Source organism: Sphingomonas sp. GW821-FHT10F09, from assembly GCF_058809195.1.
Genome location: NZ_JBXASI010000006.1, coordinates 1 through 196,897, shown reverse-complemented (window position 1 = coordinate 196,897; position 196,897 = coordinate 1). Strand labels below are relative to the sequence as shown.

The 196,897-nt window shown below is 67.4% G+C and carries 169 protein-coding genes, 2 tRNA genes, 1 other RNA gene and 3 pseudogenes; 82 read left to right on the top strand and 93 right to left on the bottom strand.

The features are described from left to right. A pseudogene (locus AC1RTO_RS17320) lies at positions 1 to 500 on the bottom strand (methyl-accepting chemotaxis protein); the annotation flags it as partial. 333 nt (positions 501 to 833) lie between these two features. Here AC1RTO_RS17320 and AC1RTO_RS17315 point away from each other — a divergent pair. The 3 genes from AC1RTO_RS17315 to AC1RTO_RS17305 all read left to right on the top strand — a co-directional run bounded on the left by AC1RTO_RS17315 (position 834) and on the right by AC1RTO_RS17305 (position 2,433). Next, positions 834 to 1,550 (top strand): IS6 family transposase, encoded by a 717-nt coding sequence (locus AC1RTO_RS17315; protein WP_493162043.1) that lies wholly within the window; start codon positions 834 to 836, stop codon positions 1,548 to 1,550. A 96-nt stretch (positions 1,551 to 1,646) separates the two neighbouring features. After that, positions 1,647 to 1,844 carry a hypothetical protein gene (locus AC1RTO_RS17310; protein WP_493162042.1) on the top strand — a complete coding sequence of 66 codons (198 nt, stop codon included), beginning with the start codon at positions 1,647 to 1,649 and terminating at the stop codon, positions 1,842 to 1,844. Between the two features lie 10 nt (positions 1,845 to 1,854). Continuing rightward, positions 1,855 to 2,433, top strand: coding sequence for a hypothetical protein (locus AC1RTO_RS17305; protein ID WP_493162040.1), 579 nt, complete (start codon positions 1,855 to 1,857; stop codon positions 2,431 to 2,433). A gap of 221 nt (positions 2,434 to 2,654) precedes the next feature. Here the strand turns inward: AC1RTO_RS17305 and AC1RTO_RS17300 are convergent, their stop codons facing one another. Continuing rightward, positions 2,655 to 6,236, bottom strand: coding sequence for an ABC transporter permease/M1 family aminopeptidase (locus tag AC1RTO_RS17300; RefSeq protein ID WP_493162038.1), 3,582 nt, complete (start codon positions 6,234 to 6,236; stop codon positions 2,655 to 2,657). Between the two features lie 6 nt (positions 6,237 to 6,242). After that, positions 6,243 to 7,133, bottom strand: coding sequence for an ABC transporter ATP-binding protein (locus AC1RTO_RS17295; protein ID WP_493162036.1), 891 nt, complete (start codon positions 7,131 to 7,133; stop codon positions 6,243 to 6,245). A gap of 270 nt (positions 7,134 to 7,403) precedes the next feature. On the opposite strand from AC1RTO_RS17295, the gene AC1RTO_RS17290 reads away from it, so the two are divergent. Together AC1RTO_RS17290 and AC1RTO_RS17285 are read left to right on the top strand one after the other, a co-directional pair. Next, positions 7,404 to 9,110: an FAD-dependent oxidoreductase gene (locus tag AC1RTO_RS17290; protein WP_493162034.1), complete on the top strand. Its 1,707-nt coding sequence runs from the start codon at positions 7,404 to 7,406 to the stop codon at positions 9,108 to 9,110. Next, positions 9,103 to 9,405 (top strand): UBP-type zinc finger domain-containing protein, encoded by a 303-nt coding sequence (locus tag AC1RTO_RS17285; protein ID WP_493162033.1) that lies wholly within the window; start codon positions 9,103 to 9,105, stop codon positions 9,403 to 9,405. Before AC1RTO_RS17290 ends, AC1RTO_RS17285 begins: the two co-directional genes overlap by 8 nt. 226 nt (positions 9,406 to 9,631) lie before the next feature. Here the strand turns inward: AC1RTO_RS17285 and AC1RTO_RS17280 are convergent, their stop codons facing one another. From AC1RTO_RS17280 to AC1RTO_RS17250, 7 genes are all read right to left on the bottom strand, one after another. Next, entirely contained in the window at positions 9,632 to 10,507 is an 876-nt protein-coding gene (locus tag AC1RTO_RS17280; RefSeq protein WP_493162032.1) for an NAD(P)H-hydrate dehydratase, read from the bottom strand. Beyond that, entirely contained in the window at positions 10,504 to 11,259 is a 756-nt protein-coding gene (locus tag AC1RTO_RS17275; RefSeq protein WP_493162030.1) for a histidine phosphatase family protein, read from the bottom strand. Before AC1RTO_RS17275 ends, AC1RTO_RS17280 begins: the two co-directional genes overlap by 4 nt. Positions 11,260 to 11,654: 395 nt before the next feature. Continuing rightward, a complete protein-coding gene (locus tag AC1RTO_RS17270; RefSeq protein ID WP_493162028.1) occupies positions 11,655 to 12,197 on the bottom strand; it encodes a DUF4142 domain-containing protein in 543 nt (180 codons plus the stop codon). 118 nt (positions 12,198 to 12,315) lie between these two features. Next, positions 12,316 to 12,597 (bottom strand): HAD hydrolase-like protein, encoded by a 282-nt coding sequence (locus tag AC1RTO_RS17265; protein WP_493162026.1) that lies wholly within the window; start codon positions 12,595 to 12,597, stop codon positions 12,316 to 12,318. A gap of 18 nt (positions 12,598 to 12,615) precedes the next feature. Next, complete coding sequence (locus AC1RTO_RS17260) at positions 12,616 to 12,807, bottom strand: hypothetical protein (protein WP_493162024.1); 192 nt, start codon at positions 12,805 to 12,807, stop codon at positions 12,616 to 12,618. A gap of 5 nt (positions 12,808 to 12,812) precedes the next feature. Next, complete coding sequence (locus AC1RTO_RS17255; protein WP_493162022.1) at positions 12,813 to 13,094, bottom strand: hypothetical protein; 282 nt, start codon at positions 13,092 to 13,094, stop codon at positions 12,813 to 12,815. Between the two features lie 346 nt (positions 13,095 to 13,440). Further along, positions 13,441 to 14,124: a PAS domain-containing protein gene (locus tag AC1RTO_RS17250; RefSeq protein WP_493162020.1), complete on the bottom strand. Its 684-nt coding sequence runs from the start codon at positions 14,122 to 14,124 to the stop codon at positions 13,441 to 13,443. A 763-nt stretch (positions 14,125 to 14,887) separates the two neighbouring features. Here AC1RTO_RS17250 and AC1RTO_RS17245 point away from each other — a divergent pair. The 10 genes and pseudogenes from AC1RTO_RS17245 to AC1RTO_RS17200 all read left to right on the top strand — a co-directional run bounded on the left by AC1RTO_RS17245 (position 14,888) and on the right by AC1RTO_RS17200 (position 21,171). Next, the gene (locus AC1RTO_RS17245; protein ID WP_493162018.1) at positions 14,888 to 15,124 is read left to right on the top strand and encodes a DDE-type integrase/transposase/recombinase; all 237 of its coding nucleotides are present in this window, start codon (positions 14,888 to 14,890) and stop codon (positions 15,122 to 15,124) included. Positions 15,125 to 15,170: 46 nt separating this feature from the next. After that, on the top strand, positions 15,171 to 15,329 hold the full coding sequence (locus AC1RTO_RS17240; RefSeq protein WP_493162016.1) for a hypothetical protein: 159 nt from the start codon (positions 15,171 to 15,173) through the stop codon (positions 15,327 to 15,329). Positions 15,330 to 15,671: 342 nt separating this feature from the next. Beyond that, positions 15,672 to 17,114: a methyl-accepting chemotaxis protein gene (locus tag AC1RTO_RS17235; protein WP_493162015.1), complete on the top strand. Its 1,443-nt coding sequence runs from the start codon at positions 15,672 to 15,674 to the stop codon at positions 17,112 to 17,114. Between the two features lie 32 nt (positions 17,115 to 17,146). Beyond that, on the top strand, positions 17,147 to 17,434 hold the full coding sequence (locus tag AC1RTO_RS17230) for an STAS domain-containing protein (RefSeq protein WP_493162014.1): 288 nt from the start codon (positions 17,147 to 17,149) through the stop codon (positions 17,432 to 17,434). Positions 17,435 to 17,437: 3 nt separating this feature from the next. Further along, positions 17,438 to 19,618: a chemotaxis protein CheA gene (locus AC1RTO_RS17225; protein WP_493162013.1), complete on the top strand. Its 2,181-nt coding sequence runs from the start codon at positions 17,438 to 17,440 to the stop codon at positions 19,616 to 19,618. Further along, the gene (locus tag AC1RTO_RS17220) at positions 19,615 to 19,995 is read left to right on the top strand and encodes a protein-glutamate O-methyltransferase CheR (protein WP_493162012.1); all 381 of its coding nucleotides are present in this window, start codon (positions 19,615 to 19,617) and stop codon (positions 19,993 to 19,995) included. The genes AC1RTO_RS17225 and AC1RTO_RS17220 overlap by 4 nt, the downstream gene beginning before the upstream one ends. Further along, positions 19,992 to 20,168, top strand: a pseudogene (locus tag AC1RTO_RS17215) (response regulator); the annotation flags it as partial. The gene AC1RTO_RS17220 and the pseudogene AC1RTO_RS17215, both read left to right, overlap by 4 nt. A 23-nt stretch (positions 20,169 to 20,191) precedes the next feature. Further along, positions 20,192 to 20,635: a chemotaxis protein CheW gene (locus tag AC1RTO_RS17210; RefSeq protein WP_493162011.1), complete on the top strand. Its 444-nt coding sequence runs from the start codon at positions 20,192 to 20,194 to the stop codon at positions 20,633 to 20,635. 35 nt (positions 20,636 to 20,670) lie between these two features. Beyond that, entirely contained in the window at positions 20,671 to 20,883 is a 213-nt protein-coding gene (locus AC1RTO_RS17205) for a hypothetical protein (protein ID WP_493162049.1), read from the top strand. A 39-nt stretch (positions 20,884 to 20,922) separates the two neighbouring features. Beyond that, a complete protein-coding gene (locus AC1RTO_RS17200) occupies positions 20,923 to 21,171 on the top strand; it encodes an EAL domain-containing protein (protein ID WP_493162010.1) in 249 nt (82 codons plus the stop codon). A gap of 155 nt (positions 21,172 to 21,326) precedes the next feature. On the opposite strand, the gene AC1RTO_RS17195 is transcribed toward AC1RTO_RS17200, so the two are convergent. Both AC1RTO_RS17195 and AC1RTO_RS17190 read right to left on the bottom strand, forming a co-directional pair. Further along, positions 21,327 to 21,800 (bottom strand): DUF421 domain-containing protein, encoded by a 474-nt coding sequence (locus AC1RTO_RS17195; protein WP_493162009.1) that lies wholly within the window; start codon positions 21,798 to 21,800, stop codon positions 21,327 to 21,329. A gap of 117 nt (positions 21,801 to 21,917) precedes the next feature. After that, the gene (locus AC1RTO_RS17190; protein WP_493162008.1) at positions 21,918 to 22,247 is read right to left on the bottom strand and encodes a hypothetical protein; all 330 of its coding nucleotides are present in this window, start codon (positions 22,245 to 22,247) and stop codon (positions 21,918 to 21,920) included. Between the two features lie 249 nt (positions 22,248 to 22,496). Between AC1RTO_RS17190 and AC1RTO_RS17185 the strand changes: the two genes are divergently transcribed. Beyond that, entirely contained in the window at positions 22,497 to 22,715 is a 219-nt protein-coding gene (locus tag AC1RTO_RS17185; RefSeq protein ID WP_493162007.1) for a hypothetical protein, read from the top strand. Between the two features lie 70 nt (positions 22,716 to 22,785). Further along, a pseudogene (locus AC1RTO_RS17180) lies at positions 22,786 to 23,549 on the top strand (IS6 family transposase). A 429-nt stretch (positions 23,550 to 23,978) separates the two neighbouring features. Here the strand turns inward: AC1RTO_RS17180 and AC1RTO_RS17175 are convergent. Both AC1RTO_RS17175 and AC1RTO_RS17170 read right to left on the bottom strand, forming a co-directional pair. Further along, entirely contained in the window at positions 23,979 to 25,118 is a 1,140-nt protein-coding gene (locus tag AC1RTO_RS17175) for an epoxide hydrolase family protein (RefSeq protein WP_493162006.1), read from the bottom strand. 204 nt (positions 25,119 to 25,322) lie between these two features. Beyond that, positions 25,323 to 26,243 (bottom strand): EthD domain-containing protein, encoded by a 921-nt coding sequence (locus tag AC1RTO_RS17170; protein ID WP_493162005.1) that lies wholly within the window; start codon positions 26,241 to 26,243, stop codon positions 25,323 to 25,325. Positions 26,244 to 26,443: 200 nt separating this feature from the next. Between AC1RTO_RS17170 and AC1RTO_RS17165 the strand changes: the two genes are divergently transcribed. Both AC1RTO_RS17165 and AC1RTO_RS17160 read left to right on the top strand, forming a co-directional pair. Then, positions 26,444 to 27,337, top strand: a complete 894-nt coding sequence (locus AC1RTO_RS17165) for a LysR family transcriptional regulator (protein ID WP_493162004.1) — start codon at positions 26,444 to 26,446, stop codon at positions 27,335 to 27,337. A gap of 145 nt (positions 27,338 to 27,482) precedes the next feature. Beyond that, positions 27,483 to 28,607 carry an NADH-dependent flavin oxidoreductase gene (locus AC1RTO_RS17160; RefSeq protein WP_493162003.1) on the top strand — a complete coding sequence of 375 codons (1,125 nt, stop codon included), beginning with the start codon at positions 27,483 to 27,485 and terminating at the stop codon, positions 28,605 to 28,607. A gap of 450 nt (positions 28,608 to 29,057) precedes the next feature. On the opposite strand, the gene AC1RTO_RS17155 is transcribed toward AC1RTO_RS17160, so the two are convergent. Genes AC1RTO_RS17155 through AC1RTO_RS17145 form a run of 3 tightly spaced genes read right to left on the bottom strand, consistent with a single transcriptional unit; the run spans position 29,058 to position 34,799 of the window. Further along, positions 29,058 to 32,330, bottom strand: a complete 3,273-nt coding sequence (locus tag AC1RTO_RS17155; RefSeq protein ID WP_493162002.1) for an error-prone DNA polymerase — start codon at positions 32,328 to 32,330, stop codon at positions 29,058 to 29,060. Beyond that, positions 32,330 to 34,120, bottom strand: a complete 1,791-nt coding sequence (locus AC1RTO_RS17150) for a Y-family DNA polymerase (protein ID WP_493162001.1) — start codon at positions 34,118 to 34,120, stop codon at positions 32,330 to 32,332. Before AC1RTO_RS17150 ends, AC1RTO_RS17155 begins: the two co-directional genes overlap by 1 nt. After that, positions 34,038 to 34,799: an ImuA family protein gene (locus AC1RTO_RS17145; protein WP_493162000.1), complete on the bottom strand. Its 762-nt coding sequence runs from the start codon at positions 34,797 to 34,799 to the stop codon at positions 34,038 to 34,040. Before AC1RTO_RS17145 ends, AC1RTO_RS17150 begins: the two co-directional genes overlap by 83 nt. A gap of 466 nt (positions 34,800 to 35,265) precedes the next feature. Here AC1RTO_RS17145 and AC1RTO_RS17140 point away from each other — a divergent pair, with 466 nt between their 5' ends. Both AC1RTO_RS17140 and AC1RTO_RS17135 read left to right on the top strand, forming a co-directional pair. Next, positions 35,266 to 35,892, top strand: coding sequence for an SOS response-associated peptidase family protein (locus tag AC1RTO_RS17140; RefSeq protein WP_493161999.1), 627 nt, complete (start codon positions 35,266 to 35,268; stop codon positions 35,890 to 35,892). Positions 35,893 to 35,894: 2 nt separating this feature from the next. After that, complete coding sequence (locus tag AC1RTO_RS17135; RefSeq protein WP_493161998.1) at positions 35,895 to 36,875, top strand: MBL fold metallo-hydrolase; 981 nt, start codon at positions 35,895 to 35,897, stop codon at positions 36,873 to 36,875. Here AC1RTO_RS17135 and AC1RTO_RS17130 read toward each other — a convergent pair. Further along, positions 36,872 to 37,702 carry an aldo/keto reductase gene (locus tag AC1RTO_RS17130; protein WP_493161997.1) on the bottom strand — a complete coding sequence of 277 codons (831 nt, stop codon included), beginning with the start codon at positions 37,700 to 37,702 and terminating at the stop codon, positions 36,872 to 36,874. The genes AC1RTO_RS17135 and AC1RTO_RS17130 overlap by 4 nt on opposite strands. Before the next feature lie 90 nt (positions 37,703 to 37,792). Here AC1RTO_RS17130 and AC1RTO_RS17125 point away from each other — a divergent pair, with 90 nt between their 5' ends. Then, positions 37,793 to 38,446, top strand: a complete 654-nt coding sequence (locus AC1RTO_RS17125) for a sulfite oxidase-like oxidoreductase (RefSeq protein WP_493161996.1) — start codon at positions 37,793 to 37,795, stop codon at positions 38,444 to 38,446. Positions 38,447 to 38,507: 61 nt separating this feature from the next. Here the strand turns inward: AC1RTO_RS17125 and AC1RTO_RS17120 are convergent, their stop codons facing one another. The 4 genes from AC1RTO_RS17120 to AC1RTO_RS17105 all read right to left on the bottom strand — a co-directional run bounded on the left by AC1RTO_RS17120 (position 38,508) and on the right by AC1RTO_RS17105 (position 44,672). After that, positions 38,508 to 39,092: an alpha-ketoglutarate-dependent dioxygenase AlkB gene (locus AC1RTO_RS17120; RefSeq protein WP_493161995.1), complete on the bottom strand. Its 585-nt coding sequence runs from the start codon at positions 39,090 to 39,092 to the stop codon at positions 38,508 to 38,510. 186 nt (positions 39,093 to 39,278) lie between these two features. Then, complete coding sequence (locus AC1RTO_RS17115) at positions 39,279 to 40,565, bottom strand: glycoside hydrolase family 130 protein (RefSeq protein WP_493161994.1); 1,287 nt, start codon at positions 40,563 to 40,565, stop codon at positions 39,279 to 39,281. Then, positions 40,562 to 41,389: an exodeoxyribonuclease III gene (xth, locus tag AC1RTO_RS17110; protein WP_493161993.1), complete on the bottom strand. Its 828-nt coding sequence runs from the start codon at positions 41,387 to 41,389 to the stop codon at positions 40,562 to 40,564. Before xth ends, AC1RTO_RS17115 begins: the two co-directional genes overlap by 4 nt. Positions 41,390 to 41,588: 199 nt before the next feature. Beyond that, on the bottom strand, positions 41,589 to 44,672 hold the full coding sequence (locus tag AC1RTO_RS17105) for a TonB-dependent receptor (protein ID WP_493162048.1): 3,084 nt from the start codon (positions 44,670 to 44,672) through the stop codon (positions 41,589 to 41,591). A gap of 157 nt (positions 44,673 to 44,829) precedes the next feature. Here AC1RTO_RS17105 and AC1RTO_RS17100 point away from each other — a divergent pair, with 157 nt between their 5' ends. The 9 genes from AC1RTO_RS17100 to AC1RTO_RS17060 all read left to right on the top strand — a co-directional run bounded on the left by AC1RTO_RS17100 (position 44,830) and on the right by AC1RTO_RS17060 (position 58,032). Then, positions 44,830 to 47,085, top strand: a complete 2,256-nt coding sequence (locus tag AC1RTO_RS17100) for a polysaccharide lyase 6 family protein (RefSeq protein WP_493161992.1) — start codon at positions 44,830 to 44,832, stop codon at positions 47,083 to 47,085. Further along, positions 47,085 to 49,292, top strand: a complete 2,208-nt coding sequence (locus tag AC1RTO_RS17095; RefSeq protein ID WP_493161991.1) for an alginate lyase family protein — start codon at positions 47,085 to 47,087, stop codon at positions 49,290 to 49,292. The genes AC1RTO_RS17100 and AC1RTO_RS17095 overlap by 1 nt, the downstream gene beginning before the upstream one ends. Next, positions 49,292 to 50,599, top strand: coding sequence for an MFS transporter (locus AC1RTO_RS17090; RefSeq protein ID WP_493161990.1), 1,308 nt, complete (start codon positions 49,292 to 49,294; stop codon positions 50,597 to 50,599). The genes AC1RTO_RS17095 and AC1RTO_RS17090 overlap by 1 nt, the downstream gene beginning before the upstream one ends. Before the next feature lies 1 nt (position 50,600). After that, positions 50,601 to 51,353, top strand: a complete 753-nt coding sequence (locus AC1RTO_RS17085; RefSeq protein WP_493161989.1) for an SDR family NAD(P)-dependent oxidoreductase — start codon at positions 50,601 to 50,603, stop codon at positions 51,351 to 51,353. Positions 51,354 to 51,365: 12 nt separating this feature from the next. Next, positions 51,366 to 52,244 (top strand): rhamnogalacturonan acetylesterase, encoded by an 879-nt coding sequence (locus tag AC1RTO_RS17080; protein WP_493161988.1) that lies wholly within the window; start codon positions 51,366 to 51,368, stop codon positions 52,242 to 52,244. 97 nt (positions 52,245 to 52,341) lie between these two features. Further along, the gene (locus AC1RTO_RS17075; RefSeq protein ID WP_493161987.1) at positions 52,342 to 55,344 is read left to right on the top strand and encodes a TonB-dependent receptor; all 3,003 of its coding nucleotides are present in this window, start codon (positions 52,342 to 52,344) and stop codon (positions 55,342 to 55,344) included. Between the two features lie 85 nt (positions 55,345 to 55,429). Beyond that, positions 55,430 to 56,179: a FadR/GntR family transcriptional regulator gene (locus AC1RTO_RS17070; RefSeq protein WP_493161986.1), complete on the top strand. Its 750-nt coding sequence runs from the start codon at positions 55,430 to 55,432 to the stop codon at positions 56,177 to 56,179. Between the two features lie 53 nt (positions 56,180 to 56,232). Continuing rightward, entirely contained in the window at positions 56,233 to 57,240 is a 1,008-nt protein-coding gene (locus AC1RTO_RS17065; RefSeq protein ID WP_493161985.1) for a sugar kinase, read from the top strand. Between the two features lie 75 nt (positions 57,241 to 57,315). Continuing rightward, positions 57,316 to 58,032, top strand: coding sequence for an IS6 family transposase (locus AC1RTO_RS17060; protein WP_493161984.1), 717 nt, complete (start codon positions 57,316 to 57,318; stop codon positions 58,030 to 58,032). 163 nt (positions 58,033 to 58,195) lie between these two features. On the opposite strand, the gene AC1RTO_RS17055 is transcribed toward AC1RTO_RS17060, so the two are convergent. Then, a complete protein-coding gene (locus AC1RTO_RS17055) occupies positions 58,196 to 58,336 on the bottom strand; it encodes a hypothetical protein (RefSeq protein WP_493161983.1) in 141 nt (46 codons plus the stop codon). Here AC1RTO_RS17055 and AC1RTO_RS17050 point away from each other — a divergent pair. From AC1RTO_RS17050 to AC1RTO_RS17040, 3 genes are all read left to right on the top strand, one after another. Continuing rightward, entirely contained in the window at positions 58,326 to 58,553 is a 228-nt protein-coding gene (locus tag AC1RTO_RS17050; RefSeq protein WP_493161982.1) for a carboxymuconolactone decarboxylase family protein, read from the top strand. The genes AC1RTO_RS17055 and AC1RTO_RS17050 overlap by 11 nt on opposite strands. Before the next feature lie 21 nt (positions 58,554 to 58,574). Further along, positions 58,575 to 58,778: a hypothetical protein gene (locus tag AC1RTO_RS17045; RefSeq protein WP_493161981.1), complete on the top strand. Its 204-nt coding sequence runs from the start codon at positions 58,575 to 58,577 to the stop codon at positions 58,776 to 58,778. 73 nt (positions 58,779 to 58,851) lie between these two features. Next, entirely contained in the window at positions 58,852 to 59,487 is a 636-nt protein-coding gene (locus tag AC1RTO_RS17040; RefSeq protein ID WP_493161980.1) for a glutathione S-transferase family protein, read from the top strand. Positions 59,488 to 59,539: 52 nt separating this feature from the next. Here AC1RTO_RS17040 and AC1RTO_RS17035 read toward each other — a convergent pair whose 3' ends face one another. From AC1RTO_RS17035 to AC1RTO_RS17015, 5 genes are all read right to left on the bottom strand, one after another. Beyond that, positions 59,540 to 61,945, bottom strand: coding sequence for a hypothetical protein (locus AC1RTO_RS17035; protein WP_493161979.1), 2,406 nt, complete (start codon positions 61,943 to 61,945; stop codon positions 59,540 to 59,542). 163 nt (positions 61,946 to 62,108) lie between these two features. Then, positions 62,109 to 63,269 (bottom strand): acyl-CoA dehydrogenase family protein, encoded by a 1,161-nt coding sequence (locus AC1RTO_RS17030; RefSeq protein ID WP_493161978.1) that lies wholly within the window; start codon positions 63,267 to 63,269, stop codon positions 62,109 to 62,111. 16 nt (positions 63,270 to 63,285) lie between these two features. Next, a complete protein-coding gene (locus AC1RTO_RS17025; RefSeq protein ID WP_493161977.1) occupies positions 63,286 to 64,071 on the bottom strand; it encodes an SDR family NAD(P)-dependent oxidoreductase in 786 nt (261 codons plus the stop codon). Positions 64,072 to 64,101: 30 nt separating this feature from the next. Further along, complete coding sequence (locus AC1RTO_RS17020) at positions 64,102 to 65,277, bottom strand: acetyl-CoA C-acetyltransferase (RefSeq protein WP_493161976.1); 1,176 nt, start codon at positions 65,275 to 65,277, stop codon at positions 64,102 to 64,104. Next, positions 65,270 to 67,378 (bottom strand): 3-hydroxyacyl-CoA dehydrogenase NAD-binding domain-containing protein, encoded by a 2,109-nt coding sequence (locus AC1RTO_RS17015; RefSeq protein WP_493161975.1) that lies wholly within the window; start codon positions 67,376 to 67,378, stop codon positions 65,270 to 65,272. Before AC1RTO_RS17015 ends, AC1RTO_RS17020 begins: the two co-directional genes overlap by 8 nt. 217 nt (positions 67,379 to 67,595) lie before the next feature. On the opposite strand from AC1RTO_RS17015, the gene AC1RTO_RS17010 reads away from it, so the two are divergent. The 5 genes from AC1RTO_RS17010 to AC1RTO_RS16990 are packed head-to-tail and all read left to right on the top strand — an operon-like array spanning position 67,596 to position 72,867. Beyond that, positions 67,596 to 68,381 carry an enoyl-CoA hydratase-related protein gene (locus AC1RTO_RS17010; RefSeq protein WP_493161974.1) on the top strand — a complete coding sequence of 262 codons (786 nt, stop codon included), beginning with the start codon at positions 67,596 to 67,598 and terminating at the stop codon, positions 68,379 to 68,381. A 10-nt stretch (positions 68,382 to 68,391) separates the two neighbouring features. Further along, the gene (locus AC1RTO_RS17005) at positions 68,392 to 70,002 is read left to right on the top strand and encodes a long-chain-fatty-acid--CoA ligase (protein ID WP_493161973.1); all 1,611 of its coding nucleotides are present in this window, start codon (positions 68,392 to 68,394) and stop codon (positions 70,000 to 70,002) included. Positions 70,003 to 70,036: 34 nt separating this feature from the next. Continuing rightward, entirely contained in the window at positions 70,037 to 71,575 is a 1,539-nt protein-coding gene (locus tag AC1RTO_RS17000; RefSeq protein WP_493161972.1) for an acyl-CoA synthetase, read from the top strand. After that, positions 71,572 to 72,546: an alpha/beta hydrolase fold domain-containing protein gene (locus AC1RTO_RS16995; RefSeq protein WP_493161971.1), complete on the top strand. Its 975-nt coding sequence runs from the start codon at positions 71,572 to 71,574 to the stop codon at positions 72,544 to 72,546. Before AC1RTO_RS17000 ends, AC1RTO_RS16995 begins: the two co-directional genes overlap by 4 nt. A 3-nt stretch (positions 72,547 to 72,549) precedes the next feature. Next, positions 72,550 to 72,867, top strand: a complete 318-nt coding sequence (locus tag AC1RTO_RS16990; RefSeq protein ID WP_493161970.1) for a 2Fe-2S iron-sulfur cluster-binding protein — start codon at positions 72,550 to 72,552, stop codon at positions 72,865 to 72,867. Between the two features lie 3 nt (positions 72,868 to 72,870). Here the strand turns inward: AC1RTO_RS16990 and AC1RTO_RS16985 are convergent, their stop codons facing one another. The 5 genes from AC1RTO_RS16985 to AC1RTO_RS16965 form a co-directional block, all read right to left on the bottom strand. Continuing rightward, entirely contained in the window at positions 72,871 to 74,517 is a 1,647-nt protein-coding gene (locus AC1RTO_RS16985) for a type II secretion system protein GspD (protein WP_493161969.1), read from the bottom strand. 91 nt (positions 74,518 to 74,608) lie between these two features. Beyond that, the gene (locus AC1RTO_RS16980; protein WP_493161968.1) at positions 74,609 to 75,709 is read right to left on the bottom strand and encodes a lipocalin-like domain-containing protein; all 1,101 of its coding nucleotides are present in this window, start codon (positions 75,707 to 75,709) and stop codon (positions 74,609 to 74,611) included. Between the two features lie 44 nt (positions 75,710 to 75,753). Further along, positions 75,754 to 76,842 carry a lipocalin-like domain-containing protein gene (locus AC1RTO_RS16975; RefSeq protein WP_493161967.1) on the bottom strand — a complete coding sequence of 363 codons (1,089 nt, stop codon included), beginning with the start codon at positions 76,840 to 76,842 and terminating at the stop codon, positions 75,754 to 75,756. A gap of 174 nt (positions 76,843 to 77,016) precedes the next feature. Continuing rightward, on the bottom strand, positions 77,017 to 79,350 hold the full coding sequence (locus AC1RTO_RS16970; protein WP_493161966.1) for a TonB-dependent receptor: 2,334 nt from the start codon (positions 79,348 to 79,350) through the stop codon (positions 77,017 to 77,019). Positions 79,351 to 79,431: 81 nt separating this feature from the next. Further along, the gene (locus AC1RTO_RS16965) at positions 79,432 to 81,837 is read right to left on the bottom strand and encodes a TonB-dependent receptor (protein ID WP_493161965.1); all 2,406 of its coding nucleotides are present in this window, start codon (positions 81,835 to 81,837) and stop codon (positions 79,432 to 79,434) included. 267 nt (positions 81,838 to 82,104) lie between these two features. On the opposite strand from AC1RTO_RS16965, the gene AC1RTO_RS16960 reads away from it, so the two are divergent. The 7 genes from AC1RTO_RS16960 (at position 82,105) to AC1RTO_RS16930 (ending at position 89,972) form a co-directional block, all read left to right on the top strand. After that, the gene (locus AC1RTO_RS16960; protein WP_493161964.1) at positions 82,105 to 83,091 is read left to right on the top strand and encodes a phosphotransferase family protein; all 987 of its coding nucleotides are present in this window, start codon (positions 82,105 to 82,107) and stop codon (positions 83,089 to 83,091) included. 29 nt (positions 83,092 to 83,120) lie between these two features. Further along, positions 83,121 to 84,383 carry an acyl-CoA dehydrogenase family protein gene (locus tag AC1RTO_RS16955; RefSeq protein WP_493161963.1) on the top strand — a complete coding sequence of 421 codons (1,263 nt, stop codon included), beginning with the start codon at positions 83,121 to 83,123 and terminating at the stop codon, positions 84,381 to 84,383. Positions 84,384 to 84,442: 59 nt separating this feature from the next. After that, positions 84,443 to 85,345, top strand: a complete 903-nt coding sequence (locus tag AC1RTO_RS16950; RefSeq protein WP_493161962.1) for an SDR family NAD(P)-dependent oxidoreductase — start codon at positions 84,443 to 84,445, stop codon at positions 85,343 to 85,345. A 20-nt stretch (positions 85,346 to 85,365) separates the two neighbouring features. Continuing rightward, on the top strand, positions 85,366 to 86,595 hold the full coding sequence (locus AC1RTO_RS16945) for a cytochrome P450 (RefSeq protein ID WP_493161961.1): 1,230 nt from the start codon (positions 85,366 to 85,368) through the stop codon (positions 86,593 to 86,595). Positions 86,596 to 86,657: 62 nt separating this feature from the next. Beyond that, entirely contained in the window at positions 86,658 to 88,460 is a 1,803-nt protein-coding gene (locus tag AC1RTO_RS16940) for a flavin-containing monooxygenase (RefSeq protein WP_493161960.1), read from the top strand. Positions 88,461 to 88,602: 142 nt separating this feature from the next. Continuing rightward, positions 88,603 to 89,250 (top strand): TetR/AcrR family transcriptional regulator, encoded by a 648-nt coding sequence (locus AC1RTO_RS16935; protein ID WP_493161959.1) that lies wholly within the window; start codon positions 88,603 to 88,605, stop codon positions 89,248 to 89,250. A gap of 77 nt (positions 89,251 to 89,327) precedes the next feature. Further along, positions 89,328 to 89,972, top strand: coding sequence for a TetR-type transcription factor C-terminal domain-containing protein (locus tag AC1RTO_RS16930; protein ID WP_493161958.1), 645 nt, complete (start codon positions 89,328 to 89,330; stop codon positions 89,970 to 89,972). A 50-nt stretch (positions 89,973 to 90,022) separates the two neighbouring features. Here AC1RTO_RS16930 and AC1RTO_RS16925 read toward each other — a convergent pair whose 3' ends face one another. The 11 genes from AC1RTO_RS16925 to AC1RTO_RS16875 form a co-directional block, all read right to left on the bottom strand. Then, on the bottom strand, positions 90,023 to 91,276 hold the full coding sequence (locus AC1RTO_RS16925; protein WP_493161957.1) for an acetyl-CoA C-acetyltransferase: 1,254 nt from the start codon (positions 91,274 to 91,276) through the stop codon (positions 90,023 to 90,025). Positions 91,277 to 91,331: 55 nt separating this feature from the next. Next, on the bottom strand, positions 91,332 to 92,432 hold the full coding sequence (locus tag AC1RTO_RS16920) for a CaiB/BaiF CoA transferase family protein (protein ID WP_493161956.1): 1,101 nt from the start codon (positions 92,430 to 92,432) through the stop codon (positions 91,332 to 91,334). 4 nt (positions 92,433 to 92,436) lie between these two features. Beyond that, entirely contained in the window at positions 92,437 to 92,760 is a 324-nt protein-coding gene (locus AC1RTO_RS16915) for an EthD family reductase (protein WP_493161955.1), read from the bottom strand. Positions 92,761 to 93,032: 272 nt separating this feature from the next. Beyond that, a complete protein-coding gene (gene atzF / locus AC1RTO_RS16910) occupies positions 93,033 to 94,784 on the bottom strand; it encodes an allophanate hydrolase (protein WP_493161954.1) in 1,752 nt (583 codons plus the stop codon). Further along, the gene (gene uca, locus AC1RTO_RS16905) at positions 94,781 to 98,380 is read right to left on the bottom strand and encodes an urea carboxylase (protein WP_493161953.1); all 3,600 of its coding nucleotides are present in this window, start codon (positions 98,378 to 98,380) and stop codon (positions 94,781 to 94,783) included. Before uca ends, atzF begins: the two co-directional genes overlap by 4 nt. Further along, positions 98,377 to 99,003, bottom strand: coding sequence for an urea amidolyase associated protein UAAP2 (locus tag AC1RTO_RS16900; protein ID WP_493161952.1), 627 nt, complete (start codon positions 99,001 to 99,003; stop codon positions 98,377 to 98,379). The genes uca and AC1RTO_RS16900 overlap by 4 nt, the downstream gene beginning before the upstream one ends. A 10-nt stretch (positions 99,004 to 99,013) precedes the next feature. Beyond that, on the bottom strand, positions 99,014 to 99,832 hold the full coding sequence (locus AC1RTO_RS16895) for an urea amidolyase associated protein UAAP1 (RefSeq protein ID WP_493161951.1): 819 nt from the start codon (positions 99,830 to 99,832) through the stop codon (positions 99,014 to 99,016). Next, entirely contained in the window at positions 99,829 to 100,272 is a 444-nt protein-coding gene (locus AC1RTO_RS16890) for a CopG family ribbon-helix-helix protein (RefSeq protein WP_293876374.1), read from the bottom strand. Before AC1RTO_RS16890 ends, AC1RTO_RS16895 begins: the two co-directional genes overlap by 4 nt. A gap of 35 nt (positions 100,273 to 100,307) precedes the next feature. Continuing rightward, complete coding sequence (locus AC1RTO_RS16885; RefSeq protein WP_493161950.1) at positions 100,308 to 101,114, bottom strand: ATP-binding cassette domain-containing protein; 807 nt, start codon at positions 101,112 to 101,114, stop codon at positions 100,308 to 100,310. Further along, entirely contained in the window at positions 101,111 to 101,926 is an 816-nt protein-coding gene (locus tag AC1RTO_RS16880; RefSeq protein ID WP_493161949.1) for an ABC transporter permease, read from the bottom strand. The genes AC1RTO_RS16885 and AC1RTO_RS16880 overlap by 4 nt, the downstream gene beginning before the upstream one ends. Positions 101,927 to 101,936: 10 nt before the next feature. Further along, a complete protein-coding gene (locus AC1RTO_RS16875; RefSeq protein ID WP_493162047.1) occupies positions 101,937 to 103,019 on the bottom strand; it encodes a putative urea ABC transporter substrate-binding protein in 1,083 nt (360 codons plus the stop codon). Positions 103,020 to 103,263: 244 nt separating this feature from the next. Here AC1RTO_RS16875 and AC1RTO_RS16870 point away from each other — a divergent pair, with 244 nt between their 5' ends. The 9 genes from AC1RTO_RS16870 (at position 103,264) to AC1RTO_RS16830 (ending at position 113,424) form a co-directional block, all read left to right on the top strand. Next, positions 103,264 to 104,811, top strand: coding sequence for an ATP-binding response regulator (locus AC1RTO_RS16870; protein WP_493161948.1), 1,548 nt, complete (start codon positions 103,264 to 103,266; stop codon positions 104,809 to 104,811). Further along, positions 104,801 to 105,718, top strand: coding sequence for a response regulator transcription factor (locus AC1RTO_RS16865; RefSeq protein ID WP_293876092.1), 918 nt, complete (start codon positions 104,801 to 104,803; stop codon positions 105,716 to 105,718). Before AC1RTO_RS16870 ends, AC1RTO_RS16865 begins: the two co-directional genes overlap by 11 nt. Further along, positions 105,715 to 107,295, top strand: a complete 1,581-nt coding sequence (locus AC1RTO_RS16860) for a sulfotransferase family protein (protein ID WP_493161947.1) — start codon at positions 105,715 to 105,717, stop codon at positions 107,293 to 107,295. The genes AC1RTO_RS16865 and AC1RTO_RS16860 overlap by 4 nt, the downstream gene beginning before the upstream one ends. A gap of 74 nt (positions 107,296 to 107,369) precedes the next feature. Then, positions 107,370 to 107,750, top strand: a complete 381-nt coding sequence (locus tag AC1RTO_RS16855) for a hypothetical protein (RefSeq protein WP_493161946.1) — start codon at positions 107,370 to 107,372, stop codon at positions 107,748 to 107,750. A 219-nt stretch (positions 107,751 to 107,969) separates the two neighbouring features. Further along, a complete protein-coding gene (locus tag AC1RTO_RS16850; protein WP_493161945.1) occupies positions 107,970 to 108,311 on the top strand; it encodes a UrcA family protein in 342 nt (113 codons plus the stop codon). Between the two features lie 174 nt (positions 108,312 to 108,485). Further along, positions 108,486 to 109,379, top strand: coding sequence for a sterol desaturase family protein (locus tag AC1RTO_RS16845; protein WP_493161944.1), 894 nt, complete (start codon positions 108,486 to 108,488; stop codon positions 109,377 to 109,379). After that, the gene (locus tag AC1RTO_RS16840; protein ID WP_493161943.1) at positions 109,379 to 110,338 is read left to right on the top strand and encodes a Vgb family protein; all 960 of its coding nucleotides are present in this window, start codon (positions 109,379 to 109,381) and stop codon (positions 110,336 to 110,338) included. The genes AC1RTO_RS16845 and AC1RTO_RS16840 overlap by 1 nt, the downstream gene beginning before the upstream one ends. A gap of 234 nt (positions 110,339 to 110,572) precedes the next feature. After that, positions 110,573 to 112,996 carry a TonB-dependent receptor gene (locus tag AC1RTO_RS16835; protein ID WP_493161942.1) on the top strand — a complete coding sequence of 808 codons (2,424 nt, stop codon included), beginning with the start codon at positions 110,573 to 110,575 and terminating at the stop codon, positions 112,994 to 112,996. Positions 112,997 to 113,106: 110 nt separating this feature from the next. Continuing rightward, entirely contained in the window at positions 113,107 to 113,424 is a 318-nt protein-coding gene (locus AC1RTO_RS16830; RefSeq protein ID WP_493161941.1) for a 2Fe-2S iron-sulfur cluster-binding protein, read from the top strand. A gap of 20 nt (positions 113,425 to 113,444) precedes the next feature. Here AC1RTO_RS16830 and AC1RTO_RS16825 read toward each other — a convergent pair whose 3' ends face one another. The 5 genes from AC1RTO_RS16825 to AC1RTO_RS16805 all read right to left on the bottom strand — a co-directional run bounded on the left by AC1RTO_RS16825 (position 113,445) and on the right by AC1RTO_RS16805 (position 119,048). Further along, positions 113,445 to 114,311 carry an MBL fold metallo-hydrolase gene (locus AC1RTO_RS16825; RefSeq protein WP_493161940.1) on the bottom strand — a complete coding sequence of 289 codons (867 nt, stop codon included), beginning with the start codon at positions 114,309 to 114,311 and terminating at the stop codon, positions 113,445 to 113,447. Between the two features lie 40 nt (positions 114,312 to 114,351). Then, on the bottom strand, positions 114,352 to 114,966 hold the full coding sequence (locus tag AC1RTO_RS16820; RefSeq protein WP_493161939.1) for a hypothetical protein: 615 nt from the start codon (positions 114,964 to 114,966) through the stop codon (positions 114,352 to 114,354). A gap of 54 nt (positions 114,967 to 115,020) precedes the next feature. Then, positions 115,021 to 116,016: a sterol desaturase family protein gene (locus AC1RTO_RS16815; protein ID WP_493161938.1), complete on the bottom strand. Its 996-nt coding sequence runs from the start codon at positions 116,014 to 116,016 to the stop codon at positions 115,021 to 115,023. A gap of 115 nt (positions 116,017 to 116,131) precedes the next feature. Beyond that, complete coding sequence (locus tag AC1RTO_RS16810) at positions 116,132 to 117,574, bottom strand: Gfo/Idh/MocA family protein (protein ID WP_493161937.1); 1,443 nt, start codon at positions 117,572 to 117,574, stop codon at positions 116,132 to 116,134. 82 nt (positions 117,575 to 117,656) lie between these two features. Continuing rightward, complete coding sequence (locus tag AC1RTO_RS16805) at positions 117,657 to 119,048, bottom strand: glycoside hydrolase family 28 protein (RefSeq protein WP_493161936.1); 1,392 nt, start codon at positions 119,046 to 119,048, stop codon at positions 117,657 to 117,659. Between the two features lie 120 nt (positions 119,049 to 119,168). Between AC1RTO_RS16805 and AC1RTO_RS16800 the strand changes: the two genes are divergently transcribed. The 3 genes from AC1RTO_RS16800 to AC1RTO_RS16790 all read left to right on the top strand — a co-directional run bounded on the left by AC1RTO_RS16800 (position 119,169) and on the right by AC1RTO_RS16790 (position 124,600). Further along, the gene (locus tag AC1RTO_RS16800) at positions 119,169 to 120,545 is read left to right on the top strand and encodes a glycoside hydrolase family 88/105 protein (protein ID WP_493161935.1); all 1,377 of its coding nucleotides are present in this window, start codon (positions 119,169 to 119,171) and stop codon (positions 120,543 to 120,545) included. Between the two features lie 40 nt (positions 120,546 to 120,585). Beyond that, positions 120,586 to 121,425, top strand: coding sequence for a 5-dehydro-4-deoxy-D-glucuronate isomerase (gene kduI, locus AC1RTO_RS16795; protein WP_493161934.1), 840 nt, complete (start codon positions 120,586 to 120,588; stop codon positions 121,423 to 121,425). Positions 121,426 to 121,576: 151 nt separating this feature from the next. Beyond that, positions 121,577 to 124,600, top strand: a complete 3,024-nt coding sequence (locus AC1RTO_RS16790) for a TonB-dependent receptor (protein WP_493161933.1) — start codon at positions 121,577 to 121,579, stop codon at positions 124,598 to 124,600. 66 nt (positions 124,601 to 124,666) lie between these two features. Here the strand turns inward: AC1RTO_RS16790 and AC1RTO_RS16785 are convergent, their stop codons facing one another. Next, positions 124,667 to 126,904 (bottom strand): glycoside hydrolase family 88 protein, encoded by a 2,238-nt coding sequence (locus AC1RTO_RS16785; RefSeq protein ID WP_493161932.1) that lies wholly within the window; start codon positions 126,902 to 126,904, stop codon positions 124,667 to 124,669. Between the two features lie 147 nt (positions 126,905 to 127,051). Between AC1RTO_RS16785 and AC1RTO_RS16780 the strand changes: the two genes are divergently transcribed. Then, entirely contained in the window at positions 127,052 to 127,846 is a 795-nt protein-coding gene (locus AC1RTO_RS16780) for a FadR/GntR family transcriptional regulator (protein WP_493161931.1), read from the top strand. A 24-nt stretch (positions 127,847 to 127,870) separates the two neighbouring features. On the opposite strand, the gene AC1RTO_RS16775 is transcribed toward AC1RTO_RS16780, so the two are convergent. From AC1RTO_RS16775 to AC1RTO_RS16765, 3 genes are read right to left on the bottom strand one after another with little or no spacing between them, the layout of a single operon-like run. Then, positions 127,871 to 129,676: a methyl-accepting chemotaxis protein gene (locus tag AC1RTO_RS16775; RefSeq protein WP_493161930.1), complete on the bottom strand. Its 1,806-nt coding sequence runs from the start codon at positions 129,674 to 129,676 to the stop codon at positions 127,871 to 127,873. After that, positions 129,676 to 131,736 carry a TonB-dependent receptor plug domain-containing protein gene (locus AC1RTO_RS16770; protein WP_493161929.1) on the bottom strand — a complete coding sequence of 687 codons (2,061 nt, stop codon included), beginning with the start codon at positions 131,734 to 131,736 and terminating at the stop codon, positions 129,676 to 129,678. Before AC1RTO_RS16770 ends, AC1RTO_RS16775 begins: the two co-directional genes overlap by 1 nt. After that, complete coding sequence (locus tag AC1RTO_RS16765; protein ID WP_493161928.1) at positions 131,733 to 132,251, bottom strand: hypothetical protein; 519 nt, start codon at positions 132,249 to 132,251, stop codon at positions 131,733 to 131,735. Before AC1RTO_RS16765 ends, AC1RTO_RS16770 begins: the two co-directional genes overlap by 4 nt. 291 nt (positions 132,252 to 132,542) lie before the next feature. Here AC1RTO_RS16765 and AC1RTO_RS16760 point away from each other — a divergent pair, with 291 nt between their 5' ends. From AC1RTO_RS16760 to AC1RTO_RS16735, 6 genes are all read left to right on the top strand, one after another. Beyond that, positions 132,543 to 132,740 carry a hypothetical protein gene (locus AC1RTO_RS16760; protein ID WP_493161927.1) on the top strand — a complete coding sequence of 66 codons (198 nt, stop codon included), beginning with the start codon at positions 132,543 to 132,545 and terminating at the stop codon, positions 132,738 to 132,740. A gap of 56 nt (positions 132,741 to 132,796) precedes the next feature. After that, the gene (locus AC1RTO_RS16755; RefSeq protein ID WP_493161926.1) at positions 132,797 to 133,276 is read left to right on the top strand and encodes a helix-turn-helix domain-containing protein; all 480 of its coding nucleotides are present in this window, start codon (positions 132,797 to 132,799) and stop codon (positions 133,274 to 133,276) included. A 110-nt stretch (positions 133,277 to 133,386) separates the two neighbouring features. Continuing rightward, entirely contained in the window at positions 133,387 to 133,851 is a 465-nt protein-coding gene (locus AC1RTO_RS16750) for a hypothetical protein (protein WP_493161925.1), read from the top strand. A gap of 35 nt (positions 133,852 to 133,886) precedes the next feature. Continuing rightward, positions 133,887 to 134,591 carry an acyloxyacyl hydrolase gene (locus tag AC1RTO_RS16745; RefSeq protein ID WP_493161924.1) on the top strand — a complete coding sequence of 235 codons (705 nt, stop codon included), beginning with the start codon at positions 133,887 to 133,889 and terminating at the stop codon, positions 134,589 to 134,591. A 62-nt stretch (positions 134,592 to 134,653) separates the two neighbouring features. Next, positions 134,654 to 137,104, top strand: a complete 2,451-nt coding sequence (hrpB, locus tag AC1RTO_RS16740; RefSeq protein ID WP_493161923.1) for an ATP-dependent helicase HrpB — start codon at positions 134,654 to 134,656, stop codon at positions 137,102 to 137,104. Between the two features lie 11 nt (positions 137,105 to 137,115). After that, on the top strand, positions 137,116 to 137,397 hold the full coding sequence (locus AC1RTO_RS16735) for an ETC complex I subunit (protein ID WP_493161922.1): 282 nt from the start codon (positions 137,116 to 137,118) through the stop codon (positions 137,395 to 137,397). 150 nt (positions 137,398 to 137,547) lie between these two features. On the opposite strand, the gene AC1RTO_RS16730 is transcribed toward AC1RTO_RS16735, so the two are convergent. The 4 genes from AC1RTO_RS16730 to AC1RTO_RS16715 are packed head-to-tail and all read right to left on the bottom strand — an operon-like array spanning position 137,548 to position 140,243. After that, positions 137,548 to 138,075, bottom strand: a complete 528-nt coding sequence (locus AC1RTO_RS16730; RefSeq protein WP_493161921.1) for an NUDIX hydrolase — start codon at positions 138,073 to 138,075, stop codon at positions 137,548 to 137,550. Beyond that, complete coding sequence (locus tag AC1RTO_RS16725; protein ID WP_493161920.1) at positions 138,072 to 138,743, bottom strand: TPM domain-containing protein; 672 nt, start codon at positions 138,741 to 138,743, stop codon at positions 138,072 to 138,074. The genes AC1RTO_RS16730 and AC1RTO_RS16725 overlap by 4 nt, the downstream gene beginning before the upstream one ends. Position 138,744: 1 nt before the next feature. Beyond that, complete coding sequence (locus tag AC1RTO_RS16720) at positions 138,745 to 139,638, bottom strand: TPM domain-containing protein (RefSeq protein ID WP_493161919.1); 894 nt, start codon at positions 139,636 to 139,638, stop codon at positions 138,745 to 138,747. 5 nt (positions 139,639 to 139,643) lie between these two features. Beyond that, positions 139,644 to 140,243, bottom strand: a complete 600-nt coding sequence (locus tag AC1RTO_RS16715) for a LemA family protein (RefSeq protein WP_293876066.1) — start codon at positions 140,241 to 140,243, stop codon at positions 139,644 to 139,646. Between the two features lie 115 nt (positions 140,244 to 140,358). Here AC1RTO_RS16715 and mscL point away from each other — a divergent pair, with 115 nt between their 5' ends. After that, positions 140,359 to 140,802: a large conductance mechanosensitive channel protein MscL gene (gene mscL / locus AC1RTO_RS16710; RefSeq protein WP_493161918.1), complete on the top strand. Its 444-nt coding sequence runs from the start codon at positions 140,359 to 140,361 to the stop codon at positions 140,800 to 140,802. A 38-nt stretch (positions 140,803 to 140,840) separates the two neighbouring features. Here mscL and AC1RTO_RS16705 read toward each other — a convergent pair whose 3' ends face one another. Further along, positions 140,841 to 141,272, bottom strand: coding sequence for an RrF2 family transcriptional regulator (locus AC1RTO_RS16705; protein ID WP_493161917.1), 432 nt, complete (start codon positions 141,270 to 141,272; stop codon positions 140,841 to 140,843). A gap of 42 nt (positions 141,273 to 141,314) precedes the next feature. Between AC1RTO_RS16705 and ssrA the strand changes: the two genes are divergently transcribed. Continuing rightward, positions 141,315 to 141,656, top strand: a transfer-messenger RNA (tmRNA) gene (gene ssrA / locus AC1RTO_RS16700). 205 nt (positions 141,657 to 141,861) lie between these two features. On the opposite strand, the gene AC1RTO_RS16695 is transcribed toward ssrA, so the two are convergent. The 8 genes from AC1RTO_RS16695 to AC1RTO_RS16660 form a co-directional block, all read right to left on the bottom strand. Beyond that, positions 141,862 to 143,403, bottom strand: coding sequence for an MFS transporter (locus AC1RTO_RS16695; protein ID WP_493161916.1), 1,542 nt, complete (start codon positions 143,401 to 143,403; stop codon positions 141,862 to 141,864). A 124-nt stretch (positions 143,404 to 143,527) separates the two neighbouring features. Beyond that, positions 143,528 to 144,643, bottom strand: a complete 1,116-nt coding sequence (gene bglB, locus AC1RTO_RS16690) for a beta-galactosidase BglB (RefSeq protein WP_493161915.1) — start codon at positions 144,641 to 144,643, stop codon at positions 143,528 to 143,530. A gap of 1 nt (position 144,644) precedes the next feature. Next, the gene (locus AC1RTO_RS16685; RefSeq protein WP_493162046.1) at positions 144,645 to 147,653 is read right to left on the bottom strand and encodes a glycoside hydrolase family 35 protein; all 3,009 of its coding nucleotides are present in this window, start codon (positions 147,651 to 147,653) and stop codon (positions 144,645 to 144,647) included. 19 nt (positions 147,654 to 147,672) lie between these two features. Next, positions 147,673 to 147,987, bottom strand: a complete 315-nt coding sequence (locus AC1RTO_RS16680) for an L-rhamnose mutarotase (RefSeq protein WP_293876060.1) — start codon at positions 147,985 to 147,987, stop codon at positions 147,673 to 147,675. A 73-nt stretch (positions 147,988 to 148,060) separates the two neighbouring features. Next, positions 148,061 to 149,572, bottom strand: coding sequence for a rhamnogalacturonidase (locus tag AC1RTO_RS16675; protein ID WP_493161914.1), 1,512 nt, complete (start codon positions 149,570 to 149,572; stop codon positions 148,061 to 148,063). Between the two features lie 137 nt (positions 149,573 to 149,709). After that, positions 149,710 to 150,471 carry an L-rhamnose 1-dehydrogenase Lra1 gene (gene lra1, locus AC1RTO_RS16670; RefSeq protein WP_493161913.1) on the bottom strand — a complete coding sequence of 254 codons (762 nt, stop codon included), beginning with the start codon at positions 150,469 to 150,471 and terminating at the stop codon, positions 149,710 to 149,712. Between the two features lie 17 nt (positions 150,472 to 150,488). Continuing rightward, positions 150,489 to 151,295 (bottom strand): IclR family transcriptional regulator, encoded by an 807-nt coding sequence (locus tag AC1RTO_RS16665; RefSeq protein WP_493161912.1) that lies wholly within the window; start codon positions 151,293 to 151,295, stop codon positions 150,489 to 150,491. Between the two features lie 90 nt (positions 151,296 to 151,385). After that, a complete protein-coding gene (locus AC1RTO_RS16660) occupies positions 151,386 to 154,607 on the bottom strand; it encodes a TonB-dependent receptor (protein ID WP_493161911.1) in 3,222 nt (1,073 codons plus the stop codon). A gap of 400 nt (positions 154,608 to 155,007) precedes the next feature. On the opposite strand from AC1RTO_RS16660, the gene AC1RTO_RS16655 reads away from it, so the two are divergent. After that, positions 155,008 to 156,903 carry a rhamnogalacturonan lyase gene (locus AC1RTO_RS16655; RefSeq protein ID WP_493161910.1) on the top strand — a complete coding sequence of 632 codons (1,896 nt, stop codon included), beginning with the start codon at positions 155,008 to 155,010 and terminating at the stop codon, positions 156,901 to 156,903. A 9-nt stretch (positions 156,904 to 156,912) separates the two neighbouring features. On the opposite strand, the gene AC1RTO_RS16650 is transcribed toward AC1RTO_RS16655, so the two are convergent. Then, positions 156,913 to 158,262 (bottom strand): DUF418 domain-containing protein, encoded by a 1,350-nt coding sequence (locus tag AC1RTO_RS16650; protein WP_493161909.1) that lies wholly within the window; start codon positions 158,260 to 158,262, stop codon positions 156,913 to 156,915. Between the two features lie 208 nt (positions 158,263 to 158,470). Here AC1RTO_RS16650 and AC1RTO_RS16645 point away from each other — a divergent pair, with 208 nt between their 5' ends. Next, positions 158,471 to 160,309, top strand: coding sequence for a YhjD/YihY/BrkB family envelope integrity protein (locus AC1RTO_RS16645; protein ID WP_493161908.1), 1,839 nt, complete (start codon positions 158,471 to 158,473; stop codon positions 160,307 to 160,309). Positions 160,310 to 160,337: 28 nt separating this feature from the next. Here the strand turns inward: AC1RTO_RS16645 and AC1RTO_RS16640 are convergent, their stop codons facing one another. From AC1RTO_RS16640 to nusB, 9 genes are all read right to left on the bottom strand, one after another. After that, positions 160,338 to 161,594, bottom strand: coding sequence for an NAD(P)/FAD-dependent oxidoreductase (locus AC1RTO_RS16640; protein WP_493161907.1), 1,257 nt, complete (start codon positions 161,592 to 161,594; stop codon positions 160,338 to 160,340). A 106-nt stretch (positions 161,595 to 161,700) separates the two neighbouring features. Continuing rightward, positions 161,701 to 161,776, bottom strand: a tRNA-Phe gene (locus AC1RTO_RS16635). 41 nt (positions 161,777 to 161,817) lie between these two features. Then, positions 161,818 to 161,991, bottom strand: coding sequence for a DNA gyrase inhibitor YacG (locus tag AC1RTO_RS16630; protein WP_493161906.1), 174 nt, complete (start codon positions 161,989 to 161,991; stop codon positions 161,818 to 161,820). Then, the gene (locus tag AC1RTO_RS16625; RefSeq protein WP_493161905.1) at positions 161,988 to 162,929 is read right to left on the bottom strand and encodes a ribonuclease; all 942 of its coding nucleotides are present in this window, start codon (positions 162,927 to 162,929) and stop codon (positions 161,988 to 161,990) included. The genes AC1RTO_RS16630 and AC1RTO_RS16625 overlap by 4 nt, the downstream gene beginning before the upstream one ends. Next, on the bottom strand, positions 162,922 to 163,491 hold the full coding sequence (locus tag AC1RTO_RS16620) for a Maf family protein (protein WP_493162045.1): 570 nt from the start codon (positions 163,489 to 163,491) through the stop codon (positions 162,922 to 162,924). Before AC1RTO_RS16620 ends, AC1RTO_RS16625 begins: the two co-directional genes overlap by 8 nt. A gap of 32 nt (positions 163,492 to 163,523) precedes the next feature. Continuing rightward, positions 163,524 to 163,769: a translation initiation factor IF-1 gene (infA, locus tag AC1RTO_RS16615; RefSeq protein WP_017977808.1), complete on the bottom strand. Its 246-nt coding sequence runs from the start codon at positions 163,767 to 163,769 to the stop codon at positions 163,524 to 163,526. Positions 163,770 to 164,166: 397 nt separating this feature from the next. Then, the gene (locus tag AC1RTO_RS16610; protein WP_493161904.1) at positions 164,167 to 166,338 is read right to left on the bottom strand and encodes a sodium-translocating pyrophosphatase; all 2,172 of its coding nucleotides are present in this window, start codon (positions 166,336 to 166,338) and stop codon (positions 164,167 to 164,169) included. Between the two features lie 326 nt (positions 166,339 to 166,664). Next, a complete protein-coding gene (thiL, locus tag AC1RTO_RS16605) occupies positions 166,665 to 167,564 on the bottom strand; it encodes a thiamine-phosphate kinase (protein ID WP_493161903.1) in 900 nt (299 codons plus the stop codon). A gap of 99 nt (positions 167,565 to 167,663) precedes the next feature. Beyond that, on the bottom strand, positions 167,664 to 168,116 hold the full coding sequence (gene nusB / locus AC1RTO_RS16600; protein WP_493161902.1) for a transcription antitermination factor NusB: 453 nt from the start codon (positions 168,114 to 168,116) through the stop codon (positions 167,664 to 167,666). A 120-nt stretch (positions 168,117 to 168,236) separates the two neighbouring features. Here nusB and AC1RTO_RS16595 point away from each other — a divergent pair, with 120 nt between their 5' ends. After that, positions 168,237 to 168,455 carry a hypothetical protein gene (locus AC1RTO_RS16595; RefSeq protein ID WP_493161901.1) on the top strand — a complete coding sequence of 73 codons (219 nt, stop codon included), beginning with the start codon at positions 168,237 to 168,239 and terminating at the stop codon, positions 168,453 to 168,455. A 39-nt stretch (positions 168,456 to 168,494) separates the two neighbouring features. Here the strand turns inward: AC1RTO_RS16595 and AC1RTO_RS16590 are convergent, their stop codons facing one another. The 3 genes from AC1RTO_RS16590 to hisG all read right to left on the bottom strand — a co-directional run bounded on the left by AC1RTO_RS16590 (position 168,495) and on the right by hisG (position 171,117). Then, positions 168,495 to 169,049 (bottom strand): fasciclin domain-containing protein, encoded by a 555-nt coding sequence (locus AC1RTO_RS16590; RefSeq protein ID WP_493161900.1) that lies wholly within the window; start codon positions 169,047 to 169,049, stop codon positions 168,495 to 168,497. A gap of 116 nt (positions 169,050 to 169,165) precedes the next feature. Then, complete coding sequence (gene hisD, locus AC1RTO_RS16585; RefSeq protein WP_493161899.1) at positions 169,166 to 170,461, bottom strand: histidinol dehydrogenase; 1,296 nt, start codon at positions 170,459 to 170,461, stop codon at positions 169,166 to 169,168. After that, positions 170,458 to 171,117, bottom strand: a complete 660-nt coding sequence (gene hisG, locus AC1RTO_RS16580) for an ATP phosphoribosyltransferase (protein ID WP_493161898.1) — start codon at positions 171,115 to 171,117, stop codon at positions 170,458 to 170,460. Before hisG ends, hisD begins: the two co-directional genes overlap by 4 nt. A gap of 58 nt (positions 171,118 to 171,175) precedes the next feature. Here hisG and AC1RTO_RS16575 point away from each other — a divergent pair, with 58 nt between their 5' ends. Then, a complete protein-coding gene (locus AC1RTO_RS16575; protein ID WP_493161897.1) occupies positions 171,176 to 172,267 on the top strand; it encodes a DUF2332 domain-containing protein in 1,092 nt (363 codons plus the stop codon). Between the two features lie 39 nt (positions 172,268 to 172,306). Here the strand turns inward: AC1RTO_RS16575 and AC1RTO_RS16570 are convergent, their stop codons facing one another. From AC1RTO_RS16570 to AC1RTO_RS16545, 6 genes are all read right to left on the bottom strand, one after another. Then, positions 172,307 to 172,789, bottom strand: coding sequence for an RcnB family protein (locus tag AC1RTO_RS16570; protein WP_493161896.1), 483 nt, complete (start codon positions 172,787 to 172,789; stop codon positions 172,307 to 172,309). A 157-nt stretch (positions 172,790 to 172,946) separates the two neighbouring features. Next, positions 172,947 to 173,831 carry an alpha/beta fold hydrolase gene (locus tag AC1RTO_RS16565; protein ID WP_493161895.1) on the bottom strand — a complete coding sequence of 295 codons (885 nt, stop codon included), beginning with the start codon at positions 173,829 to 173,831 and terminating at the stop codon, positions 172,947 to 172,949. A gap of 47 nt (positions 173,832 to 173,878) precedes the next feature. Beyond that, a complete protein-coding gene (locus AC1RTO_RS16560) occupies positions 173,879 to 174,778 on the bottom strand; it encodes a pirin family protein (RefSeq protein WP_493161894.1) in 900 nt (299 codons plus the stop codon). After that, complete coding sequence (locus AC1RTO_RS16555) at positions 174,771 to 175,217, bottom strand: NUDIX hydrolase (protein ID WP_493161893.1); 447 nt, start codon at positions 175,215 to 175,217, stop codon at positions 174,771 to 174,773. The genes AC1RTO_RS16560 and AC1RTO_RS16555 overlap by 8 nt, the downstream gene beginning before the upstream one ends. Positions 175,218 to 175,298: 81 nt before the next feature. After that, on the bottom strand, positions 175,299 to 176,012 hold the full coding sequence (locus tag AC1RTO_RS16550) for a glutathione S-transferase (RefSeq protein ID WP_493161892.1): 714 nt from the start codon (positions 176,010 to 176,012) through the stop codon (positions 175,299 to 175,301). Between the two features lie 3 nt (positions 176,013 to 176,015). Then, positions 176,016 to 176,300 carry a BolA family protein gene (locus tag AC1RTO_RS16545; protein WP_293873483.1) on the bottom strand — a complete coding sequence of 95 codons (285 nt, stop codon included), beginning with the start codon at positions 176,298 to 176,300 and terminating at the stop codon, positions 176,016 to 176,018. 95 nt (positions 176,301 to 176,395) lie between these two features. Between AC1RTO_RS16545 and AC1RTO_RS16540 the strand changes: the two genes are divergently transcribed. Beyond that, positions 176,396 to 176,950: a J domain-containing protein gene (locus tag AC1RTO_RS16540; protein WP_493162044.1), complete on the top strand. Its 555-nt coding sequence runs from the start codon at positions 176,396 to 176,398 to the stop codon at positions 176,948 to 176,950. A gap of 22 nt (positions 176,951 to 176,972) precedes the next feature. Here the strand turns inward: AC1RTO_RS16540 and AC1RTO_RS16535 are convergent, their stop codons facing one another. The 5 genes from AC1RTO_RS16535 to AC1RTO_RS16515 are packed head-to-tail and all read right to left on the bottom strand — an operon-like array spanning position 176,973 to position 179,875. Beyond that, positions 176,973 to 177,443: an SRPBCC family protein gene (locus AC1RTO_RS16535; protein ID WP_493161891.1), complete on the bottom strand. Its 471-nt coding sequence runs from the start codon at positions 177,441 to 177,443 to the stop codon at positions 176,973 to 176,975. Then, complete coding sequence (locus tag AC1RTO_RS16530) at positions 177,440 to 177,928, bottom strand: VOC family protein (RefSeq protein ID WP_493161890.1); 489 nt, start codon at positions 177,926 to 177,928, stop codon at positions 177,440 to 177,442. Before AC1RTO_RS16530 ends, AC1RTO_RS16535 begins: the two co-directional genes overlap by 4 nt. Beyond that, positions 177,925 to 178,713 carry a VOC family protein gene (locus AC1RTO_RS16525; protein WP_493161889.1) on the bottom strand — a complete coding sequence of 263 codons (789 nt, stop codon included), beginning with the start codon at positions 178,711 to 178,713 and terminating at the stop codon, positions 177,925 to 177,927. The genes AC1RTO_RS16530 and AC1RTO_RS16525 overlap by 4 nt, the downstream gene beginning before the upstream one ends. Before the next feature lie 14 nt (positions 178,714 to 178,727). Continuing rightward, positions 178,728 to 179,444, bottom strand: coding sequence for a DUF1428 domain-containing protein (locus AC1RTO_RS16520; protein ID WP_493161888.1), 717 nt, complete (start codon positions 179,442 to 179,444; stop codon positions 178,728 to 178,730). Next, complete coding sequence (locus AC1RTO_RS16515) at positions 179,441 to 179,875, bottom strand: VOC family protein (RefSeq protein WP_493161887.1); 435 nt, start codon at positions 179,873 to 179,875, stop codon at positions 179,441 to 179,443. The genes AC1RTO_RS16520 and AC1RTO_RS16515 overlap by 4 nt, the downstream gene beginning before the upstream one ends. A gap of 65 nt (positions 179,876 to 179,940) precedes the next feature. On the opposite strand from AC1RTO_RS16515, the gene AC1RTO_RS16510 reads away from it, so the two are divergent. The 5 genes from AC1RTO_RS16510 (at position 179,941) to cobT (ending at position 184,233) form a co-directional block, all read left to right on the top strand. Then, positions 179,941 to 180,633, top strand: coding sequence for a winged helix-turn-helix transcriptional regulator (locus tag AC1RTO_RS16510; protein WP_493161886.1), 693 nt, complete (start codon positions 179,941 to 179,943; stop codon positions 180,631 to 180,633). A 123-nt stretch (positions 180,634 to 180,756) separates the two neighbouring features. Beyond that, positions 180,757 to 181,761, top strand: a complete 1,005-nt coding sequence (gene cobS / locus AC1RTO_RS16505; protein ID WP_293873470.1) for a cobaltochelatase subunit CobS — start codon at positions 180,757 to 180,759, stop codon at positions 181,759 to 181,761. A gap of 9 nt (positions 181,762 to 181,770) precedes the next feature. Next, a complete protein-coding gene (locus AC1RTO_RS16500) occupies positions 181,771 to 182,076 on the top strand; it encodes a nucleotidyltransferase family protein (protein ID WP_493161885.1) in 306 nt (101 codons plus the stop codon). Beyond that, on the top strand, positions 182,066 to 182,407 hold the full coding sequence (locus tag AC1RTO_RS16495; RefSeq protein ID WP_493161884.1) for a HepT-like ribonuclease domain-containing protein: 342 nt from the start codon (positions 182,066 to 182,068) through the stop codon (positions 182,405 to 182,407). Before AC1RTO_RS16500 ends, AC1RTO_RS16495 begins: the two co-directional genes overlap by 11 nt. After that, positions 182,407 to 184,233 carry a cobaltochelatase subunit CobT gene (gene cobT, locus AC1RTO_RS16490; protein WP_493161883.1) on the top strand — a complete coding sequence of 609 codons (1,827 nt, stop codon included), beginning with the start codon at positions 182,407 to 182,409 and terminating at the stop codon, positions 184,231 to 184,233. The genes AC1RTO_RS16495 and cobT overlap by 1 nt, the downstream gene beginning before the upstream one ends. Before the next feature lie 20 nt (positions 184,234 to 184,253). On the opposite strand, the gene AC1RTO_RS16485 is transcribed toward cobT, so the two are convergent. After that, positions 184,254 to 185,129, bottom strand: a complete 876-nt coding sequence (locus tag AC1RTO_RS16485) for a phosphatase PAP2 family protein (protein ID WP_493161882.1) — start codon at positions 185,127 to 185,129, stop codon at positions 184,254 to 184,256. 241 nt (positions 185,130 to 185,370) lie between these two features. Here AC1RTO_RS16485 and AC1RTO_RS16480 point away from each other — a divergent pair, with 241 nt between their 5' ends. The 4 genes from AC1RTO_RS16480 to AC1RTO_RS16465 are packed head-to-tail and all read left to right on the top strand — an operon-like array spanning position 185,371 to position 189,925. Then, positions 185,371 to 187,815: a TonB-dependent receptor gene (locus tag AC1RTO_RS16480; protein WP_493161881.1), complete on the top strand. Its 2,445-nt coding sequence runs from the start codon at positions 185,371 to 185,373 to the stop codon at positions 187,813 to 187,815. A gap of 55 nt (positions 187,816 to 187,870) precedes the next feature. Then, positions 187,871 to 188,554: a Fe2+-dependent dioxygenase gene (locus AC1RTO_RS16475; protein ID WP_493161880.1), complete on the top strand. Its 684-nt coding sequence runs from the start codon at positions 187,871 to 187,873 to the stop codon at positions 188,552 to 188,554. After that, complete coding sequence (locus AC1RTO_RS16470) at positions 188,547 to 188,846, top strand: ribbon-helix-helix domain-containing protein (RefSeq protein WP_493161879.1); 300 nt, start codon at positions 188,547 to 188,549, stop codon at positions 188,844 to 188,846. Before AC1RTO_RS16475 ends, AC1RTO_RS16470 begins: the two co-directional genes overlap by 8 nt. Next, entirely contained in the window at positions 188,843 to 189,925 is a 1,083-nt protein-coding gene (locus AC1RTO_RS16465; RefSeq protein WP_493161878.1) for a PepSY-associated TM helix domain-containing protein, read from the top strand. The genes AC1RTO_RS16470 and AC1RTO_RS16465 overlap by 4 nt, the downstream gene beginning before the upstream one ends. A gap of 127 nt (positions 189,926 to 190,052) precedes the next feature. Here the strand turns inward: AC1RTO_RS16465 and AC1RTO_RS16460 are convergent, their stop codons facing one another. Then, a complete protein-coding gene (locus AC1RTO_RS16460; protein ID WP_493161877.1) occupies positions 190,053 to 194,657 on the bottom strand; it encodes an NAD-glutamate dehydrogenase in 4,605 nt (1,534 codons plus the stop codon). 110 nt (positions 194,658 to 194,767) lie between these two features. Next, entirely contained in the window at positions 194,768 to 196,045 is a 1,278-nt protein-coding gene (locus AC1RTO_RS16455; RefSeq protein WP_493161876.1) for a PAS domain-containing protein, read from the bottom strand. Positions 196,046 to 196,210: 165 nt separating this feature from the next. On the opposite strand from AC1RTO_RS16455, the gene AC1RTO_RS16450 reads away from it, so the two are divergent. Continuing rightward, positions 196,211 to 196,286: transfer RNA gene (locus AC1RTO_RS16450), tRNA-Thr, on the top strand. Positions 196,287 to 196,897: the final 611 nt, after the last annotated feature.

The following is a 196,897-nucleotide window of genomic DNA, read 5'->3' as shown; positions in this document are numbered from 1 at the left end:
ATCGCGCGGTTATAATCGGTGCGCAGCCGCTCGTAGTCGGCCGGGAACGTCTGGTCGATGCGATAGCTGAGGTCGCTAGAGGCCAGCCGCGTCATCCCTTCGCCCAGCGCACCAACAACCACCTGCTGTGCGGTTGCCACAGCCTGCACTTCTTCGGCATTCTGCTTAAACACCCGCATTGCGCGAGTCATTCTGCCAACGCAGTCTCGATGATCTGCATAGGCTATGGCCGTAACGAGGTCGCCTGCGGCGAGACCCTCCATGCGAACGACGGTATTAACATAGGGGGTGCAGATAAGTTTGCTACTTACGATTACGGTAGCGATGGTCAGCACTAAAAGGGCGGCTGCCGCACCGACGTAACTCAGCGCCTCCGTCGGAGGCGCCTGTACGGCAAAATAGGTAGTGGCGACGCCGGCCGCCGCGACGGCGCTGTGAACCGCGAGGAGAACTTTGAACTTTGTACGGATCGGTGCCGTTTTTTCAAACCAGGAGAACATTCGTTTGACCCTTCGCCAACCTTGCGTGGACCGTCCCACCGGTCAGGGATCACGAATGAAGCCCCGCGAATGCCAATTGGACCGAAACGGATAAGGCATAGTAAAATTATGCCCGAAAAGAGACTAAGCCAATCCGGTAAAAAGCTCGATTCGGTACTAATTCGTCGGGCGTGAAGCGCGTCGCCCATTGGTGCGCTTAACGCCTGCAACCGCCATTGACCGCGCAATTGCGCCGGCTAGTAATCAGGGCAGGGTAGGGCTGCGACATGCCCCGACCGGGCATTGTCAGCGCAAATGCACGGGCTGGTAATCATGGCCGTGTAGGGCTGTGACATGCCCCGACCGCACAAGCCAGCCACGCCATTCCGCTATTTCAACTCATCGCCCGAGGTGATCCGGCTGGTGGTGCTGATGTACGTCCGTTTTCCGTTATCGCTGCGGAACGTGGAGGACCTGCTGTTCGAGCGCGGCATCGACGTTTGCCACGAGACGGTGCGGATGTGGTGGAACAGGTTTGGTCCAATGTTCGCCGGCGAGGTGCGGCGCAAGCGGGTCAGCCACATGCGTGGCTTTCGCCATTGGCGTTGGCATCTGGACGAAATGTACGTGAAGCTGAACGGGGAGATGGTCTACCTTTGGCGAGCAGTAGACCACGAGGGCGAGGTACTGGAAAGCTACGTCACCAGGAGCCGTGACAAGGCGGCAGCTCTCGCGTTCATGAAAAAGGCGCTGAAGCGACACGGGTCGCCGAATGCGATTACCACCGATGGCTTACGCAGTTACGGTGCGGCAATGGACGAACTGGGCTGCCGTGAACGGCAGGAGGTGGCTCGGTGGGCCAACAACCGGGTCGAAAACAGTCACCTGCCATTCCGAAGGCGAGAGCGCGCGATGCTCCGGTTCAGGCAGATGAAGACGCTGCAAAAGTTCGCCTCCGTCCACGCCAACATCCACAATCACTTCAATCTGGAACGCCACCTCATTGACCGGGAGACCTACCGAACACGACGCTCCGCCGCGCTGGCGGAGTGGCAGATGCTTGCGACCTAGGTCATGCCCTCAAAGGCCGACCTGCGACAACCCGAGACGCGTCCGCTTTAAACTGACAGCTCCCTGCCGGCCTATGCGGCCGGCCTACGCGACGGCATGACAATCCTCACGCGCACCGAGGGCGAACCCGACAACGCGCTCTTGCCCTATGCGCTGCTGGTGGACGATGGCGGCAAGCAGCGCACCATTCGCTATCTTCCACAGGGCCATGACCGGGTGATGGTCCAGCAGTTGCGATTGATTGATACTCGTAGTCCGTCCTGTGCCACCACGCTTGGTGGTTTGACCCGATGAGAGACGGCCGATGATCTCTGCAATATTTACTCTGGCACTGCTGACCGCCTCTGCCGAAATGACCTCGTGTCGTCATGACCGACAATCCTTGCTGGCTCTCGACCTTCAGGCATTCGATCAGGATATCAACGGCGGTTGGCGGACGCTGGAGGCCCAGGGTTGCGCCGTTGAAGCCGCCGATCTCATCCGGGACTGGCGAAAGGCGCATGGAGGCATGGGTGATGCCGATGCCCTCCTGTCATGGCATGAAGGCCAGCTACGAGCCGACGCGGGCCAATATGCTAATGCCGTCAAGCTCTTTGATGCCGGGAGGCATCCTGCCGCCGAAGACGCCAAATGGGGTTGGAACCTTTACGTGGATGGCAGCGTGGCCTTTCTTCGCGGTGATCTGGCTGCGTTGGAGGCGGCGCGTGCAAAGCTGGCGATCCTACCTCGCCCGGCTGAGCTAGAAGACGCTATTGGTGTCGACGGCAGGCCGCGGAAGGTTCGCTGGCCAATGAACATAGGTGTTCTCGATGGTTTTATCCGCTGTTGGGGCCAAAGCTACAAGGCTGCCTATCGCTGTCCGGCGTTACCCACAAAAGGTTGAATGCACTGGCTGCCGCTCGGCGATCCTCGACTCAGCTTCAACGCGGGTTGGCGAGCGCCGTCACCTCATTTTGTGCGATCGGACGCGACCCGAAACGGCGGCTTTCCCTATTCCACTTGTAAATCGACGCAACGCACACTCTCGATGACCTCTAATCGAGAAGATGAACAGATGTCCGTTGTCGGGCAGCGAGACGGGTAGGCCTAGAATCCGTAGCTGGGTCAGGAAGGTGCCACTAAATTGTCGTCGCTGTTTCGATCGATATACTTGTTGTACGGATCGACCCCGACGAACGCCGGCCGCGCCGCGGTGACGATCCGCACCTGCTGCCCGCCGCTGCGGAGCGGGCGGCGCTCCATCGCCAGCACGTCCGCCCTTGAGAAGGCGGCGAGCCCCGGCCGCGACGCGAACGCGCCGACGTCGATCGTGTCGGCGAAGGGAACGGGCGTCTCGACCCCCTGGCCGTTGGCGGTGAACTTGGCGGCGTTCACAGTCAGCAGCGTTTCCCACCTTCCGTCGGGCAGGCGGCGGGTGGTCGCGTCCTTCGCCTCGAAGTCCCACAGCACAATCCGCTCGCACAGGTCGGCGACCAGCTGCCTTTCCTGCCCGTCGCGCGCCAGCGACGCGAAGCCGGCGACGAGGTCGGTCGAGCGCGCATAAGGCCGCCCCTTGAACCGGTAGCGGTCGAGCAGCCCGCGCAGCATCGCGTTGACCCGTGCCTCGCCCAGCCGGTCCTGGAGCAGGTACAGCGCCACCGATCCCTTGTTGTAGTGGATGTAGGGCTGGTTCTCGACGCGGGCGAGCGGCAGCTCCTCCACCGCCTCGCCGCGGCGGCCGCGCAGGTAGTCGTCCAGCTCGTACTTCAGGAACCGCCTGATCTTGTCGGGGCCGTAGAGCCGCTTCATCACCATGAGCGCCGAATATTGCGCCATGGTCTCCACCCACACGGTGCCGCCCTGCATGTCGGCGCTGATCACCTGGTGCGCCCAGTATTGATGCCCCAGCTCGTGCGCGGTGATGTAGGTGACGTAGTCGATCCGGTCGGCCGAGCGCGCGTCGGCGATGAAGCCGATCCGCTCGGAATAGGGCACCGTCCCCGCGAACGCCTGCGCGAAGCTGGCATAGCCGGGGAACTCGACGATCCGGGCATAGGGGAACTGATAAGGCCCGAAGTTTTCCCGGTAATAGCCGAGCGCGGCCTGCATCGCCGCCAGCATCCGGTCGACGTTGTAGGCATGGGCGGGGTGGTAGAGGACCGACAGGCGGACCCCGTCGGCGACCCGCGCCTTTTCGGCATAACGCGCCGACTGGATCGAGAAGAAGGACAGGATTGGCGCGCCCGACACAAAGCGCGCGGTGCGGCGGCCGTTGGCGACCGCGTCCGTTACCTTGCGACCCGGCGCAATCGGCACCTGGTCGGCATCGGTCGACAAGGTGACATCCGACCGCACCCAGTCGGTGTGGACGTAGTTGCTCCACTGGGCGGAAATATTCTCCAGCTTGGCTGGGCGCAGTTCCGCCGGGAGGCCGTACTTGCGGCGCTTGGTCCGGTCCTGGAGCAGCCCGCTGCGGTCCATGCCGAGGGTCGGCGCGAACTCGCGGTTGTTGAGGAAGGTGCCATTGGCGACCAGGCGCGTGTCGTCGTCGTTGGCCGCGAAGCCGCGGTCGACCCGCTCGGTACGGAAGCCGAGCGTGCCGGTCGCCCCCGGTGCGACCGGCCGCTCGAAGCGGTAGATACGGTACTGGTTGTCGTCGTCGTCGCTGACCAGCCGCGCGCCGGGGATCGTCACCGCGACCAGCCGGGTGCGGTCGTCCTGCAGGCGGACGTGCAGGTCGCGGAGGGGCGCGCCGGTGTCGTTGACCCAGGCGTAGCTGCCCTCCGCTTCCATCCGCCGCGCGGCGGGGTGGAGCGCGATGGTCAGCCGGATGTCGGTCAGCGTCGGCTGGCGCAGCCCCGCATAGCGGAGATACTTCTTCTCATAGGCCGCGGCCCGCGCGTCCTGATCGGGGGCGCTGCGATATATGTTAAGGACGTCCATCTGCCGCCAGGCATAAGCCCCGCTCGCCGCGACGGTGACCAGCGCGACCGCCAGCACCACCCCCGGCGTCCCCCGCAGCCGCCGCGGCGCGAGGCGGAGCCGGTGGCCGAGTTTCACGTCGGTCCCGCGCCGCCAGAGGAGGTGCGCCGCCACCGCCAGCGCCAGCGCCCACCCGCCCCAGTAGAGCCGCAGCCACCATGCGCGTGCCGCGCCGATCTGGTCGCCGTTCATGTCCGACAGCCGCAGCGTCCCGGTCGAGCCGTAGAGGTAGAGCGGGTGGTCCCAGCCGATCGTCGTGAACACGCTGGTCGCGGCGAGGTAGACCACCATCAGCGCCCAGCCGACGTACTTGTTTGGGCTGAGCGCCTGGATGAACACCGCGAGCACGGCGAGGATCACGAAGTCCGCCGCGAACGGCAGAACGTACCAGGCGAGATACTTGCCGAGCGCCGGCGTCACCGGGCCGCGGAAAAGCTGCACGACGATCCCCGCGACGACCGAGGCGAGCAGGGTCGTGACCAGCACGCCGGCCACCGCCAGCACCTTGGGGACGAGGTACGCCCAGTTCGGCAGCGCGGTGGCGTCGACGATCTCGTGCATGCCGCGTTCGCGGTCGCGCCACACCAGCTCGCCGGCGTAGTAGATCGCGAAGATCAAGGGCATGATCGTAAACGCGCCCTGGAGGGTGCCGATCACGGTGAAGGTCATCGGGTAGAGCGGGGTGCCGTAGCGCTCGCCCGCTACCAATAGCGAGGCGACCGTGTTGGCGAGGCCGACCGCCAGCATGATGACGAAACCGGGGCTCCTGAAGATCAGCGCCATCTCGAACCGGACGCGGGCGAAGAGCTGGGTGGGGCCCGCATGCGCGGGGTCGGTCGCGGGCAGCGCGGCGGCGACGCGCGGCGGGGTGGCGGCGAGCTTCGCCACGCGGCGCTGCTCGCGACGCAGGCGGCGCTTCGACGCGCCGCGCTCGGTGAAGGAGAAGCGCCACCACGCGACCGCCAGCGCCAGACCCCCCAGCATGACGGCGATGACCCGGTTGGCGGCGAGCACGCCCGCGAAGGCGGGCATGGCCGCGTTCGCCTCGGCCGGGGTCCAGTAGCGGGTCAGCCAGCCAAACGCCCCGATCCCGAACGGTTCGAGATAGGCGATCGTCTCCCGCCATTCCGGCTTTTCCGCGGTGATGCCGATCAGGGTCAGGTAAACCACCAGGAAGGCGATGACCGCGAGGTAGCTGTAGGTCATCGACCGGGTCATGGTCGCGACCGCGAAGAAGATGCCCGCGGTCAGGAACAGGTTGGGCAGGCCGAGGAGGAAATAGGCGTAGAGATAGTCGCCGGCCCGGTTCGGCCCCAGCGTCTCGGGATCGACCCACGGCATCAGCGTGCCGAGCCACATCGCCAGCGGCACCACGACGAAGGCGATTGCCGCCGCCCCGTAGGCGCCGAGGAAGCGGGCGAGGAGATAGGCCGCCTTGGTGACCCGGGTCGTCCGGACCATCTGCCCGAAGCCGCTCTCGTCGTCGCGAACCACCACGTTCGCCACGAAGGCGGTGGTCACGAACATGAAGAACAGCGACATGATGAAGTGGGTCCGCGCGATCGCGGTGGCGGCGTTCTTGTGGACGTTGCCGCCGCTGCCGAGCGAGATCCGCTCCACCGTCACCGACCCGAAGGTCAGGAGGAAGAACAGGATCGCGACCGTCCAGAAGACGGGGTTGCGGAGCTGGTAGCGCAGCTCGAAGCGGGCGATGGCGCCGAACATCGCGGGTCAGGCCGCGACGGGGGCGGCGCGGCGCGAGCGGGCGAGGGTGGAGAAGTACACGTCCTCCAGGCCCCCCGCCGCAGGGGCGAAGCCGTCGCCGGGATCGTGGTCGGCGAGGACGTGGACCACCGTGCGCCCCGCGAACAGCCGAGTGGAGATGACCTCGTGCGCCTCCCGCACCGCGTCCAGCGCGCCCGGCGCGACCGTCTTCGCCCAAACTTGCCCGCGGGTCCGCTCGATCAGGTCGAGCGGCGCGCCCTCCAGCTGGATGCGCCCCGCCGCCAGCACCGCCATGCGCGGGCACAGGTCCGCCACGTCCTCGACGATGTGGGTCGACAGGATCACGACGACGTTCTCGCCGATCTCGGCCAGGAGGTTGAGGAAGCGGTTTCGTTCCTCCGGGTCGAGGCCGGCGGTGGGCTCGTCGACGATGATCAGGCGCGGGTTGCCGATCAGCGCCTGCGCGATCCCGAACCGCTGGCGCATGCCGCCGGAAAAGCCGGCGATCGCCTTCTTCTGATGCGTCCACAGGTTGGTCTGGGCGAGCAGCGTCTCGACGGTGACGCGCCGGTCAGCGGCCGAGTGCACCCCTTTCAGCACCGCCATGTGGTCGAGCATGTCGTAGGCGGAGACGCGCGGGTAGACGCCGAAATCCTGGGGCAGGTAGCCGAGCGTCGCACGCAGGTCCTCAGGGCTGGCCACCACGTCGATGTCGCCGAAGCGGATAGTGCCCGCAGTCGGCGTCTGGAGCGTCGCTACCGTCCGCATCAGCGTCGACTTGCCGGCGCCGTTGGGTCCGAGCAGTCCGAACATACCTGCCGGGATCGACAGGCTGACGTCGTCGAGCGCGCGAGTGCCATTGGCGTAGACGTGGGTGACCCCTGTCAGTTCGAGCATGTGTTTCGACTCCCCCCTCTAACAAGCTTAGCAAGGTGTACCAGGGAAGCAATACAGCGGTCTAACGATAGCCGGCATGATCCCCTCCCGGCCAACCCAATCCCGAGCGAAGCACGGCTCGTGAACAAGCGGCCGCTTTTGGGAGCGCCCGAGTAGCGCTGGATGTCCGCTTCTGGGTCATTAGCGATCGGTTTGAGGCGCTCGTCTGAAAGACGGGCAAGAAGTTACGGCCGTCTCGCGTCCGGCGCGAGCCTGTGTCAGACTGCGGCGATGTCATCAACTGTTGCCGATCCGGCCGCCGACCGCTCGGCGCAGGCCTTCCCGACTCTGACGGCGCCACAGGTCGAGACGGCGCGGCGCTTCGCCAGCAGCACACCGCGGCGGTTCAGAGCTGGCGAGACGATCTACGGGATCGGGGATCGCGACGCGCCCGCGTGGCTGGTGCTGGAGGGGACCATCGACATCACGCGCCGCGATGGGCCCGAGCACGAGGTCGACCTCACGACCCACGGTCCCCGGCAGTTCAGCGGCGAGATCAGCCAGCTTTCGGGCGCGCCTTCGCTCGCTGCCGGCCATGCGGGCGAGCACGGCGCGCTGGCGGTGGCCTTCGACGCCGCGCATCTGCGCGCGCTGATGGTCGGATCGGCCGACGTAGGCGAAGTGGTCATGCGTGCGCTGATCTTGCGTCGGGTCGGCCTCATCGCCGCTGCCGGGTCGGGCTCGGTGCTGGTCGGCGATCCCGGCAACGCGGCGCTGCGACGGATCGAGCAGTTCCTGACCCGCAGCGGCTATCCGGTTCAGGTGCTCGACGCCGCGGGCGAAGGCGAGGGGCACGCACTAGTCGAACGGCTCGGGGTGCTGCCCACGGAACTGCCGCTGATGCTCTGCCCCAACGGCACCGTGCTGAAGGACCCGACCGAGGTTGAGGTCGCTGCCTGCCTCGGAATCACGCCTGAGATCGATCCGAATCGGCTCTACGATGCCGCGGTCATTGGAGCCGGGCCAGCGGGACTGGCGGCGGCGGTCTATGCGGCGTCTGAGGGCCTGTCGGTAATCGTGCTGGACGGCCAGTCGATGGGTGGGCAGGCGGGCGCGTCCAGTCGTATCGAGAATTATCTCGGCTTCCCGACCGGCATCTCGGGCGGGGCGCTGACTGGTCGCGCCTTTACCCAGGCGCTCAAGTTCGGGGCCGAGATCGCCATTCCGGTCAAGGTCGAGCGGCTGGACCGCGACGGCGATGTGCCGGGCGCGCCGTCGACCCTGCACCTTGCGGGCGATCGCCGCGTCCGTGCCCGCACCATCGTGATCGCGTCGGGCGCGCGCTATCGCCGGCCGCTGATCCACAACCTCGCCGAGTTCGAGGGTGCCGGCGTGTCCTACTGGGCATCGCCGATAGAAGCGAAGCTGTGCGCAGGCGAGGAGGTCGCGCTGGTCGGCGGCGGCAATTCAGCTGGACAGGCGGTCGCGTTCCTCGCACCACAGGTGGCGAAGTTGCACCTGATCGTCCGCCGGCCGCTGGAGGAGACGATGTCGCGTTATCTGGTTGAACGGATCGCGGCACTGCCCAATGTCGTGCTGCACGTCGGCAAGGAGATCGTGGCGCTGGAAGGCGACGACCAGGGTCTCGCCGCAGCAGTCTTTCGTGATCGCATAACCGGCGAGGACCATCGCTGCGCGATGCGGCATCTGTTCCTGTTCATCGGTGCCGAACCCAACGCTGAGTGGGCGCGAGGCTGTCTGGACATGGACGACAAGGGGTTCGTCACGACAGGAGCTGACTTTGCGGGCGACGCGGTCGCCTGCGGAAGGACCGCGCTGCCACTGGAGACGAGCCGCCCGTCGGTGTTCGCGATCGGCGACGTGCGATCGGGATCGACGAAGCGGGTCGCCGCTGCCGTGGGTGAAGGGGCGGCCGCGGTCGCGCAAATCCATCTGGCGCTCGCGCACCATCAGGCAGACGGAGGCGCGCATGGCTGAATGCACCCACATTGACGCAATCGCAGCGGTAACGCCCAGCGCGCGGGGCTGCGAAGAATGCCTTCGGATCGGCAGTTCATGGGTGCACCTGCGGCTTTGCCGGACATGCGGACACGTCGGCTGCTGCGACGACAGCCCACACCGGCACGCTACCGCGCACTTCCAGGCGACGCGCCATCCGATCATTGAGGGCTACGATCCACCCGAGGGCTGGGGCTGGTGTTACGTCGACGAGGTCGTAGTTGTTCTGCCGGACCAGACCGACCAGCTCGGCCCGATACCGCGCTACGTCTGACCGTCTGGGCCGGATTGTACTCCAGCGAAAGCACTGGCAGCGCGGAGGTGGCGGCTGCGCACATTCTATACCAACCGGACGCGTACCACGGGTCGATCACCCGGACCTGCGAAGCCATCGTCGACCCCGCGTGATCCGCGTTCGGTCGGGCCGCCGCGCCAACTCGCGGATGAACCAACGTCCGAAGCTGGACGTCGAAGGCGAATTGAACGTCTGCAAATGGGTCTTATTGGGGCAACAAGCGCGGGAATTCCGGCGGCAGTTCTCGCGCGAGAAAGCCGATCGGTCCGGACGTTGTGGCGACCCGGCGACCGGCCTGACCGTGCAACCAGACGCCCCAGCCCGCTGCAATCAACGGCGCGGCACCGCGCGAGAGCAGCCCGCCGATCGCCCCGGCGAGCACGTCGCCGGATCCTGCCGTTGCAAGGCCCGTCCCGCCCCCGCCATAGTGAAGCAGTGTGCCGTCCGGGGCGGCGACGACCGTATCGCTGCCCTTCAGCACGACGACTGCTCCGTACTCTTCAGCGGCATTGCAAGCGACGGCGGCGGGGGCGTCGGCGATCTTCCGTTCGTCCAGGCCAGTGAGCATCGCCATCTCGCCGTGGTGCGGCGTGAGCACGGCGCGGCCGGCGAAGCTACGAAGCGACCTCTTGAGGTCGGCCAGACAACCGATGGCGAGCGCATCGACGACCAGCGTTGCGTCGGCACCGGCCTGGTCGAGTACCGCGCGCAACACGATAGCCGCCGCCTCCGTCGTGCCGATCCCAGGGCCGGCTACGACGGTCTCGCACGCTTGCAACGCCTTCGCCAAGGCGTCGCAGGACGCATCGCCGATCTCGCCATCCTCTTCCGCCAGCGCCATCACGCCGGCTTCCGGCACTAGTAATCCCAGACCAAGCGCCGCAGAGGCGATCGTCGCGATTTGCAGCTTGCCCGCGCCGGTACGCAATGCCGCCTCGCCGGTCAGGCGCAAGGCACCGGGCACGATGCGCGATCCCCCGATCGCCAGCACACGACCGCGGCTGTTCTTGGTCGTTCCCGACGCGTGAACCGGCACCGGATTGGCCGCAATCCAGGCGCTGTCGATCGGCGTGGTAGTCATCCTCGAACCCCTGCGGTGCGCTCTGGCTCTGCGGTGACAGCGGGGGCACTTTGCTGCGTCAGATGCGCGACGTCGTTGTAACGCGTCAGCGTCATGACATCGTCTGCGCTCCGGCGGTATTCGGTGATCGAACAGTTCGCGACGTCGCCCTCTGCGTCGATTCCCAAGATCTGCTGCTCGGTCATGTTCTCGATCACGTAGCGCAGACACAGCACGACGACCTGATGCGCGACGATCATTACGCGGCGCCCGGCGTAATGCAGCGCAATCGTGTCCATCAGCGAGCGCAACCGGAACACCACGTCGCACCAGCTCTCGCCGCCCGGCGGGCGATGATAGAATTTACCTAGCACGCGACGGAACTCGGCCTGATCGGGATGAAGCGCGGCGACCCCGGCGGTGGTCAGTCCGTCGAGGATGCCGAACTCCTTCTCACGCAACCGCTCGTCGAGCGAGATCGCAATGTCGCTGTCGACGCCGCCGGCTTGCTGATACAGCCGTGCAGTCTGCTGCGCGCGGACATAAGGCGAGGCGAGCAGCGCGTCGGGGCGATCATCCGTGTCGAGCCCCGCAAACCAGGCGCCGAGCGTGCGTGCCTGGTCCTCGCCGCGCGCCGACAACGGAATGTCAACGTCACGCGTGTCGAGCGCGATCCGGTCCGAACCGGCGGCATGCGCCGCGTCACGCGCCACATTGCCCGCGCTTTCGCCATGGCGGATGATCCACAGGGCGCTCGGCCACCGATTGTTCATGCTATCGCCTCACTGAAGTGTCGTCAGGTAACCGCTGTCTAGACCTGCCGTTCCACGTGGTAGTGCCGCTGTGGATCATGGTGCTGGGTACCACCGTCTCGCCGGCCAGCGCCTTCCGGCAGTCGCTAGCGCGCACATTGCGCAGAAGCGACAGGCCGCCAACGAGGCCTAGCAACACCGCCTTGTTGGCAAGGCCCGGCTTGTCGTGCCGCTAGGCCGCGCGCGCCCGACCCGGTGGGGATGTCGAAGGCGTGGCCCGTGCCAAAATTCCCGGTGACTTCCTCGACGCCGTTGATCCGGTTTGCGCCCGCCAGCAGTAGCGAGTGCCACCAGCCGGATCCGCCGTGCCGGAACGAAGAGCGGCGGATCGCGCCGCTCCTCGGCCGGTCGGTCGGTCACATGCCGCGGTGATCGGCCATCGCGCCGTTCTGCATCTTCTCGGCAGCGGCGAGGTGCTGCTTGACGATCGGCACCGCCTTCTTGGCCGAGGTGCGCAGCGCCGCCTGATCGCCGCCCATGCCGTAGCTCTGATGCAAATCGAGCGCCGCCTGATGCGCCGGCACCTGCTGCGCGAGATAAGTGCGGTCGAAATCGGCCGGTGCGACGGACTGCAGTTCGTTTACCGAGGTCATCGCTGCGGGTTCGAGCATCGGCGCCGGTACGCTTACGCCAGCCTTCTTTGCCGCAGCCATGGTAGCGGCGGTGGTCTTCTGATGATGCTTGATCAGCATGCCGGCGAAGCGACGGATTGCGGGGCTTTTGGAACGTTCGAGTGCAACTTGGCTTGAATTGATTTCGTACAGGTCGCTCTGTCCGGCGGCCATCACGTAGGGCATCGCGGCGGTCTTAGCTTCGGCCGGCGGCGGCGGCGGCGGGGTCTGAGCGATCGCGGGTGCGGCGATGACGAGGGCGAGCGTGAACAGCGAACGCTTGATCATGGGAAGGTCCTTGAAGGCAGGTCGCAGCCGGTCGGCGACGACATCACGGTGCACATGGTGGAGACGGAACGCACCAGTCTCGCGAACGGCCGGGCGAAATCGCACTGAGGCGGATCAGCTACTCAGCGGTGACCCCTCGAAATCCGCCAGAAGCGCGGCAACTTCGTCGTACAGGAGGTCGCACCAGCCTCCCGCAAGGCGGCATCGCTGAAGCCACCGAGCGCGCCGCTACCGTGGCCATCCCGCATTTGGCCGCCGCGGCGATGTCGTAGGGCGTGTCGCCGACCACCAGTACCTTGTCCGGCGTGAGGATGCCACGGATTGCAGCGCCGCCGCGAAGATGTCGGGAGCGGGCTTGGTGTTCTCGACATCGTCGGCGCTGGTCGATGCGACGACGCAATAATCTAGTCGATGTCGATCAGCGTGGAGGACGGTTTCGCGCTGCGGCGCCGACCAGCACGGCGACCGACAGCAGGATCGCCGCGACCATGCCGCCGATCGCCAGCAGCCCGGCATTGCTAACGTCGACGCGCAGATTGGCCTCGACGCGGTCGCCGACGCGGAGCGCCAGATCGGCGTGCTGTCGCGACGCCTTTGTCCGGTCAGCCATTACCGTCAGTCCTCCTTTTCCGGTGCGGCGCCGCCCGGCGTGCCGATGTCGTAATCCTCGCCGGGATCGCCGCCGCCCGCCCCTGCGCCGCTGCCTTTGACCGCGCCGTCCGCGGGCAGGCCGCGCTGCTTCTGCCGCGCGCGCCACTCGGCCTGACCCTCGCTGTCATATTCCTGGCCGGAATAACCCGATCCGGCGCCGACCTTGCCCAAGCCCTCGTCGATCGGCCTGGCGAAGGGCGCGCGCTCGCCGTTGTCGGGGCCGATATCTTTCGGGGTATCGCTCATGCTCGTTCTCCAGTCAGAGAAGGGAACGGGTCGGCGCGCGCTTCCGCCCCGTCCGCGACGAAGAAAATCGCGATTTTCCCCCATGATTGGCTTTCCCCGCTAGCCAAGGAGCCATATTGCCCCAATCCTTCATACCCGAGATCTAGACCCGGCTGAGCGCGCTGAACGGGGCGTACGGGCAGGGAAAGCCTGGGATGACAGCGCGACCGCGAATCCTGAATGAACGTCTGTTTCTGGGAAGCGAAGAGAGAGTGTTGAATGACCACAAGTGAATCTTTGACGTCAAGTGTTGAATGACCACGAGTGAATCTTTGACGTCGCAAGTATGATTTGCTCGATAAAAGCATCAGCTCTGTATCGGTGAGGCCTTCCCGGAAGCAAGCGCAACCGGCTGAAGCGTTGCGGAAAAGAGCCGCTCGAGCTTCAGTGCGCCATCATGGGTAAGTTGGATGAACTCAGCAGCCTCATCCAGTACATTGATAAGACCGCGCTGCCCAAGCAGCCTGATCCATCGGGCTGCAATATCACGAGACAGGTTGATGCCGTTTGCGATGTCGGAGACGCTTGCTATGCGGCCCTCAGCCTCCGCCAGATAGGCGTGAACAAGAATTAGCCCCACGTGATCGTTGAATAGGTCGCGCCCCAGTTCCTCGACCCGAAGATCGTAAAGGTGTTTGACCTGGAGAGCGGCCTTCCACAGCCGTGACGGGGAAGCTGCTCGGTGCTTGCGTTCCGTCCAAGACAGGGTCGAGATTAAACGACCTTCATTATTGAACTTTGAAACCAGTAGATCTGCCTCGACCATGCCACCATCGGGGCGCACGTAGCGCTTGCGGAGGTGAGTTGGTGCTGCCTTGTCCACGAGCCGCTGCAGCATCTCGCTGCTCTTTTGCAGGTCTCCAACCGCCGTAATCTCTTTGTATGACAGGCCAATCAGCTCATCACGCTTCCGCTGAACAAGCTCGCAAAACGCTTCGTCTAAGTCCAAAATTATGCCGATTGTACTGGAGACACAATGCGCGACGGGCATTCGTAAGTCTTTCTGAGATTGCGTTGGCCAGACCCGCTTATAGCAGATTTTCAACGTATTCCGGCAAGTCTGTTCAGGGGCGTCGCGCGGTTTGTCCTGCAAGCGTCTGCGTATTAACACCTCGACGTCAGGATGATCAGGCAGAGAGAGAGCATAACGCCGACGATGATCGAGGTAGCCGGCTTCGTGGCAGCTAGCCAGCGAAACCACGCTTTCCTAAAGCTAGGATGGGGCATCGGTGTCGCCACGCCGATCAGTGCTCAAAACGCCAACCCAGACAGCCCGGTTGCCTCCATTTATTTGACGAGTGAGCCCTGCCAACGACAAAAGCGAGATAGCGAGCAACCTATACTCCTTGGCTCGGACTAAACTGTGTCACCTCCAGCGTCAGGTCCTGCGGTGCCAGCTCACGGATAAACCGGAAGCATCCGAGAGAACTCTGTCAAACCAACGTGGCAGGCTGGGCAGGGGGCTGATATGGATCGCGGGTGAGCCGAAAATCGAGGACGCTGCCGCGAGCCGGTTTTGTTGTTTCAATTCGTCGCCAAGGTGATCCGGCTGGTGGTGCTAACGTACGTACGTTTTCCACTGTCGTTGCGGAACGTCGTAGATCTGCTGTTCGAGCGCGGGTTCAACATTTGCCATTAAACAGTACGGCTGTAGTGAAACCGTTTCGGCCCACTGTTGCCGATGATATCCGTCGCCGCGGGTAAACCGTATGCGAAACTTTCGCCACTAGCGCTGGCACCTCGACAAGATAGACGTGAAGCTGGATAGTAAGATGGTCTACCTTTGGCGGGCGGTGGATCACGAGGGTGACGTGCTGGAAAGCTACGTTACAACGAACCGGGATAAGGCGGCGGGGCTTGCCTTCATGAAGAAGGCGCTTAAGCGGCACGGCGTACCTGAGGCCATCACTTTAACGGCCTTCGCTCCTACGGTGCGGCAAGGAACGAGCTGGGCAACCGAAGAAGCACGAGGTCGGCCGCTGGGCTATTAACCGGGTGGAGAATGGTCACCTGCCGTTTCGACGAAAGGAGCGAGCTATGCTGCGGTTCCGGCAGATGAAGACGATGCAGAAGTTCGCCTTCGTCCACGCCAACATCCACAACCACTTAACCTTCGAACGCCACCTGATTGATCGACAAACCTACCAGGAACGACACTCCGCCGCGCTGGCGCAGTGGCAAATCCTTGGCTGCTAGGCTCCCGCCTTCAAAGACCGAGGTGCGCCGTGTAGAGAGCGGTTCGAGTTAGGCTGACAGCGCCGATAGAAGACATCAAATCACTTCGTCTCGAAGTTGGTATATGGTTCCAATATATCCGGAATGATGATTTATATCTTTTTGACCTGATCGTCTGTCAGATCCGTCTCGAAAGATCGCTCAACCTAGATCCTACTGCGTCGCTTACATCTGGACCCAAACTGTGGGAATCGCGCAGGTTACACTCGAAATGGTTGCTCAACGGCCCGTTAAGCGACTCGCGCGATCTTCGTGCATCAAGCACCGCGCGGCCATTTCCGCCGGCTGACGGAGACATTGCCGATGTTAAAATGGTTTGAACGGCGCGCGCCGATCCGCGTCAAATTTCGTGTGCTCGCTTTAGTCCAATGCATTCTGGGGGCAGCGGCGGTGGCAATCTCTGCCGCCATCGCCTTCGGCGCGATTCATGCCGTTCCTGCGGTCGAGATCGCAGTATCGGCGCTGACTGTCGTTACGATTGTCGCGATCACGCTGCTCGGCGGACGATTTATATGCAAGCCTTACGTCCACACCGTAATACGCATGGAGGCATTGGCCGCTGGCGATCTCCATAGCCCGATCGCCTATACAGACAATCGCGACTGTGTGGGACGAATGACGACGGCGATGGCAGTTTTCCGCCGCAACATCGAAGAAGCGAACGCTGCCGAAGCCCAGCGTCAGATGGCATCGGCGCTTGCCGAGGGGCTCGGTGAACTATCGCAAGGCAATCTGACTTTCCGAATCATGGCGGCACTTCCAGCCGATTTCGAGCCGCTGCGCATCGACTTCAATCGCGCGATGGACGAGATGATGGCGGCCGTCGCTGCAGTCAACCATGCCGCGGGTAGCATCAAGACCGGCTCACGCGACATCTTGCAAGCGTCCGACGACCTTTCGCAACGCACCGAACAGCAGGCCGCGAGTCTTGAAGAGACGGCTGCGGCGATGGACGAGATAACCTCAACCGTTCGACAGACGGCGGCGCGCGCCGATAGCGCCAGCGGCGTTGTCGCGGCCGCGCGAGCCGAGGCCGAAGAGTCCGGTGACGTCGTCGCTCGAGCCGTGGAGGCGATGAGCGGCATTGAGCGTTCGTCTAACGAAATCTCCGAGATCATCTCGGTCATCGACGGGATCGCGTTCCAGACCAACCTGCTCGCGCTCAACGCGGGCGTCGAGGCGGCCCGGGCGGGCGAGGCCGGCCGCGGCTTCGCGGTCGTCGCGTCGGAAGTGCGCGCGCTGGCGCAGCGGTCGGCGGATGCCGCCAAAGACGTTAAGAAACGTATCACTGTTTCATCCGAGCAGGTTGACGTCGGTGTCGGACTGGTTTCCGAGACCGGCAAGGCGCTTCGGCGTATCATTGCCCGTTTTGGAGAGATAAGCGCTTTGGTCGCGCAGATCGCCATCGCCGCCGAGCAGCAGTCGACAGGACTGCAACAGGTCAACATTGCAGTCGGGGAAATGGATGGCGTAACTCAGCAGAATGCCGCGATGGTCGAGGAATCGACCGCCGCCGCACGCAGCCTCGCCGCCGAGGCGGACGAGCTCGCCCGTCACGTGTCGCGCTTCAAGATCGACGCGAACTCCGGCCAGGGTGCGGCCATCGCCGCGCTGCCGTCGGGTCGCCCGGTCGTGCACCAGCTGCAACAGCGTGCCGCCGACGCCGGTCGCCGGATCGCGAGCCAGTCGCGCCGCAACGGGTCCGCTGCCGTCGCCGTCGCGACGGACGACTGGTCGGAATTCTGATCCAGCCAGCCGTCATTCGCGAAGGACGAACCATGCCTGCCCATCCGCTGCCGACCACCCTCGATACCGACGCCGCCGGCCCGCTGCGTCAGGCCCTTCTCGCCTGCATCCAGCGGGGTGAGGACATCCACTGCGACGGGGTCGAGGTGTCGCGGATCGGGCAGGCCTGCCTGCAGATCCTGGCGAGCGCGCGGGCGACCGCGCTCGCCCGCGGCCTCGGTTTCCGCATCGACAATCCCAGCGATGCGATGAACCGCATGATCGCGGTCGCGGCGCTGTCGGATGCGCTGGCCCCCGTTACCGCCGCCGGAAAGGCCTGAGCCATGAACCTCGACGAGATCCAGCAGATCTTCTTCCAGGAATGCGACGAGGGGCTCGCGACGATGGAGGCGAGCTTCGCCACCATCCGCCAGGGCGCCGACGATCCCGAGACGATCAACACGATCTTCCGCTCGGTGCATTCGATCAAGGGCGGCGCCGGTGCGTTCGGCCACGAACGGCTGCAGGCGTTCACCCACGAATATGAGACGTTGCTGGACCTCGTCCGCAACGGCACGCTGACGCTGTCGTCGGACCTGCTCGGCACCATCGTCGGCGCGTTCGACATGCTGACCGACCATGTCGCCGCCGCCCGCGACGGCGGCGATGCGCCCGCCGATGGGGCGATGCTCGCCCGGCTGGTCGCCGCATCGAAGCCCGAGGCGCAGCCGCAGCCGGCCGCCCAGCCCGCCGCCGCCGCGCCGGCCCCGGTCGAGGCGCCCGCCGCCGCCGCACCGGGCGACGATTTCGACGACCTGTTCGCCATGTGCGAACCGGCCGCCGCCGCGACACCCGACGAGAGCGCCGACTGGCTGGTGACCTTTTGCCCCGGCGAATCCGCGCTGGAGAATGGCGGCGACCCGCTGCTGCTGCTGCGCGAACTGACGATGCTGGACGGCGAGGTGATCGCGGTCGACACGTCGCGCCTGCCGCTGCTCGACGAGCTGCACCCCGAACGCTCCTATCTCGGCTGGACGGTCACCGTCCCCGCCGCGGCGGCCGAGGACGACATCCGCTCGATCTTCGAATTCATGGGCCCGTGCGACCTCGAGCTGGTTCGTCCCGGCGCGGCTGATGCCGATGCCGGGGACATGTCGGGCGACCTGCTGGTCGACCTGCTCGACGAACCCGCGCCGGTCGCCGCAACGCCGGTGGCGATCGCCCCGGTCGCCCCGGTCACTGCGGTCGCTGCGGTCGCTCCGTCGCCGGAACCGGTCGTCAGTCCGCCCGCCGCGACGGTCGAGCCCGCCGGCCCCCGCTCCGCGGTGGCGCCGCCCGCGCAGACGATCCGCGTCGACCTCGACAAGCTCGACCGGCTGGTCAACCTCGTCGGCGAACTGGTCATCACCCAAGCGATGCTGGCGCAGCGCCTGTCCGAACACGGCATGGCCGGGATCAGCGAGCTGACCGACCTCGACCACCTGACGCGCGAGCTGCAGGAATCGACGATGGCGATCCGCGCGCAGCCGATGAAGACCGTCTTCAGCCGCGTGCCGCGCATCATCCGCGAACTGGAGGTCGAGACCGGCAAGCGCGTCCGCCTCGATATCGTCGGCGAGATGACCGAGGTCGACAAGACCGTGGTCGAGCGCATCGGCGAACCGCTCACCCACCTGATCCGCAACGCGGTCGACCACGGGCTGGAGACGCCCGCCGACCGCCTCGCCGCGGGCAAGTCCGAGGAAGGCGTCGTCACGCTGTCGGCGGCGCATCATTCCGGCCGCATCGTCATCACCGTCGCCGACGACGGCCGCGGCATCGATCGCAAGCGCGTCCGCGCAAAGGCGGTCGAGCGCGGCATCATCGCGGCGGATGCGATCCTGACCGACGAAGAGGTCGACAACCTGATCTTCGCGCCTGGTTTCTCGACCGCGGCGACGGTGTCCAACATCTCGGGCCGCGGCGTCGGCATGGATGTGGTGCGCAAGAACGTCCAGGCGCTGGGCGGGCGGATCGGCATCAATTCCAATCTCGGCTCGGGCAGCAGCTTCGCGCTGTCGCTGCCGCTGACGCTCGCGGTGCTCGACGGCATGATCGTCACCGTCGGCGACCAGACCTTCGTCATCCCGCTCGGCCATATCGTCGAAAGCCTGCGTCCGAACGACGAGGGCGTGAAGGTGCTCGGCCCGACCGCCTCGCTGCTCGACGTACGCGGCTCGTACGTGCCGGTGCATCGCGTCGCCGAACAGCTCGGCATCCACGGTGCGCAGCGCGATCCGACCCAGGCGGTGCTGATCGTGGTCGAATCCGACACCGGCCAGGCGGTGCTGATGGTCGATTCGATCCAGGACCAGCGGCAGGTGGTGGTGAAGAGCCTCGAGGCCAATTACGAGGCGATCCCCGGTCTTGCCGGCGCGACCATTCTCGGCGACGGCCGCGTCGCGCTGATCCTCGACGTCGATGCGCTGATCTCGCGCTGGCGCCGCGATCCGCGTCTCGCCGCGCCGATGGACCTCGCCGCATGACCGCGGTGACGATGACGGCGAGCCGCCAGACCGAATTCCGCTTCGATCCCGCCGACCACGCCACGATCAGCGCCTTCGTCTACGACGAGGCGGGCATCCTGATGCCGCCGGGCAAGATGCAGCTCGTCTATGGCCGGCTGGCGCCGCGGGTGCGCGCCAGCGGCCTGACGACCTTCGCCGACTACATCGCCCTGATCGACGAGGACGCCGAGGAGCGCACCCGCGCGATCGACGCGCTGACCACCAACCACACCAGCTTCTTTCGCGAATCGCATCATTTCGACCATTTCCTCGAACATGCCTGGCCCGCGCTCGATCAGCGGCTGGCGGCGCGCGGCAAGGTGTTGGAACCCGACTTGCTCATCACCGACATCTGATCGAGAAGGTGCGCGAACAGGACCGGCACCGCAATCTGCCGATCCTGGTGTTGACCACCGAGAGCTCTGACGAGAAGAAGCAGCGCGCGCGCTCGGCGGGCGCAACCGGCTGGATCGTCAAGCCCTTCCACCCCGACAAGCTGGCCGCGGCGATCCGCCGCGTCCTGCACTGATCGTCCTTTCAGGAGCCCAACCCATGTCCCGTCAGCTCATCACCTTCCAGATCGGCGAACAGGTCCTCGGCGTCGATATCATGGCGATCCGCGAGATCCGCGCCTGGTCGCCGGCCACCCCGCTGCCCAACGTGCCGCCGCACGTCCGCGGCGTCGTCAACCTGCGCGGCGTCGTGCTGCCGGTACTCGACCTCAGCCACCGGCTCGGCTGGGGGATGACCGATCCCTCGTCGCGCCACGTCATCATCGTCGTGCGGATCGGCGACCAGCTGCAGGGCCTGATCGTCGATGCGGTCAACGACATCGTCACCATCCCGACGGACGGCATGCAGCCGCTGCCCGATATCGGCGAAACCCCGGCGGCGCATTTCCTCGAAGGACTCGCCACGATCGACGAGCGGCTGATCGTGGTCCTCGCGCTGGACCGCCTCGCCGACACCTCGATCACCCTCGCGGATGCCGCCTGAGCCTCCCCGTCATCATTCCAAGGAAAGTTTAGGTCATGGCTGCCCCGGTCAAGGTTCTCGTCGTCGATGATTCGCTCACCATGCGCGCGTTGCTGTCGGGTGCGCTCGAAAGCCGATATCGCCGCCTTCATCGCTGCGCACAACGAAAACCCAAAGCCCTACAAATGGGTCAAATCCGCCGACAATATCCTCGCCTCGGTCAGATGATTCTGCCAGAAAACAATGAGCCGAACTTCGGATTCAGGTGACTAGGTTTGCTGGCAAAATTCTAGACCGACTATATCAAGTTGGACATGGACGTTATTCGGGGCGTCGAAGCCAGTCTGCCTCGGCGCATGATTGTCGAAGGCGTGATACGCATAGCTGCCGCCTTAAACATTACCGTGATTGCTCAAGGCATTGAGACCCCTGGCGAATACGACGTTCTCCACGCGATGGGGGTGCGTTACATTCAAGGGTATTTATTAGCGCGCCCGGGGTTCCGGTCGCTTCCTGCGGTAACGCTGCCTGGCAGCTCCATAACGGTCGCTGCATAGCGTTCACCACCGAAGCGATACGACAGAGCGATGTGACGTAAGGGTGTTTAGGTGCGTGGCGGCTGATCGAACGCCCGACGGTGGAGACCGAAATGCGAACCGTCGTCGCAGCGGATTGAAAGCTAATGGCGGTATCGCAATCCGAAAGTGAAGTGCTATTTCGCATCTTCCTTCTTGATCACGCTAATCTCGCCGTCCCCCTCCATGATGGCGTGATGAACTAGGTCGAGATCCTCGACACCCTCCTCCCTCAGCTGCTGCATGAGTTCCTCTCGGCTCATCAATGCCTTGCGCATGTTGGCCCGGTTGAGCTTTCCATCTTCGACCAAGATCATCGGTGGCGCGGCTGTGAGAAATGCGAGAGGCTTGAATTGGAAGCTTGCCCAATTGAGGACCCAACTCCAGAAGAGGATCGTCAGCACGAAAATGGCGCTTTCCGTAATAGACTGTGCGTCGCCGCTGAACGCGGGCTGCGCTCCATCTACCACGGCAACGACGACCAGGATGTCTGCAATATTAACCTGACCGCCCTCGCGTTTAAGCAGGAAGCGCATCACGAGGAACAGGAAGAGGTACATGATTGTCCCGCGCGCGATCACCTCCCATAGTGAAAGCTCGGGTTTGAACATCGACGACCAATCGGGCATATACACCTCTCGATCAGCTGAACGCTCGGATCGAAAGCTCGCCGCTATTTCATAATGTTGCTAGCGAACGGCCCCATATCAACGGCATCTTGGCTTCGTTCACGTAACCGCTTTAAGGGCTTCCTCGTGATAGTAGTTCATACGCTGTAGAGCAGTGGCGGTCAAAGCCACGATCTCGCCCTCCACTTCGATCATGCCTTCCCCGATCAAATGTTTGATCCAACGATCGCCGATGACCTTGTTCTTGGAAGTGAGATTGACCGCATTGTCGACGTACATCGGCTGCTGCCGCAGAGCCGCGATGTACATATGGAGCATCATGTCCCATGCGTATTCATCGAATATGTCAGCTGGGAAATGACCATAGCGTAGCGCACGCAGGGCCACTTGGGTCTTGGCAAGGTCCAGACAGCTTACGAAAGACGCCATGATGCGCTCCAGGTCGATACGATTGTGGATAGGAGCCAGGTGGCGGGGCGTATACAGCCCCCTGTCACGGCATCAGGGTTAATGCCATATGGAGATGCGGATGACGAGCCAATTGGATGTAGGGCCACTGCTCGCATCGCTCGACGCAGCCCTCATCGAAGCTGATCGGCTGGGTCATACACTGGCGGCTGCGATGATTACCGATTGCATTGTTGCCATCCATCAAACGCGGTTACCGGAGTCCGCACGGTGACCGAAGGCTCCGAGATCAGCACGATTGAGCGTGCCTTCCAGCTCGCTCGTGTCGGCACGTGCAATTCCGTAAACGACATCCGCGAGCAACTGTTGCGCGAGGGGTATCCGAGCGTCTTGAGTCACGTCTCGGGACTGAGCATCAGGAAGCAGCTCAGCGCGATACTGGCCGCCCGCGGTGCAAACCAAAGCTCCGCCAACGATGATCAAGAATGATCTGCGAAGATCAGCCTGCATTGTCAGCGCAAATGCACCGGTGGCAATCGGGGCAGGGTAGAGCTGCGACATGCCCAGGCCGCGCAAGCCAGCTACGCCGTTCCGCTACTTCAACACATTGTCTGAGGTGATCCGGCTGGTAGTGCTGATGTACGTCCGTTTCCCGTTATCGCTGCGGCACGTAGAGGACCTTCCGTTCGAGCGCGGGATCGGCATTTGCCACGAGACAGTGCGGATGTGGTGCAACAGGGTTTGGTCCGATGTTCGCCGCCGAGATGCGTCGCAAGCGGGTGAGCGACATGCAGGGCTTTCCCCGTTGGCGTTGGCATCTGGACGAAATGTACGTGAGGCTGAGCGGCGAGATGGTCTACCTTGAACGAGCAGTAGACACGAGGGCGAGGTCTTGGAAAGCCTACGTCACCAGGAGCCGTGACAAGGCGGCAGCTCTCGCGTTCATGAAAAGGCGCTGAACCGGCACGGGTCGCCGAATGCGATCACCACCGATGGCTCACGCAGTTAGGGTGCAATGGACGAGCTACGTTGCCATGAACGGCAGGAGGTAGCTTGGTCGGCCAGCAACCGGGTCGAAAACAGTCACCTGCCACTCCGAAGGCGGGAGTGCGCGATGCTCCGGTTCAGGCAGATGAAACGCTACGAAATTTCGTCTCCCTCCACGCCAACATCCACAATCACTTTAATCTGGAACGCCACCTCATTGACCGGGAGACCTACCGAACACGACACTCCGCCGCGCTGGCGAAGTGGCAGATGCTTGCGACCTGGGTCCCGCCCTCGAATACCGACCTGCAGCGACCCGAGTCGCGTCCGCCTTAAGCTGACAGCTTCCTTGACACCATTCGCTGTACTGGCGCAGCAAGGCACCGGTATGGCAAGTGTGGGCGCGGGCGCGCTGACCGCGGTGTTCACCGTCATCAAAGTGGTGCTGCTCGGTCGCAATCTTCCGAGCCAGCCTGCTGGTCAGCGGCCAGAAGACGGGCTTCAAACAGCTTCTCCTTTTGGCTCGTCGCAACGCCGATAAGCCGGACGACAGTGGTCACGGTTTCCAGGCAATTGTCTCGCAAGGGTTCTCCATCGGGAAAGCCCTCGCATTGGTATCTCAGTATTGTGGTTTGACCATGTAGCTCAAAACAGGAGGGTGGCGGTGAGAGCTGCCCGCGCTGATGCGGTCGTGACGACGCAGGGCATTGAAGCCCTGCTCCGCCATCGCCACGCACCACGCTTCGGAGAGGGAGATTTCCAACTTCAGGAGCGCGCCCTCGACACAGTCGCGATAAAGGCGCGTAGGTCGGCCAGCATCAGTTCCGGCTCTTCCAGTGCGGCGAAATGCCCGCCCCGCGGCATGTCGGTCCAATGCACAATGTTAAAGGTCTTCTCCGCGAACGAGCGCGGTGGCGGGAGGAACACCGGGTCGGGAAAGGCCGCAAAGCCGGTGGGCACCTGTATGCGGGTGCCGGCCGGGAGCATTCGCGACTGCTCAAGCCGGCTACCGTAGTAAATCCACGTTGCCGTCACGAACGATGTCGGCGCGATATAGAGCATGATGTTGGTGAGGAGTTCCTCCTCGGAGAACTTGCTCCAGATGTCGGGGTCGCCGTCGGCGGTTGTCGGAAGATCGGCCCATTTGCCGAACTTCTCAAGTATCCAGCCCGCCGCGCCGACCGGGCTGTCGGCCATCGCGACGCCGAGCGTCTGCGGCCGGGTTGCCTGCTCGTGAAAGTAGGCGCTCTCCTGCTCGGCAATCGCGGCCCGCTTGGCGGCGAGAAACTTTTCCTCGTCGGTCGTCGGATTGGCGTCTTCCGCGCGTATGGTCATCATGTTGATATGGATGCCGAGTAGAGCGTTCGGTCGATCATGCGCTGCCCAAGTCGCGATACTGTGGCCCCAATCCCCTCCTTGAACGAAATACTGCGCATCGCCGAACAGTTGGGTCATCAGCTCATGCACAAGCGCAGCAGTCCGCCGTGGGCCGATCGGGCGCGTTATCGGGTTGGAGAACGCGAACCCAGGAAGTGAGGGGACGACGACATCGTGCCCGTCCGCTGAGAGCGGCTGCAACAGCCGCTCGAACTCGAGATACGAGCCCGGCCAGCCGTGAAGAAGCAGGACAGGCGGCTTGGAGCCGTCGCCTTTCACATGAACGAAGTGGAGGTGCTCGCCTTCCACGTCGGCCGTGAAGTTAGGGAGTGCGTTCAGCCGCCGTTCGACCGCACGCCAGTCGTAGCTGTCCCGCCAATACGCGGCGAGCCGCTTGAGGTCGCCAACTCCGACCCCCGCTGACCAGCCACCCGCATCCGGCAGCTGGCTCCAGTCATAAGCCTCAACCTTGGCTGTGATCGTGGCGAGCCGTTCGTCAGGGATGTTGATCGTGTAGGGTGAAATCATGGTGGCTCTCCGCTTAAGCTGAGATGCGGTTCGATGAAGAGGGCGTCCGCCAATCTGCTAGCCATATTGTCGATGGATGTTCTGAAAGCCGACGGTCGCTCGCTACACTATTCGGTCCGCCGCAGAGGTTGAAGGTGAATGGGGAGCAGAAACGGCGCAGCGAATGACCGGGTGTGGGTCATCTTGCTGCTGACGCTTCGGCCCTTAATCAAGCCTGCCGTTCACCAGCAGCTGCCGGACGCTGTCAGTGGTCTGGTTGACCGCGCCCAGGCGCTCGATCAGCTGCGCCGCCCGGCTGCCCCTCAGCCCCGCAAGTGTCAGTTCCTTGTCGCGGACATAGGTGTACATGCCGCTGACCGCGAAGGGGGTGACACGGCCGATGTGCTGCTTTTGCCCGCCGACCGTGCGCAAAAAACCGTCGGAAGCGAAGAAACGTCGGCGAGCGAGCGGCGTAGCGAAGGTGAGGTCCAGGACCGCAAGGCGCTCGCGTTCCGGCGGGACTGTGTGCGCCACGTCGGGCGCGGGCGGTGCGGGATCGGCATTGTCATAGGCCTCAGGCAGATGCAGCCGGACGCGCAGCAGCGCCGGGTCCGCTGCGAGCGTCTCCGCCAAGGTCCCCATGAAGGCGGCGAACGCTCCTGGATCCTTGGCGCCCGGCCCGAAGTGGACGTGCATCCGATCGTATGCGTCGTTACCGTTGGGGCTGGGGTCCGCGATCCGATCCACCAGTGTCCGCGAGCCCTGGGGAAGCGCATAGGCAACCGTGGCGGCAAACATGTTCTGCTCGTCGGAGAACAGGATGGACGACGCCTCGTCGAAGACGGCCTGATCGGTGGCATTGGCGAAGCCAATCTCTACCCCGCCATCGAGCACATAGTCACAGAAGGGCTCGATTCCCTCCTGCGCGGGCCACAGGTGCGCATCCTGCTCGCGGTCGAGGTGATACTGAACGTACCAGGCTAGCCCGGGTATCCGCGAGCAGAGCGGACCGTGGACGTCGCGCCAGTAGGTCGCAAATACCTTGTGGGGCACCTGCGGCCGCTTCAGCACGGTGGTGTAGGTGTTGATCGCAATGGCGGTGTCGCGCGCCGAATAATCGTCGTCGAGGCGATGTTCACAGGTCATGGCAGGTCTCGTGGCTGTGGGGCAGGGGATGAGGTGATCGGCGCGCAATCGCACGAACAAAGCGACGAACGCGCCATCGGTGGTTTGGTACCCCCCGCGAAGCTCAGCCGGCGGCTTTTGGACATGACCATAAGGTGACATGTGTCAGTTTGTGCGGATAGACGGGGAGATGTGTATGAGCGTAGAAGCGGTAGTTATAGATGCGCCGTGAGGAGATGGCCGACCTGACGGCTTTCGTCGTCGTCGCTGAAGAGCAGAGCTTCACGCGAGCCGCGGCCAAGCTCGGTATCTCGCAGTCCGCGCTCAGCCAGATCGTCCGTCGCCTGGAGACGCGGCTTGGGCTCCGACTATTGGCGCGGACGACCCGGAGCGTGGCCCCGACCGATGCCGGCCAGCGCCTGTTGCAGACGTTGCAGCCGGCTCTGGAGGATCTCGATGCCAGCATCGCCGCGCTGAGCGAATTACGGGAGAAACCGGCCGGCACGATCCGGATCAGTTCTGTCGAGCACGCGACCGAGGCGTATCTCTGGCCGGTGCTCAAGACGTTGCTGCCCGAGTATCCCGACCTCAACGTCGAGATCGTCAATGATTACGGCCTCACGGACATCGTCAGCGAACGCTACGATGCCGGCGTTCGTCTGGGTGAGCAGGTCGCCAAGGACATGATCGCGGTGCGGATCGCACCCGACATGCCGATGGCTCTGGTCGGTTCGCCCGCGTATTTCAACGCTAACCCGCCACTCGACAACCCCCAGGATCTGGTCCGGCATCGCTGCATCAATCTGCGCCTGCCGACTTCTGGTGGGCTGCGCTTCTGGCCGTTCGAGAAGGATGGCCACGAACTGAAAGTCCGCACCGAGGGGCAGCTGGTGTTCAACGCGATCGACATGATCGTCGAGGGATCCCTTGCCGGGCTAGGCCTGAGCTACCAGCCCAGAATGATCGTGCAGGATCATCTCGATGCCGGTCGTCTCGTTCAAGTGCTGCCTGACTGGAGCCAGGCGCTACCCGGCTACCACCTATATTATCCCAGCAGGCGCCAGCCCACGCCGGCCTTCACCCTCCTCGTGAATGCGCTGCGTTATCGCGGGTAGCCCGGCCCTTCGATCTGTATTCGTTACTCCTGCTTCTAGGTTAATGCACATCTTATGATCTAATCGACCAGCGCCACCCGTCCTAAATTCGGAGGGCGGCGAACAGCCGCGTCACGCCGTTACGGGCAAGGACCGGAATTCTAGCATGAACGACTCCAGCATCTTTGAAACTCTCGAGCTTGGCCAAGGCCTAACACTACGCAACCGGCTCGTCATGTCGCCGATGACGACGTGGTCGGCTGACGATGACGGCACGGTATCGGATCAGGAGGTCGACTATTACCAGGCGCGGGTGAAGGACGTCGGCCTCGTCATCACCGGCTGCACGCATGTCCAGCCCAACGGCGTTGGCTTCACAGGCGAGTTCGCCTCGTACGACGACAGCTTCCTGCCCAGCCTTACGAAGCTCGCCATCGCGGCGAAGAGTGGCGGTGCGCCAGCGATCCTGCAGATCTTCCATGCCGGGGTGAAGACCACGCCGGACCTCTCCGACGACATCGTCGCGGCGAGCGCAATACCGGGTGAGGCGGGTCCGTTCTCGGCCGCCGTCACGCCGCGTGCGCTGAGCGATGCCGAGGTCGTGGACATGATTGCCGCGTTCGGAGCGGCCACCCGTCGCGCGATCGAGGCAGGTTTCGACGGCGTCGAGATCCACGGCGCACACGGGTTCATCCCGCAGAACTTCTACTCGCCGCACTCCAACACGCGCGATGATCGTTGGGGCGGCACGCCCGACAATCGCCTGCGTTTCCCGCTTGCGCTGGTCGAGGAAGTCCGCCGCGTCGCCACGGAGCATGCCACGCAGCCGTTCGTCATCGGCTATCGCACCTCGCCGGACGAGCCGAACGAGGACGGCTTGCGGATCAAGGATACGCTCGTACTGATCGATCGTCTGATCGACGCCGGCGTCGACTACCTGCACGTCTCGCTCCCCGACGCGCTGCACGCGACACCGGTCGACGATCCCGACGGCGCGCCGATCGTGACGGTGATGACCCGCCATGTCGCTGGGCGCGTTCCGGTGATCGCCGCGGGCCAGGTGCGAACCCCCGCTCAGGCCAGGGAGGCGATTGCTACCGGCCTGTCACTCATCGCGCTGGGCCAGGCGCTGGTCATCGACCCAGACTGGGTGGCGAAGGCGCGCGACGGTCGCAACGACGCCATCAAGACCGACGTCGCCAAGAGCGAAGCAAGCGTGCTGCACATCCCCGATAAACTGTGGGCGATCATCGAGATGGCGCAGGGCTGGTTCAAAGTCCGTCCCGATTGATTGCGCCGGTCCTACCGATCCGGACCACCCGAATACCTTTTCCCTGTTCACCAACCCCTCGACATCGTCGAACTGGAGATCATTCATGAAATACCGCAAACTTGGTTCGTCGGGCTTGTTCGTCTCTGACCTGATCCTCGGCACCATTGCTTCATCAGTTGGCTCGTCTTCAACCAAATGCGATTTCACGCCAAGGAGCAATGATCAAGTTGCCTCGTGATCCCATTGAATGCAGCCGTGCATCCCTGCGATCTTCCAATGTCATGATCGGTCGCGGCCGAACTCCAGAACATGTCGAGCGGCCACCGTTCGGGGCAGTGGGCGAGCAGGCAGCGGAGCGCCAGCCGTACTTCGATCGTGTCGACCTTGGTCTTCCCTGATCGCGCGACTGCGGCCCGCAGTATGTGCAACGAAAGGTCGATGATGATCCTCTGATGGCGCGACATGAGTTCAGTGGAAGTCGCGCGACTTCACCCGCACGATATCCTCCGGATCCATACCTGTGCTGTGCGGCGGCCAGTAGCTGTCGCGCGGACCCGGCTTCCATCCGGCATCGCCGCGATCCGGCGAGCCGCCATGCCGTGCCCCGTCACCTCGCCCGGTCGCGTGCGGGAAGTCCATCTGCCCGACCTGTGCAAGCAGCGGCCCGTGATCGATGATCCGGTCGCAGATGACGTGGATTACCTGACCTTCCTTCTGCACGCGTCCCTTCATCCCTATCATCGCCGCCGACATGACGGTGCGCCGCTGTGCCTCGAAACGGTCCGGCCACAAAATGCCGTTGGCGATCCCGGTTTCATCCTCGATGGTTATGAACAACACGCCCTTGGCCGATCCTGGCTTCTGGCGAACGAGGATGATCCCGGCGACCTCGACATGCCGGCCATCCTTTATGTTGGCGAGGTCGGCGCAGCGGACGATCCCACGGCGGGTTAGATCCTGCCGCAGGAAGGCGAGTGGATGCGCACGTAACGACAACTGCAGCGCTCTATAATCCTCCACGACCTCGCGGCCGTCCGACAGCGGTCGCAAGCTGACATCCGGCTCCAGACCTTCGGGGCTGAACAGCGACTCCCGCTCGTCCGCGGCGGCGAACAGGGGCAGGGGGGCTTCACCCAAGCCCTTCACCTTCCACAATCCCTGACGTCGATCCTCCCCCAGATTGCGGAAGGCATCAGCCTCAGCCAGCCGCTCAATCGCGGCCCGCGGCACGCCAGCACGGCGCCAGACCTCCTCGACCGAACCAAACGGACTGTCACCCCGGGCAGCTACGATCGCCGCCCCGTGCGCGTTGGCAAGCCCACGCACCTGCCGAAGCCCCAACCGGACTGCCAGGAACCGTCCGCGACCCGGCTCCAACGTGCAGTCCCAGCGGCTGGCGTTGATGCAGGCGGGCCGCACTTCGACGCCATGGTCGCGGGCGTCGCGAACGACCTGTGCCGGCGCATAGAAACCCATCGGCTGGGCGTTGAGCAGCGCGGCGCAGAAGACGTCTGGATGATGATGCTTCATCCAGCAGCTCGCATAGGCGATCTTGGCGAAGCTCGCCGCGTGGCTCTCGGGGAAGCCATAGCTGCCGAACCCCTCGATCTGCTTGAACGTGCGTTCGGCGAAGTCGCGAGGGTAACCGCGCTCGACCATGCCGCCGACCAGCTTGTCGAAGAAGTGGCTGACCCCGCCGGTGAACTTGAACGTCGCCATGGCGCGACGCAGCTGATCCGCCTCGGCGGGCGTGAAGCCGGCACCAACGATGGCGACCTTCATCGCCTGTTCCTGGAAAAGGGGCACACCGAGCGTCTTCTCAAGCACCGCGCGCAGCTCGGGCCGCGGATAGTCGGGTTTCTCGCGCCCTTCGCGGCGGCGCAGATACGGGTGGACCATGTCGCCCTGAATCGGGCCCGGCCGGACGATCGCCACCTCGATAACGAGGTCGTAGAAGCGGGCCGGCTTCATCCGCGGCAGCATGCTCATCTGCGCGCGGGACTCGATCTGGAAGGTGCCGAGCGTGTCGGCCTTCTGAATCATCGCATAGACGTCGGGATCGTCGTCCTGCAGGTCGGCCATGCCGACGCGGATGCCCTTGGCCTCCTGCAGCATGTTGAAGGCGCGGTTCATGCAGCCGAGCATTCCGAGGCCGAGCACGTCGACCTTCATGAACGTCAGCGCGTCGATGTCGTCCTTGTCCCATTCGATCACCTGCCGGTCGACCATCGCGGCGGGCTCGATGGGGACCAGATCGTCGAGCCGGTCGTGGGTCAGCACGAAGCCACCGGGATGCTGCGACAGGTGGCGCGGCGTGCCGATCAACTTGCGGGCGAGATCGAGCGCCAGCCGCAGCCGGCGATCTTCCATATTGAGGTTGAGCTGCGCGACCTGCTTCTCGCCGACGCCCTCCTGGCTCCAGCCCCATACCAGTCCGGCGAGTGCCTTGGTGAGATCCTCGGGCAGACCTAGTGCCTTGCCTACCTCCCGGACGGCACCGCGAGCACGGTAGCGGGTGACGACTGCCGTCAGCGCGGCATGGTTGCGGCCGTAGGTGTCATAGATCCACTGGATGATCTCCTCCCGTCGCTCGTGCTCGAAGTCGACGTCGATGTCGGGCGGCTCACGGCGCTCGCCCGAGATGAAGCGTTCGAACAATAGCTCGTGCTTGATCGGGTCGATCGACGTGATCCCGAGCATGAAGCAGACGCAGCTGTTCGCCGCCGAGCCGCGCCCCTGGCACAGAATGCCGCGACGTCGGCTCTCGGCGACGATGCTGTTCACGGTTAGGAAGTAGGGCGCATATTCCAGTTCGGCGATCAGCCGCAGCTCGTGATCGATCTGTATGCGGTATTGCGGCGGCGCGCCGTCAGGGAAGCGGCGTTCAACAGCATCCTGCGTGAGCTGCTCCAGCGCCTGTTGCGCCGTCAGCCCTTCGACCACGCGCTCGTCAGGATACTGGTAGCTGAGTTCGCCAAGATCGAACGTGCACCGCCGCGCGATCTCGGCGGTCGCCTGGATCGCGTCAGGAAAGGCTGCGAAGCGGCGCTCCATCTCTTGGGGAGATTTCAGATGGCGGTCGGCATGCCGCTCGCGGCGATAGCCCAAGGTGTCGACGGTGCACTTTTCGCGAATCGCGGTGACCACGTCCTGCAGTAAGCGCGCTTCGGGCGCGTGATAGAGGATGTCACCAACTGCGACAGTCGCCACCCTCGCATCGGCGGCCTGCCGGGCGAGATCGTGCAGACGCATGGCGTCTTCAGGCCGACGGCGGAACGAGAGCGCGCAATAGCCGCGGTCGCCGAACACCTCGTGCAGGTCACCAAGATCGCTGCGCGTGACGTCGCCCGGCAGATCTGGCAGCAGGATGGCGATTAGGCCTGCGCTCCACGCGACGACGTCATCCCAGACGAGGGCACAGCCGCCCTTGCCGGCGCGGGACTTGCCGAGCGTCAGCAGACGCGTGAGGCGCGACCAGGCAGGCTTGTCGGTCGGGTAGAGGAGGAGCATGCGCCCGTCGTCGAGGCGCACTCGCGCGCCCGCGATCATTCGCACGCCGGTTGCCTTCTGCCCCTCCCAGCCACGCACAATGCCGGCGACGCTGCCGAGGTCAGTGAGACCAAGTGCCGTGTGACCGAGAAGCGCGGCTGCTGCGAACAGCTCCTCCGGACTGGAGGCACCGCGCAGGAACGAAAAGTGGCTCGTCACCTGAAGTTCGACGTAAGTCGTCTGCGAAGCCATCAGCCGAACAGCCCGTGCAGATACCAGCTGAGGTCACCGGTTGCGCCATCTACACCGTCGCCGCGGCGGAACAGCCAGAAGCGCGCGCCGGTGTCATCCTCGACGCGGAAGTAGTCGCGCACCGCCCAGACCTCGCCATCGCGTCGCCACCACTCGCCGTGGATGCGTTCGGGACCGTCGCCAGCGACCACGGCATGAACGTTGCCCCGCCAGGTGAAGCGGCGCGGCGGTGCGTCCGGCAGCAGCGCGAGCACACCAATTAGTGGTTCCGGACGGCTTAGCAGTCGCACCGGCCGGCGCCACGCCGGCCAGCCAGTCGGTGCGGCGAGCGGTGCGGCACGGCGGACCGCGCGCTCGGGCACGTCGCTTTCAACGGGCCCGGCCGTGAAGAGCGCGTTGTCGCCAACGCGGCCAGCGATCTGGTCGACGAGTGTCGCGACATCCGGTGGCGCGTCATCACCCGCGAGGCTTGCTGCGAGCGCGGTGGCCCCGAGCGGATCGGTCCGGGGGGCAAGCAGCCGCATCGTTTCGATGCCATCGCCTGGATCGATCTTCTCGATCCTGAGGTGGAAGAGCCGAGCGAGATGCGCCGCATCACGGGACGGACGCGAGGTGCCGATGGCGAGGCGCTGCTCGGTGCCGTCGATCCGCTCCATGATCAGCAGCAGTGCGCGTGCACCTGCTCCCTTCTCCTGGAGGAGCAGGATCATGTCGGCGATAAGATCGCGGATGACATGCTCGATTGCTTCGGCAGTACTGATCGGCTCCAGCAGGCGGCGACGCGCCATCGGTGTCTCTTGGGGTATCACCGGCACGATCGGCTCGGGAATACGCCCGAGCGCCTCGTCGAGTCGACGCACGCTCGCCAGCCCCAGCCGGCGCGCGAGTGGTCCACGTGGCAGCGGGAGCAGATCGGCGATACGGTCGAGTCCGAAGCGCGCAGCGGCGGTCAGCGCCTCCGGCGTCAGGCGCAGCGCGGCGGGTGGCAGGCCGGCCAGCGCCTGTGCCTCGCCCCCGTTCGGGACCATGCTGATGATGTCGCGCCCGAACCGAGCCAGCGCATACGCCGCTCCCGGCGTTCCGGCGACCGCGACCCGTGCGGTATAACCGAAGCGTCGGCAGAAGCGGATCAGGCGACGGCAGAACCGCTCCTCACCACCGTGGAGATGCGCGGCCCCGGTCAGTTCGATCCAGAGCCCGTCCGCAGCACTTGGCGATGCTGTCGGTGTCCAGTGTCGCACCGCGTGCAGCGCCAGGCCGTCGAGCACCGCCCGGTCCGCAGCGACGTCAGCAGGCCGAATGTCCAGGTCTGGCACCAGAGCACGCGCCTGTGTCACCGCCATGCCGGATGTGAGGCCGAGCGACGCCGCAGCAGGACATGCGGAGGTGATCACGTGCCGCTGCCCGGTCTGCTCCGCGAGGATCAGCGGAACCACGTTCTCGATCGGTGCCGGGATGTGTGCTGCTATGCGCGCACCAGTAATAGCTGGCGACTGCTTGAACGGATGCTCTGCCGCTTCCGATCGCCGGCCGAGTTCCCGCATGGTCGGCTGCTGATGTAGCGGTAGCGCCGCTGCCTGCTCCTCGATCGCAGCGCGTGCGCCATTGTCTTGCGCCCAGCGCGCTCCAGGACGCCAACCGCCGCTCCGCGGCACCGAGCAGGCGCCGGGGTCGTCGTCGACCGGAAGCTGTGGTGCCCGCTGCGGTTCAGGCAGCGCGCGCGGTCGCTCTAACCGGCGCAATCGCTCGATGGCGAGGTGCGGCAGGTAGAGCGAGGCGACCCGTGTCATCACACGCCTCCAGTTCTAGGGTGAAAGGGGGGGCGCCGCGTTGACGGGCGAGTTCGACAGTCCAGCGCGCCCGGCCGACACCCGGTGCGGGCAGCCGTTCGGACGGCGCGCAGGCGATGCGCCACCGCGTCATAGCCGCGGAGAGATCGAAGAGGGGGCTGACGCCTGCCTTGCGCCAGCGGCGCGCGAGCAGGGCAGGGGTGCCGCCGCTCATCGCGGCAAGCTGCAGTCGGCGGGTGGCGACCATGTCGGCGCGCTTCACCTCGCCGACCACGGCGGCAAGCCCGCCGTGCCGGAGCCCGTCCTCCATGACGGCGAGGACGTCTTTGTCATCTTTGGCCTCGACGAAAAGCAGCGTGGCGGGATCAAGACCCGCCTGCTCCAGTCCCGGCGCGTAGAGGTCGAAGCGGGTCAGCGCCCACAGCACGCGCCGCCCGCTGCCTGCCGCCGCGCGGGCGGCAATGCCGACGGAGAAGAGCGTGGCTGCGGCATCATCGGTCAACGTCGGCGTCGCAGCGGAGACCTCGTGTAGTCCGCCGAGCACCAACCCGCCCTCCGCGAGTCGCTTGTCCAGAGCATCGATCCCGAACGGGAGGACGGCCGTCTCGCCCCCACGCACCTCGCCCATGCTCTCGCGAAGGAGGGCCAGGGCGTCATGGCGCTGGAGGTTAGTGGACATGGTTGCTGCGACTCATCCGTTCGCTATATGTTCCAGAATTGTTGATGAACGGTCAAGGCGTTGTGGAGCGGAGTTGATGAACCGAAACGGGATCGAAGCCGCCAACGACGCTGGTCCGGCAATGTCGGCAAGCGCCGAGTACGACCATGTCGGACGGCGACTTCGCACACTCGAACACTGCGCGCTGCACAAGCGGACGCTGCGGCTGACCTGCCCTCGCTGCGCTCATGTCCGGGTGCTGGATGCGGTATGCCTGTGGTGGATGTTCACTCGCCGCGGCTGGGATGGGGGCCTGCCCGCGGCTTCGTCCCGTCTGTGCTGCACCGCCTGCAAGGCTCAAGGCACTACGGTTCGACCGCGCATCATGGTCGGTCGGGAAGCGCCGACGGGAGAGCCGTTGCCGTACCCGGATGAGGCAACGTGGAAGAGGCTTGTCTCGCGCTATCGCTCGTGATCGAAGACAGGGATGTGCAATCTCTACAACCTCAGGGTCGACCCTCGCGGCTACTTCGATGCGCTCGCCGCGGTTGACGATGCTGCCAATGTACTTGCTGTCGAGAAGGATTATGCCGCACCCGGCAAGCCTGGGTACGTCGTGCGATACGAGGACGGCCAGCGGGTGCTCAGCACGATGCGCTGGGGTTTTCCAACGCGCAAAACCCGCAAGCGACCGGCGCGTGAGGGCGAACTGCCATTCCTCTACGATTGGTGGACCAACGCGCGAAACATGCAGAGCAACATGTGGAAGCCGTGGCTCCTGCGTGCCGAGCATCGCTGTCTGGTGCCGTTCACCCGCTTTTCCGAACCCAAAGCGGTGGCGGACCGGCAGGGGCAGGGCGACACCAATTGGTGGTTCACCGTCGAGGATCAGCTGGTCCCGTGCTTCGCCGGCCTCTGGAAGGTCGATGCCGACCACGACCGGGTCTATGCCTTCTGCGCCACCGAGCCCAATCCGCTGGTCGCGCCAAAGCACCCGAAGGCGATGCCGGTGATCTTGCTGGCGGAGGATCAGGAACGCTGGCTGACAGCGCCGGTCGAGGAGGCGGTGACACTGCTCACCGCGTACCCGTCACAGCTGATGAGCGTCGCCTGATCATGGCATCCAACCGCTACTACGATGGCCCGCCGAGCGATCACTACGACGGCACCCGCTTCTTCAATCCGGGCCAGGAGAGCACGGATAGGGGCCTCCGCGCCATGCTGCGCTGGAAGCTCGCGGGAGCGGCAGCCAAATGGCCGAAGTCTGTGCCGGTCACGCCGGCCAAGCCGGAGGCGCGGGTCGCTGGGCTCTGCATCACCATGATCGGCCATGCCTCGCTGCTGATCCAGGTCGCCGGCGTCAACATCCTCACCGATCCAGTCTGGTCGGAGCGGGCAAGCCCCTTCCGGCGCGTTGGACCGAAGCGGGTGACCGCGCCAGGCGTCGCGTTCGACGACCTGCCGCCGATCGATGTCGTGCTGCTGAGTCATGGGCACTATGACCATCTCGATGTCGATACGCTGCGGCGACTGCAAGCTGTCCACGACCCGCTGATGGCGATGCCACTTGGTAATGACGCCATCGTTCGTGCTGCCGCGTCGGCGGCACGTTGCGTCACGGGTGACTGGTGGGATCGGCTGCCGCTTGGATCGGAGATCGCGACGACGCTGACACCTGCCTATCATTGGTCGAACCGCTGGCCTAGCGATACGCGCATGATGCTGTGGGGCGGTCATTACCTGGACACGCCCGCGGGTTCGATCTGGTTCGTCGGCGACACCGGCTACGGTGACGGCCGGATCTTCGCCGACGTGCGGAGCCGCCTGGGAGCGCCTAGCGTCGCGTTGATCCCGATCGGCGCTTATGAGCCGCGCTGGTTCATGGCCGCGCAGCACGTCGACTCGGCAGAGGCCGTACGCATCTTCACCGACGTCGGCGCATCGCGGGCGCTCGGCATTCACTGGGGCACGTTCCAGCTGACTGATGAGGCGCGCAATGCTCCGGTGGAAGGGCTGGCTACGGCGTTGCGAGCGGCCGGCATCGCGCCTGACCGCTTCGTCGCCGCGGAACCGGGCGGCGTCTACAGCTTCGACTAGAGCATCTCGAGCGGCACGCGACCTTTCGGACGCGGGTACAGTTTGTCGAGCCGCGCGAGTGTGTCCGGAGCGAGTATCAGGTCGGCAGCGGCACGATTGTCGTGGACGTGCGTGCTGCGGCCCGCTTTGGGAATGGCGATGACGTTGTCTTGCGCAAGAAGCCACGCCAGTGCGACCTGCGCTGGCGTAGCGTTAAGATCGGCGGCAAGCGAACGCAGTTCTTCGTCCGCGACAAGCCGTCCTTGTTCGACGGGGCTGTATGCCATCAGCGGGATGGTGTGCGTAGCGAGCCACGGCAGGAGGTCGTGCTCGGGTCCGCGCCGCGTCAGGTTGTAAAGGATCTGATCGGTCGCGCACGCCTTGCCTTCTGCGGCGATCAGCTCATCCATATCGTCCGTGTCGAGGTTGCTGACGCCCCAGCGCAGGATCTTGCCCGCGTCGATCAGCCGCTCCATCGCCTCGACGGTTTCCGCAAGTGGCACGCCCCCGCGCCAGTGCAGAAGGTAGAGATCGATCCGGTCCGTACCAAGGCGACGCAAGCTCGCCTCGCATGCCAGTGGCAGGCGCGAGCGCGAAGCATTCTGGGGATACGCCTTGCTAACGAGGAAGACGTCTTCCCGTCGCCCAGTGATCGCCTCGCCGACGAGGCGCTCGGACTCACCGTCTCCATACATCTCCGCCGTGTCGATCAGCGTCATGCCAAGGTCGATCCCGGTGCGCAGGGCCGCGATCTCATCGGCGCGGCGGTCGGCGTACTCCGCCATCATCCATGTGCCTTGGCCGAGCGCGGGGACGGTCGTGCCGTCGGGTAAAACGATCGTCTTCATGCTGTTGCAACGCGCAGGCTAGAGTTTGGGTCGCCGCACATGCTTGTGCTGCGACGAACGCTACGAGATAATCCGCTGCTGGAGACCGCCATGACTGACGAAACGCCGCCCGACAGCAAGCTGACCCGCTCCAAGCAGCGTTGGGCAAGCGAGCACAAGTTCATCACGGGGGAAGCCAATCGAAGCGCGCATGAACGCCTGCCGCCAGGCCAGCATCTGGTGCGCGACTGGCCGGTGCTCGATTTGGGCCGTCAGCCCGATGTCGCGCCGGAACGCTGGGAACTGAAGATCGGTGGCCTCGTCGACAATCCAGTGACGCTCGATTGGACGGCGTTCATGGCGCTGCCGCAAACGCGAACGCGTTCGGACATGCACTGCGTGACGACCTGGTCGCGCTACGACAACGACTGGAAGGGCGTGGCGACGCACGATCTGCTCGACCTCGTCCAACCCAAAGGCGAAGCGGCGTATGTCCTGCTCCATGGCTATGACGGCTACACGACCAACGTGCCGTTCGCAGACTTCGCGGCAGAGGAGGCGATGATCGTTCACGCTTGGGATGGTAAGCCGCTGACACGTGCGCACGGAGGTCCGGCACGCGCGCTGATCCCGCACCTCTACCTCTGGAAGAGCGCCAAATGGCTTAAGGGCATCGACTTCCTGGCCGCCGATCAGGCTGGCTTCTGGGAGGTCAACGGCTACCACATGCGCGGCGACCCTTGGGCGGAGGAGCGATACTCTTAGACGTTTCAGAGAACGTCGTCATCAAGGTCGAGCAACTTTGACGCCCACTGGTGCGCTCTCATCACTCGGTAAACTTTATGAGACGGCGTCCCCGTTCCGACAGGCTCCGCAGTGTGATAGACCAGCGGGTCTGGGTCATGGCCGCGATGCTGTGCTCCCACCCGTGGCGTACCTCACCGGCGAGATGGTAGATGCCGCACGGAGACAAAGGCCATTCGAACCGCTCGAAACGACCGCCGATGCGACGGCGGAAGCGCAGCGTAGCCGGTGCGCCTAGCGAGATACCAACAACATGCTCGAAATGCGGCCGGTCGCGATGCCAGCCTATTCCTGCGCCGGTATCGTACCGGGTCAGCAGTGCCTGAATGAGTGTGCCGGGCTCCAGCGCTGCAAACGCTTCCGCCCGATCCCGGAACGGTGTCAGCCATTCGGGTAACGAAGTCGTGGGGGCTAATGCGCCCCAATCAAAGTCGTAGTGCATGCCGTAGCTATGGGTCAGCCGCTTGCCCAGCCACCCCTGAAAGCGGAACGGCGCCAGATTCAACGCATCGATATGGCCGATGAGCATCCGCTCCTCGTCCGCCGAGACAAAGCCGTCAGCACCGTACAGGCCTGAGATGGTAGGGCACCCAAATAGGTCACGCATGCTAGATTGCATAGCAGGACTTTATCGTACCCACGAAGCAGTCTCTGCCCGCCTCGTTGAGCTGTTAAGTATGCCATCCATGTTCGTCGGATCTGCCGCCTAGCGCCAGTAGATCTAGCGGCCATGGGCAAGCCATGCACGGCGTAGTTGTACCGCCAGCTTCGTTTTCCGCACTCGCTTTCTGACCTACTCCATGCACGCAATGAGATTATCGACAGACAGAGAGCCAAAGGCCGAGAAGCTGTCGGCGACGGCATAAGGCAGCAGCAGGGTACGGCCGCTGAGAAGCCCTCCGCAGCTGTAGACAACATTTGGCACGTACCCGTCCCGCTCATGCGGACTGGGAGCGAGCACCGGTCGCGGCGTCCGCGCCAGGAGCTTAGAGGGATCCTGCTTGTCGAGGAGGCAGGCGCCAATGCAATAGTTGCGGACCGTCCCGACACCGTGGGTAAGGACCAGCCAGCCTTCGTTGATTTCGAGCGGTGAGCCGCAGTTGCCCATCTGCACGAACTCCCACGGGTATCGCGGTTCGACTAGCTTGGCACCGCTGTCCCAGTGAAGGAGGTCGTCTGAGACGTTCAGCCAAATGTTTTTGTTGTCCTGGCGGCCGAGGGTCACGTATCGGCCGTCGATCCGGCGTGGGAAGAGCGCCATACCCTTGGCGCTGGCGACCTCGCCGGAAAGCGCCCGCATCTCGAACGACTTGAAGTCCGTCGTCGAAAGTAGCTCGGACCGAGCTTCGGCGCCACTGAATGCCGTGTAGGTGCCAAGATATGTGACCTGTCCGTCATCTTCAGCAAAGCGCACAAGGCGTATGTCCTCGATGCCTTGACGCTGGCTTGGCAGGGTTGGGAAGAGCACGGTCTCAGATATGCTTCTCGATCCGCCGCAGTCGAGATGGACCGCGTCATCGTCATCGTCGCGGGGCACGATGATCGGCGGCACCGACGTCGAGCCTGGATCGTCGATCGTGAGATCGCCACCCGGTGTCCAGACGCCCGTGCGGAAGGTAACCGACGATACGTGGCCTTCACCGACACCGCGGAGAGAGAGGACGAACCGCACGGCGCCGTCGGCAAGTCCTGACTGGTCGGGGTGTAGGACGGCACTGGGATTGAAGAGCGCCGCAGCCTCGTAGGCGTACTCCTGACTGAAGTAGGCTCCGATCAGGCGCTGCTGCTCAGGTGACAGGCTTGGCGCAGAAGGAATGCGGTCGGCCAGTTCGCCGAAGCGACGCATAAGCGTCGCATCCACGTCGCGGTGGTTCTCATCGAGAGATGCCGTGACCCCATTGAGCTGGCGCTGAAGCTCCTCTTTATCAAGGCTCACGATCAGCTCGACGGTCTCGTCCGTACGCGTTCGACCGCCGTCAAACCCGTTGGGGTAACCTGGCTCGAACGGTCGCACGACGGTGCGGGAGGGGTCGGGACTGAGAACGACGTCGTAGAAATCAACCTGAGCGCGCTCTGTCATTCGTCATCCTTATTGCGCCGTGGAGACCGCCTTCGCTTCTTTGGCGGCTGCCCGGCCGCAAGCCGTATCCATGTCGGTGCATGGTCGCTGGTCTTTTCCCAGCCGCGCACCCGCCTGTCCACCTGCGCGTCTTCCAACCGGTCAACAAGCGAGGTACTGAGCAGCAGGTGATCGATGCGGAGACCCGCGTCCCGCTCATAAGCGTTCTGAAAATAGTCCCAGAAGGTGTAGATCGTCTCGTCCGGGTGAAGAGTTCGGAGCGAATCCGTCCAGCCCTGGTCGATGAGCCGCGCGTAAAGCGCCCGGACCTCTGGCGCGAAAAGAGCGTCCTTGGTCCAACGTTCCGGTTTGTAGACGTCCGCTTCCATCGGCATGACGTTGAAGTCGCCGGCGAGCACTACCGGCAGGCCGCTCTCCAGCAGCGTCGCCGCATGCGCGATGAGCTTTTCGAACCAGGCGAGCTTGTAGTCGAACTTGGGACCGGGGCGCGGATTGCCATTCGGCAGATAAAGGCCGCCGATGATTACGCCGTTCACAGCGGCCTCAATGTAGCGGCTCTGCATCGGATCGGGGTCGTCCGGCAGGCCGCGCCGCGTCTCGTGGATCTCTCCGACACGGCTGAGGATGGCGACGCCGTTCCAGCCTTTCTGTCCGTGCCAGATCGCTTGATAGCCAAGGTCGCGAACGGCGGTCGCCGGAAACTTCTCCTGCGGCGCCTTCAGCTCCTGCAGGCATACGATTTCCGGCTGCTCCTCCTCAAGCCAACGCAGCAGCACGGGCAGGCGACCGTTGACGCCGTTTACGTTGTATGTGGCGATCTTCATGGGCGCTCCCGCTCATTCCTGGCCAGCCTGTCAGCGTTCCGGCATTGGCTGCCTGCCGGACTGTAGCGAGGCCAACATAATTAAACAGGCATAAGCCCAATCCGGCAGCGACCAGATAAGCCCAAAAATTTGAGGAGCGACTAGACGCTCGTTTATCGCCTCCGTTCTTCTCTGAACAACGTGAGAAAGGCGCTCCAGATTAGAACTTAAAACTCACCCCAGCGGTAAGACGCCGATCAGTTAGCCCTTGAAAGCACATCACCGCTCCATCGTTCACGCAGTAAAGTTTCTGATCGGATCGCGTTAGGTTGATGCCCTCTATGCCGATGTTGATATTCTCACTGATATCGTAATTGATGCTGCCGTTCAGCTGTCCGCGCGCGCCTGCGATGATCGGCAAGTTCCAGCGAAATGCCTGGTCGCTCGCGCTCATCGCGTAGCTTGATCGCCACGTGTAGCGCAGACGGGCGTTCAGCCCGTACTTATCGTAGAACAAGGTGGCGTTGTAGGAATCCTTGGACAGGTTGGTGAGCGGCACGAGGTTAAGCAGCGATCCGCGCGTAAAGCCGAGGCCGGTGTCCGTTCGCCGACCGACATCAAGTGCGCCGGAGTTGTACGACTTCGCGCCACCCACACGCTGATGGGTAAAGTTGCCAATGAACCCGAAGCCGGAGGCAAATCCCAGCGCGCTCTCATAGGCGGAAAGATCGTGCTGAAAGGCGATCTCGATACCCGTTTGTGTCGTTGATCCGGGAACGTTGAAGGTGGACGACAATCCTTGGCAGATGCCGTTGCCGGCCGGCGTCGCGTAAAGGTTGCGGTCGGGGAGAGGATTATAGATGCCGCCGCCAGGACAGGTCGGATCGATCGAATATTGAGGGTTGCCAACGGCGCTCGTGCCGATTTGCGGTGCAGTCTGCACCGTGTCGGCAAACAGGTTGGTCCGGCTTTTGTGGAACACGCCGACGCTGAACAGACTGGACGGCGTGAAGTAGTATTCGCCGGAGAGATCGTATGACCACACGACCTCGGGCACTAAGTTCGGGTTACCACCCGACACCACGCCCGTCGCGGCATTGCCGTAAGAATAGGATGTCGATAGCGCATCGAAGTCCGGGCGGCGGATATCGCGGGCGAAGCCCGTGCGGACGAGCACATTGCGCGCAGGCTCGAGTACCATGCTGACGCGGGGCAGAAGGAAGTCGTAGCTGCTGCTCTTCACGACAGTGGTCACACCGCCGCCATTGACCACGTTGTTGCCGGTCGAGGTCAGCTTCGTCTTGAGCCAACGCAAGCCGGCGTTACCGCGCGCATGGATGCCGAAGATGTCGGTCTCGCCGTTCATCTGGAAATAGGCCGCGTTGGTGGTCTCGCGGATCCGGAAGAAGCCGGAGGCCGACTCCGTCGGTTCGGAGAGGCGAGCGACCGCCGGGTATTGCGGATTGGCGGCGTTGCTCGCCGCGATCGCGCCATTCAACGTGCTGAGCACCGCTGCCGGGTCGTCGAAGGCTCTACCGCCATCGATGATGAGGAAATCCGGGAAGTAGAGCGTCCGGCCGTCGGCCGCGTTGAAGTTGCTTGGCGCAGCGACGAGCAGGTCCGCGAAGCGGTCGCCACTCGGCCGGTTGAACGTGTTACCGGCGAGCCCCGCGCCGGTTGCGTTGCTGTTGAGGGTGATGTTGTTGATGACGTCTCCGTTGATCGCGGTATTCTGGTTCCAGCGATAGCCGAAGTCGAACGAGTAGAAGATCGGGACGAAGCCGGACGTGTCGTACGTGAAGTCGAGACGTGCGGCCTTCTCCTTGTTGTCAGCCCGATTGGCGCTCTGCTGGACCTGATACAGACGGTAGTTGGCGGGATTGAGCAACTGCGCCGTCGTCGGCGCGAGCGGGTTGGAAGTGTCGATACCCGACTGCAGCCGCCCGCCGGTCAGATCGAAGCGCACGGGCGTGCTGTTCCCGAGCGATCCGCGGCCGAACACGGGCTGGACCCCATTCGGGTTGATGAAGTCGAGCGTCGTGGAGAAATTGGGATTGGTCGTCTTTGCGGTGGACAGGGCCGCTTCCGCCCGCGCCTTCAGCTTGCCAACCTCCCATTCGGCGCCGGCATCAAAGACGCGATTGTGCGTTAGCCGCGATCCCGTATCGCTCGACAGGCGCAGATTGGGAACGAGCGTCGATCCCGCAGCGCCGACCGCTCCGATCGTTCCGCCGAGCGTCGTCTGGATCGTACCGAGGTCAATCGTTCCCGTCGGCGTCCTCAGCGACCCAAGGTCGACCGTTCCGAACGAGCTGTGGTTGGCGGCGTCGGCGGCGCCCGAGACGCCGGATACCTGCACCCGGTTGCCGGCCTGCGCCCGCTGCTGGTTGTTGAGCGTGACGTCCCCATAAAGGCGCAGGTTGCTTACCGGCTTCCATTCCAGCGTGCCCGTCGCCGTCTTCGTCTCGTAGTTGAAGCGGTTCACTTCCTGCTGGAGAAATTGCACCTGCAGGTAGTTGAAGCTCTGGTTGGCGTTACTGCCCGGAAGGTTCGGCGCCGTCGACGCGAGGCGGACGTTGTCGCGGTCGATGCGCGGTGCAAAGTTCGCGACGTCGGTGCGGCTGTAGCTGCCGCTGACCACGACGCCGATTTCGCCGATGCCGGTGGTCCAGCTGTTACCTAGAGTAGCAGAGACGCGTGGCAGAGTGGTGCGCGCAAGGTCGCTGCGTTCATATTGGATGCGGGCCGCGATCAGCGGCTTAGTCAGGCTGAGCGGACGCAGCGTGCGTAGATTGATCGTGCCGCCAACCGATCCCTCGATCGTCTTGGCCTCCGAAACCTTGGTCACCTCGACCGAAGCGATAATCGATGCCGGTATGTCTTCGAAGCTGATGCCGGACCGGCCAGCCCCCGACCCCACCGTGGAGACGCCGTTGATCTCGGTCCTGTTCGCATCAGTACCGCGGATCTGTACCGCGGTGCCGACCCCCGCCTGACGCGTGATCTGGACGCCCGATACGTTCTCCAGCACCTCGGCAAGGTTCTGGTCAGGTAGCTTTCCGATGTCCTGAGCCTGGATCACCTCCACTAGGTTGTCGGAACGACGCTTTTCGCCGAGCGCGCTCTGCAGAGAAGCGCGGATGCCGGTGACGACGATGTCTGCGTCCGTATCGGGGTTGCCCCCCGCAACCGTCTCCTGCGGTTCCGTAGAGGCTTCCTGCGCGACCGCAGGACTTGCGACCGCCACCCACGCCGTGCCTGCCAGCAATGCAGCGATCGCACTGATCCTGTTACGAAAAGCCATGTCGGCCACGTCCCTCTCCTATTTATTTTTGTTGCTTGGTTCTGCGTTCGGTAAACCAATGTGTCAAGCCAATCAGAACACCAGCTGTTCAGCCAGGTTAATGCCACGTGCCATCGGCGCGCACCTGAGCAACAAGCATATTGGTTGACACAAGGGTATGCGCAGCCGCATTACCACCGAACGGAACGGGCATTTCGCGGTGAATGCGGAAGCGGTTCCTGGAGGGATATACGTGCGCCTATCGATCATGCTGCTTGCGACGGCCGCGCTGGTGCAGGCAGGTTCTGCATCCGCCCGACGAACGCTGGTGCATAATCTGCCTGAGCTGATGCTGGCCATCGCGAAGCCTGCGCCGGGCGACACGATAATCCTCGCCGACGGCGAGTGGCGCGATGCCGACATCGTGCTGCGCGGCGACGCCGAAGCGGCTGCGCCGATCACCCTCACCGCCGAACATCCGGGCAAGGCGATCCTGGTTGGCGCGTCACGCATCCGTATGGCGGGCCGCTATCTGGTCGTGTCCAATCTGGTGTTCCGTGACGGTCACGCACCGGGCGATGCGGTGATCGCGTTCCGCACCGACACGAAGAATTGGGCGGACCATAGCCGGGTGACGGGCATGGTGATCGACCGCTTCAACAATCCCGACCGACGTGCCGAAGACCACTGGGTGTCCATCTACGGCAGTGACAACCGCATCGATCATTCGCATTTCGAGGGCAAGGCGAACGCCGGCGCGATGATGATCGTCGTGCGGCAGAAGGGCATGCCGCTCGATAACCGCGCGTGGATAGACCATAATTATTTCGGACCTCGTCCGCCGCTCGGCTCCAACGGCGGCGAGACCATCCGCATCGGGACGAGCGAGGAATCGGGCAGCGATTCCCACACGATCGTCGAGGACAATGTCTTCGAGCATTGCGATGGGGAGGTGGAGATCGTCTCGGTCAAATCGGGCGGCAACAGCGTGCGGCGCAACCTGTTCCGGCAATCCCAAGGCTCGGTGGTCCTGCGCCACGGGAACGGCAACATCGTCGAGGACAACGTCTTCCTGGGAGGCGGGCAGCCGCACACCGGTGGCATCCGCGTGATCAACGAACGCCAGGTGATCAGGAACAACTATCTGGAAGGGATGGGCGGAGTCGACTTCACGAGCGCGCTCGCGGTGATGAACGGCGTCCCCAATTCGCCGGTCAACCGCTACATGCCAGTCCGCCAGGCGCTGATCGAACGGAACAGCTTCCTCGCGGTGACGCAGGTCACGATCGGCGCAGGAGCCGATGGCGAACGGTCTCAGCCGCCGCAGGACACCCGGATCATCGGCAACCTTATCACGTCCGCCAAGGACGCTACCAACGTCCTGCGCTTCGATGCGGATGCAGGCGGCGTCACCTTCGCCGGGAACGTACTGGCTGGGTCAGGTGCCGCGCGCGACGGTATCGAAATGCGGGAGGTTCCGCTCCGCCGGGCGAAGAACGGCTTGCTTTACCCGGTTGACCCGACACTGGCGGCCTTGGGTGTGTCCCGTACGTTGACGCCGACACGGCGCGAGGATGTGGGCGTTCGCTGGTATGGCACGCGGGCGGCGATCGCCCGAGCATCTGGCAAGATCGTGCGGATCAATCCGGGTAAGACGATCAGTAGCTTGCCCCGGGCGGCGGTCATCGAATTGGCCCGCGGCACGTATGACATCGCAGCGCCGCTGATCGTCGTCAGCCCGATGACGATCCGCTCGGTGCCGACGGGCGCTGCGACGCTGCGAATGCGTTCATCAACGCTGTTCCAGCTAGAGGACGGGGGATCGCTGACCCTCGAAGGCGTGCGGATCGACGGACACGCGGCGGCGGGCGATGGTGTCGCGGTCATCCGAACAAGTGTGCGCCCGACACTCGGGAATTACCGGCTGCGGCTCGCCGGAGTCTCGGTGGTGGGCGTCGCCGGCGACGTGATCGCGACCACACCCGGCACGCTCGCCGGGGCGATCACCGTAACCGACGGCCGCTATGCCGATGTGAAGGGCGCGGTGCTCGCGCTGGCGGCAGAGAAGGGCAAGCAGGGTTGGTATCCCGCTGAACAGGTTACGATAGCCGGCACGGATTTCGACCGGGTCGGCATGGTCGTCGACCTGCTTCGCGGCGGAACCGACGAGAGCACATTCGGTCCGCGCTTCAGCCTGACGGGCGCGACGATCCGCAACAGCGGGTCGGTGCGCCTGTCGGGGGTGCAGGAGGTGGCGATCACCGGCAACCACTTCGTCGACAGCGCAGGGGTGACGGTGGAGCACACCGTCGGCAGCCCGCATACGCGGATCTCCGGAAACCGGCTCCGCAACACGCCGGTGCCGCAGGTGCGCGAGACGAACTACACGGGGGCGCCGCGCGCGATCCTCAGCGACAATCGGGAAGGTTTGTGATGCGGATGCTGTCCATACTGCTCGGCGCCACCTTGCTCGCCGTACCAGTTCCGGTGCTGGGCAGGCCCCAGCAGCCGATAGGCGGCGCAGTGACGCCGGCGCTGTTCGATGGCGCGGGTTTGCAGGCGATGGCTGCCGACGCAGCCCGCTATCCGCTGTTCGCCGCCGAACTGAAGCGGACGCGCGCCACTGTCGACAAGGCGATCCGCGCGGGTGTGAACGTCCCCGCTCCCAAGGATCCCGGCGGCGGCTTCACGCACGAACAGCACAAGCGCAACTATGTGGCGCTGTACGGCGCGGGGATGCTCTACCGGACCACCGGAGAGCGACAGTATCTCGATTTCGCACGGGCGCTGCTGTTGGACTACGCCAAGCTGTACCCGGCACTGGGGCCACATCCCGCCAAGGCGAACGAGTCCGCCGGGCGTCTGTTCTGGCAGAGCCTGAATGACAGCGTCTGGCTGGTCTATGGCATCCAGGGGTATGACGCGATCCGCGAGGCGCTGACCCCGACCGATCGCGCGACGATCGATGCGAACGTGTTTCATAAGATGGCGGATTTCCTGTCTGTTGGGAACGCGGCGAGCTTCAACCGCATCCACAACCACGCGACCTGGGCAGCGGCCGGCGTCGGCATGACAGGCTATGTGTTGCGCGACCCCGAACTGGTCGCGCGCGCGCTGAAGGGTACCGACAAGACCGGCAAATCAGGGTTCCTGGCGCAGGTCGACCAGCTGTTCTCTCCGGACGGTTATTATACCGAGGGTCCCTATTACCAGCGGTACGCGCTGCAGCCCTTCGTCGTCTTCGCCGAGGCGATCGCACGGAACGAGCCGAAGCTGGGGATCTGGCAACGCCGTGACGGCGTATTGCTGAAGGCGATCCGCTCCACCATCCAGCTGACCTATGACGGCTATTTCTTCCCGCTCAACGATGCCATGCGCGACAAGAGCCTGCGCACCGCCGAACTCTACGACGCGGTGGCGATCGGGTACGGCGTCACGCGGGACCCCAGCTTTCTGTCGATCGCTCGCGAACAGGAGCGGGTGACGCTGTCGCCCGGGGGGCTGGCGGTGGCGCGTGACGTGGCGGCGGGCAAGGCGACCCCGTTCGCCTTCACCTCACAGCTGTTCCGTGACGGACCGAACGGCGACCAGGGCGCGCTTGCCGTACTGAGGTCGGGCGCGCAGGCGGATGCGCAGGTGCTGGTCGCCAAGAACAGCGCGATGGGCATGGGACACGGCCACTTCGATAAGCTGAACTGGATCCTCTACGACGGCGGACAGCCGATCGTCACCGATTATGGCGCCGCTCGCTTCCTCAACATCGAGAGCAAGGACGGTGGCCGCTACCTGCCGGAAAACGAAAGCTGGGCGAAGCAGACGGTCGCACACAACACGCTGGTGGTGAACGAGACATCTGATTTCGCCGGCAAGTGGCGCGTCGGCGAAGAGCATGCGCCGCGGCAGTTGTTCTTCTCCGGCGAGGGACCGATCCGGGCGAGCACAGCCGAAATGGTAGGGGCGTGGCCCGGCGTCACCTTCCGCCGTACATTGGTGCAATTGCCGTTCGGCAAAGGCAGCCCGCTCGTCGTCGATCTGTTGCGCGTCACCGGTGACAAGCCCGCGACCTATGACCTGCCGCTGCACTATAGCGGCCACATCACCGATGTCGGCTTTCCGCTCCGTGCGAACGTCGCGGCGCGGCCCGTTCTCGGCACCGCAAACGGATATCAGCACATCTGGGTGGACGGCACCGGCGCACCGACGGGTGATACGGGGACACTCACTTGGATCAACGGCGAACGCTTCTACACCTATCGCATGGTGGCGCCGCCCGGCACGCAGGTGATCCTGGGCGAGAGTGGCGCCAATGATCCGCGCTTCAATCTGCGCCGCGAGCCGCTGCTGATCGAGCGGGTGACGGGTCAGAAGGACGCGACCTTCGTCAACCTGCTCGAACCGCACGGCGCCTACGATCCGTCTGCCGAGACGACGGTGGCGAGCGCCAGCCAGATCCGGTCATTACGTCATCTGCGCAGCCGCGACGCCGACATCGTCGTCATCACGCCCGTAAAGGGAGCGGCGATCGTGCTCGGCATCGCCGACGACGTGACGGCGGGCAAGCCGCACAGTGCGACGCTGGACGGACGCAGCCTGACGTGGACGGGGCATCTCGCGCGGCTCGATGGGGCGGAAAGCAAGTGATGGACGGCACGCCCAAGAGGACGGTCGGCGGTCTGCGCTGGTTCGTCGTCGGCCTCATCGGTCTGGCGACCGTCATCAACTACATCGATCGCAACGCGCTCGCCGTGATGTGGCCGGCGGTGTCGAAGGACATCGGCGCGGACAAGTCGGATTATGCGCTGCTCGTGACGGTCTTCATGATCGCCTATGCGCTCGGTCAGTCGCTGTTCGGTCGTATCCTCGACGTCATCGGCACGCGGTTGGGGTTCGTGGTGTCGATCGCGATCTGGTCGTTGTCCATCGCCGGGCACGCGGCTGTGCGCTCGCTCGGCATGCTGAGCCTGTTGCGTGTCACGCTCGGCCTGAGCGAAGCAGGCAATTGGCCGGGCGCGGTGAAGGCCAACGCCACCTGGTTTCCGGCGCCCGAGCGGGCGCTCGCGCAGGGCATCTTCAACTCTGGCGCGGCGATCGGGGCGATCATATCGGCGCCCCTGGTGGCGCTGCTCTACGAGGCACTGGGATGGCGCGCGACGTTCCTCCTGGTCGGCGTGCTCGGCTTCCTCTGGCTGGTGCCGTGGCTGCTCGTCTATCGCGGCGATCCGGATTCCCATCCCTGGCTGAGCGCTGCCGAACGCGCCCATATCGCGGGCGAGACTGCGGAGGGAGCGCCTCGGCATGAGACCGGCTACGCGCCCGGCATGGCGCAGCTGCTGCGCCATAAGGAAAGCTGGGCGATTCTCGTCAGCCGCTTCTTCCTTGATCCGGTCTGGTGGCTGTTCGTGTCCTGGCTGCCGATCTACCTCTCCGAAACCTTCGGGTTCGACGTGAAGCAGATTGGACTGTTCGCCTGGGTTCCGTTTGTCGGGGCGATGCTGGGCAGTCTGTCGGGTGGCTGGGTATCGGGCCTGCTGATCGGCCGCGGCTGGAGCGCGTTGCGGGCGCGGCAGGTGATCGTCACGATCGGCGGCGCGATCATGCTGCCTTCGCTGCTGCTGACCGCGACCGCGTCCGATCCGTTGACTGCGGTGCTGCTGATCGCGGTCATCTTGTTCGGCTTTCAGGTCGCGATCAACAACATCCAGACCCTGCCCTCGGACTATTTCGCTGGCGGCGCGGTCGGATCGCTAGCCGGTATCGGCGGCACCGCCGCGGTCGCGGGAACCTTGGTCACCACCTGGCTGGTGCCGGCGATGACCACGCATGGCTACGCGCCGATCTTCATCCTCGCCGCGGTGATCGTGCCGCTCGGCGTCGCTGCAATCTGGTTGCTCGGCGGGCGCAGCGCGCCAGTCGCGCCGCCACAACCATCTTCCACTAAAGGGGCATAACATGCGTTTCGAGAACAAGGTCGCCATCGTCACTGGCGGCGGACGCGACATCGGCAAGTCGATTTCCGAGCGGCTCGCACGAGAAGGCGCAAACGTCGTCATCAACTATCGTAGCGACGAGGCCGCGGCACAGGCGACGGCAGACGCCATCACGGCGGCAGGCGGCACGGCGCTGCTCCACCGTGCCGACGTCACCAACGCTGACGAGGTAGCTGCGATGGTCGCGGCGACGGTCGATCGATTCGGGAAGCGTATCGACTTTCTCGTCAACTGCGCCGGCGGCATGGTAGCGCGCAAGACGCTCGCCGATATGGACACGGACTTCTTCGACCATGTCATGGCGCTGAACTTCCGCTCCGCGTTCCTCGTCACCAAAGCGGTACTGCCGCATCTGGGGCAGGGCAGCGCCATCGTAAACCTGTCCTCGCTCGCCGCGCGCGACGGTGGCGGGCCGGGTGCCACCGTCTATGCAGCGGCGAAGGGCGCGCTGACGACGCTGACCCGCGGCTGGGCAAAGGAGTTCGGACCGCAAGGCATCCGCGTCAATGCGCTGTGTCCCGGCCTGATCGGCACCAGCTTCCACGACACCTTCTCCAAGCCCGAAGGCCGTGCCGCGACTGCCGGCAATACGCCGCTGCGCCGTGAAGGTCACCCGGACGAGGTGGCCGCGACGGTCGCGTACCTGCTGTCGGACGACGCTGCGTTCCTTACCGGCGTGAACCTCGACATCAACGGCGGCCTGTTCTTCTCGTAAGGAGGTAATCCCATGCTGGACTTCATCGCTGCGCTCGCCCTCGCGAGCGCCCCCGCCGTCGTGCAGGACACGCCCGCGCATCCGCGGGCCGTCGGTGAAGTCCCAAAGCAGCGCACTGACGCGCCGCCGATCAAGGCAATCAAGCTCGTCCTGGTGGGCGACAGCACGATGGCGCCCGGCAGCGGTTGGGCGTCGCTGTTCTGTGCCGAGCACGTGAAATCCACGGTCGCGTGCCTCAACATGGGGCGCGGCGGTCGGTCGACCCGCAGCTACCGCCAGGAAGGGTCGTGGGGGATCGTCCAGAACGAGATCAATGTGACCGGCTACGGTGCAACCTATGTCCTGATCCAGTTCGGGCATAACGACCAATCCTCCGGACCGGAACGCTGGACGGATATGACGACCGAGTTCCCGGCGAATCTCACCCGCTACGTCGTCGAAGTCCGCGCGGCGGGTGCCGTCCCGGTGCTGCTGACCCCGCTCGCCAGGCGCGAATTCAAAGCCGGCAAGATCGATAATACGCTGGAGCCGTGGTCCGCACAGGTGCGGCGGGTCGCCGCCGCCACCAAGACGGCGCTGGTCGACCTCAATGCGGACAGCGCGCAGTTGATCCAGCGGCTGGGTGCCGCCGAGGCGACCAAACTGGCACAGGCCGAACCGCTCCCGGAGGAGCTCGCTGCGGCGAAAGCCGGTAACACGCTGAAGCCGCGACCAGCCGACCAGGCGCGGCTGCCCGACCTGCCGACCTCCCCTGACGGTCCGCGCGGCCAGAACGTCCGTAAATTCGACTATACGCATGTCGGCGATGCCGGCGCGCGGGTGTTCGCCAAGCAGGTTGCCGATGGTCTGGCACGCGCGCTGCCAGCGCTGCGGGGCCAGCTTGTTCCCTAACCAAACCAATTACTATACCAATCGGATTGCGGTTAGCCTTGACAGGATTGGTCATCTGGAACAGTAAAGCGGCATAATAGACTAGGGGAGGAAGGCCATGAGCCTGCACAACATCGATCATCGTCCGTCCGTCCTGCGTCTGCTTGCCGGTGGGGTTGCTCTATGGTGTCTTACGCTTGCGCAGGGTGCCGCGGCTCAGACCGCTGATCCGGCGGCACGTCCTGCGCCAGCCACGCCCGCGCCGGGTCAACCTTCGACTCCGATCACGCCGGACACTCCGACCAGCCTCAGTCCGACCAGCGTAGTCTCACAGAGCGGCTCTGCCGAGCCGATCGACCAGACGTCGTCCGTGCAGGCCGCGGCGACGCCAGCAGTGGACGACGACATCGTCGTGACGGGTATCCGCCAGACGATCGAAACTTCACTGGCGGTGAAGCGGCAGGAGAACGCCATCGTCGACGCCCTGTCCTCGCAGGATATCGGGGATCTGCCAGCGCTTTCGATTGGCGAGGCGATCCAGACCATCACCGGTGCGACCAGTCACCAGGAGAAGGGCGGCGCGACGGAGATCTCGTTACGCGGTCTTGGCTCGTTCCTGGCAGCCACCACCTTCAACGGCCGCGAAGCCTCAAACGGTTCCGGCGACCGCGCGGTGAACTTCAACCAGTTTCCGTCCGAACTGATCAACGACATCAAGATCTACAAGTCGCAGCAGGCAAGCCTGATCGAAGGCGGCGTCGCTGGCACGATCGAGCTCGGCACGCTGCGTCCGCTCGACTACAAGAAGCGTTCGATCCAGGTAGAGGTGAAGGCCAACTTCAATCCCTACCAAGACAGGATCCGCGGGCAGGGCGCCTGGGGCTGGCGCGGTACCGCCAGCTATGTCGATCAGTTCGACCTCGGCAGCCTGGGGGACGTCGGCATCGCGCTTGGTTTCCAGCGCAATCAGGTAAACAACCCCGAGGAAACCTTCGCGGGAAGCAGCACCTACTACGCCTGCAACCCGGGGATCGTCACCAACGGCAATTGTACCGAGGTCACGCGCCAGCAGGGTGCGGCCGGCACGCCGTTCGTGCTCGTCCCCGGCTCCGTGACGTTCCGGCAGATCACCGAAGAGGACAAGCGAGACGCGTTCATCGGCTCCGTACAGTGGAAGCCGAGCAGCCGCGTCGATATCAACCTCGATCTCCAATATTCGAAGCGCAACTACACCGAGGATCGTCACGACCTGACACTGGCTGAAACGCGTTATGCACTGCGCACCCTCCAGTACGATGACCAGCATCGGCTGCTGTACGCGACCGGGGTCAGCTCGATCGATGCGATCGGCAACGTGCTCAATCGCAGCGAGGAATATCTCGGCGGTGGTGCTGCGATCAGCTGGAAGGCGACCGATCGGCTGACGATCAGCTCCGACGTCTCCTATTCGCAGACCAAGCGTTCGACGCTCCAGCGCAACACGCGCCTGCGCACCGATCCGTTCGATATCAACAACGTGCGCACCGCGATCAACAACCAGCGCATTCCCTACACCTACGATGCGCGCGACAGCTATGCGGTGGGCATCACGCTCGATCCGCGCTTCAACGCGGACGACTGGTCGCTGTTCAGCGACGATGCCCGCCTCCGCCGCGACGACGAATACAAGGAAGACAAGATCTTCGCCGCGCGGGTCGATGCAGGCTACGAACTCGACGGGTTCCTGAAGCGGATCGATGCCGGCGGTCGCTACTCGCACCGCCGCTACCGGAACATCAACAGCCTGGTGGAAATTACGCAGGACAGCCAGGCAGTTGATCGGCGCGTCAATCAGGCCTGCCGCCAGGCCTTTCCACAAACGGATTACCTGAAGGACGCGCCCAATCGCTCGATCACCAGCTGGGCGACGTTCGACACGTTGTGTCAATTCCGCGAATACCTCGGCACCGAGGATCCCGGCGCCCCGGCTGACACTCGCTCGGTCGACAATGCCGACGTCACCGAGAAGGTTTGGGCCGGCTACGTCATGGGGTCGTACGAGAGCGATCTCGGCAACTTGCCAGTGCGCGGCAACTTCGGCGTGCGCGTCGTGCAGACCGACCTCACGTCGGTGGGCCTCAGGTCGGCGCTGAACGTCGTCAACAATCCCGACGGCACGATCCGGCTGGTCGCCGCCCCCGGTGCTTTCGAGACGCAGACGCTGGGCAACCGCTACTTCCGCGCGCTGCCGAGCGTGAACGCCAATTTCGAACTGTCTAGCGATGTCGTCGCGCGCGTTGCCGCCTATCGCGGCATGTCGCGCCCCGCCCCGAGTGACCTTGCCGCGGGACGGACGATAACGCTGGAGGACGGCACCGCCTTCGCCAATGTCGCCGACGCGATCGGGCAGATCGTCGCGGACGGATCTCCGCAGCTCAAGCCCATCATGTCGTGGAACGGTGACCTCGCTCTGGAATGGTATCCGAACAAGGACACGATCGTCGCCGGAACGGTCTACTATAAGAGCTTCGGCGGCGGCTTCGTGCCGGTGCTGCTCAACGAACAGTTCACAATCGGCGGGCAGGACGTGACGGTGCCGGTCACGGCACGACAGAATAGCGATGAGAAGAGCCGCATCTATGGCCTCGAAATGACGCTATCCAATCGCTTTTCGTGGTTGCCCGCACCGTTCGACGGCTTGGGCGCGAAGGTCGGCTACAATTACGCCAACTCGAACTTTCGCAACTACGACATACGGCTGGGAGACGTCGTCGATCCCGCAACCGGCGGCGTGACGCCAGGGATCATCCCGCCAGCGAACCTGTCCGGCTCGTCGAAGCATACCGCGTCGGGGCAGCTCTACTATCAGTACAAGGGTCTGTCTCTGGAGGCGATCTATACCTATCGTTCGGCCTATTATCAGGACTTCGTCGGTGGCAACACGCAATTGCGGTTCGTCCGTCCGTCGGAGATCGTCAATCTGCGGGCGTCGTACAACATCAATCGTAACGTTTCGCTGCGGTTCGAGGCGCTGAACGTGCTTAACAACCCGAAGATCACCGACATGCCGGTTTACGGCAGCAGCCGGCAGTATCACTTCTACGGATCGAAATACTTCGTCGGTGCGCGCGTGCGTTTCTGATCAGGCTGGTCCTGGCGCGGCTTGTGCGTCGTGCCGACCGGGTGGTAGGACAATCAACACGCAGATCGAGGGGATTGTTAGGCCAATGGCGGATCGTCGTCTTTTCCAGGATGTAGCGGACCAGATCGTCGCGCTGATCGAAGAGGGTGCGTTTCCGCCCGGGTCGCGCCTGCCCGGTGAGCGCGAGCTGTCCGATCGGTTCGGCGTCAGCCGAGTGACGATTCGGGAGGCAGAGATCGCATTGCAGGCGACCGGCAGAATTCGGATCAAGACCGGATCCGGCGTCTATGTCGCAGACCCTGCCGACATGGCGCCGCCGTCGCGTCTGCCCGACGTCAGCGCTTTCGAGCTGACCGAAGCGCGCTCGTTGTTCGAATCCGAAGCCGCGGCATTGGCGGCGCCTATCATCTCGGCGGGCGATCTGGCGGCGCTCCGCGATCTGCTCGACCAGATGGCGCAAGACAGCCTCTCGGATGACGAAGTCACCGCCATAGATCGCCTGTTTCACCTGACGATCGCCGGGGCGTCGGGCAACAAGGCGATCATTCACGTGATCGAGAACCTGTGGCGGCTGCGGACCGAACTGCCCGAGGTGCGCCGCACCCATGCGTCGGTATGCCATAGCGACGGCGCGGCGCGGCAGATGGAGCATGCCGCAATCGTGGAGGCGCTGGAACAGCACAATCCGCAGGCAGCGCGTGTGGCGATGCGCCAGCATTTCAGCCGCTTGTTGAGGGCGATGCTAGACGCGACCGAGCAGCGCGAAATTGAGGAGCTACAACGTCGCACCGCTGAGAGCCGCGCCCGTTTCTTAATGAGTGCGCAACTCGGCTGATGGGGCAAGCGCCGCCTCGCCATCGCGCGATAGAGTAAGTTTTAAGGGGGTGTATGGGCAAGGTTCTGGCGTTCGGCGAAATCATGCTCCGGCTATCTTCTCCCGGCCGGGAGCAGCTTCTGCAAACCCCACGCTTCGATGTCTGGGTCGCGGGTGCCGAAGCCAATGTCGTCACGCAACTCGCCCGGCTGGGCCACGATGTCGCGATCGCCACGCGAGTTCCGGACAACGACCTTGGCCAGGCGGCGATCACCACTCTGCGCGGACACGGTGTCGATACCCGCAACATCCAGCGGGCAGGCGATAGGATGGGTCTGTATTTCGTTGCCTCCGGCGCCGGCCTGCGGGCGACCGAAGTGGTTTACGACCGTGAGCACTCCGCCTTCGCCGAGGCACCGGTGAATGCTTGGGACTGGGATGCTCTGTTGGTTGATGTCGATCGACTGCATCTGTCCGGTATCACGCCTGCTTTGGGCCCCGTACCGGCGCAAAGTGCGCTAGCTGCAGTCGAGGCCGCCGCCGCACTTGGCATTGCCATTTCGTTCGACGGCAACTGGCGTGGCAAGCTTTGGGAGCGGTGGGATAGCGATCCGCGCGAAATCCTTTCCGCTATCGTCGCCCATGCCGATCTGGTTTTCGGTAATCATCAGGACGTGGCACTGCTGCTCGGCCGCACCTTCACCAGCAGCGGCGAGACGCGTCGTCGTGAGGCCGCCGCCGCCGCGTTCGATAAATTTCCTAAGCTCCAGATGCTGGCTTCGACCTCGCGCCATGTAGAGCATGTCGATCTTAACCGCCTTTCCGCCCGGGTCGAAACGAGATTTGCGGTTGCGCAAACCGAAGAGGTGGAGATAGCCAGTATCGTTGATCGGATCGGTGGTGGCGACGCTTTTGCTGCGGGCGTGCTCCACGCGCTGCGCGCGGAGCAAAATGTCGACGCCGTAGCTCGTGCCGGTCTTGCCGTAGCCGTTCTGAAGCATTCTCTTCCCGGTGACGCGGCACTTTTCAACCAAGCAGATATAGATGGTTTTTTGACCGGTGGGTTAGACGTCCGCCGGTAGTTCGTCGGTCCAGAGGGCTCCGTCAAACCAAATGCACCGGCTGGCAATCCGGCGGCGGCGGGGTAGGGCAGGAGGATGCCCCGTGTTCGCAAGCCAGCTTCGCCTTTTCGCTATTTTAACTCCTCGCCGGAGGTGATCCGGCTGGTCGTGCTGATGTACGTGCGCTTCCCGCTGTCCCTGCGCAATGTCGAGGATTTGCTGTTCGAACGCGGCATCGACATCTGCCACGAGACGGTGCGGCTGTGGTGGAACAGGTTTGGTCCGCTGTTCGCAGGCGACATCCGTCGGGAGCGGGTTAACCGCATGCGAGGGTTTCGTCATTGGCGTTGGCACCTCGACGAGATGTACGTGAAGCTCAACGGTGAGATGGTCTATCTGTGGCGGGCGGTGGACCACGAAGGTGAAGTGCTGGAGAGCTACGTCACCAAGACACGCGACAAGGGCGCGGCGCTCACCTTCATGAAGAAGGCGCTCAAGCGCCACGGCTCACCGGAGGCAATCACGACAGACGGTTTGCGCAGCTACGGGGCCGCAATGGATGACCTTGGCTGCCGAGAACGTCAGGAGATCGGGCGCTGGGCTAACAATCGAGTGGAGAACAGCCATTTGCCGTTTCGAAGACGGGAGCGAGCGATGCTCCGGTTCAGGCAGATGAAGACGTTACAGAAGTTCGCCTCCGTCCACGCCAACGTCCACAACCACTTTAGCCTCGAACGCCACCTGATCGATCGCCAGACCTACCGCGAACGACGCTCCGCCGCGCTGGCGGAGTGGCAAAATCTTGCAAGCTAGGCCGTAGCCATCAAAGACCGACATGCATCGTGTGGAGAGCGGTTCGCATTAGACTGACAGCACCGCCAAACCGGTTCCGGACAGTTCATGGTCTGGCTCCGCTCTGCAATCCGGCCCGTCAGCTGCGATAGAGCAATCCACGCATACAGCCCGCCGGACGTCGTCACGCGGAAGCCGATGCATTTGTGCGGAGCAAGTCATGGGTGGTCTGCGGTGTTTCTTGCTTCTCCGGATAGGCGGGCGACGCGAACGCGGGCGTGCGCGGCCGGAGGCTGATCGTCGCGCCGAAGAACGTGAAGGCCATCGCGCCCGCGCTTACCCGATACACCGATGACCGCGATGTCTGGTGCAGGACAGGCCTTGGTCCCCGCGAGCGGAACGTCGTCACCCTGTCGGTGCTGACCCCGACGGGCAAGGCCACGCCACTTCGCAGCCGTCTCGGTCACGGCCTCACCCATGGCATCACACTGGCCGAGGTGGCCCGCATGACGACCCATCTCGCCTTCCATTTGGGCTGGTAGAATGCGGTATGAGCGCTCTTCGTGATCGAGGAGGTCTTTGCCGAACGGAAGATCGACCTCCCGGCCAGAACGCTGGCGAATGACGGTTTCCAGCACGAAACGGCGATCGCCGGCCGCAGGGTGATCTTCGCCGGCGATGTGTACAACGCGCCGAACGCGAAATCCTGTACGCAGACCAATGTTGGCGAGGGCATCAACGCGGCGTTGAACGCCCGCGTCACCTGATAGTATCAATGCGACGCGACGGACGCATGCCGCTCCCGCATGCGGTCGCCGAGTGTATCCTGTGGAGACGCCCGTGACCGTGATCCTGATCGGCCAGTATGACTCGCCCTTCGTCCGCCGCGTGGCGGTCGCGCTGAACCTCTACGAGGTCGGGTATGACCATTGGCCATGGTCGACGTTCGCCGACGCAGACCGGCTCGCCGCGTACAATCCCTTGCGTCGCGTGCCTGCACTCGTGCTGGACGACGGCGAGATCCTGATCGAGAGCCATGCGATCCTCGACCACCTGGACGAGCAGGCGCACCCGGACCGCCGGCTGCTGCCGGCGGCCGGCGCCGAACGGCGGGCTGCACTGCAGACCTGTGCGCTCGCCACCGGGCTGTGCGACAAGATGGTCAGTCTGGTGTACGAACAGGTGCTGCATGCCGAGACGTCGGACATGTGGATCGCGCGATGCATGGCACAGGTGTCCGGCGTGCTCGCCACGCTCGAAGCGCGATGCGCCGCGCTGGCGACGCCATTCTGGCACGGGGAGCGGCCGGGCCATGCGGATATCGCAATCGCCTGCGCGATGCGGTTCCTGCAGGAAGCGCATCCGGAGATCGCCGCTTCGTCTCCGCTCACGGCCCTCGCTGCGCACGCCGGACGCTGCAAGGCACTGGCGGCGTTCGACAGCGTCGTTCAACGCTTCGATCCGCCCCGACGCTGACGAACCGTCTCGCGTCAGCCTGCCATCCGTGCCGGCACGACCGCCGGTGCCGTCACCGCGACGGTAGCGACACGACGCCCACCGCGTCCGGCGCGTCGCGAAGGCGGAGGAACAGGCGCGCGCCTGCGCCGGGCGGTGCGGGCAGAACGATGTCCAGCGTCGGCTCGGTATAACCGTCGGGTACCGGCGCCGCGGTATCGAAACGGTCGTTGGTGGCGATGGAGTGGATGAGGAAGAGCGAGGTGCCCGTGACCGTGCAGTCGGTCGAACCGGGGCAGGTGATCGCCGTGATGACCGGGAGGCGGACGACGGTGGCGAGAGGGGACCAGCGGCTCGGTTCGTCGTTGCGGATGACCCGGAATCGCAGGGGGCCGTGCACCGATGCGCCGAGCGCCTCGCGGGGGGTGAAGGTGACGATTCCCGTCGCTTCGTCCTGCAGGTCATAACCCCGGCCGATTGCGATCCGGGCGACGACGTCGCCCGCGACGGTTGCGATCTCGATGACCTCCCGCCCGGTAAGGGGCGTGCCCGGATCGAGCCGGAAGGCGAAGGTGACGCGGCTGTCCTGCGCGACGACATCGTCGGGCCGCAACGCGATCGGCAGCGTGCCCGGGGCGGCGGGCCGCGGCGCGACGCTCCGGTGCAGCAGCGTCGGCACCGGCCGGGCGGCCGCGACGACGATCGCTGTCGTCCGGTGTCGGTCGCCGGTGAATGTGACGTCGGCGACGATGCGTTCGCCCGCGGTCAGCGCCTGCGCCGTCGCCACATCGAGCGGAAGTAGCGTCAGTCGGTCCGCGCCGGCGGCGCGGGTGAGCGCGCCGGGCCGCCATGTCGCCTTGCCCGTCCGCACCTCGCGCACCTGATCGAGCCGCGATCCTGTCAGCACCGCCGCCTCGTCGCCCGCGGCATAGGTCAGGGCGTCGATGCGGCCGACCTCCTGCAAGGCGGGCAGGGCGATGCGGACCGGCGGGCCCGGCGCGCGCGCGGTGACGGTCAGCGTGACGATGCCCGGCGCTGCCTTTTCCAGTGGCACGTCGACGACGATCGTGTTCGCCTCACCCTGCTTCCACGACACCGCCTGCGTCGCGGCATCGCCGCGCTGCATCGTGATGCCGTCGATGCAGCCGGCGCCGTCGCCGGTCAGCGTCACCGTATTGCTCCGCCCGACCACCAGTGAAGCCTGCGGGGCAGCGGTCCAGCGGTTGACCCGGGGATCGGACAGCCGGAACCGCGGTCCGTCGAACGGGGTGAACCCCCACCGGCCGGCGATCCGCCCGTCGATCGTCGCACCGACGCTCCGGTCGGGCAACGCGCGATCGAGCACGAAACCGCCGCGCCGCGCGTCGGCATGCACGGGCAGGTCGAAGCCGGCGGCGCCGTCCGGGGCGACGCGCAGCACCATGTCGTGGGCGTAGCGTGTCGCGTAGACGAGCGGCGCGCCCTCGACCGGCAGCACCATGTCGGACGCGGCGCACAGCAGCGGCGCACCGGCCGCGGCCTGCAGCGGCGGCGGCTTGGCCGCCTCGATCGCCGGCAGGCCGACGACCATCACCGACGCGGGCTTGGCGAAGGACAAGGGCGTGTTGAGCAGCAGGGTCAGCCGGCCGTCGCCCATCCGGGCGAGCGCCGGCACGAAGCGGAGCTGGGAGGACTGGAATGCGCCGAACAGCCGCAGGATGTCGCGCACCACGCCGATGTACGAACTATACGAGCCATAGCCGCCCTGCGGCGTGGCGCTCAGCTGGAAGGCCAGATCGACGGGCGCCCCGGTGAGCGTATCGGCGAGGGCGGAGCTGTGCGTGTCGGCGAACAGCAGCGTCTCGCGATCGCCGGTCAGGCAGGCCGCCTGCAACTCGGGCGGCTGCTGCAGGCATTCCGTTTTCAGCTTGATCGCAAGGCTGCGGGTGAGCACCTGCGACGCGGCGTTGACGCTGTCGGGGTCCTGCCGGCCGATCCGGAAGAGCAGGTCGAGGAAGGTGTCGAGCCGCGCCCGGTCGAGCGCGGCCTGGTTGAGGTCCTGCACCGCGCGGACGAAGGTGCCGGGCTGCTTGCGTACCGCGCTGACGATCGCATTCCTGCCCGCGCCGCGTTCGGGCAGCACGAACAGCACGAGCTGCTGCGCGCCCTTCGGCACGACCAGCGACAGGTCGCCACCCTTCGTCTTGCCGCTTACCGTGTCGTGGAACCACGCGTCTGGCGGTCGGTCGACCGCCCCGCGCAGGAAGGCAGCGACGAGGCGGAACCGGTCCTGCTGGCCGGCAGGAAGGTCGAGCTTGATCGCGATACGGTCGCCCTCGGCGAGGTTCGGCACCCATTCCAGCGGCAGCGTCGATCCATCGCGGGTGACGGCAACCGACAGCCGGGGCCCGACCAGATCGAACGACGAGGGGGCGGCCTGCACGGACATCGCCGTCAGCAGGAGCGCGAGAAAGACGAGATTACGGATGATACGCGACATAGGGCTGAGATCGAACCCGGCTTCGAGGACAGCGGAGGATGCGGATGTGCCGCAGTCATGTGGTCAGAATGTGACCCGACGCGCGTCGGGCGACCGCCGGTTCGATGCGCCGGCCGGGGCACGACCGGTTGCACCGGCGTCGGTGGAACGAGGCGTCGGGCCGTTACGCCAGCAGGCTGCGATAATTCTGCGAGAAGACGTCGCGGCCGATGATGAGCCGCATCACTTCCGAACTGCCTGCGAGGATCCGGTTGATGCGCGCATCGGTGAACATGTGGCTGATCGGATATTCGTCCATATAGCCCGCGCCGCCGTGCAGCTGCACGCCGAGGTCCATCATCTTCCATTCGACCTCGGTGGTCAGCATCTTGGCTTTGGCGCCCATGTTGCCGGTGAGGCGGCCGGCATTATGCTCGACCACGCAATGGTCGACATAGGTCTGGACGAGGTCGATCTCGGCATCCATCTCGGCCATGCGGAACTGGGTGTTCTGCTGATCGGACAGCGGCTTGCCGAACATCACGCGCTGCATGACGTAATCCCGGGTGACGTCGAACGCGCGGCGCGCATTGGCTGCGGCGCCGACCGCGGCGATCAGCCGTTCCTCGGCCAGCCCCTCCATCAGGTGGTAGAAGCCGTTGCCGGGGGTTCCCAGCACATTGCCCTTAGGAATGCGGACGTTGTCGAAGAACAGCTCCGCGGTGTCCTGCGCGGACATGCCCATCTTCTTCAGATTGCGCCCCCGTTCGAAGCCCGCCATGCCGCGTTCGACGAGCAGCAACACCAGCGCATGCTTCTTTTCCGCCCCGGCCAGCTTCGCGGCGACGACGATCAGGTCGGCGTTGATGCCGTTGGAGATATAGGTCTTCGATCCGTTGAGCAGGAAATGGTCGCCCCTGTCCTCCGCGGTCGAGCGCATCCCGGCGAGGTCGGAGCCGGCGCCCGCTTCGGTCATCGCGATGGCGAGGATCGCATCGCCGCTGACGCAGCCGGGCAGCACCCGGCGACGCAGCTCCTCACTGCCGAAGCGTTGGAGGTAGGGGCCGACGAGGCGGCTGTGTAGCGTATTGTACCAGCTGGCGCAGCCGGCGCGCACGGTTTCCTCGATGATGATCTGTTCGTAGCGGAAATCCTCGTCGCCGAGCCCGCCATAGGCCTCGTCGGGCCAGACCATCAGGAACCCCTGGTCGCCCGCGCGTTTGAAGGCGGCGCGATCGACGATCCCCGCCGCGCGCCACGCCTCCATATGCGGTGCGATCTCGCCATCGAGGAAGCGGCGATAGGCTTCGCGAAACATGATCTGGTCGTCGGTGAACTGGCGCATCTCTGTTTCTCCGGGATCAGCGTGGGGCCATGCGGATGGCGCCGTCGAGCCGCACGTCCTCGCCGTTGAAATAGCCGTTCTCGACCATCAGCAGCGCCAGCGCGGCATATTCGGCCGGATCGCCCAGCCGCTTGGGGAAGGGAACGGACGCCGCCAGCGCCGCCTTCACATGGTCGGGGGCGCCGAGCAGCAGCGGCGTGCTGAAGATGCCGGGCAGGATCGTGTTGACGCGGATCCCCTCGGCCATCAGGTCGCGCGCCAGCGGCAGCGTCAGGCTGACGACACCGCCCTTGGATGCAGCATAGGCGGCCTGGCCCATCTGGCCGTCTTCCGCAGCGACCGAGGCGGTGTTGACGATGGCGCCGCGTTCGCCGGACTCGTCCACCGGATCGAGCGCGGCCATGCCGACCGCCGATTTGGCGGTGCAGCGGAACGTGCCGATCAGGTTGATCTGGATGATCTTTTCGAATTCGGCGAGCGGGAAGTGGCGCAGCGCGCCGGTTGCCTTGTCGCGGCCGACCGTCTTGATCGCATTGCCGGTACCCGCGCAATTGACCAGCACGCGCTCCTGCCCGTGGGCCGCGCGCGCCTTGGCGAAGCCGGCATCGACCGAGGTGTCGTCGGTGACGTTCACTGCGCAGAAGATCCCGCCGATCTCGGCGGCGACGCGCTCGCCCAGTTCGGCGTTGAGGTCGAACAGGGCGACCCGGACGCCCTTGGCGGCAAGCGCCCGGGCGGTCGCGGCACCGAGGCCGGAGGCGCCGCCGGTGACGACCGCGGCGATGGAGGTATCGAGTTTCACGTAGGCATGTCCTTCAGAAAGCAGGAACGGTCACAGCCGCTCGATGATGGTCACGTTGGCGATGCCGCCGCCCTCGCACATGGTCTGGAGGCCGAAGCGCTTGCCGTTGCGGCCGAGCGCGTGGATCAGCGTCGCCATCAGCTTCGCACCCGATGCGCCGAGCGGATGGCCGAGTGCGATCGCGCCGCCATGCACGTTCAGCCGCTGCGGATCGGCCTCCAGCATCTGCAGCCAGGCGAGCGGAATCGGGGCGAACGCCTCGTTGACCTCGTACAGGTCGATCTCGCCGATCGCGCGGCCGGCGCGCCTGAGCGCGGTCCGCGTCGCGGTGATCGGTTCCGCCAGCATCACCACCGGATCGCCCGCGGTAACCGTCAGATTGTCGATCCGCGCGATCGGGGTCAGGCCATGGGCCTTCAGCGCGCGGGCGTTGACGATCAGCACACCCGACGCGCCGTCGCAGATCTGGCTGGCGTTGCCCGCGGTGATGATGCTGCCGTCCATCACCGTCTTCAGGCCGCCCAGCCCCTCCAGTGAGGCATCGGGCCGCAGCCCTTCGTCGGCGACGTGCAGCGCCGTGCTTCCGTCGGGGCGGGTGATGCGGACGGGAACGATCTCGCGATCGAACGCGCCGACGGCGACTGCTGCTGCACCCTTGCGGTGGCTGGCGAGCGCGAAGGCGTCGGCGGCGTCGCGGGTGATGCCGTATGCGTCGGCAATCATCTGCGCGCCGGTGAACTGGTCGAACGACGCCACGCCGTAGCGCCGCTTCGCCGAATCGCTCCACGGACCGGTGCCGACGCCCGCCTGCGCGTAGAGCGACACAGTCGAGCCCATCGGCACGCGCGACATGCTCTCGACGCCGGCGGCGATGACCATGTCCTGCGTGGCGGACAGCACGGCCTGCGCGGCGAACTGGATCGCCTGCTGCGACGATCCGCACTGGCGATCGATCGTCACCGCCGGCACGGTGTCGGGCAGGGTCGAGGCGAGGACGGCGTTGCGGCCGACCTGCGTGCTCTGTTCGCCGCCCTGGCCGACGCAGCCCATGATGACGTCCTCGATGGCGGCGGGATCGATCCCGGCCCGCGCGACGAGCGCGTCGAGGACGACGGCGGCGAGGTCGGCCGGATGGACGCCGCTGAGCGCGCCGTTGCGGCGTCCGCCGGCGGTGCGAATGGCTTCGACGATATAGGCTTCAGACATGGTCCGCCCTTTCGAGGGTGAGGGATGGCGAAGGCGCGGCGACCGCGCGGTGCAGCACGCCGCCGCTGGCGGCGAGGCGTTCGAGCAGCGGCGAGGGGGCGAAGGCGGGGCCATGCTGCGCGGCCAGCGCCCTGAGCGCCGCGACGATCGCGGGCAGCCCGACGGTATCGGCCCAGAACATCGGTCCGCCGGTGTGGACCGGCCAGCCATAGCCCGCGATTAGCGCCATATCGATGTCGGAGGCACGCAGCGCGATCCCCTCGTCGAGGATCTTCGTGGATTCGTTGATGATGGGGTAGAGGAGTTGTTCAAGTAGTTCGTGATCGGTGAAGTCGCGGCGGGTGACGGCCCGGGCGGCGGCGAGCGCGGCGATCACCTCTGCGGCGACGGGCGAGGGGGTGGCGCGGCGCTGCGCGTCATAGTCGTAGAAACCGCCGTTCCGCTTCTGCCCCAGCCGGTCACGCGCGACCATGTCGCCCATCAGCGTCCGCCCGGTCGCATCGCGGCCGATCACATCCAGTCCGATCAGGTCGAGCATCTGGAACGCGCCCATCGGAAAGCCGTATTCGACCAGCACCCGGTCGATCTGCTGCGGGGAGGCGCCCGCGATCGCCAGCGCATCGGCCTGCGCCATCCGCACGCCCATCGCGCGATTGGCGATGAAGCCCTCGCACACGCCCGACAGGACGGGCAGCTTGCCGATCCGTCTGGCGAGCCGCATCGCGGTCGCGACGACGCCGGGCGCGGTGCGCACGCCACGCACCACCTCCAGCAGGCGCATGACGTTGGCGGGCGAGAAGAAATGCAGCCCGACGACGCGCTCCGGCCGGCGCGTCGCCGCGGCGATCGCGTCGAGATCGAGGAAGGAGGCGTTGGAGGCGAGGATCGCGTCGGGTCGGACGATGGTGTCGAGCTGCGCGAAGATCGTCTGCTTCAGCGCCATGCTTTCGAACACCGCCTCGATGACGAGGTCGCAGCCGGCGAGGTCGGCCATCGCCAGCGTGCCGGTCAGCAGCGCCATGCGCCGGTCGACCTCGGCCGCGTCCAGCCGGCCCTTGCGCGCGCTGGCGTCGTAGTTGCGGCGGATCGTCGCAATGCCGCGATCGAGCGCGTCCTGCCGCGTCTCGACCAACGTCACCGGCAGGCCGAGGTTGAGGAAGGTCATCGCGATGCCGCCGCCCATCGTGCCCGCGCCGATCACACCGACCGTGGCGATCGGCGCGACGGGCGCATCCGCGGCGAGGCCGGGCACCTTGCCGGTGTCGCGCTCGGCGAAGAAGGCATAGCGCTGCGCCTCCGATTCGCGGCTGTGGAGCAGTTCGGCGAACAGCTCCGCCTCGCGCGCCATGCCCTGATCGAAGGGCAGGGTTACGGCGGCCTCGATCGCCGCAATGATGTTCGCCGGCGCCCGGACACCGCGCAGCAGCCCCGGATTCTTGGCGCGAAAGGCGTCGAACAGCCCCGGATCGGCGCGGTCGGCGGCGATCCGGTCGTCGCGGTCGCGCACCCGGCGGCGCACGGCGCCGTCGGCGACGATCTGCCGCGCGAAGGCGACGGCGGCGTCGGTGAGGTCGTCGGGTGCACTGAGGCGATCGACGATGCCGAGCGCCAGCGCGCGCGCGGCGGCGATCGGCTTGCCGCCGGTGATGATCTCGAGCGCGGCCTCGGCACCGACGATCCGCGGCAGGCGCTGCGTGCCGCCCGCGCCGGGGAGCAGGCCGAGCGCGACCTCGGGCAGGCCGACGCGCGCGGTCGGGCTGGCGATCCGGTAATCGCAGGCGAGCGCGGTTTCGAGCCCGCCGCCCAGCGCGGTGCCGTGGATCGCGGCGATGACCGGCTTGGTCGCACCCTCGATCCGGGCGAGCACGTCGAGCAGGTCGGGGCGTATCGGCGGCTTGCTGAATTCGGTGATGTCGGCACCGGCGAAGAAGGTCCGCCCCGCGCAGAGCAGTACGATCGCCTCGACCGAGGGATCGGCCTCCGCCGCGGCGATGCCGTCGATGATCGCCTGTCGCACGGTGAGGCCGAGCGCATTGACCGGCGGCGAATCGATCGTGAGCAGGCCGATGCTGCCGCGCGTTCCGAACGTGCCTTTCGGCATACTGAGTCTCCCTCGTTCCCGTCGTGACGGCCGCATCTCCGGTGCGGCGTTCGCGTTGCTGATGCCTCAGGAAACATCCGATGGAAAGAGATAATTAAACGAACATATAATAGGCTGTATTGAGGGTGCGCCGGCCTGTCTGGCGTATCCAGCTCGCTACCGTAGGGCTTGGCAAGCGCTCTTAACTATGCGTATACATATGGTGAGAGGAGGGGCGATGACCGACACAACGGATATCCGCATCGTCGTGCGCGACGGCGTCGCGGAAGTGACGCTCGACCGGCCCGCGGCGCTGAATGCGCTGACGCTGGACATGGCCGCGGCGCTCCGCGACGCCTTTGCCCGGATCGCGGGCGATCCGGCGATCCGGGCGGTGTTGCTGACCGGGGCGGGGCGCGCCTTTTGCAGCGGCGCCGACCTGCGCGGCGATGCCGGTGGCGGCGCGACCGACGTCGGCGACAGCCTCGAACGATTCTTCAACCCGCTGCTCGAAACGCTGTTCGCGATGCCCAAGCCGCTGGTGACCGCGGTGAACGGCCCGGCGGTGGGGGCGGGATTTTCGCTCGCGCTCGCCGGGGACGTCATCCTCGCGGCGCGATCGGCCTATTTCATCCAGGCGTTCGTCAAGGTCGGGCTGTTTCCCGACGTGGGATCGACCTGGCTGCTGCCGCGCCAGATCGGACGCGGGCGGGCGATGGCGCTGATGATGCTCGGCGACCGGCTGTCCGCCGACACCGCGTGCGACTGGGGGATGATCTATCGCGTCGAGGAGGATGACGCGCTGCTGGAATCGGCGCGCGCGCTCGCGGCCCGGCTCGCCGCCGGTCCGACGCAATCCTATGCGATGCTGCGCCGCGCGGCGCGGGCGGGACTGGAGAGCGGGCTGACCGAGGCGCTTGCCCGCGAGCGGGTCGACCAGCGCGCGGCGGGCCTCACCGGTGATTTCGCCGAGGGCGTGCGCGCGTTCGTCGACCGGCGGGCGCCGGTCTTCACCGGCGCATGAGGGGGACCGCATGACCGCGCCGTTGCCCGACCGGCGATTCGTCAATCTGGGGCAGGTCGCGGCGCATCATGCGCGTGAACGCCCTGACGCCATCGCCTTCGCCTTCGAAGGACGCACGACCCGCTTCGGCGACTTTGCGGCGCGGTGCCGCAAAGTCCCCGCGGCTCTGGTCGCGGACGGCTGCCGGCCCGGTGCGCGGGTCGCCTTTCTAGGCAAGAACAGCGACCTGTTCTTCGAACTGCTGTTCGGCGCGGGGATGGTGGGGCTGGTGACGGTGCCGCTCAACTGGCGGCTCGCGCCGGCGGAACACGAACAGATCCTGGCCGATGCGCGCGCCGACCTGTTGTTCGTCACCGCCGATTTCGCCGCAGCCGCAGGCCGGCTGGCGCTGGACGCGCTCGGGGTGCGGCGGCTGATCGAGATCGAGCCGGGCGACGATCCCGACCGCCATTTCACCGCGTGGCGCGACGTCCGTGGCGCCGCCGCGGGCGCGGGCGCGGGCGCCGACGCCGCGGTTGCGGTCGGTCGCGACGATGTATTCCTCCAGCTCTACACCTCGGGCACGACGGGCAGGCCCAAGGGCGTGATGCTGACCCATGGCTCTGTGCTGGGCGCGCTGGAACTTGCCGGGGAGGGGGCGGAGCCGTGGCGGCGGTGGACCCCCGACCTGATTGCACTGGTCGCCATGCCGGTCTTCCACGTCTCCGGTTCCGGCTGGGCGCTGGGCGCGTTCCATGGTGGCGGACGGTCGGTGATCCTGCGCGAATTCTCGATTCCCGGCGTCGAACGGGCGATCGCCGTGGATGGCGTCACCCATGTGATGATCGTGCCCGCGGCGTTGCAGATGCTGGTCGACAGCTGGGAACGCGGTGCGGCGCAGGCGGGATCGCTGCGGCAGATCGTCTATGGCGCCAGCCCGATGCCGCCGGTCCTGCTCGACCGCTGCCTCGCCCTGCTGGGGTGCGATTTCGTGCAATATTACGGGATGACCGAGACGTGCGGTAGCGTCGTCGCGCTGTCGCCCGAGGATCACCTGCGACCCGTCGGCAACCGGCTCGGCTCTACCGGGCGGGTGATGGCGGGCCATGCGCTGCGCATCGTCGATGCCGGCGGTGCGGCGGTGCCGGCGCGGATCGTCGGCGAAGTGTGCGTGCGGACGCCAGGCGTGATGGCGGGCTACTGGAACATGCCCGACGCGACGCGCGAGACGATCGACGCGGAAGGATGGCTGCACACTGGGGACGCCGGCTACCTCGACGACGACGGCTATCTGTTCCTGTGCGACCGCATCAAGGACATGATCATCTCCGGCGGGGAGAATATCTATCCGATCGAGGTGGAACAGGCGCTCGCCAGCCATCCGGCGGTCGATGCGGTCGCGGTGATCGGCATCCCCGACGATCGCTGGGGCGAATCGGTCAAGGCGTTCGTCGTCCTCAAGCCCGGCGCCGCGGCGCGGGCCGAGGAACTGGTCGCGCATGCCCGCACGACCATCGCCGGCTACAAGGTGCCGCGGTCGGTCGACTTCGTCGCGACGCTGCCGCGCAATGCGGCGGGCAAGATCCTCAAGCGCGAGCTTCGCGCCGCGCCGCGCACCATCGCCGATCCCGCCCGTGCCTGATCCCGTGTTTCCTCCGTCCCGGACACCTGCCGCCATGCATCCCCATGTCCATGCCCGCACCCACCCCGAAAAGGTGGCGGTCGTCCTGCAGGCGACGGGAGAGACGATCGATTACGCGACGCTCGACCGCCGTTCCAATCAGGGCGCGCATGTGTTTCGCGCGGCGGGGCTGGTGCGCGGCGACGTGGTGGCCGTGTTCCTCGAAAACCATCCGCGCTTCTTCGACCTCGCCTGGGCGGCGCAGCGCAGCGGCCTGTATCTCGTCTGCCTGTCGTCGCGCGCCACCGCGGCGGAGGCGGAGTATATCCTGACCGATTCCGGTGCGAAGCTGCTGGTGACCTCGCCCGGTCTCGCGGCCGTGGCGGGCGTGCTGCCGGCGCGGTTGCCGGGGGTCGCGATGTTCATGTTCGATACGCCCGCCGCCGGCTTCCGCGACTGGAACGGCGCGGCGGCGGCGATGCCCGATACGCCGGTCGCGGACGAATCGGCGGGGGCGCTGATGCTCTATTCGTCGGGGACGACGGGCCGGCCCAAGGGCGTGCGCTGGGCGCTGCCCGAGGATCCCGCGATCGCGGCGCCGCCGCTGCTGACCCAGCTGGCGGCGACGCGGTTCGGCTTTGCGAGCGACACCGTCTATCTCTCGCCCGCGCCGCTCTATCACGCCGCGCCGCTGCACTGGTCGATGACCGTCCACCGGCTGGGCGGGACGGTGGTGGTGATGGAGCATTTCGATCCCGAGGAGGCGCTGCGCACGATCGCGCGCTACCGGATCACCGCCAGCCAATGGGTGCCGACGCATTTCGTGCGCCTGCTCAAGCTGCCCGAGGCGGTGCGGGGCGCATACGACCTGTCGTCGCTGCGCGTCGCGATCCATGCCGCGGCGCCCTGTCCGGTGCCGGTCAAGCGGGCGATGATCGACTGGTGGGGGCCGATTCTGTTCGAATATTATTCGGGGACGGAGGGCAACGGCTGGACGATGATCGATTCGGTCGAGTGGCTGCGCAAGCCGGGATCGGTCGGTCGCGCGGTGATCGGCACGCCGCACATCTGCGACGAGGCGGCGAACGACCTGCCGCCGGGCCGCGAGGGTGCGATCTATTTCGAGGGCGGGCCGCGTTTCTCCTACCACAACGATCCCGCCAAGACCGCGGCGGTCGCCAACGTGCATGGCTGGACCACGCTGGGCGACGTCGGTCGGCTGGACGAGGACGGCTATCTCTATTTGACCGACCGGCAGAGCTTCATGATCATCTCGGGCGGGGTGAACGTCTATCCGCAGGAGATCGAGAACATCCTCGTGACGCATCCGCGCATCGCCGATGCCGCGGTGGTCGGTGCCCCCGATCCCGATTTCGGCGAGAAGGTGGTCGCGGTGATCCAGCCGGTCGACTGGGCGGACGCCAACCATGGCTTCGCCGAGCAGGTCCGCCAGTGGCTGCGCGGGCAGCTGTCGGGGATCAAGGTGCCGCGGCAGATCGACTTCCTGCCGCAGCTGCCTCGCGAGCCGACCGGCAAGCTCTACAAGCGCCTGATCCGCGACGCCTATTGGCAGGCGGCGGGAGCGGCGGCATGACCGGCATCGACCCTATCGCGGGCCGGCCGGGGCTCGGGGCGCGCCTGACCAACGCGGTGTTGCGTGCGACGCGGGCGAAGACGCCGCTCGACGTCGCCGATCCCGCCGCGCTGATCGCGGCGCGCGGCAAGCTCGACCGGTTCGATGCGGCGATGGCGCGGCTGCAGCGCCGGTCGTCGCGGCCGTTCACGGCGGAGGACGCCCATATCGCCGGCGTCGCGGTGAAGACGCTCGCGATCGTCGATCCGGTCGCGCCGTGCCGCGGTGGCGACGTGTTGCTGTTCGTCCATGGCGGCGGGTTCTTCTTCCGCTCGATCCACGGCCATATGCTGATGGCGGCGCGGATCGCGCAGGCCGCCGGAATCGGGCGCGTCGTCCTGCCGCTGTACCGGCTGGCGCCCGAGCATGCCTATCCGGCCGCGCAGGACGATTGCCTCGCAGTCTATGACGCGCTGCTCGCGGACGGGGTCGATGCCGGCGATATCGTCATCGCCGCCGATTCCGCGGGGGCGGCGCTGGCGCTGGGGATGCTGCTGCGCGCGCGGGATCGCGGGCTGCGCCTGCCGCGGGCGGTCGCGCTGATGTCGCCGATGACCGACCTCAGCTATGCGGGGGCGTCGATCGCGGAGAATGCCGCGTGCGATCCGATGCTCGGCGGGCAGCCGATGCCGGCGCCGGCCTATTATCTGGGCGATGTGGATCCGGCCGATCCCGGCTGTTCGCCGCTGTTCGCCGACCTGCGCGGATTGCCGCCGCTGTTCGTCCAGGTCGGCAGCACTGAGCGGTTGCGCGACGACGGCGTGCGGCTGGCGGCGCCGGCGATCGCCGCGGGCGTGCCGGTGCGGGTCGAGGTGTGGCCGGGCATGCCGCACGTCTTCCAGGCCTATGATTTCCGCGAAGCCCGGCAGGCACGGGCGCGTATCGCGACGTTCCTGCGCGGCGACGCGTCCCTCCCGCGACAGACAGGCTGAACCATGCCGCAGATTTCCGTGATGACGCGCGAACGGGGCGAACGATCGATCGCGGTGCCGGTCGGGATGACGCTGATGGAGGCGTTGCGCGACGCCGGGATCGACGAACTGGCCGCGCTCTGCGGCGGCTGTTGCAGCTGCGCGACCTGCCACGTCCATATCGCGGCGGACCATCTCGCGGGCCTCCCGCCGATGTCGGAGGACGAGAACGACCTGCTCGACGGGACCGGCAGCCGCGACGCCGGATCGCGCCTGTCCTGTCAGCTGACCGTCACCGACGCGTTCGACGGCATGGTCGTGACGATCGCCGACGCGGACTGAGGGTCACGGCACGGCAGCGGCGGGTATGGGGGCGGGTACGGGAGCGGGGGTGGCGACCAGTGCGCCGGCCGGCACCGCCTCGCGTCCGCCGACGGTCTTGAGGTTGAGCCGGCGGATCACGTGCGGGGTGACCATGATGTAGAGTTCGGTGGTCTGCTTGCTGAACTTGCTGGCGCCGGCGAGGATCGACAGGATCGGGATATCGCCGAGGATCGGCAGCTTGGTACGCGTCTTCATGCTGCTTTCCTGCGACAGGCCGCCGATGACGAAGGATTCGCCGTCGCGCACCGCGGCATAGGTTTCCGCCTCGCGCTGGCTGATCGTCTGATAACCCTGCAGATAGCCGGTGACGCTGGATACGACGCAATAGATGTGGCTGGAGACGATGCCGTCCTCGGTCACGCGCGGCGCGATCTGGAGCGTCACGCCGACGTTCACATATTGCACCTGCTGCGACACGCCGTTGACCCCCGACAGCGTGATCGAGGTGAGGATCGGGATCGCATCGCCGGTGACGATCCGCGCCGCCGATCCGCTCTGCGCCGAGATCCGCGGGCGCGACAGGATGCGGCCTTCGCCCTTCTGGATCTGCGCATAGAGCGACGCCTGCAGATTGACCCCGCCGCTGAGCTGGCGCGTGGTCAGCGGGAAGGACGATCCCGCCGAGGAGATGTTGCCGTAGGTGGCGGTCGCGGTGGCGATCTGGCCGTTGGCATTGGCGATGTCGAGGCCGAGGTTGCGCGCGCCCGTCTGGGTCAGCTCGACGATCTGGGTTTCGAGCATGACCGTGTCGATCGGCTGGTCGATCGCCGCGATCTGCGCCTTCAGCCGCGCGATCGTCGCGGGGTCGCCGCGCAGCCAGATCGCGTTGAGCCGGCGGTCGACGCCGATGTTGGCGTTGATCGACCGCCCGAGCGGTTCGGGATCGTTGCTCTGCGTCTGCGGTCCCGGATTGTAGCTGCTGCTGACGCCGTTGGTGTTGGCGGAGCCGAAGCCGGGCGAGCGCGGCACGAACGTGTCGTTGGGCTTGATCGCCGCGCTGTCGGTGAGCAGGCCCGCGACCTCGCTGACGTCGGCATATTCGAGCATCACCAGCTCGAACCCCATCGCCGAGAAGTCCGCGGTCGGCGGCACCGACCCGGCGGCGCTCGCCGACAGGCCGGGGGCGGCGGTGTCGGCCGGGGGCGCGGCGCCGTCGGTCGCGCGGCGGCCGGGATCGGACAGGGTGACCGTCAGGCTGTTGTCGGCATTGTCGATCGATCCGATCTGCACGCCCGGCGATCGGGGATCGAGACGGAGGAACAGGAAGCCCGGATTCTCCTCGACGCGGATCGCCTTTAGCGGCCCGGTGAAATTGCCCGGCACGGTCAGCTGCCGGCCGCGTGCGGTGAGCGTGAAGGCGACCGCGGGCGTGCCGGAGGCGTCGGTCGCGCTGACGTGCGTGTTCATCCGCGGCGTCAGCTGGAGCTTGAGGACCGTGCGCGCGGGCGTATCCTCGACCACGGTGATCGCGGTCAGATAGGTGAGCGTCTCGCCGCCCGTCTGCGCGCGGCCGGGCTGGGCTGCCGTCGCGACCAGCAGCAGCGCGACCAGGCGGAACGGGATCGGCGCGAACGCCCGATGCCGGCGTCGATCGTTCGACCGGACCATAAGATCACTTTCGAAGGAACACGGGGGAGGGGGCGCGCCGGGCGGCGACCCGATCGGAAGTATCCGTCGGGCCGCCGGCCGTGCGCATCGGTCAGGGCAGCGATGCGTAGGGCTGGTTGTGGGGATTGACCTCGACATAGCTGCGGCCGGTGACGGATTGCCCGTTCAGCGTGCCGACGACCGCCGACGTCCCCTCCCAATAGGTACGGTGGCCGGGCCAGACCATTTCCTGGTCGGCGACCTGCGGCGTGACGGTCAGCGTCCCTTCGGGCAGCACGACGTTCCACTTCGAGGGGTAGGTGTAGCCCGATTGCGCGCTGCGCCAGGTCGACAGCACCTGCAGGTCCATCTGCTGCCCGGGGACGGTCGTGGATACGCCGTTGACGACGCGGGTGCCGAGTTTGTTGACGATCGCGCCGGTCAACGGATCCTGCAGATAATACAGCATATACTGCGTATTGTTGTCGAGCTGGACCGCGAACCAGTTCCAGCCGCCGCCGAAGATCGACCCGCCCTGGTTGAGCGCGGTACCCTTCACGAACCACTGGCGATCCTGCCAAGAGGTGCCGGTGATGCGGATCGGCACGCCATTGTCGTAGATCGTGCCGACGGTATCGAGCGCGGTCGACGAATAATAGGCCGAGGTCCGGCCGATCGGCCGGTAGTCGACCACGCCGTTGTTGCCGTGGACGGTGAACGGGATGCGGCTGCTGGTGGTCAGGTCGATCCCGAACCGGCCGTCGGACAGCATCGCCTTGATCGCGTAATTCTGCCGCGATCCGCCGATCGACCAGTCCTTGTTGGTGAAGGTGAAGCTTCCGGTCTGCGCGGGGATGGTGTCGCTCTTGACCCGTTCCTCGACGCGGTGGAGGTTGTTGTTCACGTCCGTGATCGCGAAATGCCACGAATAGATCGCGGGGCCGAGCGGCAGCGGCCACAGCTGGAACACGGTGACCTCATAGCCATATTCGCGCTTCGCGCCGCTCGGGTCGGTGCCGTAGAGATGGCCGACGAAATACCACCATTCCAGCTGGCTGCGGTGCGCGCTTTCGTCCTTGGCCAGCGACACCGGTGCCGGCTGCTCGAACAATTGCGCCTGTGCCGCGGTCGCGCCGATGCCGGTCGGCATCGCCAGCAGGGCGAGGCCGTTGGCGATGGCGGCCAGTTTCCGCCGTGAGGTTCTCCAGATCATCCTTGCTCTCCTTGTGGTTGCAATTGGGTGGATCGCGCGGGCGATCAGGGGAGGATGCGCAGGCCCCAGTCGACGCCCCAGGGGTTCATCTCCGCAAAGGCCTTGCCCGTGGCGGGCTTGCCGCCGAGCGTGCCGGTGACGCGGGCAGGCCCCTCGTAATAGAATTTCTGGGTGGCCGGCGCGTGCAGCTCGGCATCTTGGATGATCGGCACGATCGTGATCGCGCCCTCGGGCAGCGTCACCTTCCAGCTCGCCGGATAGGTGTAGCCGGTGTTCGGGCTGCGCCAGCTGCCGATGCGTTCGAGCACCATCTGGCTGGCGGGGATCGGCGTATAGGTGCCGTTGGCGGTCTTGACCCCGATCGCATGATCGATCGTGCCGTCGCCCTTCTTGAAGAAGCTGAGGTTATATTGCGTGTCGTCGTCCATCGACACGCCGAACCAGGTCCAGCCGCTGTCCGCCTGGCCGGGCGCGCCGGTCGCCCATTCGTGATCGTACCAGGTGGTGCCGGTGACGCGGATCGGCACGCCATGGTCCCAGACCGTCCCGCTCGTCTTGTTGACGTTGAACGAATAATACGGCGACTTCCACGTGCCGTAGGTCTCGACGCCATTGACCCCGTTGAGCGTCGGCGGCTGCGTCGCCTGCGCGGTCAGGTCGATCGCATATTGCAGGTCGGTGCGGCTGGCCTTGGCATAATAGGCGCCCATCGAGCCGCCCATCCGGAAGCCGAGGACGTTGAGATCGAACCGGTTGGCGCCGGTGGTGAACGGCCCCGGCAGGACGCGCTTTTCGAACTTGAACGTGCCGCGGGTGAGATCGGAGATGGCGAAATGCGCGTCATAGACCGGCGGCAGGCCGGCGACGGGGGCGATCTGGAAGACCACCATCTCATAGGCATAGGAGCGTTTGGCGCCGGCCGGATCGGTGCCGTCGAGGAAGCCGGTCATATACCACCATTCCGCCGGCTGGCGGTGCGACGCTTCATCCTTGGGCAGGACGATGCCGGTCTCGATCGGGGGGAAGCTGCCGATTGCCTGGGCGACCGCTGGCGCCGGGCCGGCGAGGTTCGCGAGCAGGGACGCCGACAGGGCAAGCGCGCAAGCGAGCACGCGCGTAAGCACGGGTTTCATGGCCAGCCTTCTCCTAAAGCCTTGGTTGTTCTGCTGTTCGTCGTGCGCTTCGCCGCCTGTTCCCCGTCGGTCGCGGGGCGTGTCGTCAGGCGACTCAGCGTCGCATAAGATGGCAAGTGTCGCACACCGTCTATAATAGTCAACACTGACCAGAAAAATTACGGTGTCGGTCGGTCAGTATCGGAACTTCGTCCGCAGGCCGAAGGTGCGGGGCGGGGCCAGGTAGGCGTTCTCGGTCGTCCCCTGCAGCGGCGCGAGAAAGGCCGCGTTGGCGTAGATCCGGTCGGTGAGGTTCTGGCCCCACAGTTCGAGGCGGAAGCCGCCGTCGGCGATGTCGACGCCGAGACTGGCATTGAGCAGCGTCACCGGCGGACGGGCGATCCGGCTGGAATTGTCGAGATATTCGCGGCCGGTATATTGGACCTCGACCCGCCCGGTCAGCGCCAGCCGGTCGCCGAGCGGCTGGTCGAGGTTGAGCGAGGCATTGCCGCCCAGCCGGGGCACGAAGCGCACGCTCTGCCCCGACAGCATGGCGGACAGCGACGGATCGACGCCGTAGCGCGCATGCGGCAGCCACGTCCCGTCGAGGTTGAGCGTCAGGGCATGACCGATCCGGATGCTGTTCTCGAGCTCCAGCCCGTAGGTTTTCGCCGAACGCGCGTTGAGGACGGTGAACTGGACGCCGATGAACTGGGCGACCTGAAGGTCGGACACCGTGTTGTAGAAGATCGCGACGTTGGTGTGGGCGCGGTGGTTCAGATAGCTGAACTTGCCGCCGAATTCGAACGCGTCGACCTTTTCGGGGCGGTAGATCGGCGACAGCGGCCTCGCCCCGGCGACGATCGCCGGATTGTTGGCGGCACCGCCCGCGCCATTGGCGTCGAGGATGACGCCGCCCGCCTTGAACCCGCGATTGTAGGTCAGATAGATCATCGCGTCGCGGCTGAAGGAATATTGCGCGCCGAGCGTCCCCGACAGCGCGCGATCCGTGGTCGCGACGTCATAGGCGGGCGCGGGCATCAGGCCGAGGACGCGGAACGTGTCGTCGGGCCGGTTGCGGTAGAAGCCGTTGGCGAACGCGCCGCGCTTGCGCTCGATCGAATAGCGCAGGCCGCCGAGCAGCTTCCACCCCTTGCCGAGGTCGACGTCGGCATGCGCGAACAGCGCATAGGATTGCGCCGATTCGGTCATGACCTCGTTCGACCACAGGCCCGGCGCCGCATAGACCCGCCCCGCACCGAGCAGGGTGTTCCAGAAGGTCTGCGCCTGGCTGCCCCAGCGCAGGTTGCGGCCGAGATCGAGCCGTTCGTCCGAGACGAAGCCGCCGAACACGTAATCGGCATGCAGCGCGGCCGATTTGCCGTTGAAGGTCAGCTCCTGCGACAGGAAGCGGCTGGCGAAGCGTTCGTCGAGGTTAAGGATGTCGGCGCCGGAGAAATCGGCATCGCCGTTGCGCTGGTCGATCGCGAACTTGCGGATCGCCGACACCGATTTGAGCGTGTCGTCGCCGACCGCGAGCGTGGCGAGCAACGTGCCACCATAGTCGCGGACGACCTGCCGGCCCGGGTTGCTCAACACCTGTTCGAAATCGCCCAATCGGGTCGACGGCGTGCGCAGTCCGCGCGCGCGGATCAGGCCGTCGATCAGCGGCTGCACCGCGCCCGGGCTGTAGCTGGAGGTCGCGAAGCAGCAATGGCCGACGCTCTTCGCATCGTCGCCGATCAGCTGGAACGACAGGCGGTCGGACGGTTCCCACAGGATCTGCGCCTTCACCGCATGCGAGGCATTGTCGGCGATGGCGCGGCGGTCGTTCGGATCGGTGTAGAAGCCGTCGGTGCCGCTGTAGAGGCCGGCGATGCGCACCGCGACGGTATCGGACAGGCCCGCACCCACCGCGCCCCGGACCGACACCGTCCCGTAATTGCCGACCGTCCATTCGCCGGTCGCGGCCGGCGTCGCCTCCGGCCGGGTGCTGGTCAGCAGCACCGCGCCCGCGGAGGTGTTCTTGCCGAACAGCGTCCCCTGCGGCCCGCGCAGGATCTGGAGCGAATCGATGTCGAGGAAGTTCTGCATCACCGCGGCGGCACGGGTGCGATAGACGCCGTCGACGAAGATGCCGACCGCGCCTTCGAACGCGCGGCTGGTGCCGGTCGTGCCGAGGCCGCGGATGATGACGTTGGCCGAGGAGGCGCCGTTCGCCTGCGAGCGGAACTGGATGCTGGGCGAGAGGCTCTGGATGTTGGTGATGTTCTCGACATGCGCCTGCGCCAGCTGCTCGCCGGTCGCCGCGGTGATCGCAATCGGCACGTCCTGCAGCCGTTCGCTGCGGCGCTGCGCGGTGACGACGATATCGCCCGGCTCCGCCGCCGTGCCGGCCGCAGGCGTCGCCGCCTGTTGTTGCTGCTGCTCGTGCTCCGGTCGTTGCTGGACGGGCCGTGCCCATGATGGCGCCGGCATCAGCGCGAGCAGCGCCACACCCGCCAGCCCGTAGCTGCGTGTTGTCGTCACGGTAAGGAACCCCCGTTCGAGATAGGATGGAATGTGCTTGCCGGCCGGCGGGGGAGGGCGATCCCCTCCACCCGCCGCGGGTCAGTAGGCGAAGCCGATCGTCGCACCGATCGTGCGCGGCATGCCGGTCTGGCGGACCAGCGCGTCGTTGATGCGCGTGGCCGAGGTCCAGTACCAGCTGTCGGTGACGTTGCGTCCCCACACGCTCAGCCGCCAGCCGTCCTTCTCCACCCCGGCGCGCAGGTCGAGCAGCGTGTAGGACGGCACCTTTTCGTTGTCGTTGGGGATGAAGCCCGAATAGGTCTTGCCCTGCACCGCGACGTTGCCGCCCAGGAACGCCTTCGCCCCGCCACCGATCGACCAGCGATATTGCGCGTCGAGCGACCCCTGCAGTCTGGGCACGAGCGGGAAGGCCTGGCCGCCGAAATCCTGCGGCTGGCCGAGATAGTCGAAGTTGAGGAAGCGGCCGCGCACCTTGGTATCGATGTACGACAGCACCGGGTTGATCGTCAGCCCGGGCACCGGCCGCCACGCCGCCGACAGCTCGACGCCGGCGACGCGCGATTTCGGCACGTTGATGAGCTTCAGCAGCGTCCCGAACGCGATGTCGGCATAGCGGCCGATCGTCTGCTTGTTGCGATAGTCGTAGTAGAAGGCCGCCGCGGTCAGATCGAGCGTGCGGTCGAACAGCGCCGTCTTCACGCCCGCCTCATAGGCGACCACCTTTTCCTGCGTCACCGGATCCATCTCCGCCTGGGTGGAGGCGATGATCGTCGGGAAGCTGCCCGCCTTGTAGCCCTGGCTGACGTTGGCATAGAGCATGGTGTCCGCCGACGCCTTCCAGTTGAGGCCGACCCGCCAGCTGACATTGTCCTCCTTCAGTCTGTCGGTCCGGCATCCCATCAGGAAGGTCGGCGCCGCGCCCAGCGACAGGCAATCCTTTAGCCCCGGCGTCTGCCCGCTCGGCGTGAAGACGCCATAGGCCGCGCGCAGCTGCGCCTGCAGCAGGGTGAAGAAGAAGGCGGTGTTGCCGTTCATCCCGTCGAAGGCCTGGCCGAAGAAGTCGCGCGTGGTCTTCGTGTAGCGTGCCGAGCCCTGCAGCTTGAGCGTGTCGGTGACCGGATATTCGACGTTGCCGAACACCGCGCCCGACTCGATCGTCTGGTCGGTCCGCTCGAAATTGCCCGGCAGGTTGAGGATGACGAGCGGCGAGACGGACAGCAGCACCTGGCTGAACGAGCCATGCCGGTCGAGGATCTGGAACTGGTCGAACACCGTGTCGTGTTCGTAATTGCCGCCGAACATCCAGTTGCCGCGGCCGCCGAACGTGCCGGCGAGCCGCGCCTCCTGATACCAGGTCTTCACGTCGCCCTGCTGGACGGTCGAATAATCCTCGAAGGACGTGCCGTCGCCCTCGACCGGCTGGTCGCGCTTGAAATGCTGATAGGAGGTCAGCGTCGTCAGGTTGACGTCGTCGGTGATGTCGTAACCGAGCTTCAACGAGGTGAACACGAACGAATTGCGCCGGTGATAGTCGACGCCCCGGTCCCAGTCGGCGTAGCGATTGTCGTGCGGCGCGGTGGGATAGGCGATCAGCCCCGGTTGCATCAGCGCGGTCGCGCCCGGCGTCAGCACCTGCAGCCCGAAGAATTGCGGTGCCGGCGTCTCGCCATGGTCGCGCCAAGCGCTGACGTTGAGGCTGGCGTGGAAGCGGCTACCGGGGTTCCAGTCGAGCAGCAGGCGGCCGTTGAGCAGGTCGCGTTCGCCGAGCTTGGCGCCGGTCGTGTAGCTCTTCTGCCACGCGCCGCCCTGGCTGACCTTGAACGCGGCGCGCGCCTTCAGCGTGTCGGTGACCGGGCCCGACAGGAAGCCCTCGACATCGACCGCGCCGAAGCTGGCGTAGCTGAGCTGGCCACCGGCGCTGAGCTGGTCGGTCGGGCGGGCGGCGATGAAGTTGATGAGGCCGCCGGTGGAATTCTGGCCGTATAGCGTGCCCTGCGGCCCCTTGAGCACCTCGACCCGCTCCAGATCGAGCGCGACGCCGATCGTTTCCGGGCTGAACGGGATCGGCACCTCGTCGCTGTAGACGGTGACGGTCGGCGCGGCGGATAGCGTGGTTTCCTGATAGCCGATGCCGCGCAGCGTATAGACGTTGGCGCCATAGGGCGTCGGGTTGCTGGCGAAGCCCGGCACGACCTTCACCAGATCCTGCGGCGCGGCGACGCCGGCGTCGATCAGCGACCGGTTCGACAGCGCCTGGATCGACATGCCGACGTCGCGGATGCTCTCGCTGCGCTTCTGCGCGGTGACGATGATGTCGGGGGCGTCGTCGGCGGTCGTGGTGGCGGCCGGTGTGGCGGCCTGCGTGGTGGTCCGGGCGGGCGTCGGCGCGGCGGTCTGCGCATAGGCGCCGGTCGCCGCGGTCGCGGCTACGCAGACCCCGAATGTGATGCGGGACACCGTCCCCAGCAAAGCCCTTTTCGACATATCCCCTCCTCAGGATTTTTCGTTCGACGATCGTGGGGGGCGGTGCGGCCCGGAACCGTTTTGCCGGTTTCTCAGGAAGCGCTTTACCTCACTCGCGCTCTTAACTACACGTATAAATACGAAGCGGATAGTGGTTTGTGCATCCTATATGCGGATACGTGGACGACGGATTCACGAGGGGATTTAGTGCGATGCGCGATTTATCCCGGATGAATCAGTCATCTACGACCAGAATAAGCGCACAGGCGGAGGGGCGGACATATTCCTATGCAAGCGGCACTCGAAAAATTTCTGGCGACGGCGTTGCCCGGCGCGCCCGCCCTGCTGGCGATCGAGTCGATTCCCGGCGGCCAGTCGAACCCGACCTTCTTCCTTACCTATGGCGAGCGGCGGCTGGTGCTGCGCAAGCAGCCGCCCAACGCCTTGCCCTCCGCGCATGCGATCGATCGCGAATATCGGGTGATGGCGGCATTGGCGGGCAGCGCGGTGCCGGTGCCGGAGATGGTGCTCTATTGCGACGATCGCGCGGTGATCGGCACGCCCTTCTATCTGATGGAGCGGATCGAGGGGCGGGTGTTCAACGATCCCTCGCTGCCCGGCGTGTCGCCCGCGGACCGGCGCGCGATGTATCTGGCGATGGCAGATACGCTCGCGGCGCTGCATGCGGTCGACTGGGCGGCGTGCGGCCTCGCCGATTTCGGGCGGCCGGGCAATTTCTTCGAACGCCAGGTCGGCCGCTGGACGCGGCAATGGCAACTGGCCGGGGGCGCGCCGTCCGCGGACATCGATTTCCTGCTCGACTGGCTGCCGCGCAACATTCCGGCGAGCGACGTCACCACGATCGCCCATGGCGATTTCCGCATCGGCAATCTCATCTACCACCCCAGCGAACCACGCGTCGTCGGCGTGCTCGACTGGGAATTGTCGACGCTCGGCCATCCGGCGGCGGACGTCGCCTATAGCGCGCTCGGCTGGCACCTGAACGCCGCCGATTACATGGGGATCGCGGACCTCGACCATGCCGCGCTCGGCATCCCGGACGAGCGCGACTATCTCGACCGCTATCGCGCTGCCGCGGCGCAGACGTTCGCGGTCGCGCCGTTTCACACCGCTTTCTCGCTATTTCGCCTCGCGGTGATCTTCGAAGGGATCGCGGCGCGCGCGCGGCAGGGCACCGCCAGCGCCACCAATGCCTCCGACGTCGGCCGGCTCGCGGGACGCTTCGCGAGCCTCGCGGTCGAACAGGTCGCCTGAGCCGCGCCCCTCATTCCAAAGGATATCCCATGGACTTCGAATATACGCCGCGCGTCGAGGCGCTGAGGGGCCGGATGGCGGCGTTCCGCGACACCTATGTCCTGCCGCAGAACCGCGCCTGGGCGCATGCGACCGAGGCGGGCCGCTATCCGGCCGAGATCATGGACCCGCTCAAGCAACTGGCGCGCGACGAGGGGTTGTGGAACCTGTTCCTGCCCGCGCTGCGCGACGACGAGCCGGGCACGCGGCTGACCAACCTCGAATTCGCGCCGCTCGCCGAACAGATCGGGCGAATGCCCTGGTCGGCGGAGGTGTTCAATTGCAGCGCGCCCGACACGGGCAACATGGAATTGCTCCACCTGTTCGCCACCCCCGACCAGCGCAGCCGCTGGCTGGAACCGTTGCTGCGCGGGGATATCCGGTCGTGCTTCGCAATGACCGAACCGGACGTCGCCTCCGCCGATGCGACCAACCTCGAAACGCGCATCCGCCGCGATGGCGACCATTATGTCATCAACGGCCGCAAATGGTTCACGACCGGCGCGCTGCACCCCAATTGCCGGATGTCGATCGTGATGGGCGTCACCGACGACGATCCCGACGCATCGCCGCACGCGCGCCATTCGATGGTGATCGTGCCGATGGACACGCCGGGCCTCACCATCGTGCGCAACGTGCCCGTCCTCAACCATCTCGCGGTCGAGGGGCATTGCGAGCTGCTGTACCGCGACGTGCGCGTGCCGGTGAGCGATCTGCTCGGGCAGGAGGGGGCGGGGTTCGCGCTGGCGCAGGCGCGTCTGGGGCCGGGGCGCATCCACCATTGCATGCGCACGATCGGCCAGTGCGAACTGGCGCTCGACCTGATGTGCGAGCGCGCGCTCGAACGCCGCGTCTATGGCCGTTACCTGTCCGATTACGCCAATATCCAGGACTGGATCGCGCTGTCGCGGATCGAGATCGACCAGGCGCGGCTGCTCGTGCTGCGCGCCGCGTCGGTGCTCGACCGGCTCGGCAACAAGGCGGCGAAGATCGACGTGTCGGCGATCAAGGTGGTCGCGGCGGGATTGCAGACGCGGGTGATCGATCGCGCAGTACAGGTGTTCGGCGCGATGGGGCTGACCAACGACACGCCGCTCGCCGGCTTCCTCGGCTGGGCGCGCGCGCTGCGCTTCGTCGACGGGCCGGACGAGGTGCATCTGCGCATGATCGCGCGCAACGAGATCGGCCGGATCAGGCGCGATCCGGGTGCGCGCGCGCTCTATTACACGCCGCCCGTCGCCGATCGCGTCTAGCCATTCACTAATAGTCAGTATAGACTACTAACAACGATAGAACGGGTCGGACGGACTCGATGGCGAAGGAGCGGAGCGGCATGGACATGCGCGGCAAGACGGCGTTCATCACCGGTGGTGCGAGCGGGATCGGCCTCGCCATCGCGCAGCGTTGCGCGGCGGAGGGCATGACGCTGCTGCTCGCCGATATCGAGGAGGGCGCGCTGGCGCGGGCGGCCGACGGTCTGCGCGCCGGCGGTGCACGCGTCGTCACCTACCGGCTCGATGTCGCCGATCTCGACGGCTATCGCGCGGTCGCGGCGCAGGTGATCGCCGATCACGGCGCGCCATACCTGCTGGTCAACAATGCCGGGGTCGCGTGGAAGGCGCCCGCCAGCGCCGCGACGCCAGAGGACTGGCGCTGGACGATCTCGGTCAACGTGCTGGGGCTGGGCTATGGCATCAGCCTGTTCGTGCCCGCGATGATCGCCAGCGGCGCGCAGGGCTATGTGCTCAACACCGCCTCGATCACCGGGCTGATCGTCTCGCCGGGCGGATCGGCGGTCTATTCGGCGAGCAAACATGCCGTGGTCGCGATTTCCGAAACGCTGGCGCACGAACTGCGCCCGCTCGGCCTGCACGTCGCGGTGCTGTGCCCGGGCAGCGTCGCGACCAACATCACCGACGCCGACCGCAACCTGCCCGACCATGTCGCGCACGATGCGCTGACCAGCGCGGCGGCGGAGGAGCGTGCCTTCACCCGCTCGTTCGTCGACAACGGCCTCACCCCCGCGGCGGTCGCCGATCAGGCGTTTGCGGCATTGGCGGCGCGGCGATTCTACATCCTCACCCACCCCGAATATCGCGACGAGATCGCGACGCGCCACCGCCAGATCGAGGCGGCGGTGCGCGGCGAACCGGCCAGCGACGTCGCGCTGCTCACGCTGGCGAAGCAGATCCTCAATCTCCAGCCCCTCACCTGATGTCCGCGAAAGGCCCTATGATGACCGCTGTCCCCGACGATCTGCCGCGCGGGCTGGAACTCACCTCGCTGTCCCCGACGTTCCGTGCCGATCCGCATGCCGTGCTGAACGCGGCGCGCGGTAAATGCCCGGTGCTGCACGACGGGGTGCTGCGCGACTATGTCGTGCTGTCGGCGGAGGTCGGGCGCAAGGTGCTGGCCGACCGCCAGCTGCCGAGCGACCCGCGCAACACGGTGGAGACGTCGACGCGGCGGCTGCGCGGCGAGGATCTGACGCGCGATCCGCCGATCATGTTCATGGACGATCCGCTGCACAAGCGCGTGCGCGGGCTGGTCGGCCGCGCGTTCAACGCCGAGCGGATCGAGCGGGCGCGGCCGCGCGTCGCGGCCTTGTGTGGCCAGCTGATCGACGCGGCGGGCGGGAGCGGCGGGTTCGATTTCGTCGACGCGATCGCGCGCCCGCTGCCGACGATCACCATCGCCGACATCCTGGGCATCGATTCGCGCCATCACGACGATTTCAAGGTTTGGTCGGACCGGATGGTCGCCGCGATGCTCAACCCGCTCGCGCCGCCTGCGGTGAAGGAGGAGGGGGCCGCCGCGGCGGTCAGCCTCTACCAATTGTTCAGCGCGGAGATCGCCATGCGCCGCGCCGGCGCGATGGACGGCGACGACCTCATCACCGCGCTGATGACCGTCGAGCATCAGGGCGAATGGCTGAGCGATCCGGAGATCGTCGAACATGCGCAGGTCCTGCTGATCGCGGGCAACCAGACGACGACCGACCTGCTCGGCACGACGCTGTGCAACATCTTGCGGACCGGGGACAGCTGGGCGCGGCTGGTCGCCGATCCCGGCCTGATCCCCAATGCGGTGGACGAGGCGATCCGGTTCGAACCGCCGATCTTCTCGACCGACCGGATCGCGGCGGACGACATGGAACTGGGCGGCGTCGCCATTCCCAGGGGGCATCAGATCTCGGTCATGCTGACCGCGCTCAACCACGATCCGGCGGTCAATCCCGATCCCGGCCGGTTCGACATCGCGCGCAAGCCGGTAAAGCATTTCTCGTTCGGTGGGGGGCGGCACACCTGCCTCGGCGCGCCGCTCGCGCGGCTGGAGGCGCAGGAATTGCTGAAGGCGATGGTCGCCCGCTTCCCGACGCTGGTCGCCGATCCGGCGCACGCGCCGGTCTATACGATGAATCCCGGCTTTCGCGGGCTCGACAGCTTTTGGGTCAAGCCCGCCTGAACCACCAAGACGCCACGACCCCGCCCGCGTCGGTCGGCCGCGGGAATGACAAGGAGCTGGATATGTCCGTTGTTGATGCCGGGGCGCCCCCGGTCGATCTCGAGGGCCTGCGCGCCCGCTATCGCGAGGAACGCGACAAGCGGCTGCGCACGGATGGCGTCGACCAGTATATCGGGACGGGCGGCGACTTCTCCTACTTCGCCGACGACCCCTATGTCGCGCGCGTCGAGCGCGCACCGGTGGTGCGGACGTGCGAGGTGGCGATCGTCGGCGCGGGCTTCGGCGGTATCCTGACCGCGGTGAAGCTGAAGGACGCCGGGATCGACGACGTGCTGATGATCGAGAAGGCCGGCGATTTCGGCGGGACCTGGTATTGGAACCGCTATCCCGGCCTCGCCTGCGACATGAAGTCCTACGTCTATCTGCCGCTGCTGGAGGAGACGGGCTATATGCCGCCGCGCTCCTATGCGTCGGGGCCGGAAATCCGCGCCCATGCCGAACGGATCGTCGACCATTGGTCGCTGCGCGGGCGGGCGCTGTTCCAGACGCTGGTGACGCGCGCCGAATGGATCGAGGCGTCGGGCCGCTGGCGGGTGTCGACCGATCGCGGCGACGTGATCGAGGCGCTCTATCTGGTCGCCGCCAACGGGCCGTTGTCGCGGCCGAAGCTGCCCGGCATCCCCGGCATCGCCGACTTCGCGGGCCATACCTTCCACACCAGCCGCTGGGATTATGCCTATACCGGCGGCGGCCCCGACGGCGACCTCGCCGGGCTGAAGGGCAAGCGCGTCGCGATCGTCGGCACCGGCGCGACCGGCATCCAGTGCATTCCCCACCTCGCCGCACACGCCGACCGGCTCTACGTCGTCCAGCGCACGCCGTCGGGCGTCGACGTCCGGCGCGAGGTGCCGACCGATCCCGCCTGGGTCGCCTCGCTCCAGCCCGGCTGGCAGCAGGAATGGATCGACAATTTCAACGCGCTGACGTCCGGCGCGCCCGCCGAACGCGACCTGATCGAAGATGGCTGGACGTTCCTGTTCAAGAAGATCGCGGCGGCGGCGGCGACCGCCAGCGGCCCCGACGCGATGCTGCAGATCCTGCATGCGGCCGAGGTCGCGGATGCCGAAAAGATGGAGGAGATCCGCGCGCGGATCGACGCGATCGTCGCAGACCCCGCCACCGCCGAACGGCTCAAGCCGTGGTATCGCCGCTTCTGCAAGCGACCGGTGTTCCACGACGGCTATCTGGAAACCTTCAACCGCGACAATGTCACGCTGCTCGACACCGACGGACGCGGGGTCGAGGCGGTGACCGCAACGGGGATCCGCGTCGGCGGGGTCGAATATCCGGTCGATTGCATCGTCTTCGCCTCGGGCTTCGAGGTCGGCACCGATTATGTCCGCCGCGCGGGCTACGACATCGTCGGTCGCGACGGCCTGTCGTTGCAGGACAAATGGTCGCGGCGATTCTCGACCTTCCATGGCATGCACGTCCATGGCTTTCCCAATCTGTTCCTCCACCAGAATGCGCAGGCGGCATTGCCTGCCAATTTCTGCCACGGCCTCGCCGAAGGGGCGAAGGCGATCGCGGCGGTCGTCGGCCATGCCGGCCGGTCGGACCATCCCGTCGTCGAGGCGACGCAGGCGGCCGAGGACGCCTGGGTGGCGCATTGCGGCGCGGTGGCGGCCAACCTCGTCCCCTTTTTCGCGGAATGCACGCCGGGCTATTACAATCTGGAGGGCAAGCTGACGCAGGAGGCGGCGCAGGGATTCGGCTATGGCGCGGGCGCCGCGGCCTTCTTCGCGCTCAAGGACCGGTGGCTGGCGGACGGCCAGTTCGACGGGCTGGTCTTCTCGATGCGCTGAGGCGGGCCGCCATCACGGGGAGGGCAGGGCCGATGCCTATCGGAACAAAGGAAATTCCGTCCGTCGCCGCGCCGATGGATGGACAGCGGCGCCCGCGCCTCCCTACAATGGCGACCAGTCGCGACCGTCCGGGATGAATGATGTGCCTGCCACGCCTGTTGCCCCCAGCGGCGAGCGAAACGTCGCGACGCGCGCCCGCGGCAAGGCGACGCGCGACATCCTGCTCTCGAGCGCGATCAAGCTGGTCGCGTTGCAGGGCTATGCCGCAACCACGACGCAGGCGGTCCTCGACGATGCCGGGGTCAGCCGGGGGTCGCTGCTGCACCAGTTCCCGACCCGCGACCTGCTGATGGTCGCGACCGCCGAAGAGGCGATGACGCGGATGCTCGCGGCGGTGGAAAGCGGGCTGTTGCGGCATAGCGACCTGTTGAAGGGGATGATGGATTTTCCCAGCATCCTGTGGCGGGTGCAGACCGACCTGCCCGCGCGTGCCTTCACCGAGATCCAGCTCGCCAGCCGTTGGGACGTCAGCCTCGAGGAGGGGCTGCAACGCGCGATGCACGCGGTCAGCGCGCTGGCGAGCGGCAAGGTGATGCAGGTGGCCGAGCAATTCGCGATGACCGATGCGATGGGGCTGCTCAACGAGGTCTATCTGCTGATCGCGGCGACGCAGGGGCTGGCGATCGGGCGCGACCTGACCGGCAACAAGACGCTGGCGACCGCGTCGCTGGCGCTGCTGAAGGAGCGGTTCGTCGTCGCGCTGCGCAGCCGGTTGCCCGTTTCCTCCTGATCGCGGGATGCCATTCATCGCTTGGCGCGCCCCGTCTTTCGCGATAGATTGGTTCATCAATCGGTTAAGGAATGAACGTGCGGGGCAGGAAGGCGATCGATCAGGACGTGGAGGCCCCGGCGTCGGGCCGCGCGCGATTGCTCGAGGCGACGAGCGCGGCGATGCGCGAGGCGGACAATCTCGACGTGCCGCTAAGCGACATCGCCGCCAAGGCGGGGCTCAACGCCGCATTGGTCCGTTATTATTTCGGCGGCAAGGACGGCCTGCTGCGCGCGCTGCTGGAGCGGGATACCGAGAACAACCTTGCTGAGCTGGAGCATCTGCTCGCGATGGACATCCGCCCGTCGAAGAAGCTGCGCTATCACCTCGCCGGGCTCATCAACACCTATCACAATTACCCCTATCTCAGCCGCTTGATGATCAAGCTGTTGCAGGAGGGGACGGAGGAGGAGCGCCAGCGGATCGCCGATCGCTTCCTGAAACCAATCGCGGCCGCTTACGAAGTGATCGTGCGCGACGGGCGGGCGATTGGCGAATTCCGGGACGTCGATCCGAAGCTGCTCTATTTCAACGTGATCGGCATGTGCGATCATCTCTTCTCGTCGAGCGTGTCGCTGAAATATTGCTATGGCATCACCGTCGTCGACGACGCGCTGAAGCGCCAGTATATCGATCAGGTGGTGACGATCTTCCTGAAGGGCGTGCTCACCGACGACGCTTGACCGGCGGGGCGAGCCCGCCGCGTCCCAAAGTGCGATCCGCCCGCCGGGCGCTACATCCGCTCGACGATGATCGCGGGTGCCATGCCGCCCGCCGCGCACATCGTCACCAGCCCGCGCCGGAGGCCGCGGCGTTCCAGTTCGTCGACGATCGTGCCGATCAGGATCGCGCCGGTCGCGCCGATCGGATGGCCGAGCGCGATCGCGCCGCCGTTGACGTTGACGCGCGACCGGTCGAGGCCGAGGTCGCGGATGAATTTCTCGGTGACGACCGCGAACGCCTCGTTGATCTCCCACAGGTCGATGTCGTCCACGCCGAGGCCCGCCTTGGCCAGCACCTTGCGCGCGGCGGGGACGGGGGCGTTGAGCATCAGCGTCGGGCAGTCGCCGACATTGGCGGTGGCGACGATGCGCGCGCGCGGCGTTAGCCCGTGGCGGCGGGCATAGTCGGGCGAGGCCACCAGCAGCGCGGCGGCGCCGTCGACGACCCCCGACGAATTGCCGGCATGGTGGATGTGGCGGATCTCCAGATCGGGATAGCGGGCGTTGACCAGCGCGCGATAGGTCGTGCCCACTTCGTCCACCGCAACATCGGCGATCGCCGCGAACGATGGGCGCAACGCCGCCAGCCCTTCGGCCGTCGTCGTCGGGCGGGGGAATTCGTCGTGGTCGAGCGCGATCGTGCCGTCGGGATTGTGGACGGGGACGAGGCTGCGCGCGAACCGGCCCTCCGCGATCGCGACGGCAGCACGCTGCTGGCTGTCGAGCGCGAGCGCGTCGACGTCCGCGCGCGTGATCCCCTCGATCGTCGCGATCGCGTCGGCGCAAACGCCCTGATGCGATTGCGGATGGCGCGCGCGCAGCCGCAGATTGCCCGCATCCATCATCATCGGCGGTTCGCCGCGTGCCGCCTCCTGCGCGGCCATCGCCGCGGTCAGCGACATCATCTCGGTCCCGCCCGCGATGATCGCCTCCTCGAAGCCCGATGCGATCATGCCCGCGGCCAGGCTGACCGCGGTGATCCCCGACCCGCAGAACCGGTCGAGCGTCACGCCGCTGACGCATATGTCCAGTCCGGCGTCGAGCAGCGCCATCCGCGCGAGGTCATTGCCCTGCGCGCCGCGCTGCGCGCTGGTGCCCCAGATGACGTCGTCGATCGTCGCGCTGTCGATCGCATTGCGTTCGACCAATGCCGCAAGGACGGTGGCGGCGAGCACCTGCGGATGCAGGCCGGCGAGCGCACCCTTGCCCGGCTTGCCAATGCCGCGTGGGGTGCGGGCGGCGTCGATGATCCATGCGTCCGACATGCTGTGCTGTCCTGTGTTCGTGCGTTGAAGGGCGACCGCGGCCGATGGGTGGCGATCAGCGAGGGGTGGCGGCTTCGAAGGCGATGCCGGTGCGCGGCACGCCGTCCCACATGCGCGGGCGCGGCAGCGGGGTGGCGGAATAGCGCGGTGCGGGCGCGGGCTGCATCACGCCGTCGATCTCGACGAATGTCGCGCGCTCCGCGTTGTGGGGGTGGAGAGGGGCCTCGGCCATCGACAGCACGGGGGCGAAGCAGATGTCGCTGCCCTCCATCTCGGCCGCCCACGCATCGCGCGTCCGCGTGCGGATAATCGCGGCCAGCCTGGGCTTCAGCGCCGCCCAGCGCGCCGGCTCGAAATGGTCGTCCCACTCCGCGCCGGTCAGTCCGATCGCGGCGCGCAGCAGCGCGTAGAATTTGGGTTCGATCGATCCCAGCGCGATGAACCTGCCATCGGCGGTTTCGTAGGTGTCGTAGAAATGCGCGCCGGTATCGAGCAGGTTGACGCCGCGTTCGTCGCGCCACATGCCGACCGCCAGCATGCTCCAGATCGCGCTCATCAGCAGCGCGCTGCCGTCGGTCATCGCACAGTCGATCACCTGGCCCTCGCCGGTCGCGCGGGCATGGTAGAGCGCGCTGACCATGCCGAAGGCGAGCATCATCGCGCCGCCGCCGAAATCGCCCACCATGTTGATCGGCGGGGTCGGCTTGCCGCCTTCGCGCCCGAAGGCGTGGAGCGCGCCGCTCAGCGCGATGTAATTGATGTCGTGGCCCGCCGCCTGCGCATAGGGACCGGTCTGCCCCCAGCCGGTCATCCGGCCGTAGACCAGTCGGGGGTTGCGCGCGAGCAGGTCGGCAGGGCCGAGGCCGAGCCGCTCCATCACGCCCGGCCGGAACCCCTCGATCACGCCGTCCGCCCCGGCGACGAGGTCGCGGACCCGGTCGCGGCCCTCCGTCGTCTTGAGGTCCGCAGCGACGAAGGCGCGCGAGCGCAACGTGACGTCGCGCCGACGGATGGCGATCGCCGCGTCGGTCAAATCTTCGGGGCGTTCGACGCGGATCACCTCCGCGCCGTGGTCGGCCAGCATCATCGCGGCGAACGGCGCCGGTCCGATGCCGGCGAATTCAACGATCCGTAGCCCTGCCAATGGTCCCGCCATCCGCTCAGCCCTTCACGGCGATATTGACCTGCCCGACCGGCGCGACGCCGGAAAAGCGCGCGATATCCTGCTGGAGCAGCGGCGCATCGGGATGGGCGAGAGCGTTCTGCAGATCGGCGTCGGATCGGAAGTGCAGGATCGTCATCGCGGTATAGGGCGGCGCCTCGCCCGGAACGCTCGACGCGATCCCGCGCAGCACCTCGACCCGGTCGAGGAAGGCCCCCCAGATCCGATCGACCAGCGGCAGGTGTCGGTCGGCGTAATAATCGAAATCGAAGCCGTCGGCCGCGGCGGGATACAGGAGCGTCAGGATCGGGCGCGACGGCATGTCTCTCATCCTACCGGTTGGGATGAGTGGTACTTAATCGTGTAATTAACAAACGGCAAGGGTTGTCAATGGGGCATAAGGCGCGCCCGCGCGTCGAAGCCCGGCACGCGTTCGAGTGGGCACGCAAATGGCGTACCGGATCGGCTCGATCAGGCGTCAGTATCGGCAAGGCGCAGGACCGGCTGCCGCCTATATAGCGATAGGACCCGGAGCTGCATCACGCAGCGGCGCGTCACACTATGTCGGCGACGTGCGTCAGCGCATCCGCCGCCTCATCGCGCGATATAGGCGCGCCAGCCGCCAAGCGCGGTGATGTCTTCGGCACCGGTCAGGGCGCGGGGTTCGGCGACGAAGCCCTTCACCTGGCTGCCGTCCGCGAGCGTCACCGTGCCGATCGCGAGCGGCGGCGGTACGTCGGCGACGAAGCTGCCGAAGGCCGCAATGTCGAGTTCGTAGACCTCGACCGCAATGCCGGCCCCGTCCGGGCTGTGGATCAGCGCTGGCTTCGGCGGCACGCTGTCCGCCATGGCGTAAAGGCGATAGGTCGGCGCCGTCGTCGTCGCGCCCACGAAGCGCGCGGCGCGCGAAGTAAGCTGCCAGTGCAGCGGCATGTCCGCAAGATGCGCACCCACCACCGCCAGTTTCACGCTGTCCATCCGTCCCTCCAGGTCAAGCGGCGGCGGAGAGGCCGGCGCGGGAAACAGGGTCTTTGCCGCATCGATCAGCGCGCGATCGGTGCCGGCCGGTCCCATCACCGTGACGCCGAAGCCGACGCCATTGCCATAGGTGCCGGTCGGCACCGCGATCGCCGCCATGTCCAGCAGGTTGACGAAATTGGTATAGGCGCCGAGCGTCGCGTTGAGCGCGATCGGCGCGGCCAGCATCTCGGCGACGCGATAGCTGGTGGGTGCGGTCGGCAGGACGATGAGGTCGACCTCCGCCCACATCCGCTCCGCGACGCGGGCGAGTTCGGCGAGGCGATAGCCGCCGTTGAAGGCGTCGACTGCGCTGTAATCGCGCCCCTGTTCGACGATCGCACGCACGACCGGATGCACCGCATCGGCATCGCGGTCGAGCAACGGTTGCAGCGCCGCCGTCCGTTCCGCGATCCATGGCCCGTCGTACAGCAGGCGTGCCGCCGCATCGAGCGGTGCCAGATCGATCGTCACGATCTCCGCATCGAGTCCCGCCAGCGCCTGCCGATAGAGATGTTCGGACTCGATATCGCCGAACCAGCGGCACTGGTCGGCGCGCGGGATGCCGATCCGCCGGCGCGCGCGCGGAACGTCTGCGAGCGGGCGGGACAGCGCGTCGTCCGCGTCGAAGCCGGCGACGGCATCATCGACCAGCGCGGCATCGTCCGCCGAACCGGCAAAGACCGTGATACAGTCGAGCGTCCGGCAGGCGGGGACCAGCCCATGGCTGCTCCAGCGGCCTCGGGTGGGCTTGAGGCCGACGAGATGGTTGAAGGCGGCGGGGACGCGGCCCGAGCCGGCAGTGTCGGTGCCGAGCGCGAAGGCGACCAGCCCGGCCGCCACCGCGACCGCCGACCCGGAGCTCGACCCGCCGCTGATCCAGTCGCGGTTATAGGCGTTGCGCGGGATGCCATAGGGGCTGCGCGTACCGTTGAGGCCGGTGGCGAACTGGTCGAGGTTGGTCTTGCCGACGGGAATCGCGCCCGCGGCAACGAGGCGTTCGACGACGGTCGCGGACGAATCGGGGCGATAGGCGAAGGCGGGGCAGGCGGCGGTGGTGTCGAGCCCCCTGACGTCGATATTGTCCTTCACCGCGAAGGGCACGCCGGCGAGCGGCAGTGCCTCGCCCGCGGCGACGCGCGCATCGACGTGCGCGGCCGCGGCGCGCAGCACGGCGGCGTCGTGGCGCGCTATCCATATTGCGGACTGGACCCCGTCATAGGCGGCCAGCCGTTCCAGCACGTCCTCGATCACCGCGACGGCAGTGCGGCGACCCGACCGGACATCGGCGGCAATGCCGGCGACCGGGAGCCGGTCGAGCGCGGTCATGCCGGCATCAGCGCCAGCACCGGCGCGCCCGGGGTCACCGTCTGCTGTTCGGCGACATAGAGCGCCGCCACGGTGCCGGCGGCGGGGCTGAGCACCGGAAATTCCATCTTCATCGCCTCCAGCACCGCGATCGTCTCCCCCGCTGCGATCGGATCGCCGACCGCCTTCAGCAATTTCCAGACGTTGCCGCCGAACGGTGCCTCGACCAGTGCCGCGCCATCGGGGATCGCGACGGCATCGGTCGATACGTCGCCATCCGCACCGGCGAGGTCGGCGACCCGGTCGAATTCGCCGCGCCGTTCCCATTCGGCGCGCTCGTCGGCGAAGGCGGCGTTGCGGCGCGCTTCGAAGGCGGTGATCGACGCATCGTTCTCGGCGAGGAAGGCGCGATAGTCGGCGAGGCGGAACTCCGTTTCCTCGATCCGGATGTCGCGGCGGCCGAGCGGGAAGTCGCGGCGCCACTCGGTCAGCTCGTCGTGGCTGACCGGGAAGAAGCGGATCTGGTCGAAGAAGCGCAGCAGCCACGGCTTGCCGTCGGCGAAGGCGCCGGTCTGGCGATAGGTGTTCCAGACCTGGATCGTGCGGCCGAACAGCTGGTACCCGCCCGGGCCCTCCATGCCGTAGATGCACATATAGGCGCCGCCGATCCCGACGACGTTCGGCGGCGTCCACGTCCGCGCCGGATTGTATTTGGTGGTGACGAGGCGATGGCGCGGATCGATCGGCGTCGCCACCGGCGCGCCGAGATAGACGTCGCCGAGGCCGTAGACGAGGTAGCTGGCGTCGAAGATGATGCGGTGGACGTCGTCGGCGCTGGCCAGCCCGTTGGCGCGGCGGATGAATTCGATATTGTCCGGGCACCAGGGCGCATCGTCGCGCACCACCCGCATATAGCGGTCGATCGTCTCGCGGATCGCGGGGTCGTTCCAGCTCAGCGGCAGGTGGACGATGCGCGAGGGGATGACGAAGTCGTTGAGATCGCCGAGGTCGTGCTCGATCGCGGTCAGCCGTTCGATCAGCGCCGCCTCCTTCAGGCGGACGCCGTCGATATGGACCTGGAACGAGCGGATGCCAGGGACGATGTCGAGGATGCCGGGCAGCGCCAGCGCGGCGAGCGCGGTGGTCGCGGCATGGACGCGCAGGCGCAGTTCGAGGTCGAGCGTGATCGGCCCGTATTCGACCAACAGGTTGCGGTCGCCCTGGCGGCGGAACAGCACGCGCGGGCGCAGCCCGTCGGTGGGCATGTCGGCGAGGATCGCGTCATGGCCGGTCGATGGCGCGCCCGCGAAGGGCGCGGCGGGGCGATGCTCGATCCACGCTTCCTCGGCCTGGCTCGCCGCATCCGCCTGCGCGAGGCTGACCTGTTCGAAGCGGACGCGGTCGCCGGGCGCGAGCTGGCCGACCTTCCACAGGTCCGCCGCGATGACCACGAACGGGCAGACGAAGCCGCCGAGCGACGGACCGTCGGGGCCGAGGATGATCGGCATGTCGCCGGTGAAATCGAGCGCGCCGATCGCATAGGGATTGTCGTGGATGTTGGAAGGATGCAGCCCCGCCTCGCCGCCGTCCTTGCGCGCCCAGTGCGGCTTGGGGCCGACCAGCCGCACGCCGGTGCGGTTGCTGTTGTAATGGATGCGCCATTCGGCCGACAGGATCGTGTCGACGTCTTCGGGCGCGAAGAAGTCGGGTGCGCCATGCGGGCCGTACAGGACGCGGATCGTCCAGTCGGGGCCGAGCGGAGGCTGTTCGACGACGCGCGGACCCGGGATCGCCGCGGGCGCGTGCGTGGTAAGGTGCAGCGTGTCGCCGACGCGCAGCCGCCGCCCGCCGTGACCGCCGAATTTGCCGAGGTCGAAGGTGCTGGCGCTGCCGAGATAGCTCGGCACGTCGAGCCCGCCCGCGAACAGGATATAGCCGCGCATGCCGCCGCCGCCGACGCGGCCGAGCGCGAGCGACTGGCCGGCGCCGACGACGACGGGCGCGTTGCGCGGCACCGGCTTGCCGTCCAGCGTCGCGGCGAAATCGGCGCCGGTCAGGCAGATGCGCGCCGCGGCGTTGAACTGCAGCGTCGGGCCGGTCGCGGTCACCTCCAGCCCCGGCGCGTCGGAATCGTTGCCGAGCAGCACGTTGCCGAGCCGGAACGCGCGCGCGTCCATCGGCCCCGACGGCGGCACGCCGATGTCCCACAGGCCAACGCGCCCGGGATAGTCCTGCACGGTCGTCGCGGTGCCGGCGGAGCGGACGACGATGCTTTGCGGACGATGGACCACGCTTTCCAGCGAGCGGGTCGAGACGTCGCCGCTGGTGAAATCGCCGCTGCGGGTGACGTCGCGCAGCCAGCGCACGTTGGTTTCGATGCCCGCGAACTGCGTACGGTCCAGCGCGACCTGCATCGCCGCCACCGCCGCGTCGCGGTCTTCCGCATGGACGATCAGCTTGGCGAGCATCGGATCGTAGAAGGACGAGACTTCGGAGCCGGATTCGACCCAGCTTTCGACGCGGACGTCGTCGGGGAAGGCGACCCGGGTCAGCGTGCCCGCGGCGGGGCGGAAGTCGACCGCCGGATCCTCGGCATAAAGGCGCGCCTGGATCGACCAGCCGCGCGGCGGCGGTACGCGCTGGTCGAGGAAGGCGAAGTCGCCGCCGGCACCGCGCACCATCCATTCGACCAGATCGACCCCGGTCACCGCTTCGGTGACGCCATGTTCGACCTGCAACCGCGTGTTGACCTCGAGGAAGAACCAGTCCTGCCGCTCGGGATCGTACAGGAATTCGACGGTGCCCGCCGAGCGGTAGCGCGCCGCCTCGCCCAGCCGTACCGCCGCCTCGATCAGCGCGGCGCGGATCGCGTCGGGCAGGTGGGGGGCCGGGGCCTCCTCGATCACCTTTTGGTTGCGGCGCTGGAGCGAGCAATCGCGCTCGCCGAGCGCGACGACGCGCCCCTGTCCGTCGCCGAAGATCTGCACCTCGACATGGCGCGCGCGCGGCACGAAGCGTTCGAGGAACAGCCCGGCGTCGCCGAAATTGCCCGCCCCCAGACGCGCGACCGCGGCATAGCCGTCGCGGACCGCCTGTTCGTCGGTGCAGACGCGCATGCCGATGCCGCCGCCGCCCGCGGTCGCCTTCAGCATCACCGGATAGCAGATACGCGCCGCGGCCTCGATCGCGGCATCGACGTCGGCGAGCAGCCCCGTGCCCGGCGCAAGCGGGACGTTCTGCGCCTCCGCCAGCGCACGCGCGCTGTGCTTGAGGCCGAAGACGCGGATGCTGTCCGCAGTCGGCCCGATGAAGGCGATGCCCGCCGCCTCGCACGCCTCCGCGAAGCCGGCATTCTCGGACAGGAAGCCATAGCCGGGGTGGATCGCGTCGGCGCCCGTCTCACGCGCCACCGCGAGGATGTGCGCGACGTCGAGATAGCTCTCCGCCGCCGGCCCGGCGCCGATCCGCACCGCCACGTCCGCCTCGGCGACGTGGCGCGAGGCCTCGTCCGGGTCCGAAAAGACCGCGACCGAACGGATGCCCATCCGCCGCAGCGTCCGGATGATCCGGCAGGCGATCGCGCCGCGGTTGGCGATCAGGACGGTCGTCACCGTCATGCCGTCACGATCATGCGGACGGGGGTGGGGTTGAAGCCGTTGCAGGGATTGTTGATCTGCGGGCAGTTCGACACGACCACGGTCACGTCCATCTCGGCGCGGACGTCCACGGTCAGCCCCGGCGCGGAGATGCCGTCGACGATTCCCAGCGCACCGTCCGGTTCGACGGGCACGTTCATGAAGAAGTTGATGTTCGACACGATGTCGCGCTTGCCGCGGCCGTCGCGCAGATTGGCTTCCAGGAAATTGTCGACGCAGGCGTGCTGGGCCTTGGTGTGCATGCCGTAGCGCAGCGTGTTCGATTCGCACGAACAGGCCCCGCCGATCGTGTCGTGATAGTCGACCGAGGTGGCGACGATCGTCATCATCGCGCGCCCTTCGTTCGACCGCAGCACGCTGCCGGTGCGCAGGAAGATGTTCTTCTGCGCCGCGATCGTATCCTGCGCGCTGTAGCGTTCGGCATCGTCGGCGGTCGCGTAGAGCAGGAAATCGACCGCCTGGTTGCCCTCCAGATCGACGATCCGCAGCGTCTGTCCCGCCGTCAGCCGGTGCAGCCAGGGGGCGCGTGCCGGCACGATCGCGTCGTGGAGGATCGGGCCGGTGAGGTCCTGCGTGTGAGCCATGGTGTCCATCTCAGCAGCGGTACAGATCGTCGGTGTTGAGGAAGGCGCGCTGCCGTTCCGGCGTCGCGTTGCGGATCGCATCGTCCCGGCCGGCGACCGCGCCGCGCCATGCGGTCGCGCGCAGCGGCGTGACGCTCCACGGCCGCGTGTCGAGCACGTGCGGGCAATTGGCGAGGACGAGGATGACGTCCATGTCGGCGCGCAGCACCAGCGCGCGGCCGGGCGCGAACGGGCCGATCCGTGCCGCGACGCCGCCGTCCGCGGCGATCGCCACGCCCTTGAACAGGTTGATGCAGGGATGGACGTCGCGCCGGCCGAGGCCGTGCTTCGCCGCGCCGAGCAGCAGCCGGTCGCGCGCACCGGGATGATCGCCCGAATTGCTGCCGTCGCCGTAGCGACGCGCGTTCGACGCCGCGGTGGAGGGGCCGCAGAACGCGTCATGCGTGCCGGCCTCGTCCGTCTCGATGCTCGCCATCGCGCGGCCCATGTCGGACAGCAGCAGGCTGCCGGCGCCGGGATAGGCGTTCCACTGCACCTTCACCGTGTCGGCGATGTTGAGCCGCTCGGTCGGCATCGCCGCGTTGAACAGCAGCAGCGACGCGCAGGCATCGCCCTGAAGGTCGATCAGCCGCAACCGCGTCCCGCGCCGCAGGATGCGCGTCGCATAGCCGCCCGCGGCGATCGTTTCCTCCCACAGCAGATCGTCCGGCGCGATGCCGGCGGGCAGGTCGTCGGCGCGGGGCGGCAGGACCGGCATCGCCTCGACGACGGTGCCGCCCATGGCGCGGGCGTGCGCACGGGCGGCATTGGGGTCTGCAAGCGTGTTCATGCCGCTTTTCCTGTGCTGTGCGGCGCGACCTCGTCCTGTTCGTGGAGCGGGGGAAGCAGCGCGGTGGTGGTGAACAGCCGCAGCTGCTGGACGCCGCGCACCTTGCGCAGCGCATCGCACAGGTCGCGCAGCCGCCGGGCCGGCCCCTGCACCAGCAGCACTTCGAGCGACTGGTCGTCCTCGAGGAAGACGTGCTGCGAGGAGATGACCTCCTTCAGATAGTCGCTCTGCGTCTGCGCCAGCTGGTGGCGCACGCGGCCGAGCTCGGCGCGATAGACGAGCGTGATCGTCCCCGCGAGCATGTCCTCCGGCCGCGAGGCGGCGCCGTGTTCGGCCAATTCGTCGCGGATCAACTCTGCGATCAGCTGCGAGCGCGAGGGCAGGCCGCGATCCTCCACCATCGCGTCGAGCTGGCGGAAGAGTTCGGCGGGCAGGCTCATGCTGAGCCGCGCGAGGCTGGAGGGAGAGGCGTCCTTCACGATGCGGCAGGTGTCCCAGTTATTACCGATTCTGTCAAACGTAATACTTCCGCCGGAACTTCGACGGCGTCGGTGCGCGTCCTGCGCGTCAGCGGCAGGTCATAGGTGGCGGTCGCGCCGAACCGGTGCGGCGCGTGCGGGTCGTGCCGGCGCTTGTCGAAGGCGAGCACCCGGGTGCCGAGGCCGAAGGCTTCGCCGATGTCGTGCGTCACCATCAGCACGGTCAGCGCATGCTCCTCCCACAGCCGCAGAATCAGCCGGTGCATGTCCTGGCGGATGCCCGGGTCGAGCGCGCCGAACGGTTCGTCGAGCAGCAGCACGCGCGGTCGCGCCATCAGCGCCTGGGCTATCGCCAGCCGCTGCTGCATCCCGCCCGACAGTTGCGCGGGGTAGACGTCGAGCGCGTCGCCCAGCCCGACCTCGTGCAGCATCGCGGCGGCGGCATCGGCGGCATCGCGGCGGGCGCGGCCGAACAGGCGGGCGGTGAGCGGCGCCTTCGTGCATTCCGCGCCGAACATGACGTTGCGCAGCGCGGTCAGGTGCGGGAACACCGAATAGCGCTGGAACACCACGCCGCGGTCGGGGCCGCATTCGGGCGTCAGCGGCGTACCGTCGAGCAGGATACGGCCGCGGGTGGGCGCCTCCTGACCCAGGACGAGGCGCAGGAAGCTGCTCTTGCCCGCCCCCGACGGACCGACGATCGAGACGAAGCTGCGTTCGGCGATGTCGATGTCGACCCGCTCGAGCACGATCTTGTCGCCATATTCGAGCCAGACGTTGCGGAAGGAGAGGATGTCGCTCATCGGCCGGCCTGATGCGCCCAGGCGAATGCGCGCCGGCTGAGCTGGGCGAGGGCGATATCCGCCACGATCGCGAGCAGCGAGATCCAGGCGACGTAGGGGATGATGATGTCCATCGACAGATAGCGGCGGACGAGGAAGATGCGATAGCCGAGCCCGACGTCGGACGCGATCGCCTCCGCGGAGATCAGATAGACCCACGCCGGCCCCAGCGACAGCCGCAGCCCGGCGATCAGGCGGGGCAGCGCCTGCGGCAGCGCGACGCGCAGCGCCAGCTGCCAGCTGCTCGCGCCCAGCGTCTGCGCCTTGATGAGCTGTTCCTGCGGAATGGCCGCGATGTGATCGGCGAGGTCGCGGATCAGGAAGGGGGCGACGCCGATGACGATCAGCGCGACCTTGGCGGTATCGCCCAGTCCGAAGACGATGAACAGTACAGGCAGCAAGGCGATCGGCGGGATCACCGCGATCGTCGTCACCAGCCCGCCGAGCGTCGCGCGGGCCGCGGGCAGGACGCCGAGTACCAGCCCGACCAGCAGCGCCGACAGCGCGCAGATGCCGAGCGCGAGGCCGAGCCGCTGCAGGCTGGCGACGGTGTCGGCCCAGAAGATCAGCCGGCCGGTCAGCGGGTCCGCTTCGGCGAGCAGGCCATGCATCGCCGCGGTCATCGCGCCGAACGTCGGCAGCACCTTGTCGGACGGGTTCGAGGCATGATGCGCCGCCGACACCGTGACGTAGAGCAGCAGCACCAGCAGCAGCGGCAGCGCACCGAGCAGGAAGGCGGTGCCGCGGCGCGGCCGGACGTTTACCCAGCGCATCGCCGCCCCCTCACAATTTACCGGCCGCGGCCAGCTCCATGTAGGTCGGGTCGAAGCGCAGCTTGACGTTCTTGGCATCGCCCAGCGTCTTGCCGGGCAGGCCGATGCCGATCGCGTCGGCCGATTTCGCACCCTGGCCGAACAGCCCCTTGGAGAAGCTGAAGTCGCGCACCTTCGTCATCGTATTGCCGAGCGTCGGCGACCGGATCGCGGCCACCGCATCCTGCGGCGTGCCGTAGAGGTGTGTGGTCGACAGCTGCGCGTCGAACGATTGCGGGGTGGAGCCCGCCATCTTGGCCATCGCCGCGCGGGCCGCGACGCCGCCGGCGTCCTGCCGCTGCATCAGCGCGATCGTCTCGTACCAGATGCCCGCCAGCGCCTTGCCGAGGTTCGGGTTGGCCTTCAACGTCGCGGTATCGACCGCGAGCAGGTCGAGGATCTCCGCCGGGATCTGGTGCGAATCGAACGCCACCGCCGCGCCGGGCAGCTTCGCGACCTCGCCCAGCTGCGGATTCCAGGTGACCACCGCGGTCGCCGCGGGGTTGGCGAAGGCGCCGACGATATCGGCGTCGGAGGTGTTGACCGTCTTCACGTCGGACAGCTTCAGCCCGACCGACGACAGCCCGCGCGCCAGCAGATAGTGCGACACCGACAGCTCGACCAGATAGACGGTACGGCCCTTGATCTCCGACAGGCTCTTCGCGTTCTTGAGGACGACGCCGTCGTTGCCGTTCGAATAGTCGCCGAGGATGATCGCGCTGGTGTCCTTGCCGCCGGCGGCGGGGATCGTCAGCGCATCCATGTTGGTCAGCGTGACGCCATCGAGCTTGCCGGCGTTGAACTGGTTGACCGATTCGACATAGTCGTTGACCTGGACGAGGTTGATCCTCACCCCGTATTTGTCGGCCCATTTCTTCACGATGCCGGCCTGCTGGGCATAGGGCCATGGCATCCAGCCGGCATAGATCGACCAGCCGATGGTGAAGTCGGTCCGCTTCGCCTGTTGTGCGCCGCCGCCATCGCCGCAGGAGCTGGTGGCCATCATCGCGACCGCCGCGATCGCAAGGCGCGTTCTCGAAACCCAGCCTGCCATGTTCGACCCCCTGTTGCGCAGCGCGAAAAGCGCGAGTTCCAGCCGCTGGATGCTGCTTCCGATATTACGTTTGCTCAATCCAGTAATACGACTTATAGACTGGGGCCATGGCATGTGTCACCCCAATTCGTGATGCTGCAATGCGTCATTCGACCACTGTCGTGGGCGGATCGACGGTGCTTCGGCTTGGCTCCGGCGGGCGTCGCGCCTGCGCTTGCCGCCGGCCGCCGGGGCGCCCGATGCGATGACCCACGGGGCGGCGGACATGCTCTGGGCGATCGGCTCCGGCCTCGCGCTGGTCGCCGCCCTCGCGTTCGCCCGACTGTTCCGCAACGCCCGCGACGCCAGTCGCCGCGACGCCGACCGCCTGCGCCAGGAAATCGCCGCGCATCGCGATACCGAGGCCGATCTGGCGCAGGCGAGGGACGCGGCGGAGGCGGCCAATGCCGCCAAGACCCGCTACCTCGTCGCCGTGAGCCACGAGATCCGCTCGCCGCTCAACGCCATCTTCGGCTATGCGCAATTGCTCGAGCGGGGCGATCCGATCCGGGCGACCGAGGCGGGCGGGGTGATCCGGCGATCGGCGGAGCATCTCACCAATCTGGTCGAGGGGCTGCTCGACATCTCGCGCGTCGAAAGCGGCGTGCTGCAGGTGCGGCAGGACATCGTCCGCCTGCCGGCGCTGCTCGACCATGTCGTCGCGATGTTCCGCACCCAGGCGGACGCCAAGGGGCTGTCGCTCGACTATGTGGTCGAGGGGCGGCTGCCCGCCTTCGTCCGCACCGACGAAAAGCGGTTGCGCCAGATCCTCATCAACCTGCTGTCGAACGCGATCAAATATACCTACCGCGGCGGCGCGACGCTGACCGTGCGCTATCGAAGCCAGACCGCGACGATCGAGGTGCGCGACACCGGCATCGGCATCGCCCCCGAAGACCTCGAGCGCATCTTCGAGCCGTTCGAGCGCGGCAGTGCGCCGGATGCGGCGATGCAGCCGGGAATCGGGCTGGGGCTCGCCATCACGCGCGTGCTGACCCGCATCCTCGGCGGCGAGGTGACCGTGACGAGCGAGCCGGGGCAGGGCAGCCGCTTCCTGCTGCGCATGCTGCTGCCCGAACCGAGCGCCGCCCCGGCCGGGGCGCCGACCTATGCGCGGGTCATCGGCTATCACGGCGCGCGCAAGACAATTCTGGTGATCGACGACAATCCGGCGCAGGTCACGATCGTGAACCATCTGCTCCGCCCGCTCGATTTTGCCGTGTTCGAAGCCACCGGCGGCGCGGACGGGCTCGCGCTGGCCGACCATTGCGCGCCCGATCTGGTCCTGCTCGACATCCAGATGCCCGGCTGCAACGGCTGGGACGTCGCCGCACAGCTGCGCTCGCGGTTCGGCCGCGCGATCCGGATCGTCATGGTCTCCGCCAATGCGCACGAATTCCGCACCGGGCAGGACGGCCGCGGCCTGCACGATGCGTTCCTGACCAAGCCGGTCGATCTCGACGCGCTGCTCGATGCGATCGCGCGCCAGCTCGGCCTCGACTGGATCCTCGCCGCGGACGCGCCGGACGCGCCGCCGGTCGCGCGCCCCGCCGCCCTGCCGGCCGCTGCCGAGCCCTATGTCGAGGATATCCGCCGGTTCATCAAACTCGGCCACGTCCGCGCGATCGAAACCGTGCTCGACGATCTGGAGGCCGCCGTTCCCGACACCGCGGCGCGGGTCGCGCAGCTGCGCCGCCTGCTCGACGCCTTCGACCTGCGCGCACTGGCCCGGACGCTCGACGATGCGGCCTGACGACACCGGTGCCACAATCCTGGTGGTGGACGACACCCCCGAATCGCTGCGCTTCCTGACCGCGACGCTCGAACAGGCGGGCATGACCGTGCTCATCGCGATCGACGGGCTGGCGACGCTCGACCTGCTCGAACATGTCGTCCCCGACCTCATCCTGATGGACGCGGTCATGCCGGGGCTCGACGGCTTCGCGACGACGCGGCGGATCAAGCAGGACGGCCGGTTCCGCCACGTCCCCGTCATCTTCATGACCGGGCTCGCCGATACCGAACATGTCGTGCGCGGGCTCGACGCCGGCGCGGTCGATTACGTGCACAAGCCGATCGTCGTCGACGAACTGCTCGCCCGCGTCTCCGTCCACCTCGCCAATGCGCGCATCTCGCAGAGCAGCAAGCTCGCGCTCGACACCGCCGGACGGCCGTCCTTCGCGGTCGACGATGCGGGGCGGACGAGCTGGCTCACCCCGCTCGCCGCCGCGACGATCGAGCGGCTGTTCCCCGGCTGGACGGCGCGCGACGTAGGCCTGCCGGACGCGCTCGCCGCGACGATCCGGCGGTTGCAGGAGCCGCATGTGCCGGCCGGCGCGCTCGCGTCGCTCACGATCGGCGACACGACGATCCAGTGCACGATCCTGCGCCAGACGAGCGCCAGCGAATGGCTGTTCCGCCTGACCGAGAAGCGCGAGGGCGATGCCGAGCGCCTGCTCGCCGAACGCCACGGCCTCACCTCGCGCGAGGCGGAGGTGCTGGTGTGGATCAGCCGCGGCAAGCAGAACCGCGAGATCAGCGAGATCCTGCACATCAGTCCGCGCACCGTGAACAAGCATCTGGAACAGGTCTTCCAGAAGATGGGGGTCGAAAATCGCGCCTCGGCGACGGCGATCGCGGTGGCGACGCTGGCGCAATGACCGCGGACCAGCCCTCCACCGCCGCTGCGGCGGCGCGGGCGGCGCTCGCGCGCGGCGACCTCGCCGGCGCGGCGCGGCTGGCGACGATCCGGCTGGCCGAGCCGGGCGGCGCGGCGGAAGGGCAGTTCCTGCTCGGCATCGTCGAGGCGGAAAGCGGGCGGATCCGGCCGGCGATCGACCGGATTGAACGGGCGGTCGCGATCGCGCCTGCGGGCGAATATCGCGCGCAGCTCGCCCGGCTCTACACTCTGGTCCGGCGCGAGGGGGATGTGGCGGCGGTGCTGCGCGCCGCCGAGGACGATCCGCCGCAGGATGCGCTGTCGCGCGACACGATCGGCTGCGTCTATGCGCGGCTGGGCGATCACCATGCCGCGCTGCCCCATTTCACGGTCGCCGTCGCGCTCGCGCCCGACAACGACCGGTTTCTCTACAATGCGGCGGCGACGCTGAGCTTCCTCGGCCGAACCGACGAGGCGGCGGCGCTGCTCGAAACGGTGATCGCGCGCACGCCCGACGATGCCCGCGCGCATCACCTGCTCGCCGGCCTGCGCAAGCAGACCGCGACGGACAACCATATCGACCGCCTGTCGGCCGCGCACGACCGCGCCACCGCGGACGGCGACCGGCTGCTGACCGGCTATGCGCTCGCCAAGGAGCTGGAGGATATCGGTCGCGGCGACGAAGCACTCGCCCGGCTGACGCGCCTCAACGCCGCGCACCGCGCCGCGCTCGGCTATGACGTCGCCCGCGACGCGGCGATCTTCGCGGCGATCGAGGCGGCGTGGCCCGCCATGGCGGCGGCACCGGTGGGCGATCCGTCGTCGGCGGCGCCGATCCTCATCATCGGCATGCCGCGCACCGGCACGACATTGGTCGACCGCATCCTCGCCTCGCACCCGGATATCGAGAGCGTCGGCGAGCTGCAGGCGCTGCCGCTCGCGGTCAAGGCGGCGGCGGGCACCCGCAGCCGCACCGTGCTTGACCCGGAGACGATCCGCGCCGCAGCCGGCGCCGACCTCGCCGCGATCGGCCGCGACTATCTGGCGCGCGCGGACCATCATCGGCGGATGCCGGACCGGCGCTTCGTCGACAAGTTTCCCGGCAACTTCCATTATGCCGGCATCGCCGCCCGCGCGCTGCCGAACGCGACCTTGATCTGTCTGCGGCGCAACCCGATGGACACGGTGCTCGCCAATTTCCGCAACCTGTTCGCGATCGGCTCGCGCTATTACGATTACAGCTACGACCTGCTCGACATCGCGGCCTATTATGCCGCGTTCGATTCGCTGATGGCCGTCTGGCACCGCGCCTTGCCCGGCCGCATCCTCGAACTGCGCTACGAGGCGCTGGTCGCGGATCAGGAGGGGGAGACGCGCCGCCTGCTGGCGCATTGCGGGCTCGACTGGTTCGACGGCTGTCTCGATTTCCACACCAACACGACGGCGGTATCGACGCCCAGCGCCGCGCAGGTGCGCCGTCCGATCTATCGCGATTCGGTGGCGCGATGGCGGCGGCATGCGGCGGCGCTCGCCCCGGTCGCCGCCTTCTTCGCCGATCGCGGCATCGCCATCGACTGACGGCCGGGCCGCGCCGGCGCGGCTACGTCAAACGCCTCATGGTCGGGCGGCGCGACGTCGGCGATCGAGGGTGCATGATGCCATCCGTCGCCCGGCTCGCACTGGCCGCCCCGCTCCTGGTCTGGGGCGCCGCGGCGTCCGCCCGGCCGATCGCCACCACGCAAATCGTCTCCTGCGGCGACCGCGATTGCCTGCTGGTGCGCGGCCACCGCGCCTCGACCACCTCCCGCATCCGCATCAACGACCGGTCGATCGCACCAGCCGGGGGCCGCGCCTGGTCGGTGCAGGTGCCGGTCTCAACGCTGCGCAGCTGGTCCGCCCCGTTCGCGCGCAGCATCCATGTCGCGGTGGTCGATCCGGCCGGAACGGTCGAGGACAGCTCCACCGTCCGCCTGCCGATCGGCATGCTCGGCCATGATGTCGAGCTGGCCTCTCTGGTAGTACGGGCGCGATGATCCGTAATAAACACCGATAACTCGCTTGATAAACAACGATATGGAACACCAGTAACTCGTAATAATACTCCGTGTATAGGTAATAACAACGTTCTAAACTGCCGTCATCAGGCAGCATTGTTGATTAGGCGAACGTGCATTGTTGCGCGGCCGCCTTCCTGCGACTATATCTCCGGTGCGCCGCACGAATAGGCGGACACTGGTTGCAGGAGAGTTACGATGAAGATGGTTCTCGCGGCGGTTGCCGCTGTTTCGCTCGGCTCCGCCGCTGTCGCCAGCGATCGCGCCGCCCCCGACAGCACGTTCGGCAAGCCGTCCGCCGTCGTGACCTTGCAGGGCATCGACCTCGCCACCGCCGACGGCCAGCAGCGCCTCGCGATCCGCGTCGATCAGGCCGCGCGTACGATCTGCGGCGAGAAGCTCGCGACGATCCACCTCGACCTCGAAGCCCGCGCCCGCGATTGCCGCGCCGACGTCGCCGAACAGGTCCGCACCCGGATCGAGACGCGCACCGCGCAGGCCAAGGTGCCCGCCGCAGTCGAACTCGCCTCGCTCCGCTAGACTGGTTCGCCCCCGAACGGGTGAAGGCCACGCTCCTTCGCCACCCGGCGAGCCCTACGTCATTCGACCACCTGCGCGCGCCGTACTCGTGACCCTATGGTCACGGTTACGGGGGCAGGTGCGATCCAGTCAGGATCGCGGCGCCCGTCCGTGCACATGTGACCGGGGCGAACCATGAAGAAGACCGTCGTCAATCTGCTGCCGCCGCTGACCGTCGCGGCCGTCGTCGGCTTCTGGGCGCTCGCGCCGGCGTCGTTGCTCGCCAAACCCTGGCTGCTCGTCGTCACGTCGGCGCTGATAACCGCCTTCGTCCAGGCGCTCGAATGGGTGGCGGAGCGGCATAGCGGCTGGCGGATCGACCGGCGCGAATTCCTCACCGACCTGTTCTACGTCGTGCTCGGATCGACCGCGATCGCCTGGGCGACGACGACGCTGGCGGAGGAGCCGCTCCACGCGCTCAAGGCGTCGCTCGGACTGACCACCGCATGGGCGATGCAGCTGCCGTTCCTCGTGCAGGTCGCGCTGGTCGTCGTGCTGATCGAATTCGGCCAGTATTGGATGCACCGCCTGATGCACAATGCGATGCCGTTCTGGCTGGTGCACGCGCCGCATCACCACATCACGCAGCTCAACGCGATGAAGGGCTATGTCGGCAATCCGGTCGAGCTGTTCCTCATCAGCCTCAGCGTCGTCGCCCTGTTCGACCTGCCGCTGACCGCGGTGTTCTGCGGCTTGAACGTCTTGGGCGTCGTCTCCAGCTTCGCCCACGCCAATGTCCGCGCCGATCCGCCGATCTGGTACAGCTTCGTCTTCACCACGATCCGCCATCACAGCCTGCACCATTCGACCGCCTATGACGACACGCGCTGCAATTACGGCAATTCGCTGATCCTGCTCGATCGCATCTTCGGCACCTATCGCGACGGCGAGGCCAGCGTGGTGGGGCAGGACGACCGGCGCCGCCTGTCGATCCCCGAACAATTCCTATTCCCCCTCCGGCCGCTCCTCGACCGTTTGCAGTCCCGGCGTGGCACCACCGCGATCGCGACCGACGCGGTGGCCGGGTGATGACGAACTGGCTCCCGCTCATCGCCGCCGTGCTCTCGATCGGCGCCGCCGCGCCCGCCGCCGCCAGGACCGTGCCGCAACCGCACGAGGCGCAGGTCATCACCGTGCCGGGGTTCGCCGACTTCCTCGCGGTCGACGGCGACAGCGTCTGGGCGACCAACAAGGGGCGCGTCGAACGCTGGTCGCGCACCGGCAAGCTGGCCGAGGTGGCGATGGCGCACCCCTGCGGCGCGATGGCGATCGCCATGGGCTCGCTATGGGTCGCCGATTGCAAGCAGGGCACGGTCAACCGCATCGACCTCAAGACCGCTCGCCTGATCGCCGCCATCCCGACCGGTATCGCCAATCCGAAGGGCGAACTGAACGTCGCCGCCGGGGCGGGATCGATCTGGGTGGCGAGCGACGCGGGGGGCAAGGTCGCCCGGATCGACCCCGCCGGCAACCGCGTCGTCGCCTCGATCGCGGTCGATCCCGGCACCTTCTTCCTCGCCTTCGGGTCCGGCGCGCTCTGGGCGGTCAGCAGCGACAGGCAGTCGCTGCAACGGATCGACCCCGCCACCAACGCCGTCGTCCGCCGCACCGCTTTGGGCAAGCAGCCCGGTTTCCTCGCGGTAGGGGAGGGCGCGGTCTGGGTGCAGGAGCAGGGCGACGGCACGCTCGCCCGGATCGATCCCGCCACCGGTGCGGTGTCCGGCCGGGTGAAGGTCGGCGCCGACCTGCTCTACGGCGATATAGACACCGGCGGGGGCGCGGTGTGGCTGCGCACGACCGCGGACCAGAGCTTCGTCATGATCGATCCGGCCTCGCTGGCGATCCTCGGCCGGCTCGGCGCCGCGAGCGGCAGCGGCGCGCTGCGCTATGCCGCCGGCGGCCTGTGGACCAGCGCGCACGACGTCCACACCCTGTCCTGGTGGAGCCTGACGCCGGACGGCACGGCGCCTGCTGCACCGCCGAAATAAGCAACGATCCGCGCTGGATGGCTGATGACCGCGGGCGCCCCGGGCGTGCGCGGCCGTCGACGTCCGGCGTTTCGGCATGCCCGTCGGCGGCGTTGCCGGGGCGCTACGTCAAACACCCCATGGCGGTCCGGCCCGATTCACCAAACGGTGCGTGTTAGCACATGCACAAAAACGGCGTGGCTGACGGCACAGGGACGCGTGTTTGGCGGCGTCCGGATTTTAAGGGGGTTCAGGTTGGCTCGATCGATTTCTCGCGCGGCTTTGCTCGGTGCGACGGTTCTGGCGGGGCTCGCCGCCACGCCCGCCATGGCGCAGACGGTTCCGACCGAAGAGCAGGCGTCGGCGGACGGTAGCAGCAACGATATCATCGTAACCGGCAGCCGCCGCACCGTGACGCTGCAGGATGCGCCGATCAACATCAGCGCCGTGTCCGAAGAGACGATCGCGCGTCAGCGTATCGACGATATCCGCGGGCTCGCCGCCTTCACCCCCGGCGTGACCGTCGTCGACACTGGCCCCGCGAGCAGCGGCAACATCATCCTGCGCGGCATCGAATCGGGCGACACCAGCGTGTTCGGATCGGCGGAGAACAACGCCGTCGGCGTCTATCTCGGCGAAGTCCCGCTCTACCTCGACTTCAAGCTGCTCGACATCAACCGCGTCGAAACCCTGCTCGGGCCGCAGGGCACGCTATACGGCCTCGGTACGCTGGCGGGCGCGGTGCGCTACATTCCCAACCGGCCGAACACGAGCCGCTTCTCGGTCGATCTCCACGGCCGCGCCTATGCGCAGTCGCACAGCGGCGATTTCGGCCGGATCGGCGACGTCACCGTCAACATCCCGATCGTCTCCGATCATATCGCGTTGCGCTCGGTCGTCGGCTATTACGACAATCCCGGCTTCATCGATTACAATTACATCCTGCAAACCCCCGGCGTCTCGAACGCGCAGCCGGTGCGGGGGGCGACCGCGGCGCAGGGGGCGCTCGGATCGACCGCGGATTATGCCGCCAACTTTCGGCGCGTGGCGGACGTCAGTTTCGAACATACGTTCACGACCCGCAACACGCTGCTGCTCGAATACAATCCGAACGTGAAGGCCTATTTCACCTACGCGCATCAGGAAACCAAAACCGACGGCCGGCAGGCGAATGGCGCCGGCGTGCTCGGCACCGGTCGCTACGAGGGGCCGTGGCGCTATCTCGAGCGGTTCCGTCGCGGCGCTGACCTCTATTCGGCCGAAGTGAACCTCAACCTGTTCAACGTCGCGCAGCTGGTCAGCACGACCGCCTATACGAAGCAGAATATCAGGAGCAACGACGACAATACCGATCTGCTGCTCGATCTCGATTACGGCTATGAGGCGTTTCCGGCCTTCTCCTCCTTCTCGAACGGCAACCGCGACTATCGCCAGCTCAATCAGGAGGTGCGCCTCGTCTCGTCGCACGGCGGGCCGTTCAGCTGGGTGCTCGGCGGCTTCTACAACCGCCTGAAATACGATTCGGACCGGCAGGAATATACGCCGGGCTTCGCCGCCTTCGCCGGCGTCAACCGGCCCGACGACCTCGAATATATCTCCTTCGTCAAGACGAAGACGGTCGAGAAGGCGGCCTATGGCGAGGCGACCTTGCACGTCACGCAGGCGTGGCAGGTGACGGGTGGCCTGCGCTACTTCAAATATGACGCCACCGCGACTGGCGGCACCGACACGCCTCTGTTCGGTGGCGGCCTGACCCGCACGCCCTATCCGCTGATCCAGTTCGCTCCGAGCCGCGTCCGGTCCGGCAGCACCGGCGACGACGGCTTCGTCTGGAAGGCGAACACGTCGTACAAGTTCAGCCCCGATCTGCTCGCTTATGCGACCTACAGCACGGGTTACCGTATCGGCGGCGTCAATCGCGTCGCGCCGTGCGTCGTGCCGTTGCCCGCCGGGCAGAACGTCTGCGCGCTGGCGAACGAGCTGGTCTACGGCCCCGACAAGACGCGCAATCTCGAAGTCGGGTTGCGCGCCGGCCTGTTCGACCGGCGCCTGCAGTTCACGCTCAGCGGCTTCCGCGTCAAATGGGGCGACGTCCAGGTGCCGAGCCAGACGGTCAACGGCGCGGTCGGTATCACCACCAACGCCGGCGGCGCGGTGTCGCAGGGTGTCGAGCTGTCCGGCTCGTTCAAGATCGTGCCCGAGCTCGTGTTCCAGGGCACCTATTCCTACGTCGACGCGCATCTGACGGAGGATTTCCCCAGCCTCGTCGTCAGCCAGGGCGTGCGCTACGACGCGCTCGACGGCGATCGCCTGCCCGGCTCCGCCAAGAATTCGGGCAGCGCGCAGCTAATCTACACCCGTCCGATGGGCGACGGCACCGATATCGAGGCGAGCTGGGCGAGCACCTATACCGGCAACATCTATTCACGCGTCGGCTTGCGCGGCTTCGGCGAGAAGATCCCCGGCTATGTCACCCACCGCGCCGCGATCACCTATCGCACGAAGCCGTTCGACGTCGGCTTCTTTATCGACAACATCTTCGACAAATATGCCTATACCAGCGTCAGCAACGACCAGAGTTCGTTCAATCAGGTGCGAACCGGCGTCGTCGAACGCTATTATGCGCGATCGGTGCTGACCCCGCGGCGCGGGGGGATCGAGTTCCGCTTCCACTATTGAGTCCCGGCGCCGTCGGTCGATCCCGACCGGCGGCCTGCCGTCGCCATGATGACGCGGCCGGTCGGCCCGTCCTTTTTTCCGGCCGTCACGGCCGAATGGATCGAAATCCCATGTTCAAATTGATTGTCACGCCGCCGGCCGGCGAACCCGTCACGATCTGTGCGCAGGCCGGCCTCAGCGTCATGGAGGTCATCCGCGATGCCGGGTTCGAATCGCTGCCTGCCTTGTGCGGCGGCTGCTGTTCGTGTGCGACCTGCCACGTCTATGTCGACCCCGCCTTCGCCGACCGGCTGTCGCCGATGGGCGAGGACGAGGATGCGCTGCTCGACGGCAGCGACCGGCGGGAGGCGACGTCGCGCCTGTCGTGCCAGATCGCCTTCATGCCCGCGCTGGATGGCCTGTCGGTGCGGATCGCACCCGGAGACTGATCCGGTCCGCCCGTCCGAAGTCAGGATGCCGGCCGGGGCGGCACGGGATAGAGGATGAAATCGGGGTGGGCGTCGATCGCCGGCGTCGCCCCCTGCGCCGCTGCGGCGCGGCGGAGCGTCTCGATCGCGGCGGGCGGCAGCGCGAGCGGATGCTCGGACGGGTGGGCCGCCGCTTCTTTCGGATAATCCCGCCGCGGCGTCGTCGTCATCTCGATATGCGCGCCGAGCAGGGCGCGGATCGGGCGGGTCGCGGCAAAGGCGGCGAGCCGGTCGGCGCTCGCGCGGAACACCGCGATCCGGTGGGTCGGGACATAGAGGCGGCCGGGGTAGAGCATGTCGCCCGAGAACAGCAGGCGGGTGCGCGCGTCATAGACCATGATGTGCGCCGGCTCGTGACCCGGTGTCGGGACGATCTCGATCATGCGGGTGCCGAGGTCGTATCGGCCGATCCCGTTCGGCCAGTCGGCGATGCCGAAGAACGCCGCCACCGCCTGCGGCGTCAGTCCGACGACGTCGGTTTGGGGCCGCGCGCGGAATTCGTCGTCGCCGGCATGATGGTCGCCATGGCCGTGCGAATGCGCGACGATCAGCCGGACCGTCCGGCCATCGTGCCGTGCCCGCCACGCCGCGATCAGCCGCTCGACGGTGGGCCGGATCGACAGACCGCCGGCGCCGGTGTCGATCAGGATCGCCCGATCGGTGCCGAACAGCAGGTAGAGGAACGGCGCCTCGAAATTGGTGCGCACCGACTGGCGGATGACGAAGGTGTCGGCATCGATCCGCTGCACCTGCGTTTCGGGTTCGTGCGCGCCGGTGCCGTCGATCCAGTGCGCGAACCGCGGGCCGACGGTGGCAGGCGCCGCGGCGGACAGCAGCATGGCCAGCATCGCGATCCGCAGCCTGCCGGACCATGCCGGTCCGGTCCGGTTAGGCACCCGCCAGCCGTTTCCGGAACAGCGACCGGACCAGCCGATCCTCCAGCACGCGCCCGACGACGTAGAGCGTGGCGAACAGCCCCGCGAACACATAGGCGGGGGTGGGGGAGGGCAGTTTGTCCTCGTCCTTCTTCTTCTTTTTCTTGGGGTCCTCGGGCTCCGGCGCGCCCAGCGCCTTGTCGATCGGGTTCAGCGGAAAGACCGCTTTCTCCGGCTTCTTCTTCGGCGCGGTCCCCGCCTTGGCCGCGGCTTCGGCCGCCGCCTTCTGGTGGTTGCCGATCGCGATCGTCAGCTGCGCGATGCCGAGGAACAGGAACGGCGCCAGAAAGCAGAACAGCAGGGCGCGGCTGATGAGGCGATAGTGCAGCACGATCCCGGCGACGCCCTGTTCGATCCGGAGGACGCCGCTGTCGAACACCGACATCTTGTCCTGCGCCTCCTGGTCCCGCTTGGTGAACACCAGAGTGTCGTCCATGCGATCCCTGCGCGTGCCGCTCTGCCGGAACACCGGGTCGAGCCGGTCGAAGGCGTCATCGCGCGACAAATCGGGTGACAGCGCCATGCTGCCGCGTACGTGCCAGATCCATTCGATGAAGCGCAGGTTCACGTGATCTCCTCGATGTCGGCCGGTCATGCGCGTGTCCGGGGGCGGACGCGCCCGCTATTCGGCGGGAACAGCCACGGCGTCGCCGGCCATGGGGCGGGCGAAGCGTTCTCGGATCGATTTCCAGCCCTCGGTAAAGGGATAGCTCATCGTCTCGCGGATCGACATCGGGCGTCCGCCCTCCATCCCCAACAGCTCCGCCTCGCCATCGACGCAGGTGCCGAACAGGCGGTCGATGATGATCCAAGTCCCCGAATAGTTGCTGCGGCTCGCCTCGTAATCCTGCGAATGGTGGACGCTGTGATGTTCGGTGGTGTTGAACAGGAAGCGCCACCAGCGCGGGCTGTTGAAGCGGACGTTGATGTGCTGATAGGTGCCGACCGCAAGGCCGAAGGTGCCGGCAAGCAGGGCGGCGCGCGGCAGGAAGTCGAAGAAGCCGCCGATCCCCAGCCCGATCAGGAACAGCTCCACCGGGTTGCCGACCGCGCCCTTGTTGATGTTGAGCTGCGTGATGTAATGATGCGGCGCGTGGGTCAGCCACAGCGGATGCCAGTTGTGCATGCCGCGGTGCATCCAATATTGCCCGAAGTCGAAGACGAACGAGATGATGAACGCCTGCAGCAGCAGCGGCAGGGTCATGAACCAGTTGAGCTTGTCCCAGTGCAGACCCTGCTGGATATAGTCGGCGACCGCATCGCTGCCGATATAGTCGTCGACGAGGCGCAGCAGCGTGTAGCCCAGCCCGACGTAGAACAGGTCGGTCACCGCCTCCTTCCAGGTCAGGCGCCAGCTGTCGAACCGCGGGTTGACCCATTCGAGCGCGAGCAGCAGCGCCTTGAATCCGATGCCGATCCCGATCGCGGTCGATGCCTTGGCGATCGAATTGGGGGCATAGAACCAGAAGGCGATCAGGCCGAGCAGCATCGCCGGCTGGAACCAGGTGAAGACGAACAGCTTGACCGGTCCGCCTTCCACCCTGGGCAGGTTTTCCCAACCGACCGTCACCGGCGCCTGCGTGCCGATGAGCCGTTTGCCGACGAGTGTTCCGTTCATGACCATTCCCGCGAATCGAACATGGGCGGGACGGTATTCGGAACACCGGGCGGGCGTGATACGTCATTGAACGTACATGGCCGCCCGGTGCGGGACTTCCGGGCCCGGCGGCGCCCTACGTCCGCTTCATCGGCATCGGCACCGGGGCGGTGTGGAGCGGCATCCGCGTCTGGTCCGGCCGGCCGAGGCCGGTGACCAGGTCCGCGATCCGCACCGACCGCTTCGTCTCGAAACAGCGGTTGGCGGCGATGCCGACGAGGCAGGACGCCGCACCCGCCCGCTCGTCCGCCATGCGCAGCAGCGGGTCGGGCGCGTGGTTCGGATCGAAGATGTCGGCCAGCATCACCGCGTCGCCGCCGCCATGGCCGCCCGCGCCCTCGTCGGGAGTGACGACCTGCGGCTTGCCGCGCATCGGGATGATCCGCGTCGTCACCACGTCGCGCGATTCGCGCTCCGCCGCGCCGGCGGTGCCGCCGCTCTCAACGACGCTATGCTCCAGCCGCCCCTTGGTGCCGTTGAACGCGACGTGATAGCCTTCCCAGGCATTGAACGCGTTGAGGCTGTAGCTTAGCGTCGTGCCGCCGGCATAGCCGACGATCACGTTCATCGTGTCCTCGATGCTGATGTCGGGCCGCCACACGCAGCGGTCGCGGTGATAGCCGTCGAGCGCCTCGTTATCGAGGAACAGCGCCTTCAGCCCCGGATCGGCGGCGAGGTCGAGATAGAAGCTGCATTGCGCCTTTTCCGGGCAGGTCAGGCAACGGTCGTGCGCACCGCTCAGCCCCATCCGCTTCGCCATCGCCGGCGTGTAGAAGTCGCGCTTGCCGGTCGCATCGACCGACACCGGCGTGTCCGACAGCCACCAGTTGACCAGATCGAAATGGTGCGTCGCCTTGTGCACCATCAGCCCGCCCGAGATCGGCTTTTGCGAATGCCAGCGGCGGAAATAGTCCGCGCCGTGCACGGTGTTGAGCAGCCAGTGGAAATCGACCGACAGCACGTCGCCGATCGCGCCCGACATCAGCAGCTTCTTCACCTGGCTGCGATAAGGGGCGTAGCGATAGTTGAAATTGACGCGGACGTGCCGGTCGTTGCGCTTGCACGCGTCGATGATCGCCTGCGTCCGCGCGGCGTCGGTCGTCATCGGCTTTTCGGTGATGACGTCGAGGCCCGCGTCGAGCCCGCGCACGATATAGTCGACATGGCTGACGTCGGGGGTGGTGACGATAAGGCCGTCGGGCTTGAGTTCGTCGATCATCCGCCGGAAATCCGTTGCGGCATAGGCTTTTGGCGGTCGCGCCCCCGCCTGTGCCGCCCGCCGTCCGACCAGCGCGAGCCGCCCCGCATTGGTGTCGCAGATGCCGACCAGCTCGGCATGCGCCTTGTGGGGCCCCCAGATCGCATCCTGATACATGCGCGCGCGGCTGCCGCAGCCGACCTGGACATAGCGTCGGGGCCGGCCCGTCGCCGCTGATACCCGCCCCGCAACCGCCGCGGCGCTCGCCGCCATGCCGACCAGCACGGCGCGCCGGCCCGGATCGTGATCGTCCGCCTGCATCCCATCCTCCTCCCGAGGATCGTCGTCCCCGTGTATCGGGCGGATGCTAGGATGCCCCGGCTTATATGACAAGTGGCGGGAATTACAGGCGGGTGGCGGGCCGGCCGTTGACCAGCACGCGCTCCAGCCGCAGCTGCGTGATCCGTTCGACGATGCTCGGCTCGCGCACCTTGTCGAACCGGCAATCGCGCAGGGTCAGCCGCCCGACCGGCGCCTGCGGCAGGCCCTGGCAGTCGAGCACGCGGCCGGTGTCGGCGACGCTCAGCCGCTCGACCACGACATCGTCGAGTTCGGGGACGAAGCGGCCGTTCGCCCCCTCTTCATAGTTGAAATCGCAGGTCAGTGCCGCGCGGCCGACCTGCCCGACGGTGATGTCCCGCGCGCGGATATGCGCGATCCGCCCTCCGCGCACCGCGTTGGTCTTGAAGCGCAGCGCATACCACAGATCGGGGCTGCTCATCGTGCAATCCTCGGCATAGACGTGCGCGACGCCGCCCGACACCTCGCTGCCGATCACCACGCCGCCATGTCCGGCCTTCATCGTGCAGCCGCGGATCAGGATGTCGCGCGACGGCACCGCCAGCCGGCGCCCGTCGGCGTTGCGGCCGGATTTGATCGCGATGCAATCGTCGCCGGTATCGAAGGTGCAGCGCTCGATCACCATGCCGTCGACCGATTCCGGGTCGCAGCCGTCGTTGTTGGGGCCGAGCCCGGTGACCGTCACGCCGCGCATCGTGATGTCGCGCGACAGCACCGGATGCACGTTCCAACAGGGCGAATCGCGCAGCGTCACCCCCTCGATCAACACGTTGCGACAGCGCTGGAATTGCATCAGATTGGGTCGGATATAGCCGCCCGCGCCGAAGCGCCGCTGCGTCACCGGCACGCCCGCCTCCGCCATCGCGAACAGGCGGTCGCGCGCGGCGCGCTGGCTCGGCAGCCCGTCGCGCCAGCCGTACCGCTTGCCGCCGCTCCACGACCACCAGGCGGCGCCGCGGCCGTCGATCGTGCCGCGCCCGGTGACCGCGACGTTCTGCGCATCGCTGGCATGGATCAGCGGTGCATAGTTCATCAGCTCGACACCTTCGAACCGGGTGTCGACGATCGGGTAATGCGCGGGATCCGTGCTGAAAAGGATGGTCGCATCCGCATCCAGATGCAGCTCGACGCGCGACACCAGCCGGATCGCGCCGGTCAGCCAGCGCCCTGCCGGCACCAGCACGCGCCCGCCGCCCGCCGCGGCACAGGCGGCGATCGCATCGGCGAACGCCTGCGTGCACGACACCGCGCCGCCGCGCGTCGCACCATAGGCGCGAATGTCGAACACGCGGCGCGCGAACCGCGGTACGCCCACCCGTGCCGCGATCGTCCGCGCGCGCGCCCAGTCGTCGTCCGGCGCGGGGCGGGCAGACGCCCTCGCGGCCAGGGCGGTGCCGGCGGCGAGGACGGCGCGACGGTCCAGCAGATAGGTCATTCGCAACTCCCGGCCGCGTTCGGCAGCAAGGCTCTTTCCCTAAACGAACGGCTGTTGTACGACAAGCTGACCGAGCCGGCGGAAAGCCGGCCGTGACAGGGACGGGACAGGGAGAGGGCGATGCCTGCCGCAGATCGAGCCGCGACGACCATGGCGGCAATCGCCGCTACCCTGCTGGCCGCGCCCGCCATCGCGCAACTGGTGCCGGTCGCGCCGCCGGCCAGCACCGCCGCGGTGACCGACGTCGGCGACGCCCCGACCCGCCTGCCGCCCGCCTATCCGATGCCGTATCGCGATTCGTCCGCCACCGCGATCAAGGCGGTGATGGACCGCGTGCTCGGCTATATCGAGCGGGAGGCGCCGATCGGCATGGTCGATGCGCGCGGCACGGCGGTCGATGTCGGCAGGCTGGTGCCCGCCAATGTCTTCAAGCCCGGGTTCCGCCTGACCAGCTACGAATGGGGCGTCACCTATGCCGGCGCGCTGCTCGCCGGACAGGTGACGGGCGATGCGCGCTACACCCGCTACGCCGCCGATCGCGTCAATTTCGTCGCCGATGTCGCCGCCCGCTATCGCACGACCCGCGCGGATGCGGAGGCGACGCCGGTCCGCAACATGCTCGCGCCCGACCGGCTCGACGATTCCGGCGCGATGTCGGCGGCGCTCATCAAGGTGCAGCGGGCGGGCCTCGCCAACCGCAACGTCCGGCCGCAGATCCAGGTCTATCTCGACTGGATCGCCAACCGCCAGTTCCGCATGCCCGACGGCACGCTGGCGCGGCAACGGCCGTTGCCCGTCACTTTGTGGCTCGACGACCTCTACATGAGCGTCCCCGGCCTTGCGCAGATGGGCGCGCTGACCGGCGAGCGGCGCTATTACGACGATGCCGTCCGCCAGATCCTGCAATTCTCGCAACGCATGTTCGTCGCCGACAAGGGGCTGTACATGCACAGCTGGGTGGAGGGGATGGACCCGCACCCCGCCTTCCACTGGGGCCGTGCCAACGGCTGGGCTGTGGTGGCGATGGTCGAGCTGCTCGACGTGCTGCCCGCCGATCATCCCGGCCGCCCCGCGGTGCTGGCGCAGCTCAAGGCGCATGTCGCCGGCCTCGCCCGGGTGCAGTCGGGCACCGGCCTGTGGCACCAGCTGCTCGACCGGCCCGACAGCTATCTCGAAACCTCGGCGAGCGCGATGTACGCTTATGCCATCGCGCGCGCGATCAATCACGGCTGGATCGACCGGCGCGCCTATGCGCCCGTCGCGCTGCTCGCCTGGCAGGGCGTCTCGACCAAGGTGTCGGCGGCGGGCGAGGTCGAGGATGTCTGCGTCGGCACCGGCGTCGGCTTCGATCCCGCTTTCTATTACTACCGCCCGCGCCACGTCCGCGCGGCGCATGGCTATGGCCCGGTGCTGCTCGCGGGGGCGGAGGTGATCGCGATGCTCCGCAACGGCGCGCCGATGAAGCCCGGCAACGGGCAGGGCGTCATCTTCCGCTAACCGCCGCGCGCCCGCCCGCTCTCTTCGCGAAAGGACCCGCATGTTCGAACGCACCTATTACGCCACGCATCCGGACATGATGGCGGGCGCCTCCAACGCCGATCTGCGCGACCGCTATCTGATCGACGCGCTGTTCCGGCCCGGTGCCTGCCTGCTCAACTATACGCATGCCGATCGGATGGTGATCGGCGGGGTAGAGATCGCCAATGCGCCGGTGCGCCTGCCCGATCAGGTCGAACCCACCTCCGCCGCCGGCCATCCCTTCCTCGAACGGCGCGAACTCGGCATCATCAACGTCGGCGCGTGCGCGGGCAGCGTCACCGTCGACGGCACCCGCTTCGATCTCGGCAACAAGGATTGCCTCTACGTCACGATGGGGGCGGCGGAGGTCGTGTTCGACGGTGCCGGCGCGCGCTTCTACCTCGTCTCGACCCCGGCGCATCGCGCGTTCGCCACCCGCAAGCTGTCGATCGCCGACGCCAACCGGCTGGAGCGGGGCAGTCTCGAGGATTCGAACGACCGGTCGATCTTCCAGCTCATCATTCCGGGCGTCTGCGATTCGGCGCAACTGGTGATGGGGCTGACCATCCTGAAGCCGGGATCGGTCTGGAACACGATGCCGCCGCACATCCACGAACGGCGCTCGGAGATCTATTTCTACTTCGAGCTCGGCGGGCCGGAGGCGCGGATCTTCCATTATATGGGGCAGGCGGACGCGCTGCGGCATATCGCATTGTCCGATGGACAGGCGGTGATTTCCCCGCCCTGGTCGGTCCACATGGGGTCCGGCACTCGCGCCTATGCCTTCATCTGGGCGATGGCGGGCGAAAATCAGGATTACAGCGATATGGATGTCCTTGATATCTGCCAATTAACCTGACCTGTCCCACTTGTTGGTATAATGTTCTAAAGCCACTTTACACGCACGAAAAAGTCGATGATACCGGTGGCATAATAACAATGATTCAGGGTCGGAGGGGATTGTCGGGTCGCAAAGGCCCCGGTCACTCCGTGCATCAAGGGGAGTGACGATGAAGACGTCTTTCGGTCGAGTTGCGATGGTCGCGTGCGGCACCGTGTCGGGCCTGGCTATGGGGATCGCGCTCGCCGCCGCGCCGGCCGCCGCGCAGACCGCGCCACCCGTCGCACCGCAGACCGCGCCGCAAACCGGCACCGACCCGGTCACCCCGCCCACCGACACGCCGACCGGCACCACGACGCCGACCCTGCCGGGCGAGGACCAGGACATCGTCGTCACCGGCTTCCGCGCGTCGCTGAACAGCGCGATCAACATCAAGCGTAACGAGACCGCCGCGGTCGACAGCATCGTCGCCGAGGATATCGGGAAGTTCCCCGATTCCAACCTCGCCGAATCGATGCAGCGCATCCCGGGCGTCGCGCTGTCGCGCGGCGACGGCGGCGAGGGCAAGAACATCTCGGTCCGCGGCCTCGGCGCATCCTTCACCCGCGTCCGCATCAACGGCATGGAGGGCACGTCGCAGACCGGCGCGGCCGACATCTACGGCGCGGGCAATTCCGGGCGCAGCTTCGACTTCAACGCCTTCCCGACCGAAATCTTCTCGGCGCTCGCCGTGCGCAAGACGCCGTCCGCCGATGTCGAGGAGGGATCGCTGGGCGCGACCGTCGACCTGAAGGCGCCGCATCCGCTCGACTTCAAGACCGACTTCGTCTTCACCGCCACCGGTCGCGGCATCTACAACCAGGTCAGCAAGACCGTCGATCCGCGCGCCTCGGTGCTGGTGTCGAAGCAGTTCGCCGACGGGACGCTGGGCGTGCTCGGCTCGTTCGCCTACGGCAAGCGCAACCTGCGCGAGGTCGGCTATTCTGCGGTCAACATCCTGCCCGCCTATATCGACGGCGGCTTCTGCTCGCCGGTCGGCTTCGCCCCGCAGAACCCCGCGACCAACGCCGCGCGCGGCACCAATGCGGCGAATTGCAGCACCAACAACCCGCGCACCAGCACGACGGCGGCATACAACACGATCCAGAGCCTGCGCGGCATCACCAACCAGCCCGGCGGCGGCGCCTTCCTGCCGCGCATCCCGCGCTACGTGAATTCCGAACAGGACGCCGAGCGGATGGGCGGCACGCTGTCGCTGCAGTGGAAGCCGGGCGTCAACACCGACATCTCGCTCGACGGCCTCTATTCGCGCTTCGATGTCGAACGCCGCGACAATTACATCGGCGCGATCTCGTTCGGCCGCACCGCGACCAACGGCGGCAAGCCGATGACGTCGGTGCGCGACATCGCGTTCGATCCGCTCGGCTCGCTGACCTACGGCCTGTTCGACGGCGTCGACATCCGCTCGGAAGGGCTGGTCGACCAGTTCGTCTCGACCTTCAAGCAGGCGAACCTCAACATCGAGCATCGCTTCTCCGACAAGCTGAAGCTGACCGCGCTCGCCGGCATCTCCAATTCGCGCTTCTATAGCCCGCTGCGCCTGCAGACGTTCATGGACATCATCGACGCGGACAATTTCTCGATCGATTTCCGCGACGGCGGCAACATCCCGACGATCGGCTTCGGCACCGACGTCGCCAATCCGGCGAACTTTAGCTACGCGCCCAGCCCGGACGGCAATTTCACCGTGCTCGGCGGCTTCAGCACCGCCGGCCGGCCGCTGCGCCAGAACACCCGCAACAAGACGTTCGAGGCGAACCTCGAATGGAATCTTCTCGACAATTTCGCGTTCAAGGCCGGCGGCCAGTTCCGCGAGAGCAATTTCCAGGTCACCGGCGCCAACCTGATCCCCAGCCAGGTCGCGGTGCGCGCGCTGCCCGCCGGCACGACGCTGGCCAGCATCACGCAACAGATCACCAATTTCGGCAAGTTGCTCGGCGGCGGTGCGCCCGCCGAATTCTCCGCGATCGATTCGAAGAAATGGCGCGAGGCCTTCGGCTTCGACAGCTTCCAATATTGCGGGATCGAATGCGGCGCCGCGCGCTCGGGCGTGCGTGAGCGGATCAAGAGCGGCTATCTGATGGCCACGTTCAACACCGAGGACATGTTCCCGATCCCGATCCGCGGCGACGTGGGCGTGCGCTACGTCCACACTGAACAGGATTCGTTCGGCTACATTCCGGTCACCGCGCCGGCCGGTGCGCCCTTCCCGACGGTGGGGCGCCGCGGCGACGTCAGCCGCTCCTATTCGGACTGGCTGCCCTCGATCAACCTCGTCGGCGAACTCACCCCCGACTTGCTGCTGCGCCTGTCGGCGGCGAGCGTGATGTCGCGTCCCGAACTCGGCCAGCTGACGCCGACGTCGGGCGTCACCGTCGCGACGCGCACCGGCTCCGTCAACAATCCGTTCCTCGACCCGATCCGCGCCAACACACTGGATGCGGCGCTGGAATGGTATTTCGCGCCCGGATCGCTGCTGTCGGTCGCCTATTTCCACAAGAACATCGGGTCGTACATCCAGTCGATCTCCAGCCAGGTGCCGTATAGTTCGCTGGGCCTGCCCGATGCACTGCTCGACGGCACGCCGTCGACGCCGGCCGACATCTTCACCGTCAACCGCTCGGCCAACACGCCGGGCGGTCCGCTCAACGGCGTCGAGGTCAACGCGCAGGTGCAGCTGCGCTTCCTGCCCGGCTTCCTGCGCAACCTCGGCGTGCTCGGCAGCTACACCTACGTCAAATCGCGGATCAACTACATCCTCGCCAGCGCCAATGGCGTGCCGACGCAGACGACGACGGACGACCTGATCGACCTGTCGCCGCACGCGGCGAGCGGCACGCTCTATTACGAGGACAAGCGTTTCAGCATCCGCAGCACTGCCAGCTTCCGCGACCGGTTCAACCGCGGCATCCCGTCGGGCGCGAACGACAGCGACGTGCGCGCCAATGCCTCGACGCTCTTCGTCGATGCCTCCGCCTCGTACAATCTGACCGAGAACTTCAAGCTGATCCTCGAGGCGCAGAACCTGACCGACGAACGCAACACGCTGTATATCGACAGCAAGCGGCAGGACACGCTGTTCGAAACCCGCCTCGGCCGCACCTTCACGGCGGGTGCCACCGTCAAATTCTGACGCGCGTTCCCCCCGCGCAGCCTCGGGCGCCGGCAGCGATGCCGGCGCCCTTTCCGTGTCGGCGTGTCAGCGTGGCGGCGTGAAGTCGGGTTTCTGCGCCATCACATAGGCGTCCCATGCGGCGCGATCGTGGAAGTCGCGGCTCTTGCTCCACGTCGCGCCCATATAATAGACCAGCGGCCGGTCGGGCGTCACGCGGACCAGCACGATGTAATTGTCGGCGTCCTCGACCACGTCGGTGATCTGCGCGGGATCGACCATCACCGCGACCCCCATCGCGCCCTTGTCGGCATCGGTCGGCGTCCACAGGCTGAACCGCCCCCGCGCGCGATCAGCGGTGAAGGTGCCGAGCGTCGTCGTCGTCGGCTTCTTCTGGATGCCGATGCCGACCACCAGCGGCCCCGTTTTGTCGGAATGCAGCGTCGAGACCATGCGGGTGAAGTTGGTGCCGACCGGCAGCGTGAACCGCCGCGTCTCCCACACCTTGCGCACAACATCGACGGGCCAGGGGGCGTAATCGACCTCGAAATCGGCGGCGTCGGGGCCGTTCTTCAGGATGCGATACTTCGCCCAGTTGCGCGACACCCACAGCTTGTCGTCATACCAGATGCCGAGGCCGCCCGCGCCGCGCGTGGTGCCGGCATTGTAGAAATCGATGCCCTCGCCATGATAGTCGTGCTGCTTGCCGGTCTTCAGCTGGCGCTCCATGAACGGCCAGGGGACATGCTTGCCCCAGGCGTCGATCGCGCTGCTCGACGGCGGTTCCTCGCGCTGCAGGGCGGGGCCGTAGATGCGATGCGCAGTCCGGTCGTTCTCCCACAACAGGTCGTCGAACCGATAGGGCGCGTAGGCGACGCTGGCCCGCGCCGCGCGCTGGTCGGGCGGCGGCGGGGTGAGCGGCAGCGTGATCCTCGGCATGGTGACGCCATCGGCGCCGGCCGGTGCCGCCCCGGTCGTCGTCACCGTCGCGGGATCATAGGCGAGGTCGATCATCGCCTGCCGCTCGGCCATCGCGCGCTGCCAATCGGCGATCCGCGCCGGGTCGGCAGGACGCGGGGCGAGGGCGATCGGCAGGCGCGGCGGGCCGGCGGGGTCGCGCTGCGGCTCGGCGACGGGCAGGGCACTGACCGGTTTGCCGAGGTCCATCACCTCCAGCCCGGCGAGCAGGAAGGCACCGCTGCCGTACAGCGCATGATCCGACGCGGTCGACGGCACCGGCTGGTCGCCGGCCCGCTGCGCATAGCCGAGCAGGCCGTTCGGCTGGACCTTGCCCGCCAGCCCCGCCCAGGCGCGCTGTGCGCGCGGCAGCCAAGTCGCGCGATCCAGCACGCCATGGTTGATCCCCCATGCCATCGCATAGGTGAAGAAGGCGGATCCCGTCGTTTCCGGACCCGGCGGATCCTTGGGGTCGAGCAGGCTGGCGGTCCACAGCCCGTCCTCGGCGCGCTGCAGCGGCGCCAGCGCCGCCATCATCGCGGTGAACGTATCGACATAGCGTTGCCGGCTCGGGAATTTCACGGGCATCGTGTCGAGCACGCGCGCCAGACCCGCGACGACCCAGCCGTTGCCCCGCGCCCAGAACACCGGCTTGCCGCCCGCGGTCCTGCGCCCGATGAAGCGCTCGTCGCGATAATAGAGGCGATGCTCCTTCGACCACAGCCGGTCGTAGGTGCGCCACCAGCCGGCATCCATCGCGGTCAGATAACTGTGGTCGTGCAGCTGCGCCGCGGCGCGTGCGAAGACCGGCGGCGCCATGAACATCGCGTCCGCCCACCACCAGACGAGCTGCTTGGGCGCCGGCTCCACGCCCAGATACTGCCCGGTATAGTCGAGCCGCGCGCGCAGCGGCGCGATCTCGCCCGCCTCGCCGGATCGGGCGTACAATTCCTGATAGACGTCGCCGATCGCGAGATTGTCGGCATCGAGCATGTTGTGCGCGGACCACGCTCCCAGCAGTCCGAAATTGTAATGCTCCGCGACGTCGCGCAGGTAGCGCCGCCCGCCGCTGACATCCGACACCCGCGTCAGTCGCCCGAGCCCGATCAGGAAGGTCGCGGAGATCCAGTTGGTCGTCACCTGCCGGTTGGCGGTCGGCAGGTCGAGGCCCTGCGCCTTGAGCGCGGCGATCTGCGCGGCGGCGGTGCGATCGAGCAGCGCCAGCAACTGCGCCCGATCGGGCAGGCGCGCAGGGTCGAAGCGCGGCGTCGCGGCGGATTGCGGGGCGCCCGCCGGGGGCGCGGCCATGGCGCTCGACCCGAGCAGCAGGGCGATCGCGCCCGTCAGGCCGATACGGGAAGCGTGCATGCGTGGGGTCCCTCCGTCCGGATCCGGCGATCGTCGCGTCGCCGGTCAGTGTCGCGGATCATATGACCCGCCCCGGGGGGCTGCAATCCAAGTTGTCATATTTCTTGCCGTGCCACCGGCGCCCGGCGGGTCCGGTGGACGTTGGCGATGGCCGATGATATTCCGACGTGGTCGTACGACAAGCGCGGGGAGGGGAATGCAGTGGCGGCAGGGGATCCATCGCTCGCGGACCGATTGTTCGACAAGCTGCTCGACCGCATCCAGTCGGGCGCGATGCCGCCCGATTCACGCTTCCCGACGCAAAAGGAAATCGCCGAACAGGAACGGGTCAGCCGCACCGTGGTGCGCGAGGCGGTGGCGCGGCTGACCGCGCGCGGGCTGACCCGGTCGCGGCAGGGGCTGGGCGTCTTCGTGTCGGCGAACGCCGGCTATCGCGCGTTCCAGATCATGCCCGACGAGCTGGCCGAACTGTCGGAGGTCATCAAACTGCTCGAGATGCGGCTGGCGATCGAGGCAGAGATGGCGGCCTATGCCGCCGCCCGGCGCACGACCGCCGACATCACCGCGCTGATCGAGGCGCTGCGGCGGATGGACGCATGCCAGGACGACGTTGCGGCCGCCGCCGCGGCGGATCGCGACTTCCACACCGCGATCGCCCGCGCGACGCAGAACGATTATTACGTCCGCCTCGTCGATTTCATCGGCCTGCGACTGGTCCCCGCCCGCGACCTCTATCTGCGCGACCAGCCGCCGCAGGCGCATGCCGATTATGCCGCGCTGGTCCGCGCGGAGCATGAGGCGATCCTCGATGCGATCATCCGCATGGACCCGGTCACCGCGCGCGAGGCGGCGCGGCGCCATATGCAGGAAAGCCTGACGCGCCATTCGCGGCTGAGCGCCGCCTTCGCCACGTCCCGCGCGGTCGGCGCCAACGACCGCTGAACGGGCGCGCCCGGCCCGCCACGTTCAGCCCGCCAGCAGCCGGTGGGTGAACGCCTGCGCGTCGGTCGCGAGCGTGGTCAGCGCCTGATCCAGCGTGGCGCTGGCGGTGCGCAATTGCAGCACCGCATCCAGATTGTCCTGCACCGACGTGTTGATGCGCTCGCTGGCGTCGGCGAGCGCGCCTGTCTGTTCGCGTACCTCGCCGATCCGGTCGTTGAGGCGGTCGATCGACGTGGTCTGCTCGCGCGACATCGTCGCGACGCGTTCGGTGATCTCGTCCATGCCGGCGATCAGCGCGGTCAGGCTGCGCGTGTTCGATACGACGTCGGCGATCTGCTCCTGCATCGCCTCGATCTTGTCGCGCGCCTCGTGCGTGGACACGCCGGTGCGGTTCGACAGCGCCTTGATCTCGGCGGCGACCACCGCGAAGCCGGCGCCGGACTGGCCGGTGTGCGCCGCCTCGATCGAGGCGTTGAGCGCCAGCAGGTTGGTCTGCTTGGCGATCGCGTCGATCACGTCGACGATCTGGGTGATCGTCACGGCCTTGTCCTGCGACCGGACGACCGCCTCGCTGGCGCTGTCGGCGTGGCGGGTGATCGCCCGGGCGGCCTGCCGCGTGCCGGCGACCTCGCGGTCGATGTCGACGAAGGTGCGCGCGAGCGAACGGGTCGCGGCGCTCGCGTCGTGCATCTCCTCGCTGAACAACCGGGCGATCCTGCCGAGGTCGTTCGCCAGCCGGCGGTCGCCGTCGGTGGAGCCGCTCAGCCGCTCGGCATGCCGGTCGAGATGCGCCATCGCCTGCTGCGCCTGATGGATCGCGCCCGACACCTTGTCCTCGAACGCCTGCGCGAGGTCGGCGAGGCTGCGGCGGCGAATCTCGGCCGCTTCCTCGCGGGCGCGGCGGACCGACAGGATGCGCCGCTCCTCCTGCCGGCACGCCTCCTCGCGCAGCGACACCGCCTCGCGCTCCAGCCGTTCGGCCTCGCAGCGATGCTGGTGGAAGCCCTGCAGCGCGGTGACCATCTGGCCCAGCTCGTCGCCGCGGCGCAGGCCCGCGAAATCCGGTGCCTCGCCGCGCATCACCGCATCGGTCGCCGCGGCGATGCCGGTGATCGACCGGACGGTAGACCGGCTGATGACATAGGCGACAACGATGCCCAGCGCCGCGACGATCAGCGCGCCGCCGATCATCGCCAGGATCGTGATGCGGGTGGTGAAGGCGGTGTCGGCGGCATTGGCCTCGGCGCGCTCCATCCCCGTCGCGGCGAGCCCGCGGATCCGCTGCTCGACGCGCCGCGCATGCGCCCGGAACGGCGCGACCATCGCCGCGCTGCTCGCGAAATCCACCTCCAGCATCGAGAAGACAACGTCGACGGTCTCCCCATACCGCTCCAGATCCCCCAACGCGGCGTCCACGGTCGCCTGTTGGTCGGGATGGTGGCTGCGGAAGGCGCGCAGGCTGCTGCGTACCGTGTCGAGGTCGCGCGCGATCATCGCCGCCTGATGCCCGACGTCGGTCGACTGGTTGGCGGCCTTCGCCACCAGCAGGCGGTATACGGCCGAATCGACCGATTCGAACCGCAGCGTCATCGCGCTCAACCGGCTGACGTCACGCATGTCGCCATGCACGATCCGGTCGACGCTGCGATCGGCGATGATGAGCGCGGTGCTGCCGATCACGACGATGAACACGACCAGCGCGAGCAGCAGGGCCGGCGCCGCCGCCACCTTCGCGACGATCGGACGGTCGGCGAGCCGGGTCAGCCGCTCAATCCGGTCCGCATATCCCGCCATCATGCATTGCGGCGGCGGATCGGAAGCAGGGTCCATCAGAACGTCGCCCGCAACCCGCCGCGGACCCGGCGATCCGCCGGAATCGGCGAAACGGCGACACCACGGGCGAGCGTCAGGTTCTCACCGGCCGCGAACACCTCGATTCCCCGCGACAGGCGGAATCCGAGCCGTGCGTCCAGCGCGAGCGCAGCGGCGACATCGAACAGCTTCACCACCGGGAGGGGCACTTCGGGAGCAAGAGCGAATTGCTGCGTCGCGCTGGTGTAGCGTGCGATACCGGTTACCGACCAAGGCCCGCCGGTATCGTAATCCAGTACCACGTTCACCTTATGCGTGGGCGTGGTCAGCCGCGGCTGGATCAGCATCAGCGAGCGCACATCACGCTGGTCCAGATGGCTGCGCGTCCGCGTCCATGTATAGTTGGCGCGCCAGCCCAGCGCGGCACGACGACCCGACAGGGCGAGTTCGGCGCCACAGGTGCTGTAATCCCCCGCGGAATAATAGCGTTCGACGAGCACCGGCTCGGGGGTGAAGCGCACCTCCGTGAATTCGGACGGCATTTCCGACGGAGGAGCGATCGTGCCGCGCGTATGGGTGTAGAACGCCGTCGCCTCTCCGCGGATGCCGCCGCGCTGGTCGCTGTATCCGATCTCGCCGCTCCACGTACTGGCCGGGCGGATCGCCGGCGAGCCGGCAACGATCAGCGCCGAGGGCAGCGGAGGCGGCAAGGCGACCTCCAGCCGGAACGCATAATTGGTCAGCGACGGCAATTGGTAGCCGAGCCCGCCATTGAGCCGCAGCTGCCCCTCGATCCCGGTGCGTATGAGCAATGCGGCGTTGAAGCTGACGCGATGGAACGCGTGTCGATAATCCGCCGGATCGTCCACCGCCGGCCGCGCGATCGCCCCGGACTGGTAGAGCCACAATTGATCGAACCGGACCGCGGCAGTCGCCGTCACGCGTCCGGTCGGATGCAGGTCGATCATCGCATTCGCCGAGGCGACGTCGTAACCGACGATATCCGAATATTGCGCGTTGCTGGCGAGGTGGTTGTTGCGGAATTCGAACCCCAGCCGCAGCGTGTCGTCGTCGCCCAGCCGGTACAGTCCCGACGCCTTGCCCACCGCGATCCGGTTGGACAGCATCAGGCCGCGCGCCAGTCCGCCGATGCTGCCGTCGGTGCCGTAATCGGCATCCAGCCAGTCGACGAAGCCGCTCAACGCCAGCCCGCCCCATTCGGTATCGTGCGTGATCCCTGCGGCCAGATTGGCGCTGCGGTACAGTTGGTTGGAGAGGAGCTGCGCCGGCAGGAACTCGACCTGGCGACTGACGTCGTAACCACCGCCGATGGTCACCGTGCTGACGCCGAACGCCGCGTTCAGCTCGGCCGCGACATGATCCGCCTCCACCTCCCGATGCGGGCGATCGAGGATCGTCGCAGGCACCCGCCGCTCGTCCTCGCGCAGCCGCGACGCGGTCACCTTCGCGCCGACCTCGTCGGTCACCGGGACGTAGAGCGATGCCGCCAACCGGCTCATGCCGTGGTTGCCGGCACTGGCCTCCGTCCGCAACGCAGTCGCGTCGTCCGGCTTGCGGGTGATGATGTTTACGACGCCGGTGGAGGCATTGAAGCCGAACATGGCGCTGGCGGGCCCCCGGAGCAGTTCGATCTGCTGGATATCCTCGTTGGCGACGCCGAGCAGGTTCCAGTTGGTCATGCCGTAATGGTCGAGATAGACCTGACGGCCGTCGACCAGCACGAGCAGCCGCGCATTGTAGGTCTGCACCCCGCCGCGCACCGCCACGTCGCTCTGCCCCGCGGTCCAGCGGTTCACGTCGATCCCGGCATAGGTCTTGAGGAGGCTGGGGACGTCGCGCGCCGGCGACCGGGCGATCTGGTCGGCGGTGATGACGATCATCGATCCGGGCAGCTCGGAGACGCGCTGCGGCTTGCCGGTGACGCTGGTCGTGACCGGTTCGCCGATCACGTCCTGCAGCGCGGAATGATCGATCGCCTGCGCATATGCGGTGACGGAGGAGGCGAGCAGCCCCGCGATGGCGGTGGCGATGGCGGTGCAGACAGTGTGCACGGTCATATCTCCTTGACCAGCATCAGGAAGGCCGAACCGAAACGGGCATGGACGGCGCGCGCCGCGGCGCGGCTGACGGTGATCTGGACGCGGGTGCCCGATGCGATGCCGACGACGCAGCGCGCGGTCTGGACGCAGCCATGGTCGGAGGTGATCGTCACCACCGCATGGCGCCGCGCGGCGGCGGCGATGTCGTCGTGCGCGCCGCGCAGGCCGGCGGTGACGAAGGCGGCGCGGTAGCCGCGCAGCCCCTCCAGCGCGGTGACGGGGACGCGCCGGGTCCGGACCAGCGCACCACCGGCGGCGACACCGCCGCCGATCGTGCGTTCGATCGCCGCCGCTTCCGCGAGCGAGGCGGCGTTATCCGGCGCGAAGACGATGGCGACCGGTGTCAGGCCCTTGGGCGGCGGCAACAGGAAGGTCAGGATGCGCGCCGCGATCGGCACGTTCAGTTCGGCCCGCAGCGGCGTGGCGCAGGCGAGGATCAGCGCCGCGGCCCGCAGGACATGCGCTATCCTCACAGCGCGACGGAATCACGACGCGCGGCGCCGATCGGCGCGCGGTCCGACACGGCCCGGCGGCCGTCCCCCGAGCGCCACCCGCCGCGGCGATCGGGAATACTGGTGTCTCCATCACGTGCCATGTCGGGTGATCCACAGAGGGGTCGTCTGCCACCCTCGGTAGAGTTATGTCTATAATGGACAGTTAACGTTATTACCCGTTTCGGCGGAATGCGACCGCCGCGCGGGCGAACCGTCGTTATCCATGTCCCTCCCTGCCATCGCCCGCCGGATGCTGCTATCGGCCGTGCCATGCTCAAGACACGGCGCAAGCGACAGACGGCGGAGGCGGAACGCGCGGTCGTTCGCCTGGCGGATATACGGGCCTCGGTAGCGGCACTGGCCGACGACGACCTGCTCGACCTCGCCGATATCTTCGCGGGCGATACGCCGACCCCGCTCGGGGCGATCGCCGCAGCCGAAATGGCGAAACGCAACATCAGTTTATGATGTCCGGCGGCGCGGACTGCCGCACGGCTTTCACATAATCAGGCGAGGGTCCCGCGATGGATTCGGCACACGCCCACACACGAACGACGTCGTTGACGCAGGCGCAGCGGCATTATCTCCGCCTCGTCGGTGCCGGCATGACCTCCAAGCAGATCGCGCAGCAGGTCGGCGGGTCGCATCACACGATAAATGCGGAGATCGGGATCGCGATGCGTATCCTCGGCGCGACATCGCGCCATCAGGCGGCGATCCTGCTCGATGCACCGACCCGTGCGGGCTCGTACGAACCGTCATATGACGCGCCGGCGGTTGCCGCCCCCGCCGTCGGGCGCGATGAGAGGCCCCAGGACGGGGTTTCGGGAGGAGAGCAGTCATGGCCCATTCCGGTTGCGACAGCCGCGCGACCGATCAACAGGCTGAGCACGGCGCAACGGCTCGCCTGGGTGCTGGTGATCGCCACGGTGGTCGCGTTGTCGCTCGGCGGACTGGTCAGCGGCATCACCACGATGTTGACGAGCCTTAGTCGGCTCGGCTGACCGTCGACGACGACGACGACGACGACGACGACGTACGACGAAAAACGACGTACGACGTACGACGAAGAAGGCGACGGCGGCACGCGCATGGCAGGACGGACCAACGGCGGATGACGATCTACTTCTTCCTGACGGTGCTGTTCGACGTCTGCCTGTTCGTGACGGTCGTCGTCGGCTGGCGGTACGGCGGGGCCAGCGAACGGTGGGGTGTGGCGATCGTCGGCGTCGGCTCGCTCGTCACCTTCGTGCTGATGGGGTCATCGCTGTTCGACTGGCGCACGCACCGGATCGGTCTGATCGCGATCGATGCCGCCGCGCTGGTGGCGCTGGTGATCCTGATGCTGCGGTCGACCCGGTTCTGGCCGATCTGGGCAACGGCATTCCACCTGATCGCGCTATGCAGCCATGGCGTGATCTACGTCCTGCCACGCGCGCTGTTGCAGACCTACGCCATCTTCCAGGGATTCTGGATCTACCCGATCATGGCCTGCATCGTCGGCGGAGCCTTATCGCATCGTGCCGCGACGATCAGGCATGATCGCGCGGCGACCCGACACGGCGCGCCGCCCACCTAACGCAACGCCGACCGGTTTCATCAGGGAGAATGCACGTGCCGATACTCACGACCCGCTCCGGCGGGGCGATTGCCCGCGCCTGCGGGAATGCCATGGGTCTGCTGGCCGTCAGGGCGGCGTTCGCCGCGTCCCCGGTCGCGGCGCAGGACCGACCGCCGTCGCAATGGACGGATTCCGAACTTGCGATTGGGGTGTTCGAACACGGATCCAATTTTCATCCCCTGGGGGAGAGACTGACCTTTCCGGCGCTGCCGAGCGGGCAAGTCTATGACGGCGGCGAGGAGAACGGGACGGTCGACGTCCAGTTCACCTATCGCACGGCGCCGTTGCGCTTTGCGCTCAAGCCGCGGCTGACCGCCAAGGCGCAGATCAGCACCGCTGGGCGCACCAGCTTCGCCAGCTTCGGCGCGGAATGGCGGCAGCACGTCTTTCGCGGGCGCATCTACGGACAGGCCGGGATCGGGCTGACCATCCACGACGGCTATCGCTTCACGCCCGATCCGTTCGTACCCGGCCTGCCCGATGACGAGGCGTGGCGGCGCTACGACATCTATCGGATGCGCACGGCGTTCGGATCGCGTGTCCTGTTCAATCCCAATGTGTCGCTGGGCGTGCGCGTCAACCGGCGCTGGGCGGTCGAGGTGGCGTGGGAGCATTTCAGCCATCGGCAGATGTTCTCCGACCAGAATCCGGGGATCGATAATCTCGGCCTGCGGCTGGTGCATACGTTGGGACGCTGAACGCAGCAGGATGGTGCGCGCCGGTCGCGTTGCGCACCGATCCATGGCAAGGGCGCGGGGCCGTGACCGACCTGCCGATCCTCGCCGTCCTTCCCGACCTGCTCGCCGCGCTGGGCCGGCGCAGCAATGCCGTGCTCGTCGCGCCGCCCGGCGCGGGCAAGACCACCGCGGTCGCGCCGACGCTGCTCGACCAGCCGTGGTGCACGGGCGAGGTGCTGGTGCTATCGCCGCGCCGGCTCGCGGCGCGTGCGGCGGCGGAGCGAATGGCGGCGCTGGCGGGCGAGGCGGTCGGCGGCACCTATGGCTATGCGACGCGGATGGACAGCCGGCGATCGGCCGCGACGCGGGTGACGGTGGTGACCGAGGGCATCTTTGTCGCGCGCATCCAGGCCGATCCCGAACTGGCGGGCATTTCCGCGGTGCTGTTCGACGAGGTCCACGAACGCAGCCTCGACGGCGATTTCGGGCTCGCGATGGCGCTGGACGCGCAGGCCGCGCTGCGTCCCGACCTGCGGCTGGTCGCGATGTCGGCGACGCTGGACGGTTCACGCTTCGCGGCGCTGATGGCGGAGGATGGGGCGGCCGCGCCGCTGATCGAGAGCGAGGGACGCAGCTATCCGCTGGCGCTGCGCCACCTCGGTCGCAGCGGCGACGCGCGGATCGAGGATGCGATGGCGGCCGCGATCCGGCGGGCGCTGGGCGAGGCGGAGGGCGGGGTGCTCGCCTTCCTGCCCGGCGTCGCCGAAATCGAGCGGACCGCGGAGCGACTGGCGACCCTGCCCGAGGATATCGTCATCCACGAACTGCACGGCAGCCTCGATCCCGCCGCGCAGCGGGCGGCGATTCGGCCCGAGCCCGACGGCCGGCGCAAGCTGGTGCTCGCCACGTCGATTGCCGAAACCAGCCTGACGCTCGACGGTATCCGCATCGTCGTCGATTCGGGGCTGGCCCGCCGTCCGCGCTACGACCGTGCGGCGGGGATGACGCGGCTGGTGACCGAGCGCGCCAGCCAGGCGGCGGTGACGCAGCGTGCCGGGCGGGCGGCGCGGCTGGGGCCGGGCGTCGCCTATCGTTTGTGGGAAGAGGCGGCGACCGGCGGCCTGCCGCGCTTCGACCCGCCCGAAATGCTCGAGGCGGACCTGTCGGGGCTGGTGCTGGCGGCGGCGCTGTGGGGCGTCGGCGATCCGCGCGACCTCGCGTGGCTCGACCCGCCGCCAGCCGCGGCGGTGGCGGAGGCGCGCGAGCGGCTGGCGGCGCTGGAGGCGATCGACGGCGACGGGCGGCCGACCGCGCATGGCCGGCGCATCGCGGTGATGCCGATGCCGCCGCGGCTGGCGCATATGCTGCTGCGCGCGGCGCGGCTGGGGCAGGGGCGGATCGCGGCGGAGGTCGCGGTGCTGCTGTCGGAACGCGGGCTCGGCGGCGTGGATGCCGATATCGAGACGCGGCTGCGGCGCTGGCGGGGCGAGCGCGGCACTAAGGCGGTGGCGGCGCGCAAGCTTGCCGAACGCTGGGCGAAACTGGTCAGCGGGGACGACGGCGAGGCGGAGGGGGTCGAGGTGGCGATCGCGCTCGCCTTCCCCGACCGGATCGCGCGGCGCCGCGACGCGAGCGGCGAACATTGGGCCTCGGTCGGCGGGCGCGGCTTCCGGCTCGACCCGGCCACCGCGCTGGCTCGTGCCGAATGGCTCGCGGTGGCGGATACGCAGGGCGTCGCATCGGGTGCGCGCATCCTCGCCGCCGCGCCGATCGAACTCGCGACGATCGAGCGACTGTTCGGCGACCGGATCGAGACGCGGCGGACCGCCGACTTCGACCCGGCGAGCGGCAGCGTCGCGACGCTGCGCGAACGCCGGCTCGGCGCGTTGCGGCTGTCGTCCGGCCCGGATGCGCAGGCCGATCCCGCGGCGGTGGCGGCGGCGTTGCTGGAGGGGGTGCGGACGCACGGCCTCGCGCTGCTGCCGTGGAGCGCGGGGGCCGAGGCGCTGCGCGCGCGCGCGACCTATGCCGGCGTGCCGCTCGACGCGATGATGGCCGAGCGGCTCGACGAATGGCTCCCGGCGCTGCTGACCGGACGGCGGCGGCTGGACGCGATCCCGCCCGGCGCGCTGACCGATGCGATCCGCTCCCTGATCGGCTGGGACGCGATGCGGCAGGTCGACCGTCTCGCCCCCGCCGATTTCACCAGCCCGGCCGGCAGCACGCACGGCATCGACTATGCCGCCGAGGGCGGGCCGCGGGTGGAGTTGCGGGTGCAGGCATTGTTCGGGCTCGCCGAGCATCCGGTGATCGGGTCGGAGCGGGTGCCGCTGGTGCTCAGCCTCACCTCGCCCGCCGGCCGGCCGATCCAGACGACGCGCGACCTGCCGGGCTTCTGGGCGGGCAGCTGGACCGCGGTCGCCAAGGAGATGCGCGGGCGCTATCCCAAACATCCCTGGCCCGACGATCCCGCCGCCGCATCGGCGACACTGCGCACCAAAAAGGCGGATGCGCGCGCCGCCGGGACGCGCTAAAGGGCCAGTCTATGCCTACCGCCCGTATCTTTCAGCGCCCCAAGAACGCGATGCAGTCCGGCAAAGCCCGGACCCATACGTGGGCCCTCGAATTCGAACCCGCCGAACCCAAGCAACCCGACCCGCTCACCGGCTGGGCCGGCAGCGGCGACACGCGCGAGCAGGTGAAGCTGAGCTTCCCGTCGCAGGATGCGGCGATCGCCTATTGCGAGGCGCAGGGCTTCGATTACGAACTGACCGCCGCGCCGGAGCGCAAGCTCAAGCTGCAGGCCTATGCGGATAATTTCCGCTAGGTAGAAACGGTTCGCGCGACGGCGCGAAGATGCCAAGGTGTCGCGTGCGTCGATGTGATCCGCGTCGCTCGTGATGGTGCGCGCTGGCCCTACCCGTGGCCGGCTGCGCCGTAATCCCTCTCCCGGCGGGAGAGGGAAGGGGCAGCGTGGTTACTGCCCGCCAAGCTCCGCCAGCAGGCCGCCACCCAGCAGCAGCAGCATCTTCGCGTCGATCGCCACGCCGGCGCGCCGCTTTTCGGCGACGAAGCCGGCGACCGCGTCCAGCGGGACGCGATGGACGATGATGTTCTCGTCCGCGTCGCCGCCGCCGTCACCGGTGCGGGTCAGGCCGGTCGCGACCACGAGGGTGAAGCTTTCCGACGTCATGCCGGGCGACGCATAAAATTCGCCGCGCTCCTCGACGATCGCGGCGTGATAGCCGGTTTCCTCCTCCAGCTCGCGCCGCGCCGCCGCCGCCACGCTCTCGCCCGCGCTCTCGTCGCCGACGAGACCGGCGGGCAGTTCGAGGCAGTTGCGCCCCAGCGGGACGCGATACTGCTCGACCAGCAGCAACTGCCCCTCGCCGTCGATCGCGAGGATCACCGCGGCGGCGATCGAGCCGACGCGCTCGGCATATTCCCAGGTGCCGGCGGTACGCACCGACAGATATTTGCCCTTCCAGGCGGTGGCGTTGGTCATAGTTCGATCAGTCGGTCCGGCAGTTCGTTGGTGTCGTTCGTGCGCGGCGGGACATGCTCGGCGAGGACGACGCCGATCCGGCGCACCGCCTCCGCCATGCCGTCGCCCGGCCGGCCGTCGCGCGTCGCCGCGATCAGCGCCGCCATCGCCTCGCCCCAGACGTCGGGCGCGACGCGGGCGTGGATCGCGGCATCGGCGATGATCTCCGCACGGTGCTCGTCCAGCGACAGGTAGAGCAGCACGCCGGTCGCATCGCGGGTGCGCGCCTCGGCACTCGCGCGGAACAGCGCCAGGGCGCGGGCGTGGACGCGCCGGGCCTCGGTGCTGCCCGGGGTCAGCGCGAGCCGCAGCGGCATCCAGGCGAGGACCACGCGCACGATCAGGAAGGTGACGACGAGCAGCACCAGCGCGACGGTGAACAGGCCACCTGGCGCGGGTGCGCCCTCCCAGGGATCGGCGACCAGCCCGTGCAACCAGACCGCCGCATCCGGCCGGAACGCCAGCAAGGCGAGGACGAACAGCATCGCCAGCACCGCCCAGTGCAGCGCGACGTCGTGATATTTGTCCGATCGCCGTGCGACGATGGTGACGATCTCGCCCGCGGTGTGGCGTTCCGCCGCGGCCACTGCCGCCGCGACGCTGGCACGATCCGTGTCGGTCAGTCGCATGTCACCAGCTCCCCGAGGCGCCACCGCCCCCGAAATCGCCGCCGCCGCCGCCGGTGAAGCCGCCGCCGCCCCAGCTGCCGTCGCTGCCGCCGCCGGAGCTGCTCCCGCCACCCCAGCCACCGCCGCCCGACGAGCGGCCGATCTCATTGGCGATGCTCCACAGGACGATCGGCAGGGCGCCGCTGTCGTGGCTGCGATAGCGCGTGCCCCATGGTCCGGCGCGCCGCTTGCTGCGGAACAGCGGCACCAGCACGAACAGCAGGATGATGGCGCAGGCGATCAGGCCGAACGGCACGCCGCCGCCGTTACCGGTCGAGGAGCGGCGATGCGTCTGGTCGAACTGCCGGATCGCCGCATCCAGCCGCGCCTGCGCTTCCTCCGGGGATGCGCGCAACTGCTGCGCGATCGCATCCGTGCCGGCGTTCAGGCCTCCGGCTATGTCACCCGCTTTCAGCAGCGGCAGCATGTCGGTGTTGATGATGACGCTGGCCAGGGCATCGGTCACGATCGGTTCGAGGCCCCGGCCCACTTCGATACGCGCGCCACGCTGTCCGGCGGGCGCATTGGGGGCGATGAACAGCACCACGCCGTTGTTGACGTCGCGCAAGCCGACGCCCCACGACCGGCCGAGCTTGTAGCCATATTCCTCGAGCGGATAGCCCTCCAAATCGGGGATCGTGGCGACGACCAGCTGGCGCTTGGTGTCCTTCTGCAACGCCTCCAACTTGGCGGTCAGCGCGGCCTCCGCTTCCGGCGGCAGGACGTTCGCCGCGTCGACGACGAGGCCGGTGAATTTGGGGAAGGTCTGCGCGGTGGCCGGCGGGACGATCAGCCACGCCAGCACCAGCAGCATCGCCGTCCGCGCGAACGCGAGCATGCGGAGGGGCGGGGTCATGCCCGTCAGCCCGCATTCCCGAAGTTGACGCTCGGGGCCTGTTCGGCGCCGGGCGTCGTCGCGGCGAACGGGGTCAGCGGCTTGGCACCGTAGAAGATGCGCGCGCCGACCGCGTCGGGGAAGGTGCGGATGCGCGTGTTATACGCCTGCACCGCGGTGTTGTAATCGGTGCGCGCGATCGTGATGCGGTTCTCGGTGCCCTCCAGCTGGCTCATCAGCGTGGTGTAATTGCCCTGGCTCTTCAGCTCGGGATAGGCCTCCTGCAGCCGCTGCAGCGACAGCGTCACCGCGCCCTGCGCGCGCTCGAACGCCTGCATCTTGGCGGGATCGGTCAGCTGGTCGCCGCTCAACTTGACCTGGTTGGCGCCGGCGCGCGCCTGCGTCACCTGCACCAGAATGTCCTTTTCCTGCGCGCCCGCGGCCTTCACCGTGGAGACGAGGTTGGGGATCAGGTCGGCGCGCCGCTGATACTGGTTCTGCACATCGGCCCAGCGCGCCTTGGCATTCTCCTCGGCGGTCGGCACGGAATTGATGCCGCAGCCGGCCAGCGACACCGACGCGGTGGCGGCGAGCACGAAGGCGGCAATGGGGCGACGCGACGACATGAAATCAACCTCCTGGACGATCTGTCCTATCCATATAGGACAGTGAACGGGCTTGGCGAAGGGGGAATCGCCGCTTACCCTCGCGCCGGGGACGCAACGAGGGAAAGCGGCGATCATGCTCAAGGAATTCAAGACATTCATCGCACGCGGCAACGTGCTCGACCTTGCCGTCGCGGTCATCATCGGCGCCGCCTTCGGCAAGATCGTCACCTCGCTGACCGAGGACGTCATCATGCCGGTGATCGGCAAGGTGTTCGGCGGACTCGACTTTTCGGGCTATTTCCTGCGCATGGGGCCGGTGCCGGCGACCTATACGGGGTCGCTGTCGGACTATGCCGCGCTGAAAAAGGCGGGCGTGCCGCTGCTCGGCTATGGGGAATTCATCACCCAGGCGGCGAACTTCGTCATCGTCGCCTTCATCATCTTCCTGATCGTGCGCGCGGTGAACCGGCTGATGCCGAAGGCGGAAGCGCCGGTCGCGGCCGCTCCGGTCGAACCGGCGGACGTCACCCTGCTGCGTGAGATCCGCGACGAGCTGAAGGCGCGCCCGCGCGTCTGACGCCGCTGCTCATCCCCCGTCGCGGCGGGGGATGCGCGTTACGCCGCGGCCAGATGCTTGGCGGTCGCGTCGGCGAGGCTGGTGCCGTCGAGGATGCGCGCCGTCTCGTCGCGGACGCGCATCATCGCGTGGCGGATCGCACAGTCCGCTTCGCTCTTGCAGTCAAGGCAGGGGCGATAGGCGGTGCGGCTGACGCAGGGGACCAGCGCCAGCGGCCCCTCGATCACGCGGATCACCTCGCCCAGCGAAATCAATTGCGCGGGACGGGACAGGACGTAGCCGCCCATCTTGCCGCGCGTGCTGGTCAGCAGTCCGGCGTCGCGCAGGTCGGCGAGGATCAGTTCGAGGAACTTGCGCGGCACGTTCGCGGCGATCGCGATCCGCCCCATCGGGATCGGGGGCGTGGCGGCGGGTGCTTCGGCGAGGAACAGCATCGCGCGCAGCGCGTAGCGGGAACGCTGGGTCAACATGATCGACGCCCTATGGCCCGATAATGTGGCGAGCGAAAGGCGTGCATTGCAGTGGCTTGAACCCCGGCCTATATGGGTCGTGCCGGCTTCCAGCCGGCTATGGCGATAAACGGTGGCGTCGCATAGACGCAGCGGACCCGGGGGCAGTACCCGGCGGCTCCACCACCGCAGCTGAGCGATCAGATGCGATGACGGGGCCGAACTAGGATCGACGTGTGTTGAAAAGCGCTGTCTTTCGCTCGGAATGGGACCACCGCAACGGCCCATTACACAAGTGCCAACGATAACGAAGCACTCGCGATTGCGGCGTAACTGAGGGCCTAACGGCCTAAGGTTATTCCAAGATTACGCGGTTGGACCCACCGGGCAACAGAAGGGATTCCAGCGGTACGGGGAGCACCGGGCAACAGAAGCTCCCCACCTCTTTTTCGATATGATCGATCGTCAATGCCCCCGTCATTGCGAGCGCAGCGAAGCAATCCAGGGCGTCCTGGTCCGACGCTGGATTGCTTCGCTGCGCTCGCAATGACGGGCCAGGGGATGAACGTTACGTCCGCGCTGCGACGCCCGCGTCCGGCTTCCCGCCCGATCAGCGTTGCGCGCCCGCCACCGGGTTGTTCCCCCACAGCCGGTCGTACGACCAGCCTGACAGGTCCTCCACCACCCGCGCATGCTCGTCGTCCGCCGGCTGGCGCGCGCCGCCGCGGAAGCGTTCGATCTCGTCGAGCAGGATCGCATGGGTGCGCGGGTCGAGGCGGAAGCGGGTCGACACCAGCACGCCGAACACCAGCATCGCGATCGTGCCGAGGCCGAGCACCCCGACGATCGCGGCGATCGCCTGCGGGCTCTGCGTCGTCGCCTTGGACACGAAGCCCGAGGCCTGCATCACCTGCCCGACCAAGATCACCGCGAGCGCCTGGCTCATCTTGCGCACGAAGGTCATGACCCCGGCGAAGGCGCCCTCGCGGCGGCGGCCGGTGACGATCTCGTCGACGTCGGCCATGTAATTGTAGGTCGCCCAGGGGATGTAGTTCAGCGCGCCGCGGCCGAGCCCGGCGAACACCACCGGCAGCCAGAACAGCGCCGAGGTCGCGGTATAGCCGGCGGCATACATGGCGAGGAAGATGACGACGCCGATCGCGAAGCTCAACGCCGCGAAGCGATAGGCGGCGGCGGGCGAGAGGCGCAGCGCGAAGTTGATCGCCAGCACCACCGCGATCAGCTGGACGATATAGGTGACGCCGACCAGCTGCCCGACGATCGCGGTCGATCCGGCGAGCGCGAAGATCACGAAATAGGTGAAGGCCGCATTGTAGATGTCCTGGCTGATATAGCCGCCAAGATACATGCCGAGGTGGAGCCGGAACGCGCGGATGCGCAACGTCGAGAAGAGGTTGCGGTACAGCGCCGCGAAGGCCGCCGCGAGCGTCGGCTTGTCGCGCGCCTCCGCTTCGGCGAGTTCGGGCGGACGCTGGCGTTCCCAGCTGAACGTATAGAGCAGCCCCGCCGCGCCCATGAACAGGATCGAGAAGATGATGCCCATGTACAGATAGGTGTCGGGGCTGTCGGGACCGAGATACGCGATCAGCCACGCGGGCAGGAAGGCCGCGGCGATCGCCGAACATTGGCCGCACAGGATGCGCGCGCCGGCGAACTTCGCCTTGGTCTTGTAATCGGTCGCCATTTCGCTGGCGAGCGTCTCGTACGGGATGATCTCCATCGCATAGACCATCTCGAACAGGACGTAGGTGACGAGATAATACCAGAAGCTCTGCCCGGCGACCCACATGATCGCGAACGACGGCAGCAGGGGAATCGCGGCGAGGATGAAGAAGCGCCGCCGCCCGAACCGGCGCCCCAGCCACGTCCGGCCGATATTGTCGGAGACATGGCCGATCAGCGGGCTGGTGAACGCATCGAGCACCCGCGCGACGCCGAAGATGATCGTCGCCTGCGCTGCGGAGAGGCCGCAGAAGCTGGTGTAGAAGATCAGGATCCACGTGCTGATGACCGCCATCGACCCCGCGCCGAGCACGTCGTTCGAGCCATAGGCGAGCAGATTGTACCAGCGCACCGGCCGCGACGGGGCGGTGGGTAGAACGGGCCGGGCGGCGATCGGGTCGGTGGCCATATGCTCTCCTTTGGCCCCTCCTCTTCGGAGGAGGGGTTGGGGTGGAGGAGTCGTGGACGTCGGTCTCGGTGAGACGTCCCCCACCCCCAATCCCTCCTCTGAACGGGGAGGGGCTTGGTTCGCGTCAGATATAGGTGCGCAGAAACTCGCCCAGGGCGACCATCGCGAGGCTCTGGCCGTAGGGCATCGAGGTGAGCGCGATATCCTTGTAGAATTGCTGCGTGTCGCCCATCGCGGTGCCGAAGCTGACCTGCTTCAGTTCGCCCGCGTCGTCGATGTTGGCGAGCACGCCGCGCACCGCCTTGATCCCGACCGCCTCGTAATGGCGCGGCAGATAGCCCTTCCGCACGCCCTTCAGGATGCCATAGGCGAAGCCGGCGGTCGCCGACGCCTCGAGATAGCTGGTCGGGTCCATGATGAGCGTGTGCCACAGACCGGTCTCGGCATCCTGCGTCTGGCTGAGCGTCTTCACCTGCGCCTCGAGCGTATCGATCAGGAAGGTGCGGAAGGCATCGCCCTGCGGCAGGTCGAGGATCTCGATGATTTCCGGAATCGCGATCGTCACCCAGCAATTGCCGCGCGCCCACAGCGCCTCGGCGAAATTGTGCCGGCCGTTGAAGTCCCAGCCGTGGAACCAGAGCCCGGTCTTCTTGTCGAACAGATATTTGATGTGGACGAGGAACTGGCGCTTCGCCTCCTCGATATAGTGCGGGCGGTTCAGCAGCAGGCCGATCTTGGCGAGCGGCAGCACCGACATCATCAGCGTGTCGTCCCACATCTCGCCCGGGTTCTCGTCGTTGTAGACGATATGCTGGAACCCGCCCTCCTCGGTCTTGGGCAGGCCGTCGGGCGCCATCAGCCATTCGGCCCAGGTGTCGAGATAGGGGATGTAGCGCGGGTCGGGCTCGTGCTCGTAGAGATAGGCGAGCGTGATGAACGGCGCGACGGTGTTGATGTTCTTGGTCGGCGTGCCCTCGGCGAAGCGATCCTCGAACCATTGCTTGATGATCGCGAGCGCCGCCTGGTCGCCGGTCTGTTCGTAATAGCGCCACATGCCGAACAGGCCGACGCCGTGGGTCCATTCCCAGCCGGCCCAGCCCTTGGTGTCGATGATCCGGCCGTCCTCCAGATGGAGGAGGAATTCGCCGGTCTCGTCCTTGATGTTGACGAGGTTGTCCATCAGCCGGGCGATGGCGGCGGTGACCTCCTGCCGTGGGACGTCGTGGGTGAGGGCGGCCAAGTTACTTCTCCTGGATGAGTTGGTCGGGGCGCGACGGCCCGGCGACCGGGGCAATGGACAGGCCGCCGCGCACGGAGCGCAGCGTGACGAGCTTCACGGGTTCCAGCACGTCGCCGGGCGCCCCGTCGCTGGTGACGGCGAGGGCGATCGTGTTGCGACCATGGTGGTTCAGCACGCCTTCGGGGATCGGGAAGACGCGCTGCGGGCCGACATGGGCGATGAACTGGCCCATGTTCCAGCCGTTGACGAACAGCAGGGCGCGGTATTTCGCGACCGAGCGGGGCGTGGCGGTATCGCCGAACGCGACCGCGACGGTGGTGTCCTGCCCCTTCGGCAGCGCGAGGTCGACGCGGGTGCGATACCAGGTGGTGCCGGGCCGGACGGTGGCCGGCGCGGCCTGCCATGCGGCGTCGTCGAAACCGGGCAGGTGCCAGCCGTTGCGCTCGCCATACTGGCCGCCGGTGTTGGCGGTGCCGCGGGCGGGGTCGGGCAGGTCCTCGCCGCCCTGCCTGCCTTGCACCTTCCACGCGATCGGGATCGCGAAGCTGCGGCCGCCGGGGGCTTCGAGCGAGGCGGAGATCAGGCCGCGCGCTTCCTTGTGCGCGTCGTCGCTGTCGAGGTCCCAGTTATGGCCGTTGTTGCGGACCATGATGCTGACGACATGCTCGCCGGCACCCTGCGCGGCGGCGGGCAGGTCGAAGCGCGCGGTGCCGGTGGTGATCGGGCGGGGCAGGCCGCCGGGCAGCTCGTCCTGGCCGACGAACACGCCGTCGACCCAGACCTGCACCATGCCCGAGCCGCCCGCGCCGTAATAGAGCGCGAGCTGCTTGGCGTCGGGCGTGCCGGTGAAGCGGCCGCGATACCAGACGTCGCCGTCGTGGAAGCCATAGGCGTCCATCGACAGATTGGGCTGGCCGTCGGGGCGGGCGGTGATGCTGGCGTAGGGCTTGCCCTCCGCCGCCTGCCATCTGCTGTCGTCGAAGCCGGGCTGCGCCTCGGGCGAGCCATAGGCGGTGCGCCACGCCAGCGCGGGCAGGGTGACGGGGGCGGGGCCGGCGAGCGGTCGGGTGGCGACGCGGCTGCCGATCGCGGTGGTTTTCGTGGGGACGGCAACGCCGTTCCAGCGGACCGACCGGATCGCGGCGGGCGCCCAGAGTTCGAGCGGCGTGTCCTCGCGCGTGTCGCCGGTGAGGGCGAGCGTGCCACCCTTCGCCGCGACATGCCGCACCAGCGCGGGTCCGCGGACCAGTGCCGGGCCCTGCCGCCAGTAGCGGACCGCCTCGGCCTCGTCGGCGAGGATCAGCGTCAGCGGCGGGCGTCCGCCACCGTCGATCCGCACCACGGCGCGGCCCTGATGCGGATAGTTGAGGCGCAGGTCGCCCTTCGCGGCATCGAAGCGGCTGGTCGCCTGTCCCTCGAGCACGCGCACCTGCGGCGCGGAGGCGTAGCGCAGCATCGTCTCGCCGCTCTCGCCGGCGCGGCCGTAGAGCAGCATCAGGTCGCGGCCGTCCGCGCGCATCGCGGCCTGCAGTTCGGAGGTCGAATAGACCAGCCGCTGTTCACCCACGGTCACGCCCGCGACCAGCCATTTGGCGTCGAAGCCGTTGAGGCGCATCGGCTCGGCGGCGGGGAAGGTGTAGCGGCCGTCGGGCAGGTCGGCGGTGATCGTGAAGCGGTCGTCGGTGGTCCCGTTCGACGGCTTGTGCGTCACCATCAGGAAGCGCGCGTCGCTCTCCGGGTTCCGGTCGTGATAGACCTGGACGTTGGGCGACGACACCACCGGCTCGCCGGCGGGCACCATGCCCGCGAGGTCGGGGACGGCGGCGATCAGGCCGCCCAGCTGCTTCATCTCCTCCGCCTTGGGGCGCAGTTCGCGCGCCTCGGAGATCGCGGCGCCGTAATCGTAGCTGGAGAACACCACCGGCGCGGGCAGCCAGCCCCAGCTGGTGCCGCCAAAGCCCATGTAGACGCTCTGGATGTCGATGCCGTTGGCGAGGTTGGTCCCGTAGAACACGCGCTGGAAACGCTTGCCGCGCTGGATCGCGTTGCATTCATAGCCGCCGTTCGACCCCCAGTAATCGAACCAGCCGCCGCCGAATTCGGCGAGGAAGGCGGGGGTGTCGGGCGAGGCGGAGGCACCGCCCTTCGCGCCGCCGGGGCCATAATAGCCCCAGTCGGGCGCGGCCGATCCGCGGGTCGGCTTGCCCTCGACGGTGCAGGTTCCGCCGGGATAGCCGTCGAAGGCGTAGAGGTCGTTGGGGCCGTGGACGACGTTGGCGACCCGGGACGATTCCGGCACCCAATAGCCGTTGCGGCCCTGATCGTTGTGGAACAGCGGCACGGTGATGCCGTCGGCACGCGCCTTGGCGGAGAGGTGGTCCATGTAGCGGCGCTGCGCGGGGGTGGTCAGCGCCAGCTCGTTCTCGATCTGGTGGAGGATGACGGTGCCTTTGTGGCCCTTGCCGTCCCCGTTGATCTGGTGGCGGGCGATGATCGTGTCGATCTGCGTCAGCCATTCGTCCGCCGCCGCCATATAGGCCGGATCGTCGGTGCGGGCGCGGCCGCGCTGGTTGACCAGCCAGCCGGGGAAGCCGCCGCGCGACAGCTCCGCATTCACATAGGGCCCGGCGCGGGTGATGACGTAGAGCCCTTCCTCCGCCGCCTCGCGCAGCACCCGGTCCATGTCGCGGATGCCGGTGAAGTCGTACACGCCCTGTTTCGGGCTGTGATAGCCCCAGTCGAAATAGAGCGCGACGGTGTTGAAACCGCTCGCCTTCAGCTTCTGCAGCACGTCGCGCCACAGATCGGGGCTGGGCAGGCGGAACGGGTGGAATTCGGCGGACCAGATCACCTGCCGCTTGCCGTCGATCATCAGCGAGCGCGCGTCATAGCTGACGCGGCCGAAGGTCTTCACCGGCGCGGCGAGATTCTCGGTGGGCTTCGCCACCTGCGCCTGCGCGGGGATGGCGAGCAGGGTCGCGAGCGCCAGCGCAGCCGTGCTCCCGCGCAGGCAGGCGCGCACGGCGCGATCAATCATGGTGGAAGATCATCGGCAGCGGCGTCTCGACCGGGCGGTTGTCGGGCTCGACCTCCATCAGCGGGGCCATATAGTCCCACCAGCGCTTCATCACCGGATGGTCGGGCAGCGCGTCGCGATCATTGTCCTCGGCGAGCGTCAGCACTGCGAACAGCGACAGCGTGCCTTCGTCGAGAAAGATCGAATAATTGCCGATGCCGCTCTGGGTCAGCAGCGCCGACAGTTCGGGCCAGATCGCGTCGTGACGACGGCGATATTCGTCGATCACGCCGGGCTTCAGCTGCATCTTGAATGCATGGATCGACATCAAACCCCTCCAGACCATTATATGGTATTGGTATGTAGGATTTGGTAAGCGGTTATCGCCCGGAGGTCAAACGCTAAGCGCGCCAGAACGGCGTGTTCGTGACCTGTATGTCGGCGGCGTCCTCGACCCGGAACGGGGGGCGGACGTCGGGCGTGGCGGTGGCGAGCGTCAGGCGGTCAATCGCCAGTCCGCGCGCATGCCGCACCCACAGGCCCCATGCCGGCGTGACCCCGAACATGCTGGGTTCGGGATAGGCAGTAGCGAGTTCCTCCGGCCGGCGCGCAGCGTCCGCAGCGGTGCCGCCGCCGGCATAGCGCAGTCGGATCTGCCGCAGCTGCACCGCCTCGACCGGGTGACCGGGCAGGCCGGCGATCGTCGCGGCGAAGCGATGGTCGATCCCGGTCGCATCGACCTGTTCGATCGACACGCCCCGGATCGCGCCGATGCCGGTGCCGGCGGGGCCGCGGCGGCGATCGCCGATGCGCAGGAAGATCGGGGCGGTGGTGACGTCGCGCATCGTCAGGCGGCGGGCGACGACATCCTCCATGACGCCGCCGTCCACCGTTTCCAGCGCGAGGCCGCGGCAATGGTGGAAGGTGCAATCCTCGATGAGGATGTTGCGATAGCCGCCGTTGCTCTCGGTGCCGAGCTTGATGCGTCCGGTCGGGCGGTCGCGATCGGGCGCCGCGACCTGCGTCATGCGGCGGCTGCCGTCGAGCAGCGTGCCGAGGTCGTAGCCGCTGACCGCGCAATGGCGGACGACGACATTCTCCGACGGGATCGCGCGGCCCAGCGCGAAGCTGCTCTTGATGACGATCGCATCGTCGTTGGGGGTGTTGACCCGGCAGCGTTCGACGACCGTGTCGGCGACGCAATCGAGGTCGATGCCGTCGCGATCGCTGTCGATCGACAGGTGGTGGACGTGCAGGCCGCGCGTGCCGGTGGCGAGGATGGCGAAATGGCCGCATTTCAGCATCGTGAAGCCGGACAGGCGGATGTTGCGGCCGTTCTTCAGCGCGATCCCCTTGTTGCCGAGGCCGTTCATGCGGGTGGCGTCGGGTTCCAGCTTCGCGATCTCGGCCGCGGTCATCTGGCGCATCGACAGCGGGCGCTCGCCGGTCTGCGCCTTCCACCGCGCCCCGGGGCCGTCGCGGGTAAGGCCGATGCCATGGATCAGGCCGGGGCCGGTGATCGCGACATCCTCGACGTCCTCGCCCCAGATCAGGCTGTTGCGCCAATGGCTGTGGCCGAAATCCTGATAGAGCTGTTCGCCATTGTCTTCGGGCAGGTCGTAGCCGGCGCCGGTCGCCGCCTCGATCACCGCGCCCTTGGCCAGCACGATCGTGACGCGGCTGCGCAGGCGGATCGAATAACAGCGATAGCGGCCGGCGGGGATGGTGACGGTGCCGCCCTGCGGCCGGGCGGCGGCCGCGGCGATGGCGGCGTTGATCGCGGGGGAATCGAGCGCCGTGCCGTCGCCCTTCGCGCCATGGTCGCGGACGTCGATCATCGTCGCGGCATGGGCGGGAAAGGGGAGGAGGAGGGACCCCATCCCGAGGGCGGCGGCGCGGCGGGTGATGGTCATGTGGTCCCTTGCCTCGTCCGCTTCCCCGGCGAAGGCCGGGGTCCCGTCGGGATGATGCGGGCGATGATTCACGAACGCCTGCCTGGCCGGGCCCCGGCCTTCGCTGGGGAAGCGGTGGAGGCAAGGCGCGGCATGGCCTATTGCAGTTTCACATAGGCGCCGCCGTCGACCAGCAGCGAGGCGCCGGTGACGTATTGCGACAGGTCGGAGGCCAGGAACACGGTCGGCCCGACGAGGTCCTCCGGCTGGCCGAGGCGGCCGAGCGGGATGCGCCCCTCCATGTACGACCGCTTCTCCTGATCGGCGAGGTCGTCCTTGTTGATGTCGGTCAGGATCGTGCCGGGGAACAGCGAATTGCACCGGATATTATGCTTGCCGAGCGCGATCGCGACCGACTGCATCAGCGAATGCAGCCCCGCCTTGGTCGGCGTGTAATGCGTCTGGTATTCGCCGCCGACCAGCGCCGAGATCGACGACATGGCGATGATCGAGCCGCCGTCGCCCTGCTTGACCATCTGGTTCGCCGCCGCCTGCACCATGAAATAGGCACCGTGCAGGTTGACCTTCATCGTCCGTTCGAACGTCTCGACCGGCATGTCGAGGAAGGCGTGGAAGGGGCAGATGCCGGCGTTGTTGACGAACACGTCGACACGGCCGAGCGCCGCCACGGCCTGTGCGACGAAATCAGTCGCGGTGGCGGGGTCGGAGACGTCGCCCTGCACCGCGATGCCCTTGCGGCCCAAGGCCTCGATTTCGGCGACCGCGGCATTGGCGCCGGCGACGTCGCGGCTGAAGTTCAACGCGACGTCCGCACCGTGGCGCGCGCAGCCGATCGCCACGGCGCGGCCGATCCCGGCCGACGCGCCGGTGACCAGCACGGTCTTGCCTTCGAGCAACATGTTCTTCTCCTTGGGGATTAGCTTTGCGGCTCGAAGCCGAGTTCGTGGCTGATCGCATTGGCGGTGCCGCGGACCTCGTCGGTCAGCGCGGTCATGCGATCGTCGCTCATATATTGCGCGGCGCTCGACACGCTGATCGCGCCGACGATCTTGCCGGCGGCATCGCGGATCGGGGCTGCGACGCAGCGGATCTGGTCCTCGTTCTCCTCGAGGTCGAAGGCGCGGCCGACCTTGGCATAGCCCTCCATCCGCTCGCGCCACAGCCGAGCGTCGGCCTTGGGGGCGCCGCCGGCCTGATCGGCGGCGAAGCGTTCGTCCCAATAGGCGGGCGGGGAATCGATCATCAGCGCCTTGCCGAGGCCGGTCGAGCTCAGCGGCTGGCGGTCGCCGACGCGGCTGGAGATGGTGATGCGGCGGCGGCCCGGCACCTTGTCGAGATAGAGCGCGAAATCGCCGTCGAACACGCCGAGATGCACCGTATCCTCGGTCGAGGCGGCGAGTTCCTCGAGATGCGGGCGCGCGACCTGGACGAGATCGGCCTGCGCCTGCGCGAGCGTGCCGAGCAGCAGCAGCTTCGGCCCGAGCCGGTAGCCGGCGCGCGGGGTGAAGGCGAGGTAGCCGCGATCGACCAGCGCGCTGAGCAGCCGGTGGGTCGTGCTCTTGGTCAGGTCGAGTCTGGCGGCGAGCTCGCTCAGCGTCAGCACCTCGTGGCTCACCGCCTCGATCAGGTCGAGCCCGCGCATCAGCGTCTGGCTGCCCGCGCCGACCGCGCCGGCGGCTCCGTTGGAGGTATCGGGCTTGTCGATGGTTGCCGTGCTCGTCATGTCCACTCCTTAGGACGCCCTCTTACATCCTGGCAACGCAACAAGCGACCGGTCGCCGCACATGCGACGACCGGCCAGGGGAGGAACGCGTCAGAACTTGAGCTGGAACCCGGCGAAAAAGCGCTGGCCGGGGTAGTAGACTTCCACCGTACCGATATTTTTGATGTAGCTCTTCGAATATTCCTTACCGATGTTCTGCATTTCCATAAACAAACTATAATGCCATTCCGGGAAGCGGAAGGTGATCTTGCCGTCGAGATAGCCTTCACCCTTGCGATAGATCGGGTTGTTGCTGTTCACCGAATTGACGGCCTCGACCAGCCAGTCGGAACGGTAATTGTAGCTGAGTCGCGCGTTCAGCCAATCTTTGTCGTAGAAGACGCTTGCATTGTACGTCCACTTCGACAGGCCGGGATATTCGTCCAGCGGCAAGCCCGTCGCGCTGTTGGTCAGATTGGTACGGATCGCACGGGCGTAGGTGACGTTGCCGCTCGCACCCAGCCCGTCGAACGGCGCCGGGAGGAAGGTGAAGGCGGTCTGCGCGCTGCCCTCGATCCCGTCGAGCAATGCACCGAAGCCGTTGATCGGCTGGCGAACCGTGTAGAGCAGGCCGTCCTGGAACAGATCGACGTCGCTGCGCGTGACGTTGGGTACGACGAAGCTCTTTTCGTACTTCTTGTAGTAACCAACGCTCAGCAGCGTATCGCGATTGGGATACCAGGCGAGGTTCGCCTCCCACTGGTCGGCGCGATAGGGCTTCAGCGCGGGGTTGCCCGCGGTGCAGATGTCGTTCGCAGCCGAGATGGTCGCATCGTCGAGGCAGTTGATGTTGGGCACCAGATCGAGCGGCTTCGGGCGGGCGAGGTTCTTCGCCCAATTGGCGCGCAACACAAGGTTGGGCGTGATCTCGAGCGCGGCGTTGAACGCCGGCAGCACGTCGAAATAGTCGTTCGAGAGCGACAGCTGCTGCGACGCCAGGATCACCGTTTCGGTTCCGCCGGTCGCCGTGAAGCGGGTGACGCGCGCGATGTTGGTGCCCGTCCCCTTGTCGCGGGTGTAGGTATAGCGGACGCCGGCGTTGCCGGTCAGGCGCATGCCGAACACCTCGCTATCGACGTTCGCCTGCAGATAGCCCGCGGCGATCGATTCGGTGATCTTCGCCTGCGGGACCTGGGGCAGGCCGTCGGAGTTGAACAACCGGTCGTGGTCGAAGCCGGACAGGTCGAAATACTGGCTGATGATATTGGGTTCGAAATTGGCGAAGGCGATGCGGCCGGGGATGCCCGACGGCGCGCCCTTCAGGCCGCTGAACAGGGGCGCACCGCCGCTCGTCGCGCCGAGCGCGGTCAAAAGGGAGGCATATTCCGCCTGCGTCAGCTGGTTGGTGAAACCGCCGCCGCCGATCGTACCGCTCGGCGTCGAGCGAGCCGTGACCACCGGAACGATGTTGGTCGTGTAGGAGACGTTGGCGCTGGTCTGATACACCGGCGTCGTGGTGCCGCCGCCCGACACCAGACGTGAACCGCCGCCGTTGTAGAGCAAATAGTCCTGCTTGCGGAACTGACCGCCATATTCGATGCTCTTCAGCGGACCGGCGTCGACTTCCCAATCGATGTCGATCTTGATCTGATCCTCGCTGTTGCTGGCGAACGTCGGGCGATACTGGACCGTCGGCCCGAGCACGCCGAGGTTGTTCCCGGGACGCGAGAAGTTCGTGTAGATGCTGGGGTCGGCCGGATTGATCGTGTCGGGATAGGTGAATACCGGGATGCCGAGGTCGTTGCGTGTGTCGACCTTGACGCCGGAGATGCCGGTGGACAACGAGATCAGGTTGGTTTCGCCCTCCGTCTTGGCCGTCGAATGCGAGACGATCGCCTTGATCTGGATGCGGTCGAAATCCCAGTCGAACCCGCCGATGTAATAGCGCGACTGCTGGTCGTACTGGAAGTCACGGCGCTGGACGCCGAGGATGTTGGCGGAGCCGCTGTAATTGGGTGCGGCGGCGGTGCCGATATTCACCGGGCCGGTCGCCGTCGTGTAGCTGGTGACGATATGGTTGGCGTCGACCGTCGCGCTGCTCTGCTGCACCTGCGGACGCGAGGTGCCGCCGTTCAGGCCGGCGGGTAGCGTCGCATCGAGCGGGAAGCGCTGGAAGCGGCCGAGGTCAAGCGAATAATTGGTGTCGAACAGCTTCTGGTTGCGGTTGTTGATCGTCGCTTCGCCGAACACGCGGAAGTTGGATGCGACCTCATATTGGACGGTCAGATCCGCCGACAGGCGCTTGTCGCGACGCACGAGGTTGCGATAGCGCGGCCCGTTCGGCGCCCAGTCGAAGAACTGGGTTTCGCAGGCAAGCCGACGGGCGGTGGCGTTCGAGGCATTCTGCCCGCCGACGCCGGCGCAGCTCGCATAGGTGTTGAAGTTCGAATAGAGCGGATCGGCGACCGTCTTCTGATCGGAGTGATCGAAGTCGGCAAGGCGGGTCCAGCCGGTGTTGCTGGCATAATCCTGACGCGTCGATTTGTCGTCGTAGGTGGCGTTGAACAGCACGCCCAGGCCGTCGATCAGGAATTTCGGCGTGCCGAGGATGACCGTGGCGCGGGGCCGCCAATCCTGCGTCAGATCGAGATGCTGTTCGGAGAAGACGATACTGCCCAGCGCCTTTTTCAGCTCCAGCGGCTTGCGGGTTTCGACCGACACGGTGCCGCCGAGGCCGCCCTCGGTGAGGTTCGCCTGATAGCCCTTGAACACGTCGATCGACTTGACGAGTTCGGTCGCCAGCTCGCGGAAATCGCCGGCGCGCGATCCGTTGGCCGAGGCCTGGCTGACGCCGTTGATCTCGACGCGGTTGAGGTCGGGTTCGACGCCGCGGATGGAGACCGCCACGCCTTCGCCGAAGTCGCGGCTGAGCTGGACGCCGGTGATGCGGGACAGCGAATCGCCGACGTTCTTGTCGGGGAAGCTGGCGATGTCGTCGGCGACGATCGAATCGACCACGGTGCCGGCGTTGCGCTTGCGGGCGATGGCGGATTGCAGCGAGGCGCGGGTGCCGACGACGAGGATGTCCTCGGGGCTGGCTTCGGGATCGTTGGCGTCGGTGGCGCCAGCGGTGGTCTGAACGGGTGCGTCGGCGGGGGCGGGGTTGGTGGCCGGGGTTTCGGCGGGCGCCTTCGGCTCGACCGCGGCGGAGGAGGGGGAGACGGCGCGGTCGCCGGGAACCGGGCTGGTCTGCGCGGCGGCGGGCGTCGCGGCACAGCCCAGCGCGATGGCGAGGGCGGATGTCGTCGCAAGGGTGCGGCGGCTGGCGATCATGGAATTTCTCCCCTGGATAGACCGCGCGACGCGGTCGGTCGGCGCTGCGTGTCGCCGCAGTCGCCCGTTCATGTGATGTGAGGCGGGCGTTACCCGGCGGCGGTCGGTCCTGCGGCGGGCGCACGAAGGCGCGGCGCGGATCGGAAGTGTCGCTGCATCGGCCGTGTCATTCGCATCCCCTCCAGCTGTCGATGCGGCTGTTACCGTCACCGCGGCATCCTGTGCCGAAACGTCTGTGTGCCATACCAAGTCCACATACTGAACTGGTGTTCCGTTCCTAGGTTGCCAAAATTTGAAATGCAATCATGATTTGTGAGACAGATGCGTTTGGCCTGACAAAAACGGCATGAAGGAGAGCATGATGAGGCGGTCCAACAGAACCAGGCTGTTAGCAGGATTTTTGCTCGGCGCAGCCCTGTCGTCGGGGGGAAGCGCATCCGCCGCGGCGCGTCGCATCGGCGAGCGACTCGATCGCGGGCTGGTCGCGGCGCCGGCCAGGGGGGGCGGCTGGCTGGTCAGCTGGCGGTTGCTGGCGAGCGACGCGACGTCGGTGCGATTCGACGTCTATCGCGACGGCCGCAAGCTCAATGCCCGGCCCCTTGCCGACGCGACCGCCTTCGTCGATCCGCAGGGCGACGCCCGGGCGCGCTACACCGTCCGCGCGGTGAACGGCGGCAAGCCGGGCGCGGCGAGCGCCGCGGCCCTGATGCTGCCGCGCGGCTACCTGTCGATCCCGCTGACGCCGCCGCCGGGCGGGACGACCCCGGACGGGCAGAGCTACACCTACACCGCCAACGACGTGTCGGTCGGCGATCTCGATGGCGACGGGCGCTATGAGGTGGTGCTCAAATGGGACCCGACCAACAGCCACGACAACAGCCAGGCGGGCTATACCGGCAACGTCTTCCTCGATGCCTATACGCTCGACGGCAAGCGATTGTGGCGGATCGACCTCGGCCGCAACATTCGCGCGGGCGCGCATTACACGCAGTTCCAGGTGTTCGACTTCGACGGCGACGGCCGGGCGGAGGTCGCGGTCAAGACCGCGGACGGGACGGTGGACGGCGTCGGCCGGACGATCGGCGACGCCAGGGCGGACTGGCGCGGCCAAGACGGCACGGTGCCGCAGCCCGACCGCACGGGCGCGAAGACGCTCGCCGACGGTACCAAGGTCGCACCCTTGCAGGGCCGCATACTGAAAGGGCCGGAATATCTCACCGTTTTCGACGGGCGCACCGGGCGCGCGCTGGCGACGGCGCCTTATGATCCGCCGCGCTATCCCGGCGGCGATCCGACGTTCGAGCAGGCGCGCGAGACCTGGGGCGACGGCTATGGCAACCGGTCGGACCGGTTCCTGGCGGGCGTCGCCTATCTCGACGGGCGGTTGCCGAGCATGATCTTCGGCCGCGGTTATTATGCCCGCACGACGGTGGCGGCATGGGACTATCGCGGCGGCAAGCTGACCAAACGCTGGCTGTTCGACAGCGCCGCGCCGGGCAACCAGGATTATGGCGGGCGCGGCAACCATCAGCTGAGCATCGCGGATGTCGACGGCGACGGTCGCGACGAGGTGATCTACGGATCGATGGCGATCGACGACAACGGCAAGGGGCTGTGGACGCAGCCGCTCTATCATGGCGATGCGATGCATGTCGCCGATCTCGATCCGCTGCGCCCCGGCCTCGAGAAATGGGGCGTCCATGAGGAGGTCCGGCGCAACGGCGGCATCGGCTCCGCGCTGCTCGACGCGCGCACCGGGGCGGTGCTGTGGACCAAGCCCGCCGACAAGGACACCGGTCGCGGGCTCGCCGCCGATATCGACCCGCGGCATGTCGGTGCCGAATTCTGGGGATCGAACAGCCGCGACCTGTTCGACGTCGAGGGAAACAGCATCGGCCCGGCGCCGCGCCAGACCAACTTCGCGCTCTATTGGGACGGCGACCTGTTGCAGGAGCTGCTCGACGGCACGACGATCAGCAAATGGGACTGGCGGACCGGCACCGCGACGCCGCTGCTCCATCCCGACGACGTCGCCTCGAACAACGGCACTAAGGCCAATCCGGCGTTGCAGGCCGACCTGCTGGGCGACTGGCGCGAGGAGGTGATGTGGCGGTCGGCGGACGACCGGGAGTTGCGCATTTATGTGACGCCCTATCCGACCCAGCACCGGTTGGTCACGCTGATGCAGGACCCGGTCTATCGCCTGGGGGTCGCGTGGCAGAACACGGCCTACAACCAGCCGCCGCACCTGTCCTATTTCCCCGGCAGCCTGACCCCGCGCGACGGCGCGAACTAAGTCGCGGCCTCACAGCGGGGCGGCATGCCCCTTCGCTTTGGGGCCACCGTAGGCGATCCGGCGGAGCAATGCCTCCGCCGGTCCCATCTCGCGGCGCGCCAGCCAGCCACGGCACAGGATCGCGGAGACGAGCCAGATTCCCGCGGCGATCAGCCACAGCTGCGGCAGCGAGAATTGCCCGACATAGCCCGCCGCATAGAAGATCGCGGCGCCGAAAATCGATTGCAGGCAATAGACGGTCAGCGTCATCCGCCCCATCGCGCGCAGCGTCACCGCCTGCCCGAACAGGCCGGCGCGGAACAGCAGCACGGCCAGTCCGATATGGCCGATCGTCATCAGCAATCGCGCAGGCTCGAACGAGGCCTCGGCCGCCATCCATGCCCAGCCGGGGGCGAGCGGCGATCCCATGTCGAGCCCGGTGCGCGCCAGCAGCGCGACATGCGCCCCGCGCAGCAGCAGCCCGCCGGCATAGCCGCCGACCAGCATCCGCCGATAGGTGGCGGCGGGCGCCGTCCCGGTCAGGATGCCGGTGCGGAACAGCGCCATGCCGATCAGCATAAAACTGACGCTCTCAGCGATGTCGACCCAGCCGGTGATCGTCAGATTCTCGCGCATCCAATAGCCCGCGCTCCAGTGTAATAGGCCGAGGGGATGCGTGCGCTGCGCGATCCGCTCGGCGCGCTGTTCGGGGTCGGGGCGGATGCTGGCGCGGTGGGCGCTCTCCGCCGCGATCGCGCTGCGGTCGTCGGCGGTGACCGGCAGGCCGCGCTGCACCCGCGCGGCGGCGGCCTGGCCCTTTTCGAGCTGCACGACCTGCTGGTGCGTCCAGAACGCGGTGTTGGCGGCGAGCGCCACGGTCAGCAGCGCCGCAACGATCAGCAAGGTGCGCGGGCGGGCGCTGCGGAAGGCGAGCAGGAACAGGCCGCTGATCCCGTAATTCCACAGGATCTCGCCCGGCCACAGGAACAGCAGCCATTGCGCGATGCCGAAGCCCATCAGCGCGATCGACCGCCGCACCCAGATGTCGAGCGGTCGCGGCGAGGCGCCGGCGCCGCCCGCATCCCCCTCCGCGCGGCGCAGCATGATGAGCATGCTCGCGCCGAACAACATGGTGAACAGGCCGCGCATCGCACCCTGTACGAAGACGGTCTGGATGCCCCAGGCGATCCATTCGCCGTTCCACGCGGCGGGGAAACGGCTCAGCGGATAATCGGCGACGTCGCCCATGCTATGGATGTTCATCAGCAGGATGCCGCAGATCGCGATCCCGCGCAGCACGTCGAGCGTGTGGATCCGCTCCGCCGGGGAAGCGGCGGCGGTCGGTCGAACGGCATGCGCCGGCTGGCGGGGATCGGTCATGGTTGGGCGTGCCGTGCTGGATGGATCGAAACATGCGCCCCCCGGCACCGCCACCGATGCGCGCTCGCGCGTCCGCCTGCCAGAGCTTAATATGGCAGCATCACGTTCCAAAGCGGGATCGGCCGGAAAAGGCGGGTGCGCGGAACCCCCTGCGCCGACACCTGTTCGCATAAGAATTCTCGAACAAATCTGACAGGTTGGGGGCGTAATGGACGATCGGGGACATCGGGCGGAAAGCCCATGGGCGATGCCGGCGAGCGGATGGAAGGCGGTGCTGGGCCGTACCTGGGCGGAAACGAGCAGCGACAATGTCGGGCTGATTTCGGCGGGCGTCGCCTTTTACGGCTTTCTCGCGCTGGTGCCGCTGCTGGGGGCGTTCGTGCTCAGCTATGGCCTCGTCGCCGATCGCGCGACGGTGATCGCCCACGTCAACCAGCTGGCTTCGGTGATGCCCGCCGACGCCGCACGGCTGGTCGGCGAGCAATTGCTGACCGTCGTCCAGTCGTCCGACGGCAAGAAGGGGCTGGGCCTGCTGCTCGCGCTGGCGCTGGCGCTGTTCGGCGCGCGCAACGCCGCGGGGGCGGTCGTCACCGCACTCAACGTCGCCTATGAAGAAGAGGAGAAGCGCGGCTTCATCAAGGTCAATCTGCTCGCACTCGGCATCACCGCCGCAGCGGTGACCGTCGCGCTGGTCGCGGCGGTGGCGATCGCCGCGCTCGGCACGTTGCAGGGCCTGCTGCCCGGTGCGCCCGGCGTGGTCGTGGTCGCCGGCAAGCTCGGGTCGTACGTACTGTTGCTCGCGGCGGGCGCGGCGGCGGCGGCGACGCTGTACCGCTTCGGCCCGTCGCGGGCGCGGGCGCGCTGGATGTGGCTGACGCCGGGGTCGCTGTTCGCGGCGTTCGGATGGTTGCTGCTGAGCCTCGGCTTCGGCCTGTATGTCGCCAATTTCGGCAATTACAACGCGACTTACGGCTCGCTGAGCGCGGTCGTCGTGATGCTGACGTGGATGTACCTGTCGGGCTATATCCTGATCTTCGGGGCGGAGCTCAACGCCGAACTGGAGCATCAGACCGCGCACGACACGACCACCGGCACGGCGCGACCGCTCGGCAGTCGCGGATCGTGGGTCGCGGATCACGTCGCCGGCGACAAGGTGGCGCGTGCCGCCCCCGCGGAGAGCTATCGTCGCCAGCACGGGGCGGCGGCCGAATTCGCCGCCAGCCGCGCCACCGCGCACGCCGCGCGGGTCGCGGGGCTGGGCAAGGCGGGGCTGGCGACCAGCGCGGCCGCGACGCTGGGCCTGCGCCTGTTGCGCAAGCGCGGCCATGCGCGGAGCGGTGCGGCGCTGCTCGGCGCAACCGCGCTCGCGGCGTGGCTGACGCGCGACCGGATGCGGGTCCGCGCCGTGCTGTTCGACCTTGACGGGACGTTGGTCGACAGCAACGACTTCCACGTCGACGCCTGGGAGCGGGCGTTCCGCGAGGCGGGGCATGCGATCGATCGCGACCGGATCGCCGGACAGATCGGCAAGGGCGGCGACCTGCTGGTGCCCGCGCTGCTGCCCGACGCGCCCGCGGCGGAGCAGGAACGGCTGGGCACGCGGCACGGCGAGATATTCAAGGCGCGCTACCTTGATCTGGTCCGGCCGTTTCCCGGCGCCACGGCGCTGCTGCGCCGGGTGAGCGACAGCGGGCGCAAGGTGGTGCTCGCCTCGTCCGCGAGCGGCGAGGAACTGGAGCATTACATGGGCCTGCTCGGTGCCCGGGATCTGGTGAGCGCGACCACGTCCAGCGACGATGTGTCGACCACCAAGCCGGCCGGCGACATCTTCGCCGCGGCGCTGGCCAAGGCAGGGGTCGCGCCGCGCCATGCGATCGTCGTCGGCGACACGCCCTATGATATCGCGGCGGCCGAAAAATGTGCGGTGGGGGCCGTCGCCGTCCGGTCCGGTGGCTTCGACGCGGCGGCGCTGAAGGGCGCGATCGCACGCTACGATGATGTCGCGGCGCTGCTCGCCGGCTTCGACCGGTCGCCGCTGGCGCGCTAGGGCTTCACCGGACCAGGTCGAACCACCGTCAGGTCATGCCCTGGGTGTCCGCGGTTTCGGCAGCGAGCAGCTTCAGCGGCACGGTCGCGTCGGCGAGGCGCGCGGGGTCGACGATCGCACCGCGCTGCACCAGCGCGCGGCCCTGGACGTAATCCTTGACCGCATTGACGCAGTCGAAGGCGAGGATGCGGCCGTCGCGCAGATAGGCGACGCTGAACGATCGCGTCGCTGGGTCGCCACGCAGGATCGCGGTGTCGAAGCCGGACGACAGGCCGACGGTCTGCAGCTTGAGGTCGTACTGGTTCGACCAGAACCACGGGACCGCATCATAAGGCGCGGGCGTGCCGGTGATGTCCTGCGCGACGACGGTGGCCTGGTCGTTGGCGTTCTGGACCGATTCCAGCCGGATCGTCGCGCCGCCGGCATATGGGTTGGGATGCGCGGCGCAGTCGCCGATCGCATAGACGTGGGGCAGGCTGGTGCGGCAATGCGCATCGACGATCACGCCGTTGCCCGCCGCCGCGCCGGCCGCGACCAGCGGTTCGACCGCGGGGACGATGCCGATGCCGACGATGACCATGTCGCACGCCAGCGCTTCGCCTGATTCGAGCCGCACCGCGCTCGCCGCCCCGTCGCGTCCGTCGATGCAGGCGACGGTGGTGGACAGGCGGATGTCGACGCCCTTCGCGCGGTGTTCGGCCTCGTAAAAGCGCGACAGCGCTTCGCCGGCGACGCGCGCGAGCACGCGGTCCTGCGCCTCGAGCAGGACGACCTGCTTGCCGAATTTGGTGAGCACCGCCGCCGCCTCGAGGCCGATATAGCCGCCGCCGATCACCGCGACGCGGGAGACGGCGGGCAGTTCGCCGATCATCCGGTCGACGTCGGCCCGGGTGCGGACTGCGTGCACGCCCCGGAGGTCGTGGCCCGAGCAGGTCAGCCGCCGCGCCGCGCCGCCGGTCGCCCAGATCAGGATGCCATAGCCGATGACCTCGCCGTCCTGCAGCGTCACCGTTCGCGCCTCCGCATCGACCGTGACGATCCGGCAGCCCAGTCGCAGTGCGACCTGGCGTTCGGTCCAGAAGGCGAGCGGCCGGATCAGGATCCGCTCGAACGTCTTCTCGCCCGCGAAATAGTCCTTGCTGAGCGGCGGGCGTTCATAGGGGGGATCGGGTTCGTCGCCGACGATCGCGATCGTGCCGGCGAAGCCGCGCTGGCGGAGCAGCAGTGCGGCCTGCGCCCCGGCATGGCCCGCGCCGGCGATCAGGACATCGTAATGCTGCGACATGGAACCCTCTTTCCGGTCGGCCCATGCATGGGTCCGGCACGCGACTGTGTCACACCATGGCCGATGCGCGGGATCGCGCAAGACCGTTCGGATGTCGGGGAGGAAGTGGTGCCCGGGGACGGATTCGAACCGCCGACACTGCGATTTTCAGTCGCATGCTCTACCAACTGAGCTACCCGGGCAGGGCGAAGCGCGGAAGAAGACCGCGTTCGGAAGGGCGCCTTTAATCAGCCCGATCGATGCTGTCCAGCCCGTCTTGCGCATCATCCTTCACCGGAATGCGATATCCTTCGCTCAGCCATTGCAGCAGGTCGCGATCGCGGCAGCCGCGCGAGCAGAAGGGGGCGTCGTCGGTCGTCGCGGGTTTCTGGCAGACCGGGCAGGTGCTGGTATTCATGCGATGTCCCACTGATGGGTGACGCCGGTGCGGCGGGCGAGTTCGGCGCGCCATTCCGGCCGATTCGCGAGCGCCGCATGCTGCGCGGCGGGCAGGCGGTGGTGCAGCGGCGCGCCGGGCGGTTCGCGCTCCAGCCGGCGCAGCGTCGCGCGCAACCCCGCCGCGGCCGGATCGGCGCGGAGCAGTTCCGGAAGCGACGCACGGGCGCGGGGGCGGACGATCTGAAGGAAGCCGAAGCCGTTGACCGCGGTGCGCTCGAACGGCAGCGGCAGGGCGGCGTCGATCGCGTCCGCCACCGCCTGCCGCGCCGCCTTGTTCGCCAGTGTCGGGAAATCGATGCCGATCGACCCGCCAATGCCGTGGCGGCGGATCGCGGCGGCGACGGCCCGCGCCGCGGCGATGGCGAGCGGTTCGAGCGGGGGCGGGCCGTCGACATCGAACAGTGTCATCGCCGGTGTCGGCGACAGCCGCAGCGCGCCGAGCGGAAAGGCGATGGCGCCGCCGGTCGCTTCCTCGAGCAGTTCGGACCAACCCGCGGCCTCCAGCGCATCGGGTTCGTGCGCCCGCAGGATACGGACGGGATGGCCGCTTGCCTGCAACCGGGCGAGCAGCTCCGGGCCTGCGCCGGGGGCGGCATCGGTGGCGGCGGCGCGGGCGGGCTTGGGGCGGCCGGGTTCCGGGATCGCCTCGCGCACCACCTCGACCATGAGCGTCGCGCCCTTGGTGACGCCGGGCGGGATGCGCGCGATCACCGCCTCTTCGCTGAGCAGGTCGAGCCGCCCCATGCCGCCCGCGGTCAGTTCGACCAGCCGCGCGGGCGCGACCGTGCCGAGGCGCAGGGGAGAGGGGCGTTCGATCGCGGCCTCGATAATCGTGTCGTCGGCGACCAGCGCGGCGCGGGCCTCACCGATGCCCGCTTCGTAGAGCCACTCAGGCAAGCGGCAGGCCGGCGGCGCGCAGCAGGGCGCGCGTTTCCATCAGCGGCAGGCCGATGACGCCCGAATGGCTGCCGTGGATGAAGCGGACGAACGCCTCGGCGCGGCCCTGGATGGCATAGCCGCCGGCCTTGCCCAGCCCTTCGCCACAGGCGACATAGGCGTGAATCTCGGCTTGAGACAGCGGGCGGAAGGCGACGATCGTATTGGCGATGCGGGTCCGCTCGACGCCGTCGGCGCCGATCACGCAGACCGCGGACAGCGCATGGTGGCGACGGCCCGACAGGCGGGTGAGCAGGTCGCGCTGGATCGCCTCCGTCTCGGCGGGGGGCAGGATGGCGCGGCCGAGCGCGATCGTGGTGTCGCCGGCGATCACCGTCTCGTTAGCCGCGCGTTCGACCGTGCGCGCCTTTTCGACCGCGAGGCGCAGTGCATAGACGCGCGGGGCCTCGCCGCGCAGCGGCGTCTCGTCGATCGCGGGCGCTGCGATGCGATCAGGCACGCAGCCGAGGCGCACCAGCAGATCACGCCGGCGCGGCGAGGAGGAGGCGAGGACGAGGTGCAAGGAAGCCGGCGGCATGATCGCCGCCCCGCCGTTTATTGCGGGCCGGGGCCGCCGCGGCCGGGCATGAAGCGGTAGGTGATCCGCCCCTTGGTGAGATCATAGGGGGTGAGTTCGACCAGCACCTCGTCACCGACCAGCACGCGGATGCGGTTCTTGCGCATCTTGCCGGCGGTATGTCCGAGAATTTCGTGGTCGTTTTCGAGCTGCACCCGGAACATCGCGTTGGGGAGCAATTCCACCACGCGGCCGCGCATCTCGAGCAATTCTTCCTTGGCCAAAAATCAACCTCTGTTCGCGTCTGTCGGCCGCGCCCTTAGCGCAAGCTGCCGAAAAAGGGAAGCAATGCGGGCCGGCCGGTCCATCCGGCATCGGCACTCGCCCAGCGACCCCAAGATGGGGTCGGAAACGCGCAAGGGCAACGGGGGCGGACCGTCATTCAACGTGACATGGACGAGAGGATCACCCCGGCGGAAACACACCTCTCCCATTGTTCCTGTCTCGACGTCGATCCGGGCGGCGCGATGGCAGACGGCGGGCGTGCAGGACAGGGCGGATTTCCGGCGGTTCGGCCCTATGCACACGGTCCTGTCCGCACGGCCCAAATTTGGACTCCCACCCGCGCCGGAGTGACGATGCGAGGTAGCGAGGGCGGGTGCGCCGCCCCCGCTCCGCGCCTTACCCGCCGCCGCCTGCCGCCAGCGCCGCCAGCAGCAACAGCGCGACGATGTTGGTGATCTTGATCATCGGGTTGACCGCCGGGCCCGCGGTATCCTTGTACGGATCGCCGACAGTGTCGCCGGTGACCGCCGCCTTGTGTGCCTCGGAGCCCTTGCCGCCGTAATTGCCGTCCTCGATGTATTTCTTGGCATTGTCCCATGCGCCGCCGCCGCTGGTCATTGAGATGGCGACGAACAGGCCGGAGACGATGACGCCGAGCAGCATCGCGCCCAGCGAGGCGAAGCCTTGCGCCTGGCCGGCGACCGCGGTGATGATGAAGTACAGGGCGATCGGGCTGACCACGGGGAGCAGCGAGGGGACGATCATCTCCTTGATCGCGGCGCGGGTGACGAGGTCGACGGTGCGGCCGTAATGGGGCCGGCTGGTGCCGAGCATGATCCCCGGATTGTCGCGAAACTGGCCGCGCACCTCCTCGACCACCGCACCCGCCGCGCGGCCGACCGCGGTCATGCCGAACGCGCCGAACAGATAGGGCAGCAGCGCGCCGAGCAGCAGGCCAACAATGACATAGGGGTTGGACAGGCTGAAATCGACGGTGACGTCGGGGAAATAGGTCTGGAGATCGGTGGTATAGGCGCCGAACAGGACGAGGGCGGCGAGGCCGGCGGAGCCGATCGCATAGCCCTTGGTCACCGCCTTGGTGGTGTTGCCGACCGCGTCGAGCGCGTCGGTGCGCTGGCGGACGTCGTCGGGCAGGCCCGCCATTTCGGCGATGCCGCCCGCATTGTCGGTGACGGGGCCATAGGCGTCCAGGGCCACCACCATGCCGGCGAGGGCCAGCATCGCGGTCGCGGCGAAGGCGATGCCGATGATACCGGCGAGCTGATAGGTGGCGATGACCGCGACGACGATCACCAATGTCGGCAGCGCGGTCGATTCGAGGCTGATCGCCAGGCCCTGGATGACGTTGGTGCCGTGGCCGGTCTGGCTGGCGGCGGCGATCGACTTGACCGGGCGATAGTTGGTGCCGGTGTAATATTCGGTGATCCAGACGATCAGCCCGGTGACCGCGAGGCCGATGACCATGCACCAGAACAGGTCGAGCCCGGTGAAGCTCGGGATCGCCCCCGCCACGGCGGCGGGACGATCGAAGCCGGTCGTCAGGTCGTCCGACACCGCGTCGAGGAAGCCGGCGCTGCCGATCGTGCGGTGGAGGTCGCCGAGCACATATTGCGTGGCGAAATAGATGGCGGGGATCGACAGCAGCGCCGAGGTCCAGAACCCCTTGTAGAGCGCGCCCATGATCGAGCCTTTGCCCAGCCGGACCATGTAGGTGCCGATGATCGAGGTGATGATGCACACCCCGCCGACGAGCAGCGGCAGGGTCATCAGCCGCATCAGTTCGGCGGCATCGGCGCGGATCAGCAGCGCGATCGAGATCATCGTGACGCCGAGCGTGACGACATAGGTTTCGAACAGGTCGGCGGCCATGCCGGCGCAATCGCCGACATTGTCGCCGACGTTGTCGGCGATGACGGCGGGGTTGCGGGGGTCGTCCTCCGGAATGCCCGCCTCGACCTTGCCGACGAGGTCGGCGCCGACGTCCGCCGCCTTGGTGAAGATGCCGCCGCCGAGCCGCGCGAAGATCGAGATCAGCGAGGCGCCGAAGGCGAGCGCGGTCAGCGCCTCGACGATGATCCGGTCGTTGGGGGCGTGGCCGGCTGGGCCGGTGAGATACCAGAAGAAGGTGCTGATCGCGAGCAGGCCGAGCCCGGCGACGAGCATGCCGGTGACCGCGCCCGAGCGGAACGCCATGGTGAGGCCGCCCTGCAATGAGGTGCGCGCGGCCTCCGCGGTGCGGACGTTGGCGCGGACCGAGATGTTCATGCCGACATAGCCGGCGACGCCCGACAGCACGGCCCCAATGATGAAGCCGACGGTCGAGATCGTGCCCAATGCGACGAACAGGATCACCGCGACGATGATGCCGACGATCGCGATGGTGGTGTACTGGCGGCCGAGATAGGCTTTCGCCCCCTCCTGTATCGCGGCGGCGATGTCCTGCATCCTGGCGTCACCGGGCGACGCCCGGAGCACCTGCTGGCTGGTGACGAAGCCATAGACCACGGCGATGACGCCGCAGAGGATGGCGATGGTGACCGTGGTCATTCAGCGCTTCCTTCTCCTGTTGACGTCGCGGACCGATGTGTCCCGGTTCCACGCGCTTGGCCGGAGGCTATGGCGATGCGGCGGGGAGCGCAAGCGATTGCGGTGCGGGTGGCGGGCAAGTGGCGCTGCCGGACAGGGAGAAAGGGGGTTTGCGCGGAGGCGCGGAGACGCGGAGGTGTCGCGCCCGCCGCATTGGCGGCGCTTTCCATCCACTATGCAAATGACAGGGCCACGCCAACTCCGAACGATACCCCTAGGCGTCTCCGCGTGAACCCTCTTCTCCCACCTACGGCGTCGCGTGAACGAATTTCTGGGGGCAATCGACCCTAGTGCTGGAACCCCAGCCGCTCCGGCAGGGGGATCGCATCGTCGCCGTCGTGGAGCGTCAGTCCCGTGCCGCGGGCGAAGCGGCCGAGGCGGGTGGCGGGGACGGCGGGGACGACATTGGCCGGCATCGCGAACAGCAGTTCGTAATCGTCGCCGGCGGTCGCCGCCTGCAGCCGTGCGGCACGGTCCTCGCCGACGTGTGCGCGAAAGGCGGCGGAGAGCGGCACCGCGGCGAGGTCGAGGATCACGCCGAGGCCGCTCGCCTCCGCCATGCGGGCGGCGTCGATCAGCAGCCCGTCGCTGACGTCCATCATCGCATGGGCGATGCGCGACAGCACGCGGCCCTCGGCGAGGCGCGGGATCGGCCGCCGGTAGCGGGCGGCGAGCTCCGCCGGCCCGTCCGCCCCGCGCGCGATCGCGAGGCCGGCACCGGCGTCGCCGATCGTGCCGGTGACCCACAGGGCGTCGTTCTCGCCCGCGCCGCCGCGCGGCGGGGCCGGGGTGTCGCAGCCGAAGGCGGTGACGGTGAGGATTCGCGGCGCCCCCGCGGGCAGCGACACGGTATCGCCGCCGAGCAGCGCGGTGCCGCAGGTGGCGAGCACCTCGCCGAGCCCAACCAGAAAGGCGCGGTCCCAGTCGTCGCCGGACAGCGGATAGTTGAGCAGGATGCCGTCGGGTTTCGCGCCCTTGCCGGCGATGTCGGACAGGCTGGTCGCGACGACCTTCCACGCGACGTCGGCGGGGGTGTCGTCAGCGAGGAAGTGCACGCCCTCGACCAGGGTATCGGTGGTGACGACCAGCGGCGCATGGACCAGCCGCGCGGCATCGTCGCGCAGCCCCCGCGCGGACGGGTGGAGCGGCAGGGTGCGCAGGGCGGCGAGGAAGTCGGCTTCGGTCATGGCATCTGCCGGAGGGGAGGCTTCGGGCGAGGGGCGGTGCCGGCGAGGCGGCGGCCCCTCATCCGGCCCTCTCCCCGTGGGGAGAGGACGTTCAGCGGGTCAGCGCACGTCCTTGGCGATGCCGTCGAGCAGGCCGTTGACGAAGCCCGCCTCGCGCCGTTCGTAGAAGGCGTGGGCGACGTCGACATATTCGCTGATCGTCGCGCCGACCGGCACGTCGGCGCGCGCCATCAGTTCGTAGGTGCCGGCGCGCAGGATCGCCTTCATCGGCTTGTCGAGCCGCGCCAGCGTCCAGCCGCTCGCCAGCTTCTTCTCGATCGCGAGGTCAATCTCGCCGGCGCGGGCGGTGGTGCCCTTGACGAGGTCGTCGAAGAAATCCTGGTCGGCTTCGGCATATTCGGCGTCCTCGATGGTCGCGCCGAGCCGGTAGTTGTGGAATTCGTGGAGCAGCGCGGGCACGGCCGTGCCCTCCATCTCATGCTGGTAGAGCGCCTGGACGGCGGCGAGGCGGGCGGTGGCGCGCGCCTGGGTGCGGTTCGAGGTTCGGGACATCGGCGGGGCATGTAGTCGCGTGCGCGTCATCCGTCACCCCTCCGGCGCGAATCGCCGTGCCGGGCATCCAAATTCCCGGTGGCTCGTTGGCGGTATCAGGCACGGCGATGGAAGCCGGGCATGACGGATGTGCACGGGGAGCTGGGCATGGGAGAAGGTGCGGACGGCGTCGCGATCGGCGTCGTGCTGTGGCTGGTCGCGGTATCGGTGGTGATGACCGCGGTCGGCGTGTGGCTGGCGCGCGGGCACCGGCTGCGCTCACCGTGGATCGCGCTGGTCTGGGCGGTCGCCTCGATCGCGCCGCTGGTCGTCGCGGGGGGCTATCTGTACCTGCGGTGACGGTCCGGCGCCCGCAATCCCGCGGACGCCGGCGGCGCGTCAGGGCATCAGCACCGTGTCGACGACGTGGATGACGCCGTTCGATTGCATCACGTCCTTGATCGTCACGTGGCTGGTGCCGCCCTTGGCATCGGTCAGCATCAGCGTCCTGCCCATCATCGACGCGGTGAGCGGCTCGCCCTGTACCGTCGTCAGCGTCGCCTTGCCGCCGCCCGCCTTGATCGCCGCGGCGATCTGCCGCGAGGTCATCGTGCCGGCGACGACGTGGTAGGTCAGGATGTTGGTCAGCGTCGCCTTGTTCTCGGGCTTCACCAGCGTGTCGACGGTGCCGGCGGGCAGCTTGGCGAAGGCGGCGTTGGTCGGCGCGAAGACGGTGAACGGACCCGGGCCGGACAGCGTCTCGACCAGCCCTGCAGCCTTCACCGCGGCGACCAGGGTGGTGTGATCCTTCGAATTCACCGCATTCTCAACGATCGTCTTGGTCGGGTACATCGCGGCGCCGCCGACCATCGGGTTCTTGGCCGCCGACATCGCCGGACCGGCGGCGAGCAGCGCGACCGCGGCGATCGCACCGCGGAACTGGAGCTTGGTCATTCGTACATCCTCTCGTGGCGCACCCTGTGCGGGTTGCTGACGGGAGGTACGCTGCGGGATGGTCCGGGGATGCGTCCGCCGCGGAAGGATTTCTCCCGCGACGGCGCGCGAACCGTCTACCGGTTGAGCCGCAACCGCAGTGCGACCGATCGCGCATGCGCGGGCAGCCCCTCGGCCTGCGCCAGCGCGACGGTGGCGGGGCCGAGTTCCGCCAGCGCGCTTTCGTCCAGCCCGAGGAAGCTGGTGCGCTTCATGAAGTCGAGCACCGACAGGCCGCTCGCGAATCGCGCCCGGCGGCCAGTGGGCAGGACGTGGTTGGGGCCGGCGACGTAATCGCCGATCGCTTCCGGCGTGTGGCGGCCGAGGAAGACGCTGCCCGCATGGCGGACCTGATCGAACAACGCCTGCGGATCGTCGACCGCGAGCTGGAGATGCTCGGGGGCGAGGCGGTCGATCAGCGGGCACGCCTCGTTCAGCGCGCGCACGACGACGATCGCGCCATTGGCGTCCCAGGCGGCGCGGGCGACCGCGGCGGTGGGCAGGATCGCGAGTTCGTCGTCCACCGCCTGCGCGACGCGATCCGCATAAGCGGCATCGTCGGTGAACAGGATCGATTGCGTCGTGGTGTCGTGCTCGGCCTGGCTGAGCAGGTCGGCGGCGGTCGTCCGGGGATCGTTCAGCGCGTCGGCGACGACGACGATCTCGCTCGGGCCGGCGACCATGTCGATGCCGACGACGCCATAGACCTGCCGCTTCGCCTCCGCGACCCAGGCGTTGCCGGGGCCGGTGACGACGTCGACCGGCAGGATCCGGCCCGCGCCATAGGCCAGCGCCGCGATCGCCTGCGCGCCACCGATCCGCCACACCTCGTCGACGCCGGCCAGATGCGCGGCGGCAAGCACGAGCGGGTTGATCGCGCCGTCCGGGGTCGGCGTCACCATCACGAGGCGTTCGACGCCCGCGACCCGCGCTGGGATCGCGTTCATCAGCAGCGACGACGGATAGGCGGCGCGACCGCCGGGGACGTAGATGCCCGCGGCATCGACCGCGCTCCACCGCGCGCCGAGGCGGACGCCGGCGGCGTCGGTATAGTCGGTGTCCGCCGGCTTCTGGCGCTCGTGATAGGCACGGATGCGCGCCGCGGCGAGGTCGAGCGCGTGGCGCAGCTCCGGCTCCAGCGCCTGATAGGCGGCCGCGCAGGCGGCGGGTTCGATCCGCCAGCCGGTCTCGTTGAGGTCGTGGCGATCGAGCTTGCGGGTGAAGGCGGCGACCGCCGCCTCGCCGTCGTCGCGGACTGCGCGGATGATCGTCGCAACGTCGCGGGTGACGTCGGCGGAGGCCTCGCGCCGGCCCTCGACCAGCGCGGTGAAGGCATCGGCGAAACCGGCGTCGGTGGTGTCGAGGCGGATCATCGGGCGTCTCCCGCGACCGCGCGGCGGAACGCCTCGACCAGCGGCACGACCTCCGCCCGCGTCTTCATCGCGGCGCGGTTGACGATCAGGCGGCTGGTGACCTCCGCGATCACCTCGACCTCGACCAGCCCGTTCTCGTTGAGCGTGCGGCCCGACGAGACGAGGTCGACGATCCGCGGCGCGAGGCCCAGCGTTGGCGCCAGCTCCATCGCGCCGTTCAGCTTGACGCATTCGGCCTGCACGCCGCGCGCGGCGAAATGCGCGGCGGTGATGTGCGGATATTTGGTGGCGACGCGGACATGGCTCCAGCCGCGCGGATCGTCGTTCGCCGCCATCGCCGCGGGCTCGGCGACCGAGATGCGGCAATGGCCGATGCCGAGGTCGACGGGCGCGTAGAGTTCGGAATAATCGAACTCCGCCAGCACGTCCGACCCGACGATGCCGAGCTGCGCGGCGCCATGCGCGACGAAGGTCGCGACGTCGAAGGCGCGGACGCGGATCAGCTCGATATGGCCGACGTCGGTGGCGAAGCGCAGCGCGCGGCTGTCCGGATCGCCGAACGCCGCCTCCGGATGCACGCCGGCACGGGCGAGCAGGGGAAGGGCCTCGGCGAGGATGCGGCCTTTCGGCACGGCGATGACTAATGGAGCTGGCACGCGCCGGGCTTTACTGGCGGGGCAGGGTAGGCGCAACACATGCACCGAGGAGACGGCCATGGGCAGCGAGGCGGAAAACCGGGCGGCGTTCGCGGTGCAGGCGGGCTATTGCGCGGCGATGGCGGCGCCGGTCACCGCGCGGGTCTGCACCGCCCTCGGCGAGGCGCTCGACCGCAGCAGCGAAACCGGGCGGCGGGTGCTCGATTGGCCGGGCGAGCCGGTCGCGGATGCGGTCGTGCTGCGGCTGGTCGGCGGTCTGCACGCGCTGCACCGCGCCGGCACGGACGCGGCGCTGTCGCGCGTGTTCGACGGCGATGCGCACGACGTCGCGGGCGTGCTGCGCGGCGTGCTGGCGCGGCACGATGCGGCATTGCTGCCTTGGCTCGACCGGCCGCCGCAGACCAACGAGGCGGCGCGGTCGGCGGGGCTGATGACCGGGCTGCTGCATCTCGCGACGCGGTTCGGTCCGCGTGTCGAGATATTGGAGATCGGATCGAGCGCGGGGCTCAACCTGATGATCGGGCGCTATCGCTTCGATCTGGGTGGCGTGACGGTCCGGCCGGAGGATGCGGCGGTGCGGATCGTGCCGGACTGGCGCGGGGTGGCGCCGCCCGCGGCGGCGGTTGCGGTGACCGGTGCGCGCGGCGTCGACATCGCGCCGGTCGACGTCGCCGACCCGGGCCAGGCGGCGCGGCTGGAGGCCTATGTCTGGGTCGATGCGCAGGAGCGGCTCGCGCGGCTGGCGGCGGCGATCGGCGAGGTCCGTGCGCATGGCGTCGATCTGGTGCAGGGCGACGCCGCCGACTGGGTCGAGGCGCGGCTCGCCGAACCGCAGGCAGCGGGGGTGACGCGGGTGCTGATGCATTCGGTGGTGTGGCAATATCTGCCCGCCGACGGCCGCGCGCGGATCGTCGCGGCGATGGCGGCGGCGGGCGCACGCGCCAGTGCGGAACGGCCGCTCGGCTGGGTGATGATGGAGCCCAACCGCGATCTCCACCGGCACGAGGTGCGGGTACGCGGCTGGCCGGGGGATACGCCGATGGAGCTGGTGGCGCTGACCCATGCGCATGGCGCCTGGGTGGAGGGGCTGGCGCCGCCCTACGAGACGCGCGACTATGTCATGCGTCGCGGCGCCTATGAGGCGGAGTGAGGTGGTCGGGGAGGGTGCGAACCCTCCCCGACCCGATCGTCAGTAGAAGAAGCGGTTGTAGACCTGCGTCACCCGGCCCGAGCGGGTGTCGACCAGCACGACGTCGTTGCCGTAGCGGACCCAGCGCTGATAGCCGTAGCCCGGACGCGGCAGACGATAGGTCTGGTAATCGTTGATCCAGTAGTTCCGCCCGTAATATTGCGGGGCGAAGCGATAGCCGACCGCGACCGGGCGATAGCGATAGCCGCGCGGGCCGGCATAGGCGCCGCGGGTGTAGACGTTGCGGTGGCTGCGGCGATAGTCGCGCCAGTCCTCGCGCAGCTCGCGGCGATCCTCGCGGACCTCGCGGCGCGCCTCGCGGATGTCGCCGCGGTCGCCGTAGCGGCGCGCCTCGGCGAGCTCGCGCTGGCTCTGGCGCACCTCGCGCTCGCTCTGGCGGACTTCGCGGGCGCTCTGCGCGGTGGCGGCACCGGCGGGCAGGATGGTCGCGGCGGCCAGCGCGGCGATGATGAACTTACGCATGATACGTCTCTCCTCGTAACGAGCCGCCGATCCCAGGAAGGATCGGCATGGCGGCGTTCTGCGCCGCCGCGGCTGAACGCATGAGGAATGTTTTGGTCAGCTTGGTGAAAGGGTTGGCGGGTGCGTCGCCCCCGTCTTCACCGGCGCGCAGGGGGCTTCAGATGTTCCACCGCCGCAGTGCCGCGACCACCGCCTCGGGCTTTTCCCACGGCACGAAATGACCGGCGTCGATCTTCTCGACGGTCAGCTTCGGCACATAGGGGCCAAGATCGTCGACCAGCACCGGCAGCAGCGCGCTGTCGCGCATGCCCCAGATCACCAGCGTGTCCTGCGTCACCGGCGGGAACGGGCGGTCGAGGAAGGCGGGGCGGGGCGCGTCCTCGTCCACCGTGGGGACGATCACGCCCGATGCGCGATACCAGTTGAGCATCGCGGTCATCGCGCCCGGCTGCGACCATTCGTCGAGATAGGCGGCCTTGTCCTCGCCTGCGATCTGTTCGGTGACGTGGTGGGCGAAGGTCGAACCGAAGAACCGCTCCAGCCCCGCGCCGGTCAGGCCCTGGTCGAGGGTCGTGTCGCGGAAGCGGGTGATATATTGGCTCGCCTTGCGCTGTTCCGGCTCCTCGATCAGCGTGCGCTGGAAGAGGAACGGGTGCGGCGCGTTGACGATCACCAGCCGCGCGACGCGATCGGGCCGCGCAAGCGCCGCCATCCACGCGATCGCGCCGCCCCAGTCGTGGCCGACGAGGGTGAAGCGGTCGATGCCGAGATGGTCGGCGAGGGCGATCAGGTCGGCGAGGATCCGGTCCGCGGCGTAATGCTCCACCCCCGCCGGCTTCGACGATCGCGCGAAGCCGCGCTGGTCGGGCGCGACGACATAATGGTCGCGGGCGAGGTCGGGGACGATCCCGCGCCACGTCCGGTGCGATTCGGGGAAACCGTGCAGCAGAATGACCGGCGGATGCGCGGGGTCTCCGGCGATGGCGACGTCGAGCTCGACGCCGGTGGGGAGGGGGATCCGTTGCAGCGATGTGGCGGTCATGGCGTCTCTCCTGCCGTTTTGATTTTTGGTCCTTCCCCGGCCCCCGTCTACGGGTAGCTCACTGTGTTCGGCACCTCGGGGATGGGTATCCATTCCTTGTCGTCGCCCGGCACCACCGGGAATTCGCCCGCCTTCCAAGCACGCTTCGCCTCGTTGATTCGGTCGCGGCTGGAGCTGACGAAATTCCACCAGACGTGGCGTGGCGTGCGGAACGCGTCGCCGCCCGCCAGCATCGCCCGCCCGCCGCGCACCGAGCGCAGCGTCGCTGCGATGCCGGGGCGCAGCACGTAGAGCCTCATCGGTTCCAGCGGCACGCCCTCCAGCGTCGCCTCGCCCATCGCCAGATAGACCGCGCGCTCCTCGGCGGCGGCATCGATCGGGATGCTGGCGCCGGGGTCGAGCGCGATGTCGGCATAGACCGTGCCGGCATAGGTCGTCGTCGGCGCGCGCTGTCCCCACAATTCGCCCATGATGATGCGCGCGCGGGCGCCATGCGCGGCGAGCGTCGGCAGCTGCGCCCTCGTGACGTGTTCGAAGGCGGGGTCGATCTCCTCCTGCGCCTCGGGCAGCGCCAGCCAGGTCTGGATGCCCGACAGCGCAGGGCCGTGGCTGCGCTCGTCGTCGGGGGAGCGTTCCGAATGGACGATGCCATGGCCTGCGGTCATCAGATTGACCGCGCCGGGCTCGATCCGCGCCCGCGTGCCGAGCGAATCGCGATGGTCGATCGCGCCGTCGAACAGATAGGTCACCGTCGCGAGGTTGATGTGCGGATGCGGACGCACGTCGATGCCGTTGCCGACCTTGAGATGCGCCGGCCCCATCTGGTCGAAGAACAGGAACGGCCCGACCATCGTCCGCTCCTTGTTGGGCAGGGTGCGATGGACCTTGAACCCGCCTAGGTCGTGAGTGACCGGGGTGATCGTCTGGAGCACGAAATCGTCAAGCATCGGTCGGCTCCGTCGCGGCGAGCAGAAGGGCGAGGTCGGCAGGGTAGATGGTTTCCGGCCAGCCGGCCAGTTCGCCCACCTCGAACCAGCGCGACCCGGCGAGCAGCCGCCGTTCCAGCGCGGTGAGCGCGCCGGCGGCGACCTCGTGCGCGTCGACGTCGACGCGGAAATAGCGCTCGTCGGCGGTGACCTCGACCCCTTCGAAGGTCAGGAATTCGGCGGTCCGCTGCGCGACCTCCGGCCCGCAGTCCACGTCCAGCCCGACCTCTTCCCACAACTCGCGGCGGGCGGCCCGTTCGTAGCTCTCGCCCGGATCGACCGCGCCGCCGGGGGTGCACCACAGCGGCGGGCGGTCGTCCGGGGTAAAGCGCATCAGCAGAACGCGCCGGCGGGCGTCGACGAGCAGGATGCGGGCGGCGGGGCGGGGGACGCGGGGCATGGCCTGCGTCCTAACCCGCGCCGGATGCGGTGCGAAGGACGAAAGGGGAAACGCTGCTTTCCCGCTCCCGCCGCCACGGCCTCACTCCCCGTCCAGCTCCGGATAATGGCGGAAGATGCCATCCGCGTTGAACGGCAGCCGCCGGTCGCTCTTCCGATAGGCGCGGATGCCGGGCAAATCGGCGACCACCGCATGGACGCGCAGCAGGTTCGGATAGTCCGGCTCCAGCGTCGTCATCCGCCGCGGGAACATGTAGCGCAGCCCCTCGACCAGCTGGAACAGCGAGGTGTCGCCATAGGTCCAGCGATGGTCGATCAGCCAGTCGCTCGGTCCCTGGCTGGCGGCATCCTCGAAATGGTCAAGATATTTGGGCAGCCGCTCGTCGCGGAACTGGGTCGCGGCGCGCGCCGCCTCGGCCTTCTGGTCGTCGTAATAGTCCATCATCCCGACCGGATGGTGGACGTTGTGGACCTCCGCGACGCAGTCCGCGATCGTCAGCTGGAGCTGGTTGAGCCAGTAGCGGTCGGCGATGTTGGACGGCACCAGATCGTGCTGCTGCCCGAGGAACTGGAGGATGTTGGCGACCTGCGCGATGGCGTAGCCGTCGAACGCGAGATAGGGCGGCGCGAACGGCCCGCGCCCCTTGTCCGCGCGCGCTTCGAGGTCGGCCATCATCGCCTCCACCCCCTGATCGCGCGCGCAATCCTCATAATCGAGGCCGGCAGCCTCCAGCGCGAGACGGACGAACTCGCCACGCCCCTGGATCGAGGGCCAGTACCATAGCCGATAGGCCATTCGTCATTCTCCGGGGGCGCGGGCCCGGATGGCGAGCGCATGGATACGCGTCGACAACAGATCGGCGAGCGCTTGGTTCACCGCGCGCTGGCGGGCCACACGGCTGGCGCCGATGAAGGATGCGCTTTCGACGATCACGGTGAAGTGGGATTCGCCGGTGCCGTCGTCGCCCATATGGCCGGCGTGATGATGGCTGTCGTTGACCACCTCGAGATGCGTCGGGTCGAGTGCAGCGGTCAGCCGGGCGGCGATGACGTCTTGCAGCGGAGCGGTGGCGGTGTCGGTCATCGCGCCTATATAGCGGCATTGCGCAAGCTTAGGGAGCGTTCGTGGCGCGCGGGAGCGATAAGAAGGAACGGCCGCACACCAGGTTTCACGGCCGGATGGAATCGCAGGGCCGGGTATGTGCCGAGCCGGGGTGTCCGGAGCCGGGCGAGTTCCGCGCGCCGCCGCTGGAGGGGGCCGCCGACGGCGGTGGCCCGGGCGCGTTCCGCTGGATGTGCCTCGACCATGTGCGTGCGTTCAACAGCCGCTACAATTATTTCGACGGTATGACCGCCGACGAGATCCATCACGCGCAGCGCCCGCTGGCGGGGTGGGAGCGGGAGACGCGCGCCTTCGCGCGGGCGGGCAGCGGCGACCAGGGCCCGCGCTGGGCGGACTTCAGCGATCCGCTCGACGCGATCGGCGCCCGCTATCGCCGCGAGGTCGCGCCCGAGCGCACCGACGGCAAGCCGCTGTCGGGGCAGGATCGCGCCAGCCTCAAGGTGCTGGGCCTCGCAGCGGATGCCGACCGGTCGGCGCTGCGCAAACGCTATTCCGAGCTGGTCAGGAAATATCACCCCGATCGCAACGGCGGCGATCGCAGCCACGAGGCGATGCTGCAAAAGGTGATCGCCGCCTATCAGCAGCTGCGTCAGGCACCCGCCTTCGCCTGAGGCGCGACGCCACCGTCACCGCTCAGACGACGCCATCTCCCCGGACCGGCGGGAAGCCCAGCGCGATCGCCTCCAGCTGGTCCGTCGCGGCGTTCCAGCCGGCCTCGAAGCCCATCGCCGCGTGGCTGTCCTTCGCCTCTTGCGTCCAGTGGCGCGCGGTGGCGGTGTAGCGGGTCCCGCCGCCTTCCGCGGCGAAGCTGTCGATGCGGACCATGAACGGGCCGGCGGGGTGCCAGCCGGCGGTGAAGGCGTCGGTCGAGACGATGCGCTCCCCCGGCACCACCTCCAGATAGACGCCCTCCAGCCGGTTCTCCTCGCCGTCCGGGCCGCGCATCACGATCGTCGACCGGCCGCCGGAGCGCAGCTCCTGCGTCACGAATTCGGCCTGCCAAGGCTTCGGGCAGAACCACGCGCCGGTATCCTCCGTCCATGCGCGCCAGACCGCGTCGACCGGCGCATCGATCAGGCGGGTGATCGACAGTTCGTGGCTCATGCGGCCTCTCCCCGGACGGCGGCGTCGATGGCCGCGATGTCGATCTTGGTCATGCCCATCATCGCGGTGAAGGCGCGGCCGCGCGCATCGGCGTCGGGATGCGACAGCGCCGCCATCAGGGTGCGCGGGACGATTTGCCAGCTGATGCCCCAGCGATCCGAACACCAGCTGCACTGGCTCTCGGCGCCACCGTTGCCGACGATCGCGTTCCACAGCCGGTCGGTTTCCTCCTGCGTGTCGGTGAAGATCTGGAACGAGATCGCCTGCCCATGCGGAACCCCGCCGCCGCCGTTGAGCCCGACGAACGGCACGCCGCACACGGTGAATTCGACGGTCAGCACATCGCCTTGCCGGCCGGCGGGGTAATCCCCGGGCGCACGGTGGATCGCATCGATCGACGCCTGCGGAAAGGTGTCGGCATAGAAGCGCGCCGCCTGCTCGGCCGCGCCGTCGAACCACAGGCAGACCGCCATCGCCCGGGTCATGCGACCGCCTCCACGCGGGGGCCGACGATACCGACCTGATGGCCCTGGCCGTCGCGGATGTTGGCCGAATAGTCGCCGCCCGGAATGGGGGCGGGCCCCTGGATCAGCGTGCCGCCGCCGGCCTCGGCCGCGGCGACCGCGGCGTCGATGTCGGGGACGAGGAAATAGCTGTTCCAGCGCGCGGGTGCCTGCGTCAGCGCACTCGACATAATCGCGCCCGGCCGCGCCGCGCCCGCGCCCAGAAAGGCATAGTCGCCCATCTCGCCCATCGGCATCGCGCCTTCCTTCGTCCAGCCGAACAGCCCGCCATAGAAAGCGAAGGCGCCGTCGGGATCGGGCGTCGCGAGTTCGATCCACACCGCATGGCCGTGCGCGTCGGGCGCCTGCCTGAACGGGCGGGCGCTGTCCTCGGCGGACGGCTGCATCACCGACAGCGCCACCCCCTGCGGATCGAGCAGCACCGCGAAGCGGCCGACGTGCGGGATGTCCATCGGCCCGAACACCATCCGGCCGCCCAATGCACCCGCCTTCGACAGCGTCGCCGCGATATCCTGGCTAAGCAGGTAGAGCGACCAGCCGCCGGCCGGCGGTGCGCCCGGCGGCGGTGCCATCAGCCCGGCGACCGGCTCGCCATCGGCGGCGCTGGCGAGGACATAGCCGCCATGTTCCGCCACCGGCGACGTCCGCATCGTCCAGCCGAACACGTTTTCGTAGAAGGTCGCCGCCGCCGCCTGATCGGGCGTGCTGAGTTCGAACCAGATCGGATCGCCATCGGAAAGGGTCATCGTCGTCGCTCCCGTCAGGATTGGAACAGGGTGGTGAAACCGCCATAGACCATGCGCTTGCCATCGAACGGCATGTCCTCGGGCGCCATCTGCATGCGGGCGTCGGCCATCACCTTCTCCATGCCCGCGTCGCGCACCGCCTTCGACGGCCACTCGACCCAGGAAAAGACGACCGTCTCGCCCTCCTGCAACTGCAGCGCCTGCGGAAAGCTGGTCACCGCGCCGGGGGCCACGTCGTTGCCCCACGCCTCGACCACGCGGGTGGCGCCATGGTCGCGGAACACCGCCTCCGCCCGCGTCGCCATCGCGACATAGGCCGCGCGGTCGCCGGCCGGCATCAGGAAGCCGTCGATATAGCCGGTGTCGGGGGAGGCCGCGCCGGTGTCGACCACCGTCTCGAACCCGCCATAGATCATCCGCCGGCCGTCGAACGGCATCGTCGCGGCAAGCGCCTCCATCTCGGGGGCCGCCATGATCTGCGCGGCCGCCGCATCGCGCGCCGCCTTGTCGGGATATTCGATCCAGCTGAACACCACCGTCTCGTCCTCGCCCGCCTGCACGGCGCGATGGAAATCGGTGCGCGTGCCGTGCGGCACGTCGTCGCCCCAGCCTTCGCACTGGCGGGTCGCACCCGCCGCGCGCAGCAGCGCCCAGCCGCTGACGGCATGGCCGCGATAGGCGTCGCGGCTGGCGGTCGGCACCGCGACGACGAAGCCGTCGATATAGGTCATTGCGAGCCTCCCTGTTGCGGCGCCATCGCCTGTTGGGCGGCGGCCATGTCCATGTGGAACGGACCCCAGCCGTGGCCGTCCGGGTCCTCGAACGCGCGGCTGTACATGAAGCCATGATCCTCGGGGTCGTGCAACTCGCGCCCGCCCGCGGCGAGCGCCGCCAGCGTGATCGCATCCACCGCGGCGCGATCCTCGAACGACAGCGCGAGCAGCGCGCCGCTCTGTTCGTGCGCGTCGATGATTCTCTTGGCGGTGAAGGTCGCGTAGAAGGCCCGGTCGAGCAGCATCACGACGATCGCGTCGGACCATGCCATCGACGACGCCTGCGCGTTGGAGAACATCGCATTCTTTTCGAAACCCAGCGCTTCATAGAAGGCGGTCGCCCTGCCGACATCGGCCACCGGCAGGTTCACGAAGATCATCTTGGGCATGGCAAACGCTTCCTCTCCGAATCGTCTCTGGCAATTGATGCGCCCCAGAATTACATAAAGCAACCATGAAGTCAGAAAAGATAACCAAGGAGTCGCGACGCTGGTATGACGACGCCTGCGGCACCGCGCTGGCGCTCGAATTCGTCGGCGAGCGCTGGTCGCTGCTGATCCTGCGCGAGCTGATGTTCGGGCCGCGGCGGTTCGGCGAGATCAAGGCGCAACTGGTCGGGATCAGCGCCAACGTGCTGACCCAGCGGCTCGCCAGCCTCGAGGCGGGGGGCATGCTGACCCGCCGGTTGCTGCCGTCGCCGGCATCGGTGCAGGTCTATGGGCTGACCGACTGGGGGCATGAGATCGAGCCGGTGTTGCAGACGATGGGCCGCTGGGCGACGCGATCGCCGCTGCACGATCCGACCCTGCCGTTCTCGTCCGCGTCGGCGATGCTGTCGCTGCGCACGATGATCGACCCGGTCAAGGCGGGCGACCTCAGGATGACGATCGGCTTCCGGCTGGGCGGCGACCGGTTTCTCGGGCGGCTGGCGGACGGCGACCTCGCGATCGTCCGTGCCGATCCGGACGGGGCCGATGTCGTCGTTGAAACCGATCCGACGCCGCTCGCGGTGTGGATCTACGTCAAGCGGCCGCTCGCCGAGGCGGAGGCGGACGGTTCGCTGCGGATCGTCGGCGACCGTGCGCTGGCGGCGCGGTTCGCCGATCTGTTCGCGCTGCCGCCCAAGATCGTGCCTCCGGCGGCTTGACGGCGCGCCGATCCGTTTTCACTGCATATCGTTGCGCCGTTCGTTCGCATTGTGCGTTAGGAAGGGCCGACCGATATTTTGCCGCCCTCCGTTTGCCCCAGCCCGAATGGTGCCCCGACCGCGATGACCGATATTCCCAACACCCAGCCCGACAGCCGCGAAACCACGATCCTGGACGCCCCCGACAAGATGGTCGGCGTGCGCGACCTGTTCGGCATCGACAGCGACATGCAGGTGCCCGCCTTCAGCGAGGCGGACGAGCGCGTCCCCGACCTCGATCCCGCCTATGTGTTCGATCCCGATACGACGCTGGCGGTGCTGGCGGGCTTCGCGCACAACCGCCGCGTGATGGTGCAGGGCTATCACGGCACCGGCAAGTCGAGCCACATCGAACAGGTGGCGGCGCGACTGAACTGGCCGTGCATCCGCATCAACCTCGACGCGCATATCAGCCGCATCGACCTGATCGGGCGCGACGCGATCGTGCTGCGCGACGGCCAGCAGGTGACCGAATTCCGCGAGGGGCTGCTGCCCTGGGCGTTGCAGACGCCGACCGCGCTGGTGTTCGACGAATATGACGCGGGCCGCCCCGACGTGATGTTCGTGATCCAGCGCGTGCTGGAGACGGAGGGCAAGCTGACCCTGCTCGACCAGAACCGCGTCATCCGCCCGAACCCGTGGTTCCGCCTGTTCGCGACCGCCAATACGGTCGGCCTGGGCGACACCAGCGGGCTGTATCACGGCACGCAGCAGATCAACCAGGGCCAGATGGACCGCTGGAACATCGTCGTCACGCTCAACTACCTGCCCGCCGCGATCGAATCGCAGATCGTGCTCGCCAAGTCGGGCGAATATGACAAGCCGGAGGGCAAGAAGACCGTCGACAACATGGTCCGCGTCGCCGACATGACGCGCAAGGGCTTCATCAACGGCGACATCTCGACCGTGATGAGCCCGCGCACGGTCATCACCTGGGCGCAGAACACGCTGATCTTCGGCGACGTCGGCTTCGCATTCCGGTTGAGCTTCCTCAACAAATGCGACGAGAACGAACGGCCGCTGGTGGCGGAATATTACCAGCGCGTGTTCGGCAAGGACCTGCCGGAAAGCGTGGTCGGGAAGGCGTAGGAGGACGGCGTGACGAAGGCCGAGGCTCTTGAACGGCTGCGCGCGCGCGAGGCGGATTTGCGCGCGCTGGGGATCGATCGCCTGTCTCTCTTCGGCTCGACCGCGCGTGGGGAGGATCGGTTGGACTCGGACGTCGATCTTGCTGCGATCATGGACTATGATCGGGTGGAGATGCTTGGGCCGTTCGGTTTCTTCGGCATCGAGGACCGCATCGCCGAGATGCTCGGCGGGGTAAAGGTCGACCTCGTCACCGAGCCGGCACGGCGGTCGCGCCTTCAGGCCCAGATCGATCGCGACCGCGTCGATGTATTCTGAACGCACGCGCCTTTTGCTCGCCGATATCGTCGAGGATACCGATCGCCTGATGGCGTTCGTCGATGGCATGGACGCGGCGGCACTCGACGCGGACGAGCGGACGCTGCTCGCTGTGGAGCGGCTGTTCCAGCGTATCACCGAGGCGGTGATCCAGATCGGTGTCGAGGACATGGGACGGATCGGCCCGGACTTGCCGGTGCGGAATATCCGTGGTCTGGGAAACCGGCTGCGGCACGATTATCGCAATATCGATCCCGAACTGTTGCTGCGGATCGCACGGAACGAGCTGCCTGCGCTACGCGCTGCCGCCGAAAGGGCATTGGGCGAATAATGGCGAACGAAACCCCTCTCGACCGGTTCAAGGCGGTCCTTGCCGGCACGGCGCGCGCGATCGCGGAGGAACCGGAGGTGGAACTGGCGTTCACCGCGGACCAGCCGACGCAGAGCGGCAAGCATATCAAGGTGCCGATGCCCGCACGCGCCCTGCCGGCAGAGCAGGTCGCCGAGGCGCGCGGCTTCGCCGATGGTTTCGCGCTGCGGCTGAAGCATCACGACAGCGCGATGCACCTCAGGGGCGCGCCGGCGGAGGCGGTGGCGCGCGCGGTGTTCGACGCGGTCGAGACCGCGCGGATCGAGGCGCTCGGCAGCCGCGGCTATGCCGGCATCGCCGACAATCTGGCGCATTCGCTCGACGCGCGGCTGCGCGCCGATCCGATCACGCGGGCGAGGACGCGCGAGGAGGTGCCGCTGTCCACCGCCCTGTCGCTGCTGGTGCGCGAGAAGCTCACCGGGATCGAGGCGCCCGCCGCCGCCGCGCCGGGGCTGGCGCTGGTGCGCGAATGGATCGATGAGCGTACCGATCTGTCCGCGCTCAGCCTCGCGCTCGACGACCAGCGCGCGTTCCAGAGCCTTGCGATGAAGATGCTCGAGGACCTCGAATTGGTCGAGGGCGAGGTGTTGCCCGAGGATGCCGACGACGGCGGATCGGAAGACGAAGGCACCGATGAGCAGCAGCAGGACGAAAGCGAAGAAGGCGACGACGACCAGGCGGGGCAGGGCGACGGCGAGGTCGATGCCCGCGGCGAGGCGCAGGAATCGGACAGTGACGACGGCGAGGGCCAGGAATTCGGCGACGAATCGATGGACGACCTCGACGGCGAACCCGGCGACGATGGCGAGGAGGGGATGCAGCCCGTCCGCCCCAACCGGCCGAACAGCGACTTCATGCCGCAGTTCGAATACAAGCCGTGGACGACGCAGTTCGACGAGGTCGTCGCGGCGACCGACCTGTGCGATGCCGAGGAACTGGCGCGGCTGCGCGGTTATCTCGACCAGCAGCTCGCGCATCTGCAATCGGCGGTGTCGAAACTCGCCAACCGGTTGCAGCGGCGGTTGATGGCGCAGCAGTCGCGATCGTGGGACTTCGATCAGGACGAGGGCATGCTCGATGCCGCGCGCCTCGCCCGCGTCGTCGTCACGCCGGGCCAGTCGCTCAGCTACAAGATCGAGCGCGAGACGGATTTCCGCGATACGGTGGTGACGCTGCTGATCGACAATTCCGGGTCGATGCGCGGCCGGCCGATCGGCATCGCCGCGATCAGCGCCGACATCCTCGCGCGGACGCTGGAACGTTGCGGCGTCAAGACCGAGATTCTCGGCTTCACCACCCGCGCGTGGAAGGGCGGGCAGGCACGCGAGACGTGGCTCGCCGCCGGGCGGCCACCGCAGCCGGGCCGGCTCAACGACATCCGCCATATCGTCTACAAGAAGGCGGACGAGCCGTGGCGGCGCGCGCGCACCAACCTCGGGCTGATGATGCGCGAGGGGCTGCTCAAGGAGAATATCGACGGCGAGGCGCTGCTCTGGGCGCATGCCCGGCTGATGGCGCGGCCGGAGGAACGGCGCATCCTGATGGTCATCAGCGACGGCGCGCCGGTCGACGATTCGACGCTGTCGGTCAATTCGGGCAGCTATCTGGAGCGCCACCTGCGCCAGGTGATCGGCTGGATCGAGGGCAAGTCACCGGTCGAACTGGTCGCGATCGGCATCGGCCACGATGTGACGCGCTATTATGCGCGGGCGGTGACGATCATGGATGCCGAACAGCTGGGCGGCACGATCATCGAACAGCTCGCGGCGCTGTTCGATACGCCGTGATGCATGCCGCCCGCGGGCGATCAGCGGGCAGCCAATATTACCGTTGATGGGGAGTCGGTCGCAACCGCCGGTCGACGCGATGCGTCGGAAGCGTAAACCCGGGCGGTGATAGCTATTGCAATGATGGCGATCGTCGCGCCGGCCAGTACGTCGACAACATAGTGGCCACCGATCGGTACGGTGGAAACCAGCATCGCCGCATCGATGGCGACGATCGCAGATCCGGCGGTCGCATGGCGGCCGTAATAGCCGAGAACGATCGCTCCCGCCGCGTGAAAGCTGGGGAACGTCACGATACCCACGATCGGCGCAGCGCCCAGTTGGCGTAATGCCCCGCTCCGGATCGCGGTGATCAGTGGCTCGAAATCCCATGCCGCAGTGACGAGCACGTACGGGAAGTCCGCCGGCTTGGTCCCATAATGCAGATAGCCGCCAAGCGCAGGCGCAACCGGCACGGCGAGGACGCAAAGCGTCGCTGCGATCAGCCAGGCAAGAGTGATCGCCCGCGCGTCGCGCTGCCTGCCACGAAGAACCAGCAAGCCAAGTATGACGAAGGGCTGCCAGGCCAGGCTGCTGTAGACGAACGACAATATGGCGGTCGTCAGCGGTCGTCGCGAAAAGAAGGTCGCGATATCCAGCCAGTTCGAACCGAACAGGTAGCGGTCGATCGCGATCAGGACATCGTCGGCATAGGGCGCGTTGGTCGCCGCGAGCGCACAGGTCACGACCGACAGCAACAGGGCACTGACCAGCAGGAGCAGGTAGCATTCGAGCAGCAGCGCCGCATCGTACAGGCGACGGCGGATCAGCCCTGCGACTGCCGCGGCCAGCAACAGACCGATCGTGCCGAACAGGGCGATCCCCGAAGGATCGTAGCGAAAGCCGAACGCACCCATACATGCCACGGCGGCTGCCGCCTGCCCGACCAGCAGGCGGTGAGCAGGCCATGGGCAGCGCCTCCTCGGTAAACAGGGAACGTCGGTCACGCGGGGCCTTCATGCTGCGTTTCCGCGGCGATGCCACGAAGCGTTAAAAAGCCGTAGGAGCCGGTCCGGTCTTATTCGTGCATATCACTCGCAATAGCGTTGACGATGATAATCATTCTCATTAAGCGCCCCTCATCGAAGGGGGACTCACATGAAGACATCGTCATTCCTCGCACTGTCGTGCGTCGGATTCATCGCGTCGGCGCCGGCCATGGCGGCCGACACCGCGCCGGCCAGTGCGGCAGAGCGGGCAAGAGCGATCGCCGATGCGCAGGCACAGGATGCGAAGCGTTCGGTCGAGCGCGACGAGATCGTCGTCAACGGCAAGAACGATGCCGCGCCCGGCGTCGTCGAGAGCCCCAAGGCGACCAGCGCGATCATCGACACGCCGCAGACGATCACCGTCATCTCCGACCAGGTGATCCGCAAGCAGAACCTCCAGACCCTGCGCGACGCGCTGCAGACGATCCCGGGCATCACCTTCGGTGCCGGCGAGGGCGGCGGCGGCTATGGCGACAGCATCAACCTGCGCGGCTATTCGGCCAACAACGACATCACCGTCGACGGCATCCGCGACAGCGCGCAGTACAGCCGGACCGACCCGTTCAACATCCAGCAGATCGAGGTCTACAATGGCGCGAACTCGGTCTTCAACGGATCGGGCAGCGTCGGCGGCACGATCAACCTCGTCACCAAGGAGCCGCGCGCGGAGGACCTGACGATCGTGCAGGGATCGGTCGGCACCGACGAATATTACCGCGCCGCGATCGATGCCAACCACCGCGTCGGCGACAATATCGCGGTGCGGCTGAACGGTGCCTATCACCGCAACGACGTGCCCGGCCGCGATGTTGAGAAGTACAAGCGCTGGGGCATCGCCCCCTCGGTGACGATCGGTATCGACGGACCGACCAGCCTGACGCTCGCCTATGTCCATCAGGAGGATCGCAACACGCCGATCTATGGCGTCCCCTATTTCCGCAATGCGTTCAACGACGGCGCGCTGCCCGGCGTCGATCGCAGCGACTATTTCGGCATCGCCAATCTCGACCGGCAGGATACGACGGTCGATCGTTTCACCGCGACCTTCCGCCATCAGGTCAACGACGCGCTGTCAGTGCGCAACCTGACGCGCTGGCAGCGCGTCGGCCAGTATAGTGTCACCAGCGCGCCGCAGGGCACCTATTGCCTGACCGCGACCAACCGGACGCCGACGGGCACCGCCTGCACCGCGACGCTGGCCAATTTCGCCGATGCGGCGGGCGTGTTCCGCCCGAGCCAGACGATCACCGTCGCGCCGGGACTGTACCAGCCGAGCGGCCCGCGCGGGCTGGTGCGCGATCAGGAGAACCAGCTGCTCGTCAACCAGACGGACATCCGGCTGGAAACGGGTGAGAAGGGCGGCATCCGCAACGTCGCCAACGTCGGCATGTCGGCGTCGGTCGAGGATTATGCGATCACCGGCGCGTCGCTGCCGCGCAACGCCGCCGGCGCGCTCGTCGTGCTGCCGCAGATCAACTTCGGCAGCCCGAACACCGTCTACACCGGTCCGATCAACTATACGGTGACGGCGCAGTCCAAATCGGAGACGCGCAACCTCGCGGTCTATGCGTTCGATACGCTGGAACTGGGGCGCTATTTCGAGCTGAACGGCGGCGTCCGCTGGGAAGTGCAGGATGCGACGTTCCGCGGTCTGCCGCTGGCCGTCGTGCCGCCGGGGATCGCCGCGCTCACCGCCGCGCAGCAGGCGCCGCAGACCAGCCATGAAAAGCTGTTCTCCTACCGCGTCGGCGCGGTGTTCCACCCGATCCGCGACGTCAGCCTCTATGCCGGCTACGGCAATGCCAAGACGCCATCGTCGGCGACCGTCCGCCTCGGCTGCGGCGTCGCCTCGGCGGCGGGTGCGGTGGTGTTCGATCCGTGCGACGTCGCACCGGAAACCGCGAAGAATTACGAAGCGGGGATCAAGGCCGGGCTGTTCGGCCGCCGGCTGGAACTGACCGCGGCGGTGTTCCGCAACGAACGGACCAACTTCCGCGTCGCGTCGAACGACCCGGTTCTGCCGGCGGCGACGCAGGTGCTGGACGGACGCGCCCGGGTCGACGGCATCGCGCTCGGTGCTTCGGGCAACGTCACCCCCGCCTGGACGATCTTCGCCAATTACACCTATCTCGACGGCGAGATCCTCCAGTCGATCTCGGACCGCTGCATCGCCAATCCCAGCACGGCGTGCGGCAACAGCGCCGCGAACCCCGATCCGCAGCGGGGTACGCTGTTCGTCCAGACCCCGAAGCATGCGGGCAGCCTGTTCACCACCTACAAACTGCCGTTCGGGCTCGAGGTCGGCTATGGCCTGACCTATCAGGGCAGTTTCGCGCTCAACGCCGCCAGCCTCGCCGCGCCGACGCAATACCGGTCGGACGATTACCTGATCCACCGCGCCTATATGGCCTACAGCTTCGCCGGCGGCCTGACCGCGCAGGTCAACGTGCAGAACTTCACCAACGAGAAATATTATACCAGCATCCGCAACAACGGCTGGGCCGCGCCGGGCGAGGCGCGCTCAGCGGTGCTGAGCCTGTTCTACAGCTTCTAGGCTTGCTAGCTTCTCCCCGCCCCCCGGCGGGGAGGAGACCCGGACGCCCTATGCCATGCTGATCGCCATTCCCGATGTGCTCGACGCCGATGGCGTGGCGCGGCTGCGCGCGCTGATCGATGCGGCCGACTGGGTGGACGGCAACCTCACCTCGGGCCCGCAGGCGGCGCTCGCCAAGCGCAACCAGCAACTGCCGGAGGATGCGCCGGCGACGCGCGAGGCGGCGGCGATGGTGTTGGAGGCGCTGGGCCGATCACCCTTGTTCTTCGCGGCGGCGCTGCCGCTCAAGGTCTTTCCACCGCTGTTCAACCGCTATGCCGGCGGGCAGGATTTCGGCCTGCACGTCGACAATGCGATCCGCATCCAGCGCGGCACCGAATTCCGCATCCGCTCCGATCTGTCGGCGACCCTGTTTCTCGAGGACCCGCACGCCTATGATGGCGGCGAACTGGTGATCGAGGATCAGTTCGGCCCGCAGACGGTGAAGCTGCCTGCCGGGCACCTCGTCCTCTATCCCGCATCCAGCCTGCACCGCGTCACGCCGGTGACGCGCGGCATACGCACCGCATCCTTCTTCTGGCTGCAATCCATGGTCCGCGACGACGGCGAGCGGCGGACGCTGTTCGAACTCGACGGCGCGATCCAGTCGGTCGCGGCGGCGCAGGGGCAGGGCGATCCCGCCGTCGTGCGGCTGACCGGCATCTATCACAATCTGCTGCGCCGCTGGGCCGATGCCTGAGGTCACGCCGCCGCCGTTCGGCTTCGAAGGGCCGGTCAAGCGCTCGATCACCATCGCCGGCCACCAGACCTCGATCAGCCTCGAGCCCGCCTATTGGCGCGCGCTGGAGCTGGCCGCGGTCGCCTATGCGCTGCCGCTGTCCGCGCTGGTCGCACAGATCGACGTGCTGCGCATCGCCGCGGACGAACCGCCCAACCTCGCCAGCGCGCTGCGCAGCTGGCTGTTCGCGGCGCGATTGACCGAACAGGACCTGCATGCGACCCCCGTCCGGGAGGACGGGAGCGACGGATGAGCACAGTGGCATGGCGGCGGACGTGGTTTCAGGTCCACAAATGGATCGGGCTGACGCTTGCGATCCTGATCGTGCCGCTGTCGCTGTCGGGCGCCGCGCTCGTCTGGCATGACGGGCTCGACCGGCTCGTCAATCCGTCGCGCTATGCGGTGACGGGCGATGCGCTGCTGACCGCGGACGCCTATCTCGCCGCCGCGCATGCGGCGCTGAAACCGGGCGACCGGGTGGCGCAACTGACCATGCCCGAAGCCGGCGGCCCGGTCGTGATCGCGGCGCAGCCGGCGGACGCGCAGCCCGCCCGGCGCGGGCCACCGGCGCGGACGATGGTCTATCTCGATCCGCCGACCGCGCGCGTGTTGCAGGTCGCGCCCGGCAATGCGGGCCTCGTCCGCTTCCTCCACGTCCTGCATGGCAGCTTGCAGGTGCCCGGCATCGGGCGGCAGATCGTCGGCTGGATCGGCGTGGCGATGATGGTGTCGTGCTTCACCGGCCTGTGGCTGTGGTGGCCGACGGTCGGCACCTGGGTGAAGGGGCTGCGCTGGCGGCGGCACCGCAACACCGACACCAACCTGCACTTCGTCATGGGTTTCTGGATCGCGCTGCCGCTGTTCGTCCTGTCGCTGACCGGCGCGTGGATCAGCTTTCCCGGCTTCTTCGCGGGGCTGACCGGAGGCGGCGGGCCGCGCGGTCCCGATCGCGCCGCGACGCTGCGTGCGCCGGCGCTCGCCGATCCTGCACAGCCGATCGGCACCGTCGTCGCGCGCGCCGACACCGTGCGGCAGGGACCGATCCGCAGCATCGCCTGGCCGACGACGCGGACGCCCGACTGGACGGTGACCTATGCCGGCGGCGGCACCGTCAAGGTGGCGGACGACGGCGGCATTGCGGTCGCCGCGCCGTCGCGCGCACCCGGCGGAACCGCGCAACTGATGCGCCGCATCCATGACGGCGAGGGGATGGGGATCGTCTGGCAACTGGTGATCTTCGCCGGCGGCCTGCTACCCGCGGCGCTGGCGGTGACCGGCGTCATCATGTGGTGGCGTGCCCGCGGCTGGCGTGCGCGGGTGGCGCGGCGCTGACCTGATCCGATCCGTTCGGGCCGAACCTGTCGAAGCCCGTCCTTCCACAGGCGACGCATGTGGGAATCAGGTCTCCGACCAGCGCGGGCCTTCACCGTCCCTTCCACAGGAAGGGAGGATCACGGGGTTACCGCCCCAGCAGCACCCGCGCCTGGCCGGCGATCTGCGCCAGCATCGCCGCATTCGGCTGCGCGGCGTGGCGGGCGCGATCGACCACCGTCTTGAACTGGCCCACGCGGGCGGCATTGGCGGTCAGCCAGTCGCGCACCGCGCCACGTGGATCACTGCCGCCGCTGCGCGCGAGGAATTCCAGCCGCTGCTGCTGGAAATCGCGGGCGAGGCCGGCGAGCAGCAACCGCTCCCACGGGTCGCTCGATTCGATCCGTGCCGCCGCTGCCTGCGCCCAGTCGAGGCCCAGTGCCTGCCCCAGATGGGTGAACGCCCGCGTCAGCTCGATCTCGTCCAGTTTGAGCCGCTCGCCGAGCGAAGCCAGCCCGACCGCGCCGTCGAGATCGAACAGGCGGACGACGCGCTGCGCGAGATCGGCGGGCGCCCCCGCCGCTTCCAGCTCGGCGGTGATGCGCGCGCTCTGTGCGCTGGCCTCTTCGAGCAGTAGCGACGCGGTCTGCGCCTCCAGTTGCGCGATGCCCTTGCCCAGCCGGTCCAGCACCGCGCCCGGCAGCGTCCCCGGCGGGGTCGCCCGCAACAGGTCGGCGATGTGCGATCGGGTCGCCACCGCCACCTCGTTGAACAGCGCGATGCGGGCGCCCTCCGTGATCGCGGCGCGTTCGATCTCGCCCCAGATCGCGTCCAGCCCGAACAGGCGTTCGGCGACGACGAACATCGTCGCGATATCGGCGACCGCGGCGCCTTCCTCCTCGGCGAGTTCGAACGGGAACAGCACGCCCATCCGGTTGACGATGCGGTTGGCGAGCTTGGTCGCGACGATCTCGGGCCGCAGCCGGTGTTCGTCGATCGCCGTCGCATAATCGCGCTGCATCGCCGCGGGGAAGGCGGCGTGCAGGTCGGGCGCCAGTTCCGGCGCCATCGCCAGCGGCGCATGTTCGATACCGTCCTGCAACGCCAGCTTGGCGGTCGCCAGCAGCACCGCGAGTTCCGGGCGGCTGAGGCCGATTCCCTCCTGGCCGCGGCGCAGCAGGTCCTCGTTCCCCGCCAGCCCCTCGACCGCGCGGTCGAGCCGCCCGTCCGCCTCGAAGATCTCGATGACGCGGACATAGCTCGGGATCGCGGCGGCGCCGTCCGCCTCGGCGATCGACAGCGCCAGCGTCTGGAGGCGGTTGTCCTCCAGCACCAGATGCGCGACGTCGTCGGTCATGCTCGCGAGCAGCGCGTTGCGCTCCTCGAAGCCGAGCCGCCCTTCGTTCATCTCGCGGTTGAGCGCGATCTTGATGTTGACCTCGTTGTCCGAACAATCGACGCCGGCCGAATTGTCGATGAAGTCGGTGTTGATGCGCCCGCCCGCCTGCGCGAAGGCGATGCGCGCCGCCTGGGTGACGCCCAGGTTCGCGCCTTCGCCGATCGCGGTGACGCGCAGTTCCTCGGCGTTGACGCGCAGCCGGTCGTTGGCGGGATCGCCAACCGCGACGTTATTCTCCGCCGCGGCCTTCACATAGGTGCCGATGCCGCCGAACCAGAGCAGGTCGGCGGGCGCCTTCAGGATCGCGGAGATCAGCGAGGCCGGGTCCATCTGAGTCGCGGTGATGCCGAGCGCCACCTGCGCCTCGGGCGACAGCTTGATGACCTTCTCGCTGCGCGCCCAGACGCCGCCACCCTCGCTGATGAGCGCGGCGTCGTAATCGGCCCAGCTCGACCGCGGCAGCGCGAACATGCGCGCGCGCTCGTCCCAGCTGGTCGCAGGATCGGGGTTCGGATCGATGAAGATATGGCGATGATCGAACGCCGCGACGATCTTGAGCGTCTTCGACAGCAGCATGCCGTTGCCGAAGACGTCGCCCGACATGTCGCCGCAGCCGACGACGGTGATCGGCTGCGTCTGCACGTCGACGCCGCGTTCGGCGAAGTGGCGCTGCACCGACACCCAGGCACCCTTGGCGGTGATGCCCATCGCCTTGTGGTCGTAGCCGACGCTGCCGCCGCTGGCGAACGCGTCGCCCAGCCAGAAATCGCGCTCCAGCGCCAGGGCGTTGGCGACGTCGCTGAAGGTCGCGGTGCCCTTGTCGGCGGCGACGACGAAATAGGGGTCCTCGCCGTCGAGGATCGCGACGCCCTGCGGATGCACGACCGTACCGTCGACGATATTGTCGGTGATCGACAGCAAGGACCGGATGAAGATGCGGTAGCTTTCGGTGCCTTCCGCCAGCCACGCGTCGCGGTCGAGGGCGGGGGAGGGGAGCTGCTTGGGATAGAAGCCGCCCTTGGCCCCGGTCGGTACGATGACCGCGTTCTTGACCCGCTGCGCCTTCATCAGGCCGAGGATCTCGGTACGGAAATCGTCGCGACGGTCGGACCAGCGCAGGCCGCCGCGTGCGACCGGGCCGGCGCGCAGGTGGATGCCCTCCACACGCGGGCTGTAGACCCAGATCTCGCGCCACGGCACGGGGGCGGGCAGGCCGGGGATCAGATGGCTGTCGAGCTTGAACGCCAGCGCTTCGGCCGCGGCGGGCGCGAAGGCGTTGGTGCGCAGGCAGGCCGCGATCAGGTTGCGATAGGCGCGCAGGATACGATCGTCGTCGATCGCCGACACCGCGTCGAGCCCGCGCTCGATCGCCTCGTCGCTGGCCTGCACGTCGGCGGGGTTGGCCGGATCGTGCGCGGCGGCGAAGCGCGAGAGCAGCGCCTTGGTCAGCTTGGGCGCGCGGCGCAGCGCGTCGACCACCGTGGTCAGGCCATAGGGCAGGCCCGCCTGGCGCAGGTAGCGGAACCAGGCGCGCAGCAGCACGACCGATTGCGGCGTCAGGCCGACATCGACGATCAGGCGGTTGAACGCGTCATTCTCCGCCTTGCCTTCCAGCGCCGCGGCGATCGCGCCTTCCAGCACGGCGGCGTCATGGCCTTCGCCGCTGGCGTCGCTCTCGACGACGAAATCGTGCACGAAGCTGTCATTGTCCTCGCGCAGCCGCGTCGGCAGCTCGCCGATGACGCGGAAGCCGAAATTCTCCAGCACCGGCACCGCATCCGACAGCGCGAGCGCGCCATGCGCCTTGTAGATCTTGAGCTGCCGGTCCTCGCCGGGGACGACCGGGAAGATGCGCACCGCGCGCGCGTCGGCATCGTCGAGTCCCGCCAGCCGCAGGATGTCCGCCGCCGCTTCCGCCGCGCTGCTGACGTTGCGGTAATTGGGCGGAAAGGCCTGCGCCCAGCGCAGCGCCAGCCGTGCCGCGCGCTGCGTCGGCACCCGTTCGGCCAGCGCCGCCTCGACGTCCGATACCCAGCCGCGGACCATCCGGCGCAGCCGTTCGGCGAGCGGCTCGGTTTCCGGCATCCGGCCCGATCCGCGCAGGTCGATCGTGTAGCGCAGCAACGCGACGACGCCGTCGTCGAGGCTGATCGACCAGTTGAGCACGCTGCCGTTCGACGCTTCGGTCAGCATCTGCGCGATGGCGACGCGGCGCGCGGTGGTCAGGTCGTCGCGCGGCAACCAGGCAAAGGCGAACAGGTGCCGCCCCAGCGCCGATCGCACCAGCACCAGTGCCGGGCGCGGCCGGTCGGCGAGGCTCATCGCGGTCAGCACCACCTCTTCCAGCGCCGGCGCGGGGAAGGCGACGACGAGGTCGTGCGGCAGCGCGGTCAGCGCATGGGTCAGCGCCTTGCCGGCATGGCCCTTGGGATCGAAGCCGAACTTCGCCTCCAGCGCCGACAGGCGGGCGCGCAGCACGGGGATGTCGCGCGGCCGGGCGCTCAGCGCGGCGCTGGTCCACAGACCGGCGTGGATCGACAGGCCGGTGATCTCGCCCGCCTCCATGATCGGCACGATCGCAAGGTCGAGCGGCACGGCGCGATGGACGGTCGAGATCAGGCTGGATTTGAGAAGCAGCGGCGCTTCGCCGCCATCCTCGAACCAGCGGATCGCGAGCGCACGGCTCGCCTCCGCCAGCACCGCGGTCTGATGCGGGTTGCGCGCCAGCCCCAGCGCCTCGCCCGCGCTGCCGTCGCGGCGCCAGATCTGGTGGCCGAGCAGGGTGAATTGCCCGTCGAGGAACCATTGCAGCAGTGCCGCGCCCTCGCCCTGCGGCAGGGTCGCCTCGTCGCGCGCCATCGCGCGTTGCAGCTGCGGCCAGTCGGTGACGGCGGCGCGCACGTCGGCGAGTACCGCGGTCAGCTCCTCGATCAGCCCGCGCCGGTCGCGCGCATCGGCACGCTCCAGCTCGATATAGATCATCGATTCGGGGCTGCCCGCACCGCCGATGTCGGTCAGGTTGCCGTCGGCATCGCGGCTGACCCGCACCACCGGGTGGATGACGCGATCGATGTCGAGATCCTGCTCGCCGATCGCGGCGGCGATCGAATCGACCAGGAAGGGCATGTCGTCGTTGACGATGGCGAGGCGCATCCGCCGGCGCACGTCGTCCGATGCGATCGCCTCCAGCGCGATCGCCGGCCTGCCGGACTCGCGCCGCGCCGCGGTCTGCGCGACGAACGCTGCCGCGGCGGCCCGCTCCGCCTCACCGAAGCCGGTCAGCTCTCCTGGTAGCGCGCCCTTGGTCAGCCGGGCGGCGAGCGCCTCGGCCATGGTCTGGTTCTGGTCGGCCATAGCCCGCGCCTATGCGCCTGCCATCGCCGCGCTTCAAGCTTTGCTGCAGTGCGAAAATTACATGGAGGCGCAATAATCTATGGTCGTATTGGCGAGCGTGCTCGACCGGTTCAGGAGGCCGCCTTGCGCGCGATGCTCTCGACCAGCCCCTTGCCCTCGACGCGCTTGATGACGTCGACGGTGCCGTTCTCGCCGGCGCGGGCAAGCAGCACGACGAACTCGTCGGTCCCGGCGCCGATCGCGATGCTGCCCAGCGTCGGCAGCGCGCGCAGTTCGGCGGCGACGCGATCGAAGACGGTCGGCGGCTTGGCGGGGCGCTTGGCACTGCGCTCGGCGGCGACGATCGCCTTGATCCCGCCGTCGGCCTGTTCGAGGAAGTGCGCCAGCATGCCCGCGGGCAGCGCCTGGCGGCGGGCATGGCCCAGCACCGCGGCATATTCGGCGAGGCGGGTCTTGTCGTAATCGGCGCCGAAGACGAGCTTGACCACCGCGGTCATCGGCGCGCGCGGCAACACCTTCACGCCGGCCGCGGCGAGCAGTTCGGCATAACCGGCCTCGTCGCCATCGCAGGCAAGGCCGAAATCGTGCGCGCGGCCCAAGGCCCGGTACAGCGCCGACCGGCCGCGCGTATCGGCGGCACGCACCGCGGCGGCGCTTTCGCGCGCCATCATCAGCCGGTCGCCGAGCGACCCGGTCAGCACCGCATCGGCCGAGGCATCGGCGGCCTCGAACCCGGCGCTCGGGCCATCCGCCCAGACCGGCGAATCGGTCGGTGCCGCCGGTGCGGCGCGTACGGCGGCGACCAGCTCGGCATCGAGCGTCGCCTGCGTCTCGTCGTCGACCATCTCCTTCCAGTTGATGACGCCATAGATGAAATCGATCGTCTCGCCTTCGGACGAGAAGGGCATCAGGATGCCGCGATACAGCGTCGTGCGCCCGCGCGTGCCGACGAACTCCGCCTCGAACCCGATCGGCGCACGGTTGGCGATGATCTGCAAATAGTGATCGGTCAGTCGTGAGAGCAACGACCGGCCGGGCACGTCGGCGATGCGGGTGATCGTCGTCTCCAGCCCGCATTCCTCGCGCAGCGACCGGCCGAGATAGGCGATCGTCGGATCGTCGACGCCGGCGGTGAAATCGAGCAACACGCTGTGCGGGCCGAAATCGGCGATGCTGGCGGGGTCGAGATCGTCGATTCCCGGATAGGCGCGGCCCTTCAGCAGCGACACCCAGTGATTGTAGGCGCGCACGTGCATGCGCCGCTCGTCGCCGCCGAGGTCGAACATCGCATCGTCGACGCCCTGCTGGTCGACGCCCTGGTCGCTGGCCGCATCGATCCCGTCGTCGAGTTCCAGCCGCTCGTCCTCGAAACCGCGCACCGTATCCATGCCCAAACCCTTCATCCGCCAGGCCTGCATTCCTGGTCCGGCACCGCTTGTGCACGCTCCGTGGTAAACGAGGCGTAAAGCCGCAAAAGCTGCAACGGGCGCTTGTCAGCCCCGGCCCGACCTGTTAGGCGCACCCCCCGAACGGCCACACGGTCGCTTCGCCGTGCCGCTTTAGCTCAGCTGGTAGAGCATCGCATTCGTAATGCGGGGGTCACAGGTTCGAGTCCTGTAAGCGGCACCAGTACATACTGGGAACAGACCTAGAAAACCGCGGAAATCTGCGGTAAACTGCCTACTGGCGGTCCCACGAAATCTCACTTTGTTCCGCCGTGGCCCACTCAAAAGGGGCCACGAATCATGGGGCCACGAACGTTGCAGGAGGCGTAGCTCCATGCTTACGGTGGTGCAGATTCGGGCGCCGAAAGCGGGCAAGCGTTCCCACAAGGTTGCCGATGTCGACGGCCTATACCTCCTAGTGCAGCCGTCCGGCACGCTGATCCGGCGTTTATGCTAAAATGCTGCGATATTGAGCGGAAAGCCAAAAAAAGTCGAGAATTGCTGCACGCAATTGCCGGCAACACCGGCGGCCCGCACCGATGCATGCGTTGAGGACCATCCCCCATGTCGTCCTGCGCCTGGGCGAACTGCGACAAGCGGAATGGAGCGAGATCGATTTCGCGGAGTAGCTGTGGCGGACATCAGCGGAGCGGAGGAAGCTCCAACAGCCACACGCCGTGTCTCTAGCGCTCCACAAGACGAAACGACCCTTTTCGATTGTCAATCGGCGTCCAAAAAGGACCCCCTATCGGCGTCCAAAAGGGACCCCTTCGTCGAGCGGTGTGACGGGTATGC

Coding starts and splice junctions, on each gene's coding strand:
- AC1RTO_RS17315 (WP_493162043.1), top strand. CDS start 834: ATGCCCCGACCGCACAAGCCAGCCACGCCATTCCGCTATTTCAACTCA.
- AC1RTO_RS17310 (WP_493162042.1), top strand. CDS start 1,647: ATGACAATCCTCACGCGCACCGAGGGCGAACCCGACAACGCGCTCTTG.
- AC1RTO_RS17305 (WP_493162040.1), top strand. CDS start 1,855: ATGATCTCTGCAATATTTACTCTGGCACTGCTGACCGCCTCTGCCGAA.
- AC1RTO_RS17300 (WP_493162038.1), bottom strand. CDS start 6,236: ATGTTCGGCGCCATCGCCCGCTTCGAGCTGCGCTACCAGCTCCGCAAC.
- AC1RTO_RS17295 (WP_493162036.1), bottom strand. CDS start 7,133: ATGCTCGAACTGACAGGGGTCACCCACGTCTACGCCAATGGCACTCGC.
- AC1RTO_RS17290 (WP_493162034.1), top strand. CDS start 7,404: ATGTCATCAACTGTTGCCGATCCGGCCGCCGACCGCTCGGCGCAGGCC.
- AC1RTO_RS17285 (WP_493162033.1), top strand. CDS start 9,103: ATGGCTGAATGCACCCACATTGACGCAATCGCAGCGGTAACGCCCAGC.
- AC1RTO_RS17280 (WP_493162032.1), bottom strand. CDS start 10,507: ATGACTACCACGCCGATCGACAGCGCCTGGATTGCGGCCAATCCGGTG.
- AC1RTO_RS17275 (WP_493162030.1), bottom strand. CDS start 11,259: ATGAACAATCGGTGGCCGAGCGCCCTGTGGATCATCCGCCATGGCGAA.
- AC1RTO_RS17270 (WP_493162028.1), bottom strand. CDS start 12,197: ATGATCAAGCGTTCGCTGTTCACGCTCGCCCTCGTCATCGCCGCACCC.
- AC1RTO_RS17260 (WP_493162024.1), bottom strand. CDS start 12,807: ATGGCTGACCGGACAAAGGCGTCGCGACAGCACGCCGATCTGGCGCTC.
- AC1RTO_RS17255 (WP_493162022.1), bottom strand. CDS start 13,094: ATGAGCGATACCCCGAAAGATATCGGCCCCGACAACGGCGAGCGCGCG.
- AC1RTO_RS17250 (WP_493162020.1), bottom strand. CDS start 14,124: ATGCCCGTCGCGCATTGTGTCTCCAGTACAATCGGCATAATTTTGGAC.
- AC1RTO_RS17240 (WP_493162016.1), top strand. CDS start 15,171: ATGCTGCGGTTCCGGCAGATGAAGACGATGCAGAAGTTCGCCTTCGTC.
- AC1RTO_RS17235 (WP_493162015.1), top strand. CDS start 15,672: ATGTTAAAATGGTTTGAACGGCGCGCGCCGATCCGCGTCAAATTTCGT.
- AC1RTO_RS17230 (WP_493162014.1), top strand. CDS start 17,147: ATGCCTGCCCATCCGCTGCCGACCACCCTCGATACCGACGCCGCCGGC.
- AC1RTO_RS17225 (WP_493162013.1), top strand. CDS start 17,438: ATGAACCTCGACGAGATCCAGCAGATCTTCTTCCAGGAATGCGACGAG.
- AC1RTO_RS17220 (WP_493162012.1), top strand. CDS start 19,615: ATGACCGCGGTGACGATGACGGCGAGCCGCCAGACCGAATTCCGCTTC.
- AC1RTO_RS17210 (WP_493162011.1), top strand. CDS start 20,192: ATGTCCCGTCAGCTCATCACCTTCCAGATCGGCGAACAGGTCCTCGGC.
- AC1RTO_RS17205 (WP_493162049.1), top strand. CDS start 20,671: ATGGCTGCCCCGGTCAAGGTTCTCGTCGTCGATGATTCGCTCACCATG.
- AC1RTO_RS17195 (WP_493162009.1), bottom strand. CDS start 21,800: ATGTTCAAACCCGAGCTTTCACTATGGGAGGTGATCGCGCGCGGGACA.
- AC1RTO_RS17190 (WP_493162008.1), bottom strand. CDS start 22,247: ATGGCGTCTTTCGTAAGCTGTCTGGACCTTGCCAAGACCCAAGTGGCC.
- AC1RTO_RS17175 (WP_493162006.1), bottom strand. CDS start 25,118: ATGATTTCACCCTACACGATCAACATCCCTGACGAACGGCTCGCCACG.
- AC1RTO_RS17170 (WP_493162005.1), bottom strand. CDS start 26,243: ATGACCTGTGAACATCGCCTCGACGACGATTATTCGGCGCGCGACACC.
- AC1RTO_RS17165 (WP_493162004.1), top strand. CDS start 26,444: ATGCGCCGTGAGGAGATGGCCGACCTGACGGCTTTCGTCGTCGTCGCT.
- AC1RTO_RS17160 (WP_493162003.1), top strand. CDS start 27,483: ATGAACGACTCCAGCATCTTTGAAACTCTCGAGCTTGGCCAAGGCCTA.
- AC1RTO_RS17155 (WP_493162002.1), bottom strand. CDS start 32,330: ATGGCTTCGCAGACGACTTACGTCGAACTTCAGGTGACGAGCCACTTT.
- AC1RTO_RS17150 (WP_493162001.1), bottom strand. CDS start 34,120: ATGACACGGGTCGCCTCGCTCTACCTGCCGCACCTCGCCATCGAGCGA.
- AC1RTO_RS17145 (WP_493162000.1), bottom strand. CDS start 34,799: ATGTCCACTAACCTCCAGCGCCATGACGCCCTGGCCCTCCTTCGCGAG.
- AC1RTO_RS17140 (WP_493161999.1), top strand. CDS start 35,266: ATGTGCAATCTCTACAACCTCAGGGTCGACCCTCGCGGCTACTTCGAT.
- AC1RTO_RS17135 (WP_493161998.1), top strand. CDS start 35,895: ATGGCATCCAACCGCTACTACGATGGCCCGCCGAGCGATCACTACGAC.
- AC1RTO_RS17130 (WP_493161997.1), bottom strand. CDS start 37,702: ATGAAGACGATCGTTTTACCCGACGGCACGACCGTCCCCGCGCTCGGC.
- AC1RTO_RS17125 (WP_493161996.1), top strand. CDS start 37,793: ATGACTGACGAAACGCCGCCCGACAGCAAGCTGACCCGCTCCAAGCAG.
- AC1RTO_RS17120 (WP_493161995.1), bottom strand. CDS start 39,092: ATGCGTGACCTATTTGGGTGCCCTACCATCTCAGGCCTGTACGGTGCT.
- AC1RTO_RS17115 (WP_493161994.1), bottom strand. CDS start 40,565: ATGACAGAGCGCGCTCAGGTTGATTTCTACGACGTCGTTCTCAGTCCC.
- xth (WP_493161993.1), bottom strand. CDS start 41,389: ATGAAGATCGCCACATACAACGTAAACGGCGTCAACGGTCGCCTGCCC.
- AC1RTO_RS17105 (WP_493162048.1), bottom strand. CDS start 44,672: ATGGCTTTTCGTAACAGGATCAGTGCGATCGCTGCATTGCTGGCAGGC.
- AC1RTO_RS17100 (WP_493161992.1), top strand. CDS start 44,830: ATGCGCAGCCGCATTACCACCGAACGGAACGGGCATTTCGCGGTGAAT.
- AC1RTO_RS17095 (WP_493161991.1), top strand. CDS start 47,085: ATGCGGATGCTGTCCATACTGCTCGGCGCCACCTTGCTCGCCGTACCA.
- AC1RTO_RS17090 (WP_493161990.1), top strand. CDS start 49,292: ATGGACGGCACGCCCAAGAGGACGGTCGGCGGTCTGCGCTGGTTCGTC.
- AC1RTO_RS17085 (WP_493161989.1), top strand. CDS start 50,601: ATGCGTTTCGAGAACAAGGTCGCCATCGTCACTGGCGGCGGACGCGAC.
- AC1RTO_RS17080 (WP_493161988.1), top strand. CDS start 51,366: ATGCTGGACTTCATCGCTGCGCTCGCCCTCGCGAGCGCCCCCGCCGTC.
- AC1RTO_RS17075 (WP_493161987.1), top strand. CDS start 52,342: ATGAGCCTGCACAACATCGATCATCGTCCGTCCGTCCTGCGTCTGCTT.
- AC1RTO_RS17070 (WP_493161986.1), top strand. CDS start 55,430: ATGGCGGATCGTCGTCTTTTCCAGGATGTAGCGGACCAGATCGTCGCG.
- AC1RTO_RS17065 (WP_493161985.1), top strand. CDS start 56,233: ATGGGCAAGGTTCTGGCGTTCGGCGAAATCATGCTCCGGCTATCTTCT.
- AC1RTO_RS17060 (WP_493161984.1), top strand. CDS start 57,316: ATGCCCCGTGTTCGCAAGCCAGCTTCGCCTTTTCGCTATTTTAACTCC.
- AC1RTO_RS17055 (WP_493161983.1), bottom strand. CDS start 58,336: ATGGCCTTCACGTTCTTCGGCGCGACGATCAGCCTCCGGCCGCGCACG.
- AC1RTO_RS17035 (WP_493161979.1), bottom strand. CDS start 61,945: ATGTCGCGTATCATCCGTAATCTCGTCTTTCTCGCGCTCCTGCTGACG.
- AC1RTO_RS17030 (WP_493161978.1), bottom strand. CDS start 63,269: ATGCGCCAGTTCACCGACGACCAGATCATGTTTCGCGAAGCCTATCGC.
- AC1RTO_RS17020 (WP_493161976.1), bottom strand. CDS start 65,277: ATGTCTGAAGCCTATATCGTCGAAGCCATTCGCACCGCCGGCGGACGC.
- AC1RTO_RS17015 (WP_493161975.1), bottom strand. CDS start 67,378: ATGCCGAAAGGCACGTTCGGAACGCGCGGCAGCATCGGCCTGCTCACG.
- AC1RTO_RS17010 (WP_493161974.1), top strand. CDS start 67,596: ATGACCGACACAACGGATATCCGCATCGTCGTGCGCGACGGCGTCGCG.
- AC1RTO_RS17005 (WP_493161973.1), top strand. CDS start 68,392: ATGACCGCGCCGTTGCCCGACCGGCGATTCGTCAATCTGGGGCAGGTC.
- AC1RTO_RS17000 (WP_493161972.1), top strand. CDS start 70,037: ATGCATCCCCATGTCCATGCCCGCACCCACCCCGAAAAGGTGGCGGTC.
- AC1RTO_RS16995 (WP_493161971.1), top strand. CDS start 71,572: ATGACCGGCATCGACCCTATCGCGGGCCGGCCGGGGCTCGGGGCGCGC.
- AC1RTO_RS16990 (WP_493161970.1), top strand. CDS start 72,550: ATGCCGCAGATTTCCGTGATGACGCGCGAACGGGGCGAACGATCGATC.
- AC1RTO_RS16985 (WP_493161969.1), bottom strand. CDS start 74,517: ATGGTCCGGTCGAACGATCGACGCCGGCATCGGGCGTTCGCGCCGATC.
- AC1RTO_RS16980 (WP_493161968.1), bottom strand. CDS start 75,709: ATGATCTGGAGAACCTCACGGCGGAAACTGGCCGCCATCGCCAACGGC.
- AC1RTO_RS16975 (WP_493161967.1), bottom strand. CDS start 76,842: ATGAAACCCGTGCTTACGCGCGTGCTCGCTTGCGCGCTTGCCCTGTCG.
- AC1RTO_RS16965 (WP_493161965.1), bottom strand. CDS start 81,837: ATGTCGAAAAGGGCTTTGCTGGGGACGGTGTCCCGCATCACATTCGGG.
- AC1RTO_RS16960 (WP_493161964.1), top strand. CDS start 82,105: ATGCAAGCGGCACTCGAAAAATTTCTGGCGACGGCGTTGCCCGGCGCG.
- AC1RTO_RS16955 (WP_493161963.1), top strand. CDS start 83,121: ATGGACTTCGAATATACGCCGCGCGTCGAGGCGCTGAGGGGCCGGATG.
- AC1RTO_RS16950 (WP_493161962.1), top strand. CDS start 84,443: ATGGCGAAGGAGCGGAGCGGCATGGACATGCGCGGCAAGACGGCGTTC.
- AC1RTO_RS16945 (WP_493161961.1), top strand. CDS start 85,366: ATGACCGCTGTCCCCGACGATCTGCCGCGCGGGCTGGAACTCACCTCG.
- AC1RTO_RS16940 (WP_493161960.1), top strand. CDS start 86,658: ATGTCCGTTGTTGATGCCGGGGCGCCCCCGGTCGATCTCGAGGGCCTG.
- AC1RTO_RS16925 (WP_493161957.1), bottom strand. CDS start 91,276: ATGTCGGACGCATGGATCATCGACGCCGCCCGCACCCCACGCGGCATT.
- AC1RTO_RS16920 (WP_493161956.1), bottom strand. CDS start 92,432: ATGGCGGGACCATTGGCAGGGCTACGGATCGTTGAATTCGCCGGCATC.
- AC1RTO_RS16915 (WP_493161955.1), bottom strand. CDS start 92,760: ATGCCGTCGCGCCCGATCCTGACGCTCCTGTATCCCGCCGCGGCCGAC.
- atzF (WP_493161954.1), bottom strand. CDS start 94,784: ATGACCGCGCTCGACCGGCTCCCGGTCGCCGGCATTGCCGCCGATGTC.
- uca (WP_493161953.1), bottom strand. CDS start 98,380: ATGACGGTGACGACCGTCCTGATCGCCAACCGCGGCGCGATCGCCTGC.
- AC1RTO_RS16900 (WP_493161952.1), bottom strand. CDS start 99,003: ATGGCTCACACGCAGGACCTCACCGGCCCGATCCTCCACGACGCGATC.
- AC1RTO_RS16895 (WP_493161951.1), bottom strand. CDS start 99,832: ATGAACACGCTTGCAGACCCCAATGCCGCCCGTGCGCACGCCCGCGCC.
- AC1RTO_RS16890 (WP_293876374.1), bottom strand. CDS start 100,272: ATGAGCCTGCCCGCCGAACTCTTCCGCCAGCTCGACGCGATGGTGGAG.
- AC1RTO_RS16885 (WP_493161950.1), bottom strand. CDS start 101,114: ATGAGCGACATCCTCTCCTTCCGCAACGTCTGGCTCGAATATGGCGAC.
- AC1RTO_RS16880 (WP_493161949.1), bottom strand. CDS start 101,926: ATGCGCTGGGTAAACGTCCGGCCGCGCCGCGGCACCGCCTTCCTGCTC.
- AC1RTO_RS16875 (WP_493162047.1), bottom strand. CDS start 103,019: ATGGCAGGCTGGGTTTCGAGAACGCGCCTTGCGATCGCGGCGGTCGCG.
- AC1RTO_RS16870 (WP_493161948.1), top strand. CDS start 103,264: ATGACCCACGGGGCGGCGGACATGCTCTGGGCGATCGGCTCCGGCCTC.
- AC1RTO_RS16865 (WP_293876092.1), top strand. CDS start 104,801: ATGCGGCCTGACGACACCGGTGCCACAATCCTGGTGGTGGACGACACC.
- AC1RTO_RS16860 (WP_493161947.1), top strand. CDS start 105,715: ATGACCGCGGACCAGCCCTCCACCGCCGCTGCGGCGGCGCGGGCGGCG.
- AC1RTO_RS16855 (WP_493161946.1), top strand. CDS start 107,370: ATGATGCCATCCGTCGCCCGGCTCGCACTGGCCGCCCCGCTCCTGGTC.
- AC1RTO_RS16850 (WP_493161945.1), top strand. CDS start 107,970: ATGAAGATGGTTCTCGCGGCGGTTGCCGCTGTTTCGCTCGGCTCCGCC.
- AC1RTO_RS16845 (WP_493161944.1), top strand. CDS start 108,486: ATGAAGAAGACCGTCGTCAATCTGCTGCCGCCGCTGACCGTCGCGGCC.
- AC1RTO_RS16840 (WP_493161943.1), top strand. CDS start 109,379: ATGACGAACTGGCTCCCGCTCATCGCCGCCGTGCTCTCGATCGGCGCC.
- AC1RTO_RS16830 (WP_493161941.1), top strand. CDS start 113,107: ATGTTCAAATTGATTGTCACGCCGCCGGCCGGCGAACCCGTCACGATC.
- AC1RTO_RS16825 (WP_493161940.1), bottom strand. CDS start 114,311: ATGCTGGCCATGCTGCTGTCCGCCGCGGCGCCTGCCACCGTCGGCCCG.
- AC1RTO_RS16815 (WP_493161938.1), bottom strand. CDS start 116,016: ATGAACGGAACACTCGTCGGCAAACGGCTCATCGGCACGCAGGCGCCG.
- AC1RTO_RS16810 (WP_493161937.1), bottom strand. CDS start 117,574: ATGCAGGCGGACGATCACGATCCGGGCCGGCGCGCCGTGCTGGTCGGC.
- AC1RTO_RS16805 (WP_493161936.1), bottom strand. CDS start 119,048: ATGACCTATCTGCTGGACCGTCGCGCCGTCCTCGCCGCCGGCACCGCC.
- AC1RTO_RS16800 (WP_493161935.1), top strand. CDS start 119,169: ATGCCTGCCGCAGATCGAGCCGCGACGACCATGGCGGCAATCGCCGCT.
- kduI (WP_493161934.1), top strand. CDS start 120,586: ATGTTCGAACGCACCTATTACGCCACGCATCCGGACATGATGGCGGGC.
- AC1RTO_RS16790 (WP_493161933.1), top strand. CDS start 121,577: ATGAAGACGTCTTTCGGTCGAGTTGCGATGGTCGCGTGCGGCACCGTG.
- AC1RTO_RS16785 (WP_493161932.1), bottom strand. CDS start 126,904: ATGCACGCTTCCCGTATCGGCCTGACGGGCGCGATCGCCCTGCTGCTC.
- AC1RTO_RS16780 (WP_493161931.1), top strand. CDS start 127,052: ATGGCCGATGATATTCCGACGTGGTCGTACGACAAGCGCGGGGAGGGG.
- AC1RTO_RS16775 (WP_493161930.1), bottom strand. CDS start 129,676: ATGGACCCTGCTTCCGATCCGCCGCCGCAATGCATGATGGCGGGATAT.
- AC1RTO_RS16770 (WP_493161929.1), bottom strand. CDS start 131,736: ATGACCGTGCACACTGTCTGCACCGCCATCGCCACCGCCATCGCGGGG.
- AC1RTO_RS16760 (WP_493161927.1), top strand. CDS start 132,543: ATGCTCAAGACACGGCGCAAGCGACAGACGGCGGAGGCGGAACGCGCG.
- AC1RTO_RS16755 (WP_493161926.1), top strand. CDS start 132,797: ATGGATTCGGCACACGCCCACACACGAACGACGTCGTTGACGCAGGCG.
- AC1RTO_RS16750 (WP_493161925.1), top strand. CDS start 133,387: ATGACGATCTACTTCTTCCTGACGGTGCTGTTCGACGTCTGCCTGTTC.
- AC1RTO_RS16735 (WP_493161922.1), top strand. CDS start 137,116: ATGCCTACCGCCCGTATCTTTCAGCGCCCCAAGAACGCGATGCAGTCC.
- AC1RTO_RS16730 (WP_493161921.1), bottom strand. CDS start 138,075: ATGACCAACGCCACCGCCTGGAAGGGCAAATATCTGTCGGTGCGTACC.
- AC1RTO_RS16725 (WP_493161920.1), bottom strand. CDS start 138,743: ATGCGACTGACCGACACGGATCGTGCCAGCGTCGCGGCGGCAGTGGCC.
- AC1RTO_RS16720 (WP_493161919.1), bottom strand. CDS start 139,638: ATGACCCCGCCCCTCCGCATGCTCGCGTTCGCGCGGACGGCGATGCTG.
- AC1RTO_RS16715 (WP_293876066.1), bottom strand. CDS start 140,243: ATGTCGTCGCGTCGCCCCATTGCCGCCTTCGTGCTCGCCGCCACCGCG.
- mscL (WP_493161918.1), top strand. CDS start 140,359: ATGCTCAAGGAATTCAAGACATTCATCGCACGCGGCAACGTGCTCGAC.
- AC1RTO_RS16705 (WP_493161917.1), bottom strand. CDS start 141,272: ATGTTGACCCAGCGTTCCCGCTACGCGCTGCGCGCGATGCTGTTCCTC.
- AC1RTO_RS16695 (WP_493161916.1), bottom strand. CDS start 143,403: ATGGCCACCGACCCGATCGCCGCCCGGCCCGTTCTACCCACCGCCCCG.
- AC1RTO_RS16680 (WP_293876060.1), bottom strand. CDS start 147,987: ATGTCGATCCATGCATTCAAGATGCAGCTGAAGCCCGGCGTGATCGAC.
- AC1RTO_RS16675 (WP_493161914.1), bottom strand. CDS start 149,572: ATGACCATCACCCGCCGCGCCGCCGCCCTCGGGATGGGGTCCCTCCTC.
- lra1 (WP_493161913.1), bottom strand. CDS start 150,471: ATGTTGCTCGAAGGCAAGACCGTGCTGGTCACCGGCGCGTCGGCCGGG.
- AC1RTO_RS16665 (WP_493161912.1), bottom strand. CDS start 151,295: ATGACGAGCACGGCAACCATCGACAAGCCCGATACCTCCAACGGAGCC.
- AC1RTO_RS16660 (WP_493161911.1), bottom strand. CDS start 154,607: ATGATCGCCAGCCGCCGCACCCTTGCGACGACATCCGCCCTCGCCATC.
- AC1RTO_RS16650 (WP_493161909.1), bottom strand. CDS start 158,262: ATGACCGATCCCCGCCAGCCGGCGCATGCCGTTCGACCGACCGCCGCC.
- AC1RTO_RS16645 (WP_493161908.1), top strand. CDS start 158,471: ATGGACGATCGGGGACATCGGGCGGAAAGCCCATGGGCGATGCCGGCG.
- AC1RTO_RS16640 (WP_493161907.1), bottom strand. CDS start 161,594: ATGTCGCAGCATTACGATGTCCTGATCGCCGGCGCGGGCCATGCCGGG.
- AC1RTO_RS16630 (WP_493161906.1), bottom strand. CDS start 161,991: ATGAATACCAGCACCTGCCCGGTCTGCCAGAAACCCGCGACGACCGAC.
- AC1RTO_RS16610 (WP_493161904.1), bottom strand. CDS start 166,338: ATGACCACGGTCACCATCGCCATCCTCTGCGGCGTCATCGCCGTGGTC.
- thiL (WP_493161903.1), bottom strand. CDS start 167,564: ATGACCGAAGCCGACTTCCTCGCCGCCCTGCGCACCCTGCCGCTCCAC.
- nusB (WP_493161902.1), bottom strand. CDS start 168,116: ATGTCCCGAACCTCGAACCGCACCCAGGCGCGCGCCACCGCCCGCCTC.
- AC1RTO_RS16595 (WP_493161901.1), top strand. CDS start 168,237: ATGACGGATGTGCACGGGGAGCTGGGCATGGGAGAAGGTGCGGACGGC.
- AC1RTO_RS16590 (WP_493161900.1), bottom strand. CDS start 169,049: ATGACCAAGCTCCAGTTCCGCGGTGCGATCGCCGCGGTCGCGCTGCTC.
- hisD (WP_493161899.1), bottom strand. CDS start 170,461: ATGATCCGCCTCGACACCACCGACGCCGGTTTCGCCGATGCCTTCACC.
- AC1RTO_RS16575 (WP_493161897.1), top strand. CDS start 171,176: ATGGGCAGCGAGGCGGAAAACCGGGCGGCGTTCGCGGTGCAGGCGGGC.
- AC1RTO_RS16570 (WP_493161896.1), bottom strand. CDS start 172,789: ATGCGTAAGTTCATCATCGCCGCGCTGGCCGCCGCGACCATCCTGCCC.
- AC1RTO_RS16565 (WP_493161895.1), bottom strand. CDS start 173,831: ATGACCGCCACATCGCTGCAACGGATCCCCCTCCCCACCGGCGTCGAG.
- AC1RTO_RS16560 (WP_493161894.1), bottom strand. CDS start 174,778: ATGCTTGACGATTTCGTGCTCCAGACGATCACCCCGGTCACTCACGAC.
- AC1RTO_RS16555 (WP_493161893.1), bottom strand. CDS start 175,217: ATGCCCCGCGTCCCCCGCCCCGCCGCCCGCATCCTGCTCGTCGACGCC.
- AC1RTO_RS16550 (WP_493161892.1), bottom strand. CDS start 176,012: ATGGCCTATCGGCTATGGTACTGGCCCTCGATCCAGGGGCGTGGCGAG.
- AC1RTO_RS16545 (WP_293873483.1), bottom strand. CDS start 176,300: ATGACCGACACCGCCACCGCTCCGCTGCAAGACGTCATCGCCGCCCGG.
- AC1RTO_RS16540 (WP_493162044.1), top strand. CDS start 176,396: ATGGAATCGCAGGGCCGGGTATGTGCCGAGCCGGGGTGTCCGGAGCCG.
- AC1RTO_RS16535 (WP_493161891.1), bottom strand. CDS start 177,443: ATGAGCCACGAACTGTCGATCACCCGCCTGATCGATGCGCCGGTCGAC.
- AC1RTO_RS16530 (WP_493161890.1), bottom strand. CDS start 177,928: ATGACCCGGGCGATGGCGGTCTGCCTGTGGTTCGACGGCGCGGCCGAG.
- AC1RTO_RS16525 (WP_493161889.1), bottom strand. CDS start 178,713: ATGACCCTTTCCGATGGCGATCCGATCTGGTTCGAACTCAGCACGCCC.
- AC1RTO_RS16520 (WP_493161888.1), bottom strand. CDS start 179,444: ATGACCTATATCGACGGCTTCGTCGTCGCGGTGCCGACCGCCAGCCGC.
- AC1RTO_RS16515 (WP_493161887.1), bottom strand. CDS start 179,875: ATGCCCAAGATGATCTTCGTGAACCTGCCGGTGGCCGATGTCGGCAGG.
- AC1RTO_RS16510 (WP_493161886.1), top strand. CDS start 179,941: ATGAAGTCAGAAAAGATAACCAAGGAGTCGCGACGCTGGTATGACGAC.
- cobS (WP_293873470.1), top strand. CDS start 180,757: ATGACCGATATTCCCAACACCCAGCCCGACAGCCGCGAAACCACGATC.
- AC1RTO_RS16495 (WP_493161884.1), top strand. CDS start 182,066: ATGTATTCTGAACGCACGCGCCTTTTGCTCGCCGATATCGTCGAGGAT.
- cobT (WP_493161883.1), top strand. CDS start 182,407: ATGGCGAACGAAACCCCTCTCGACCGGTTCAAGGCGGTCCTTGCCGGC.
- AC1RTO_RS16485 (WP_493161882.1), bottom strand. CDS start 185,129: ATGGGTGCGTTCGGCTTTCGCTACGATCCTTCGGGGATCGCCCTGTTC.
- AC1RTO_RS16480 (WP_493161881.1), top strand. CDS start 185,371: ATGAAGACATCGTCATTCCTCGCACTGTCGTGCGTCGGATTCATCGCG.
- AC1RTO_RS16475 (WP_493161880.1), top strand. CDS start 187,871: ATGCTGATCGCCATTCCCGATGTGCTCGACGCCGATGGCGTGGCGCGG.
- AC1RTO_RS16470 (WP_493161879.1), top strand. CDS start 188,547: ATGCCTGAGGTCACGCCGCCGCCGTTCGGCTTCGAAGGGCCGGTCAAG.
- AC1RTO_RS16465 (WP_493161878.1), top strand. CDS start 188,843: ATGAGCACAGTGGCATGGCGGCGGACGTGGTTTCAGGTCCACAAATGG.
- AC1RTO_RS16460 (WP_493161877.1), bottom strand. CDS start 194,657: ATGGCCGACCAGAACCAGACCATGGCCGAGGCGCTCGCCGCCCGGCTG.
- AC1RTO_RS16455 (WP_493161876.1), bottom strand. CDS start 196,045: ATGGATACGGTGCGCGGTTTCGAGGACGAGCGGCTGGAACTCGACGAC.